Annotated in this window: 160 protein-coding genes, 1 tRNA gene and 1 pseudogene (2 of these 162 only partly in view); 89 read left to right on the top strand and 73 right to left on the bottom strand. The window is 68.6% G+C overall.

Annotated features, from left to right (window positions below):
* The 3 genes from aspS to SYV04_RS23565 all read left to right on the top strand — a co-directional run.
* Positions 1-552 carry the end of an aspartate--tRNA ligase gene (gene aspS, locus SYV04_RS23555; protein WP_321548115.1) on the top strand. The gene continues 1,269 nt to the left of window position 1, outside the view, so only the last 552 of its 1,821 coding nucleotides appear in the window; its start codon lies beyond the left edge, outside the window; its stop codon occupies positions 550-552.
* 61 nt (positions 553-613) lie between these two features.
* Positions 614-1,573: an ABC transporter substrate-binding protein gene (locus SYV04_RS23560; protein WP_321548116.1), complete on the top strand. Its 960-nt coding sequence runs from the start codon at positions 614-616 to the stop codon at positions 1,571-1,573.
* Positions 1,570-3,441, top strand: coding sequence for an ATP-binding protein (locus SYV04_RS23565; protein WP_321548117.1), 1,872 nt, complete (start codon positions 1,570-1,572; stop codon positions 3,439-3,441). The genes SYV04_RS23560 and SYV04_RS23565 overlap by 4 nt, the downstream gene beginning before the upstream one ends.
* Positions 3,442-3,448: 7 nt before the next feature.
* Here the strand turns inward: SYV04_RS23565 and SYV04_RS23570 are convergent, their stop codons facing one another.
* Positions 3,449-4,159 (bottom strand): hypothetical protein, encoded by a 711-nt coding sequence (locus SYV04_RS23570; RefSeq protein WP_321548118.1) that lies wholly within the window; start codon positions 4,157-4,159, stop codon positions 3,449-3,451.
* Positions 4,156-4,788 (bottom strand): Fic family protein, encoded by a 633-nt coding sequence (locus tag SYV04_RS23575; RefSeq protein ID WP_321548119.1) that lies wholly within the window; start codon positions 4,786-4,788, stop codon positions 4,156-4,158. The genes SYV04_RS23570 and SYV04_RS23575 overlap by 4 nt, the downstream gene beginning before the upstream one ends.
* Positions 4,789-4,912: 124 nt before the next feature.
* Between SYV04_RS23575 and SYV04_RS23580 the strand changes: the two genes are divergently transcribed.
* Positions 4,913-5,836 (top strand): diacylglycerol/lipid kinase family protein, encoded by a 924-nt coding sequence (locus SYV04_RS23580; protein WP_321548120.1) that lies wholly within the window; start codon positions 4,913-4,915, stop codon positions 5,834-5,836.
* Here the strand turns inward: SYV04_RS23580 and SYV04_RS23585 are convergent.
* The 5 genes from SYV04_RS23585 to SYV04_RS23605 all read right to left on the bottom strand — a co-directional run bounded on the left by SYV04_RS23585 (position 5,826) and on the right by SYV04_RS23605 (position 12,694).
* Positions 5,826-7,604 carry a CBM96 family carbohydrate-binding protein gene (locus tag SYV04_RS23585; RefSeq protein WP_321548121.1) on the bottom strand — a complete coding sequence of 593 codons (1,779 nt, stop codon included), beginning with the start codon at positions 7,602-7,604 and terminating at the stop codon, positions 5,826-5,828. The two genes, SYV04_RS23580 and SYV04_RS23585, sit on opposite strands and share 11 nt — an antisense overlap.
* Positions 7,605-7,819: 215 nt before the next feature.
* Positions 7,820-8,527 carry a hypothetical protein gene (locus tag SYV04_RS23590; protein ID WP_321548122.1) on the bottom strand — a complete coding sequence of 236 codons (708 nt, stop codon included), beginning with the start codon at positions 8,525-8,527 and terminating at the stop codon, positions 7,820-7,822.
* On the bottom strand, positions 8,524-10,353 hold the full coding sequence (locus tag SYV04_RS23595) for a serine/threonine-protein kinase (protein ID WP_321548123.1): 1,830 nt from the start codon (positions 10,351-10,353) through the stop codon (positions 8,524-8,526). The genes SYV04_RS23590 and SYV04_RS23595 overlap by 4 nt, the downstream gene beginning before the upstream one ends.
* A 47-nt stretch (positions 10,354-10,400) precedes the next feature.
* Positions 10,401-10,967: a latent transforming growth factor beta-binding protein gene (locus SYV04_RS23600; protein WP_321548124.1), complete on the bottom strand. Its 567-nt coding sequence runs from the start codon at positions 10,965-10,967 to the stop codon at positions 10,401-10,403.
* A gap of 5 nt (positions 10,968-10,972) precedes the next feature.
* Positions 10,973-12,694: a sigma 54-interacting transcriptional regulator gene (locus SYV04_RS23605; protein ID WP_321548125.1), complete on the bottom strand. Its 1,722-nt coding sequence runs from the start codon at positions 12,692-12,694 to the stop codon at positions 10,973-10,975.
* A gap of 148 nt (positions 12,695-12,842) precedes the next feature.
* Between SYV04_RS23605 and SYV04_RS23610 the strand changes: the two genes are divergently transcribed.
* The 6 genes from SYV04_RS23610 (at position 12,843) to SYV04_RS23635 (ending at position 18,600) form a co-directional block, all read left to right on the top strand.
* Entirely contained in the window at positions 12,843-13,892 is a 1,050-nt protein-coding gene (locus SYV04_RS23610; RefSeq protein ID WP_321548126.1) for a DUF72 domain-containing protein, read from the top strand.
* A gap of 51 nt (positions 13,893-13,943) precedes the next feature.
* Entirely contained in the window at positions 13,944-14,237 is a 294-nt protein-coding gene (locus SYV04_RS23615) for a hypothetical protein (protein WP_321548127.1), read from the top strand.
* Positions 14,173-14,526, top strand: a complete 354-nt coding sequence (locus tag SYV04_RS23620; protein ID WP_321548128.1) for a Smr/MutS family protein — start codon at positions 14,173-14,175, stop codon at positions 14,524-14,526. Before SYV04_RS23615 ends, SYV04_RS23620 begins: the two co-directional genes overlap by 65 nt.
* 66 nt (positions 14,527-14,592) lie before the next feature.
* Positions 14,593-15,093 (top strand): DUF4365 domain-containing protein, encoded by a 501-nt coding sequence (locus SYV04_RS23625; RefSeq protein ID WP_321548129.1) that lies wholly within the window; start codon positions 14,593-14,595, stop codon positions 15,091-15,093.
* A 152-nt stretch (positions 15,094-15,245) separates the two neighbouring features.
* Positions 15,246-16,211, top strand: a complete 966-nt coding sequence (locus SYV04_RS23630) for a hypothetical protein (protein WP_321548130.1) — start codon at positions 15,246-15,248, stop codon at positions 16,209-16,211.
* Positions 16,212-16,329: 118 nt separating this feature from the next.
* On the top strand, positions 16,330-18,600 hold the full coding sequence (locus tag SYV04_RS23635; protein ID WP_321548131.1) for an ATP-binding protein: 2,271 nt from the start codon (positions 16,330-16,332) through the stop codon (positions 18,598-18,600).
* Here the strand turns inward: SYV04_RS23635 and SYV04_RS23640 are convergent.
* Positions 18,530-19,825 carry a sensor histidine kinase gene (locus tag SYV04_RS23640; RefSeq protein WP_321548132.1) on the bottom strand — a complete coding sequence of 432 codons (1,296 nt, stop codon included), beginning with the start codon at positions 19,823-19,825 and terminating at the stop codon, positions 18,530-18,532. The genes SYV04_RS23635 and SYV04_RS23640 overlap by 71 nt on opposite strands.
* A gap of 245 nt (positions 19,826-20,070) precedes the next feature.
* On the opposite strand from SYV04_RS23640, the gene mltG reads away from it, so the two are divergent.
* Together mltG and SYV04_RS23650 are read left to right on the top strand one after the other, a co-directional pair.
* Positions 20,071-21,087 carry an endolytic transglycosylase MltG gene (gene mltG, locus SYV04_RS23645; protein ID WP_321548133.1) on the top strand — a complete coding sequence of 339 codons (1,017 nt, stop codon included), beginning with the start codon at positions 20,071-20,073 and terminating at the stop codon, positions 21,085-21,087.
* Between the two features lie 19 nt (positions 21,088-21,106).
* A complete protein-coding gene (locus SYV04_RS23650; protein ID WP_321548134.1) occupies positions 21,107-22,162 on the top strand; it encodes an NAD(P)H-dependent flavin oxidoreductase in 1,056 nt (351 codons plus the stop codon).
* Positions 22,163-22,174: 12 nt separating this feature from the next.
* Here the strand turns inward: SYV04_RS23650 and SYV04_RS23655 are convergent, their stop codons facing one another.
* The 5 genes from SYV04_RS23655 to SYV04_RS23675 all read right to left on the bottom strand — a co-directional run bounded on the left by SYV04_RS23655 (position 22,175) and on the right by SYV04_RS23675 (position 29,015).
* Positions 22,175-24,907 (bottom strand): SNF2-related protein, encoded by a 2,733-nt coding sequence (locus SYV04_RS23655; RefSeq protein ID WP_321548135.1) that lies wholly within the window; start codon positions 24,905-24,907, stop codon positions 22,175-22,177.
* Positions 24,908-25,117: 210 nt separating this feature from the next.
* A complete protein-coding gene (locus SYV04_RS23660; protein WP_321548136.1) occupies positions 25,118-25,531 on the bottom strand; it encodes a hypothetical protein in 414 nt (137 codons plus the stop codon).
* 281 nt (positions 25,532-25,812) lie between these two features.
* Positions 25,813-27,138, bottom strand: coding sequence for a DUF58 domain-containing protein (locus SYV04_RS23665; protein ID WP_321548137.1), 1,326 nt, complete (start codon positions 27,136-27,138; stop codon positions 25,813-25,815).
* On the bottom strand, positions 27,135-28,070 hold the full coding sequence (locus SYV04_RS23670) for an AAA family ATPase (protein ID WP_321548138.1): 936 nt from the start codon (positions 28,068-28,070) through the stop codon (positions 27,135-27,137). Before SYV04_RS23670 ends, SYV04_RS23665 begins: the two co-directional genes overlap by 4 nt.
* Complete coding sequence (locus SYV04_RS23675; RefSeq protein WP_321548139.1) at positions 28,071-29,015, bottom strand: hypothetical protein; 945 nt, start codon at positions 29,013-29,015, stop codon at positions 28,071-28,073.
* Positions 29,016-29,097: 82 nt separating this feature from the next.
* On the opposite strand from SYV04_RS23675, the gene SYV04_RS23680 reads away from it, so the two are divergent.
* Positions 29,098-31,164, top strand: a complete 2,067-nt coding sequence (locus SYV04_RS23680) for a peptidylprolyl isomerase (RefSeq protein WP_321548366.1) — start codon at positions 29,098-29,100, stop codon at positions 31,162-31,164.
* A gap of 15 nt (positions 31,165-31,179) precedes the next feature.
* Here the strand turns inward: SYV04_RS23680 and SYV04_RS23685 are convergent, their stop codons facing one another.
* Positions 31,180-32,268 (bottom strand): HD domain-containing phosphohydrolase, encoded by a 1,089-nt coding sequence (locus SYV04_RS23685; protein ID WP_321548140.1) that lies wholly within the window; start codon positions 32,266-32,268, stop codon positions 31,180-31,182.
* Between the two features lie 252 nt (positions 32,269-32,520).
* Between SYV04_RS23685 and SYV04_RS23690 the strand changes: the two genes are divergently transcribed.
* The 4 genes from SYV04_RS23690 (at position 32,521) to SYV04_RS23705 (ending at position 36,651) form a co-directional block, all read left to right on the top strand.
* A complete protein-coding gene (locus SYV04_RS23690) occupies positions 32,521-33,522 on the top strand; it encodes an NAD(P)H-dependent amine dehydrogenase family protein (RefSeq protein ID WP_321548141.1) in 1,002 nt (333 codons plus the stop codon).
* 17 nt (positions 33,523-33,539) lie between these two features.
* Positions 33,540-33,989 (top strand): MaoC family dehydratase N-terminal domain-containing protein, encoded by a 450-nt coding sequence (locus SYV04_RS23695; RefSeq protein WP_321548142.1) that lies wholly within the window; start codon positions 33,540-33,542, stop codon positions 33,987-33,989.
* Positions 33,989-34,642 carry a MaoC family dehydratase gene (locus SYV04_RS23700; RefSeq protein WP_321548143.1) on the top strand — a complete coding sequence of 218 codons (654 nt, stop codon included), beginning with the start codon at positions 33,989-33,991 and terminating at the stop codon, positions 34,640-34,642. Before SYV04_RS23695 ends, SYV04_RS23700 begins: the two co-directional genes overlap by 1 nt.
* Before the next feature lie 161 nt (positions 34,643-34,803).
* Positions 34,804-36,651, top strand: coding sequence for an acyl-CoA dehydrogenase (locus tag SYV04_RS23705; protein ID WP_321548144.1), 1,848 nt, complete (start codon positions 34,804-34,806; stop codon positions 36,649-36,651).
* A 59-nt stretch (positions 36,652-36,710) separates the two neighbouring features.
* Here SYV04_RS23705 and SYV04_RS23710 read toward each other — a convergent pair whose 3' ends face one another.
* Genes SYV04_RS23710 through SYV04_RS23720 form a run of 3 tightly spaced genes read right to left on the bottom strand, consistent with a single transcriptional unit; the run spans position 36,711 to position 39,113 of the window.
* A complete protein-coding gene (locus tag SYV04_RS23710) occupies positions 36,711-37,922 on the bottom strand; it encodes a cytochrome P450 family protein (RefSeq protein ID WP_321548145.1) in 1,212 nt (403 codons plus the stop codon).
* Between the two features lie 18 nt (positions 37,923-37,940).
* Positions 37,941-38,396 (bottom strand): ExbD/TolR family protein, encoded by a 456-nt coding sequence (locus SYV04_RS23715; protein WP_321548146.1) that lies wholly within the window; start codon positions 38,394-38,396, stop codon positions 37,941-37,943.
* Positions 38,397-38,411: 15 nt separating this feature from the next.
* Positions 38,412-39,113, bottom strand: coding sequence for a MotA/TolQ/ExbB proton channel family protein (locus tag SYV04_RS23720; protein ID WP_321548147.1), 702 nt, complete (start codon positions 39,111-39,113; stop codon positions 38,412-38,414).
* Positions 39,114-39,156: 43 nt separating this feature from the next.
* Here SYV04_RS23720 and SYV04_RS23725 point away from each other — a divergent pair, with 43 nt between their 5' ends.
* The 28 genes from SYV04_RS23725 to SYV04_RS23860 all read left to right on the top strand — a co-directional run bounded on the left by SYV04_RS23725 (position 39,157) and on the right by SYV04_RS23860 (position 67,736).
* Positions 39,157-39,984, top strand: a complete 828-nt coding sequence (locus SYV04_RS23725) for a DUF4292 domain-containing protein (protein ID WP_321548148.1) — start codon at positions 39,157-39,159, stop codon at positions 39,982-39,984.
* Between the two features lie 92 nt (positions 39,985-40,076).
* Positions 40,077-40,853 carry a cyclic di-GMP-binding domain-containing protein, MshE-related gene (locus SYV04_RS23730; RefSeq protein WP_321548149.1) on the top strand — a complete coding sequence of 259 codons (777 nt, stop codon included), beginning with the start codon at positions 40,077-40,079 and terminating at the stop codon, positions 40,851-40,853.
* A 9-nt stretch (positions 40,854-40,862) separates the two neighbouring features.
* Entirely contained in the window at positions 40,863-41,828 is a 966-nt protein-coding gene (locus SYV04_RS23735) for a GspE/PulE/PilB domain-containing protein (RefSeq protein ID WP_321548150.1), read from the top strand.
* A gap of 2 nt (positions 41,829-41,830) precedes the next feature.
* A complete protein-coding gene (locus SYV04_RS23740) occupies positions 41,831-42,844 on the top strand; it encodes an ABC transporter ATP-binding protein (RefSeq protein ID WP_321548151.1) in 1,014 nt (337 codons plus the stop codon).
* Complete coding sequence (locus SYV04_RS23745) at positions 42,841-43,887, top strand: ABC transporter ATP-binding protein (RefSeq protein ID WP_321548152.1); 1,047 nt, start codon at positions 42,841-42,843, stop codon at positions 43,885-43,887. The genes SYV04_RS23740 and SYV04_RS23745 overlap by 4 nt, the downstream gene beginning before the upstream one ends.
* Positions 43,856-44,263, top strand: a complete 408-nt coding sequence (locus tag SYV04_RS23750) for a DUF2085 domain-containing protein (protein ID WP_321548153.1) — start codon at positions 43,856-43,858, stop codon at positions 44,261-44,263. The genes SYV04_RS23745 and SYV04_RS23750 overlap by 32 nt, the downstream gene beginning before the upstream one ends.
* 73 nt (positions 44,264-44,336) lie before the next feature.
* Positions 44,337-44,972 (top strand): RNA polymerase sigma factor, encoded by a 636-nt coding sequence (locus SYV04_RS23755; protein WP_321548154.1) that lies wholly within the window; start codon positions 44,337-44,339, stop codon positions 44,970-44,972.
* Positions 44,969-46,444 carry an anti-sigma factor family protein gene (locus SYV04_RS23760; protein WP_321548155.1) on the top strand — a complete coding sequence of 492 codons (1,476 nt, stop codon included), beginning with the start codon at positions 44,969-44,971 and terminating at the stop codon, positions 46,442-46,444. Before SYV04_RS23755 ends, SYV04_RS23760 begins: the two co-directional genes overlap by 4 nt.
* Before the next feature lie 123 nt (positions 46,445-46,567).
* Complete coding sequence (locus tag SYV04_RS23765; protein WP_321548156.1) at positions 46,568-47,536, top strand: TadE/TadG family type IV pilus assembly protein; 969 nt, start codon at positions 46,568-46,570, stop codon at positions 47,534-47,536.
* Positions 47,537-47,539: 3 nt separating this feature from the next.
* A complete protein-coding gene (locus SYV04_RS23770; protein WP_321548157.1) occupies positions 47,540-49,621 on the top strand; it encodes a Tad domain-containing protein in 2,082 nt (693 codons plus the stop codon).
* 10 nt (positions 49,622-49,631) lie between these two features.
* Positions 49,632-50,825 carry a TadE/TadG family type IV pilus assembly protein gene (locus SYV04_RS23775; protein WP_321548158.1) on the top strand — a complete coding sequence of 398 codons (1,194 nt, stop codon included), beginning with the start codon at positions 49,632-49,634 and terminating at the stop codon, positions 50,823-50,825.
* Positions 50,806-51,612 (top strand): hypothetical protein, encoded by an 807-nt coding sequence (locus SYV04_RS23780; protein ID WP_321548159.1) that lies wholly within the window; start codon positions 50,806-50,808, stop codon positions 51,610-51,612. Before SYV04_RS23775 ends, SYV04_RS23780 begins: the two co-directional genes overlap by 20 nt.
* Positions 51,609-52,370: a hypothetical protein gene (locus SYV04_RS23785; protein WP_321548160.1), complete on the top strand. Its 762-nt coding sequence runs from the start codon at positions 51,609-51,611 to the stop codon at positions 52,368-52,370. Before SYV04_RS23780 ends, SYV04_RS23785 begins: the two co-directional genes overlap by 4 nt.
* Positions 52,367-52,594 (top strand): hypothetical protein, encoded by a 228-nt coding sequence (locus tag SYV04_RS23790; protein WP_321548161.1) that lies wholly within the window; start codon positions 52,367-52,369, stop codon positions 52,592-52,594. The genes SYV04_RS23785 and SYV04_RS23790 overlap by 4 nt, the downstream gene beginning before the upstream one ends.
* A complete protein-coding gene (locus SYV04_RS23795) occupies positions 52,591-53,325 on the top strand; it encodes a hypothetical protein (RefSeq protein ID WP_321548162.1) in 735 nt (244 codons plus the stop codon). Before SYV04_RS23790 ends, SYV04_RS23795 begins: the two co-directional genes overlap by 4 nt.
* Before the next feature lie 230 nt (positions 53,326-53,555).
* A complete protein-coding gene (gene cpaB, locus SYV04_RS23800) occupies positions 53,556-54,374 on the top strand; it encodes a Flp pilus assembly protein CpaB (RefSeq protein WP_321548163.1) in 819 nt (272 codons plus the stop codon).
* 55 nt (positions 54,375-54,429) lie between these two features.
* On the top strand, positions 54,430-55,275 hold the full coding sequence (locus SYV04_RS23805; RefSeq protein ID WP_321548164.1) for a type II secretion system F family protein: 846 nt from the start codon (positions 54,430-54,432) through the stop codon (positions 55,273-55,275).
* A gap of 14 nt (positions 55,276-55,289) precedes the next feature.
* The gene (locus SYV04_RS23810; protein ID WP_321548165.1) at positions 55,290-56,180 is read left to right on the top strand and encodes a type II secretion system F family protein; all 891 of its coding nucleotides are present in this window, start codon (positions 55,290-55,292) and stop codon (positions 56,178-56,180) included.
* Between the two features lie 21 nt (positions 56,181-56,201).
* Positions 56,202-57,830, top strand: coding sequence for an FHA domain-containing protein (locus SYV04_RS23815; RefSeq protein ID WP_321548367.1), 1,629 nt, complete (start codon positions 56,202-56,204; stop codon positions 57,828-57,830).
* 32 nt (positions 57,831-57,862) lie between these two features.
* Positions 57,863-59,614, top strand: coding sequence for an FHA domain-containing protein (locus SYV04_RS23820; RefSeq protein WP_321548166.1), 1,752 nt, complete (start codon positions 57,863-57,865; stop codon positions 59,612-59,614).
* Positions 59,611-61,395 (top strand): exodeoxyribonuclease VII large subunit, encoded by a 1,785-nt coding sequence (xseA, locus tag SYV04_RS23825; RefSeq protein ID WP_321548167.1) that lies wholly within the window; start codon positions 59,611-59,613, stop codon positions 61,393-61,395. The genes SYV04_RS23820 and xseA overlap by 4 nt, the downstream gene beginning before the upstream one ends.
* Positions 61,396-61,480: 85 nt before the next feature.
* Positions 61,481-61,804 carry an exodeoxyribonuclease VII small subunit gene (gene xseB / locus SYV04_RS23830; protein WP_321548168.1) on the top strand — a complete coding sequence of 108 codons (324 nt, stop codon included), beginning with the start codon at positions 61,481-61,483 and terminating at the stop codon, positions 61,802-61,804.
* 23 nt (positions 61,805-61,827) lie between these two features.
* Positions 61,828-62,217 carry a response regulator gene (locus tag SYV04_RS23835; RefSeq protein ID WP_321548169.1) on the top strand — a complete coding sequence of 130 codons (390 nt, stop codon included), beginning with the start codon at positions 61,828-61,830 and terminating at the stop codon, positions 62,215-62,217.
* Positions 62,218-62,222: 5 nt separating this feature from the next.
* Positions 62,223-63,116 carry a polyprenyl synthetase family protein gene (locus SYV04_RS23840; protein WP_321548170.1) on the top strand — a complete coding sequence of 298 codons (894 nt, stop codon included), beginning with the start codon at positions 62,223-62,225 and terminating at the stop codon, positions 63,114-63,116.
* Positions 63,113-64,861, top strand: a complete 1,749-nt coding sequence (locus tag SYV04_RS23845) for a 1-deoxy-D-xylulose-5-phosphate synthase (RefSeq protein WP_321548171.1) — start codon at positions 63,113-63,115, stop codon at positions 64,859-64,861. Before SYV04_RS23840 ends, SYV04_RS23845 begins: the two co-directional genes overlap by 4 nt.
* Positions 64,858-65,601: a TlyA family RNA methyltransferase gene (locus SYV04_RS23850; RefSeq protein ID WP_321548172.1), complete on the top strand. Its 744-nt coding sequence runs from the start codon at positions 64,858-64,860 to the stop codon at positions 65,599-65,601. The genes SYV04_RS23845 and SYV04_RS23850 overlap by 4 nt, the downstream gene beginning before the upstream one ends.
* A 10-nt stretch (positions 65,602-65,611) precedes the next feature.
* Entirely contained in the window at positions 65,612-66,418 is an 807-nt protein-coding gene (locus SYV04_RS23855; protein WP_321548173.1) for a GNAT family N-acetyltransferase, read from the top strand.
* A gap of 118 nt (positions 66,419-66,536) precedes the next feature.
* Positions 66,537-67,736 carry a PQQ-dependent sugar dehydrogenase gene (locus tag SYV04_RS23860; RefSeq protein ID WP_321548174.1) on the top strand — a complete coding sequence of 400 codons (1,200 nt, stop codon included), beginning with the start codon at positions 66,537-66,539 and terminating at the stop codon, positions 67,734-67,736.
* A 15-nt stretch (positions 67,737-67,751) separates the two neighbouring features.
* Here SYV04_RS23860 and SYV04_RS23865 read toward each other — a convergent pair whose 3' ends face one another.
* The 4 genes from SYV04_RS23865 to SYV04_RS23880 all read right to left on the bottom strand — a co-directional run bounded on the left by SYV04_RS23865 (position 67,752) and on the right by SYV04_RS23880 (position 75,120).
* Entirely contained in the window at positions 67,752-70,487 is a 2,736-nt protein-coding gene (locus SYV04_RS23865; RefSeq protein WP_321548175.1) for a YncE family protein, read from the bottom strand.
* Between the two features lie 154 nt (positions 70,488-70,641).
* Positions 70,642-71,073 carry a DoxX family protein gene (locus tag SYV04_RS23870; protein WP_321548176.1) on the bottom strand — a complete coding sequence of 144 codons (432 nt, stop codon included), beginning with the start codon at positions 71,071-71,073 and terminating at the stop codon, positions 70,642-70,644.
* 149 nt (positions 71,074-71,222) lie between these two features.
* The gene (locus SYV04_RS23875; RefSeq protein WP_321548177.1) at positions 71,223-72,818 is read right to left on the bottom strand and encodes a hypothetical protein; all 1,596 of its coding nucleotides are present in this window, start codon (positions 72,816-72,818) and stop codon (positions 71,223-71,225) included.
* Between the two features lie 37 nt (positions 72,819-72,855).
* Entirely contained in the window at positions 72,856-75,120 is a 2,265-nt protein-coding gene (locus SYV04_RS23880) for an OmpA family protein (RefSeq protein ID WP_321548178.1), read from the bottom strand.
* Between the two features lie 192 nt (positions 75,121-75,312).
* Between SYV04_RS23880 and SYV04_RS23885 the strand changes: the two genes are divergently transcribed.
* The 9 genes from SYV04_RS23885 to SYV04_RS23925 all read left to right on the top strand — a co-directional run bounded on the left by SYV04_RS23885 (position 75,313) and on the right by SYV04_RS23925 (position 84,236).
* Positions 75,313-77,808: an ATP-binding protein gene (locus SYV04_RS23885; RefSeq protein ID WP_321548368.1), complete on the top strand. Its 2,496-nt coding sequence runs from the start codon at positions 75,313-75,315 to the stop codon at positions 77,806-77,808.
* 30 nt (positions 77,809-77,838) lie between these two features.
* Positions 77,839-79,728 carry a tetratricopeptide repeat protein gene (locus SYV04_RS23890; protein ID WP_321548179.1) on the top strand — a complete coding sequence of 630 codons (1,890 nt, stop codon included), beginning with the start codon at positions 77,839-77,841 and terminating at the stop codon, positions 79,726-79,728.
* A 15-nt stretch (positions 79,729-79,743) separates the two neighbouring features.
* The gene (locus SYV04_RS23895) at positions 79,744-80,580 is read left to right on the top strand and encodes an alpha/beta hydrolase (RefSeq protein WP_321548180.1); all 837 of its coding nucleotides are present in this window, start codon (positions 79,744-79,746) and stop codon (positions 80,578-80,580) included.
* Positions 80,581-80,628: 48 nt separating this feature from the next.
* A complete protein-coding gene (gene bacN / locus SYV04_RS23900; protein ID WP_321548181.1) occupies positions 80,629-80,970 on the top strand; it encodes a bactofilin BacN in 342 nt (113 codons plus the stop codon).
* Positions 80,971-81,024: 54 nt separating this feature from the next.
* Positions 81,025-81,348: a bactofilin family protein gene (locus tag SYV04_RS23905; protein WP_002620136.1), complete on the top strand. Its 324-nt coding sequence runs from the start codon at positions 81,025-81,027 to the stop codon at positions 81,346-81,348.
* 3 nt (positions 81,349-81,351) lie between these two features.
* The gene (locus tag SYV04_RS23910) at positions 81,352-81,993 is read left to right on the top strand and encodes a bactofilin family protein (protein ID WP_321548182.1); all 642 of its coding nucleotides are present in this window, start codon (positions 81,352-81,354) and stop codon (positions 81,991-81,993) included.
* Between the two features lie 177 nt (positions 81,994-82,170).
* Positions 82,171-83,043: a ParB/Srx family N-terminal domain-containing protein gene (locus tag SYV04_RS23915; protein WP_321548183.1), complete on the top strand. Its 873-nt coding sequence runs from the start codon at positions 82,171-82,173 to the stop codon at positions 83,041-83,043.
* Complete coding sequence (pyrE, locus tag SYV04_RS23920) at positions 83,044-83,610, top strand: orotate phosphoribosyltransferase (protein ID WP_321548184.1); 567 nt, start codon at positions 83,044-83,046, stop codon at positions 83,608-83,610.
* Positions 83,607-84,236 (top strand): hypothetical protein, encoded by a 630-nt coding sequence (locus SYV04_RS23925; RefSeq protein ID WP_321548185.1) that lies wholly within the window; start codon positions 83,607-83,609, stop codon positions 84,234-84,236. Before pyrE ends, SYV04_RS23925 begins: the two co-directional genes overlap by 4 nt.
* 7 nt (positions 84,237-84,243) lie before the next feature.
* Here SYV04_RS23925 and SYV04_RS23930 read toward each other — a convergent pair whose 3' ends face one another.
* From SYV04_RS23930 to nadB, 3 genes are read right to left on the bottom strand one after another with little or no spacing between them, the layout of a single operon-like run.
* Entirely contained in the window at positions 84,244-84,837 is a 594-nt protein-coding gene (locus SYV04_RS23930; protein ID WP_321548186.1) for an LOG family protein, read from the bottom strand.
* A gap of 1 nt (position 84,838) precedes the next feature.
* Positions 84,839-85,576 (bottom strand): rhomboid family intramembrane serine protease, encoded by a 738-nt coding sequence (locus SYV04_RS23935; RefSeq protein WP_321548187.1) that lies wholly within the window; start codon positions 85,574-85,576, stop codon positions 84,839-84,841.
* A gap of 6 nt (positions 85,577-85,582) precedes the next feature.
* Positions 85,583-87,172, bottom strand: coding sequence for an L-aspartate oxidase (gene nadB / locus SYV04_RS23940; protein ID WP_321548188.1), 1,590 nt, complete (start codon positions 87,170-87,172; stop codon positions 85,583-85,585).
* Positions 87,173-87,257: 85 nt separating this feature from the next.
* Between nadB and SYV04_RS23945 the strand changes: the two genes are divergently transcribed.
* The 4 genes from SYV04_RS23945 to SYV04_RS23960 all read left to right on the top strand — a co-directional run bounded on the left by SYV04_RS23945 (position 87,258) and on the right by SYV04_RS23960 (position 90,898).
* Complete coding sequence (locus SYV04_RS23945; RefSeq protein WP_321548189.1) at positions 87,258-87,938, top strand: transglycosylase SLT domain-containing protein; 681 nt, start codon at positions 87,258-87,260, stop codon at positions 87,936-87,938.
* Positions 87,898-90,060 (top strand): tetratricopeptide repeat protein, encoded by a 2,163-nt coding sequence (locus tag SYV04_RS23950; RefSeq protein WP_321548190.1) that lies wholly within the window; start codon positions 87,898-87,900, stop codon positions 90,058-90,060. The genes SYV04_RS23945 and SYV04_RS23950 overlap by 41 nt, the downstream gene beginning before the upstream one ends.
* 9 nt (positions 90,061-90,069) lie before the next feature.
* Complete coding sequence (gene pgsA / locus SYV04_RS23955; protein WP_321548191.1) at positions 90,070-90,750, top strand: CDP-diacylglycerol--glycerol-3-phosphate 3-phosphatidyltransferase; 681 nt, start codon at positions 90,070-90,072, stop codon at positions 90,748-90,750.
* 73 nt (positions 90,751-90,823) lie between these two features.
* A tRNA-Gly gene (locus tag SYV04_RS23960) sits at positions 90,824-90,898 on the top strand.
* A gap of 186 nt (positions 90,899-91,084) precedes the next feature.
* Here the strand turns inward: SYV04_RS23960 and SYV04_RS23965 are convergent.
* The 3 genes from SYV04_RS23965 to SYV04_RS23975 form a co-directional block, all read right to left on the bottom strand.
* On the bottom strand, positions 91,085-91,339 hold the full coding sequence (locus SYV04_RS23965) for a hypothetical protein (RefSeq protein WP_321548192.1): 255 nt from the start codon (positions 91,337-91,339) through the stop codon (positions 91,085-91,087).
* A gap of 245 nt (positions 91,340-91,584) precedes the next feature.
* On the bottom strand, positions 91,585-92,502 hold the full coding sequence (locus tag SYV04_RS23970; protein ID WP_321548193.1) for a DUF2381 family protein: 918 nt from the start codon (positions 92,500-92,502) through the stop codon (positions 91,585-91,587).
* Between the two features lie 44 nt (positions 92,503-92,546).
* Positions 92,547-94,535 (bottom strand): serine/threonine protein kinase, encoded by a 1,989-nt coding sequence (locus SYV04_RS23975; RefSeq protein WP_321548194.1) that lies wholly within the window; start codon positions 94,533-94,535, stop codon positions 92,547-92,549.
* A 131-nt stretch (positions 94,536-94,666) separates the two neighbouring features.
* Here SYV04_RS23975 and SYV04_RS23980 point away from each other — a divergent pair, with 131 nt between their 5' ends.
* A complete protein-coding gene (locus SYV04_RS23980) occupies positions 94,667-94,888 on the top strand; it encodes a hypothetical protein (RefSeq protein ID WP_321548371.1) in 222 nt (73 codons plus the stop codon).
* 3 nt (positions 94,889-94,891) lie between these two features.
* On the opposite strand, the pseudogene SYV04_RS23985 reads toward SYV04_RS23980, so the two are convergent.
* From SYV04_RS23985 to SYV04_RS24045, 13 genes and pseudogenes are all read right to left on the bottom strand, one after another.
* Positions 94,892-95,041: pseudogene (locus SYV04_RS23985) on the bottom strand (helix-turn-helix domain-containing protein); the annotation flags it as partial.
* Positions 95,038-96,171: a serine/threonine-protein kinase gene (locus tag SYV04_RS23990; RefSeq protein ID WP_321548195.1), complete on the bottom strand. Its 1,134-nt coding sequence runs from the start codon at positions 96,169-96,171 to the stop codon at positions 95,038-95,040. The gene SYV04_RS23990 and the pseudogene SYV04_RS23985, both read right to left, overlap by 4 nt.
* A gap of 243 nt (positions 96,172-96,414) precedes the next feature.
* Positions 96,415-96,978 (bottom strand): ribosome-binding protein, encoded by a 564-nt coding sequence (locus SYV04_RS23995; RefSeq protein WP_321548196.1) that lies wholly within the window; start codon positions 96,976-96,978, stop codon positions 96,415-96,417.
* 84 nt (positions 96,979-97,062) lie between these two features.
* Positions 97,063-97,416: a hypothetical protein gene (locus tag SYV04_RS24000; RefSeq protein ID WP_321548197.1), complete on the bottom strand. Its 354-nt coding sequence runs from the start codon at positions 97,414-97,416 to the stop codon at positions 97,063-97,065.
* A 375-nt stretch (positions 97,417-97,791) separates the two neighbouring features.
* Positions 97,792-103,155 (bottom strand): NACHT domain-containing protein, encoded by a 5,364-nt coding sequence (locus SYV04_RS24005; RefSeq protein WP_321548198.1) that lies wholly within the window; start codon positions 103,153-103,155, stop codon positions 97,792-97,794.
* Complete coding sequence (locus tag SYV04_RS24010) at positions 103,152-104,075, bottom strand: hypothetical protein (protein WP_321548199.1); 924 nt, start codon at positions 104,073-104,075, stop codon at positions 103,152-103,154. Before SYV04_RS24010 ends, SYV04_RS24005 begins: the two co-directional genes overlap by 4 nt.
* Positions 104,072-104,611: a hypothetical protein gene (locus SYV04_RS24015; protein ID WP_321548200.1), complete on the bottom strand. Its 540-nt coding sequence runs from the start codon at positions 104,609-104,611 to the stop codon at positions 104,072-104,074. The genes SYV04_RS24010 and SYV04_RS24015 overlap by 4 nt, the downstream gene beginning before the upstream one ends.
* A 782-nt stretch (positions 104,612-105,393) precedes the next feature.
* A complete protein-coding gene (locus SYV04_RS24020; protein ID WP_321548201.1) occupies positions 105,394-107,139 on the bottom strand; it encodes a fatty acyl-AMP ligase in 1,746 nt (581 codons plus the stop codon).
* Between the two features lie 35 nt (positions 107,140-107,174).
* On the bottom strand, positions 107,175-108,515 hold the full coding sequence (locus SYV04_RS24025) for an MFS transporter (protein ID WP_321548202.1): 1,341 nt from the start codon (positions 108,513-108,515) through the stop codon (positions 107,175-107,177).
* Positions 108,512-112,678, bottom strand: a complete 4,167-nt coding sequence (locus SYV04_RS24030) for a non-ribosomal peptide synthetase (protein ID WP_321548203.1) — start codon at positions 112,676-112,678, stop codon at positions 108,512-108,514. Before SYV04_RS24030 ends, SYV04_RS24025 begins: the two co-directional genes overlap by 4 nt.
* Positions 112,671-126,905 (bottom strand): non-ribosomal peptide synthetase, encoded by a 14,235-nt coding sequence (locus tag SYV04_RS24035; RefSeq protein ID WP_321548204.1) that lies wholly within the window; start codon positions 126,903-126,905, stop codon positions 112,671-112,673. Before SYV04_RS24035 ends, SYV04_RS24030 begins: the two co-directional genes overlap by 8 nt.
* 96 nt (positions 126,906-127,001) lie before the next feature.
* Positions 127,002-130,439, bottom strand: a complete 3,438-nt coding sequence (locus SYV04_RS24040; protein ID WP_321548205.1) for a non-ribosomal peptide synthetase — start codon at positions 130,437-130,439, stop codon at positions 127,002-127,004.
* Complete coding sequence (locus tag SYV04_RS24045; RefSeq protein WP_321548206.1) at positions 130,436-138,769, bottom strand: non-ribosomal peptide synthetase/type I polyketide synthase; 8,334 nt, start codon at positions 138,767-138,769, stop codon at positions 130,436-130,438. The genes SYV04_RS24040 and SYV04_RS24045 overlap by 4 nt, the downstream gene beginning before the upstream one ends.
* Positions 138,770-138,976: 207 nt before the next feature.
* On the opposite strand from SYV04_RS24045, the gene SYV04_RS24050 reads away from it, so the two are divergent.
* A complete protein-coding gene (locus SYV04_RS24050; protein WP_321548207.1) occupies positions 138,977-139,927 on the top strand; it encodes an arginine deiminase family protein in 951 nt (316 codons plus the stop codon).
* Between the two features lie 19 nt (positions 139,928-139,946).
* Here the strand turns inward: SYV04_RS24050 and SYV04_RS24055 are convergent, their stop codons facing one another.
* The 3 genes from SYV04_RS24055 to SYV04_RS24065 form a co-directional block, all read right to left on the bottom strand.
* On the bottom strand, positions 139,947-141,545 hold the full coding sequence (locus tag SYV04_RS24055) for an MBL fold metallo-hydrolase (RefSeq protein ID WP_321548208.1): 1,599 nt from the start codon (positions 141,543-141,545) through the stop codon (positions 139,947-139,949).
* Positions 141,546-141,631: 86 nt separating this feature from the next.
* Positions 141,632-142,429, bottom strand: a complete 798-nt coding sequence (locus SYV04_RS24060; protein ID WP_321548209.1) for a thioesterase II family protein — start codon at positions 142,427-142,429, stop codon at positions 141,632-141,634.
* Positions 142,426-142,644 (bottom strand): MbtH family protein, encoded by a 219-nt coding sequence (locus tag SYV04_RS24065; protein WP_321548210.1) that lies wholly within the window; start codon positions 142,642-142,644, stop codon positions 142,426-142,428. Before SYV04_RS24065 ends, SYV04_RS24060 begins: the two co-directional genes overlap by 4 nt.
* 206 nt (positions 142,645-142,850) lie before the next feature.
* On the opposite strand from SYV04_RS24065, the gene SYV04_RS24070 reads away from it, so the two are divergent.
* Positions 142,851-144,824 carry an acetate--CoA ligase family protein gene (locus SYV04_RS24070; protein WP_321548211.1) on the top strand — a complete coding sequence of 658 codons (1,974 nt, stop codon included), beginning with the start codon at positions 142,851-142,853 and terminating at the stop codon, positions 144,822-144,824.
* Here the strand turns inward: SYV04_RS24070 and SYV04_RS24075 are convergent.
* Both SYV04_RS24075 and SYV04_RS24080 read right to left on the bottom strand, forming a co-directional pair.
* Positions 144,814-146,274, bottom strand: a complete 1,461-nt coding sequence (locus SYV04_RS24075; protein WP_321548212.1) for a B12-binding domain-containing radical SAM protein — start codon at positions 146,272-146,274, stop codon at positions 144,814-144,816. The two genes, SYV04_RS24070 and SYV04_RS24075, sit on opposite strands and share 11 nt — an antisense overlap.
* Positions 146,271-146,891 (bottom strand): AAA family ATPase, encoded by a 621-nt coding sequence (locus SYV04_RS24080; RefSeq protein ID WP_321548213.1) that lies wholly within the window; start codon positions 146,889-146,891, stop codon positions 146,271-146,273. The genes SYV04_RS24075 and SYV04_RS24080 overlap by 4 nt, the downstream gene beginning before the upstream one ends.
* A gap of 17 nt (positions 146,892-146,908) precedes the next feature.
* Here SYV04_RS24080 and SYV04_RS24085 point away from each other — a divergent pair, with 17 nt between their 5' ends.
* Positions 146,909-147,721 (top strand): ATP-grasp domain-containing protein, encoded by an 813-nt coding sequence (locus SYV04_RS24085; RefSeq protein ID WP_321548214.1) that lies wholly within the window; start codon positions 146,909-146,911, stop codon positions 147,719-147,721.
* Here the strand turns inward: SYV04_RS24085 and SYV04_RS24090 are convergent.
* A complete protein-coding gene (locus SYV04_RS24090; RefSeq protein WP_321548215.1) occupies positions 147,696-148,946 on the bottom strand; it encodes a methionine adenosyltransferase in 1,251 nt (416 codons plus the stop codon). The genes SYV04_RS24085 and SYV04_RS24090 overlap by 26 nt on opposite strands.
* A gap of 5 nt (positions 148,947-148,951) precedes the next feature.
* Entirely contained in the window at positions 148,952-149,947 is a 996-nt protein-coding gene (locus tag SYV04_RS24095) for a radical SAM protein (protein ID WP_321548216.1), read from the bottom strand.
* Between the two features lie 199 nt (positions 149,948-150,146).
* On the opposite strand from SYV04_RS24095, the gene SYV04_RS24100 reads away from it, so the two are divergent.
* The 4 genes from SYV04_RS24100 to SYV04_RS24115 all read left to right on the top strand — a co-directional run bounded on the left by SYV04_RS24100 (position 150,147) and on the right by SYV04_RS24115 (position 157,821).
* Positions 150,147-153,299: a glycoside hydrolase family 3 protein gene (locus tag SYV04_RS24100; RefSeq protein WP_321548217.1), complete on the top strand. Its 3,153-nt coding sequence runs from the start codon at positions 150,147-150,149 to the stop codon at positions 153,297-153,299.
* 88 nt (positions 153,300-153,387) lie between these two features.
* Positions 153,388-154,743, top strand: a complete 1,356-nt coding sequence (locus SYV04_RS24105) for a glycoside hydrolase family 16 protein (protein WP_321548218.1) — start codon at positions 153,388-153,390, stop codon at positions 154,741-154,743.
* A gap of 56 nt (positions 154,744-154,799) precedes the next feature.
* Complete coding sequence (locus SYV04_RS24110; RefSeq protein ID WP_321548219.1) at positions 154,800-155,816, top strand: DUF2278 family protein; 1,017 nt, start codon at positions 154,800-154,802, stop codon at positions 155,814-155,816.
* 103 nt (positions 155,817-155,919) lie between these two features.
* Positions 155,920-157,821: a glycoside hydrolase family 15 protein gene (locus SYV04_RS24115; RefSeq protein ID WP_321548220.1), complete on the top strand. Its 1,902-nt coding sequence runs from the start codon at positions 155,920-155,922 to the stop codon at positions 157,819-157,821.
* Between the two features lie 13 nt (positions 157,822-157,834).
* Here SYV04_RS24115 and SYV04_RS24120 read toward each other — a convergent pair whose 3' ends face one another.
* Together SYV04_RS24120 and SYV04_RS24125 are read right to left on the bottom strand one after the other, a co-directional pair.
* Positions 157,835-158,596 (bottom strand): MerR family transcriptional regulator, encoded by a 762-nt coding sequence (locus SYV04_RS24120; protein ID WP_321548221.1) that lies wholly within the window; start codon positions 158,594-158,596, stop codon positions 157,835-157,837.
* A gap of 48 nt (positions 158,597-158,644) precedes the next feature.
* Positions 158,645-158,836, bottom strand: coding sequence for a hypothetical protein (locus SYV04_RS24125; protein ID WP_321548222.1), 192 nt, complete (start codon positions 158,834-158,836; stop codon positions 158,645-158,647).
* Between the two features lie 101 nt (positions 158,837-158,937).
* Between SYV04_RS24125 and SYV04_RS24130 the strand changes: the two genes are divergently transcribed.
* Positions 158,938-160,362: a hypothetical protein gene (locus SYV04_RS24130; protein WP_321548223.1), complete on the top strand. Its 1,425-nt coding sequence runs from the start codon at positions 158,938-158,940 to the stop codon at positions 160,360-160,362.
* Positions 160,363-160,390: 28 nt separating this feature from the next.
* Here the strand turns inward: SYV04_RS24130 and SYV04_RS24135 are convergent, their stop codons facing one another.
* The gene (locus SYV04_RS24135) at positions 160,391-161,161 is read right to left on the bottom strand and encodes a TerC family protein (RefSeq protein WP_321548224.1); all 771 of its coding nucleotides are present in this window, start codon (positions 161,159-161,161) and stop codon (positions 160,391-160,393) included.
* Positions 161,162-161,282: 121 nt separating this feature from the next.
* On the opposite strand from SYV04_RS24135, the gene SYV04_RS24140 reads away from it, so the two are divergent.
* Positions 161,283-162,680: a DUF2314 domain-containing protein gene (locus tag SYV04_RS24140; protein ID WP_321548225.1), complete on the top strand. Its 1,398-nt coding sequence runs from the start codon at positions 161,283-161,285 to the stop codon at positions 162,678-162,680.
* Here the strand turns inward: SYV04_RS24140 and SYV04_RS24145 are convergent.
* Positions 162,677-163,894 carry an extracellular solute-binding protein gene (locus SYV04_RS24145; protein WP_321548226.1) on the bottom strand — a complete coding sequence of 406 codons (1,218 nt, stop codon included), beginning with the start codon at positions 163,892-163,894 and terminating at the stop codon, positions 162,677-162,679. The genes SYV04_RS24140 and SYV04_RS24145 overlap by 4 nt on opposite strands.
* Before the next feature lie 110 nt (positions 163,895-164,004).
* On the opposite strand from SYV04_RS24145, the gene SYV04_RS24150 reads away from it, so the two are divergent.
* Positions 164,005-165,417 carry a glycoside hydrolase family 88 protein gene (locus tag SYV04_RS24150; protein WP_321548227.1) on the top strand — a complete coding sequence of 471 codons (1,413 nt, stop codon included), beginning with the start codon at positions 164,005-164,007 and terminating at the stop codon, positions 165,415-165,417.
* A 10-nt stretch (positions 165,418-165,427) separates the two neighbouring features.
* Here the strand turns inward: SYV04_RS24150 and SYV04_RS24155 are convergent, their stop codons facing one another.
* On the bottom strand, positions 165,428-168,463 hold the full coding sequence (locus SYV04_RS24155; RefSeq protein ID WP_321548228.1) for a serine/threonine-protein kinase: 3,036 nt from the start codon (positions 168,461-168,463) through the stop codon (positions 165,428-165,430).
* Positions 168,464-168,586: 123 nt separating this feature from the next.
* The gene (locus SYV04_RS24160) at positions 168,587-169,744 is read right to left on the bottom strand and encodes a vWA domain-containing protein (protein WP_321548229.1); all 1,158 of its coding nucleotides are present in this window, start codon (positions 169,742-169,744) and stop codon (positions 168,587-168,589) included.
* 284 nt (positions 169,745-170,028) lie between these two features.
* On the opposite strand from SYV04_RS24160, the gene SYV04_RS24165 reads away from it, so the two are divergent.
* From SYV04_RS24165 to SYV04_RS24180, 4 genes are all read left to right on the top strand, one after another.
* A complete protein-coding gene (locus tag SYV04_RS24165; RefSeq protein ID WP_321548230.1) occupies positions 170,029-170,577 on the top strand; it encodes a GbsR/MarR family transcriptional regulator in 549 nt (182 codons plus the stop codon).
* Positions 170,578-170,612: 35 nt separating this feature from the next.
* Entirely contained in the window at positions 170,613-171,737 is a 1,125-nt protein-coding gene (locus tag SYV04_RS24170; protein WP_321548231.1) for an efflux RND transporter periplasmic adaptor subunit, read from the top strand.
* A gap of 27 nt (positions 171,738-171,764) precedes the next feature.
* A complete protein-coding gene (locus SYV04_RS24175; RefSeq protein ID WP_321548232.1) occupies positions 171,765-174,869 on the top strand; it encodes an efflux RND transporter permease subunit in 3,105 nt (1,034 codons plus the stop codon).
* A gap of 157 nt (positions 174,870-175,026) precedes the next feature.
* Positions 175,027-176,505: a TolC family protein gene (locus tag SYV04_RS24180; protein WP_321548233.1), complete on the top strand. Its 1,479-nt coding sequence runs from the start codon at positions 175,027-175,029 to the stop codon at positions 176,503-176,505.
* A gap of 58 nt (positions 176,506-176,563) precedes the next feature.
* Here the strand turns inward: SYV04_RS24180 and SYV04_RS24185 are convergent, their stop codons facing one another.
* Positions 176,564-179,788, bottom strand: coding sequence for an AMP-binding protein (locus tag SYV04_RS24185; RefSeq protein WP_321548234.1), 3,225 nt, complete (start codon positions 179,786-179,788; stop codon positions 176,564-176,566).
* 206 nt (positions 179,789-179,994) lie between these two features.
* Between SYV04_RS24185 and SYV04_RS24190 the strand changes: the two genes are divergently transcribed.
* On the top strand, positions 179,995-180,774 hold the full coding sequence (locus tag SYV04_RS24190) for an ABC transporter permease (RefSeq protein WP_321548235.1): 780 nt from the start codon (positions 179,995-179,997) through the stop codon (positions 180,772-180,774).
* A 17-nt stretch (positions 180,775-180,791) separates the two neighbouring features.
* On the opposite strand, the gene SYV04_RS24195 is transcribed toward SYV04_RS24190, so the two are convergent.
* From SYV04_RS24195 to SYV04_RS24210, 4 genes are all read right to left on the bottom strand, one after another.
* Complete coding sequence (locus SYV04_RS24195; RefSeq protein ID WP_321548236.1) at positions 180,792-181,238, bottom strand: hypothetical protein; 447 nt, start codon at positions 181,236-181,238, stop codon at positions 180,792-180,794.
* A 233-nt stretch (positions 181,239-181,471) separates the two neighbouring features.
* Entirely contained in the window at positions 181,472-184,735 is a 3,264-nt protein-coding gene (locus tag SYV04_RS24200; protein ID WP_321548237.1) for an efflux RND transporter permease subunit, read from the bottom strand.
* Entirely contained in the window at positions 184,728-186,059 is a 1,332-nt protein-coding gene (locus tag SYV04_RS24205; protein ID WP_321548238.1) for an efflux RND transporter periplasmic adaptor subunit, read from the bottom strand. Before SYV04_RS24205 ends, SYV04_RS24200 begins: the two co-directional genes overlap by 8 nt.
* A complete protein-coding gene (locus SYV04_RS24210) occupies positions 186,047-187,423 on the bottom strand; it encodes a TolC family protein (protein ID WP_321548239.1) in 1,377 nt (458 codons plus the stop codon). The genes SYV04_RS24205 and SYV04_RS24210 overlap by 13 nt, the downstream gene beginning before the upstream one ends.
* 237 nt (positions 187,424-187,660) lie before the next feature.
* On the opposite strand from SYV04_RS24210, the gene SYV04_RS24215 reads away from it, so the two are divergent.
* The 3 genes from SYV04_RS24215 (at position 187,661) to SYV04_RS24225 (ending at position 190,125) form a co-directional block, all read left to right on the top strand.
* Entirely contained in the window at positions 187,661-188,407 is a 747-nt protein-coding gene (locus SYV04_RS24215) for a hypothetical protein (RefSeq protein WP_321548240.1), read from the top strand.
* A gap of 170 nt (positions 188,408-188,577) precedes the next feature.
* Positions 188,578-189,000: a toxin-antitoxin system YwqK family antitoxin gene (locus SYV04_RS24220; RefSeq protein ID WP_321548241.1), complete on the top strand. Its 423-nt coding sequence runs from the start codon at positions 188,578-188,580 to the stop codon at positions 188,998-189,000.
* 57 nt (positions 189,001-189,057) lie between these two features.
* On the top strand, positions 189,058-190,125 hold the full coding sequence (locus SYV04_RS24225; RefSeq protein WP_321548242.1) for a S1 family peptidase: 1,068 nt from the start codon (positions 189,058-189,060) through the stop codon (positions 190,123-190,125).
* 44 nt (positions 190,126-190,169) lie between these two features.
* Here the strand turns inward: SYV04_RS24225 and SYV04_RS24230 are convergent, their stop codons facing one another.
* From SYV04_RS24230 to SYV04_RS24245, 4 genes are all read right to left on the bottom strand, one after another.
* Positions 190,170-191,453, bottom strand: a complete 1,284-nt coding sequence (locus SYV04_RS24230; RefSeq protein WP_321548243.1) for a CotH kinase family protein — start codon at positions 191,451-191,453, stop codon at positions 190,170-190,172.
* Between the two features lie 72 nt (positions 191,454-191,525).
* Positions 191,526-192,842, bottom strand: a complete 1,317-nt coding sequence (locus SYV04_RS24235; RefSeq protein ID WP_321548244.1) for an alkaline phosphatase PhoX — start codon at positions 192,840-192,842, stop codon at positions 191,526-191,528.
* Between the two features lie 82 nt (positions 192,843-192,924).
* On the bottom strand, positions 192,925-194,229 hold the full coding sequence (locus SYV04_RS24240; RefSeq protein ID WP_321548245.1) for a leucine-rich repeat domain-containing protein: 1,305 nt from the start codon (positions 194,227-194,229) through the stop codon (positions 192,925-192,927).
* An 83-nt stretch (positions 194,230-194,312) separates the two neighbouring features.
* Positions 194,313-195,836, bottom strand: coding sequence for a carotenoid oxygenase family protein (locus SYV04_RS24245; protein WP_321548246.1), 1,524 nt, complete (start codon positions 195,834-195,836; stop codon positions 194,313-194,315).
* Between the two features lie 183 nt (positions 195,837-196,019).
* On the opposite strand from SYV04_RS24245, the gene SYV04_RS24250 reads away from it, so the two are divergent.
* Positions 196,020-196,484: a hypothetical protein gene (locus SYV04_RS24250; protein WP_321548247.1), complete on the top strand. Its 465-nt coding sequence runs from the start codon at positions 196,020-196,022 to the stop codon at positions 196,482-196,484.
* Between the two features lie 22 nt (positions 196,485-196,506).
* On the opposite strand, the gene SYV04_RS24255 is transcribed toward SYV04_RS24250, so the two are convergent.
* From SYV04_RS24255 to SYV04_RS24285, 7 genes are all read right to left on the bottom strand, one after another.
* Positions 196,507-197,370, bottom strand: a complete 864-nt coding sequence (locus SYV04_RS24255; RefSeq protein WP_321548248.1) for an alpha/beta fold hydrolase — start codon at positions 197,368-197,370, stop codon at positions 196,507-196,509.
* A 91-nt stretch (positions 197,371-197,461) separates the two neighbouring features.
* Positions 197,462-197,911 carry a dirigent protein gene (locus tag SYV04_RS24260; protein WP_321548249.1) on the bottom strand — a complete coding sequence of 150 codons (450 nt, stop codon included), beginning with the start codon at positions 197,909-197,911 and terminating at the stop codon, positions 197,462-197,464.
* A gap of 170 nt (positions 197,912-198,081) precedes the next feature.
* Positions 198,082-198,789 (bottom strand): proline and serine-rich protein 1 family protein, encoded by a 708-nt coding sequence (locus SYV04_RS24265; RefSeq protein ID WP_321548250.1) that lies wholly within the window; start codon positions 198,787-198,789, stop codon positions 198,082-198,084.
* An 84-nt stretch (positions 198,790-198,873) separates the two neighbouring features.
* On the bottom strand, positions 198,874-200,955 hold the full coding sequence (locus SYV04_RS24270) for an ATP-binding protein (protein WP_321548251.1): 2,082 nt from the start codon (positions 200,953-200,955) through the stop codon (positions 198,874-198,876).
* Positions 200,956-201,089: 134 nt separating this feature from the next.
* On the bottom strand, positions 201,090-201,764 hold the full coding sequence (locus tag SYV04_RS24275) for a hypothetical protein (protein WP_321548252.1): 675 nt from the start codon (positions 201,762-201,764) through the stop codon (positions 201,090-201,092).
* A gap of 115 nt (positions 201,765-201,879) precedes the next feature.
* A complete protein-coding gene (locus SYV04_RS24280) occupies positions 201,880-204,327 on the bottom strand; it encodes a phospholipase C/P1 nuclease family protein (protein ID WP_321548253.1) in 2,448 nt (815 codons plus the stop codon).
* Positions 204,328-204,349: 22 nt separating this feature from the next.
* The gene (locus tag SYV04_RS24285) at positions 204,350-206,275 is read right to left on the bottom strand and encodes a choice-of-anchor A family protein (protein ID WP_321548254.1); all 1,926 of its coding nucleotides are present in this window, start codon (positions 206,273-206,275) and stop codon (positions 204,350-204,352) included.
* A gap of 515 nt (positions 206,276-206,790) precedes the next feature.
* Here SYV04_RS24285 and SYV04_RS24290 point away from each other — a divergent pair.
* A complete protein-coding gene (locus SYV04_RS24290) occupies positions 206,791-208,173 on the top strand; it encodes a hypothetical protein (protein ID WP_321548255.1) in 1,383 nt (460 codons plus the stop codon).
* Positions 208,174-208,224: 51 nt separating this feature from the next.
* Here SYV04_RS24290 and SYV04_RS24295 read toward each other — a convergent pair whose 3' ends face one another.
* Positions 208,225-209,181 carry a serine/threonine protein kinase gene (locus tag SYV04_RS24295; protein ID WP_321548256.1) on the bottom strand — a complete coding sequence of 319 codons (957 nt, stop codon included), beginning with the start codon at positions 209,179-209,181 and terminating at the stop codon, positions 208,225-208,227.
* Positions 209,182-209,302: 121 nt separating this feature from the next.
* Between SYV04_RS24295 and SYV04_RS24300 the strand changes: the two genes are divergently transcribed.
* The 6 genes from SYV04_RS24300 to SYV04_RS24330 all read left to right on the top strand — a co-directional run bounded on the left by SYV04_RS24300 (position 209,303) and on the right by SYV04_RS24330 (position 222,854).
* A complete protein-coding gene (locus tag SYV04_RS24300; RefSeq protein ID WP_321548257.1) occupies positions 209,303-210,601 on the top strand; it encodes a hypothetical protein in 1,299 nt (432 codons plus the stop codon).
* A gap of 215 nt (positions 210,602-210,816) precedes the next feature.
* Entirely contained in the window at positions 210,817-211,998 is a 1,182-nt protein-coding gene (locus tag SYV04_RS24305) for a phosphotransferase family protein (RefSeq protein ID WP_321548258.1), read from the top strand.
* A gap of 194 nt (positions 211,999-212,192) precedes the next feature.
* Positions 212,193-217,277: a non-ribosomal peptide synthetase gene (locus SYV04_RS24315; protein ID WP_321548259.1), complete on the top strand. Its 5,085-nt coding sequence runs from the start codon at positions 212,193-212,195 to the stop codon at positions 217,275-217,277.
* Positions 217,274-220,339: a type I polyketide synthase gene (locus SYV04_RS24320; RefSeq protein ID WP_321548260.1), complete on the top strand. Its 3,066-nt coding sequence runs from the start codon at positions 217,274-217,276 to the stop codon at positions 220,337-220,339. Before SYV04_RS24315 ends, SYV04_RS24320 begins: the two co-directional genes overlap by 4 nt.
* A 2-nt stretch (positions 220,340-220,341) precedes the next feature.
* Positions 220,342-221,115 carry a thioesterase II family protein gene (locus tag SYV04_RS24325; protein WP_321548261.1) on the top strand — a complete coding sequence of 258 codons (774 nt, stop codon included), beginning with the start codon at positions 220,342-220,344 and terminating at the stop codon, positions 221,113-221,115.
* On the top strand, positions 221,112-222,854 hold the full coding sequence (locus tag SYV04_RS24330) for an acyl-CoA dehydrogenase family protein (RefSeq protein ID WP_321548262.1): 1,743 nt from the start codon (positions 221,112-221,114) through the stop codon (positions 222,852-222,854). Before SYV04_RS24325 ends, SYV04_RS24330 begins: the two co-directional genes overlap by 4 nt.
* A gap of 9 nt (positions 222,855-222,863) precedes the next feature.
* Here SYV04_RS24330 and SYV04_RS24335 read toward each other — a convergent pair whose 3' ends face one another.
* Complete coding sequence (locus SYV04_RS24335) at positions 222,864-224,189, bottom strand: metal-dependent hydrolase family protein (protein WP_321548263.1); 1,326 nt, start codon at positions 224,187-224,189, stop codon at positions 222,864-222,866.
* 147 nt (positions 224,190-224,336) lie between these two features.
* Between SYV04_RS24335 and SYV04_RS24340 the strand changes: the two genes are divergently transcribed.
* Positions 224,337-225,662: a phospholipase D-like domain-containing protein gene (locus tag SYV04_RS24340; RefSeq protein WP_321548264.1), complete on the top strand. Its 1,326-nt coding sequence runs from the start codon at positions 224,337-224,339 to the stop codon at positions 225,660-225,662.
* 54 nt (positions 225,663-225,716) lie between these two features.
* Here SYV04_RS24340 and SYV04_RS24345 read toward each other — a convergent pair whose 3' ends face one another.
* Positions 225,717-226,196 (bottom strand): hypothetical protein, encoded by a 480-nt coding sequence (locus SYV04_RS24345; protein ID WP_321548265.1) that lies wholly within the window; start codon positions 226,194-226,196, stop codon positions 225,717-225,719.
* On the bottom strand, positions 226,183-227,811 hold the full coding sequence (locus SYV04_RS24350) for a glycosyltransferase family 4 protein (protein ID WP_321548266.1): 1,629 nt from the start codon (positions 227,809-227,811) through the stop codon (positions 226,183-226,185). Before SYV04_RS24350 ends, SYV04_RS24345 begins: the two co-directional genes overlap by 14 nt.
* 107 nt (positions 227,812-227,918) lie before the next feature.
* Here SYV04_RS24350 and rfbB point away from each other — a divergent pair, with 107 nt between their 5' ends.
* The 3 genes in view from rfbB to rfbA are tightly spaced (at most 22 nt apart) and all read left to right on the top strand, a layout consistent with a single transcriptional unit that may run on beyond the window.
* On the top strand, positions 227,919-228,938 hold the full coding sequence (gene rfbB, locus SYV04_RS24355) for a dTDP-glucose 4,6-dehydratase (RefSeq protein WP_321548267.1): 1,020 nt from the start codon (positions 227,919-227,921) through the stop codon (positions 228,936-228,938).
* A 22-nt stretch (positions 228,939-228,960) separates the two neighbouring features.
* Positions 228,961-229,872 (top strand): SDR family oxidoreductase, encoded by a 912-nt coding sequence (locus tag SYV04_RS24360; protein ID WP_321548268.1) that lies wholly within the window; start codon positions 228,961-228,963, stop codon positions 229,870-229,872.
* Positions 229,872-230,686, top strand: partial view of a glucose-1-phosphate thymidylyltransferase RfbA gene (gene rfbA / locus SYV04_RS24365; RefSeq protein ID WP_321548269.1) — the 5' portion only. 67 nt of this gene lie beyond the right edge of the window; the window shows 815 of its 882 coding nt (coding positions 1-815); its start codon is at positions 229,872-229,874; its stop codon lies off the right edge, out of view. Before SYV04_RS24360 ends, rfbA begins: the two co-directional genes overlap by 1 nt.

Raw genomic sequence — 230,686 nt, forward strand, 5'->3', positions numbered from 1 at the left:
GTGGCCAAGAAGCTGGGTCTGATTCCGGAGTACGGCAGTGGCGGCCAGTGGAAGTTCCTGTGGGTGGTGAACCCGCCGCTGTTCGAGTACGACGAGGAGTCCAAGACGTGGGCCGCCGCGCACCACGCCTTCACCCGGCCGCACGACGAGGACGTGGAGTACCTGCTCACGGATCCAGGTCGGGTGAAGTGCCACCGCTACGACGTGGTGCTCAACGGCTTCGAGATCGGCGGCGGCTCCATCCGCCTGCATGATCCGAAGGTGCAGTCCGAGGTCTTCAAGGCGCTGGGCATCGGTGAGGAGGAGGCGCGCACCAAGTTCGGCTTCCTGCTGGACGCGCTGAAGTTCGGCGCCCCGCCGCACGGCGGCATTGCCCTGGGCATGGACCGCCTGGCGATGTTGCTCACCGGCGCCGAGTCCCTGCGTGACGTGATTCCGTTCCCGAAGTCGAAGACGGGCACGGACCTGATGACCGGCGCGCCGGGCGATGTGGACGAGCGGCAGCTCAAGGAGGTCCACGTCCGCTCGGCGCCACCTCCGGCGCAGAAGTAAGCCCCTCCCTCCTGGGGTGGGAGTGAGTTTCTAGGGAGAAGTGAACTAGAAACTCACTGTCATGCAACGACACGGCAGGACGAGGCTGGCGCTCCTGGCGCTGGCGCTGGCGGCGTGCTCCTCGGCACCTCAGCCCCCCCTGGTGGTGGGCACCGTGCCGTGGGTGGGCACGGAGCCGCTGTTCCTGGCGCGTGAGCTGGGCCTGTACCCGGCCGGGCAGATCCACCTGGCCGAGTACATGAACACGCCCCAGCGGCTCCAGGCCTTCCGCAATGGCGTCATCGACGCGGTGACGCTGACGCTCGATGACGTGATGATCCTCGACCACTTCGGGCAGGAGGTCCGGGTGGTGCTCGTGCTCGATGCCTCCCACGGGGCCGACTGCCTGATGGCGCGGCGGGAGGTGAAGTCGCTGGCGGACCTCAAGGGCCTGCGCGTGGCCTCCGAGGACATGACGCTGCCGACCTACATGCTCCACCGGGCCCTGGAGGAGGTGAAGCTGCGGGGCGAGGACGTGCAGCGGGTGTTCCACAACCCCGAGGAGCAGGAGACGGTCTTCCAGCGTGGCACGGTGGACGCCGTGGTGAGCTACGAGCCTTACTGCACCCGGCTGGAAGCGGCGGGCGCGCACCGGCTCTTCGACAGCGCGCGGATCCCTGGGGAGATCATCGACGTGCTGGTGGTGCGCGAGAGCCACCTGCGGACGCGCCCGGAGCAGGTGGACATGTTGCTGCGCGGGTGGTTCGCCGCCCTCGCGCGCTTCCAGGCCGCTCCCTCCGAGAGCGCTCGCCGGATGGCGCCTCGGCTCGGGCTGGAAGCGCCGTGGTTCCTCGAGAGCATGGCGGGGGTTCGCCACCCGAGCGCGCGGGAGCAGCACGCGCTGCTCGCGGGCGAGGAGCCCCGCCTCGTGGAGACCATCGACCGGGTGGGCGCCGTCATGGTGCAACAGCAGCTCCTGCCCACCGCACCCTCCGCGCGCCGCCTGCTCGACTCCGGCCCTTTGCTTCGGGTGGCGCCGTGAGCCCCACTCCGCGCCACAGGTGGCAGCGGACCGCCGGCATCCCGCTGTTGCTCGTGCTCATCTATGCCGTCTGTTTCGGCCTCTACTCGCTGCGCCGCGAGACCCAGACCAGCGTGCGGAACGACGAGCGCTTCACGCTTCGGAAGGTCACCGTGGAGATGGCGCAGCTCCAGAGCACCCTGGAGACCTTCCTGAGGGAAGGGAAGCTCACGGTGGCGCGCGAGCTGGTGGCGGGCATGAGCTCCAACCCCCACCTGCAGGTGGGGCTGCTCATCGACGACCGGCAGACGGTGGTGGCCTCAACGCGGCTGGCGCTGCTGGATCGGAAGGTGTCCGAAGCCTGGCCGGAGCTGCTGCGCCTCGAACATGCCGAGCGGATGGGGCGGGCCCGCAGGCACATGACCGGAATCGTGGAGGTCAGCGCCGACGGTCAGCGCGTGGTCGGCTACTACCCGGTCTTCTTGAGCTTCGACAGGCTCCCGGAGAAGGTGGGCTTCCTCTACTTCCAGCACGACCTCGCGACGCTCAAGGCCGCCAGCCTCTACGAGGTGCAGCGCTCGGTGCTCCGCTCGAGCCTGATGTTGCTGCTCATCGCCGGGACGATGGGGCTCGTCATCCAGCTCACCCTGGGCCGGCGCATCCAGCGCCTGACCGAGGCCGCGCGAGAGGTGGTAGCGGGCAAGCCCGGCGTGGCGAGCACCGAGGAGAGCGACGACGCGCTGGGGAGGCTGGGGCAGGCGGTCAGCCAGATGGCCGAGCAGATCGGCCGCAACCAACAGGAGCTCGAGGAGAACGAGGCGCGGTTCCAGACGCTCATCGAGCGCTCGCCGGACGCCACCTTCATCCACTGGGAGGGCAAGGTGGTGTTCCACAACCCGGCGGCCGCGGCGCTGCTGGGGTACGCGCAGGCCACCGAGCTGCGGGGCCGACAGGTGGCGGAGCTGGTGGCGCCCGAGGACGTGGCGGCGCTCACGGGGCCGATGGAGAGCGATACGCCCCGCGAGGTCCGCTGGGTACACCTCGCGGGACGGCAGGTGCTGGGCGAGGTGGTGACATTCCCCCTGGTATTCGAGCGGCAGCCGATGCGGGTGTCCATCGTGCGGGACATCACCGAGCGGAGGCAGTTCCAGGACAAGCTGAACGCGGCCGACCGCATGGCCTCTCTAGGGACGCTGGCCGCGGGGGTGGCGCACGAGATCAACAACCCGCTGTCCTTCATGCTCAGCAATGTGCGCTTCGTCAGCGAGGAGTTGCGCGCGCTGTCGGACGGATGGGACGCGCCCACCCGGGAGCGGCTGCGTGAGGTGCATGCGGCGCTGGAGGAGACGCTCGCGGGAGGAGATCGGGTCCGGGACATCGTCCGGGACTTGAGGACGTTCTCGCGCAGGGACGAGGGGGCCCGTGGGCCGGTGAATCTCCACTCCGTGTTGGACTTGTGCGGGAACATCGCTCGAGGCCAGTTGAGGCACCGGGCGCAGTTGGTGAAGGACTATGGCGTGCTGCCGCTCATCCACGGCAGTGAGTCGCGGCTCGGGCAGCTCTTCCTCAACCTCATCGTCAACGCCGCGCAGGCCATCCCCGAGGGGAGGGATCCGAAGGTGCAGGAGGTGCGCGTCACCACGCGGCGGGAGGGCGCGGACTGGGTGGTGGTGGAGGTGAAGGACACCGGGGTGGGCATCTCTCCGGAGCACCAGCGCCGGCTGTTCGAGCCGTTCTTCACCACCAAGCCCGAGGGGGTGGGCACGGGGCTGGGCCTGTCCATCTGCCACGGCATCGTGTCGGCGCTGGGCGGCCGCATCACCGTGGAGAGCGAGCCGGGCCATGGCAGCACCTTCCGGGTCTTCCTGCCGGTGGGGGCCACGGCCTGAGCCGGACTCATTTGGGGTACTTCTGGGCGAAGTTCTTCCTCACCACCTCGAGGGCCAGGGCCTCCGAGGCCCGTTCGGTGTCTTCCTTGGAGGGGGAGACCCAGCTCTCGTAGCTTCCCAGCGCCTTGGTGAACGTGCGCTTCATGTTGTCCGTCATGTACAAGCCCAGGGATTCCATCAGCCAGCGCACCGCGTCGAAGGCATACCCGTACCAGGCGTCCTCGCAGCCGGTCTCCTCGATGACGATGTCGAGCGTCTCGTGTACCGCGATCGTGAGCGCCAGCTGGAGGTCCTGCTCGTCCTCGGGCAGCGTCACCGAGCGGAAGTACTCATCGAGCCGGCGCAGCCACCGCTGGCTCTTCTGTATCGCCTGGACGATGGCCTGGATGTTGCGCTCCAGCTCCATGCCGGGGCCCCTGAGCGGGGCCTTCCCCTTGAAGAAATAGCTCGAGACGTAGCCGCCGATGACGGGGTTGCCCAGGAACGAGCCACTGAGCTGGCACCAGGGCCCGACGGTGTTGGAGACCAGGGCGCTGACCTCCTGGAACAGGGCGAAGCGCTGGTTCTCGGGGATGTGCGTGGCGTCCCGGGGGATGCGCGAGGAGAGGAACCGCCGCAGCTCCTCCGCCAGCCGCTCCGGTTGGAAGGCATCGAGGCTGTCTCGGATGCGCTGCCAGTCGCTCCCGTCCTCGCCCTGCTTGCGGTGTTTCTTGCTCATGGGCTCTCCGCGCCGCCGCCTCGCCCCGCGATGCCCCGTGCCGCGAGCCGGACGAACTGCGCGTAGCGGACCACATCTCCGGGGTGCTTGGGGAGCAGCACCAGCGGGGTGAGGGGGGGGGTGGGCAGTCGCGCCCGGCGCAGGAGGAACTCGAAGCCCAGCCGGGCCGCCCGCGCGTTGCCATCCGGGAACGGGTGGAAGAAGGCCAGGTCCAGGTACAGCCGCACGGCCTGGACCACCGGGTGGCAGCCGTCCGCCGCGTCCGCCTCCACCTTGCGCGTGAACATCGCCTCCAGCTCCGGGAAGAAGAGGTAGCGGTGGGCGCCGCCGTGGGCGAACGCATCCCCCGTGCGGAAGGACACGGCGTGTCCGAGGACCCGGGCCTGCACCTCGCGCAGCCGCTCGTAGGTCAGGGGCGCCTGGGCATCCGCCAGGGCCCGTACATGGGCCAGCGCGTCCCGGAAGCGGGCCTCTCGCGCCGGGTCCTCGTGGGCCGGCGTGTCCAGCTCCGCCAGGAACCGCTCCTGGGCGTGCGTCTCCTCGAAGGCCCGGGCGCTGGCGGCCTCCAGCTCGGGGCGCAGGTGGGGAAAGGTCCAGTCCAGGGCGAGGCTGGCCTGGAGGTGGGGCAAGAGCTTCTCGGTGGCCTCCACTGCGCGTGTGGCTCCCTGGGTGATGAGTCGTCCGCCCAGCATCCCACGGACAGAGTATGGTACGCCCCCGCCGAACAGGTGGCATTAGGAGGAGAGGGGCTGAATGAAGACGTTCCTCGTGGTCAACCCGCGCAGCGCCGGTGGTCAGACGGGAAAGCGCTGGGCGGAGCTGTCCGCCCAGGTGTCCCGGAGCATCGGCGAGTTCGGTCACGAGTTCACCGCCGGGGCCATGGACGCGGCGCGCATCGCCCGCAAGGCCATCGAGGACGGCTACGAGTGCATCGTCGCGGTGGGCGGGGACGGCACCATCAACGAGGTGGTCAACGGCTTCTTCCGTGACGGCCAGGTCATCAACCCGAAGGCCGCGCTGGGCGTCATTCCCCGGGGCACGGGTGGCGACTTCCGGCGCGCGTTCGGGTGGGACCTGGAGCTGGACTCGGCGCTGGCGCGGCTGCGCACCGAGAAGACGGAGCCCTTCGACGTGGGGCTCGTCGAGTACACCACCCGCGAGGGCAAGCGGGAGCAGCGCTTCTTCGCCAACATCGCCTCCATGGGCGTGAGCGCGGTGGTGGCCAACGAGGTGAACACCAGCAGCAAGGCGCTGGGCGCCAACATGACCTTCGTGCTGGGCACGGTGAAGGGCATGTTCCGCTTCGAGCCGCCCACGGTGCGCATCCGCGTGGATGGAGGGCCCCAGGAGTCGGTGCCCATCAACGTGGTGGCGGTGGCCAACGGCCGCTACTTCGGCAGCGGCATGTGCGTGGCGCCGGACGCGCTCACCCATGATGGGCTCTTCGACGTCACCATCTGGTCCGGCTACACGCTCAGCGACTTCATCTTCAAGTCCAAGGGCATCTACAGCGGCCAGCACGTGACGTGGAAGGGCACGCGCCAGCTCAAGTGCCGCACCTTCGAGGTGGAGAGCGTCGAAGGTCAGGAGGTGCTGCTCGAGGTGGACGGCGAGGTGCCCGGCCGGCTGCCCGCGAAGATGACGCTGCAGCCGGCCGCCATCCGCCTCAAGGTGTAGTGGCGGGCATGAAGTAGTAGACGAGCAGCGTGGGCCAGTGGATCTCGGTGTTCGAGGACTCGCGCGAGTAGTAGTGCGTCAGGTACCCGGGCGAGTTCAGGCGGAAGGAGATCAGCCCATCCGTCTGATGCGCCTGCTTCACGGGGTCCACCAGCAGTGGGTTGGAGTTGATGCCCATCTGGATGCCGTACTTGCCGTTGCCGTTCCACAGCCACCAGGCGCCGAGGTTGCTGCCGGAGATGGCGGGCTTGTTGTTCCAGGTGATGCCGGTCTCGCTCCAGGTGTCGTTGGGGACCAGGTGCGTGTAGACGCTGCCGTCATTCCCGTAGGCGTAGCCGCCGTGGGACGTGGTCACCAGGCTGACCGCGGCGATCCGCGCGGTGGCGGGGATGCTGGCGAGGTTGAAGCGCAGGAAGGTCTCCGAGAGGCCCCGGTCGACGATCAGGGTCGCTCCCGTGCCATGGTTGGTGCCGGGGCTGGCCGACATGACATGCGCGTCCGCCTCGGTGGAGAGGACCGCCACCTGGAGGGTCGCCGGCACCGGAGGATAGGCGTAGTGGACGGTGAGCTTCGGGCGCATGGCCGCGTCCGGGTACTCGCGCGAGCGGTAGTGGCCCAGGGCGCCGACGGAGTTGAGCCGGAAGGAGATCAACTTGTCGGAGTCCAGCGCCCGCTGCACGGGGGCTGACAGCCGCTGGTGTGCGTTGAGGCCCAGCTGGTTCAGGGGCTTGTTCGGGGCGAACTCCAGCCACCAGGAGCCGAGATCGCTCTGCCCGGGCTCGGCCACGAAGCTCTGGCTCGGTGCGTCTTCGGGCCGGTTGTGCCAGGTGATGCCGGTCTCGCTCCAGGCGTCATTGGAGACCAGGTACGTGTAGACGCTCCAGTCGTCGATGAGGTTCGAGCCGCTGTAGCCCACGGCCTGCAGGCTGACCGAGGAGACGGCTGCCCCGGAGGGGATGCCGCCGAGGTTGAAGCGCAGGTAGGCGGAGCGGTCGCCCTTGTCGAGGGTCAGCGTCTCACTGGTGCCGAAGTTGGTCAGCGCGTTGGCGGTGTCGATGTACGCGTCCGCCTCGGGTTCGAGGACCGCCGGCGCGGCGGGAGGGAAGTAGCGGACGATGAGCTTGGGCCGCTCGTCGGGGATGCCGTGTTCGCGCGAGCGGTACAGCGTCTTGTACCCGGGGGAGGCCAGCCGGAAGGAGATCAACCCATCCGAGTCCAGCGCCTCCTGCACCGGGGCCATCAGCTTCGGGCTCCAATTGGCACCGTACTGAAGCTTCGCGGTGCCTCCGTACCAGAGCCACCAGCCTCCGAGCCGCTCGGTCGAGGCCGCGGGCCGGGTGTACCAGTTGAGGCCCGTCTCGCTCCACGTGTCGTCGGTGACCAGGTAGGTGTAGACGCTGCCATCGCCGTTGTAGGCCCAGCCGTCGTAGGCCACGGCCTGCAGCATGACCGAGGCGATGCGGGCGCCGGCGGGGATGCTGGCGAGGTTGAAGCGGACGTAGACCTCCGCGATGCCCCGGTCGATGGTCATGCTCGACGAGGTGCCGAAGTTCGCCCCGGGCATGTTGGTGGTGACATACGCGTCCGCCACGGCGTCGAGGATCACCTCGGTGGGGGCCGTGGAGAGAGCGGCCTGGTGCGTCGAGAGCGGGCTCACCGGCTCTTCGGTGAGCTCGCCGCCCGCGTCACAGCCGGTGGCGAGTCCCAGCAGCAGGGAAGGGAGGACGAGAGAGCGGACGGAACGCTTCCAATGAGGTGCTCGGGACATGTGCGGACTCCTGGGGGCTTGCGCGTCGGCCCTTGCCGGCGCGGTCAGCACCTCCTTGAGCAAGCGGAGGGCCAGGGTCCGGAGCGTGGGGGTTTGCCCAGGTGTTTCAGGAGCTTGGGCGCCAGCGGGCGCCTGTCAGCCCGGGGCGGCGGGGCGGAACGTGCCAGAGTTGGCACGCGCGCGTGTTCTCCCTGCGGACGCGCGTGTCCTGGACCTCAAGGCGTGAAGGTGAAGCCGTCGAGGACGCCGTACGCGTAGAGGGCCGCGAAGGCATAGGCCCCCACGAGATAGGACGCGTTGAGCTTGCGCGCCACCCTCGCGTCCTCGGCGCTGTAGCGCCCGTCCGGCCCCCGCAACGCCAGCGCCGTGCTCAGCGAGGCCGCGGAGACGACGAGGCTCGTACCCTGCGCCACCGCGAGCACGGTGCCTTTCGTCCGGCGGCCGTGCTGGAAATGGCCGACACCGAACGGGACCAGGTACCAGCCCCGCGAGGGCGGGGTCGCGCCTGGGAGTGCCAGCGCGGGTGAGGGCTCCGGTGCTGGAGGAGGGGATGGCACGAGGACCGGCGGCCGGCGCTCGGCGGCCAGCGCGGCGATGCGCTCTCGGTGCAGGGTGCGCACGCGCTCCACGAAAGCGACGAAGTCGGGCGGGTACAAGAGCGGGTCCAGCTTCGCGTCATCGCTGGCGGCGAGCCCCAGCACCGCCTCGTGCTCGGCGCGGGCGGCGTCCTCCTGCGCGTGGTAGGTGGCGGCCAGCAGCAAGTGGGCCTCTGCCTCCAGCGCCGCTCCGTCCAGCCGCAAGGGATAGAGGAGCGCTTCCAGCTCGGTGCGAGCCTGCGCCAGCTCTCCGGATTGGTAGGCCGCTCGGGCCGGCTCCAGCGGAGAGGCGAGCGTCAGCACCATGGCCACCACGAGGCCCGTCATGGCGTTCCCTCCAGCACCACCTCGATGCGCGTTCCCGCCACCACCTCCACCTCGCGCCGCAGGGGCGGCCCTCCCGGCACCCGGGCCGAGATGACGTGCCGTCCGTGCTCGACATATTGGGAGCCCGAGAGCGGTGCCACGCCCGCCTCCACTCCGTCGATGAAGACGCGGGCGCCGGAGGGCGCGGCGATGTGGACCTCGGCCTTGCGTACCTGGAGCGCCACTTCGCGCGTCACCGTCTCCCCGGCGGATACCTGAAGGACTTCCTCCACCGTGTCACACAGCGGGTTGACCAGGCGCAGGCGGTGCTCGCCCGGTGAGAGGCTCACCTCGCGCACGCGCGGCGTGTAGCCCCGGCTCTTGCCGTCCACGAACACCTCGGCCCAGGGTCGCACTGTCACCTTCAGCGTCGCGGGCTTTACGGGCTCGGCGGGTGGGGGCGCCTCGGTAGGGGAGCCGCTACGGGGGGCTTCGGGGGCGCTGGAGGGCACAGGAGCCGCGCGTGGCGCCGAGGGACGCGCGCTTCCGGAGCTCTTCTTCTTCGGCTCCGGACGTGAGCCCTCGCGCACAGGCTCTAGACGGGCGACGGGGCTCGGTGTCTCCACCTGGGGCTCCGGGGCCTGAACCGCTACGGCTTCGGGCTCCGGGCGCTTCGCCTCCTGAGGGGCCGGCTCGACCTGGACGGAGGGCAATGGCGCGGGCTCGGGTGTGAGCCATCGCGATGCTCCCCACGCGAGCCCTCCGAGGACGACCGCCAGCGCCACGCCCAGCGCGAGCACCTTCCGTCGTCCGGCCTGCGGACGTTCGCGCAGCAACGCGACCACCTCGGGCGAGTCCGGTTGGAGCGCCAGGGCGCCGTTGAGCACCTTCGCGGCCCGAGCCCCCTGGCCCTTCGCCAGCAACGCGCGGCCTTCACTCAGCAGTTGCTGGAACCGGGCCTCGCGGCGCCGCGCGCTGTAGCCCAGCGGATCCTGGAAGAAGGCTCGGGACTCCTCCGCCGGAGACCCAGCGATGCGCCCCACCACCTCCTCCAGCAGCGGCGCCAGCACCTCGCCGCTCGCGGGCCGGTCGCGGGAGTCCCTCGCGAGGCAGCGCGCGACCAGGGTACTCAGCGGCTCAGGCGTTCCCGGGACGAGCTCCGTCAGGGGCGGCGCATCCTTCGTCATCACCGAGGCCGCCAGGTGCGCGGCGCCCTTTCCTCCGTGCGGCGTGGTGCCGGTACACAGCTCGAAGAGCATGACGCCCACCGCGTACACGTCCGAGGCGGGCGAGAAGGCGCCGGTGTCGATGCGCTCGGGCGCCATGTACGGCAGCGAGCCGGTAATGGCGCCGGTGCTCGTGAGCCGCTCCTGATCCGCCAGCGCGGCGATGCCGAAGTCCGCCAGCTTCAGCGGCCCTCCCCGAGCTACCAGCACGTTCTCCGGCTTCACGTCTCGGTGTACCACCCCGCGCGCGTGCGCCTCGCCGAGCGCCTCGGCCAATGCCCACCCCAGCACCGCCGCAGCCTCGGGAGGCACGGGAGAGAGCCGCCGCGCCAGCTCGCGCAGGCTCTCGCCCTGCACCCACTCGCACACCAAGAAGGGCCCGCGCGCCGCGTCCTCGCCGAAGTCGTGAATCTCCAGCACGTTGGGGTGCTTGAGCGAGGCCACCAGCTCGGCCTCGCGGCGGAAGCGCTCGGTGCGGCTCTCGTCGCCGCCCGGGTGCATCACCTTCACCGCCACCCGGCGCGCCAGCCGCAGGTCCGTGGCCAGGAAGACGGTGGCCATGCCGCCACGTCCCAGCTCCTGCTCCAACTGGTAGCGGCCGGCCAGCAGTTCACCCGTCATCTCGCCACATTCTAGAACCCGTCTCCCGGGGAGCAATCTCCGCTGCCTCAGAGCAGCCGGCACGCTCGGTGCGTGCCCGAGCCCACCTGCTCACACACGCCCGGCGCGCCCCCGGGGCAGTCCTCATCGCGCTGGCAGGGCTGGCGGCATTGCTTCGTGCTCCCGGAGCCCACGCAGACGCCGCAGCGGACACAGTCCATGGAAGAGCGACAGGTGAGGCCCAGCGTCTCCGGAGGCGTGCCGCCGCACTGCTCGATGCACAGCGAGTCCGGGCTGCACCGGTAGCTGGAAGGACACTCCAGGTCCGCGCGGCAGGTGTATTCGCAGCGGTGGTACAGCGGGTGGCAGACCGCGAGGCGCTGGCAGTCGAGGCCCTCGCACGTCTCTCCCAGCCGGGGCCCTTCCTCGCACTTGCCCGCCTCGTTGCAGCGCCAGCCCGCCCGACAGTGCGAGTCCTCGTCGCAGTTGAGGGCCTCGGCGCAGTCGGAGCCCTCGCACGGCGTCTCCTCCTCGCACGTGGGGTCGTCCTCGCAGCGGACCTGGATGTCGAGCGGACAGCCGAGCCACACCGTGCTGGCGAGTGCGGCGAACAGGACGAGGCAGGGTCGGCGCATGGGGTTCATTCTCCTTCGCCCAGGTAGCGGAACAGCGAGCGCAGGCCGATTCCCAGGGCCTGCGCCGCGTCCTTCTTGCTCCCGCCACTGCGGGCGATGGCCTCGCGCACGTACCGCTGCACGAAGGCATCACGCGCCTCCTCCAGCGGCGCCAGCGGGGCGTGCTCTCCACCCAGCTCCAGGTCCGCCGGGCCGATGAGCTCTCCCGAGGCCAGGATCGCCGCGCGCCGAACCCGCGACACCAGCTCGCGCACATTGCCGGGGAAGGGGTGGCCTCGCAGCGCCTCGGTGGCCTTCTGGGTGAAGCCCTTGGCGCGGCGGCCCTCCTGGGACAGCACATGGTGAGCGATGAGCAGCACGTCGTCTCCGCGCTCCCGCAAGGGCGGCACGTCCACGCGCACCTCGTCCAGCCGGAACAGGAGATCCTCCCGGAAGAGGCCCTCCCGCACCAGCGCCTTGAGCGGCTTGTGCGAAGCGGAGATGACGCGCATGTCCACCTTGCGCGGGTGGTTCTCTCCCAGCCGGGTGACTTCGCGCTCCTGCACCACGCGCAGCAGCCGGGTCTGGAGCGCGCGCGGCATGTCGCCGATCTCGTCCAGGAAGAGCGTGCCTCCGTCCGCCGACTCCACCAGCCCGGGCCGGTCCGCGCCCGCGCCCGAGAAGGCGCCGCGCGCGTGGCCGAACAGCTCTCGCTCGATGAGGGACTCGGGCAGCGCCGCGCAGTTGATGGCCACCAGCCGTCCGCGTCGCCCGCTGCGCCGGTGCAGCGCCCGCGCCACGCCTTCCTTGCCCGTGCCCGTCTCGCCCTGGATCAGCACGTTGAGCGAGGTGGGCCCCAGGCGCTCCACCTGCCGGTACAGCTCGCCCATGGGGCGCGACTCGCCGATGAGGCCCTCGAACGTCGCCGCTTCGATCCGCTGCGTGAGGTTGTCCACCTGCGCGCGCAGCTCGGTCAGCTCGCGCGAGGTGGCCAGCAGCAGCGCCGCCAGCGCGGAGAGGGCCATGGCCTCCTCCAACTCCACTGCGGAGAAGGGCGGGGTGCCGGCGCGTCGCCCGAGGTACACCACCGAGAGGGGCGCCGGCCCCGCGCGCAGGGGCACCACCAGGGCGGAGGTGAGGCGCAGGGCCAGGATGCTCGGCGCGCCGGCCAGCGCCTTGTCCGCGGCCACGTCCGCCACCAGCACCGGCGCCCCCGAGGCCACCACCCGATCCACCAGGCTGTCCACCACCGCCGCCTCCGGCACCGGCCCGGTGGCGCACAGCACCTGTCGCCGCACTCCTTCCGCCGACACCAGGAAGCCCACGTCCGCGCCCACCGCCTCCGCCAGCCCGCGCATGGCTGACTCCAGCAGCTCCGGGGCGGGGCGCTGCAGCATCAGCCGCGACGCGAAGCCCGCCAGCACCGCGACCATCTTCCCGGACGGAGCCTGCGTGGGGGCCTGAGGCGCTTCGGAGGCGAGGAGGGTGAGCGTGGCGCTGCCCACGGAGAAGGCATCGCCCGGAGCGAGAGCGGCCAGCTCCACGCGCTTGCCGCGCACCCGCACGTCGCAGCCCTTGCTCGCGGGAGACACCGACCAACCGCGAGCGTCGCGGAACAGCAATGCGTGGCTGGCCTTCACTCCGGAGGCATCGAGGACGACGTCGCAGGCGGCGTCCGTGCCTACGGACACCACGGGCTTGTCCAGCGGGATGCGGCGGCCATCGGGCAGAACCAGGAAGAGGGACATGGGAGGGCGAACCCGCAGCAGTCTAAGCGCGCCCGGTGGGAGCCCAGGAGCCCGGTTGCCTGGAGAGCAGGCGGAGGACGTAGAGAGTTGGGCAAACCACGCCCAACCTGATGCATTCTATCCATGGTGGCGTTACCACGGAGGCTCCATGTCCCACCGCGAATCGCTGTCCCAGCTCGATCTCTTCACCGGGGCCGTCTCCGAGCCCCCGGCGCGCCGCTCACGCAAGGCGGCTCCGGTCGGTCCCGCTCCCGCCTCCGAGGAGCTGCGTGCTCTGGGGGATCGCCTGCCTCAGGGCATCCACCTGGGCACCTCCTCCTGGGCCTTCCCGGGCTGGACGGGGCTCGTCTACGACCGGGAGGCGGCGCAGTCGACGCTGGCTCGGGAGGGGCTGGGCGCCTATGGCCAGCACCCGGTGCTGCGCACGGTGGGCATCGACCGGACCTTCTATGCGCCCGTGTCCTCCGTCACCTTCGCCGAATACGCCGCGCAGGTACCCGAGGGCTTTCGCTTCCTGGTGAAGGCGCACGAGGTCTGCACCCTCGCGCGCTTCCCGCACCATGAGCGCTATGGCGTCCACCGGGGGCAGCCCAATGACCGCTTCCTGCAGGCCAGCTACGCGGCGGACATGGTGGTGGCGCCCTTCGTGGAGGGGCTCGGGGACAAGGCCGGGCCGCTCGTCTTCCAGTTCCCGCCGCAGGACACGCGGGGCTTTGGAGGCCCGGCGCGCTTCGTCGAGCGGCTCCACGCCTTCTTCGCCGCGCTGCCCCGGGGGCCGCTCTACGCGGTGGAGGTCCGCAACGAGGAACTGCTCACCGAGGGCTTTGCCCAGGCGCTCGCGGAGCTGGGCGTGTGCCCGGTGCTGTCCGCGTGGCGCCACATGCCTCCGGTGGTGCATCAGGCGGTGCGCACGCGGGCCATGGCGTCCCGCGCCCTGGTGGCGCGGTGGATGCTGCCGCCGCATCTCGGCTACGAGGAGGCCTACGCCCGCTACGCGCCCTTCCGGAGGCTGGTGGATGAGGACACCGTCACCCGCGAGGCCCTGGCGGGCATCTGTGCCGCCGCGGCGAAACGTGGTGTTCAAACCTTTGTCATCATCAACAACAAGGCCGAGGGCAGCGCGCCTTTGTCAGCTGTCAAGCTCGCCGAAAGTATCACCCGTGTATTAGACGGCCGACATGCTGCGTCACGGGAATGATACCGTGAATACGTAGCGCACTGTGCATACCTCTTGCTATGAGAGGCGAGCATGAAGCCATTGATGATGGCGGCACTGGTGGTTCAGCTGACTTCGGCCGGGGGAGCGGGGAGTGGGCAGGCAGGGGAAGGCTCGAAGGCCGGAGCGTCCACGAAGGACGTGGGTAAACATTTCTCCGCGCTGAAGACCGAAGTGACGTCACTGAAGGAACAGTTTCGCCAGGCCAAGGAGCGAGCCCGGCTCGATTCCGAGCGCAGGAAGCGAGAGGAAGAGGGCTTCTATGAGCCGCAGACCTCCGCCGCCGCCGGAGCCGTCGCAGCCCCCGGAGCAAATCCCTCCCGATGAGGAGGTGGTCGAAATTCCCGTCGATGGGAATCTCGACCTGCATCTTTTTCACCCACGGGATGTGAAGGATCTCGTCACCGAGTACCTGTGGGCGTGTCGTCAGAAGGGCGTGCTCGACGTGCGGATCATTCACGGCAAGGGCACTGGCGCGCTGCGCCGTACCGTCCACTCCTTGTTGCCGAAGCTGCCCGAGGTGGAGTCGTTCCGGCCCGCGGGTGAAGGGGACGGAGGCTGGGGCGCCACCTGGGTCCGGCTGAAGCCCGCGGAGCCCGAAGGGGACAACCCCTGAGGTCGTCACACGGATCGTCGACTCTGTGGGGAGGGCGCACCTATAGTGCCTCGCCCACAGGTAACGATGACTCGCGAGCAACAGAAGGAGGAGATCAGCAAGGCCTATGTTCACGCCGTCGCGGCGCGGTGCGGGTTCGCCGTGGGCCAGTGGTCGCAGGACCAGGGCTGCGTCGACGTGAGCATCGGCGCGAGTGGCGCGCTGGGCGGAGGGACACTGGAGGATCCTCGAATCGATCTTCAGCTCAAATGCACCAGTGACGCCGGTCACGTTCGAGAGGACCACATTGCGTGGCAGCTCTCGCGGTCCCACTACGACAAGCTGCGAGCCCGCTCGTCGGTTCCGAAGCTCCTGGTCGTCCTCGTGCTGCCCGAGAGGGAAGCGGAGTGGATGCGGCACAGCGTGGAGGCACTCATCATCAAGCGCTGCGCGTACTGGCTCTCGATGTCCGGGATGCCAGCCGTCTCTTCGGAATCGAGGGTCGTGCAGCTACCGCGTACCAACCTCTTCTCGCCAGAGCAGTTGAACGCCATGATGGAGCGAGTCAGTCGAGGAGAGCCGCTGTGAACGTCTCGATGGTGCCAGGACTCGATGCGATCCGGCCTTCGGACGTTCAGCAGTACCTCCGGCAGCGTGGGTGGTTGGTAGGGCGGGAGCCGCAAGGAGATGTGGTGGAGTTCGTCTCCCCCGGCGTGGCTAGACCGCTTCTCCGAGTGAGGGTGCTCCTCGATCCAGGCTTCTCCGATTACACGCTGCGGATGGCCGAGCTGATTGATGTCCTCTCCCAGAGCGAGCATCGGCCGTTCATGGAGATCCTCAATGACCTGCTCAACCCGCCAGGCGACAGGATCCGCTTCAGACTCTTCTCGGAGAGCACGCGGTCCGGCTCCATTCCGCTCGATGACTCCATCCGGCTGCGTCAGGCCGCGAAGCAAATCTTCCTGGCGGCGGCTCACTCGGCCTTGAAGCCGCAGCGGCACTTCGCCCGCCTCGCCCAGGCCCCTGCCCTGGAGTTGCTGCAGGAATGCCGCGAGACCCAGACCGAGCGCGGCAGCTATGTGACATCGCTGCTCGTTCCGGTGACTCCTTCGGTGGGAGACGTGGAACTCGAAGCTCCCTATGCTCGCCGCGTCACGCAGACGTTGATGGGAGCGCTGGGAGAGACGGCGCGGAGCGTGGAGGCCGGAGAGCCCGGGACACTGCTCGAGCGAGCTGGCGTGGGCATCAGCTCGAACTTCCTCGCCGCGCTTGCCGAGCTGCGGCCGACGGGGGAGCGCTCGTTCATCCAGATCGACGTGAACTGGTCCCGTGCGCGCCCGGCTCCGAAGGTCGAGCGCTCCATGGTCAAGTTCGAGCAAGGTGTGTTCGGTATGTTCGACGAGGCGGCGCGCTCGTTGAGAGAGACGACACCGGTGACGGGGTTGGAGGTCGAAGGGTTCGTCATTCGCCTGGAGCGGCCCGAGCGGGACACCGATCAACCGGGCGAGGTGATGATCGCGACCGAGCTCGAGGGCTACGGAAGTGCCAAGGTGCATGTGCGTCTTTCAGCTCCGGCCTACTCCCAGGCAGCGGATGCGCACCGTGATGGGCGGCGTGTGCGCGTGCTGGGAACCCTGGCCAAGACAGGCAGGCGCTTCGAGCTGCGCGAGCCCTCGGGCTTCGAGATTCTCGACGAAGCCCCCTGAGAGGTTTGGGGCTCGCTCCAGGTGAGCGTTCTGGCTCGCCAGGAGTCCGGCGCAAGGGAATGGTAAAAGCACCCGCACGTGTCGTGCGAGCCGCCCGGCATTGACGATGCGAGGCGCCATGCAGCCTTCCCTCTCTCCTCGTACCTCTCTGGCGCGGTCTACGCTCCTCAAGATGGGGGCGCGCATCGCGCTGGTCATCTTCCTGGCCACCCTCTTCAGCTATCTCCACATCCTCCACACCCTGCGCGCCCAGGCGCTCGTCCAGCTGGAGCAGCACGTCAGGGAGCGCATCCAGCGGGAGCAGGTCCTCTTCGTGCTGGCGGAGGACAACCACGCCGTCCTCAAGAAGGCCCTGGAGGAGAAGATTCTTGCCCTGCGCGAGGAGGATCCGAACCCGCGCTTCGACCGACTGTTCGTGTACCTGCCCGACGGCACGGTCCGCAGCCGCGCCGAGGGCTTCGACGGCAAGCGGATGGCGGGCCTCTTCACGCCCCGGGGCGTAGCCATGAATGACGATCTGCGCCGCCGGATCCTGGCCGCGCACGAGGTGCTCAACCAGTACGGGCCCGCCTTTCATACCCGCTTCGCGGACACCTTCGTCGTGCTGCCGGAAGGGGCGATGGTCATCTACTTTCCCAATGGCCCGACCTATTGCCTGAACGCCTCCGCCACCGAGTCGATCATCTCCCAGGAGTTCTTCCCGCTGTCGCTGCCGGCGAACAACCCGGCAAGGCGGACGGCCTGGTCCGGCGTCTACCAGGATCCGAGCAACGGCAAGTGGCTGACCACGGTGTCGACCCCGTTGGACATGGACGGGCGCCATGTCGCGACGATCGGTCACGACTTCTCGCCCAACGACTTCCTGGGCCGCACCGTCACCGACCGTCTGCCGGGGGCGTACAACCTGCTCATCCGGGATGATGGCCAGCTCCTCGCGCACCCTGAGCTGAAGCTGGAGAGAACCACCGGCGCCTACCACATCCAGAGCGACGCCGAGCAGCCAGACGTGTGGAGCACCCAGCTCGATGCGGCACAGCGACGGGTACACCTTCGCGCCATCTTCGCGAAGGTGAAGCAGAGCAAGCCCGGCCAGCTCGTACACCAGCTCCCGGCGCAGGGTGAGTACATCGCCGCGGCGCGGCTGGAGGGCCCGGGCTGGAACTTCGTCACGGTGCTACCCGAGGGCGTGGTGTCCGAGCCCGCCTTCCAGGCGGCGCGCTATGTGCTGCTGGCCGGGGTGCTCTCGCTGCTGCTGGAGCTGGCCATCATGTACTGGGTGTTGCAGCAGCAGATCTCCCGCCCGCTGCGGGTCTTCACCCGGGCGACCGATCAGGTGAAGGCAGGTGACTTCAAGGTCGAGCTGGACACCGCGCGCGGGGACGAGCTGGGGCAGCTCGCGGGGGCCTTCCAGCTGATGACCGACGAGGTGCATCGCCGCGAGGACGCCCTGCGCAAGGCCAACGAAGAGCTGGAGCACCGGGTGGAGGAGCGCACGCGGGAGCTGAAGGAGGTCCACAGTCAGCTCATGCAGACGGCGCGACAGGCGGGCATGGCGGAGGTCGCCACCAACGTGCTGCACAACGTCGGCAACGTGCTCAACAGCGTCTACACCTCGGCGCACGTGGCCAAGGAGCGGCTGGCCGATCTGAAGCTGGAGAGCGTGAGCCGGGTGACGGGGATGCTCCAGGAGCACCAGGCCGACCTCAACACCTTCCTGATCCAGGACAAGCGGGGGCGGATCCTGATGCCCTTCCTGAGCCAGCTCGGGCAGAACCTGCTGGATGAGCGCCGGGAGATCATGTCCCTGCTCGCGGACGTCGGCCGCTACACCGAGCACATTGGCGACATCGTCAAGCTGCAGCAGGACTATGCCCGGGCGCCCCGGCTGCATGAGCCGGTCCTTCTCGAGGAGCTGGTGGAGGATGCCCTGCGCATCAACTCGGCCGCGCTGAGCCGCCATCAGGTGCGGGTGGAGCGGAGCCTGGAGTCCGTGCCCTCGGTGCTGACCGACAAGCACAAGGTGTTGATGATCCTGATCAACCTCATCAGCAACGCGAAGTACGCCCTGGATGCGGCGCCCGCGGAGCAGCGGCTCATGCGCGTGCGGCTCTCGCTGCCCACGGTCGACCGCGTCCGCATCGAGGTGAGCGACAACGGCATGGGCATCGCGCCGGAGCTGCGCACGCGCATCTTCCAATACGGCTTCACCACCCGGAAGGAGGGGCACGGCTTCGGGCTGCACTCCTGTGCCCTGGCTGCCCAGGAGCTGGAGGGCTCGTTGAAGGCCCACAGCGAGGGGCTCGGGCAAGGCGCCAGCTTCACCCTGGAGCTGCCCTGTGTTCCGGTCCAGGAGGAGGAGCACTCACTTCCAGGGGTAGCTCGACGGTGAAGGTCGCGCCCTGGCCCGGGGCGCTGATGGCGCGCACCGTGCCGCCGCTCGCTTCGACGATCTGCCGGGTGATGTAGAGCCCCAGCCCCAGGCCGCCGTAGTTCCGGCCGGAGACCGCCCGCTCGAAGCGGCGGAAGATGCGCTCGAGCGCCTCGGTGGCGATGCCGATGCCCTCGTCTCGCACGGTCAGTCGCGCCTGGGCTCCCAGCGCTTCGAGCCGCACTCGTACCGGCTTGCCGGCGCCGTACTTCAGGGCGTTGGAGAGCAGGTTGTCGAGCACCTGCTCGAAGCGCTTCGGGTCCACGGAGCCGCTCACGGGTTGATCGGACTCCAGCTCGAGCGCGGAGCCGACCCGCACCGCCTCGGGCTCGAAGCGCCGCACCACGTCTTGAACGAGCGTCGCGAGATCCACTTGTGTGGGGTACAGCTCCAGCTTCCCCGCGCCGATGCGGGACACATCGAGCAGATCTTCCACCAGCTCCGCGAGCTTCTTCACCTGGCGCTGCGCCATGTCCAGGTGGCCCAGGCTGCGCTCGGGTGAGAAGGTGGAGGAGGGGGCCGAGAGTTCGCGCCGGAGCGTGTGCAGCTTGATGTTCAGCGGGGTGAGCGGCGTCTTGAGCTCGTGGCTGGCCACCGAGAGGAACTCGTCCCGGGTGGCCACCGCCTCCTCGGCGCGCGCCAGGCTCTGGCGCAGGCGCACGGCATCCACCCACAGCATCCGCAGCGTCAGCCCCACGCAGGCCACCGCCGCCAGGGCGAACACCGTGCGCTGCAAGAGCAGCGGCGGTTGCTCCACGAGCGGCGGCAGGAGTCCGTCCACCACCGTCACCCAGACATCGACGAGGAAGGCGGCGAGCATGTAACGCGCCAGGGCCGATCGCTCCAGGTACGGCAGCAGCAGCGCCACCCCGGCGAGGGGCATCATCAACAGCGCCACGAGCAGGAAGTGCACGAAGAGGGAGCCGATGAGCACCATCGCCAGCAGCGCATAGCCGGTCAGGATCGCCGCCCTCTCTCCCTGTCCCCGCGCGGCCAGCCGGCGGGCCCTGGCGAGCGCCACCGTGTAGACCAGGATCGCCCCCGCGCCTCCGGTGAGCGCGACGCTGCGCAGCACCAGCGCGAAGGCGGCATAGGTGAGCATGAAGCCCACCGCGATCGGCAGCATGTATTGAAGGAACTGTCCGAGCCGTAGCTGCTTCAGCTCTTCTTCGGAGAACTCACGCATCCCAGGTGGACTCTGCATTCGATGTGGCGCGGATGGACCGAACCACGGATGCCGGGTCCTGTCATGGCCGCTGGGCAAGGGGGCTCGGGGCTCTTGGAAGCAATGCGCCATGGACAACACTTCCCTCCGCAGCGGGAGAGGGACGCCTGCCCCCTAGGCCTCCGGGGAGAGGGGCTCCCGCGCCGCCCGTCTGCTGAGCGTGTCGTGCTGCCCCTAGGAGGCGGAGCTTTGGTAGCTTCCGGCGCATGAAGAAGCTCCTGGTCGTGGTTCTCGTGTTGCTCGTCCTGGCCGGCGGTGCCGCTGGCGGCGTGTTCTTCTGGGCGGAGAAGGGCACGACGACCCCGAAGGTCGTCGGCGAAGCGCCAGAGGTCATGTTCGTCGTGAAGAAAGGGGCGACGGCACGCACGCTCGGCCCGGAGTTGCAGGCACAAGGGCTCATCGACGACGCGCGGCTGTGGCGCTTCCACCTGTGGCGGCGCGGCGGGCTGGCGCTGAAGGCGGGTCGCTTCCTGCTCCGTCCCTCCATGCCGATCACGGAGATCGCCACCACCCTCGAAGGGGCGCCGCTGCCCGAGGACGTGCCCTTCGTGATGATCGAAGGGTGGCGGCTGCGGGACACCGACGAGGCGCTCGCCGCCAAGAAGCTCATCAAGCCGGGGGAGTACATCGCGGCGGCCAATCGGCCCGCGCGCTTCAAGGCCTCGTTCCCGCTGCCCCTGCGCAGCCTGGAGGGCTATCTCTACCCGGAGACCTACGCGGTCGTTCCCGAGGGGTTCGACGTGGAGGCCTTCATCCAGCGGCAGCTCGACACCTTCGGGATGCGCTTCTACGACGCCCACAAGGCGGAGATCGAGAAGAGCGGCCGCAGCCTGCATGACATCGTGGTGATGGCCTCGATGCTGGAGCGCGAGGAGCCCGTTCCGGCGCAGCGCTCGCTGGTGGCGGGCATCCTCTGGAAGCGGATCGACAAGGGCTTCGCGCTCGGGGTCGATGCCACGAGCCGCTACGAGCTGGCGGAGTGGAACGATCGCAAGGCGTTCCTCAAGAAGCTGCGCGACGCCTCGGATCCGTGGAACACCCGCACGCGCCCGGGGCTGCCGCCGGGGCCGATCGGTGCTCCGACGGTGGACTCCCTCCTGGGGGCGCTGCGGCCGGAGGCGAGCGAGTTCTGGTACTACCTGCATGACGCGGAGAAGAAGCTGCACCCCTCGCGCAATGCGGAGGAGCACGAGGCGCTGCGGGTGAAGTACAACGTCTACTGAGGACGGAACAGGAGGGCGTATGGCCCGGAGCGAGTGGTTGAGGAGCCTTGGCGTCGAGGAGCCCCTCATCCTGGCTCCGATGGCCGGAGGGCCCTCGACCCCCGAGCTGGTCGCGGCGGTGTCGAACGCGGGCGGCCTGGGCTCACTGGGGGCCGCCTACCAGACACCGGAGCAGCTCACGCGGGACATCCAGCGCACCCGCGAGCTCACGGACAAGCCCTTCGGCGTGAACCTATTCGCGGGAGGGTACAAGGTCCCGGCGCAGGTCGATGCCGGGCCGATGCTGGCGCTGCTCTCCGAGGTGCATGAGGCGTACGGACTGCCGCCTCCCTCGCTTCCGGCGCTTCCGTCCGATCCGTTCCCCGAGCAGCTCGAGGCCGTGCTGGAGGCGCGGCCCGCCGTCTTCAGCTTCACCTTTGGCATTCCCTCCCGTGAGGTGCTCGCCCGTCTCAGGACGCGGGGGATCGCCAGCGTCGGAACGGCCACCACCCTCGAGGAGGCCCGCCTGCTGGTGGAGGCGGGAGTGGATGCGATCGCCGCGCAGGGAGCCGAGGCGGGAGGGCACCGGGGAACGTTCGCCAGCCCCTTCGAGCAGGCACTGGTCCCGATCCTGGAGCTCGTCGCCGGGATGGTGCGCGCCGTCTCGGTGCCAGTGATCGCCTCGGGAGGGTTGATGGACGGCCGGGACATGGCGGCCGCGATGAAGGCAGGCTCGAGCGCGGTTCAGCTCGGCACCGCGTTCCTGACCTGCCCCGAGTCGGGCGCGTCCGAGGCGTACAAGCGGGCGATCCTGGCCGCGAAGCAGGACACGACGGTGATTACCCGGGCGTTCTCCGGCCGACCCGCGCGAGGCCTCGCCAATACCTTCACCTCCAGGCTCCAGGGCCAGGAGCAGCTGATCCCCCCCTATCCCCTCCAGAACGCCCTGACGCGAGCCATGCGGACGGCTGGGGCGAAGCGGGGCGAGTCGGGCTTCCTGTCGCTGTGGGCAGGGCAGGGGGTGGCCCGGACGCGGGTCATGCCCGCGGGGGAACTCGTCCACCTCCTGCTCGAGGAGATGCGCCAGGCGCAATAGCGCCCGGGCTTCTCAGCTCAGCCAGAAGTAGGCGGAGGCGATGAGGGAGCGCTTCTCCGTCACCTTCGCCTTCTGCGTGAGGTCGGCGATCTGCCGATCCTTGGCGGCGTAGCGCTTCTCCTCCTCGTTGCGCAGGGAGGCCAGCTTGCGGCGGTACTCGCGCTCCAGCCGGTCCGCGTGCGCGCGCGCCTTCACCCGCTCCGAGGGCTCCTCGGCCGCCAGCACCACTTTGCGCGCCTCCACCCACTGCTCGCGCGCGTGCTCCAGGGCCTCGCGCGACTCGAGCAGGCAGTCCTCCGCGAAGCGGTCCGCGCGCTCCTTGGCCAGGTCCAGCTCCAGCGCGTTGCGGCGCTCGGCGGCGCGCAGCAGCTCGTCCTTGGCCGTCAGCAGCGCCTGCTCCTGGATCAGCGTCACCGACACGGGCTCCGGCTGCCGGCGCTTCTCCGGCTTGGCCGCGAGCTTCACGAAGTGCGCTCCGTCCGTCATCTGCAGCGCGCGGAAGGCGCCGTCACGCTCGCGCACCAGCACCAGGTGGACGAGCTTCTCCTCGGGCTTGAGGCCCGACAGCTCGAACTTGTAGACGAACCACCAGCCCTCGCAGCCCGCGAGCCGTGCCAGCCGAGAGGGCAGCCCCGCTGCGTCCAGCTGCAGGTAGCTGATGGCGTCGTGCGTCCGGTCCCGGACGGCATAGGCGGCCTTGGCCACCTGCAGCCGACCCGAGGCGCGGTTGCCCAGCACCGAGCCGGTGAGCGCGCGCGCCTCTTGCTGCCGCCGCGCGACCGCCGCCTGGGTCTGCTCGCCAGCGATGCGCAGCCTGCGGCGCACGTCTCCGTCGAAGCGCTCCAGCACCATGGAGCGCATCTCCGTCATGCGCGTGCTGATGCGCTGCCCCATGTCCGTGCGCAGCTTGTCGAAGGCGGCGTTGATCTCGTCCGGGTGGCGGCAGGACTGGTAGATGTCCAGCACCCGGCGCTCGAAGTCCACGCCGCTCTCCAGCGCGCCGAGGATCTCATCCGAAGCGCCGAACACGCCGTCGAAGAGGTTGAGCTTCTTCTCCAGCAGCTCGAACAGGCGCGCGTCCGCCGCGTTCTGCCGGTTGAGGAAGTTGATGACCAGCACGTCGCGCTGCTGGCCGTAGCGGTGGCAGCGGCCGATGCGCTGCTCCACGCGCTGCGGGTTCCACGGCAGGTCGTAGTTCACCACCAGGTTGCAGAACTGGAGGTTGAGTCCTTCGGCGCCGGCCTCGGTGCAGATGAGGATCTGCGAGCGGTTGCGGAAGTCCTCCACCAGCGCGCGCCGCTCCTCGGGCGTGGCCGCCACGTCGCCGGAGAGCAGGGAGATCTTCCCCTGGTAGCCGTTATCCGACAGGAGGTTGAAGAGGTACTGCTGCGTGCGCTTGGACTCGGTGAAGATGAGCGCCTTCTCCGGCCACTGGTGCGCCCGCATCACCGTGAAGGTGCGGTCCAGGGCGCGCTTGAGCGCCTCTCCCTTGGCGTTCACCTTGATGGAGTCGGCCAGGTCCGCGTACTGCTTCAGCTCCCACATCTCGTTCTGGAGCGTGCGGATGTTGGCGGGCTTGGCGGGATCGTCCGACCACTCCTCGCCCTCCTCGGCGTACTGCTTCACCTCGTCGGGCTCGAAGAGGGCCAGCGCTTGGGCGCCCAACTTGGCCGCCTCCAGGCGCTTCTCGAGGTTCTCGGCGAGCCGCCGCAGGGTGGGGGCGATGGCGTAGGTGGAGGAGGCCAGCAGCTTGCGGTAGCAGAGCGTCAGCAGCGTCTTCTTGCCCGGCTCGATGGCCGCGGCTTCCGAGCGCCGCAGGTACTCGCTCACCTTTTCGTAGAGATCCTGCTCGGCGGGGGAGGGCGCGAAGTCCTCCACGATGCTGCGGCGGTTGGTGTAGCGCACGTACTCGCGCACCTGCCGGCGCAGCGTGCGTTGCACCACGGGGGCCAGCCGCTCCTTGAGCTCCGAGACGGCTTCCTCCTGGAGCCCACCGGCCTCCGGGTCCACCTGGTAGCGGCTGCGGAAGGCGTGCTCCGGGCCGAGGATCTGCTCGTCCAGCAGCGACATGAGGCCGAACAGCTCCATCAGATCGTTCTGGAGCGGCGTGGCGGTCAGCAGCAGCTTGGGGCGACCGCTGAGCGCGGCGCGCAGGGCCTGGCCGGTCTTGTGGCTGCCCCGGTAGACGTTGCGCAGCCGGTGCGCCTCGTCGATGACGACCACGTCCCACGGAATCTCGGCCACCAGCGCGGCCTTGTTGGCGGCGAAGGGGTGCGAGCAGATGACGGGGAAGGGCTGGTCGAAGCAGTTGCCGGTGGCGCGCACGGTGCGGCCGTCGACCATGACGGACTCGAGATCGAACTTCTCGCGCAGCTCGCTGTTCCACTGGGCGCGCAGGGTGGCGGGGGCGAGGATGAGGATGCGCGTCTTTCCCTCGGCCATGAGCTGACCGATGGTGAGGCCCGCCTCGATGGTTTTGCCGAGGCCCACTTCGTCCGCGAGCATGCAGCCGCCGCGCGACAGCGAGTCGAGCGCGAACATGGCGGCTTCGACTTGGTGCGGGTTGAGATCGACCTTGGCCTCGGAGAGGGCGCCCGCGAGCCGATGGTGAGAATCGGCGCTGCGGATGGTGAGCTCCTCGGCGAGCATCCGCTCATGGAACGGGGTGAGTGCGCGACCCGCGTCCGCCTCGACCCGCGCCGCCGTAGCCGCCGCCGCCGCCGACACCTCGACTTCGACCCTCATTCCCCGCGCGACCTCCGCACCCAAGACCCGATCTCCCATCCGTTCGAGGACGCCCCGCCTCCAGTGGCGTGCGCGTGAAGCGGCGGACATTCTGTTGAGCGCAACAGGCATGTAAAGGGGGTCGTTGCGGAGGCCGAAAAATCGGCTCCGGAGCGATTGGCATGGTTCTTCTCCAGCGACGCGTCAGTGCCCATGTGTTCAGCGGTGGTTTCACAAGGCACTTGACGGCGGGCCCGAGAGTTCTCTCAGCCACCTGCGAGCGCCCTCTTCGTCGTTCGTCAGGAAGTCGAAGCACCCCGCGCGCACCTGCGCGATGAGCGGCTCATCGTGGGTGATGAGGTCCTGCATGTCCCAGGGAAAAGTGACCAGGGAGACGCGGGTCTCGACGTACTCCGGGTCCACGACCATGCGCTCCAGATAGCGCGAGTAGAGGTCGAAGAAGCGATCGACGCTGGAGGCGATGGGCACAGCGTGAATCACGGCATCGTGGGCGGAGATGTAGATGACGGGCTGAATGCCTCGTGAGTCAGCCAGCTTGGGAACAGTTCCGAGGTAGAGGGAGAAGCCCGTTTCCTTGCCGAAGACGACAGAGGCGTGGAAGCAGATGTCATCGTATCCCCTCATCCATTGGTTCTGCGGGATGAGGCCGTCCTCGTCCGAGCCAGGACCGAAGAGGGCGAAGGGCCCAAGCTCGGCGGCACCAAGGCGTTGGTAGACGTTGGCAAGCTGAGGGTCGAAGGCCGCACCCAGGATGGCTTCGCCCGGCTGCGGGGAGGAAGCTAGGGGTGGGGCGAGTTGTAGGGAGAGGCTGTGGCTCTGGCAGACGGCAATGAGTTGATCAAGCCCTGGCAGTGGAGTGTGGGGGCGCATCCGTCGTGTCTTTTTTGAGCGGCTGGCTCTGCCAATCAGAGCAGTCCACGTGCCTTGACGTGCAGGTAGGTGTTGATGGCAGCAGCGCCGAAACCCTTCGCGGGCGCACGCACCACCAGCACTCCCGAGTCTCGCAGCGTCACTGCGGTACGGCGGTACTCATCCTCCAGCCGCGCCGCCGCCTGTCGTGTGTAAGCGTCCTGCGGCGAGCGGGGCACTCCCGTGGCCGCGGCCTGCAGATCCTCGTCCAGAAGCGAGGCCACCACGGGCAGGTGGCGCGGGCGCAGCATGAGCGTTCGCGCCACCAACGTGCCCGAGGCATCCGGATCCACCAGATCCGTGAAGAGCACCACCATCGAGCGCCGCGAGTTGCGCGCGAAGGCGAAGTCATAGGCGCGCCCGTAGTCGCTCTCCTCGAGCGCCGCCTCGGCGCGGTAGAGCGCCTCGGTGAGCAGCCTCAGGTGCTCGCGGCCCTTGCGTGGCGGCAGGTACGTGCGCACGTCGCTGGCGAACGCCAACACTCCCACGAGGTCGCCCGCGTCCAGGCCCACCTTCGCCATGCGCAGCGCCGCGTCCACCGCGTGGTCCAGCTTGCGGCGGCCGTCCACCTTGCCCGCCATGTGGCGCCCACAATCCAGCAGCAGCAGCACCGGCTGGTTCCGCTCCGGCTGGTACACCCGCACCATGCTGCGAGCCCGTCGCGCCGAGGCCTTCCAGTCGATGGTGCGGTAGTCGTCCCCCGGCCGGTACTCGCGCAGGGACTCGAACTCGCGGCCCTCGCCAGGACGCCGCTGGGAGCGCTCGGCGGGGGCATCCGAAGCACGCGCCAACTCCAGCGCCTCCTTCGTCAGCGCCGTCAGGTCCGGGTACACCTTCACCGCTTGCGCTGCGGGAAGTCGCACCTGTCGCGCGCACAGTCCCAATGGTCCCAGCAGTCTCAGGTGAATGTCCCCAAACCGTAGATCCCCCCGAGCGGGAGGGCGCACCGTGTAGGTCAGCCGCGAGGGCCGGGGGCCTGGCGCCAGGGAGAAGCGCTGCCGGTGCCCCTGAACCGTTACCTCCGCAGGGGCTTCGTCCCGCGCCTCGCCCCGCACGGGCTTGTCCCGGCGGCACGTGAGCTCCAGATGCACGGGGTTGTCCACTCCGGAGCGCAGGATGGGCTCCACCTCGCGCCGCGTCTCCACATCCTCGGCGCGCGGAGCGGACAGGAAGTCCACCGCGCACAGCACCACCACCGCCACGTCGAGCGCCAGGGACAGCCAGCCGAACGCGGGGCTCGCCACGGCCAGCGCCGCCGGCACGAGCGCCCCCGCCAGCAGCGCCACGGCGAGCCCAGTGGGCACGGGGCGGCCCAGGCTCACCGGGGAACCTTCACCTGCTCCAGCGTCTGTCGCAGCACGTCGTCCGCGGTGACGCCCTCCACCTCGGCCTCGGCCTTGAGCAGCAGCCGGTGGTTCAGGACGCTGGGCACCACGGCCTTCACGTCGTCCGGGGTGACGAAGTCATTGCCCTGCAGCGCCGCGCGCGCCTTGGCCGCCGCCAGCACCGCCTGCGCCGAGCGGGGAGAGGCTCCCAGCCGCACCCTCGGGCTGGCGCGCGTCTCGCGGATCAGCTTCACCACATAGGACAGGATGGACTCATCACACGTGAGGCGCGCGGCCCGCTGCTGCAACTCCACCAGCGTGGGCATGTCCAGCACGCGCTCCACCGTTGGCTGCCGGCCCTCGCGCTGGTGGAAGCCGCGCAGCATGGCCATCTCCGCCTCGGCCTCCGGGTAGCCCACCCGCACCCGCATCAGGAAGCGGTCCAGCTGCGCCTCCGGCAGCGGGTAGGTGCCCTCCAGCTCTAGCGGGTTCTGCGTGGCCACCACGAAGAACTGCGGCGACAGCGGGTGGCTGGTGCCGTCGATGGTGACCTGACGCTCCTCCATCGCCTCCAGCAGCGCCGCCTGAGTCTTGGGCGGGGTGCGGTTGATCTCATCGGCCACCAGCAGCTCGGTGAACACGGGGCCGCGCACCAGGCGGAAGGAGTTCTCCGCCGGGTGGAACACGTTGGTGCCGACAATGTCGGTCGGCATCAGGTCCGGAGTGAACTGGACACGGGTGAACTGCAGGCCCAGCGCGGAGGCCATGCTGCGCGCGGCGAGCGTCTTGGCCACCCCGGGCACACCCTCCAGCAGCACATGGCCGCGCGCGAGGAAGGCCGTCACCAGATCGGCGATGACATGGGGCTGACCGAGCACCGTGGCGCCGAGCGCGGCGGTGAGTCGGGAGAGGGGCGTATCACTGGCCATTTAAGTGGGGCGCTCCTTCAACCCCAGCAGCGAGCCCGCCATCGCCGCCAGCCCGCCGAGCAACCCGATGAAGACGCCGAAGTCGGGCTTCGAGTTCATCATCGTGTCGTTGCCAATGGAGGCCGGCACCGCCGTGGCATCGACGGACAGCCGGATGAAGACCACGATGTAGAGCACGCAGAAGATCGACAGGCCCAGCTGCGCCATCCACGGCGCCAGCGGGTGGAGTCGAGGCATGGTCTGGCGCACCCGGAGGATGATGGTGCCCAGCAGGAGCAGCGCTCCGAGGAAGGCGATGAACCCCGAGCTCATCAGCCCGAGGATCTCTCCCTCGGTGGCCGTCACCTTCCAGGGCAGGAAGCAGGAGAACACGACGACGGCGCCTCCCACGAAGGCGATCTTGTCCGAGCGCGGCAGGTCGGTGATGAACTCCCGCGCGTCCTGCATGGCCTGCTCGGGCGCGACGATCTTCGAGTTCGTGCCGGTGAAGGTGCGCGCCGGCTGCGCGGGGGGCGGCATCGCCTGTCGCGGCGGGGGAGGGCGGTCCTCCTCGGGCTCGGCGCTGTCTCGCGGCTCGGGCTCGGGGGCGCGGCGCGGGGGCACGGAACGAACCCCCGGCTTCGTGGCGGGACGGGACTTCGGTGCGACCGAGGGCCGCGCGCCACTCTTGTTGGCAGTGGCCGCTGCGCGCGGCTTACCCGGAAGGCTCTTGGAGGCGCTGGCCGGGGGCCGCGAGCGTGGAGCGGGTGCGGCGGCTCGTGGGGCCTCGGCCGCCCCTGTCGACTCGTCATCGTCGCCGCCAGCGGCGGGTGGCTCCGAGGAGAGGAAGGACGAGTCGATGATGTAGTCGCACTTGGGGCAGATGGACGTGCCATCCGCGACCTTGGTGCCACAGCCGGGGCAGTTCAGAGCCTGTGCTCCTTGCGCGAGAAGACGGCCTCGCATCTTCTGGTGGCACGCCGGGCAAGTCAAACGCCTTACGGTGTAACCCCTGGATTTTAGCGGGGATTTGGCTTACGCCCGCGCCATGCGCCGCCTGCTCTCCGGTCTGTCTGCCTGCATCCTGGCCTGTTGGGTGTTTCCCGCGTGTGTCCGCTCCGTGCCCCTGCCCGAGGGGGTGGACGCCGAGACGATGGCGAGCCTGGGGGAGTGGGAGGATCGACGCTCGCTGGGAGAGGGGCAGCTCGTGGCGTGGGCTCAGGGAGGGAAGGGGGCTCCGGTGCGGGCCCGGGCCCTGCGCGCGCTCGCCCGGATCCAGGATCCCGCGACGCTCGACGTCATCCTCGCCGGCCTCACCGCCGCCGAGCCGGAGGTCCGGGACGAGGCCGCGTTCGCCGCGGGCGAGCTGGCGCTGTCCTGGGAGCCGCTGACGGACGAGGCGAAGGCCCAGCTCACGGAGGCGCTGCGGCAGGCGGAGGCGGTGGAGGCGGAGGCACGCGTTCAGCGCACGCTGCTGGAGTCCTTCAGCAAGCTGGCCACGGTGGGCGCGGTGCAGCGGCTCACCGAGCGGCTCACGGACGGGCGCGAAGGCGTGGCGGGGCGAGCGGCCCTGGCCCTGGGCGTGGCCGCACGTCGAGGCGCCTCCCTCGCGGAAGTGCGGCTCGAGCCGGTGAGCGCGTTGCTCGCCACGGAGCAGCCGGTGGAGTCGCGGTACGGGGCGACCTACCTCCTGGCCTACCTGCGGAGGCCGGCCGCGCTTGGGCTCCTGCGCCGATGCCTGTCCGACGCGGATCCGGAGGTCCGCGCCCTGTGCGCCAAGGGCTTCGCGGAGGTGGGAGGACCCGAGGACGCGGTCATCCTGGGCCGGCTGTTGGAGGATCCGGTGCCCCGCGTGGCGGCCGAGGCGGCCCGGACGCTGGCGAGAATCGCGGGGGGCTGCAGCGGTCCGTGTACCGCGCTGGAGGCGCTGGAGGCACTGAAGACCCGAGCCGCACGCATCGCGGCGGGAGAGTCCGCGGCGGGACATGCGCTGCTGGCGGTGGCCCAGCAGGGGCTGCCTTCATTCGGCCGTCCGATGCTGGAGGAACTGCGGCGCTCGCTCCAGGAGGCAGGCAAGCCCTCCTCGGAGGTGGCGGCGGATGACGTGGCGTGGCTCGACTGCCGGCTCGCCGCGGCGATGGACCGACAGACGGGAGCGCTCGCCGAGGTGCTGCGCTGTGGCGGAGGGCGAGTACACGAGGCGCGGCGGCTGGCGCTCGGTCTGCGCGAAGTGGCCCAGTCCCAGGATCAGGGCGGTGCGAAGGATGCGGTGGCCGCGCTGCGCCACCCGGACGCGCGGGTACGCCTGGCCGCGCTGGAGGCCGTGAGTGCGCGGCCTGTGCCAGAGGCGGTAGAGCCCCTCCGGGCCCTCATGGGCGGAGAAGATCTGGTAGCCGCCGGAGGCGCGGCCGCGGCCGCCGGTGAGCTGAAGGCCACCGAGGCCCTGCCCGAGGTGCATGCGCTGGCGGCGCGGGTGTCCCATGAGCCGGACCTGGCGGCTCCGGTGGCGGGAGCCCTGGTGGCGCTGGCGGGCAAGGAGGCGGAGCCGGTGTTCCGCGCGTGGCTGACGCACCCTCACGCCAACGTGCGCCGCGTGGCGGCCGAGGCCCTCACCGGACTCACGGGCCAGCCCGTGCGCTCGGCTCGCGTGGAGCTTCCTCCGGACACCTTCCGCCCGCCCGCCGCGCCCGCCGGAGCCACGCTCACCTTCCGCACCCGCAAGGGAGACTTCACCGTCGCACTGGACGCCGAGCAGGCGCCGCGCACCTCGGGCAACCTCTACGCCCTGGCGCGCAAGGGCTACTTCAAGAACATCCGCTTCCACCGCGTGGTGCCGGACTTCGTCGCGCAGGGCGGCGATCCGCGCGGGGACGGGGAGGGCGGCCCTGGCTACTCCATCCGGTGCGAGATGACGCGCCGCCCGTACCTGCGCGGCGTCATCGGCATGGCGCTGGCGGGCAAGGACACCGGCGGCAGCCAGTTCTTCTTCACGCACACGCCGCAGCCGCACCTGGACGGCCGCTACACCGCCTTCGGCGAAGTCACCCAGGGCATGGAGGTGGTGGACGCCCTGCTGGAGGGCGACGTCATCCTCGAGGTGAGCGTCGAGCCCTGAGGGCGCGAGCCGGGCTCAGGCCGCCGGGAGCGACAGGTCGCCGAAGCGCTTGAGCTCGTGCGCCTCCATCTCCTCGACCTGCGAGCGGATGCGAGCCCACTCCGAGTCCGGCACGCGCATGAACGCGTTGGCCAGCGCCGGATCGAACTGCGAGCCGGAGCAGCGCTGGATCTCATCCTGGGCGATCTGCAGCGGCCGGCCCTTGCGATAGGGCCTGTCCGAGGTGATGGCGTCCAGCGTGTCCACGATGGAGAAGATGCGCGCGCCGATGACGATGTTCTCCCCGGCGAGCTTCTGCGGGTAGCCCTTGCCGTCCCAGCGCTCCTGATGCTGCAGGACGATGACGGAGGCCTCGCGCAGGTAGGGCATCTTCGCCAGCATCCGGAAGCCGAACTCCGGGTGCTTGCGCATCTCCTCCCACTCGTCGGGCGTCAGCGGCCCGGGCTTGAGCAGGATGGAGTCGCGCACGCCGATCTTCCCGATGTCGTGCAGCAGCGCGCCTTGCTCCACCACGTCCAGCGCGCCGCCCGTCAGGCCGATCTCCTCGGCCAGCCGCCGCGCGTACAGGGACACGCGCCGCGAATGCCACTGCGTCTCCGTGTCGCGGTAGTCCAGGGCGCTGATCAGCCCCTCCAGCAGCCCCGAGGTGCGCTCCACCACGCGCCGCTCCAGCTCGCGGTTGATGGCCGTCAGCTCGGCGTTCTTCTCGGCCACCTCGCGGGTGAGGCGCTCGTTGGCCTCCACCAGCCGGTAGTGCTCGAACGCCTGGCGTACGCTGCTCGTCAGGTCCGCCAGCGACCAGGGCTTGCCCAGCAGGCGGTACACCTCGCCGCGGTTGACGGCCTCGGAGGCCGTGCGGAAGTCGGCCGCCGCCGTCAGCATCAGCCGCACCGCGCGCGGGTTCTTCTCTCGCAGCGCCGACAGCAGCTCGATGCCGTTGAGAAACGGCATCATGAAGTCCGTCAGGACGACCTGGAATCCCTCTTCGCGTGCGGCTTGGACCGGGTCGTTGTGTGTGACGACCTCGTAGCCCTCGGAATGGAGAATGCGGGAGAGCGCGGCGAGGATTCGCACGTCGTCATCCACCACGAGGATGCGGTCCATGTGTTCAAAGTCTCCGACGTAAGGCAGGGTCAGCGAGGCCCCTTATACACGCCTTCAGTCGAGGGCAGACAGGGGGGCCTGATCCGGGAATGAAGTATCGCTTTTGCCGAACCCCCCAAACCGTTGGGCAAGGACCCCGCACCCTACGTCCTTGACAGCCAACTGGCGCTTGCCTGTCCGGCTGGGGGTGGTTTATGGTGCGCCAGGGCGCATTGATTGTGTCTAACCCCCTGAATTCTGGAGTGTTCTCCGATGGCTAGAGCCCTCGAAGGGCCGGTGCCGGTGGTGGTCATGGGGCTTGGGTTCATCGGGCAGGAGATTGCCCGCGCGGCGCTTGCTTCCTCGGAGGTCGAGCTGATTGGCGCGGTGGACACCAGCCCCCAGCTGAACGGTCGCCCGCTCGCCGAGGTGCTGGGCCAGCCCGTCGGCAAGCTGAAGGTCTCCGACTCGCTGGAGCGCGCGCTGGGTCGTCGCAAGGGCGCGGTGCTGTTGCATGCCACCGGCTCTCGGCTGCCGCAGGTGATGGATCAGCTGCTGGAGGCCGTGAAGCTGGGCGTGCCCGTGGTCTCCACGTGCGAGGAACTGGCGTTTCCCTTCCTCAAGCACCCGGAGCTGGCCGACAAGTTGGATCGAGCAGCGCAGAAGGGCGGCGTGGCGGTGCTGGGCACGGGCGTCAACCCAGGCTTCGTGATGGATCGGCTGGTGGCCACGGCGGGGCAGGCGTGCGGCCCGGTGCGGCGCGCCTCCGTCACCCGCGTGGTGGACGCGCGCACCCGGCGCGAGGCTCTGCAGCGCAAGGTGGGCGCGGGGCTGACGGAGGACGAGTTCTTCGCCCTGGTGGACAAGGATCAGCTGGGCCACGTGGGGCTGGTGGAGTCGGCGGCGCTGTGCGCGCTGGGGCTCGGCCTGGACTGTGACGACTATGAGGAGGAGGTGGCTCCGGTGATGGCCGAAGAGGACATCTCTGGAGGGGCGTTTCCGGTACGCAAGGGGCGGGTGGCGGGCATTTTCCAGTCCGTGGTGGGATTGGATGATGGGCAGGAGCGGGTGCGGCTGGAGCTGACCATCGCCGTGGGGGCGGAGGACCCGCGCGATCGCATCGAGATCGACGCGGAGCCGAAGATCGTCGTGGAGATCCCGGGGGGCGTTTCGGGTGACCGGGCTACCGCGAATTCGCTGGTGAACGCCGCGCCGCGCCTGACGGCCGCGGAGGCGGGGCTTCTGACCGTGCTCGAACTTCCAGCCGGTCGCTAGGAATCAAGGGAGGGGACATGTTGGACAAGAACGCGATTGGCCGCTCTTCGCCGCCAACGCTCAACGAGGTGGAGAAGGGGTCCATCCGACGCTTCGCCGAGGCGATTGGCGACTACAACCCCATCTACTACGACGAGGAGTACGCCCGGGCCTCCGGCTACCCCACCATCGTGGCGCCTCCGACCTTTCCGGCCTCGTTCCACTCCGCGGCGGATCTGCGGGAGTTGCTCGGGGTGGGCATCAAGAGCCTGCTGCACGCCGAGCAGGGCTTCGAGTACGAGCGGCCCATCTTCGCCGGTGACCGCATCTATGTGGCCACCAAGGTGGCCGACGTGCTCGAGCGCAGCGGCCCCGCCGGGAGGATGGATGTGGCCGTCATCGAGGACGAGGGTCGGGATGAGGAAGGCAACCTGGTCTTCCGGGCCCGCCGCACGCTGATCGTCCGCGCCTCGAAGGAGAACACCTGATGCCCGCGCGCAAGCTCTACTTCGAAAGCATCCGGGTCGGTGACGAGCTGCCGGCGCTCGCCAAGGCGCCGGTGGACCGCGTCCAGCTCTCCCGCTACGCGGGGGCCAGCGGGGACTACAACCCGGTGCATGTGGACGAGGTCTACGCCAAGAGCGTGGGCATGCCGTCCGTGTACGCCCCGGGCATGCTCATCATGGGCATGCTGGGCCAGCTCATCAGCGACTGGGCGCGCGGCGGTCAGCTGCGTCGCTATGGCGTGCGCTTCATCAAGATGGTGTGGCCGGGCGACACGGTGGTCTGCAAGGGCCGGGTGAGCGACCGGCACGGCTCCGGCGGCCGCTACTTCGTCGAGATCGACCTGTGGGCGGAGAACCAGCGGGGCGAGCTGCTGATGAAGGGCCAGTCCGTCATCCAGCTCTTCTACTCGCTGGAGGACGAGAACCGGCAGCGCGCCGGCCAGGCGCCCATCGTCGTCGAGGTGCCCCGCGAGAGCATCCTGACCACGCCCGCCCAGGGAAACGGTGAGGGCGAGGGAGCAACCGAGGAGACGGGCGCCAAGAAGGCCCCTAGCAGCGCCAAGAAGTCGGCCAAGACGGCCACGGCGCCCACCCCGGCTCCCATGCCCGGGGCGGCCAAGAAGCCCAAGAAGTAGGACGATTTCGGACACGCCGAATGAAGTGGGGTGGACACCCCACGACGCGTGGCGTCACTTGCGGTTGACTCTGGAATCAATCGACGTAACACTTCTTCTCGTCACTGGACGCCGCTGACCGCAATTGGCCAGGCAGCGAGCTCCAGGCGACGGGAGAAGCCATGTCCGCCGGTATCAACAGCTACAAGACAGATCTTCGGGAAATCTTCTTCACCCTCTTCGAGCAGTTCGGGTTCGAGGGGGTAGCGGGCCAGGCGCCTTTCGAAGCCTGGGGGCCGGAGGAGGCCAAGGCGGTCCTCCAGGAGACCTACCGCTTCGCCAAGGAAGTCCTGGGGCCTCTGAACTCCACGGGTGACCGGGAGGGGTGCCGAATTGAAAACGGCACGGTGATTACGCCCAAGGGCTTCAAGGATGCCTGGCAGAAGCTCTACGAGGCGGGCTTCAAGACGGTGGGCGTGAGCCCGGAGCACGGCGGCCAGGGCTCGCCGATGATGCTGCAGGTGGCGGTGGAAGAGATGCTGTGCGGCTCCAACGCGGCCTTCAACATGTACCCGGGGCTGTCCTACGGCGCGGCGGAGCTGATCGGCGAGTGCGGCACGCCGGAGCAGCAGAAGAAGTTCGTGGAGAAGTGCCTCAACGGCACGTGGGGCGGGACGATGTGCCTCACCGAGCCGCACGCGGGCTCGGACGTGGGCGCGGCCAAGACGACGGCGCGTCGCAACGGGGACGGCACCTACAGCATCCGCGGCACGAAGATCTTCATCTCCGCCGGTGATCATGACCTGGCCGAGAACATCATCCACCTGGTGCTGGCGCGCGTGGATGGCGCTCCGGCGGGCACCAAGGGCCTGTCGCTGTTCATCGTCCCGAAGCTTCGCGTGGGCGCTGACGGCAGCTCGGGCGAGTCCAACGACGTGTCGCTGGGCTCCATCGAGCACAAGATGGGCATCAACGGCTCGGCCACCTGTGTGCTGAACTTCGGCGAGAACGACAAGTGTCTCGGCGAGCTGGTGGGCGGCGTCGAGCACATCGGCATGAGCCAGATGTTCAAGATGATGAACGGCGCGCGCATCGCCGTGGGCATCCAGGGCCTGGGCCTGGCGTCGGCGGCGTACTTCAACGCGCTGGACTACGCCAAGGAGCGCAAGCAGGGCGGCCACTTCACCAAGTGGAAGGATCCGAGCTCGCCGCGCGTGCCCATCATCGAGCACCCGGACGTACGCCGCATGCTGCTGGAGATGAAGGCGCACGTGGAGGGCATCCGCGCGCTGATCATCAAGCTGGCGATGCACACCGACAAGGCGAAGCAGCTGTCGGGCCGGGATGATGACCAGGCGGCCTACCACCGCGGGCAGGTGGAGGTGCTCACCCCGCTGGTGAAGGCGTACTCGTCGGACCAGGCGTTCCGGCTGTGCGCGCAGGCCATCCAGGTGTACGGCGGCGCGGGCTTCTGCAAGGACTACCCGGTGGAGCAGTACTGCCGCGACTCGAAGATCTTCTCCATCTACGAGGGCACCAACCACATTCAGGCCATGGACCTGGTGGGCCGGAAGCTGGGCCAGGCAGGCGGCGCGCACTTCCAGCAGTTCATGGGCGATGTGGGCGGCTTCATCGAGGCCAACCGCGAGCACAAGACGTTCGGCACCGAGGTGAAGGTGCTGGCGGGCGCTCAGGAGGGGCTGATGTCCAGCGCCATGGTGCTGCTGGGCTGGTCGCAGGACCCGAGCAAGGTGTCGCTGATTCCGCTGTCGGCCAACCGCTTCCTGCAGATGATGTCCGAGGTGGCGGTGGGCTGGCTGCTGCTGGAGGCGGCGGTGCTGGCGGAGAAGAAGATGGAGGCGCTGTCGGCCTCGGATCCGGACCGCGCCTTCTACGAGGGCAAGAAGTGGAGCGCGCTGTGGTACGCGCGCAACGTGCTGCCCACCGTGGAGCAGTCGGCCCGGCTGCTGGTGACCGAGGACGCCTCGCCCATGCAGATCCCGGACGCGGCCTTCGCGGCGCCGGTGTAACGCTTCGCCCTGAAGGTTCCACGGCCACTCGGGTTCGACCCCGGGTGGCCGTTTCCTTTTCAGAACGCCACGGGGAGTCGCTCCAGGCCGTGGATGAGCAGCCCGCTGCGCCACCGGAGCGTGGAGGGCTCCACGGCGAAGCGCAGGCGGGGCAGGCGCTCCAGCAGCAGGGGCAGGGCGATCACGGCTTCCAGCCGGGCCAACGGGGCGCCGAGGCAGAAGTGGCCTCCGGAGCCCAGGGCGATGTGCCGGTTGGGCTCGCGGGCGATGTCGAACCGCTCGGGCGCGTCGAACTGCTCCGCGTCATGGTTCGCCGACAGCAGCGCGGCCATGATCATCTCCCCGGCGGGGATGAGCTGCCCTCGGAACTCGGTGTCCTGGAGGGCGAAGCGGCTGGTGCTGTGCCGTACCGGGCCGCAGTAGCGGAGGATCTCCTCCACCGCCGAGTCGATGAGGGTGGGGGAGGCCCGCAGGCGCTCCAGTTGCTCGGGGTGGTGCAGGAGCGCCCAGACGCCGTTGCCGATGAGGTTCACAGTCGTCTCATGGCCCGCCACGATGAGCAGGAACACCATGCTCATCAGCTCCACGGGAGAGAGTCGGTCCCCCTGCTCCTCGGCGGCGAGCAGGGCGCTGGTGAGGTCGTCCCGAGGGTCGGCGCGGCGCCGGGCCAGGAAGTCCTGGAGGTACTGCTGGAACTGCATCGCGGTGCGCCGCAGGGGCTCGAGGTTGCCCCCCGCGGGAGGGCTGAGCAGGGTGAGGGTCCATGCCCTGAAGCGGTCCTGGTCCTCGACAGGCACTCCGAGCAGCTCGGCGATCACGGTGATCGGCAGCGGAAAGGCGAACGCGTCGAGCAGATCCACGCTGCCCTCGGGCGGCAGCTCCTCCAGGAGCCGTTGGGCGATGGCGGTGATGCGCGGGCGCAGGTCCTCCACCTGGCGCGCGGTGAAGGCCTTGGCCACCAGCGCGCGCAGCCGGGTGTGCGCCGGGGGATCGGCGTTGAGCATGTGCTTGTCGAGCTGGCCGATCTCCCCCACCCGGAAGTAGCGGTGCCGGTCCGCCTCGGACAGCTTGTACCGGTCCTTGGTGAAGCGCCCGTCGCGCAGCAGCTCCACCGCGTCCTTGTAGCGACTGACCACCCAGAGGGGGGCGCGCTGGTTGGGACTCAGGACGCGCGCGATGGGGGCCTCCCGCCGCATCCGGGCGTAGAGGGGCAGGAAATCGCGGAGAGTCTCCTGTGACCAGAGGTCGAACGGGTGGACCGGGCGTTCCATGGGCCCGTCCTTATATGGCTACTCGCCCTCGCGCACACCGATGGCGAGCTGGCCCAGGCCGGCCTTCTTGGCCAGCTCCATCACCTGCACCACGGTGCCGTGGGGCACGCCCTCGTCGGCCTGGACGATGACCACCGTGTCGGGGTTCTCCGTCTTGGCCTTGTCGAAGGCGCTGCGCAGCTCGTCCTCGGTGACGATGTTGCCGCCCAGCACGTACTGCCCGTTGGCGAGCACCGCCACGGACACGTCCGTGGCGCGCGCCGTCACGTCCGCGGCCCCGCCCTTGGGCAGGTTCACCTTGAGGCCCGCCTTGGCGCCGCCCCCAGGGCCCTGCTGGACGATGACAGTGCTGGTCACCATGAAGATGATGAGCAGCACCAGGAACAGGTCCGTCAGCGGGGTGATGTTGATCTCCGCGAAGACGCCCTCGGAGCCCTCGTCATCATCGCTCCCCGGAATCTTTCCCATGGCCATGTGTGGACCCTCGGCTCAGGCGTGGGGAGCGTCGCCGCGGGCGGCGGGCTCCGGGGGGGTGGGGGAGAGAGGCTGGGTGGGGCGCTCCTTGAGCAGCTCCACGAACTCGTCACCGAGCAGGCGCAGCTCCACGAGCACGCGCGCCAGCCGCGCCTGGAAGTAGTTGTAGAAGACCATCGCCAGCACCGCGACGAGGATGCCCACCGCCGTGGCGATGAGCGCCTCGGAGATGCCCTGCATCACCGTGGCGGTGCCGCCGGTGCCGCCCGACTCCACGTCCAGGCCCAGGTCCTTGAAGGAGCGCATGATGCCGGCCACGGTGCCGAACAGGCCCACGAAGGGGGACAGCGAGCCGATGGTGGCAAGCACCCACAGGTTGCGCCGCAGCCGCAGGCCCACCTGGGCGCGCTCGCGCTCCACGGCCGACTCCAGAGCGCCCCCGTTGAGCTTCACCCGCTCCAGCCGGTCGAAGCCGGCCAGGAACATGTCCGCCACCGCGGCGTTCGACCGCTCGGCGGCTGTGCGGGCGGCGGCCACATCCCCGCGCAGCAGGTGCTTGTTGACGGTCTCACCCAGAGTGCGCGAGTGCTCGCTGACGCCCCAGAGGGTGATGAGGCGCTCGATGGCCACCCCCAGCGCCACCACGGAGGCGATGAGGAGGATGGCCATGGTGACGCCACCCAGGCGGAGATAGTGGAGAAGTTCAGTCAGGCTCATGGAATGGTGGCCATCCGGCTCGGCGAAGATCGAGACTTACGCCATGAACCGCGCGCTCGCAGCAATCTTCCTGGTCCTCGTCTGTTCTGGCTGTCCCAAGCGCATCGAGTTCGGCCCGGAAGGTCCCATTGAAGACCCGGAGAAGCTCTTCGAGCTCACCGTGCAGGCACAGGCCAACGTGGTGACCCTCCAGGGGGACGCCAAGCTCCGGGTGGACTCCCCCCAGGCCAGCGGCACCCTGTCCATGTTCCTGGCCATCTCCCGCCCGGGCCTGCTGCACATGGAGACCTTCGACTTCTTCAACCGCCCGGTGGCGGCGCTGGTGTCGGACGGACAACGCTTCGGGCTGTACCAGACCGAGGGCAACGTTTTCTACCAGGGGCCGGCGAGCCCCGAGAACGTGTCGCGCTTCCTGCCGGTGGTGCTGCCGAGCGAGGAGCTGGTGGCCGTGATGCTCGGGCAGGTGCCCCTCATCCCCGCCGAGCGCAAGACGCTGGAGCTGGACCGGGGCGAGGGCGTCTACGTGCTCACGCTCCACCGGGGCCCGGTGACGCAGAAGCTCCACGTCCACACCAAGTACCACCGGGTGGTGCGCAGCGAGGTGCGGGGCGTGCCCGGCTACGACCTGGCCTTCGAGGACTTCAAGGAGAAGGGCACGGTGGTGTTCCCCGGCGAGGTGAAGCTCATCGCCAAGGTGGCGGGGACGGAGCTGCGGCTGCGCTACAGCGATGTGTCACTCAACGGCCCGCCGGACCTGACGCTCTTCGAGCTGAGCCCGCCCGAGGGGGCTCGGGTGGTGGAGGTGGATGCCCGAGGCCGGGAAATCCAGCCCTCGCCCGCCCCCCCGCCCCCCGGACCGCCCGGTTCTTGAGCCGAAGCATGTCGGGAAATGCGCTGCAACGGCCCAACTCGGTCTAAAATGGCCCTCTTACGGGGACTGGCAGGTTTCCCCCCGGATGCGACATGGCACAGATCAAGCTCGGTGAACTGCTGATCAAGGCGAACGTGCTCCAGGAGGGCCAGCTCAAGGCCGCCCTGGCGGAGCAAGCGAAGTGGGGCGGCAAGCTGGGAGAGATCCTGGTCCGCATGAGTCTGGTGTCCGAGGACATCCTGGTTCGCGCCTTGTCCAAGCAGCTCAACATCCCCGCGGTGAACCTGGACGCCGTCCAGATGATCCCCCCGCACGTGCGCGCCAAGATTCCGGCGCAGACGGCGCGTGACTTCGCGGTGCTTCCGCTGCAGCTGAGGGACGACGGCAAGACGCTGGTGGTGGCGGTGGCCGACCCGCTCAACGTGCGCCACCTCGATGAGCTGCGCGCCATCAGCAAGTGCCGCATCATCCCCAACGTGGCGGGGCGCACCTCCATCGCTCGCGCCTATGCCCGCCTCTACGAGGAGAACGCGGAGCTGGGCGACGCGGACACCAACTTCAAGGTGCTCGACGCGCAGGGCCGCACCGTCGTGAAGAACTTGGCCGCGGTGGATGGTGCGCCCCCTCCGCCTCAGGCGCAGCAGGCGCCGCCGCCTCCGCCGCCTCCGCCCCGGGCGACCGCCTCCCGGCCGTCCATGTCGGACGTGCCCGCCGTCAGCAAGGCCGCGACGACCAGCCCCACCGAGCTGCTGAAGACGGTGGAGGAGGTGCAGCGCAAGGAGGTCGCCGCCCTCAAGGCCATGGTGGAGCTGCTCATCGAGAAGGGCGTTTTCTCCCGCGAGGAGTACCTCGCCAAGGTCAAGCGGTAGCCTTCGCCCATGCGCAAGAAGATCGGGGAGCTGCTCATCGAATCGGGGGCCGCGACGGAGGCGCAGGTGCGCACCGCGCTCGGCCAGAAGCGGACGTATGGCCATAGCCACCGCCTCGGCTCGGTGATGGTGGCCATGGGGATGATTACCCCCAAGCAGCTCGCGCGGGCGCTGGCTACCCAGTTCGATCTGCCCTTCGTGGAGCTGCCGGAGATTCCTCCCGAGGTGACCGCGCTGCTCTCGGTGGACTTCCAGGCCGAGCATCGCGTCGTGCCCTTCCGCCTCGAGGTGGAGGGCAAGACGGAGCGGCTGCACGTGGCGGTGGAGGATCCGGGCGATCTGTCCGTGGTGGACGAGCTGCGCTTCCAGCTCCGCAAGACGCTGCGCGTGTGCGTGGCCTCCTCCGACGACATCGACACCGCGCTGATGATGGCGCGCGGCGAGAAGCTCGACATCGTCCAGGCCCTCCCGCTGGAGGAGGAGGGTGGGGCCGGGGAGATGAAGATCGAGCGCGGCGCGTCTGCCGTGCAGGCGAACTGGGCCGGCCCGGGTCGGCCTCCGCCCCCCGTGCTGACGCCTTCGCCCGCCACCCCGCCGCCTCCCCCCAAGGAGGCGGGCGCCGACTTCATCGACGATCTGCTGGGCACGGCTCCCAAGGCCAAGGCCACCCCGCCGCCTCCGCCGCCCCCGGATCCCGAGCCGGAGCCGAAGGGGCCGCGCGTGCCGGTGGTCATGTTCGGTGGTGCGGCCAAGAACGTGAAGCCGCCGCCGCCGCCGGTGCCGCCCGACTTCTCCGAGGAGGATCTGCGGGTGCTCGACAGCATCGAGCGCATCTCCAAGGGCGAGGAGCCCGAGCCCTCGGCTCCCTTGCAGAAGATCATGCCCGCGCAGATGGTGGCCGCGCTCGTCCGCCTGCTCATCAAGAAGCGCGTCATCCAGGAAGAGGAGTTCCTGGCTGAGCTGTCCCAGAAGTAAGCATGACCGAGCCCACCTCCGCGCCGCTCCTGGACGTCCGTGGCCTGAAGACCCGGTTCTCCCTGGAGGAGGGCTCGGTGCTGGCGGTGGATGACGTGTCCTTCTCCATCCCGCCGGGTGGCACGCTGGGTGTGGTGGGGGAGAGCGGCTGCGGCAAGAGCGTCACCGCCCTGTCGGTGATGCGGCTGGTGCCGGACCCGCCGGGCCGCGTGGTGGCGGGCGAGGTGCGCTTCCAGGGCCGGGAGCTGCTGGGCCTGCCCGAGGAGGAGATGCGCCGCATCCGCGGCAACAAGATCGCGATGATCTTCCAGGAGCCGATGACCTCGCTGAACCCCGTCTATACGGTGGGCGAGCAGATCGGCGAGGCGGTGCGGCTGCACCAGCGGCTGGACCGGAAGCAGGCGAGGGCGCACGCGGTGGAGATGCTGCGCCAGGTGGGCATCCCCGCTCCCGAGCAGCGCGTGGACGCCTACCCGCACCAACTCTCGGGCGGCATGCGCCAGCGGGTGATGATCGCCATGGCGCTCTCGTGCAACCCGGCGCTGGTCATCGCCGACGAGCCCACCACCGCGCTGGACGTGACGATCCAGGCGCAGATCCTCGACCTGCTCAAGCGGCTGCAGGCCGAGCGCGGCATGGCGGTGATGCTCATCACCCATGACCTCGGCGTGGTGGCGGAGAGCTGCGACGCGGTGGTGGTGATGTACGCCGGGCGAGTGGTGGAGCAGGCCTCGGTGAAGGCGCTGTTCCGCCAGCCCGCGCACCCGTACACGGCGGGCCTGCTGCGCTCCATCCCGTCCTTCCACGACACGCTGGGCGCGCACGGGGCAGGGGAGCGCCCGCGCCTCAAGACCATCCCCGGCATGGTGCCGAGCCTGCGCCACCTGCCCGGCGGCTGCCGGTTCCGGGACCGCTGCGAGCGCGCGTTGGAGGTGTGCGCGAAGGTGGATCCGCCCCTCGAACTCAAGCGCGACGGCCAGTCCGCCGCGTGCCACAACCCGGTGCCCGCGCCATGACCGAGCCCTTGCTCCAGGTGCGCGGCGTGAAGACGCACTTCCCGGTGCGCGGCGGCGTGCTCGGGCGGGTGCGCGGCACGGTGAAGGCCGTGGACGGGGTGAGCTTCGACGTGGTGCGCGGCGAGACGCTCGGCCTGGTGGGAGAGAGCGGCTGTGGCAAGAGCACCCTGGGCCGCACGCTGCTGCGCCTCCTGGACCCCACCGAGGGCTCCATTCGCTTCGAGGGGCAGGAACTGACCGGCCTCTCGCAGCGCCAGCTCCGGCCCCTGCGCCGGCGCATGCAGCTCATCTTCCAGGACCCGTACGCCTCGCTGAACCCGCGCATGACGGTGCGCGACATCATCGGCGAGCCGTTCGCCATTCACGCCCTGGCCCAGGGCCGCGAGCGCGAGGAGCGGGTGCTGGCGCTGCTCGACTTGATGGGGCTGCCTCGCGACGCCATGGAGCGCTATCCGCACGAGTTCTCCGGCGGCCAGCGCCAGCGCATCGGCATCGCGCGCTCCATCGCGATGAAGCCGGACCTGGTCATCGCCGACGAGCCCATCAGCGCGCTCGACGTGTCCATCCAGGCGCAGATCGTCAACCTGCTGGTGGACCTGCAGCGCGAGCTGAAGCTCACCTATGTCTTCATCGCGCACGATCTGAAGATCGTCGAGTACATCTCCACGCGCGTGGCGGTGATGTACCTGGGGAAGATCGTCGAGCTGGCGAGCGCCGCGGACCTGTACCGCCAGCCGCGCCACCCGTACACGCAGGCGCTGCTGTCGGCCGTGCCGGTGCCGGACCCCGAGCGCAAGAAGGCGCGCATCATCCTCCAGGGGGATGTGCCCTCGCCGCTCTCGCCTCCGCCCGGCTGCGCCTTCCACCCGCGCTGCCCCTACGCCTTCGAGCGCTGCCGGCGCGAGACGCCTCCTTTATATGCGCTGGGCAATGGCCACACCGCCGCCTGCTTCCTGGTGGAGAAGGATGCCCAGGCCCCAGCGGAAACCCCCGCCTCAGGAGGGCCACCAGGTGTTCTGGCTCAGTCACCATCGGGAGGATGAGTACAACCGCACCTACGTGCTGGGCGGAGTGCGCGTCTGCGCGCGATGCCTGGGCACCTATCCGGTGATGGTGGTGGCCATGGTGGGCCTGTTCGCCGTGCGCGCCCCCTTGAGCTGGGAGTGGGACGTGCCGGTGGTGCTCGGCCTCACCCTGCCGGCCCTCGTGGACTGGGCCATTGGACGCTTCCGGCCCGCCAGCGGCTCCAACCTCGTGCGCACGCTGACGGGGATTTTGCTGGGGCTGGCGCTCGCCCGCTCCCTCCACGTCCATGTGCAGCGCCCCTTGCCCACCGTGTTGCTGGCCCAGGCCGCCCTCGTGACAGCCGTCGCCGTCCCTGTCATTCTCGCCACTTACCGAAGGCCACGCCCCGACTAGACCCAATCGCCGCTTCGCCCGTTGAAGGCAGCGGTAGGGGACGGGGACAAACCCGTGGCCTCGTGACGGGGGTGTGGTGGGACCGGAGACCTCAGACGAGGGGCTGATGCTCGCCTTCCGGGCGGGAGACGCCCGTGCGTTCGAGACGCTGGTGCGAAGGCACCGGACGCCGGTCTTCAACTTCATCCTGCGCTTCACGGGGCACCGGACGCGGGCGGAGGACGTGCTGCAGGAGACGTGGCTGAAGGTGGTACGCAGCGCACGGGAGTACGAGCCCAAGGCGAAGTTCACGACCTGGCTCTATACGATTGCGAGGAACCTCTGCGTGGACAGCGCGCGCAAAGAGAGCTACCGGCAGGCCTCCTCCCTGGAGGCTCCCGCCGGTGCCAATGCCGGGGGCGACGAGGGTCGGCCTCTCGGAGAGGGGCTCCCGGACACCGGGGCCAGCCCCGAGCGCGGCGCGTACAACGCCCGGCTCCGGCCCCTGTTGGAGCGCGCCCTGGCCAGCCTGCCGGAGGAGCAGCGCGAGGTGTTCGTGCTGCGTGAGTACAGCGGCATCGCCTTCAAGGACATCGCCGAGGTGACGGGCGTCTCCGAGAATACGGTGAAGAGCCGGATGCGTTACGCCCTGGAGGGCCTGAGACGGAGGCTGGCGGAGATGGGCGTGGATGGGGACCTGGCCGAGGACGGAAGGACGGTGGCGGGATGAAGCCCCAGAACCTCCATGCCCATGAGGACCGGCTCCTCGACTTCGCCTACGGCGAGCTGCCCGCGCACGAGGCGCTCGCGGTGGAGTCCCACCTCCAGGGCTGTACTCGCTGCACCGAGGCGCTGGAGGGCATCCGCGGGGTGCGCTCCACCATGGCGCACCTCTCCCTGGAGCCCGCTCCCGACGCGGGCCTCGAGTCGCTGATGGCGTACGCGCAGCAGGCCGCCCGCAACGCGGCCGCGGGCCCGGCGCCCAAGCCAACCTGGTGGCGGCGCTGGCTCGTGCCCGCCATGGGCATCACCGCGGTGAGCGTCTTCGGGCTCGTCACGGTCCAGGTCAGCAAGACGGTGAAGCTGCAGCCGAACCTCACCGAGGCGGCCGCCGTGTCGAAGAACGAGGATGTGCTCGCATTCCCCTCGCCCGAGCCTCAGGCTCCGACGGCGCCGCCGCCGCCTGCCCCGGCGACGGCCGCGCCCGTGGCGCGGGCCACCCCGCCGCCGCCGTCGCCGCCCGTGCGGCTGGACGACAGCGTGCGCGAGAAGAGCAAGGATCTCGAGGCGGACTGGAGCAACGTGGGCGCCGGTAAGGTCCTTGCGCGCGACGAGGCCGAGCAGAAGGTCGCCGACAAGAAGGCATCCAGGAAGGAATACAACTACGATCGGCGCGACGCGATGACGCAGTCCGGGGCGTTCTCCAAGCCCAAGCCGATGCTGGTGGGCTCAGCGCAGGGAGGGGGCCCCACCACGCCGGTGGCCTCCGCGCCTCCGCCGGCTCCTGCCGCCGAGGAGCCCATGCCCGCCGCCGCTCAGCCCTCGATGGAGGGGGCTGCGATGGATGACGCTGTGATGGCGGAGGCGGAGGTGCAAGAGCAGGCGCCGTATCGCGGCGGGCTCAGCCTCAACAAGAAGGCCAAGGGCAAGACGGCGGCCCCCGCCAAGACGGCCTCCACGCGCGACCTCGACGGCACCGAGGAGTCGTTCGATGAGGTGTTCGGGGAGCGCGCGAGGAGCTCCGAGGCCCGGCGCGAGAAGCCAGCCGACATGCCTGCGCCCGCTCAGGCTCCCGCCCCGGTGAGCGCGGGCGCTGCGCCCTCGGGGCGGATCGTGGCTCAGACGCAGCCTTCGCGCGCCGAGCTGTCGCAGCAGGCCACCGCGGCGCTCCGCTCGGGCAACCGCGTGCGCGAGGCCGAGCTGCTGCGCCAGGCGCTGGCGTCCGGGGCCGTCGGCGAAGAGCGCCTGAAGCTGCTCAACCAGCTCTGTGACGCGGAGTTCGCCATCGGCCGGCGGCAGGCCGCCTTCGAGGCCTGCAATCAGGTCCTGGAGGAGGGCCCTCGCTCCGTTATCGCCAACGAGGCCCGGAGCCGTCTGCGTCAAGAGGCGCCGGCCGCCATGCCCAGCTCGGGCTCTCGGGAGCCGGCCAAGGCGGATCAGATGAAGGCTCCCGCGGCCGCCACCCCCGCGGAGGCCCCGTAAGGGGCTGGATTTACTCCACATGCTTCCCAGCCCGCTTCACCGGGAGTGAAAGTCGGAGGGTGTAGGCAGAGGCGGTCCAATTGACCGATGCGCCCGCCTTTCCTTACTCCCGATAATGAACACATGGATTCTGGGGAGTCGTGTCGGGAGTCGGGACAGGCCGCGGTCGAGGCGGCGCTGATCATGCCGCTGATGGTCTTCATGACGCTGGGGATCATCCAGCTCACGATGATCCAGCACGCGAAGCTGATGACGGAGTACGCCGCCTACCAGGCGGCGCGAGCGGGCATCGTCTGGAACGGTAACAACGAGCGCATGCATGACGCGGCCATCGTGGCGCTGCTGCCGACGATGGGCCGTACGGACAAGGCCAGTGAGCTGCTGCTGACGTGGGCGAAGCACCAGGCCTATGACACGGCCATGCGCTCGCTGGCGTGGACCGCCACGCGGGTGCGGCCGCCGGCTTCGTTCAACGGCTCGAACCTCTTTGGCGTCATTCGGGTGGACACCATCAACCCGGCCTACTTCACGCCCATCGACACCATCTGGAAGCTGCGCACGGGAGCCAACTGGCAGGAGCTGGACTTCGACGGCGCCGACAGCTTCCCCGAGGTGCCGGCGCTCGAGGACAACATCCGCAAGTTCTTCAACCTGCCGGAGCCGGACGACTCGGAGACGGTGTACCGCAAGGCCACACGGCTGACGATTCGCCTGCGCTACTGGTACGAGATGCGGGTGCCGTTCGCCAACTGGGTCATCTTCACGTCCTGGTATGCCTCCAACGCGCGCGTGGCGCTCTACGGCGCCATCGATCGGCCCACGCTGTCCAAGAGCAACATGCTCAACAAGACCTCGAACGTCTCGGCCCTGCAGTTCCGAGCGCGGGGCATGGACCACGAGCGTGGCTACAACACCTTGTACGCGCCGGAGATGTGGGTGCTATGGGGGCTGGCCAACGGCAGCATCCCGCTCGTCTCGGATCTGGTGGGCAAGCGCTACTTCCTGCCGCTGACGGCCACCCACACCATGCGCATGCAGTCCAACTTCCACCGGAAGTGGATCCTGCACCTCAACCCCGATTGGGGCCTCTAGGTCATGTTTACTCGCGTCCTTCGCCAGAGCTTCCGCCGCCAGGAGGGCCAGGCCCTCGTCGTGGCCGCCCTGATGGTGCTCATCATGTCCATCGCCGTCCTGGCGACGGTGAACATCGGGCACACCATCCACGAGCGCATCCGCCTGCAGAACACGGCGGACGCGGCCTCCTACTCCATGGCCGCCATGGAGGCGCGCGCGTTCAACTTCTACGCGTACGCCAACCGGACCCAGGTGTCCCACTACGTCTCGGCGATGATGTGGCAGTCGCTCCTGTCACTCATCTACTTCGCCGAGGCGTTCCTCACGGACATCTACGGGTTCATGAAGACGATCAACCCCTGCGCGGGAGATCCTGACGGGGTCTTCTGGACAGTGGCCTGTCCCATCCTCGAAAACCTGGTGCCATACCTCAGCCAGATCATGAGGATCATCGAACGCTTCATGGACACGTACAAGACGCTGCTGAGGAGCTTCCAGCAGATCTTGTTCAACGCCAACCCGGACAAGATCATCGGCAAGTTCGTCATCCCCACGCACCGGGTGCTCAACGGGGTGATGTTCTTCGCCTCGCAAGCGGTGATGGCCTCCACCGTCTCGCACGTGCTGCAGACCACCGACACGGTGATCGCCGCCAACGACAAGAACGTGGACTCGAAGCTGAGCCAGCTGGCCTCGGGCGCGCTCAACGTGTGCCTCTTCGATCAGCCGCACTTCCGCGAGGCGGGCGCGCACCCGCTCAACCCGATCCGCAACCCCTTCCAGCCCATCGATCCGCGAAAGTGGAAGCACTCGGAGAAGGAGGCGCGCGCCAAGCGCTCCATGGGCGCCATCACCAACGCCACGCGCTACGCGTGTGACGCCGAGGGGGGCGCGTGCCCCGAGGGCTTCATCACCTCGCGCAAGCTGGGCGATCTCATCCCGCTGCCGGACGGCCTGGGCATCATCCGCGATCTGCTGAGCTCGGACATCGACACGCCGATCTTCAAGTTCGCCAAGTACGGGCAGACGCGCATGCTCACGTACAACAACCCGAACCGGAGCAAGATCACCCAGACGGGCAGGCCCTACACGCCGCGCAATACGATCCGCGACTGGAACGACGGCATCGAGCCCACGCTGGGCATGCTGGCGCAGGGCGACAACATGGGCTCGGACGACGTGTACTGGATCAAGTTCGGCCCCGAGGGCTTTGGCCCCTTCCGCAACCCGTTCGCGTGCGCGGAAGACGACAACCCCCGTGAGTGCTGGGGCGATCCGCGCAAGGACTACAAGGACACCGGGAGCCAGAAGCTGCCCTTCAAGCACGTGACGAAGAGCAGCATCTGGGCGATGAACGAGTACGAGGACTCGCACAACGACGGTGGCGTGCATTGGCGCATCCACCACACGCGCCAGCCGCCGGGGGACAACTGGAGGCGGCTGTTCCGGCCCTCGGGTCCGGAGTCCGAGGTGGGCGTCCACCGCAGCGAGGTGTGCCTCATCAAGGTGTTCGGTCGCTGCGCGCCCCTGGCGCCGGAGATCGACGTGTACGCCGCCAATGTGATGCCCGCGGAGGACGGCAACCACCCCTGGGGTGGCATCGTCCCGTTCATGCACTTCGAGCCCGGCCAGTACGCGGGCACCTGCGGCGGCGCGGCCAGCAACGAGGCGGCGGCCACCCGCTACCAGCACGACTTCAACCAGCCCTCCACCTGGGTGGCGCTCAACAAGACGCCCGATCAGATCATCAACAAGGGGAAGACGGACCACGCGGGCACTGGCTCCAACGACATCGCGCTGCTCAACGACAACGGGCGGGTGAAGTGGAAGTTCGCCACCAGCACGCCCACGCTGAACATGAAGAGCGTCGCGGATGGCTCGAAGCTGATCTTCCCCACGGGGCTCAACGTCATCTCGCGCGGGCAGGCGTACTACCACCGCCCGGGCAACTGGGCCGAGCACCCCAACTTCTTCAACCCGTACTGGCGGCCTCGGCTCGCCTCCGTCTACCAGGGCCGGCATACGCTGCCCTACGCGGGGCAGTTGATCGACAGTCTGCCCGGGGTGTTGAAGGACATCCCGCCGAAGATCATCACCCACTGAGGACCGACCCATGAGACTGCCTGCCCAGCGTCAGTACGCCCGGCGTGGCGCCGCCACGGTCGAGTTCGCGATCATCGTGCCGGTGCTGGTGACGATCCTGATGTTCAGCATGTACCTGACCGAGTTGGTGCGGGCGAAGATCAAGCTCCAGGAGTTCTCGCGCTACGTCGTCTTCGAGATGACGAGCTACACCCTGAGCGACTTCGCCAATGCCCAGCACGACCAGGCTTTCACCGACGCGCAGACGGAGATGATGGAAGAGGCCGTCGAGCGCTACAAGGATCTGGACTCGGTGGAGCCCAACGCGCCGGGCGGCAACTTCGTCGCGAAGTTCGCGGAGGTGGCGGGTACCGTGCAGAACAAGGACGTGCCCTTCATCGAGGCGGGCCTGGTGCTGGGCAACGCCAACGAGGGCTTCGCCAGCGACGTGCTGGGAGCGATCAACGGGGGAGCCAACGGGCTGCTCAGCTTCTGGCGCTTCAACACCAAGGGGTGGGTGGAGACGGAAGTGACCATGAAGTACAACAACGCCATCCTCCCCGAGAGCTACCTGGACCAGGGGCGGGGCGCGTTCTTCAAGGTGGACCCCTTTGGGGGCAAGAGCATCGCCAGCCTGGAGCTCAAGCAGCGCTTCTCCATGTACGCCGACCCCTGGAACATGGAGGACGGCGGCGATGCCACCATCCGCGGGCGTCGCGCGGGCGCGCACCGTGCCGGCTCCGAGGAGTTCAGCCACGGACTCTACCGGCAGGTGAACCGGATGGTGTTCCTCGGGGTGAAGGATCGACTGTTGGGCGAGTCGAGCATCATCAGCGACCTGGGCTCGTTCCTCGCGCAGATCTTCCCGGCCTTCCTGGGCACCTTCGTCGTTTCGCACAACTACACCGCCAACCCCACGGACGAGTGGGATCGCGAGTGCATCGGCGGCGACACGGGCATCGTGTCCTACCCCGCGGAGGCCCAGGGCGGCCTCAACAACCTGGACAAGTTCTCCCAGCTCGACCACCCACGGCCCAAGTGCTTCGACACTGCCCCGTTCCGCGACCAGCCGTACGAGCGCTCGCAGTACATCAAGATCTTCCAATCGCGCGGCGACTTCTTCATGGGTTGCAAGAACGCGCAGGCGAATGATCCCTCCGCGCCCCAGAGCACCGAGGCGACCCAACGTGACGAGAGCAAGACCAATGCAGTCAACTGCGAGTAGGGCCCTGGCCCGGCTCGTGGTGCTGGGCGTGATGCTGATGGCCGTGGTGGCTCGCGCCGAGCAGGAGCTGCCCGTCTACCCCGGCGCGGTCCACACGCGCATCGGCAAGGACCTGATCATCTCCGGCGAGTACTACCGGCTGGCGTACTTCACCACCGACGACTCGATGGAGAAGGTGGCCGACTACTTCGTCAAGCACTGGCGCTCCCAGGGTTACCCCACCGTGGTGGAGGGGGACATGGTGCAGGAGGCGGTGGTGTCCGCCCTCTTCACCCGCGAGGGGCTGCAGCGCGGCGTGGTGCTGCGCAAGCACCTGGGCAAGACGGTGGGCTTCTCGGCGCTCCGCGACCTGTGGGTGCGCGCCCCCCGCAAGAAGGACGGCGGGCTGGTGAAGCTCGAGGGCACGCTCTTCAGCCAGGACATCACCACGCGCGATGACCCGGGTGGCTCGCAACACCGCTCCTCGTTGGTGAACGCGCCCCTGGTCAGCGTGCGCGATCAGGTGACGCAGGAGTTGACGCGGCAGGGCTTCGCCATGGTGCGGCAGACGGGCGCGACGCTCGGCGGCGAGGAGCGCTTCACCCTGGAGCACGCCCGCAAGGGAGAGCAGGTGGTGACGACGCTCAGCCGCGTGGACGCGGAGACCACGGCGGTGCTGCAGATGTGGGTGGGCTCGGATCGGCCGGACGCGATGCCCAACGACGAGGCCGTGCGCCAGAGCCGGCAGGACTGGGAGCGCGAGCAGAAGGCGAAGAAGGAAGCCGCCGCCCAGGGGGCCACGCCATGAGGGCGCTGGCGCTCACGCTCGTGCTGCTCGCGGCGGTCCCCGCCTCGGCCGCCATGCCGGGCAAGTCCCTCATGGACCACCTGGCCAAGGGGCTTCGCACCACCCAGGTCGGCGACTGGGTGACGTACAAGCTCGATGGCGGCGGTGCGCGCGTTCACTACTGGCGGCTGGCCGTAGTGGGGGAGGAGAAGGACAAGCTCGGCCGCGACGCGCTGTGGCTGGAGATGGAGATGGGCACGCACCCGGCCATGCGCTCGCCCCTGTCGCAGATCCGCATGCTGATCGCCCGGGGCGATGGGGTGGCCTTCGACGCCAACGGGATTACCCGCCTCATCGTCGCCATGGGCTTCGACAAGCCCCAGGAGTACTCCGAGGAGGCGCTCGACTGGGCCCTGAAGAAGCCCGAGAAGACCCAGAAGGCCGCGCCCCGGGGCCAGACGCCCGCCGCGTCCGTCGTGGTGCGTTCGGGCAAGGAGGCGCGGCTGATGACGCCCGCGGGCACGGTGACCGCCGTCCCCGTGGAGGTGCTCTACCGCGCCACTGTCGTCAAACGCACATGGCTGAGCCGGGAGATTCCCATTCTCAACCTGGCCAAGGTCGAGATCCCCCGGATTGCCCACGCCCTCGAAGTTCACGAGTATGGAGTGAACGCCAAGCCCCGCATGCTGCTACCGGACCCCAAGACACCGACGGTGAAGATGGGGTATGCGGAGAAGGTGTTCCCCCAGCTGCCTTGGTTGGAGGAGGAGACCCCATGAAGGACCTGAAGAAGACCCGCTCCGCCCGGAGCCGCATGCGCGGCCAGTCGATGGTCGAGTATTCGATGATCAACTGGGTCCTCGTCGTGGCGCTCGTCATCGGCGCCAGCGTGAAGATCCGCTGGACGGATGACAGGCAGTCCAACGTCATCGACCTGTTCCTCGAGGCGTACCAGGTCTATTACGACTCGTACTACTTCGTGCTGAACCTGCCGTTCCCGTGACGAAGCCGTCCCCGGCGCCCGTCCGCTCCTCGCTGGGCCTGCGCCTGGTTCACGCGGCCGTCTTCCTCGCCTTCGCGGCGGCGGCGACGGTCGCGGCCCTGCCAGAGTGGCGGCACGGCCTGGACGTGCTGGGGCGCGCCTATCACGTGGGCACGCCGCCCCGGGCCGTCCTGGTGCTGGGCTCGGTGCTGGCGGTGGCCGGCGCCTCGAGCCTGCTGTTCTCCCTGCTCCGAAACCGCTCCGCTCCCATGGTCGCCTCGTGGCTCATCCTCGGGGGCCTGGTCGCCAGCATCGTCGGCACCGCCGGCAGCCCCGAGCCCGAGCGCCCCACGGAGGTGGCGGCCAACACCGCCCTCATCCAGCTCGGACAGCGCGTGCAGGTTGCCATGGTGAGCCAGCTCCAGGAGCGCGGCGAGGTGCCGGTGGCGCTCGGCCCCTGGCAGCACGCTCTGGAGCGGGTGGCGCCCCCGGGCCGCTTCCGCACGCGCGGCTTTCGCGCCGTACCTCCCCAGGTGGTGGCCGTGGCCACGCCCGAGGCACTCCCCGCGCCGCTGCTGCCGGGCGCGCTGCTGCTTCACGTCTCTTCGGATGGGGCCTCCTTCGAGCTGCGCCTCGTGGGCCTCTCTCAGGGAGAGCCCCAGGTGCTGCGAGACGAGACCGGCGCGCCCGTGGTTTTGCGCGGACTCTTCAACCCGAGCCTACCTGCTACGCCTGCTCGCTCGCTCCCGTGATGCCAGGTCGGCTGCTCGCGCCCAGAGTAAAATAGCCCTTGATCCGCTAGCTTCCATCAGGGAGTACAGGCTTTGCTGTCCTGTCACGGGAGGTCGTTTTGACACCCGATGCGTCGCACGGATAACATCTCACCCCGCGTCCGCGCCTTGGCGCCACTTTCCGTTTCATTTCCCTCAAAAAGTTTTCACGCCACACGGCGTACCTGCGTCTCCCTGGGAGGTCCTGAGAAATGCTGAAGGGTAAGACTCCGCTCATCGTCGCCATCGTCCTCGGTCTGTTGGCCGGTGTAGTTGCGTACTCGGCCATCAAGAAGAAGGAGGCGGATGTCCGCCGCGGTTGGAACCTGGTCCCGGTGGTCGTGGCCGCCCAGGACATCCCCGAAGGCACCATCATCACCTTCGACATGATCTCCCAGCGCTCGGTGCCCGAGCAGTTCGTCACCTCGTCCGTGGTGAAGCCGGACTCGGCCACCTACGTGGTGAACCAGAAGGTGCTCGTGCCGCTGCAGGCCGGCGACCCGTTGCTCTGGAGCCAGTTCGAGACCACCAAGGCCGCCGAGCGCCTGTCCTCGAAGGTCCAGAAGAAGGGCCGCGCGATCACCCTGGAGGCCAAGGCCATCACCGCGGTCGGTGGCTGGGTGCGCCCCAACGATCACGTGGACGTGATCGGCACCTTCCGTGATCCGCAGACCGACGAGCAGGTCGCCGTGACGCTGCTCCAGAACGTGATCGTTCTGGCCACGGGCAAGATCACCGGTACCACGAACGTGAACCTCATCCCCGAGGGTCAGCGCGAGTACAACAACGTCTCGCTGCTGGTCATCCCGGAGGAGGCCGAAATCCTCGTCCTGGCCTCGGAGATGGGCAACCTGACGCTGTCGCTCCGCAACGAGGACGACGTGGACATCATCGAGGAGCGCGGCCGCGCCACCATCAGCACGCTGCTCTCCGGTGAGCGCACCCGCGTGCTGGAGCAGAAGCGCCGCGAGATCATCACCATCATCAAGGGCAACTCCAAGGAGCAGAACGCGGGCGTTGGCTCTCCGTAGTCGGGCGTCCTTGCCCAGCCCACCGCGTTCCTAACTTCCCCGGGAGCCTCCCCTCATGTTGGCAGGAATCGTCCTCCTCCTCGTCACCGGCGCTGTCTTCTTCTTCAGCCTGGTGATCTTCACGGTGCTCGCGAAGGCCTACGAGCAATATCAGGAGCGCTACGTCGCCAAGTCGATGAACGACTTGAGTGACATGTTCCTGTTCATCGACGCGCGGCAGATGTTGATCCTCAACATCGCGTCGATGTGCCTTCTGGGCATCCTCAGCTACATCATCTTCAACCCCATCCTCTGCGTGGGCATGACCATCTTCGGCTTCTTCCTGCCGATGCTGACGGTCAAGCACTACCGCAAGCGGCGCATCAAGAAGTTCAACGTGCAGCTGGTGGACGCGCTCCAGGCCATGGCCAACGCGTTCAAGGCGGGTCTGACGTTCCCGCAGGCCATCGAGCACGTGGCGCGCGAGGCGCTGCCGCCGCTGTCCCAGGAGTTCGGCCTCTTCGTGAAGGAAGTGAAGCTGGGCGTGCCCCTGGAAGAGGCGCTCATCAACATGGCCAAGCGCGTGGGCAGTGACGACCTGGAGCTCGTCGTCGTGTCCACCAACATCGCCCGCCAGCTCGGCGGCAACATGGCGGAGATGTTCGAGACGATCTCGACCGTTATCCGTGAGCGCTTCCGCCTCGAGGGCAAGATCGACGCGCTGACCAGCCAGGGCAAGCTGCAGGGCTGGATCGTCGCCTCCATGCCCGCGGTGCTGGGCATGGTGCTCAACGCCATGCGTCCGGACCTGATGGAGCCGATGATGAACCACATCTTCGGCTATCTGCTGGTGACGGTGATCGCCATCATGGAGATCCTCGGCATCCTCATCATCCGCCGCATCGTCAACATCGACATCTGACGGAGAAGACGACCGTGCAGGACATCCTCACTCAATTCTTGCTGGGCGGCTCGGCGCTGTTCGCCGCCGCCGCGGCCGCCTTCCTCGGCATCGGCATCTACAACAACTACTTCGAGACGTTCGTCTCGGAGGTGCAGGGCGAGTCCGCGGGCGGCATGAAGGGCGCCGGCTCGGTGGCCATCCGCAAGCTCGGCGCGATGAACCGCCGGGTCATGTGGCCGGGCTACGAAGCCAAGATGCGGAAGAACCTCATCAAGGCCGGTGATGTGAACGGGTACAAGCCCGAGGACATCATGGCCCTGCAGGAGGTCGGCTTCGTCGCCGGTCTGCTCGGCGGCCTCATCCTCGCCAACGGCCTGGGACAGAATCTGGCCTGGTCGCTCGTCGTCGCCCTGTTCGGCATGTACTACCCGATGATCTGGGTGAACGATCAGGTCAAGAAGCGTCACCTGCAGATCTCCCGCGCGCTGCCCTACAACCTGGACCTGCTCACGCTGTCGGTGGAAGCGGGCCTCGACTTCACCGCCGCGCTCGCCAAGGTGGTGGAGAAGGGCAAGACGGGCCCGCTCAAGGACGAGCTGGCCCTGGTGCTCAAGCAGCTGAAGATGGGCAAGACGCGTGAAGAGGCCCTCAAGGCGATGATCGTCCGCGTGGACCTGCCGCCGCTCACCACCTTCGTCACCGCGCTCATCCAGGCCGACAAGATGGGTACGAGCCTCGGTAAGGTGCTGCGCATCCAGTCCACGCAGATGCGCATCGACCGCACCCAGCGCGCCGAGAAGCTGGCCGGCGAGGCCCCGGTGAAGATGCTCTTCCCGCTGATCGCCTGCATCTTCCCGACGGTGTTCATGGTGCTCTTCGGGCCCATCGTCTTCGCGTTCATGTTCGGAAACGTGGGGGGGTAGGTCCTGGGGTTCAGGCTGACCATCGCGAAGGGTCTCCAGGAAGGCCGGGAGATCTCCTTCGAGGATGACGAGCTGACGATTGGCCGCACCTCGGAGAACCAGGTGGTGTTGCACGATCACGGCGTGTCTCGCCGCCACGCGCGCCTCTTCGCGCGCGGCGGCAGGCACTACGTGACGGACCTGGGCAGCGCCAACGGCACCCTCGTCAACGGCAAGGCCCTGCTCAAGCTCAAGGAGCAGGAGCTGCGTGAGGGGGACCGAATCTCCCTTGGCGGGGTGGAGTTCGTCTTCTCCCAGCTGTCGCCGTCGCCGTCGCCGCCGCCGCCGGAGGAGGCCACCCGGATGGTGCCCTCCCGGTCCATCGCTCCACGCTCGAGCACGCGCATCACCCGCGCGAACACCGAGATGGAGATGCAGGCCATCGAGGCCGAGGACACCGGCAAGCACCGCATCGTCAGCGAGGCGGAGGTGACGGGTTCTGCCTCGGGGAGTGGAGCCGCCACCCTGGCGGAGATGCCCGCGGTGGTCGCACCCGCCGCCGGCGCGGCTACCGTGGCGGAGATGCCCGCGGTGCTGGCTCCGGCCGCCGGTACCTCCACCCTGGCGGAGATGCCCGCCACGATTCGTTCCTCGCCGCCCCTGATCGCTCGCCCTTCGCCACGCACCGCCGCGGCCAAGGAGCTGGGGAGCGCCAAGCCGTCGGCCGCCGAGCGCGCGCGCGAACGCCGGCAGATGCGCGAGACCCTGGGCGGGCAGCTCGTGGTCTGGTGGAAGGAGCTCTCCACGAAGGGCAAGTCCATCGCGGGCGTCTTCACCGGGCTCGTGGTGGTCGGCGTGATGGCCGTGCTCTTCAGCGTGTTCAAGCCCGCCCCCGACGGCCGTCCCAAGGGGCCCGAGCCCACGCAGATCAGCATCTCTCCGCTGCCGGACTCGTTCGGACTGGGCGAGGGCGTCCAGTGGACCAACCCGGACCAGAAGGCGTTCGACTTCGAGTTCGTCTCGCCCACCCGGGCGGTGGCTGTCCTACATTACCAGGCCAGCAACATCTCCGAGCAGGAGGTGGACATCACCCTCAACGGGGTGAGCCAGGGCTGGGTCCCCGGTGACACGGCCACCGCGGCCGAGCGAGAGATCGAGCTGGTGCTGGCCCTGTCGCTGCTCAAGCGCAGTGAGCGCAACCAGCTGGCCTTCGACAATGTGCGCAACCCTCCGGGCCAGGAGAGCTGGCGCGTCTGGAACGTGTACGTGGAGGTCATCCCCGTGCCCGAGCTGCCGCTGGCCGAGCTGCTCACCAAGGCACGCGAGCAGGCGACCGCGGGCGAGCGCTTCTACGAGCAGAAGGATGTAGGCTCGGAGAACCTGTTCAAGGCCTGGAAGAACTACCGCTCGGCCTGGCTCACCCTGGAGGCGCTCGAGGACAAGCCGGACCTCTACAATGATGTCCGCTTCGCCCTCCAGCAGACGAGCGCGGAGTTGGACCAGCAGTGTCGTAAGCTGATGCTCGATTTTCAACGCAGCTTGCAGTTCCGAGATGGGGACAAGGCCAGGGCCACCGTGCTGGAGGTCAAGAGGCGCTTCCCTACGACCGAGCATCGCTGTCACAATCTGGCTCTCGAAAAAGCGGCACAATACGAGCTGCCGTTAGACTGAACCCCCGGCTCTCGTAGGAAGCGGTGATTCACATGGCGAACCCTCCTCCCACGGCGCGACGTCGCCCCTCCACGTCCTCTGGCAGCTCCGCTGGCGGCAGCGGACCGCAGCGGCCCGCCCGCAGGACTGGAGCCGCGCCGCCGGTACGGCCCGAGTCCACGCCCTTCAGCGGCCCCAAGCTGGTGGTCTCCGGCGGGCCCAAGGCCGGCGAGGAGTTCAACCTGCAGGAGGAGGAGTACGTCGTCGGTCGCTCGACCGACAACCCCATCTGCATCGCGGACACCTCCGTCTCGCGCAAGCACATCATGCTGCGGCGGGTGGGGCAGGGCTGGACGGTGAGCGATCTGGGCTCCGGTAACGGCACCCTGGTCAACGGCGAGCCCATCAACGACGAGACGGTGCTGGCCAACGGCGACGTCATCACCATGGGCGACACGGAGGTGACGTTCACCGACGTGGCCAACTCGACGATGATGGTGGACATCACCGCGGGCCCCTCGCGCTCGCGGCCCTCCACCTCGGGCGCCGCGCCGGGCCGTCCGCCTCCGCGCCCCGAGCGGGTGCGTCCCGCGCGCGCGGGCGCGGCGAAGGCCGTGGATCCGCAGGCGCAGCGCAAGAAGAAGATCATCATCGGCTCGGTGGCGGGCGTCATCATCGTCGCCGGCCTGGGCCTGGTGGGCCTGAAGATGCGCCAGAAGGCGGCCGAGGAGGCCCGGACGGCCGTCTCCCTGCGCAAGGCGCAGGTGCGTCAGGAGAACGCGGCGGTCTTCCAGGACGCCAAGAACCACATCCGCGAGGGTCGCTGGACCGAGGCCAAGGCGCTGCTGCTGGAGCTGCAGGAGAAGTCGCCGGACATGGGCCTGCAGGACTACCTGGACCGGGTGGAGAAGGAGATCCCCAACCAGGAGCGCGTGGTGGCCGCCGAGGCGGCGCTCAAGGAGAAGCGGCTCGCGGTCGCTAAGGGCGAGCTCGACAAGGTCACCCCGGACACGCAGATGTACGAGCAGGTCAACAAGCTCAAGCGCGAGCTGCGTGACACCTCGGACTCCCAGGCCAAGGCGGCGCGGGCCCTGCTCGACACCAAGCAGCTGGACCCGGCCCGGCAGGCCAAGGCCTCCATGGAAGACGTGCTCGTGGTGTTCCCCGAGCACCGCGACGCCAAGCTCCTCAACGAGGAGGCCACCAAGCTGATCGCCCAGCTGACCTTCGTGGCGCCTCCGCCTCCGCCCCCGCCGCCCAAGGATCCCTGGGAGGCCTCCGTGGCGCGCTTCGTCGACGGCGACTTGTCGGGCGGAGTGGCGCTCGCCAACGCGTGCGTGACGAAGTCGAACAAGTGCAAGGGCGGCCTCAAGGACATGACGGAGTTCGGCAACCTCTACAAGAAGCTGGAGGACCTGGACGCCAAGGGCCTGGCGCGGCTGCTGGCGCTGGACAAGGACATCACCGGGCCGCGGGGCCCCAGCAAGATGGCCAAGAACGCGGGCACGCGCGCGGCGAACATCTTCTACAAGAGCGCCTCGGCGGCGAAGGCCGCGGGCCAGTGGTCGCGCGCCATCGAGTACGCGCGGCGCACGCTTCAGGCGGACCCCGGCCACGCGGGTGCCTCCAACATCGTCAATGACTTGAGGTCCAAGGCGAAGGAGATCTACCTCCAGGCCTATACGCTCAAGGCCGAGAACCCCGAGGACGCCATCCCCAAGTTCAAGGAGGTGATCGCCATGACGCCTCCGGATGACGAGAACCACCAGAAGGCGAAGAACTGGCTCGAGCAACTCCAGAGATGAAGCGTCGGCGAGGAGCGGCAGGAGATGCTCCTGTCGCTCCCGTGCGACAGGGAGATTTGTTCGGCGCGTCGGCCGCGACGCCACCGCCGCCGGAGGTGAGGCTCTCTTCGGAGAAGAAGCCTCCCCCGGACAAGGCGCCGCCCGCCGAGAAGGCCCCCGTGCCCGAGAAGCGACCGCCCGCGCCCGCGCCGGTGGTCATCGAGACGGTGGTGGCCGTGGTGCAGGAGGTCTCCGTGTCCCTGCCGTCGCTGCCCGGGGCGCCCCCGCGTCCGGCGCGCACGGTGCTCTCGGTGGGCGAGCTCACGCGGCAGCTCAAGGACACGATCGAGTCGCGCTACCCGCGCGTGCTGGTGCGCGGTGAGGTGTCGGGCTTCCGGGGCGCCAACGCGCGCGGGCACCTGTACTTCACCCTCAAGGACGTGGACGCCTCCATCGACGCCAAGGTGTGGGCGTCGCAGGCCTCCCGGCTGCGCTTCGCGCTCAAGGATGGGCTGGAGGTGGTGGCCGAGGGCAGCGTGGACCTGTACGCGCCCCAGGGCCGCTACAGTCTCATCATCCAGCGGGTGGAGCCGGTGGGGCAGGGCGCGCTGGCGCTCGCCTTCGAGCAACTGAAGGAGCAGCTGGCGGCCGAGGGCCTCATCGGCGATCGCCGCATCCGGCCGCCGCGCCCCTTGCCCTTCCTGCCTCGGCGCATCGGCGTGGTGACGAGCCGCACCGGCGCGGCGCTGCAGGACTTCCTGCGCGTGCTGTACGGGCGCCACCCCCGGCTGAGCGTGCTGGTATGCGACGCGCGCGTGCAGGGAGAGGGCTCCGCGCAGGAGGTGGCCCAGGCCATCGAGCGCCTGGGCCGCACGGACGTGGACGTCATCGTCGTGACGCGCGGCGGCGGCTCGGTGGAGGACCTCTGGACGTTCAATGAGGAGGTGGTGGCCCGGGCCATCCACGCCTCGCCGGTGCCGGTGGTGTCGGCCATCGGGCACGAGATCGACTTCACCATCTCCGACTTCGTGGCGGACTTCCGCTCGCCCACGCCCAGCGCGGCGGCGGAGCGGCTGGCGCCGGTGCTCAGCGACCTGGAGCTGACGCTGGACACCCACGCCTCGCGGCTGCGCCAGGCGGTGGAGCTGCGGGTGCTGGAGCTGCGCGAGTACCTGGGCAGCCTGTCCTCGCGGGTGGTGGACCCCCGGCGGCGCCTGGGCCAGCAGCGGCTGCACCTGTCCGAGCAGCTCGAGGCGATGATGCGGGTGCTGAGGCCTGCCCAGCGCGAGCGGCGGGAGCAGCTCCGGGGCTTGCAGGAGCGGCTCCAGCGCGCGCTGCCTCAGGCCCGGGTGGGAGAGCAGCGCGCGCACCTGCTGCGGCTGGCGGCGCGGCTGCACGAGGCGGCCCGCTCGGGCATCGCCACCCGGCGCGCGGACCTGGCCAAGGGGCAGTTGGGGCTGGAGCGGCTCTCCCCGGCGGCTCGGGTGGCCACGGAGCGGGCGGCGCTGGCGGCCCGGAAGGCCCGCCTGCTCGCCCTCCAGGGGCAGGTGCTCTCCGACGCCCAGCGGCGCTTCCAGCGGCTGGAGGGCCGGCTGGATGCCATGAGCCCGCTGAAGGTCATGTCGCGCGGCTACGCCATGGCCTTCCGGAAGCGGGACGGGGCGGTGGTGCGCTCCGTGGAGGACGTGCAGCCCGGGGAACTCCTGGGTATCAAGCTGACCCGGGGCGTGGCGAAGTCCCTGGAGGGCTGCGAGGAGATCGAAGCCACCGTGACGGCGATAAAAGGGCCGGTGGACTGCTGAAGGACCGACAGTCCACACTGGCTCCGGGCGGGGGCCTCCTTTAGAGTCCGCGCGCCCAATCTTCACCGATGTGGAGGTGTCGGACGTGTCGAAGTCAGGGAAGGCGGCGGAGCCAGCGCCCGAGCAGTATGGGGACGTCGTGGCGCGGCTGGAGGAGATGGTGGCGAAGCTGGAGAGCGGCTCGCTGTCGCTCGAGGAGTCCCTCAAGGCCTTCGAGGAAGGCATCCGGCTGGTCCGCAAGGGCGAGAAGCTCCTCAGCGATGCGGAGCAGCGCATCGAGCAGCTGCTGGTGGACGAGGACGGCCGGGAGGTGGTCGCCCCGCTGCCGGTGGGTAACCGGCCTGCTCCCGCGGCGGCTCCCAAAGCCGCCGCCGCGAAGCCGCCGCCGGAAGACGATGTGCCGTTCTGACGGAAGCGGGGCGCGGAGCCGCCATGGAGAAGCCAAGAATCATCATCGTCGATGACGACCGCGACACGCGGGAGCTGCTCTCCTTGGCGCTGGAGAGCGAGGGCTTCGAGGTCACCAGCGCGGCCAATGGGCTGCGGCTGATCTCCTCGCTGCAGTTGCGCCGCCCGCACCTCATCCTCCTGGACGTGAACATGTCCTGGATCGATGGCTTCGAGCTGTGCAAGGCGGTGAAGAAGAACGAGAGCTTCCGGGACATCCCGGTCATCTTCGTCAGCGGACGTGGGGAGCCCGAGGATCGGCGGCGGGGCATCGAGGCCGGCGCCGCGGACTACTTCGTCAAGCCGCTGGATCTCAACCGGCTCATCGCCCGACTGCGAGAGCTGGTCCCGGCCACCGTGCCGGAGGAGCACTAAGAGCCGTGAACGCCCTAGAACTGCAGTCCTTCCTGCGAGTCCAGCAGGTTCGGGTCGAGAACCTGCTGCGCAGCCGCGCCGAGCCGCTGGAGTCCTCGGGGGCGCCGGTGCGGCTGGCCGAGGCCATGCGCTACTCGCTGCTGGCCGGAGGCAAGCGGCTGCGGCCCATCCTCTGCCTGGTCTTCGCCGACACGCTGATGCCGCAGGGCTCCTCGATGCACGTGGCGGAGGATGCGGCGTGCGCGCTGGAGTTCGTCCACACCTACTCGCTCATCCATGACGACCTGCCGTCCATGGACGACGACGACCTGCGCCGGGGGCGGCCCACCAGCCACAAGGTCTTCGGGGAGGCGATGGCGATTCTCGCTGGGGACGCGCTCTTCTCGGAGGCGTTCGTGCTGCTGGCCTCTGGCACGGAGCCGGTCCGCTCGTCGCTGTGCCGCGAGCTGGCGGTGTCCTCGGGCGCCACGGGCATGGTGGGCGGACAGGTGTTGGACATCGCCGAGGATCGGCCCGCGCAGCTCGACTACCTCAAGCGCCTGCACCGGCTGAAGACGGGGGCGCTGGTGCGTGCGGCGTGCCGCATGGGCGTGATGGCCGCCGGGGGCAGCGAGGATGCGCTGGCGCGGGCGGACTCGTATGGCGATGCCATCGGCCTGGCGTTCCAGATCGCCGACGACATCCTGGACGTGACGGGCAGCGCCGAGGCCATGGGCAAGCCCGTGGGCGCGGATGCGGCGGCGGGCCGCCACACCTTCCCGGCGGTGATCGGGCTGGAGGCCTCCTGGGTGCTGGCCGAGCGCAAGGTGTCGGAGGCGCTGGCCGCGGTGGAGCCGCTGGAAGGCAAGGACGGCCCGCTGGCGGCGCTCGCGCGCTACATGGTGGAGCGCAACAGGTGACAGGGCTTCTCTCGGGCATTCACTCGCCCGCGGATGTGCGGGCACTGCCCGAGGCGGAGTTGCCGCGCCTGTGCGAGGAGCTCCGGGAGGAGATCGTCTCCGTCTGTGGGCGGGTGGGCGGCCACCTGGGCGCCTCGCTCGGGGTGGTGGAACTGGTGGTGGCGCTGCACCGGGTGTTCCACTCGCCGCAGGACGCGCTGGTGTTCGATGTGGGCCACCAGGCGTACGCGCACAAGCTGCTCACGGGGCGGCGCGAGCGCATGGGGACGCTGCGGCAGGCGGAGGGGGTCGCGCCCTTCCTGGATCCGCGCGAGAGTCCGCACGACGCGTTCGCCGCCGGGCATGCCTGCACGGCGGTCTCGGCTGCACTGGGGATGCTCGAGGGCTGGAGCGTGCTGGGGCGCAAGGGGCACGCGGTGGCCATCGTCGGGGACGGGGCGCTCACCGGTGGCCTCACCTTCGAGGGGCTCAACAACGCGGGGGGCGCGCACCTGCCGTTGGTGGTGGTGCTCAACGACAACCAGATGTCGATCTCCGCCAACGTGGGCGCGATTCCGGCGCTGCTGCGGACGCGGGAGGCCCGGGCCTTCTTCGAGGGGCTGGGCTTCACCTACCTGGGGCCGGTGGACGGGCACGACCTGGGGGCGCTGCTGAGCGCGCTGCGAGAGGCGCGGGCCTCGTCGCGGCCGGTGGTGGTGCATGCGATGACGCAGAAGGGGCGGGGCTTTCCTCCGGCGGAGGCGGATCTGCAGACGCGGGGCCACGCCATGGGGCCCTACGAGTGGCGGGACGGGAAGCTCGTGCGCTCACGGGGAGGCCAGCGCACCTTCAGCGAGGCCTTCGCGACCGCGCTGGCGGATGCGCTGGCGAAGGACCCACGGGTGGTGGTGGTGACGCCCGCCATGCTGGAGGGCTCCGCGTTGGTGGAGCTGAAGACCCGCTACCCGGACCGCGTGCATGACGTGGGCATCGCCGAGCAGCACGCCGTCACCTTCTGCGCGGGCCTGGCGCGCGCGGGTGCCCGGCCCGTGTGTGCGATCTATTCCACGTTCCTTCAGCGCTCGTTCGATCAGGTGATCCACGACGTGTGCCTGACGGGACTGCCCGTGGTGTTCGCGGTGGACCGGGCGGGGCTGGTGGGCGCGGACGGAGCCACGCACCAGGGGGCCTATGATGTCTCCTCGCTGCGGGCGGTGCCGGGGCTGGGGTTGATGGCGCCGGTGGTGGGGGAGGACATTCCTCCGATGCTGGCCACCGCGCTCGCGGCGCCGGGGCCCACCGTCATTCGGTTTCCCCGAGGCACCCTGCCGTCGCCGCCGCCCGAGCTGCGGTTGGATGAGGCTTCCGTGAAGGGGGCGCGCTGGGTGTTGCGGGCGCAGGCGCCGCGCCTCACGTTGGTGACGCTGGGGCCGCTCGCGCTGGCCGCGCTGGAGGCGGCGAAGGCCGAGGCCGGCTGGAGCGTGCTGGATGCGCGCTGTGTGAGCCCGCTGGACTCGGAGGCGCTGCTGGCGGCCGCTGACAGTGGGCACGTGGTGGTGGTGGAAGAGGGCTCGACGCGAGGAGGCCTGGGGAGCGCGGTGCTGGAGCTGTACGCCGCGCACGGGCGCACGCCTCGGGTGCGGCTGATGGGGATGCCGGATGTCTTCATGCCGCACGGGGACGCGCGGGTGCAGCGCGCGGCGCTGGGGCTGGACGCGGAAGGAATGAGACGGGCGGGCAGGGAGCTGCTGGGAGAGCGCCCGTGAAGTCTCGCAAGGAGCGCATCGACGTGCTGGTGGTGGAGCGGGGGCTGGCGGAGTCGCGCGCCAAGGCCCAGGCGCTCATCCTCGCCGGGCAGGTGGTGGTGGACGACCAGCGGGTGGACAAGCCCGGGTCCCAGGTGTCCGTGGACGCGGAGCTGCGCCTCAAGGGCGAGGTGCTGCCCTACGTCTCGCGTGGAGGGTTGAAGCTCAAGGCCGCCATGGATCGCTTCGGCCTGGATGTGCGCGGCAAGGTGTGCGCGGACATTGGAGCGAGCACAGGAGGCTTCACCGACTGCCTGCTGCAAGAGGGGGCCACGCGGGTCCACGCCATCGACGTGGGCTACGGCCAACTCCACGAGAAGCTGCGGAAGGATGAGCGCGTGCGCTCGCGTGAGCGCGTCAACGCGCGTTATCTCACCGACGAAGATCTGCCCGAGAAGGTGGGAGTGGCCGTCATCGACGTGAGCTTCATCTCACTCACGCAGGTGCTGCCCGCCGTGCTGCCGTTCCTGGAGCCGGGTGGACTCCTCGTGGCCTTGGTGAAGCCTCAGTTCGAGGTAGGGCGCGAGCGCATCGGTAAGGGTGGGGTGGTGAGGGATGTCGCCGCCCGACAAGAAGCCATCGACACCGTGACAGCGTTCGCACGCGAGCAGGGGCTTACCGTGCGCGGGGTGATGGACTCTCCCGTACCAGGGCCTGCCGGCAATGTGGAAGCGCTCCTTGTCGCTGACAAGCCGCGCTGAGAAGGGCCTCATGACGGATCTCTTCACGCCTGAAACACTCCCTGTACTCGCTGCTCGTATCGAGCGCGCCCAGGCCGCGCAGAACGCCGCGTGCGCTCGCGTCGCCTCCCATGGCGTCGTACCCCTGAGCATCGCTGGGGGGCAGGTCATCTTCGCGGGGGCCGGCTCACCCTTGACGCAAGCGGTGGCGCTCGCGCTCGGGCAGAAGATGACCACCGCTGAGTTCGACCAGGTCGAGGCGCTGCTCGGTCGCGAACCAGGGCCCATGCAGATCGAGACGTGCCCCTACACGGACGCCACTCTGCTCGCGCTCCTCGCAGAGCGCGGCTACCGGATTTCCGAGTTCCAGCAGGTGCTCGTGCGCGCGATCGAGACCTCTGAGGCTCCTCCGTCCGGGGTGGACATTCGCCCCATCCGCGCTGGCGAGGAGGAGCGTTGGGCCCAGGTGATCTTCGAGGCGTTCACGGACGGCGCGCCTTTGGACCCCGCGCTCGTCTCGCTCATGCTCCCGGCTACCCGAGCCGAAGGCACGACGTGCTTCATGGCACTCGTCGACGGGGTTCCAGCTGGAGGCGGCGCCGTGGCCGTGCATGACGGCATCGCCACCCTGGCCGGAGCAGGCATCAAGGTCCCGTTCCGGCGGCGAGGGCTCCAGACGGCGCTCGTGCGTGCGCGCCTGGCGTTCGCGGCCCAGGCCGGCTGCGCGATGGCTTCGAGCAGCACGCACCCCGGCACGACATCCCAGCGCAACCTGGAGCGCATGGGGTTCCGGATCGCGTATCCGAAGGTGGTGCTCGTCCGCTCCAAGGAGGGCTGAGCCACCCTGTCGAGCGAGCGGCCGGACAGCGTGCTTCGGTCAACGTTCGCTTCCGGAACACTTGCCCTTGCCAACTCGCACGCCGATGTTCTCTCGGTTCCGCTCGCAGGGGAGAGACATGCGCGTGATTCTTGTGGTTGCCGCCGCTGTGACGCTGGTCGCCTTTGGAGAGGCCCGCGGAGAGCCTGTCGAGACCCGGTCTCCCAACGGCCGTGACCAGAAGCCCGCCTTCTCCGGGCAGACCCGCGCGCCGAAGCCAGAGAAGGCGAGCCAGGTCCAGACCGAGAAGGTGGCCTCGGGGCTCGACCACCCCTGGGCGCTGGAGTTCCTCCCCGACGGGCGCATGCTGGTGACCGAGAAGAAGGGGCAATTGCGCATCGTCGATGCCAAGGGCCAGCTCTCCAAGCCCGTGAGCGGCCTGCCCAAGGTCGTCGATGACGGGCAGGGTGGGTTGCTCGATGTCGCTCTCGACCCGAACCACTCCAGCAACGGGCTCATCTATTGGAGCTACTCCGAGCCTCGGAAGGGCGGAAACGGCACGGCGGTCGCGCGCGGACGTCTCGTTACCCAGGGCCAGCCGCGCGTCGAGAAGGTTCAGGTCATCTTCCGCCAGCAGCCGACCTTCGAGTCCGACAAGCACTTCGGCTCGCGGCTGGTCTTCACTCCGGACGGCATGCTCTTCATCGTCCTGGGGGAGCGCTCGCTGCCGGAGTCCCGGGTCAAGTCGCAGGATCTCGGCACTCACTTCGGCAAGGTCATCCGCATCAACCCGGACGGCTCGGTGCCGAAGGACAACCCCTTCGTGGGACGCGCGGGGGCTCAGCCCGAGATCTGGTCGTATGGCCACCGCAACATCCAATCCGCCGCGCTCGATTCGCAGGGGCGGTTGTGGACGGTGGAGCATGGCCCGAAGGGTGGTGACGAGCTGAACCGTCCCCAGCCCGGCAAGAACTACGGCTGGCCGGTCATCACCTACGGCATCGACTACTCCGGCAAGCCGATCGGCCAGGGGATCACCGCGCAGGAGGGAATGGAGCAGCCCCTCTACTACTGGGATCCGGTGATCGGGCCTTCGGGGATGGCGTTCTACTCGGGAGACCGGTTCCCCGAGTGGCGGGGGAACATGCTGCTGGGCGGGTTGGTCAGCGAGGGAATCGTGCGCCTGGTGCTGGACGGCGATCGGGTCGCCAGCGAGGAGTGGATTCCCCTCGATGCGCGTATCCGGGACGTGAAGGTCGGCCCGGATGGGGCGGTCTATGCCATCACCGACGAGGGGGATGGACGCATCCTGCGCGTCCTCCCCGCCCAGGGGAAGTAGAGGGACACCGGTCCTCTACTCCCGCTCGTCTCGATCGAAGCGGCCATCCGAGTCCTGGTCCACGCCGATGCGCCACTGGGTGCCCTGGGGCACGACGGTCCAGGTGAGCTCGTTGCCTGGGCCGGCTCGCATCCGCAGTTGCGCGGCACTCACCCGCTCCCAGGCCCGGTCGGACTGGAACTCCCCCTGGCCCGCGTAGGTGTAGCCGCGCTCGAGTCCTCCCTGCCGGCCCTTCACCACCAGCCCCACCTTGCCGCTGTCGGCCAGCGCGAGGAAGGTGTTCAGCAGGGCGCTCTCTGCCGGGGAAGGATAGGCCGAGTTCAGCGTCACCTGCCGGCCCACGGCCGCGTGCGTGTCCTTGCTGTCGGGGCCCGGCGGCTCGAACAGGTTGGTCTCGGAGCCGCGCGGCAGATCCGAGCCGGAGAAGGCCAGCAGGAACGCCACCAAGTCGGCCACCTCCTGATCGTTCCCAGGGAAGAAGTTGGGAGTCCCCGCGATGAACCGCGCGATGGAGTCCATGGCGCCGTGGTGGGCAAAGCCAAACCCCGCGAGGCTCTCCGACTGCGTCAGCTCCATGCCCACCTTCTCATAGAGGTTGCGCAGCTGCGGGATCTTGAAGACCACGTTGGTGTTGGAGTCCGTGGAGGCCAGGCGCAGGTGGCTCTCGCCGTCGGAACCCTTGGGGAAGGGGACGAATCGATCGTGCTTCCAGGTCATGTTCGTGCCCAGGCCGGTGGGCAGCGTGTGGCAGGTAGTGCAGGCGAAATTGGGAAGCGTGGGGACACTCATCAGGCGCGGATTGCGGAAGAGGGCAAGACCGTTGACGGCGTTGCCGTTGGGCAGCGGCTGTCCGGCGGGCGCGAAGCGGCCGGTGGTGAAGTGCCCCGGCAGCGGCAGGTGGGTGGGCAGTGAGTTGTCGAGGTTGCGGAACGGGTTGGGCGGGAAGGTGAGCGTGGCCAGGAAGTCCTCGAACTGCCGCATCTCCTCGGAGGAGAGCTGCGCGTTTTTGCCCTGGAGCTTCACAAAGGCGGGGTTGAACTCCTCCAGCCTCTTGCGGTCCCCACGCCAGTGCAGCGGCTCCTTGCCGATGATGTCCTGCAGCGTCTGCGTCGTCATCGGCCCCTTCATCGGGTGGGCCCGCTCGAAGCCGGGGACGTCTATCGGAAATGAGAAGCCCAGCTCCGTGTTCTGCCCATCGAACGAGAACATCCCTCCGCTCGGGTCTCCCAGATCCCACGCCAGCCGGTCCATGCGCCCGTCCACATGGCACGAGGCGCACGCGACGTGGCCCAGGCCCGAGGTCTCATGCGTGCCGTACAGGTGCTTGCGCCCCACCTTGATGGGGGAGGGCGTCGGGTCGAAGAAGGGCACTCGGACCTTCTCCTGGTAGTCATTCAGGCCCACCACCGAGACGCTGGCAGCGAAGCGGTTGAGCACGTAGAGCCGGCCGCGCGCCTCATCCACCGCCAGGCCCGTGGGCCCCTCGTCGACCTCCACGCGCGCCACGCGCTGGCCGGAGCGATTCACCACCACCACGTTGTTGGAGCCCATGCCCGCCACGAACCCGCGGGTGCCTGCCGCGTTCCAGGCGACGGCGCGCGGGTCGCCGATGGACTTCTCCCGCTCGGACTGCGCCACCGTGGGCGTGCTGTAGTCCAGGTGAGGGTTCAGGTCCCAGCGGCCCACGAGAGCAGGCGCGGCCGGATGCACCGCGGCCAGCCGCACCCGCAGGAAGCGGCCGTTGACGTTCGGCTCGAAGCGCACCTCGTTGGTGGCATCCGTGCCGACCACGGTGACCACGCCGCTGGGGTGAACCGCCAGCGCCATGTTCAGGTTCATCAGCCCCCGGGCATAGGAGACCGACAGCGTGGCTGCGTCGATGATGGCCAGGTCCCGATCCGGCAGGTCCCAGCCCACCGGGCGTCCAGAGGCATCGGCTTTGGAGCCGCTGACGAGCTTCGTCCAATCACCGGCGTTGTCATCCATCCACCGGCCCTTGGCGTTCTTCTTCACGATGAGCGCCACGGGAGGAGGCGCCGGCAGTGTCGGATTGATGGACGGGCTGAACACCGAGCCCGAGTTGGGCGGAGGATTGACGCCGTCATAGGGACCGAGGGGGTCGCTCACGGCGTTGGGCGGGAAGCGGTTGGGCAGCAGGTTGCCACCCCCGAGCACCGTGCTGCCGTTGCCCGACTCGAAGATGGCCGCATACACCTTGCTGCCATCCGGGCTCACCGCCAGGGCGCGTGGGTCTTCTCCCAGCAGCTTCAAGCGCTTGAGCACGACCTGCGGCTGGGCAGGGTTCACCACCATGACGGTGTTGACCTGGGAGCAGGTGATGAAGGCCCGCTGCGGCGAGCCCGCGAAGACGACATCCGCGGGCTCGTCGTCGGTGTGTACGGTGGCCACCACGTTGAGCGTGGTGAGATCCACGATGCTCACGCTGTCGGAGATGTGGTTGACGACCCAGGCCTCCGTGTTGGAGCGGGCACGCACCGACACGGGATCGAGCCCCACCGGGATGGTGGCCACCAGCCTCGGCGCCGGGCCAGAGGCCGTCAAATCAAACACCAGCAACCGATTGTCCGCCGTGTTCACGGCCAGCAGCCGGGTGCCGTCCGGCGTCATGTCCAGCGGGTGAACGTGCGGGTTCTCCCAGTTCACGAATGAGGCTGCGGCGAGGTTGTGAACGGGAAGGAACCAGGTAGCGAGCAGCGCCCAATACACCAAGACTCGATGGGTGAAGATCATGAGGTGTCCCCCGGGCAAGCAATGAACTCACGTCACCCCGCGCTGCCTTGTGGCAGCCGGGTAAGAGAGAGATTGCGCCTGGGGACACGCCGGGGCTGTGAAGCCCCTCACATGGGAACGGTGAGAGGCTTCACTCGGGACCGCGAGAACTCCGCTACGTCGCCGAGGCCGTGCCCGGCTTGCGGCGGAGGAGCGCGTCGAGGCTCCACGGGCCCGGACCCGCCGCGGAGATGTAGAGCCAGAGGAAGCAGTAGAAGACGGCGGGCGCGCCACCATTGAGCACCGGCCAGAAGCCCTGACCCGCGTGCCCCATGAAATAGGCCACCGCCATCTCACCCGACACCAGGAAGGCCACGGGGCGGGTGAACAAGCCCACGAGCAGGAGGGTTCCTCCCACGAACTCCATGGCCCCCGCGAAACCTGCCAGCGACGCGAGCGGAGCGGTACCGCCGCCCGGCATCACGGCCCCGGGAAACGCGAAGAGCTTCGTCGTACCGTATTGGAGGAAGAGGAACCCCGCGATGATGCGGAGGATGCTCAGCACATACGGGGTCCACGAACTCCAGCGCTCGGTCAGACGGGACATGCTCGGGCTTCCTTCCGGTAACGGGGAGGGAGCGCGTTCTAGTCGAAGCGTGCGCCGCGAGTCATTGCCCGGGAGGGGCGCGAGCGTCCTGGCGGACGTTCTCCCGCGCCCGAGCTCCGGGGTTTCCTGCGTTTTCTATGCGGAGGCGCCTACGGCCGCACCTGCCGGTACTCGGACGGCGTAAGCGGGCGCACCAGGTTGGCGCCGATGCGCAGCCAGAGCGCACCGGCGCTGTCCACCGCCGACGCGATGCTCCCGGCGTTGACCTGGTAGCGGAACAGCTCGCCCTTCTCGGCCGTGTCCGTGCCGATGATCTCCAGCGGCTGCGGCGCCGGCAGGCCATCCTGCGGTATCGGGCCGGCGAGCAGATAGAAGGCCTGCGGGAAGTTGCCGGCCCCCGGCTGCACCTGGAGGATGAGCAGCGCGCCCTCGGGGCTGAGCGGGGCCTGGTCCTTGTTCATGATCGCCCCGTTGCTCGCGTTGAGGATCCACACCTTCTGGGGCGCGATGGCCGCCAGCCGGCTGCCATTGGCGAACGGCACCGTCGCCACCACCTGTCCCGGCAGGTACTGGCTGGCCCAGCGCTGCGCCGTGCCCTCGCAGCCATTGCCCTGGGTGGCGCACGCGATCACCTGCGTCAGGTTGTTCGCGCCCGGCAGCGCCAGGTACAGCAGCGAGCCGTCCGCGTTGAAGGTCGCCGGGGGCACGATGTCCGCCGCGAGCTCCGCCGCCGTGAGCCGCGTCATGAGATAGGTCTGCGTCTCCAGGCCGCCCGTGTTGGGGTTCTGGTCTCCGTAGTCCACGAGCGACACGACGATGGCCGTGTCATTGCCCGGCGTGTTGTCGCTGGTGACGCTGGGCACCATCACCCGTCCGTCATTGCGCGGCAGCGCCGCGGCGATCATGGAGCCCCGGGTCGCGTAGGCCCACTTGGGCACTCCGTTCGGGTCCTCGTGGCTCATGCGGTACAGCCTCGACGCGTCATAGACGAGCGCGTCACCGCCAGGGCCCACCGAGAGCAGGTCCAGCTTCACCGCCGTCCTGCCGGTGATGTTCAGCTGCTCGTCGAACGCGAAGGCGCCCACGTTGGGGGTCCACAGCCAGCGCTTGCGCGAGGAGGGGTCCAGGCCGCTGATCGACGTGGCGCTGGTGCAGACATACCCGCGGGGCATGGCCTTGGAGATCTGCGAGATGGCCGGGCCCGTCTTGGTGACGCGGAAGAGGAAGGGCGCGCCGAACACATCGTTGCCGCACCCGATGAAGTTCACCGAGCCGCCCGAGCCCTCGGCGACGAAGTAGTCGGGCACCACCTGCAGCCCGCTGCCGGCGGCGGGTTCGATCACCTCCGCCACGGGGAAGAAGGTGGCCGGCTGCGGCTGGGAGTCGTTCTGCCGCCCGTCCGTACAGATCACCCGGGCCTTGAGTGACAGCAGCGCGGCGATGCCCCGCGTGTACGGGATCTCGTTTTGCTGCAGATCCACCGTGACGGTGCCGCTGCCGCTGTAGGCCACGGTCTTGAGCTGGGTCTCCTGGTCGTAGATCGCCAGGGTCTGGATCTGATCGCAGCCGGTGGCGCTCACCTGCACCGTGAGCTTCTGGCCCACGGTGTTGGGCTGGGGCACCGACAGGACCGCCTGGGGCGGATCCTTGATGGGCGGCTTCGTCTCCCCACCACAGGAGAGAGCCAGGAGCGGTACGACGAGCAGGGCGGCGCGCGAGGGCGCCAGGCGGTTGGAGTCCTTCATGGCCCCCGACTCTACCGCGCGAGCCGCCCTGGCGGCATCACCGCTCGAGGATGAAGAACTCCACGCGCCGGTTGAGCTCTCGGCCTCGGGGCGTGAGGTTGGGGGCGATGGGCTTCGTGTCGCCGTGTCCCACGACCTCCAGACGCGATGCGTCGATGCCCGCCTGGGTGAGGTAGGTGGCCACCGCCTGCGCCCGTTCCTTGGACAGTTGGAGGTTGAGCTCCGGGTTGCCCTGATTGTCCGTGTGGCCCTCGATGCGCAGGCGCTGGAGATCGTTGCGCACGATGGCGTCCACCACCTGGGCCAGCAGCGGGTAGCTGTCAGCGAGGATGACCGTCTTGCCGGGGCTGAACTGGACGGGCTGGAGCAGCTCCAGCTTGTTCTCCTTCACCTCCACCAGCTTCTTCTTCGGCTCGGGCTCCAGCTCGAAGGCCAGCTCCTGCGTGGCGCCCTCGGCCACCTGAACCGCTCGCGTCTGCGCCAGGTAGCCCGGCGCGAGGACGTTCACCACGTAGCTGCCGGCGGGCACCTCCACCTTCGTGGGCGCGGTGGAAGACTCGGAGAGGGTGAGTTCCTGCTCCTTGGCGCCCTTCAGCCGCAGGGTGGCCGCCACCGGCTTCTTCTTGGAGGTGGTGGAGAAGGCGAAGGCGGCCGGTTTGGCCACGGCCTCCATGGCCACCTCCACCGTGGTCGTCTGCCCCGCCGTGAGCGTGGCGTCCTGCTCCACGAGCTTGTAGCCCTCCTTCTGGATGGCCAGGCGCACGCCGCCCGCGGGCAGCGCGTGGGTGAGGAAGCGCCCGGTCGCGGGATCCGTCGCCACCGGCGGCAGCCCGGCGCCAGGCACCGTCACCAGCACGCCCGCCAGGGGCTTGCGCGTCTGGGCGTCCACCACCACGCCGGAGACCTGTCCCGTCTGGAGCGCCGCGGGGCCGTCCACCTTCCGCTCGCGCACCGTCTCGACGATCTTCGTGGTGGTGCCGCGCTGGAGCAGATCCACCGTATAGGAGGCGCCGAAGAACAGGTTGAAGGGTGGGGTGGCCGGCACGCCCAGGCCCACCGTGCGGGTGAGGCCGAACTCGGCGCCCACGGTGAAGGTGATGTCGCGCAGAGCGGTGACCTTGGCGCCCAGGCCCAGCGTCTTCTGCGCCGCGCTGGCCGCGGACACGAGCCGCCCATCGGGCGACACCAGCCCTCCGCTCTCCGTGCCCAGCGGGTAGGCCAGGTTGAACTCGAGGAACGGCGTCACCGCCGTCAGCGGCGCCTCCACCCCGAGCCCCAGGCCGAGGCGGTTGTAGCGGTTGACGTTGAGCGCGTACTCCTCGGCCGCGTTCAGGCGGGTGCTGTTCACCAGATCGCCCGTGCCGTCGAAGATCAGCCCGAGGTTGGCGTGGGCGCGCAGCGGCACCTTCTCGTTGAACTCGCGCACGTCATAGGTGGCGAGCACGCGCGGGGCGAAGCCGAAGGCATACCGGTCGACGTCCTGGTTGCCCACGCCGGAGAAGGACATGACGCGCAGCTCGGCGCCGGCCCGGAAGCCGGGGGCCCACTGGCGCGAGCCTCGCGCGCCCAGGGAGATGTCCCCCAGGGCCTGGATCAGGTTGGGCGAGGAGCGCGAGTTGGTGTTCGCCGAGACGGTGTAGGCGCCGAAGACCTCGAGGAACTCGAGCGGCACGTAGGAGAGCGCGAAGGTACCGGAGGTGCGCGTGTTCTCCGCGTCCTGCACGGGGAAGTTGGAGTTGGCGAAGTACTCGCCCGTGGCGGAGAAGCGCAGCAGTCCACGGGGGCCCGGATCCGAGCCCGCCACGCGCAAGAGCCCTACGCCGCCCACCATGCCCGAGGTGTGGCGCAGGTTCTTCCGATCATTCCACGGGTTGCCCAGGGTGGAGGGGCTGTGCGGCTCGCTGCCCGGAAGGAAGCGCTCCTGCGTGGAGACGACGGCGGGCTCCGGCTCGGCGGGCTTCGTCGGGGTCGGCTCCGGCTTCGCGGTGGCGGCGGGAGGCGTCGCGGCCGGCGTGGGCGGCGGGGCGGCGGCAGGTTCGGCGGCCGGCTTCGAAGGAGCGTCAGCGGCGGGCGTGGGAGCGGCCGGCACGGGAGCGGCGGACGCGGGAGGCGGCTGCGCGTCCGGCTGCTTCTCAGGGGTGGGGGCCGGAGTGGCTGGCGTGGAAGAGGAGGGTGGGGAACTGGGCGGAAAGGTATTCCACTCGTTGGGAGCCTGAGCGTGAGCGAGGCTCGTGGCGAGGACCGCCGTCAGCAAGGAGGCACGCAGGCAGGCGAGCGGCGGGAAGGTTCGCGAAGGACGCACGGCGGGCGAGTATACGCCTCGCTTCTCCCCTCTCAATTCCTGGGACGGCTGGCTTTCACGGGCCCGCTGGTCCACTGCCCGGTTCAACGGCATGATAATGATTCCATGACTCGGGCACGGAGCGGCCAGGGTCCATTCTTTTGAGGGGACGGTTTGAGTCCCCACCTGTCGAGGAGCGCCTTGAGAGTCGCGATGTCGCCGGAGCTGCGCGGTCGTGTCCTGGTGATCGGTGCGCGTACGGCCAGTGAGGCCCTGCTCTCGCGTCTCGCGGAGAGTGGCTTCGAGTGCGCCATGGCCGAGGACGTGGACGGCGTGCCGCCTCTGGTCGTCAGCCTGCAGCCCGAGGTCATCCTGCTGGCGGCGGCGACCAAGCGGGCGGCGGAGATGTTGGAGGGCCTGCGCAACATCGAGCAGCTGCGCCACGTGCCGGTGCTGGCGGACGTGTCGCGCTCGCGCTCTTCCTCCGAGGCGGTGAAGAAGCTGGAGGTGGACGGCTTCATCCGTGGCACCGAGGAGATGGTGCCGAGGCTGGAGGCGGTGCTGCGCGCGGGGCGCCTGCGCGAGAGCGAGGAGCGCACCCGCCTGCGGATGGGGATGCTCCTGGAGATCACCCAGGCGACCACCAGCTCGCTCGAGCTGGAGGAGATGCTGCGCATCGCGGTGGACAAGGTCGGCCGCGTCACCGGCTCGGACCGCTGCTCGGTGGTGCTGGTGGACGGCGCGGAGGCGCCCATCGGCACGGTGGTGGCGACGCAGGAGGATCCGTCGCTCGTGCGGCTCGAGATCGAGATCGCGCGCTACCCGGAGCTGCGCCGCGCGCTGGAGACGCGCCAGCCGGTTCACATCGAGCGGGCGGAGAACGATCCGATCATGGCCGAGGTCCGGCCCAACATCCTGCCGCTTGGGGTTCACTCCATCCTCGTCCAGCCGCTCGTCTGCCAGGACGAGCTGTTGGGCGCGCTCTTCCTGCGCCACTCGCGAGTAGGCACTACGTTCGGTCGCGACGAGCAGGAGTTCGCTCAAGCGGTGGCCGGCGTGCTGGCCAACTCCATCCGCAACGCGCGGCTGCACCATGCCCTCAAGCGCAAGCGCGAGGACCTGGAGCTGGCCTACGTCGAGCGCTACAAGGAGCTGTCGGACGCCAACCGCCGCCTCAAGGAGCTCAACCGGCTCAAGGACGAGATCATCGCGGTGTGCAGCCATGACCTGCGCGCCCCGCTCCAGGTGCTGCTGGGCCACGGCCGGTTGCTCCTGGAGGGCTCCGTCACCGTCGAGCAGAAGCAGTCCATCGAGGCGATGATCCGCCAGGGCCGGAAGATCCTCGGCCTGGTCGAGTCGCTGCTGGAGAAGGGCAAGGGCGAGGCGGCGCGGCTGGCCATCGAGCCGCGCAAGCTGGACGTGGCACAGCTGTGCCGCGAGAGCACCAGCGAGCTGAACATCCTGGCCGGGGAGAAGGGCGTGGTGGTGCGCGCCGAGGCTTCCGAGAGCCTGATGCTGATTGGCGACGAGGTGAAGCTGCACGAGGTGCTGCAGAACCTCATCACCAACGCCATCCACCACGCCAAGGCCGCGGGCACGGTGGTGGTACGCGCCCTGCGGTTGACCCGGCCGGACGGGGACGCGGTGAAGATCACCGTGCAGGACGACGGCGCGGGCATCCCGCAGGACGAGCTGCACCTGGTGTTCGACCGCTACCGCCACGGGCCCAAGGGCACGGGGCTGGGGCTGGCCATCTGCAAGGAGTTCGTCGAGCTGCACGGCGGGGAGATCTGGGCGGAGAGCCCTCCGGAGGGCGGCTGTACCTTCGTGTTCACCCTGCCGATGGCGCAGGACGCGCTGAAGAAGAAGCCGCAGGAGAAGCAGGAGCAGCAGCAGCCGCGCGTGCTGGTGGTGGAGGACGAGGCGGAGATCGCCGCGGTGCTGGCGGAGGTGCTTCGCTCGCGCTACCGGGTGGACGTGGCGCGCGACGGCCAGGAGGGCGTGGCCAAGGCGCGCAACATGCGGCCGGATCTGGTGGTGATGGACGTGTTCCTGCCCAAGCTGGACGGCCTGGAGGCCACGGTGGCGCTCAAGTCCTCCACGGACACGGCGCACATCCCCATCATCCTCTTGTCGGCGCACCAGGGCGTGGCTGAGAAGGTACGCGCGCTCAACCTGGGCGCCGTGGACTACATGAGCAAGCCCTTCAACGCGATGGAGCTGCTCAACCGCACCGAGCGTGCGCTCAAGTCGCCCACGCCCGAGCCGCGCGGTGAGCTGCCGAGCCCCCCTCCGGCCCCGGTGATGCTGCGCACGGGCAACGATCCGGGCACCAACCTGTACGACAAGCGCACCCTGCTGGCGAAGCTGGAGGTAGAGGTCTCCAAGAGCCGCCGCTACCACCGGCCCCTGAGCGTGGCCGTGCTGCGGCCGGAGCGTCCACTGGCGGACATGCCGAGGGGCGCGGGCGACGTCATGCGCAAGCGGCTGCGGACGCTGGACGCCGTGGCCCACATGGGCTCGGGCGTGCTCACCCTCATGCTGCCCGAGTGCAACGTGGAGTCGGCGCGCTCCGTCATCCAGCGCCTGCTGCCGGAGCTGCAGGCAGCCTCGGGTATCTCCTTCCAGCACGCCATCGCGGATGTGAGCCAGGACAGCGATGCGGTGGACCGCATCCTCGATCGCCTGGGCGCCCCCGTGCAGGGCTAGGGCCTGCACCCCGCGCGCGCACGCGCTAGAATGAGAGTCCGCGTGCGCTCCCTTCGTGCCATTCGAGCCGTGCCGCTGCTGGGCCTCGTGAGCCTGGTGGGCCTGTCCGCCTTCGGTGCGCCGTCTCGCCGGCCCAAGGTGGACCGGGAGGCGATGCGCGAGGCCATCGTCGCGGGGGATGAGGTGGAAGACTTCTCCTCGCCCGCCAGCTACGCGCACTTCCTCCAGGCCCGGCGGCTGCACCACACCGGAGAGCACCGCTCCGCGGTGGACGAGCTGCGGCTGGCGCTCGCCACGGATGACGGCAACCCCTACCTGCTCACCCAGCTCGGCGAGGAGTATGCGCGCCTGGGGGAGCTGGCCAAGGCGGAGGCCGAGCTGCGCAAGGCGGTGGAGCGCTCGCCCCGCTACTACCCGGCCCACGTCATGCTCGGGCGCGTGCTGCTGGAGGCCAAGCGCACGGCCAGCGCCCGGATGCACCTGCGCCGTGCGGTGATGTTGCGGCCGAACGAGCCCGAGGCGTACCTCGTCCTGGCCCAGCTCTACCTGGAGACCCGCTCGCCCGAGGAGGCGGTGAAGGTGGTGGAGGAGCTGGGCGCGGCGCTGCCGGGAGAGGCCTCGGGTTACCGGCGCCTGGGCCTGGCCCTGGCGGAGCGGGGGGACCGGGTTCGCGCGGAGCGGATGCTCACGCACGCCGTGGAGCGGGACCCGGGGGATGTGGAGGCGTGGGTGACGCTGGCGCGGCTGTACGAGACCGGCGGGCGCTCCGCCGAGGCCGAGGAGGCCTTGTCTCGCGCGCTGGAGCGGGATCCGGACAACCGCGAGGTGCTGCTGTCGGCGGGCCGCATCGCCCTCAAGCTCGGAAGCGCCACGCGGGCGCGGGCGTACTTCGATCGGCTGCTCTCGCTCACCCACGATCCGGAGCTGACGGTGCGGGTGGCCTTCGCCTTCCTCGCCTCGCGCGAGACATCCTCCGCGGCGGAGGTGCTGGACATGGCCCGCAGGGGGAAGCCGAGCGAGCCCCGCATCTCCTATTACGCCGGGCTGGTGCATGAGCGGCGGCGCCACTACGCCGAGGCCGCTGCGGCCTTCGCGGAGGTGCCCGAGTCCTCCGAGCTCTTCGACGAGGTGCGCGTGCGCCGCGCGGGGTGCCTCTCCCGGGCGGGGGAGCACGCCCATGCGCTGGCCCTCTTCCAGGCCGCCGCCGAGGACCATGCGGACGACGTGGGTCTGTGGGTGCAGTACGCCCGGGCGCTCGAGCGTTCGGGCGCACCGGACCGGGCGGAGGCCGTGTTGAAGGAGGCGCTGGACAAGAGCCGCTCGCCCGAGCTGTACGAGGCGCTGGCGGCCAGCCTGCAGCGGCAGGGGCGCTCGGCGGAAGGGGTGGCGCTGCTGCGCGAGGCCGTGGCCCAGAAGCCCCGGGACGAGGGGCTGCTCTACGCGCTGGGCACTGCCTACGAGCAGCAGGGCGAGGTGGACCGCTCCCTGGCGCAGATGCGCCGGGTGCTGGAGCTCAACCGGGACCACGCCGCGGCGCTGAACTTCATGGGCTACGTGCTGGCCCAGAGGGGCAAGGAGCTGGCCGAGGCGGAGCGGCTGGTGTTGCGCGCGCTGGCGCTGCGGCCGGACACGGGGGCCTTCCTGGACTCTCTGGGCTGGGTGTACTTCCAGCGTGGCGAATATCAACGGGCGGTGGAGGCGCTGGAGCGGGCCTCGCAGCTCGAGCCGGACGAGCCCGTCATCCTCGAGCACCTGGGGGATGCCTACCAGCGGGCCTCCCGGAGCGCCGAGGCGGCGGCCACCTGGCGCCGGGCCCTGGAGGTGCTGGCGCTGGATCCCGAGGTGGCTGACCCACCCCAGCAGCGCTCCCAGCTCGAGCGGAAGCTGAAGATGCTGTCCACGAGGCCAGCGGGCCGCTAAGTTCCCGGCCTCGATATGGCGCGCCACGACGAGGGCTTCTTCACCGCGAAGGACCACCTCCGGCTCTTTTGGACATCGGATCTCCCGGAAGCCCCGCGTGCTCACGTGGCGGTGGTGCATGGCTACGGCGACCACGTAGGTCGCTACAGGCCTGTTACCGAGTCCCTGCTGGCCGAGGGCTTCGCCGTCCACGGCTTCGACTATCGGGGCCATGGCCGGGCCGACGGGCGCCGGGGCTACTGCGACAAGTGGCCCGATTATATGGAGGACCTGGCCCTCTTCTGGGAGCGGGTGCGCAAGGCGGCCGGAGGGCAGAAGGTCTTCCTGCTGGCCCACAGCCACGGGGCGCTGATGGCGGTCCACCTGCTGGCCTCGCGCGGCATGGAGGGCCTGGCCGGGGTGGTGCTGTCGGCCCCGTACTTCAAGCTGGCCATCACCCCTCCGGCGGCCAAGGTGCTGGCCGCGCGCGTGGTGGGCAAGGTGGTGCCGTGGCTCCCCATCGCCACCGAGCTGAAGATCGAGGACCTCACGCGGGACACCGACGTGCAGCAGGCCACGCGCGAGGACCCGCTCTACATCCGTACCGTCACCCCGCGCTGGTTCATCGAATCCACCCAGGCCCAGGCCGAGGCCATGGCCATGGCCATTCGGGTGACAGCACCCATTTTCATCTTCTGCGGATCGGACGACGGGGTGGCCGCGCCGGTGGCGGCCCGCTTCTTCTTCGAGGCGCTGGGTTCATCGGACAAGAAGTTCAAGGAGTATCCCGGCATGCGGCACGAGCCGCTCAACGAGCTGGGGCGCGCGGAGGTGTTCCGGGACATCTCCGGCTGGATCTCCGCGCATCTCTGACATAATCAGGGCGCAATCTTCACGGTCGGCGCTTCCGAGGGTCACCGCATGGCACAGGGCGAAACGGGCATCATCGGCAAGGGCATCGTCATCAAGGGCAGCCTCACGGGCGGCGGAGACCTCGTCATCGAGGGTCGGGTGGAGGGGCAGATCGCCCTGAAGAACCACCTCACCATCGAGAGCACGGGCAAGGTCCAGGCGGACATCCGCGCCGAGGAGTTGACGATCAACGGCGAGGCGAGCGGCAACATCGACGCCTCGACGCGTGTGTCCATCAACGCATCGGCGAAGGTGGCCGGGGACATCAAGGCCCCTCGCGTCATCATCGAGGATGGGGCGGTGTTCAACGGCTCCATCGAGATGGAAGTGAAGCTGCCAGACGACATCTAGTCCCCGCCGTCGCGGGACGAGCGAATACAACCCTTCGAGAGGGGCGCAACACTCATGGCGAATACGGTCATTGGTTCGAGCATCGTCATTGACGGAGAGATCTCCGGCGACGAGGACCTGGTCATCCAGGGCACGGTGAAGGGGAAGATCTCCCTCAAGGAGAGCCTCTACGTGGAGGGCAGCGGCGTCGTCGAGGCGGACATCGAGACGCAGAACGTGGAGATCGCCGGCCGGGTGACGGGCAACATCGTCGCCAGCGACAAGGTGGAGCTGAAGACGGACTGCCGCGTGGTGGGCGACATCAAGGCCCCGCGCATCCTCATTGCCGACGGCGCCTCGTTCAAGGGCAACGTCGACATGGACCAGAAGGAGCGGTGACGCGTGGCCACGGCGAAGGAGCTGGCCGGCGGAGCCGGTGACAATACCGTGGTGGGCCCGTCCATCCTCATCAGCGGCAAGCTGACGGGTGACGAGGACCTGACCGTGCGCGGCCGGGTGGAGGGGGAGCTGACGCTCAGCAAGACCCTCATCGTCGAGACCACGGGCGTGGTGAAGGCGAACGTGGCGGTGCGCAACGCCATCGTGAGCGGCGTGGTGGTGGGCAACATCAACGCCACCGAGAGCGTGGAGCTGACCCGCGACGGGCGCATGGTGGGCGACATCCGCGCCCCGCGCGTCATCATCGTGGACGGGGCGAGCTTCCGCGGCCGGGTGGACATGGGCGAGGTGGAGCCGGGCCGAGTGCCCGTCTCGCGCCCTGCGGTGACCCGTCCCACGGTGCGTCCGAGCGCCGCGCCGACGCGTCCGATGACGCCTCCCGCGCGTCCGACGACGGTGGCACGTCCCACGCCGCCGCCGCCGGCCGCCCGGCCCGCCGCCAAGCCGCTGCCGCCGCCTCCTCCCGCCGCCGCGGGTGGCGCGGGGGCCTCGGCCGCGCCGAAGACCGAGGTGAGCGCGCCCGTTCCGCCAGTGGTGGGAGCAGGCGCCAAGAAGAAGGTGGTCGTGAAGAAGAAGGCCCGCTAAGCGCCCGGACAAGGGAGAGGCCCACCTGTCCGCCGCGAAACGTGAACGCCCTCTCTCATAGGGGAGAGGGTGGGGTGACGGTGGTGGCCAAACCGTGTCCGGTGGCATAGAGCGAGCCACCGCCATGCCGCCACGGTGACGTGCGAGGCAGGGCGCCGGACCGAGCCAGGGGTGCCGATGGACGCCGAGAACAGGGTGGACGGAGAGGACGGGAAGCCGGGCACGCCGGAGGAATCTCCATCGGCGAACGCCCAGGGCGAGGGCGCGCCCGCGAGCCCGGAGCAGGGGGCCGCCGCGAGCGAAGGCCCTGCCGGGAACGAGGGTGGAGGGAGCGAGGGAGGCGGGGGCGAGGCAGCCGCCGAGCCCGGAGCCGCCGAGGCCGCGGTGCCCATGCTGCCCGAGAGCGTCGGGGAGGAGGCCGCGGTGGAGCCGGAGCCGCGCTCGTTCGGCCAGGTGTCGCTGGCCTTCATTCCGCTGGAGCAGGTGGACGAGGACGCCACCTTCCGGATTCGCCCGCCTGGGGAGGTTTCTCAGCTGGCGACGGACGTGGCGCGACTGGGGCAGCTCTTCCCGGTGGACGTGCGGCCGCTGGGCGAGGAGCGCTACCAGATCATCTGCGGCTTCCGGCGGCTGGCGGCGCTGCGCTTCCTGAAGCGGGACCGGGTGCAGGCGCGTGTCCACGCGGGGCTGTCGGACGAGGACGCGCTGTTGATGGCGCTGGCGGCGGCGATTCACGCCACGCCGGTGGATCGCGAGGAGCTGGAGGCCAAGCGCGATCAGCTCGAGAGCCAGGGGCGCCTGAGCGCCGCGGCGCGCGACATGCTGGAGAAGGCGCTGGCGACGGAGGACTCGCTGGCGCCCGAGTCGATGGAGGAGGAGGTCGACGCGGACGAGCTGGCCGCGGACGCGGCGCAGCGGCTGGGCGCCCTCAACCAGGACCTGTCCCTGCTGGCAGACGTGTTCACCTCGCTGGACGAGTCGCGCCGGGCGGAGCTGCTGATGCAGCTGCGGTACTCGGCCGAGCTGGTCGCCTACCTGGAGGGCCTGTAGATGAACAGCGCGCTGGCGCGGGACAGGACCCGGCTGCTGGAGCTGCTCACCGAGCGCTCCTTCGAGCGGCGCAAGGTGGTGCTCTCCTCCGGCAAGGAGTCGGACTTCTACATCGACTGCAAGCGCACGGCGCTGCTGGCCGAGGGGCACTTCCTCATTGGCCGGCTGCTGGTGGATGTCATCACCCGGGAGGCGCCGCTGGCGGTGGGCGTGGGCGGGCTGACGCTGGGGGCGGACCCCATCGCCTCGGCGGTGAGCCTCACCAGCTACCTGGCGGGCACGCCGCTGGAGGCCTTCATCGTCCGCAAGGAGCCCAAGGGGCACGGCACGGGCCAGTGGATCGAAGGCCTGGCGGCGCTGGGGCAGCACGCGCCGGTGGCCATCGTCGAGGACGTGGTGACGACGGGAGCTTCCACGCTCAAGGCCATCGAGCGAGCGCATGCCGAGGGCCTGAAGGTGCTCGGCGCGTTCGCGCTGGTGGACCGGCTCGAGGGCGGGCGCGAGGCGGTCGAGGCTTCTGGCCATCGGCTCTTCACGCTCTTCACCCGTAAGGACTTCATCCCGTGAAGAAGGTGCTCCCTGTCGCGGCGCTGCTGGGCGTGCTCGCCGGCTGCACCAACACGCCTCCCACCATCGGCGATCCGGCGCCGCAGCTCACGGACCGTCGGGCCGAGAAGGTGTACCAGGACATCTTCGAGCGCTACTCGGACCGCGGGGAGATCTACGACGGCTTCGACACGCGCCTGTTCGCGGGCGCCTCGTTCCAGACGGTGGCGTTCCGCGAGGCGCGCGTGCAGCGGCAGGCGCAGTTCCAGCTGCTGCCCAAGTCGCGCGTGGAGGAGCTGCTCGCCAAGGAGCGCGCCGAGGCGGAGCAGTTCCACGAGTTCTTCCTGGGCGTCCACGTCAACGACTACCGCTTCGATGACTTCGACCAGAAGGACTCCATCTGGCGCGTGGTGATGCTGACGCCCTCGGTGGAGGTAGAGCCGCTGAGCATCACCCGGGTGGGCCGGGCGGACCTGAACTTGCGGGCCACGTACCCGTACCTGGGGGTGTTCTGGGTGGGCTACCGGGTGCGCTTCCCCAAGGTGCTGCCCAACGGCGCACCCGTCATCCCCGAGAGCGCCACGCACATACACCTGCGGCTGGCCTCCACGCTGGGGCACTCGGAGCTTCGGGTCCACGCGCGCTAGAGGAGGCTCACGTCTCCTCGGTGCGGCGGATCCACTTCTCCGTCACCTGCATCGTCGGGCCGGCCTGGAGCCGGTCCAGCAGCTCGCCCGCCGAGGCGCTCACGGCGAAGGGCTCGGCTTGGGCCGGGGGGATGAAGCCATCCTCCACGCCGCGGCGGACCATGGCCTGCAGGGGCTCGAAGTAGCCGCCCACGTTCAGCAGGCCGATGGGCTTCTGGTGCAAGCCGAGCTGGCCCCAGGTGAGGATCTCGAACAGCTCGTCGAAGGTGCCGAAGCCGCCGGGCATGGCGATGAAGGCATCCGCGCGCTTGGCCATGAGCGCCTTGCGCTCGTGCATGGAGTTGACCAGGTGCAGCTCGTGGAGGCCGGAGTGGCCGAGCTCGCGCTCCTGAAGGCTGAAGGGCAGCACGCCCACCGCCCGCCCACCACCGGCGAGGGTGGCATCCGCCAGGGCCCCCATCAGCCCAACGCTGGCCCCGCCATAGATGAGCGTGATGCGGCGGCGAGCCAGCTCCGCGCCGAGCGCCTGGGCGGCGGCGAGGAACTCGGGCCGGGCGCCGGGCCGCGAGCCGCAGAAGACGCACACTGTCTGAAGGTCCATGTCAGAAGCCTCCCCGCCGTTCGGGGTGTGCCGCGAACATCGCCACCACGGCGGTGATGAAGAGGATGAGGGGCAGCGCCCGCTTGTAGACGGGGCCTCCCAGGCGCAGGGCAATGCCACAGGGCAGGCCGAAGAGGAAGCCGCCCAGGTGCCCTGCCCAACTGATGGAGATCGGCAGGTCCAGGATGGAGGGCAGCGCGCTGATGACGGCGATCTGCACCAGCCAGAAGCCCAGCTCCTTGCGGCCCTGGCGTGTGGCGATGGGGACCATGGCCCCCGCCCACCCGAGGATCATCCCCGAGGCGCCGACGGTGAACTCGTTGAAGTTGAAGAAGAGGGCGAAGGCGGACGAGCCCAGACAGGTGACGACGCTCAAGCCCAGGAAGCGCCAGCTGCCGATGGCGCGCTCCAGCATGAAGCCGAGCGTGTAGACCACCGACATGTTGAAGAGCAGGTGCAGCGGCCCGCCGTGCTCGAAGGCGCAGGTGAGCATTCGCCAGTACTCGCCGCGCTGGACGAGCGGCCCGTAGAGCGCGAGGGGGTGGCCGGCCTGAGCCAGCTCGATGGCCTCCGGATCGGACGAGACCAGGGGCAGGCCCTTGGCCAGGAAGGCCATGGCCACGCAGCTCAGGATGATTGTCCAGCCCACCCAGGGCACGCGTTGCCGCGGACCCGGGGGAGTCTGCCCCGGCTGGGGAGGAGGGGAGGGCTCGTCGAGGATGCGGGGCTGGCGGGCCATCGGGCCTCAGAGCTCGCGCGAGACGACAGTGTCGCGCTTCCAGTGGTGGTCGTCGGTGTTGGGGTAGTCGAGGGTGAAGTGCAGGCCGCGACTCTCCTTGCGGCGGCTGGCGCAGTCGACGATGAGGTGGGCCACGTCGGCGATGTTGCGCAACTCGATGACGTCCCGGGTCACCTTGAAGCGCCAGTAGTAGTCGCGGATCTCCTCGCGCAGGAGGTCCAGCCGGCGCCGGGCTCGCATCAGCCGCTTGTCCGTGCGGACGATGCCGACGTAGTTCCACATGAGGCGGCGGATCTCGTCCCAGTTGTGGGTGACGACGACGCTCTCGTCCGAGTCCACCGCGCTGCCCGGGTCCCAGTCGGGCGGGTCCTGCGGGAGCGGAGGCAGGGCGCGTGCCTCCTCGGCGGTGGCCTGGGCGGCGCGGTGGCCGAAGACGAGCCCCTCGAGCAGCGAGTTGGAGGCCAGCCGGTTGGCGCCGTGCAGCCCGGTGTGGGCCACCTCGCCGATGGCGTAGAGGCCGGGCACGGTGGTGCGGCCCTGCAGGTCGGTCACCACGCCGCCGCACATGTAGTGGGCCGCGGGAACCACGGGGATGGGCTGCACGGCCATGTCGATGTTGAAGGCCTTGCAGGTGGCGTAGATGTTGGGGAAGCGCTCGGTGACGAAGGCGCGGCCCAGGTGCGTCATGTCCAGGTAGACGCAGTCATCGCCGGTGCGCTTGAGCTCCGCGTCGATAGCGCGGGCCACCACGTCGCGAGGGGCCAGGGCGCCCAGCGGGTGGTAGCGCTCCATGAAGGTCTGCCCACCGCGCAGGCGCAGCTTGCCGCCCTCACCGCGCAGCGCCTCGCTGATCAAGAAGCTCTTGGCCTCCGGGTGGTACAGGCAGGTGGGGTGGAACTGGTAGAACTCCATGTTGGCGATCTGCGCGCCGGCCCGGTAGGCCATGGCCACCCCGTCGCCCGTCGCCACGTCCGGGTTGGAGGTATAGAGGTACACCTTGCCCGCGCCGCCGGTGGCCAGCACCGTCACCTTGGCCAGGAACGTGTCGATGTGGCCGTGCTCGTTGAGGGCGTAGATGCCCACGCAGCGGCTGGCTCGACCCGGCGCCTGGCGTCGGTCCAGGATGAGATCGATGGCGGCGGTGTGCTGGAAGAAGGTGATGTTCTTCTGCGCATCACACGCGGCCAACAAGGCCCGCTGCACCTCGCGGCCCGTGATGTCGCCCGCGTGGATGATGCGCCGGGCGGAGTGGCCTCCCTCGCGCGTCAGGTCGAAGTCGCCGGTGCTGGCCCGGTTGAACTCGGCGCCGAGCGCGACGAGCTCGCGGATGCGGTCGGGCCCCTCGCGGACCGTGACCTCCACCGCATCCTGGTGGTTGAGCTCGTTGCCGGCCACCAGGGTGTCCTGGACGTGGGCCTCGAAGGTGTCGGTGGGGGCCAGCACGCTGGCGATGCCCCCCTGGGCGTACTGGGTGTTGCTCTCGTAGCGCTCACGCTTGGTGAGCACCGCGACGGAGCCATGCCGGGCCGCCTGGAGGGCGAACGAGAGACCCGCGACACCACCACCCAGGACGAGGAAGTCGAAGCGCTGCGGCATGGTGGACAGCCTTAACGGCTGTAAGTGCTGGAAACAAGGCGTTTTCTTGAGGACTTTCCGGCACGGGTCTAAGGTTTGCGGGCCAATGCGCCTGAGTCCCGCTCTCCTGCTTGCCTTGTTGATGCTTCCCCTGGGGGCCTTCGCCTCCGAGGGCATCTATCGCTACGTGGAGAAGGACGGGACGATCATCTATACGAACGTGGCGCCGCCGGGCAGCAAGCGGGCCAAGAAGCTCAAGGGCACCTTCACCACCTCGCAGGCGCCCTCGGCGCCGGTGCGGGGCCGGGCGAGCGCTCCGGCGGACCTGGAGCCGCACATCACCACGGCCGCCACGCGCTACAAGATCCCCGCCAGCCTGGTGCGCGCCATCATGCAGGCGGAGAGCAACTTCAATCCCAACGCCGTGTCTCCCAAGGGGGCCTGCGGGCTGATGCAGCTGATGCCCCCGACGGCGGCGGAGATGTACGTAAAGGACATCTTCGACGAGAAGGAGAACATCGAAGGGGGCGTGCGCTACCTGCGGGTGCTCGCCAACACGTTCAACGGGGACATGGTGAAGATGATCGCCGCGTACAACGCGGGCCCCGATGCGGTGCGCAAGTACGGAGGCAACGTGCCGCCGTACGCCGAGACGCAGGAGTACGTGCGCAAGGTCCTCCAGCTCTACTACCACTACAAAGAGCGCGAGCGGCTCGCCCGGAACGAGCCCCGCGAAGCGAATGCCGATGGCGACGACGCGAGCGACGGGGCAGGAGTCGCAGAATAGCCCCGTTGACGACGAGTTTTTGCAGCACCTCTATCGTGGGGGTGAGCTGCTGGCTGCGGGCAAGGTGATCGAGGCCAAGGACGTCCTCGAGCGCGCCCACAAGATGCAGCCCCGGAACGAGAAGGGGCAGAACCTCCTTGGGCTGACGTACTTCAAGCTGGGGATGTTCGACCGCGCGGCGGAGCTCTACGAGATGTTGGTGCGCGAGAACCCGGTGGATCCGACGCTGCGGATCAACCTGGGGCTGGTGTACCTGAAGACGAACGCGCTGCAGCGCGCGGTGCGCGAGTTCGAGGTGGCGGTGGACCTGTCGCCGGACCACCAGAAGGCGCACAACTACCTGGGGCTGGCGCTGGCGCAGGCGGGCGAGTACGGCCGGGCGCGCGAGCACTTCATCAAGTCGGGCAGTGACGCGATGGCGGAGAAGATGTCGCGAGCCATCGCGGGCGACGGCTTCAGCCGACCGGCGCCGGTGCAGCCGGCCCGGGCGCGAGGCTTCTCGGAGCTCGAGGGCGCCGAGGTGGTGCGCGAGCAGGGTGGGGAGCCGGTGCCGGAGTCGCCGCGAGCGGACTCGGAGCCGACCCTCGACATGGTGGAGGAGGCGCCCTCGCAGCAGGAGCAGGTCCACGCGGCCGAGCCGGTGGCGCCGACGCCTCCGCCACTGCCGCCGTCGGTGCGTGCTCCCGAGCCGCGCCAGGCGCCTCCGCCCGCCGAGGATGACTGGGGCGCGCAGTTCGGGCTCGACGACAGCGCGCAGACGCAGGCCCCGGCTCCAGCCGAGCAGCCCCTGATGGAGGCGGAGCCCGAGGTCGTCTCCGAGATGAGCACGGGGGGGATGGAGTCCCCTGCCGCCGAGGCTGCGCTGTCCGGCGCCGAGGGCCCGGTGATGGTGGTGACCGCCCCTCCGGCTGCTCCAGCCGAGGAGCTTTCCATCACCGTGGAGGAGGTCCCCGTCCCCGCGCCGGTGGAAGCCGCGGCGGCACCCCCGTACTCAGAGGAGAACCTCCCGGTCCTGCCGGTGGAGGAGGTCTCCGAGGACGGGATGCCGGTGCTGACGGCGGAGCCCGAGGATCCGGAAGACCTGGCCGCCATGGCTCAGCACGAGCAGGCCCCTCCGCTCGAGGCGCCGGTGGAGGCGGCTCCCGAGGCGCCCTACTACCCGGAGCAGGCTCCTGCCGAGGCCCCTCCGCCCGAGGCGCCTTACTTCCATGAGCAGGCTTCCGCCGAGGCTGCTCCGCCCGAGGTACCGGTGGAGCCGGCTCCGGAGGCGGCGTACTACCCGGAAGCTTCGGCCGTGCTGGCCCCTAGCGAACCCGCCGCCGGGTTTCAGGCAGAGGCTGCGCCCGAGGAGGCCCCTGCGCCCATGGAAGCGGGGGAGGGCGAGACTCCGGCTGCTATCCCCGCGGTGTTCAATGCGGTCTTCCCGCCGCAATCCGCCTCGCTGGCACTGCCGGAGAGCAACCTGCCGCAGGAAGGGGCGTCGCCTCCCCTTGGAGAGCTGGCGCCCACGATCATGCTGGAGGGGGCCAACCCCACGAGCCGCTTCACGGTGGGCGCGGGAGGCTTCTCCGCGGTGGTGGACGGGGAGCTGCTCACGCGGCTGGAGGGACTGGTGGCCTTCTCCGGTCAGCTCTCCTTCCAGCCGGAGATGAAGCGCTTCCGGGGCCGCACGACCGACAAGCCGTTCGGCGACGAGGGCCTGCGGATGGTGCGGGCCAGCGGCCGGGGCATGCTCTTCATCGAGCCGGCGGAGCGCCGGGCCTTCCACGTGGTGGATCTGGGCGAGGAGTCGGCGTACTTCCGGGACGAGTGCGTGTTCGCGTTCGAGGAGCCGGTGATGTTCGAGAACGGCCGGGTGCCCTCGGACGTGGCGCCGGACCTGGACCTGGTCCACCTGCGGGGGAACGGGAAGGTGCTCTTGTGCCTGACGGGGCCGTTGCGCTCGCTGCCGGTGGGGATGGAGGCGCCGGTGACGGTGCCGCTGACGCACCTGGTGGGCTGGCAGGGGAACCTGACGCCACGGGTGGTTTCGCTGCTGTGGGGGCCCGCAGGTGAGATCCTGAAGACAGGAGTGGAGCTGAGCGGCGAAGGATTTGCCCTCATGAGCCTGCCAGTCCGCTAGAACGGGGGCATGGACCGAGCCACCAGGAAGCAGCGGAAGAAGGAGGAGCGGGCGAAGCGGCGCGCGGGGCGCAAGCAGAGCGTCCTCGTCCAGGAGTTCTGGAACCTCCCCAACATGCTGACGCTGGGGCGGATCCTGCTGATTCCGGTGTTCGTGTGGTTCACGTACGACGCGGATCCGTTCTACTCGTTGATGGCGGGGGTGGTGTTCGCGGTGGCGGCCATCACGGACGTGGTGGACGGGTACCTGGCGCGCAAGTGGAACCTCATCACGGTGGTGGGCAAGTTCATGGACCCACTGGCCGACAAGCTCATCGTCATGGCGGCGCTGGTGATGATGGTGCGGCTGGGGCGGATCGCGGCCTGGGTGGTGATCGTGCTGCTGGCGCGGGAGCTGATTGTCAGCGGCCTGAGGACCATCGCGGCGAGCGAGGGCATGGTCATCGCGGCGGGGCAGGAGGGCAAGTGGAAGACCAGCCTGCAGCTGGTGGGGGTGATTTCACTCTGCGTTCACTACGTGCATCCGTTGGACTTGGGGTTCCGGGTGGTGACGGTGGACTACAACCTGGTGGGCAAGGTGTTGGTGTACCTGTCGGGGGCGTTCTCGGTGTGGAGCGCGGTGGTGTACTTCCGAGCGTTCCTCGCCATGCTGGCCAGGCGAGGAGGCGGAACCGACACACAGAATGCTTGACGTGCTCGGAGCAGGTCGGTATATCCGCCCTCGCTTCGACGGTGCGGCGACGCAGCGGCGAGAGGCAACAGACGCGGGAATAGCTCAGCGGTAGAGCATCGCCTTGCCAAGGCGAGGGTCGAGGGTTCAAATCCCTTTTCCCGCTCCAGAATGAAGTCCGGCGGCCGGAACTCCTCCAAGGGTTCCGGCCGCTGGCGTTTCAGGCTTCATGTGCCCCGTATGTTCCCCTGGCGGGGCTCGGCGTGTCGAGCACGTGCATGGCGTCCCGCTTCATGTCCGGGCTCAGGTGCGCGTAGCGCATGGTCATGTCGATGGTGGAGTGGCCGAGCAGCTCCTAGACGGCCTTGAGCGCCACTCCGCGCATGACGAGATGGGACGCGAAGCTGTTCCGGAGATCGTGCCACCCGAGCCGCCGGGCGAGGCCAGTGCGGGTACAGGTCCGGGAGACCACCGTCTTCAGCTCGATGGCCGTGTAGAAGCCGGCGGCCTCCACGATGGAGTCGTAGTCCGCGTTGCGCGGCAGCGGCGTTCCCAGTCCATGCCAGGGCTCCTTCCCTGCATAGACCATGCTGTGGATGTTGTGAGGCATGTTGTCCTCCTTCAGAGGCTGAGACGCGCCTCGGGCGTGAGGACGCATGAACTGAGTGCCCATGCGCCTCTCGCTCGCGATGTGCTCTTTGTTGAGGTTGGAGGAAGACACCTGGTCGGGATGGCCAGGCGCCAGCGGGCCGTAGAGCGCTCGCCACGTACTTATACCCAAGCAAGTGGGGCGGCTTCGATCCCCGAGGGAGCCAACGCCCGAACCGCGCTTCTGGATGCACGCGGCGCAGATCGTTACTGCGGGAATACGATCCTGCCCACTCGAACGGTCCGGCCATCGTTGCCGACCACCACGAGGGTGAAAGAGCGCGCGACCTCGCTGCCCTTGAGCTGCCACTCCAAGATCACGGATTGTGGGACATTGCCTGGGGGAAGCGGTCCCTCCCCAAGCCAGGTCATGGGCTTGAAAACCCCGCCGTGGCCATCCGCCAGGAAGATCTCTTTGATGCTCCACTCCCGCGGCTGTGGCTGGGAGAGGCTGAGTGACAGCGCCACCCGATTGCTGTCGACGGCGCGAAGGCTCAGACACTGATGGACCTCCAGTGCATTGCCGTGCGTACCTTTCAGGTGGCGTAGCCTCTCGGCTTTGACACCATCTTCGCCAAGGATGCCGTTGGCAAGGAGTCCAGCCAGCCCGCCCTTCGTGAGCGCTTGGCTTTCCAACTGCTTCACGCGGCTTCGTAGTTGTGCGTTCTCAGCCCGGACCTCTCGAGCCTCCTGCTGATACGCCTCGACAGGACGCGCGTGACGAAAGACGTCGATCTGGCGTGTCGCGAGGGCCGGGTGCGCGATCAAGAGAAATGTCGCACTCGCAGGTGCCCCGCCATCAAGGAAGGGGACGGTCATCAGGAACCGTTCCCCTGGCATGAGGTTCCTCTTGGGTTTGAGCACTATCATGCGGCCTGCGATCTCGAAGCTCTCGAACCGCTCACGCCCCTGGAGCGCTACCAGGTCGCGTGCGATGTTCGTGCTGAAGCTGAAAACCGTCACGAGGCCGCCGCTGACGCACGCCAAGGAAGGCGCCCCGGTTGTCTCGGGCAGGAGGTCAACGCGGGGCGCCGCCGCTTCGCATTCAGCAAAGCTCGGAGTGTCCGTCTGAACAGGGCTTGTCAGAAGAACCAGTGTGAGCCCAACTGAAGAGAGGAGGGACATCGGGTAGCCTCAACTCGCGGCTACGTCTGAGCTTTCAGACGGGGCTAGAAGTAGACTCGGATGACAGGGCCGCTGTGAATCACAGCGGACTCCCCAGAGGAAGGCTCGTTCATGGGCTCGCCGCTCTCACCCCTGGGGCCGATGAACTCCGCGCAGATGGCGATCTCGTCACCCTCAGGCGTCGTGACCTTCGTGAAGTTGCCATAGACCCTGTCCGGCCCGAAGAAGAGCTTGCCTTCAAACACGCCCTCGCGGAACTTGGGTCGGTCGGTCCGGGATCTTCCTCTGAGCTTCACCACTCCCTCGCGGACAGCAACGTCCTCTCCGAGTTTCGTCCCGGGCCATTGGACTTCGAAGGACTCAGGGACCGTGATCCCCCACTTATACATCTCCTGGACCACCCTGTCGGGGCACGGCCCGGGCCGGGGGGGGGGAGGAGACCGAACCACCGTGGTATTGCTCACACACCCGATAGCGCCCGCGACGCAGCACACCCCGACACATTTCCTGATCTTCTTCAGCGCGTTCTTCACGTCTGGCTCGTCCTTGGGAAGCGTCGCCTCAACGACGGACGCGGAGGTTGAGGCCGCGTCCGACCCAGATTCGGGCGCTTGCAGCGGAATCTCCAGTTTTTGGACCGAGGAGCCTACCTGCCAGGGTGCGAAGGAGCCGACTTCCCCGTTGGGTTGGAGCCCTTCTGGCCAGGGTGCAGGCATGTCGAGGCGGACGGGAGCCTCCACCGTGTGGAGAGGCGGGCCACCCACCGAATGGGGCACCATGATGAGTCCCAGTGCCAGCATCATCGTCCAGGAGGCAGCCCGACGGGCGGACGTCTGGAAGGCCCACAAGACCCTCTGCCTCCATCCTACCGGGCTGGATGGCACTTCGACCGGCAGCGGCTCTGGAACGACCACTGCCACCGCGGCGGCTCCTGGGGCTGGTGCTGCGTCCTCGGCCTTCGGAAGTGGCAGGGGCTCCCGTGGAGGCACGAGGGGCGGCGCTGGTGCCATGTACTCGGGCAGCTTGATCACTCGCCCGCGCCGAGGGGGCCTGACCTTCAGGAGTGCCAGGTCGATTCCGTGCTCGGCCAGGACCGTCGCGTCGATATCGGTCGTTCGGCACTCGGGCGCGTCGGGATGGCCGAGTGGCGCATCCCATGTTGCCACACCCACAGGTGTTTCCAGCACCCGGCGCAGCTCCCCGCACATCTCCTTCAAGTCTGCATAGCGGTCCTCTGGGTTCTTCTCCAGCAGTCTCATGCAGATGGCCCCGAGCTCGGGCGGTGCGCGGGGGTTGATGACGTGAGGCGCCTTGGGAGTTTCCCGGAGCACCCGTCGCGTCATGAGGGGATCTTCGCGCACACCAAAGGGAAGCCGGTCCGTCAGCAGCCAGTAGAAGGTCACCCCCAGCGCCCACTGCTCGTCCTTGGCCGTGGGTCTGTAGCGCTCCTCTTCGTCCCTCGCGTGTTTCCAGGCTTCTGGGCTGAGGTACTCCAGGGTGCCGGTGAGCTGACCGAGCCCCGAGTTCGACCTGGCCCCCGTCAGCGTCCCGAGCCCGAAGTCGAGCACCACCGGCTCCTCACCTGGCAGCCGGACCATGATGTTCTCCCGCTTCACATCCCGATGGAGCACGCCGGCTTCTTGGACTGCGATCAGGGTGCGGCCGAGGGAGAGCACCAACTCGCCGACCTTGCGCGCCGAAGGGTTGTGGATCATCACGTAGTCGTAGAGCGTCAGCCCCTCCACGAATTCCATGACGACGTAGAAGAGCCCGTGGTCTGGGTCCGGCCACCTGCCACACGCGATGAAGCGCACCACCCCAGGATGCTGAAGCTTCTTGAGCGCCAGGAGGATCTGCGCCTCGATTTCGCCGAACTGATCGAGTCCCGGATCCAGGAACTTCAGTGCGTAGACCCGTCCGAATGCTTCAGCGCGATACACATGGCCCTGCCCGCCGTCTCCGATGAGGCCAACGATGCGGTAGTCACCGACCATGGTCCCGACGGAGGGGAGTCGAAATGACGGGTGCTCCATGGGTTCATCCTGCCTCCTGACTCACGGGATAGCGTGAGCCGTGTCCAACTTACGGCATCCTGCGCCCCTGAAGATGCCCGGCGCAACAAAGCTCCAGGGTGAAGGCCCGCTCTCGTTCTCTATGTTCTGGGGTGTCTACGGCCCGCCAGCATGACCTTGGCGACTCCCTGGAGGGCGATGACTTCGGCCTCTTCGAGTTCACGTGCAAGGCGCGTGAGTCGCCGGAGATGGGGTGGATCCTCGGGCGTCTGCTGCGGCCCTGGCGCACTGCCTGGGCTCATGAGCCCCAGGAGCACACGCGGATCCGCTTCGAGGACATGGCACATGCCCAGGAACGTCTGGATGCTCGGTAGCAGCACGCCACGCTCGATCCTCCCATACACCTCCATCGCGATCCCAATCCGAGCCGCTACTTCGGCTTGGGTGAGGCCCCTCTGGCGCCGGGCGTCGCGTGCGGCTGCGCCCAGTTCGGTGGCGAATCGCTGCCTCGTTTGGAAACGCCTCATGGGATGTTCCAAGGCACATCCACAGGCGTTGAAAGGATACCGGGCTCTGTTACGCCATAAGCGACATGCTCATCGAGCTTTCTCGCCGCACGGATGAGCGCCGCCATCTCTGCTGCCAGCTCCCCCTCGTGATACTTGGGCCAGGAGTCGCGCATGTAGCCGCGGAGATCGTCAGCCATGTCGAGGGTGCTCTGGTAGCGCTCAGAGGGATCAACTTGGAGAGCTTTCGCAATGATCCGACGCAGCCGTTGGGCGAGCCTCTTCGTGGCCCGGTTCACGTCCTCGGAGCCAAAATTCAGGAGGCGGGCTGTCAGGACCTCAAGAGGGATAGCGGGTTCAGTCTCGACGCGAGTGCCTGGGAGCACGAAGGCCGAAGCCTCATCCTCCAGGGAATCCGGAGGGTCGAGAGGGTGCCAGCCGGTGATCTCCCCCAGGAGAACCAGGCCCAATGAGAAGATGTCGGCCCTCTTGTCGGGTGGAGTCCTGGCTGCGGCACGGCGGCGATTCCTTGGCGTCTGGAACTCGCGTAGAACTTCGGGCGCAATGTATGCGGCGTCCCCCCTGAGAAGCCCGGTGGGCGTCCGATACCGTCCAATCAACTCGGAGTAGGCCGACCCAAAGTTCACGAGCTTGACCTGGCCACGTTGACTGATCTGAATGTTCGCAGGCGACACGGCTCGATGAACGATATGGAGGGGATGCTCCTTCTCACCGAGACACTGATGGGCGTGGCCCAGCGCATTGGCAACGGCCAGGGCAACGGTGACAGCGAAACCGACGGACACCTTGCGCTTCACGAGAGCAGAGGCATCGAGGACCGTTTCCAGAGAGCATCCAGGCACGTGCTCCAAAACGAGGAAGGGTTGATTCTCTTCAACCGCGTAGCCGAGCACTTTGCCGATGTTGCGGTGACTCAGGAACTTGCTGAGCTGCAACTCCTCCGACAGCCGGGCTCTCACCTGCACGGCGGTCTCGTGCGTCACGTGAAGCGGTCTCAGCTCGACGGTCGTCGTGTCCGTCCCGAGATACTCCCTGCGCGCCGCCAGAAGCACAGGAGCTCCATCACGGCCGTACTTGATGGGGCGTAGCACTAGGTATTCGAAGCCACACGACTCGAAGACGCGGATCATGCGCGGACCTCCGGTGAGATAGGAACCTACGGGTAGCATAGGACCCACCACGATGGGAAGGCCATGAGACGACAGAGGTCTCATTCCGTAAGGGGCTGATGACTCGCTCCCGAGGGCCATCGCAGTGGTGAGGATAGGTCGTGTGCCGACGGATACGGGTTCGCTCCCTCATGCCTCATCGGAGCCAAAAAGAAGAACCCGAGGTGACGAGGAGGACTTCCCCCCTCGCCACCCGGGCACGAGTCACATGGTGCGCGACGATCGAGCCGAGGCCCTGCTCGAACTGGTCCTGGCCTCGTCACCCATGCTCGGCTTCATTAGCCCGGTGGCGCCGTTGCCCGTCTTTCTGCGAGTCGGCTGCTGCTCGCCGGTGCCGGGGGCGGTACTGCGGATGCTCGCGTCCATCTTCTCTTGCCGCTCCTTCATCTCGCGCAGCTCCTTGCCCAGCCGCATTGTCTCGGCGCGCTGAGTGTCGAGCTGGCCCTGAAGGCCCTTGCGCAGGTCTGCCACCTCGGTCTTCACGTCCTTCGTCAGCGAGCGCATCTCACCCATTGCCGCAGTGTTCGCCTGGGTGAGCTTCTCGAGCAGCTCCGAGTGCTTCCGGTCGAGCTCGGCCAGCGTCATCTGGCCCTGGAGCTGCCGCACTTCCTGCGCCTTCTGGCGCATGGACTCCTGCGTCTCCGACGGCTCGTCGTCGCCGGCCAGCCAGCGGCCAATTGTCTTGCGGCTGGCGTAGCCGAGGGCTCCAGCGGTCATGGTGGCGGCGATCTTGCCGAGGTTGTTGGTGATGATGGGGAGAAAGGGCATGTGGGACTCCTGGTGGAGCCCAGGAAGAATTCCCGGGCTCTAGAGCTGATACCCATCGCCGCTCCCGGTTTTCGGATGCCTGCGCTAGCCAACGGGCGGAGGCTGCTCATCGTCTTGGCGGGTCTTGAACAGCAGCTCGAAGTTCGCATCGAAGCAGCCCGCGATGATGTCCTCCTGTTCCTTCTTCTTGCCCACGAGTAGACGGAAGTGCAGGAGCAGGCTGGATCGGTTCAGGCGGAGTCGCCTGGTGCGCTTAGTCATCCGGACCAAGTGCAGGGCAACCGCGCGGTCATCGTCATGGTCCAGGGGCGCATTCATGGCGCGCGTGTTCTCTTGGACCAGCGGCTTGCTGAGGGCCATGCAAAGGCGCTTGGCCTCCTCGAACGTCATTGGCCGGAACAGGCAGCAGTTCCGGACGGTGTGGATGATCTTCTTCACGGTGTCCTCCATGCGGCGCGCGCACGAAGGACGTGGAGCCCGTGTGGCGCGCGTGATGCGCGCCAGGGGCGCAGGGGTTGAGTGGGGTGGGGCTTCTAGATGAATCGGCGCTCGGGCCTTTACGACGGACATCTCCAGCGGGTGGCCGTCGTAGTCATCCGAACGTCACAGAGGAGGAACTCCTCCAAGGGCTTATACCCAGGGTTAAGGGCTGAATCGTGGGAGGGCAGGGGACTGGCCGATGATGGCACTGCCATGTACGCCAGCACTCGCCTACTGCCTCCAGATGTGGTCGACGCGAACGTCCGGCGCAGTTGCCCCGCCCACTCCACTCGCGCCACCCGCTCCTTCTGAAGTTCCGCCTTGGCCGCTGCCTCAAGCGCTGTGCCCGCCTCTTTCGGCTTCGGCTCTGCCCCCGTTTGGGGAAGCAGAAATGGCCGGAGTTTCGCGCCTGGAGTTTGGGGGGGCCGGCCACCAGGGGGCGTTCACCTCGCGCCAGAGGCAATCCAGGAGTTCTTCGGAATGGGGGAGGGACATCAGCCAGTGAAGGGCGAGGGCATTGCCTGGCTCCTGGCGAAGTGTCGCGAGCAGCAGGTCCAGGTCTCCGGGCTCTGGCGTCACATGATCCTCGAAGGTGCTTTCGAACGGATCTCCCCACATCGACGCTTCGAGCATGACGCGATGAGCGGCTTTCGCGTCCACCTTCTGGAGCATGCCCTTCAGCACCCTCTCGGCACGGTCGTATTCGCGGTCGTTGTCAGACGTGGGGTCCTGCCTCCATAGCTCGGCGGCGATGAAGAGCACATGCTCCGGGAGCCTCTGGTGGCGCTGGGCGAGCTCCCACACTTCAGGATCATCCGTCAGGGCCCGCGCCGCGCGCTTGGCCTGCTCGCCATCTCCGAACCGCACGATGACCTCAGCGGCGGCCTGCTTCCAGGTGAAGTGATGCGCCCAGGAGATGTGGTGCCGGAAATTGGCGGGATGGGTCTCCAACAGATCCACCAACTCTTCGACCACACCCTCTCCACCGAGACGAGCCAACACCAGGGCTGCCTCGCTCTTCGCTTCGGGCGAGTGCGTCAGGAAGGGACGGAACCAGGGCAGATCCGAGGCGGTGCTGAAGCGGCTGACCAGCCAGATGACGGAGGCCAGACTCCAAGGGGAGAGCGCGTGGAGGTCTGGAGCTTGCTTCCAGCGCAGTGCATCCTCCGCCTCGCCTACGATGGACAGGATCCAGAGGCCAATCTCCCGGACTTCTCTCTCCGAGGATGGCCCCGAGGCCTGCCGTGCCCAGGAGAGCAACAGCGAGCGGTTTGAGCCCGGATGCTCCAGCTCTCGCCGGAGCATCTTCCACCGGAGGTCCTCGAGGACCTTGCTTCGAAGCTCCTGGGGTGTGGTGGGCTCCAGCCAGGGCAGGAGCCCCGCGACGCCGTCGAGGCGCTCGAGTTGGTGGCACAGCCACCGGTTCATGCGGTTCTGATCCAAGTCCTCCAGGTGCTCTTGGAAGAGGCTGGGGGAATTCAGCTCGGGTTTTAGCCGGCCTGTCAGCGCCTCCGCTCGCAGGAGCTTCGCGGCCTCGGAGGCGTGAGGTGTGCCCCTCAGGACATCCACCGCGCGCTCGAGGAGGGATCCTCCCTGGCGAATGCGCGCGAGCATCTCGTCGACAGGCGGGTGCTGGCGCAGCACCGCTGCCGCGAAGGGGGCCAGCTCGGAGTCTTCCAACCCCGCGAGCACCAGCGGTTGATGCTGAGGCTGATAGAGCCGCAGCAGGTGTTCGAGGATGGAGGCCCGTGAAGGTTCTTCGGGGCGCTTGAACCTTCGCTCCCGCTCCCACACGAGCGCCGAGGTGGGCACTTCCGCAACGTCCTGGAGGGATGCCCCGAGATCATAGGGCAGCCGGGACTTCGCCATCGTGCTCCAGAGTGTCTCGAAGGACTCGAAGCGTGGGAGCGTTTGAATGTCGAACGCGGGGAGGTCCCACGGCTTCGGGCGGCTCCGCTCCAAAGGCGTGGAGTTCTCGCGCTCCTGGCGCCGCGCAAGGATTCGCTGTGCCTCCGCGAGGGCCTGGTGAGCCGCGCGGGCGACCTCGGGGTCCGCATCCTGCAGATACGGCGTGAGAAGCTCGGCCTCTCGGTCAGAGCAGAGGGTTTTGGCCGCGAACCGGCGCTGGGGAGGGCTGCCGTTCGCCAGCAGCTCCGCGAAGAAGGGGGCCTTCGCATCCCTCGTGGGGAAGAGCTCCTCCACGACCTGAGAGTAGGGCCCCTCGAGCATCTCCGCGAAGGACTTGAAGGACTGGGACTCGGTCACACGCCGCGCCACTTCCCCAGCCAGAGTCTGATGCGCACGTAAGGTGTGGTTTCCAGCCGACTCCTCCCAGGGATGCTGCGTGGGGAGCCATTTGGGGCTGTCATCGTCCTTTCGATGGGGAGGCGGAGGGGCGTGCTCGAGCACCGCCAACAGCAGCTCGAGCGGCAACGCCTTCACCTGGGTCGCGGAAGCGAACGCCACCCAGCGCTCGTCCGGAACCAGCGACACGAGCGACGGCAGGACCTCGGCAATTCCGATGGGAAGCTCCTGCGCCACGAGCCGGGCCATGGCCTCGATGCGGAGCGGCCGGAAGTCATCCTGGAGCGCGGTCCTCAGGACCTCCTCTGGGACAGCGCCGTGAAGATGCGTGTGGGCAACGATCGCCCGCCAGCGAGCCGGGCCACAGGAGTCCTCCGTGAACTCCGCGTAGAGCGGCTCGAGGTCCTTGTCGTAATCGACAATGTCGCCCAGCAGGTTGCAGGCCCAGAGCAGGTCCCATTGCCGGAGCCACACCTCGGAAGGCACTCCCTGGGTCAGGCCTTGGAATCGAACCAGAGCCTGCCAGTCGCTATCGTCGTACTCGCCCAGCTCCAGGATGTTCAGGGCGGCGCGCATGAGGGCCTCGCGCTTCTGCTCGGGGCTGCCGCTCCGGACGACAGCCTCCAGGAGGGGTTTCACCGTGGCGGGCGGGAAGCGTGACAGCAGGTCCAGCCGTTCGAGCAGCCGGGAGGCCGGAGCCCGCTGCGCCCAGACCTTGGCGGCATTGGAAGCGGCGCCTGCCTCCAGCGTGTCGATCAACCTATCCAGCTCGGTCACCCAGGGGCCCGGCTTCCGCCCGAGGAGGTATTCTTCCGCCCGCGAGAACCGGAGGACCACGTCCAGGGGCAGCTCCAGCTCGAGGGTAATCGCGAGCCGCTCGGCGAACTCTTCTGGTGAGCGATCCTCGGAGAACGTGGGGGAGGCTGACCGTGGCGGCCGCGCAGGCAGAGGCCCTGACTTCAGGAACTCGCCCACCTTGGGAGGGCATGCGGCAATCAACGTCCCAGCATGAGGACGCAGGGCAGGCGCCCAACGGCTGAGCGCGAGCCACAGCTCCCCCGCATCCTCGAGGCCTCCTGGCAGCCCGGAGTCATAGTGATGCAGCAGCCGATTGCCGTGGCTCGCGAACTGGAGACGCTTGCGCAGCACCTCAAGGGCCACGGGGGGCTCGATGCGCTCCGGACCATTGGGGACCAGCAGCCGCGTGGCCAGCGCGAGCGACGAGAAGGGGCGGTGGGAGGGGGCTCCCAGGTTTCGGATGAAGGCTGTCAGCCGTTCGCGCGAAGGGAGGAGAGCGGCGAAGTGCTGGGAGATCGCCTCGGCGCTGGGCTCTCCGATCAGCCTCAGCAGCTCGGCCTCGGCGTCGGGCTGATCCACGAGGTGAAGGGCAGCGCAGAACTCCGCGAGGCTCTTGTGGGAGAACTGGTAGCGCTCCGGGGCCACTTGCTGCACGAGGTCGCTGTTCTCCAGCACCTGGTGAACCGCCGTGAGCACCGGGGTAGAGCCTTTCATGGCTGCGAGGTCTTCCTGGCGGATCATGGCCTCGCCTCGGCGAAGCATGGCCCAGGCCGCGGCGCCCAGGACTCCCATCCCTTCACGCAGGAAAGTCAACCGGGTTTCTGGCGTGATGCGCTTTGTCTCTTGAGCGCGTCGGATGAGGGCGTGGATGCTCTTGCGGAAGACCGTCGGTACATCCAGGCGATCTCCGAGGTCCGCCTCTTCCAGCTGTGCCAGCAGCGAGACTCCCAGCGGCGTCGAGCAGAGATCGGCGACCAGCTCCTTGCGGCGATCGCTGGGGCGTGTCCGGGCGGTGCTCTCCTCCTTCAGCTCCGTCAAAGCCGCCCAGTGACCTGCTTTGCCCAGGGACTCGAAGAGCGACTGGGCTTGGTCGGGAGACAGCGGCGCAATGCGGAAGTGGAGGCCTGGGGTCACCTCCGTGGGCAGCGGACGGGCGCCAATGAGCGAGGGACCCGGCCAGTCCGCCGTCAGAACACGGATCTGCTCCCGGTTCTCCTGGGAGACCTCATCGAGTCCATCCACGAACAACCAGACGCTGCCCGCGAGCGCGGGGGACTGTGCCAGCTCCACGAGCCTCCTGCACTCCGCCTCCGTGAGCTTGGGAGAAACGGCGATGCGCAGGGCCCGCTCCAGGGAGAAACCCTGGTCGACGAGGCGGCGTGCCTCGATCCGGAGCGCAGGACCCAGCAACAGGTGTTCGTGGAGGAGGCGGCCGCTCAGCCGTCGCAGCTCGATGGACTTGCCGCTGCCGGGTCCCCCTTCGAGGAAGGCGGGCCGCGTGTTCCCGGACAGCCAGCTCTGGAACACCTCTTCGAGCAGATCGTCCTCAGTGAGCGAGCTGTCGTCCGAGTGAGGTTGTTGCTCCAGGGGCAGGGCCAAGGTCTTCGAGACATCGAGGACCTCGCCGTTCCAGCAAGGCACCCGCCGTGAGGCCTCCGCGAGTGCCGAGAAGAGCCGCGTCTCAGGGACCGAGGGGGTCACCATGCCGAGCCGGATCAGCAGATCCAACACGCTCCGGAATGGCTGGATGCGCTGCTCATACTCGCGGCCCCAGATCGAATGGGTTGCGTGCTTCTTGTCGGTCCGGTCGAGCACTTGGCGTGCTTCTTGCCACTGTGAGGCGGGCACGAAGAGCGTACCCACGGGGTGGTTCTGAAAGAAGCTGCGGACCTTGTCCTCGATGCCATCCACACGGAGGGCCAGTCCCTCTGCGTCGAGTTCCCCGGTGAAGCCCAGGACCCGTGGCTCGTTCCTAGATTCACGGCCGGGCTTGAGCCGGGGGGCAACCTCCGGCTGTTGGTCGAGCAGGGCCCTGACGAAGAGCGCCGCCATCTTCGAGCGTCCGTCCGCGCCGCGATCCAGCGCCCAGCGCGGAGCCTTCACCCCGAGGAAGCGCTCCACCAGCGCCGCGGTGAGCTGGATCTCCTCGCCGAGGCTCTCCGGTGCGCCGGGCTGCTCCGTGTAGAACACCCGAGCGGGAGCGTCGTTCACCAGAGGCGCCAACACATGGGGAACCGCCAACCGCAGGCGATGGGCCTTGAGCTCCAGGGGACGTTCTTCCAGGAAGTGGAACCTGGGCGGCAGGGCGCGTGGAGGAAGCTCGAAGCCGAGGATCTCGGCGGCTTCGAAGCAGCCCGCTCCGAGTTCGGCGGTCCCGAATGCGTCCTTCTCGATTTCGTCCAGCTCCAGTCCCAGCCAGAGCTGCCGCAGGGCTCGCCGTGCCTCCTCCAGGCGTTCGGCCTCCACGCACCGCAAGGCCTCGGCTGCGCTCGGGAGGGCCCGGGCGAGCATGCTCCTCTGCGGAGGAGATCTCGGAGGACAGCCCCTGCCCAGCAGCACCTCGCGGGCCCACGCCCGCTCCTCTGCCGGGATCATTCCCCGGACTCCTCCATCTTCACGGTGACCTGCCACCGTGCCTCTTCCAGAGGCAGGTTCAGCCCCTCACGCCGCAGCCGCTCCCGGAGGTGCTCGGCCTTGCCCAGGCGCGCGATGATGGCCCGCTTCGAGTGGTGCGAGATGGGCAGCTCCCAGGTGATCGTCCGATCCTGCGCGGACAGCTGAAGCTCGATCGCGCCGACAGCCTGGAGGCCCGGCGGCAGCTCCACCAGGATGAGGATGTCCCCGTCCTCCGCGTAGATCTCCACCGCCCCGCCGCTGAACGGCTCGCGCGAGGCCGTGCCCAGATCCGACGCTGCGGCACGATGGAGCGCGGTGAGCAGCGGCGCCGAGGAGACATCCTGGCGGAGGCTCTTCGGCGGGCGAGGCTTGGCCTCCCGATTCCCCGCAGCGCGTCTCGCGGCACGCTCGATGGTCTCCCAGAGGAGCCGGCTGCTCGCCTCGTCCGGCAAGGTCGCGAGCCGGTTCTCAGCCATCTCCCGGAGTTCCGCGACGCGCGCGGGGGCTCTCCACACGGCATTGCTCACCTGGAACATCAACGCACGCGCCTGGCCGGCGCGGCCCTGCAAGTCATCCACGGTGGCGGCATCGTCGAACTCGAGCAGCACATCAAGCAGCTCACCGAACGGGGTGTCAGTGCTGGCGAGCTGAGCCTTCAGCTGAGGCATGTAGAGCAAAGGCTCGGGCTGGGTGGCCGTGGGCGCCACCTTCGTGGCCAACGCCTCCAGGCTCTCCGGAAGATCAAAGGCGATTCCAGCGGCCCGGGCCTGGGCCAGCCGCGCGCGGAGCACGAGCACCCGGAGGGCGGTATCCGGATCCAGCGGCCCTTGCGTGGACTCCTGTTCGAGCTCGGCCAGTTGTTCCAGCGCCGAGGCGACCCATGGATTCAGCGGGCTCATGGGGAACCCGCTTTCTTGGCGAGCGACGTCTTGTCCTTGAACCGGTCGATGGCCTTGCGAAGGAATTGAGCGGGCTGCCACTGCTCTGGCCGTCCCGGTGGGGCTATCCGGTAGGCCGAGATGACCTGAGCCGAGCGGCCTGCGGAGGCACGGGTAGCGACGACGAAGACGGCGTTGTCCCCTACCAACGCCTGTAACTGGGCGTCGTCCTTCAGCACGCCCACGCGCTTGTACAGAGGGGCCGTCCGGACCGATTGCATGTAGGCCGGGCCGTAGTAGGCGTCGTGGTCGGCCTGCACGAGCTTCTGGCACGTGTCACACAGCGTTTCACGCTCGTCGGAGCCCTCCTGCACGCGGTCGATGAGCGTGCATCCGGCATCCAGGGCGCGCTTCCGAAGGCCGGAAGGCAACTTGGGCACCACCAAGTCCCAGCGCTCCTCGCGGCGGTACAGGTGCTTGAGGACGTGCTTTGCCTGCTCCCAACCTTCCGCGATTGGAAGAATGTCCGGCTGGAGCTTTGCGTCTGGAACCGTCACCGTCCCTCCCGGGCCTCCCCGTGTTCCAGGGGGCGATGGCTCGGGTATAGCAAAGCTCCGAACGTCTCAGCACATGAGCGCGAACACCGGCCAGAGGAACCGCAGGCCGTTCCCGTCGGAAAGGGGCACACAGCCCAGCGGCACTAGGGGCTGATCCAGGTCGACTATGTTCCTGGGCTGCAGGAAGTTTCCTCGAATCTGGAGGATGCGCGCGTCCACCGGCTCACCGTTTGAGCGCGGAGGATAGGCCAGCGAGAGGGGATAGGATCGGGCATCATCAGGCCTCGGGGCTAGGTGGAGGCGAGCCTGTCCCTCGGGCGCCAGGGAGTAAAGGTCGATGCCGGTCCATTGCCACTGCTTCGAATCGAACACGAGGAACTCAATGTCGGGGCCGGTCTCAGACTCCTGGACCTAGCTGATCCACGAGCATGAGGGTCGCCCGGTTATGGGGGCGAACCGAGGAGCGGTAGACGCTGTGCCGTGGGGCGCGCTCATGTGCCCCGTATGTGCCCCTCCGGTGCGGAATCAGGCGGAACCAGGTGGGACAGGGGGGGATGGGAAGGGATGAAGAATCCGAGGAAAATCAAGGGGATGGTGGGTAACGGCGCGTCCTGCTTCAGGTTTTTCCATCCCCTCGGGCAGGGTTCAAATCCCTTTTCCCGCTCCAGAATGAAGTTCAGCGGCCGGAATCCTTCAATGGGTTCCGGCCGCTGGCTTTTTGGGGTTCGGTGAGTCGAGCCAGGGTGGGGCCTCCCCGACTGCCGGGGGAGGCCCCACGAGGGTCAGCCTGGCCAGAGCTGGAAGGACCCTTCGAGGTACTTCGCGCGGCAAGCCCGACGCTGGATCTTGCCGCTCGAGGTCTTGAGGATCTCTCCCGCTTGCAGCAGGACGACGTCGTGGACCTCCACGGAGTGGGCAGCGGCGACGCCCTGACGGATCTTCCGGATGGCCTGCTGTGCATCGAGCACGTGGGTGGCGTCCCCGCTGCCCAGGGCGGCGTACCGTCGATCGATCTCCGCTAGCACCACCAGCTTCTCCTCATTGTTACGATCGACCGAGAACGCCGCGCAGCCACCCGCCCGGAACGCCTCGTTGAGCCCCTCGACCGTTTGCTCGATGTCGTGCGGATAGTGATTGCGACCGTCGACGATGATCAGGTCCTTGATTCGACCGGTGACGTACAGCCTCCCGTCGAGGATGAACCCCAGATCACCCGTGCGCAGGAAGGGACCCTCGTCACTGCCCTGGATGCGGGCACTGAAGGTCTGTGCGTCGGTCTCGGGCCGACCCCAGTAGCCCTGGGTGACATGGGGGCCTGCCACCCAGATCTCCCCCACCTCTCCCGGAGCGCAGGCGGTGAACTTCTCGGGATCGGCGATGCGGAGCGTCGAGTTGCCCCAGCTCTGTCCGCAGCTGACGAGCGTCCGGGAGTTGGGGGCATCCGGTGAGACCTGTACGGCGCGGTTGCGCTCCAGCGCGCCCGCATCGACGGTGACCGTGCGGTACTCCCCGGAGGGCACTCCCGTGACGAAGAGGGTTGCCTCCGCCAGCCCATAGCAGGGGTAGAGCGACTCGCGCCGGAAGCCGGCCGGGGCGAACGTCTTGGCGAAGAGTTCCAGGGTATCGGAGCGGACGGGCTCCGCTCCGTTGAAGGCGATCTTCCACGAGCTCAGGTCCATGCCCTCGAGATGCTCGGGCTTCAGTTTGCGCACGCAGAGTGCGTAGGAGAAGTTGGGACCACCGCTCAGCTCGGCGCGATAGCGGCTGATGGCCTTCAGCCAGCGCATCGGCTTCTGGAGGAAGGACCACGGAGACATCAGCACCGCGCGCGAGCCCGTGTAGAGCGAATGCATCACGATCCCGATGAGCCCCATGTCATGGTAGAGCGGCAACCAGCCGACGGAGGTCGACCTCTGGCTCAGGCCCATGCCGCGCTGGATCATCTTCTGGTTGTCGATCAGGTTGCGGTGCAACACCATGACGCCCTTGGGTGTCGAGGTGGAGCCTGAGGTGTATTGGAGGAAGGCCAGGCTGTCCCCGGTCAGGGCCGGCGCCTTCCATTGCTCTTCGATCTTCGCCGGCAGCGCGTCCGTGGCGATCCAGTGGATGTCGCGCAGCTGGGGATACTCGCCCTCGATGGCCTTCACCGTCTCCAGGATGGCGGCGGTCGTCAGCGCGAAGCGAGGCCGCGCATCCTGGATGATCGAGAGGATGCGCGAGATGGACTGGAAGTACTGCGGAGGGTAGGCGGGCACGGCGATCACGCCCGCGTAGAGGCACCCGTAGAAGGCGCCGAGGTACTCCAGTCCAGGTGGGTAGAGGAGCAGGGCCCGGTCATCGCCGATCTTGTGCTCCTGGAGCTGAGCGGCGACGGCGCGCGACTGACGGTCCAGCTCGGCATAGGTCCAGTTCTGCTCTTCGGTGTCGCCGTCCGGGAGGAAGGTATAGGCGTAGGCCTCCGGGTGCTGCTCGGTGCGCCAGCGCACGAGATCGGTCAGGGTCGCGACGGGGGGAGGGGAGGTTTGCACGGTGCGGGCTCCTGTTTCTGGGGCTCGGGGGGAGATCACGGACTCATGGCGACAGGGTTGGAGACAGCGGCCTCGGCGTCATCGAGGCCACGCAGGGAACGCGAGAGCGCCGCCAGTGCCGTCACGAGGATCGTCATGGCGCCAGCGATGAAGAACATGACGGCGATGCCTCGCCCCGCTCCCTCGCCGACGAGCCTCCCCACGAAGGGGACGAGCGCTCCGCCTGGACGCAGCGCCGGCTCGAACACGAGATCCGCCAGGGGACCGGAGATGGCATAGGCCAACGGCAGCATGGCCCCGCTGAGGGTGCCCGTGAAGGCGAAGACTCGGCCGCGCAGCTCCAGGGGAACCTGACTCTGGAGCAGGGCCTGACTGGTCCCATTGATGAGGGGCAGGCTGAAGAAGAAGCAGAAGGCGACCCCCATCAGCAGAGGGATGGAGGTCGTCACTCCCACGAGGAGGAGGAGGAGCCCGCCGCAGAGCTGGAAGGCCAGGATGCCGTGGGCCCTGCGCTTGGGACCGCCCCAGACGCTCATGGCCACGCTGCCCGCCACCATCCCCAGGCCGCCCGCGGTGGTGATCGTCGCCAGCGTCGTCACATTGGCCAGCGAGAGCACCAGCGGCGTCACCAGAACCTCGACGGCCCCCGTGAAGAAGTTGGTGGTGGCCAGCAGGCCCAGCAGGATCAGCAGGCCAGGAGAGGCTCTCAGGTACGCGCCACCCTCCCGCACCGAAGTGGCGAGCGGGGGCGGCCGCTCCTGGGAGGGGGAGACGAGGTACTGGACGGGGATGCGCAACAGCAGCAGGGGCAGGATGCCGAGGAGGAAGGTCGCGGCGTCGATCACCAGGATGCCCTCCAGGCCCACCATTGCCAGGAGCGAGGCGCTGGCCAGGGGCGCCGCCAGCTGCGAGAAGGCCAGCCCCAACTGGACGACGCCGTTCGCCCGGCCCAGGTGCTGGGCTGGAACGATCGTGGAGACCAGAACGGAGAAGGCGGGCTGCTGGAACGCGCTGGCCATCGAGACGACGGCCGTCGTGAAGTAGGCGTGCCAGGGTTGCAGCTGTCCGGTGAAGTGGAGGGCCGCGAGCACCAAGGTCATCAGCCCGGAGGTCATGTCGCTCAGGAGGATGACCCAGCGGCGATTCCAGCGATCCACGAGCGCCCCCGCCACCGGTCCCAGCAAGATGGCGGGAAGGCTGGCGCACAGCATGATGAGCGCGAAGCGTGTCACCCCTCCCGAGGTCTCGTAGGTCCACACCCCGAGCGCGAAGCTGGTCAGCCCCGAGCCCAGCAATGACAGCACCTGCCCGAGCCAGATGAGCACGGCGACCTTGAGCGGGAAGGCAGGTGGGGGCGGCGTCGCGGCCTCGGTCATCTGAGGACCTCGGTCTGGGCGCGGTTCAAGTGCTGGCGCACTTTCTCCGCCAGCTGCTCGACGTGGGGCGTGGCCATCATGGTCATGTGGTCACCGGGGACACGCTCGATGGAGACAGGGCGAGCAGCGTAACGCTTCCAGCCCCAGCTCGGGTCATCGAGGAAGTCCGACGGGACGATGCCATCCTCTTCGTGCCGCTCCTGGGCCTGGAAGAGGGTGATGGGCACGGGGCGCGTCTCCCTTGGGAGATAGGTGATCTGATAGGCGGCCTTGTAGACGTCGACGAATCCCTGAACTTGCTGGCTGCTCGTGCCGGGGGGCAGGAGGCCCGTTTCGATGAGGCGCCGTGTCAGAAGCTCGCGGCGCTCCTCGGGAGAACGCGGTCGGAGCGCCTCGGCGGAGATGGCGAGTTCCACGCCGTACAGACGGCCGGCGGTGCTGGCGACAGAGGCCATCCAGTCCGCATCATCGAAGGAGGGGCCTTCGACGGTAGAGGGCTGCTCGAGAGGAATGGTGGTGTTGAGGATGCCCAGGAAGGCGACCTCTTCTCCTTTCTTGCGGAGCTGCTGCGCCATCTCGAACGCGATCCAGCTTCCGAAGGAGTGGCCTAGCAGGAAGTAGGGTCCACGCGGCTGCACCTGCTGGAGGGCTTCGAGGTAGCACGTCGCCATCTCCTCGACGGACTGGTGCGCGGGGGCAAGCCCATCCAGCCCTCGGGCCTGCAGGCCGTGGACTGGCTGCGAGGGGCCGAGCCGCCGCGCCAGCTCTCGAAGGTACAGGGTGTTTCCACCTGCACCCGGCACGCAGAACAGCGGGGGCTGTCCACTGCCCGCCTGGAGCGTCACCAAGGGAGACCAGGGCCGTGGAGAGGACTCCTGCTGGAGGGCCTTGGCGAGCTGCTCGAGGGTGGGACCCTGGAAGAGCGTCGCCAGCGGCACGGTGCGCCCGAGCTGCTCACGGATGCGTACCGTCAGCCGGACGGCCAGCAGCGAGTGACCGCCCAGGTCGAAGAAGTTGTCGTGAACGCCGATCGGGCGCACCGACAGCAGCTCCTCCCAGATGGCCGCGAGGCGCTGCTCCACCTCGTCGCGGGGAGCGACGAAGCCCTCCTGCGGGTCCCGCTGGATCCCCTTGGGCAGGGGCAGGGCCTTGCGATCCACCTTGCCGTTGGGCGTGAGCGGAAACGCCTCCATGAGGATGAGCGCCGCGGGGACCATGTAAGGGGGCAACTGCTTCTTGAGTCCCTGCCGCAGCTCTTCGGCGGTAGCCGCCTGGGGTTCGGACAGGGTGAGATAGGCGATGATCTGCTTGTTGCCGTTCTCATCGTGGACGAGCAGCTCGACGGCCTTGACGGCGGTGTGCTCCAGCAGCTTCGCCTTGATCTCGTCCAGCTCGATGCGGTGGCCGCGGATCTTCACCTGGGTGTCGTTGCGGCCGATGAAGCCGATCGTCCCATCCGCCGCGTAGCGCGCCATGTCACCCGTGCGGTACAGGCGCGCGCCGGGCGTGGCATCGAACGGATTCGGGATGAAGCGATCGGCGGTCAAGTCCGGCTGACCCCAGTAGCCTCGCGCCAGCCCCACGCCGCCTACGTACAGCTCCCCGGGAGTTCCGATGGGGACAGGCTGCATCGAAGCGTCCAGCAGGTACATCTGCGTGTTGGCGAAGGGGCGGCCAATGGGGACGATCTGCTCGCTCGGCGTGGGCGTGACGTTCTCGAACCAGGTGCTGTCGATCGTCGCCTCGCTCAAGCCGTAGGAACTCACCAGCCGGGTGTCCGGCCCGCAGAAACCCCGGAGCTGGTGGTACTCGCGCATGTCCCAGGTGTCGGAGCCGACGATGACCAGCCGCATGAAGTCCAGCCGTTGCGCCTGGTCCTGGAGGTAGCCCATCAGCAACCGGACGACCGCGGGCACGAACTCGCCGCAGTCCACCTGCTCTCGCCGCATCAGGGCATAGAGCTTCTCCGGTTCGAGCAGCCACTCCCGAGGGCAGAGCACCAGCGCGGCCCCCGAGCCCAGCGCGCGGGTGAGATCGCCCGAGAAGACGTCGAAGGAGAAGCTCGCCATCTGCAGGTGGGCGCGCAGAGTCGGGAGCCGATAGTCCCGCTCCCACGCGAAGTACGAGTTGGCGAGGCTGCGGTGCGTCACCATCACGCCCTTGGGACGCCCCGTGGAGCCCGAGGTGTAGACGACGTAGGCCAGGTGGTCCGGCGCCGCGCCGCCCTCTGGGTTCGTGGTGGGGTGGCGGCCGATGGCGTCGGCATCGGCATCCACGCGCACCAGGAGAGGCAAGGAGGACGGAAGGGCGGAGCGCAGCGCCTCGCGCGTCACGAGGACATGAGGACGGCTGTCGGAGAGCATCAGCGCCGTGCGATCCGCGGGATACGAAGGATCCAGGGGCACGTAGGCGCCACCGGCCTTGAGCACGGCGAGCACCGCGACCGCCACCTCCACGGAGCGCTCCAGGAAGATGCCGATGATCTGCTCTGGACCGGTGCCCAGGGAGCGCAGGTGGTGTGCCAGTTGGTTCGCCTTGCGGTTGAGCTCGGCGTAGGTGAGGCGACGGTCCGGATCCGCGACGGCGATGGTGTCTGGTGTCCGCGCCGCGTGGGCTTCGACCAGGTGGTGCAGACAGGTGCCCGGAGAGAACGACTGCTCCGTCTGGTTCCACTCGCGCAGCAGCCGGTGCCGCTCCGTGTCCGGGAGCAGGGGCAGCTCGCTGAGCCGCCGATCGGGCTGGGTGGCGATGCCGGCCAACAGCGTCTGGAAGTGGGCGACCATGCGCTCGATGGTCGAGGCGTCGAAGAGATCGCGGTTGTACTCCCAGACGCCCTCCAGCCCCTCTGCCTCCTCGACGAGCCAGAGCGTCAGATCGAATTGGGCGAATGGCTCGCCCCCGGTGCTGAAGGGCTCCAGGCGCAGCTTGCCCAGGTCCGCGGAGGCGGCAGGGGTGTTCTGCAGCACCAGCATCACCTGGAAGAAGGGAGAGAAGCTGGTGTCACGCGTGGGCGCCAGCTCCTCCAGCAGCTTCTCGAAGGGAACGTCCTGGTGCGCGTAGGCCCCGAGCGTCACGTCCACCACGCGACGCAGCAATGCGCGGAAGCTCGGGTTGCCGGACAGCTCCGTGCGCATGACCAGCGTGTTGAGGAAGAAGCCGATGAGGGGCTCGACCTCGGTCCGATTCCGGTTGGCGATGTAGGTGCCGACGCTGATCTGCGGCTCGCGCGTGTAGCGGAAGAGCAGGGTCTGGAGTGCCGCCAGCATCACCATGAAGAGCGAGGCCTTCTCCTGGCCACCAAGGGCCCGGAGCTGCCGCGCCACCGCCGCGTCCACCCGGAAGGAGCGCTTGCCGCCAGCGTGGGTGCGCACGCGCGGGCGAGGCCTGTCGGTGGGCAGCTTGAGCGCGCTGTCGCTGCCATCGAGCGCACGGCGCCAGTAGTCCAGCTGCGAGGCGAGCACCTCTCCTTGGAGGTGTTGCCGCTGCCACATGGCGAAGTCGGCGTACTGCACGGACAGCTCCGGCAGCGGAGAGGTCTGATGGCGCGAGAAGGACTCGTAGAGGGTGGCCAGCTCCCGCACGATGATGCTCGTGGACCACCCATCCGAGATGATGTGGTGAACCACGAGCAGCAGGACGTGCTCTTCCGCTCCCAGTCGTACCAGAGTGGCCCGGAGGAGCGGCCCCTGGGAGAGATCAAAGGAGGTGCCAGCCACCTGGAGCGCCAGTTCCTGACAGCGCGCCTGGCGCTCGGCCTCCGGCAGGTGCCCGAGGGCCACCACGGGCAGCGAGATCGTCAGCTGAGGGAGGATGCGCTGGAGCGGCTCGCCGCCCTCGGCCACGAAGGTGGTCCGGAGGATCTCATGCCGCCGGATCACCTCGTTGAGGCTGCGCTCCAGCACCTCCACCTGGAGCGGCCCGAGCAGGCGCGCGAACTCCGGGATGTTGTAGGCGGGAGTCCCAGGCTCGAACTGATCCAGGAACCAGAGACGGCGCTGGGGGAAGGAGAGCGGCAGGGGCTGCGAGCGCGGCGCCCGGGGAATGGCGGAGGGCCGGGCCTCCGCCTGGGGTGCCGCGACCGCGTTCTGTTGACGCAGCTTCTTGAGGAGGAGCTCGCGCTTCTCTGGAGAGAGCCCCGCCAGCTTCTTCAACACGTCATTCATGGGCCTTCTCCAGCAACTGCTTCAGCTCCTCCTCGGACAGGCCATCCACCTCGTCCAGCGCCTGCGAGAGGGCCGACGCGTCGACCTGCTCGAGCTGCGCGAGGACGATCTTCTCGGACAGCTCCCCGATGGTGGGGTGCTCGAAGAGGTCACGCAGGGGCAGCGCGACGCGGAACGCGGTGTTCGCCCGGGAGATGATCTGCGTGGCCAGCAGCGAGTGCCCACCGACGTCGAAGAAGTTGTCCAGCACGCTGATGGACTCCAGTCCGAGCACCTCGCGCCAGATGGCCAGGAGCTCGGTCTCGGTGGCCGTGCGAGGCGCGACCAGCTGGGCCTCGGCGGCACGCTGGGTAGCGTCGGGCGCCGGAAGGGCCTTGCGATCCACCTTCCCGTTGGGCGTCAGCGGGAGCGCGTCCATGCGGACGAAGAGGGCCGGGATCATGTAGTCGGGCAGCCGCTCGCGCAGGAAGTCGCGCAGCGCCGTGAAGTCCAACTCCGTCGTCTTGCCGACCACGTAGCTGACGAGCCGCCGAGGGCTCTGCGGATCCTCGCGCAGCAGGACCACCGCGGCCTGCACGGAGGGGTGCTTGCCCAGCGCGGATTCGATCTCTCCCAGCTCCACGCGGAAGCCTCGCAGCTTGACCTGCGTGTCCGCGCGGCCCAGGAACTCGAGGTTCCCATCCAGCAAGTAGCGCGCCCGGTCTCCCGTGCGGTACAGCCGCGCTCCGGCCTCTCCGAAGGGATCGGGCACGAAGCGCTCGGCCGTCAGCTCCGGGCGGTGGCAGTAGCCTCGGGCCACGCCCTCGCCGCCGATGAACAGCTCACCCGCGATGTTCGGGGGCACGGGCTGCAGGTGTGCATCCAGCACATAGAGGCGGTTGTTGGCGAAGGGACGCCCGATGGGAACCAGTTGGTTGTCCACCGCGCCCAATCCCTCGCCCTCGAACCACGTGCTGTCGATGGTGGCCTCGGTGACGCCGTAGGAGTTGATGAGCCGAGTGGACTCGCCGATGACTCCCTGGAGGCGGTAGTACTCGTTCACGTACCAGGCGTCGGAGCCCGCGACCAGGACGTGCATGAAGTCCAGCTTCTGCTGCGTCTCCTCCAGGTGTTGCAGCAGGCCACGCAGCACGGCCGGGACGAACTCGGCGCAGTCCACCTGCTCCTCTTTCATCAGTGCGTACAGGCGCGGGGGCTCGAGCAGCCACTCTCTCGGGCAGAGCACCAGCTTGCCGCCCGAGCCGAGCGCTCGGGCGAAGTCGCCGGCGAAGACGTCGAAGGAGAAGCTCGCCATCTGCAGATGGCTTCGGCACTCCTCCCTCAGCGCGTAGCTCCGCTCCCAGCCGAGGTAGGCGTTGGCCCAGCTGCGGTGGGAGATCATGACGCCCTTGGGCGTGCCCGTGGAGCCGGAGGTGAAGACGGCGTAGGCCAGGTTCTCGAGCGAAGCGCGCAAGGGTGGCACGGCCTCGGGCAGCGCGGCTCGTGCGGGTGCCTTCGCGTCCAGCAGGTACAGGTGTACGTCAGGCTTCGAGAGCGTCTCCGCCAGCTCCCGCTGGGTGACCAGCAGGGACAGGCGGGCCTCGGAGATCATCCGCGTCAGCCGCTCGGTGGGGTAGGTGGGATCCAGCGGCACGTACGCGCCGCCAGCCTTGAGGATGCCCAGCAGCGAGACGATCAGCTCGGGCGAGCGATCCAGGCAGACGCCCACGAGGTGCTCCGGGCCCACCCCACGAGCGCGCAGGTGGTGGGCGAGCTGGTTGGCTCGCCGCTCGAGCTCGCCATAGGTCAGCGAAGGGCTCCCAGGCGAGACGACGGCGATGGCCTCGGGAGTCTTGCGTGCATGGGCCTCGATGAGCTCATGCAGGCAGGCGGCATGGCTTGGGGTGACCCGGGTGTCGTTCCACTCCACCAGCACCTGATGACGCTCGGCCCCTGTGAGCAGGGACAGCTCCCACAGGTGCCTTTCTTCCCCGGCGATCATGCCTTCGAGGAGCGTGCGCATCTGCCCGAGCATGCGCTCCACGGCCCCCGCTTCGAGGCGCGGAGACTCGAAGTCGATCAACAGGAGCAGCTCCTTGTCGGCGTGGGCCGTGAGGGTGAGGGGGTAGTTGGTGCGCTCCTGGGCGCTCACGTCACGCACCTCGAAGCTGCTGGCGCCCTGCCGGACCGCATCCTCCACGGGGTAGTTCTCGAAGACGAAGATGCTCTCGAAGAGCGGGGTGCCGCGCGGCACCTGGCTCCACCCCTGAACCTGGACGAGCGGGGCGTACTCGTACGGCGTGCGCTCCACCTGCCAGGCCTGGAACTCCTTGAGCCAGTCCACCACCTTCTGTCCGGACGGCAGCTTCACGCGCGCCGGGAGGGTGTTGATGAAGAGGCCCACCATCTGCTCCACGCCCGACAGTTCGGGCGGGCGTCCGGCCACGGTGGCGCCGAAGACGACATCCTCCACTCCGGCATGGCGCCCCAGCACCAGCGCCCAGGCGGCCTGGACCATCGTGTTGATCGTCACCTGCTGACGGCGCGAGAAGGCGCGCAGTTGCTCCGTTACCTCCGCGGGGATGATGAGCTTGCGCTCAGCCATGACCTGAGGCGCGCTCCGGGCCTGGCCGCCCGTCTCACCGGGCAGCGGCGTCGGCTCGGTGAAGCCTGCCAGTTCCTGCTTCCACCAGCCCTCGGCCTTGGCCGTTCCTCGCTCCACGAGCCACGCGATGTAGTCACGGAAGCGCGGAGGCTCCTCCAGCCGCAGAGACTCCTGGCGGACGTTGGCGTCGTACAGCGCCAGCACCTCGTTCAGCACCCTCCCGACGCTCCAGCCGTCCAGCAGCAGGTGGTGGAAGCTCCACACCACCCGCCAGCTCTTCTCCGCCAGGCGCAGGACGGCCACGCGCATCAGTGGCGCTCGCTTCGGATCGAAGCCGCGTGCCTGGTCCTTCTTCATCCACTCCGCTAGCCGGGCGCGCTGCTCCTGCTCGGGCAGGCTGCGCAAGTCCTGCTCTTCCCAGGGCAGGGTCGCCTCGCGCAGCACGACCTGCAGGGGCTCCGCCATCCCCTCCCAGGCGAAGCGGGTGCGCAGGATGGAGTAGCGCTCCATGATCTGCTGCCAGGCGCGCCGCAGGGCGGCCGGGTTCAGGTCCGTGTCCAGCGTCCACGCCGCCCGCTCGAAGTACATCCCCGAGCCGGGGTCCAGCAGGGTGTGGAAGAGCATGCCCTGCTGCATAGGCGAGAGCGGGTAGAGGTCCACCAGCCCCGGGCTGGAGCGCATCAGCTCGTCCAGCGTGGACTGCGTCACCCGGGTCAACGGGAAGTCCGCGGGCGAGAAGCGGGCCGCATCGTCGGAGCGCCGCTGTGCCACGAGCGCCCGCAGTGCCTGGAGATAGAGCTGCGCCAGTGTCTCCACTGTGAGGCGCTGGTGCAGCGCCTCGCTGTAGGTGAAGGACACCTCCAGCTTGCCTCCCAGCACATGGGCGTTCACCTCCAGCGCCTGGCGGCGCTGACCCCCCACGCCCTGCGTTGAGCCGGAGGCCTCATCGGCGGGGGCCAGGAGAGAGGCGGAGGGGAGGGCCGAGTCGAGCTGGCCCAGGTAGTTGAAGGAGATCGAGGCCTCGGGCTGAGACTGGAGCTGTCGGCCCAGCGCGTCCCGGCGCAGGTAGCGCAGCAGCCCGTAGCCCAGGCCCTTGCGAGGCACCTGCCGCAGCGCATCGCGCACGGCCCTCAACTCTGTACCGCACGAGCCGCCTTCCGGCAGCTCCAGCGTCACCGGATAGGTGGTGGTGAACCAGCCCACGGTGCGGCTGAGGTCCACGTCCTCGAAGAGCTCCTCGCGGCCATGGCCCTCGAGCTGCACGCGCAGTCGGCGCTGCGTCGTCCAGGTGGAGAGGGCCTGGGCCAAGGCGGTGATCAGCACCTCATCGATACGGGCGCGCCACGCCGTCGGCAGCTCCTGGAGCACCTGCCGCGTCTCCTCGGCCTCCAGCGAGACTGTCAGGGTCCGTGCCGAGGCCTGCGTGTTGGCGCCGCCCGGTCCATCCACAGGGAGGGCAGGCACATCGCTGCCCTGTGCCAGCCAGTAGGCGGCCTCCTGCTCCATCTCGGGGCCTTGCGCGTAGGCGTTCAGCCGCTGGGCCCAGGTTTGGAAGGAGGTCGTCTTCGGCGGCAGCGACACCGGGTTGCCTTGCTGCAACTGCTGGCACGCCAGCTCCAGATCCATGAGCAGCACGCGCCAGGAGACGGCATCCACCACCAGGTGGTGGATGGCGATCAGCAGGCGGGAGCCACGCTGAGGGCCCAGGTGGAACAGGACGGCCGAGACCAGGGGGGCCTCCTCCAGGCGGAAGCTGGCCTGAGCCCGCTGGGCTTCTTCTTCCAGCGTCTTGAGCTGAGGCCCTTCCTCCAGAGAAGAGAGATCCACCTGACGCAGCGACACGGTGCTCTCGGTGCCAGCGTTCGTCTGCTGCCAGCCCTCGGACGTCTTCTCGAAGCGCAGGCGCAGCGCGTCGTGGTGCGTCACCAGCGCTCGAAGTGCTCCCTCCAGCACGGTGGGAGAGAGCGGCTGGCGCAGCCCCAGCAGCAGCGTCTGGTTGTAGTGGTGGAGTTGAGGCAGCTCCCCCTCGAAGAACCAGTGCTGGATGGGCGTGAGCGGCGTGGGGCCTGTCACTGGGCCCTGATCGACACGGGTTCGCTGCGCCTGGCCGACCTTGGGTGCCAGCGCGGCGATGGTCTGGTGCTGGAAGAACTGCCGCGGGGTGATCTGCAGCCCCACTTCCATGGCGCGCGCGATGATCTGGATGCTGACGATGGAGTCGCCGCCCAGCTCGAAGAAGTTGTCGTGGATGCCCACGCGCTCCCGCGACAGCACCGAGGCCCAGATGTCAGCCAGCGTCTGCTCCACTGGTGTGCGCGGCGCCACATAGGTGGACTCGCGCTGCGCCAGCCCTTGCTCCAGAGAGGGCAGGGCCTTGCGGTCCAACTTCCCGCTGGAGGTCAGCGGCAGAGCCTCCAGCATGATGAAGGCCGAGGGCACCATGTACTCGGGCAGCCGGGACTCCAGCGCGCGCCGCAGCGCTTCGGACTCGAGAACCGAGCCCTCATCGGGAACGAGGTAGGCGACGAGCTGCTTGCGGCCCGGCGTCTCCTCACGCACCACGACGGCGACTTCCTTCACCTCCGGACGCTCCGCCAGCACCGCCTCGATCTCTCCCAGCTCGATGCGGAAGCCGCGCAGCTTCACCTGGTGGTCCAGGCGGCCGAGGAACTCGAGCTTCCCGTCCTTGCGCCAGCGCACCCGGTCTCCCGTGCGGTACATGCGCGCGCCCGGCGTCGTGCCGAAGGGCTCCGGCATGAAGCGCTCGGCCGTGAGTTCCTGCCGATCCAGGTAGCCGCGCGCCACGCCCACGCCGCCGATGTACAGCTCGCCCGGAACGCCCACGGGCAGCGGCTGCAGCCGCGCGTCCAGCACATACAGCCGCACATTGGGCCAGGCCCGGCCGATGCTGGGCCGATCCGGATCCACCTCGTCCTCCAGCGAGGCGCACACCGTCACCTCGGTGGGGCCGTAGGCGTTGATGAAGAGCCGGCCCTCCGACCACCGGCGCGCCAGCTCCGGCGTGCAGGCCTCGCCCGCGGAGATGAGCGTCTCCAGCGCCGGCAAGGTCTTTGGCTCCAGCTGCGCGAGCACCGAGGGGGTCAGCGTCACGGTGGTGATGGCCTGCGAGGTCAGCAGCTCCTGCAGTGGGGCCCCGGGCATGATGGCGTCGCGCGACGCCAGACACAGCCGAGCGCCCGCCAGCAACGTGGAGAACACCTCGGCGACCGAGGCGTCGAAGCCGAGCGCCGCGAACTGCAGCACGCGGCTGTCCTGGCGGACGCGGTGAGTACGGGCCGCCGCCAGCGCCGTGTTGCACAGGCCCCGGTGCGACAGGAGCGTGCCCTTGGGGCGACCCGTCGAGCCCGAGGTGAAGATGATGTAGGCCAGGTTGTCCGGCGACATCTCCACCCGTGGAGACTCCACCGGCTGGGTGGCGATCTGAGGCCACTCCGTGTCCAGGCACACCAGCAGCCCGAGTGCCGGCAGCTCATCCGCCAGGTGCTCCTGGGTGACGAGGACAGGGATGGCCGCCTCCTGCATCATGAGGACAAGCCGCTCCATCGGGTACGTCGGGTCCAGCGGCAGCCAGGCGCCTCCCGCCTTGAGGATGCCGAGGATGCCCACCACCATGTCCAGCGAGCGCTCCACGCACAGGCCGACCCGCGACTCGGGCCCCACGCCGCGCTCCCGCAGGTACCAGGCCAACTGGTTGGCCCGGGCATCCAGCTCACGGTAGGTGAGCTGCTGCCCTTCGAAGGAGACAGCCACCGCGTCGGGGGTGCGCGCCGCCTGCTCCTCGAAGAGGTGGTGGGCGCAGCGGTCCGACGGCAGGGGTGAGGCCGTATCGTTCCAGGCCACCAGCATCGGGTGGCGCTCTTGCTCGGACATCAGCGGCAGCTGGGAGATGTGCTCCTCGGGCTGAGCCAGGGCACCCACCAGCAGTGCGCGCAGGTGGCCCATCATCCGGTCGATGGTCGCCCGCTCGTACAGGTCGGTGCTGTACTCGCACAGGCACTCCAGCCCGCGCGCCGTCTCGGTGACGACCCAGGTCATGTCGAACTTCGCCGCGCCCGTGTTGCTGCTCTCCTCGCGAAGTGTCAGCCCAGGCAGCTCCAGATCGGAGGAGGGCGCGTTCTGGAGGATGAGCTTCACCTGGAAGATGGGCGAGTACCCCAGGTTGCGCTCGGGGTTGAGCGCCTTGACCAGCTCCTCGAAGGGGAGATCCTGGTGCGCGTAAGCCTCCAGGGACATCTTCCGCGCTTGGGCGAGCAGGGTCCGGAAGGTGGGCTCGCCGCTCAGGTCGCCGCGCATGACGAGCTGATTGACGAAGAAGCCGATCAGCCCCTCGGTGCCGGAGTGGTTGCGGTTGGCGATGTCCGTGCCGACGACGATGTCCGTCTCGCCGGTGTAGCGGTGCAGCAGCACCTGGAAGGCCGCCATCAGCGCCATGAAGGGCGTGGCGCTCTCACGCCGGCAGAGGTTGCGCAGCGCCTCGGCCGTGTCAGCGGGCAGCAGCAGCCCCTGGTGCGTGGCGCCTCGGAAGCTCTGCACCGGCGGGCGTGGGTGATCCGTGGGCAGCGCCAGGAAGGGCGTGGCGCCCGTGAGGCGCTGCTTCCAGTAGCCCAGCTGTCGCTCGAGCACGGGGCCTGACAGCCACCCGCGCTGCCAGCGCGCATAATCTCCGTACTGTACGGGAAGTGCGGCGAGCGGCGAGGGCTGCTGGGTGGAGAAGGCGCGATAGAGCTCGGCCACCTCTCGCACCAACACGGACAAGGACCAGCCGTCCGCGATGATGTGGTGCAGCGTGAGCAGCAGCAGGTGCTCCTCCGCGCCCAGGCGCAGCAGGGTGCCTCGGAAGAGAGGGCCGCGTGCCAGATCGAACGGGCGCTGTGCCTCCGCATCGGTCAGCCGGCGGGCCTCTTCCTCCCGACGCTCGGTGGGTAGCTCCCGCAGGTCAACGAGCTCCAGGGCCGGGGTCGTGGACGGGCTGATGACCTGCACCGGCGTCTGCCCGCTCATCCGGAACGTCGTCCGGAGGATCTCGTGGCGGTGGAGCAGCTCCGTCAGGCAGCGGCGCACCGTGTCCAGGTCGATCGCACCCTGGAGCCGGAGGACGGCGGGCATGTTGTAGAACGCGCTGTCAGGCTCCATCTGGTACAGGAACCAGAGTCGCTGCTGAGCGAACGAGAGGGGCAGCTCGCCGTCGCGCGGGGTGGCCTCCAGCGGAGGCGGAGGCGTCTCGCCCGAGGCTCGCGCGCGCAGCACCTGGATGTGCTCCGCCAGGGTGGCCACGGTGGGGGCCTCGAAGAGGGCGGCGATGGGAAGCTCCACGCCAAAGGCCTCACGCACCCGCGAGACCACCTGCGTCGCCAGCAGCGAGTGCCCACCCAGATCGAAGAAGTGATCGTGGATGCCGAACCGGTTCGTGCGCAGCACGTCCGCCCAGAGGGTGGAGATGAGCGCCTCGGTATCATTGCGAGGTCCGACGACGTTGTCGGCCGTCTCCTGTGCCGGCGCGGCGAGCGCCTTGCGATCCACCTTGCCGTTGGGCGTGAGGGGCAGGGCCTCGAGCGCCACGAAGGCGGAGGGCACCATGTAGCCGGGCAGCCGCTGCTGGAGGAAGGTGCGCAGGGCGCCCGTCTCCATGAGCTGACCAGGGTGAGAGACGACGTAGGCGACCAGCCGCTTGTCGCCGGGCTCGTCCTCGCGCACCAGGGCCACGGCGTCACTCACGGCCGGGTACAGCCGCAGGGCGGCTTCGACCTCGCCCAGCTCGATGCGATAGCCGCGCAGCTTCACCTGTCCATCGCGGCGGCCGAGGAAGTCGATGTTTCCATCCGCCAGGAAGCGCGCCAGATCTCCCGTGCGGTAGAGGCGCTGGCTGGGGCTCCCGTCGAACGGATCCGGCACGAAGCGCTCGGCTGTGAGCTCCGGGCGGCCCAGGTAGCCACGGGCCACGCCCGCGCCGCCGATGTACAGCTCGCCCACCACGCCGACGGGCACCGGCTGCATCCGCTCATCGAGGACATACAGCTTCGTGTTCGAGATCGGCCGGCCGATGGGGACGATGCCATCGCGGATGCCTTCGCGGGTCACGTCATAGATGGAGCACCCGACGACCGTTTCCGTCGGACCGTACTCGTTGATCAGCCGGACACCCGGAGCCTGCTTGCGCCAGAACTCCGCCGTCGCGGGCGCCAGGGCCTCGCCTCCCACGACGAAGGTGCTGACCAGCCTCGCCAGCGCGGGCGCCGGCACCAGGTTGGACAGCGCCTGCAGGTGGGCAGGCGTGAGCTTGACCAGCTCGTGGCCACTCTCCTCCTGCAGGGACTGCGCGAGGGCCTCGACTTCCTTGCCCGAAGGCAGGAGCCGCACCGTTCCACCCACCAGCAGCGGCGTGAGCAGGCTGGTGATGGTGGCGTCGAAGGCGATGGAGGTATGCACCAAGGCGCTCTGCCCCTGCGTCACCCGGTACGTATGGAGGGCCCAGGTGAGGTACTGGATGAGGCCACGCTGCGTGACCATCGTCCCCTTGGGGAGCCCCGTGGAGCCCGAGGTGTAGATGACGTAGGCCAGGGCCTCGCCGCCTGCGGTGGAGGGCGGCGCGTGGGTGGGCGAGCGGCTGAGCTGCTCCGCGTCGTCCAGGTGGAAGCGCTTCACGCTGGAAGTGCTGAAGGTCGCCTCGAGCGCCCGGGTGGTCAGCAGCACGTCCGCGCGCGAGTCGGACAACATGTACGCCAGGCGCTCGGCGGGATAGGTGTGGTCGAGCGGCAGGTAGGCCGCGCCGGCCTTGAGCGCGCCCAGCAGACCCACGAGCAGCTCGATGGAGCGATCCAGGCAGAGCGCCACCACGCGCTCCGGTCCGGCGCCCAAGGAGCGCAGGTGGTGGGCGAGCTGGTTGGCACGCTCGTTCAGGGCGCGATAGCTCAGCGAGCGCGAGCCCTCGACCACCGCCACGGCGTCCGGCGAAGCCGCGGCCTGAGTCTCGAAGAGCGCCTGGAAGGTCGTCTCCGAGGGGTACGAAGCGGAGGTGTCATTCCACTCCACGAGGAGCCGCCGCTGCTCCTCCTGCGGCAGGGCGGAGGAGGTGTGGTGCGGCTCTTCGGCGTGGAAGGCCAGTGCATGGAGCACGCGTGCGAAGGAGGCGCCAATCTGCTCCACCTGCGCGTGGTCCAGCTCGACGGAGTTGTAGTCCAGCTCGAGCGTCAGCTCCTGGGTGTGCGGCTCGGTCTGGAAGTGGACCGCCAGGGTGACGTTCGTCCCCTCGGAGCGGATGACATCCAGCGTCTCGATCGCCGCCAGCGAGCCCGAGAGATCGTGGAGCACGTGGAAGTGCATGTAGTTGAACATGACTTCGTAGAGCGTCTCGCGGCCCCACTGCCGCTGGATGTCGGCCATGGGGTAGCGGCGGTATGGGTAGAGCTTGCGCTCGGCTTCGAAAGCGAGCTGGGCCAGCGAACGCCAGCTCCCAGGCGCCAGCCGCAGGCGGAAGGGGATGGTGTTGAGGAAGATGCCTCGGAGCTTCGAGCCATCACCATTCTCCGGGCGGCTGTTGACGCCCATGCCAGTGATGACGTCCTCCTGGCCGCTCAGCAGGCTCATGACCTTGAGGTGGGAGGCCAGCAGCACGCTCTTGAAGGGCACCGCCGCGGCCCGCGTCAGGGCCTGTAGCCCCGCGTGGATCTCCTGGGAGATGGGGACCTTGACGGTGGCGATGCGCGGCTCGGGGGAGGCCAGCGGGCGGCGCCAGCGCGGCACCCGCATGGTCGAGCCTCCCACAAGCTGATCGCGCCAGAACCGCTGGTGCTCCTCCGAGGCCAGGGCCCGCTGCTCCATGGCGACGAAGTCGCGGTAGGTCAGCCCCGTCTGCTCCGGGGCTGGCGGCGTCTGCCCACTCTCCAGCGCGTAGTAGTAGTTGAAGATCTCGACCAGCGTGGAGTGCAGGCTCCAGCCGTCGATGATGGCGTGGCACTCGGTGAGCGTGAACTGGAAGGCGCGCTCACCGCGCACGTGGATGAAGAAGCGAAGCAGCGGAGGCTTCGTCAGGTCGAAGTGTCGCCCCTTCTCGTCCTCCAGCAGCTTTCGGATCTCCGCCTCCTGCGCTTCCGCGGGCAGGTGACGGATGTCGACGAACTCGACGGAGAGGTGCGCGCTCCGGTGGACCAGCTGGAGCGGCTCGCTGTAGGTCGTCATGTCGAACGCCGTGCGCAGCACGGGTTGACGCGCGACGACTGCCTGCACCGCCTGCTCGAAGAGCACCGGGTCCAACTGCGCGCGCATGCGCAGATAGAAGCTGTCGGTGTTGTGGTAGATGTTCGAGTTTGGCGCCAGCTCCATGTGGTAGAGCATTCCCGCCTGGATGCGAGCCAGCGGGTAGGCGTCCTCGACATCCGCCGGCAGCCGGGCGCGATCCTGAGGCGAGATGAGGCTGAGGGGCTCGGTGCGTGGGGTCTCCTCGCTCGTGGCCGTGCTGACTTGAGCCGCCTGGAGCAGCGTGGCCACCGTCTGGTGCTGGAAGAGCTGCTGCAGCGAGAAGCGGATGCCCTGCTGCTGCGCCAGCGTCAGCACCTGGATGCTGAGGATCGAGTCGCCTCCCAGCGCGAAGAAGTTGTCGTGGATGCCCACGCGCGGAACGTCCAGCACCTGCGCCCAGATGGCGCAGAGGACCTCCTCCGCCTTCGTGCGGGGGGCGGCGTACTGCTGCGCCAGGTCCGAGCGGGCCTGGTCGGGTGCGGGCAGCGCCTTGCGGTCCACCTTGCCGTTGGCGGTCAGCGGCATCTGCTCCAGCATCACGAAGGCGCTGGGCACCATGTAGTCCGGCAGCTTGCCGAGCAGGAACTGCCGCAGCTCGCTGACGCTCGGAGCGCTCTCCTTGGGTGCGGCGACGTAGGCCACCAGCGACTTGGTACCCGCGGCGTCCTCACGCACCAGCACCAGGGCCTCACGCACGGCCGGGTGCAGGCTGAGGACGATCTGGATCTCTCCCAGCTCGATGCGGAACCCGCGGATCTTCACCTGGTGGTCGATGCGGCCCAGGTATTCGAGCTGTCCGTCCTTCGTGAAGCGCGCCAGATCGCCCGTTCGATAGAGCCGGGCTCCGGGCTGCTTGCTGAAGGGGTGCGCGATGAAGCGCTCCGCCGTGAGCTCTGGTCTGCCCAGGTAGCCGCGCGCCAAGCCCGCGCCACCCACGAAGATCTCTCCCGCGACGCCAACGGGGACGGGCTCGAGCCGCGCATCCAGCACATAGAGCTGCAGGTCGGGAATGGCCACGCCGATCGGGCTCTGCTGGGTGCGCTCGGCCTCCGTGGCGTTCATGGGCCGGTAGGTGACATGCACCGTCGTCTCGGTGATGCCGTACATGTTGATGAGCTGCGGCTGGGTGTCCCCGTGCCTCCGGAACCAGGGCACGAGGCTGGCGGGCTCGAGCGCCTCGCCGCCGAAGACGACGTAGCGCAAGGCGAGCGGCAGTGCGCCTGACTCGCGTCGCTCCTCGGCCTGGATGAGCTGGCGGAAGGCGGCGGGCGTCTGGTTGAGCACCGTGACGCGCTCGTCGCTCAGCAACTGGTAGAAGGCATCCGGCGAGCGGGAGACCATGTAGGGGACGACCACCAGCCTGCCGCCGTACATCAGCGCGCCCCAGATCTCCCAGACCGAGAAGTCGAACGCGTAGGAGTGGAACAGCGTCCAGACGTCCTTCTCGTCGAAGTGGAACCAGTGATCGGTCCCCTCGAACAGGCGCATCACGTTGCTGTGGGGCAGCAGTGAGCCCTTGGGCCGACCCGTCGAGCCCGAGGTGTAGATGACGTAGGCGAGGTGGTCGCTGCTGAGCGGCAGGTTCGGCGCGTGAGCCGGCTGCCGCGCAAGCTCCTCGGTGGCCTCATCCAGCACGAGCAGCGCGGTGCCCTCGGCCGGGAGACGCTCCACCAGCTGGCGCTGGGTGATGACGAGCGGCATCCGGCTGTCTTCCACCATGAAGGCCAGACGGTCGGCGGGGTACGTCGGATCGAGCGGCACGTAGGCGGCGCCCGCCTTCAGGATTCCGAGGATACCCACCACCGTGGCCAGTGAGCGCTCCACGCAGAGGCCCACCAGCGCTTCGGGCCTGACACCTCGCGCGATCAGGGCATGGGCCAGCTGGTTGGCGCGGCGATCCAGCTCCGCGTACGTGAGGCGCTCTCCGTCGCCCACCACGGCGATGGCCTCCGGGTGCAGCCGCACCTGGGCCTCGAAGCGCTGATGCAGGCAGTCCTTGCCGGGGAACTTCTCGAGGACCGGCCAGACTTCGAGGAGCTGGTGGCACTCCGCTTTCGTCAGCAGAGGCAGCGCATCCAGGCGCAGATCCGGCTGGGTGGCGATACCCTCGAGCAGGGTCTGGAAGTGCCCTCGGAAGCGCTCGATGGTGGAGCGATCGAACAGATCGGCGTTGTACTCGATGAAGCCCCGCAGCCCGTCGGCGCTCTCCTGCAGGTCCAGCGTCAGGTCGAACTTCGCGGTGCCCGTCTCGACCTCGATCGGCTGGATCTTCAGCCCGGGAAGCACCAGCTCCTGGGGCGCCTGGGCCTGCATGTTGAACGCGGCCTGGAAGAGCGGGGTGTAGGCCAGGTTGCGCTCGGGCTGCACTTCGTCCACCAGCCGCTCGAAGGGCACGTCCTGGTGCGCGTAGGCCCCCAGCGTCACCTCACGCACCCGCTGGATCAGCTCGCGGAAGGTGGGGTTGCCGGACAGGTCCGTGCGCAGGACCAGGGTGTTGACGAAGAGGCCGATGAGGCCCTCGGTCTGCACGCGGGTGCGGCTGTTCTGGGGCGCGCCGACGAGGATGTCCTGCTGGTGGGTGTAGCGCGAGAGCAGGGCCTGGAAGGAGGCCAACAGCGTCATGAAGAGCGTGGCGCGCTCACCCTGGCTGAGCCGCTGCAACTCCGCCACCAGCGCCGCGGGCAGGTGGATGGGCAGCAGCGCTCCGCGCTGGGTCTGGATGGCCGGGCGCGGGTGGTCCGTGGGGAGCTGCAGCACGGGAGCCCCCGCGAGCTGCTTCTTCCAGTAGGCGACGTGCTCGGTCAGCACGCCCTCGGTTCCAAGCCAGTCGCGCTGCCACTGGGCATAGTCCGCGTACTGGATGGGCAGGGGCGCCAGCTCGGGCTCACGGCCCGAGGAGAAGGCCGCGTAGAGCTGCGCCACCTCGCGGATGAGGATCCCCAGCGAGCCGCCGTCCGAGACGATGTGATGGATCGTCATCACGAGGATGTGATCCGCGGCGTTCAGCCGGAACAGGCGCGCACGCAGCACCGGCCCACGCATCAGATCGAAGGTCTGGCGGGTCTCCTCCATCGCCTGCCGCCGGGCCTCCTCCTCGCACTTGTCCTGGGGCAGGGTGCTCAGGTCCACGATCGACAGGGGGCACGCGCCCTCCACCGCGACGACCTGGACGGGCTGCCCACCCTCTTGCGCGAACGTGGTGCGCAGGGACTCGTGTCGCTCCACCAATGCATCGAACGCTCGCTGGAGCGCGCTCACGTCGAGCGTGCCATGGAGGCGGACGGCTCCCGCGATGTTGTAGCTCGGGTTCTCCGGCTGCATCAGGTGGAGGAACCACAGCCGCTGCTGAGCAAACGAGACGGGGAAGACGAAGGATTCGGCGTTCATGGGCTCGAAAGGGAGGGGAGGGGATCCCCTCATGGGCGGAAGAGGTGCCAGCGCGGGCCACACCGGGGTGGGCCCGCGGAACGGGTTGGTCCTGCTTCAGTCCTGCTTTTTGGAGGGCTCGGGGAGGTTGAGCTCGGCGCGCGAGGTGGCTTGGACGCGGCGAGCCTGCCTGGGCAGGGCAACGAGTGGCGGAGGCGAGGCGGCGGCCTTTCCTGGCTGCTGAGCCTCCAGGTGCTTGGCCATGGCTCCGAGGGTGGGCTGCTCGAAGAGGACGCGCAGGGACACGTCCACGCGCCATTCCTCCTGGACACGGGCGAGCACCTGAACGGCCTTCATCGAATGGCCTCCCAGATCGAAGAAGTTGTCGCTCAGGCCCACCTGCGCGACGGCGAGCACCTCCCGCCAGATCTCCGCCAGGCGGATCTCCAGAGGCGTGCGCGGGGCCTGGAAGTCGGCCGCCGCGCGCTGGGAAGCCGTGGGAGGCGGAAGCGCTTGACGGTTGAGCTTGCCGTTGTTCGTGCGCGGGAAGGTCTCCAGCGACACGAAGTGCGTCGGGATCATATAGGCCGGCAGGTGGGGCCGCAGGTGCTCGCGGAGCGCCTGCGCGTCGGGCGCGGCGCCGCTGCCAGGCCTGAAGTAGGCGACCAGCTCCGGGCTGCCCGCCACGTCCCACAGCCGCACCGCGACCTCTTGAACACCTGGGTGCTGGGCCAGCCGGGCTTCGATCTCTCCCAGTTCGATTCGATGACCCCGCAGCTTGATCTGCCCATCCCCGCGGCCCAGGAACTCCAGCGTTCCATCCGGCAACGCGCGCACCAGGTCGCCCGTGCAGTAGAGCCGGGCACCCGGCACCGTGCCGAAGGGATCCGGTACGAAGCGCTCAGCGGTCAGCTCCGGGCGGTTGAGATAGCCCTGCGCCACGCCCTGCCCGCCGATGTACAGCGAGCCCACCACGCCCAGAGGCACGGGTTGGAGGGACTCGTCCAGCACGTACACCTGGGTGTTGTCGATGGGCCGGCCGATCGTGAGACGGCCCTTCTCCTCCACGCGCGACAAGGTGGACCAGATCGTCGTCTCCGTGGGGCCGTACATGTTCCACAGCGCCGAGCCACGAGTGCGCAGCGGCGCGAGGAGATCGGTCGGAAGGGCCTCACCGCCGCAGAGCATCTTCAGCGCGGGGTTCCCGGTCCAGCCCAGCGCCAGCATCATCCGCCAGGTGGAAGGCGTGGCCTGCATCACGGTGGCCCGGCTGGCCGCCAGCGCTGGCAGCAGTCGCGTGCCATCCACCGCCGTCTCCCGGCTGGCGATGACCACGCACGCTCCGACACTCAGGGGGAGGAACAGTTCCAGCACGGAGATGTCGAAGGCGATGGTCGTCACCGCGAAGAGCGTGTCCTGCTCGGTCATCCCCGGCTGGCGCCGCATCGAGTGCATGAAGTTGACGACCGCGCCGTGTGGAACGGCCACCCCCTTGGGCTTGCCAGTGGAGCCCGAGGTGTAGAGCACATAGGCCAGGTGCTCCGAGGCGATGGGCAGCTGGAGCGCGCTGGAGGGGGCGTCGGCGGCGTCCGCCAACAGAACGGTGCGAGCCTTGTGCGAGGGCGCCTGCGGAGCCAGCTCGGGCTCGGTCAGCAGCACCGTGACGCCGCTGTCCTCCAGGATGTGCGCCAGGCGCTCTGCGGGGTAGAGCGGGTCGAGTGGGACGTAGGCCGCGCCCGCTTTGAGGATGCCCAGAAGGCCCACGAGTAGCTCCAGGGAGCGCTCGAGGAAGATGCCCACGCGCTGTCCAGGCTGCACGCCCAGGCCGCGCAGGTGCTGTGCCAGCCGGTTGGCCCGCTCGTCCAGCTCGCCATAGGTCAGCGCGCGCGTCTCGAAGCGGGCGGCGACGGCCTCCGGGCGCCGCGCCACCTGGGCCTCGAACAGGCCGTGCAGGCTGTGCGGAGGAGTCACCTCGCGCGTGGTGGCGTTCCACTCGCGCAGCAGGCGGGTTCGCTCGCCCTCGGTCAGCAAGGGCATGCGGGAGGCGGGCTGAGAGGGATCCGCCACGGCGGCGGACAGCAGCGACAGGAAGTGTCCCGTCATCCGCTCGATGGTCGCGTCGTCGAACAGGTCGCTGTCGAAGTTCAGCTCGCTGACGAGGCCTTGGGGTGTTTCAGCCATCGAGAGCGACAGATCAAACTGTGAAGTCCCGCTCTCGATCTCCAGGAGTTCGACCGTGAGCCCGGGCAGCGCGAGGCGCTCGGAGGGCGTGTTCTGCAGCGTGAACAGCACCTGGAACAGAGGGTGGTGGCTCAAGTCACGAGTCGGCTGGAGCACCTCGACCAGCTGCTCGAAGGGCAGCGCCTGATGGGCGTATCCCGCCAGCGTGGTACGGCGCACCTGGCTCAGCAGCTCAGAGAAAGAGGGCGAGGACTCCAGCGAGAGACGCAGGGGGAGCGTGTTGACGAAGAGCCCCATGAGCGGCTCCGTCTGAGGGAGCCGATTGGCGATGGGAGCGCCGATCACGACGTCCTTCTGACGGCTGTAGCGCGACAGCAGCACGCCGAAGGTGGCCAGCAGCGTCATGAACAGCGTGGACTCCGCCTCGCGGCTGAGCTGCTTGAGCCTCGCGGTGAGCTCCGCTGGGACCGTGAAGCGCCGGGTGGCGCCGTGGAAGCGCTGCGCCGCGGGGCGGGGGCGATCGGTGGGGAGCTCCAGCAGGGATGGCGCCCCGGCGAGGTGCTCTCGCCAGTAGGTGAGCTGCGGCTGAAGGGCTCCACTGGCCGCGAGCTGGTGCTGCCAGCGGGCGAAGTCGGCGTACTGGATGGAGAGCTCGGGCAGCGAGGGCGCCTTGTCGGAAGTGAAGGCCCGGTAGAACTCCGCCAGCTCACGGATGAGCACCCCGATGGACCACCCATCCGAGGCGATGTGGTGCAGCGTTAGCAGCAACACGTGCTCGCGCTCGCCGAGCCGAAGCAGGCACAGGCGCAGCGGCATGTCTCGCGTCAGATCGAAGGGCTTGCGCGCCTCTTCCGCTGCCCGTCGACGGACCTCCTCCTGCCGCTCGCTGGGCGGCAACCGCTGGAGGTCCACCTGAGGCATCGACACGGGAGTCGCGGGCAGGATGCGCTGAACGGGGCGCCCCTGCACCTGGCCGTAGCTCGTCCGCAGGACTTCATGCCGTCGGACGATCTCGTCCAGGCTCCGTTGCAGGGCGCCTGGGTCGAGCGTGCCGTCGAGGCGCAGGGCGGCGGGCATGTTGTACGCCCCGCTTGGCCCCTGGAGCTGCTCCAGGAACCACAGCCGCTGCTGGCCGGAGGAGAGGGGCAGGTCTCCCTCTCGGGGACCGGTGGGGATGATCTCCGCCGCGCTCCGCAGGGACTGCCCGGCCTGCTGGAGGAACGCGATGATCTCCTCCTTGCGTGCCTTCATCTGGCCCTGCAGCTCCGGGGTCATCACCCCAGGGGGAGCGCTGAAGCGCAGGCGCTCGCCCTCCAGCCACAGCCGCACGTCCTGCTTGCGCAGAGAGGACAGGAAGCCGTCGATCGCGCTCACAGCTCACCCTCCTCGCGGCTCGCGTCGGCGGCGGGCTCCACCGTGGAGGTCTTCGCCGCCCAGAGCAGGGTGTCCACGTGCTCGGCCAGGCCAGCGATGGTGGTCGCCTTGAAGAGGCGCTCCAGCGCGAGGTCCACGCGGAAGGCATCCCGGATGCGAGAGGCCACCTGGGTGGCGAGCAGCGAGTCTCCGCCCAACTCGAAGAAGTCGTCGTGGATGCTCACGCGTTGCAGGCGCAGGGCCTTCGTCCACACGTCGGCCAGCGTCTGCTCGGTGGGCGTGCTCGGTGCGACGAAGGGACGCAGGGAGGCGCTGGCCTCCGGCTCTGGCGCCGGGAGCGATTGCCGGTCGAGCTTGCCGCTCGCGGTGAGCGGCATCGCCTTCAGCAGGACGAAGAAGGCGGGGATCATGTAGTCCGGCAGCTTCTCGAGGAGGAACTGCCGCAGCTCCGTGGGCGAGACCCCGCCTGGCGTCGAGGGGACGACGTAGGCGACGAGCCGCTTGTCATGCCCTGCCTGGCCTCCGTGCGACTCTTCCCGGAGGGTGACGATCACCTCCTGGACGGAGGGGTGTCGGCTCAGGGCGGATTCGATCTCTCCCAGCTCGATGCGGAAGCCGCGCACCTTGACCTGGTGGTCGGTGCGACCCAGGAACTCGACGGTGCCGTCCGACAGGTAGCGGACGAGATCGCCCGTCTTGTAGAGCCGTGCATCGGGCTTGTCGCTGAACGGATCGGGGATGAACCGCTGCGACGTCAGCGCCGGGCGGTGCAGGTATCCCTGCGCCAGCAATTCCCCGCCGATGTGGAGCTCTCCCGACACGCCGATGGGAACGGGAGTGCCGTTCTTGTCCAGGACATAGAGGGTGCGGTTGCCGAGCGGTCGGCCGATCGGGACTCGCGTGTAGCCGCCCTGCTTGCCCGCGGGCACCTCGAAGGTGGTCGCGGTGATGACCGTCTCCGTGGGGCCATAGGCATTGAGCAGCCGCACCGCGCCCAGGGGGCCGCGCTGCCAGAGCTCCAGCACCTTGGGCAGGATGGTGTCTCCGCCGACGATGACCAGGCGCAGGCGGTGGGAGCCGATCGCCTGCTGCGACTCGCTCCAGCGCTGCGTGAGCTGCTGCCAGTAAGCCGTGGGGAAGTTCACCACCGTGAGTTGTTGCTCGACGATGCGGCGCGGCAGCTCCTCGGGAGTCCAGACCTGCGGGCCGCGCAGCACCAGCGTCGCGCCGACCATGAAGATCGGCAGGATCTGCTCCAGCGAGGCATCGAAGTTGAACGATGCGAACTGCAGCATCTTGTCGACCTCGGAGTGCCGGTAGTGATCGCGGACGTCCTGGGAGTGGACGACCAGGGCTCCGTGGTCGACGACGACACCCTTGGGCTCACCCGTGGAGCCCGAGGTGTAGATGACGTAGGCGGGAGTGTTCGGCGTGGCGAGGTTTTGCGGATCCGTAACGGGCTGGGCGGCCAGCACGGCCGCGTCCCTGTTCAGGCTGACGGTCCTCGGGCCATACCCTGGCAGCCGCTCCGCCAACTGTCCCTGCGTGACGACCACCGCCACCCGAGAGTCCTCGAGCAGGAACGTCAGGCGCTCCTGGGGGAGCCCCGGATCGAGGGGGACGTAGGCGCCACCCGCCTTGAAGATCGCCAGCAGCGTGATGAGCACTTCCGGCGAGCGCTCGAGGAAGGAGCCGACGAGCACCCCGGGCCTGACCCCCAGGGTTCGCAGGTGGTGCGCGAGCCGGTTGGCCTGCTGGTTGAGGGCGCTGTAGGTCAGGTTCTGACCCTCGAACTCCACCGCGACCTTGTCGGGCCTTGCAGCGGCCTGCTGCTCGATGAACTGGTGGGTGAGGACATCCTTCTTGTAGGAGGCCCGGGGCTGGTTCCACGCCACCAGGAGGTGCTGGCGTTCGGCGGGGTTGAGGAGGGGCAGGTCCGCCACGCGCTGCTGCGGGTTGGCGATGACGCCCTCCAGCAGCGTGTGGAAGCAGCGCGCCCAGCGCCGGATCGTCTCGGTCTCGAACAGGTCGGTGTTGTATTCGAAGTCCAGGGCCAGCCCGTCCTCGACCTCGATGGCGTTGAGGCTCAGATCGAAGGCCGCGAAGCTGATGGGCTGGGGGTGGAAGCTCGTCTTGAGCCCGCTCATCCTGGCAACGGCATTGGGCCGCTCCAGGTTGAAGGTGACGCTGACCAGCGGGGCGTGGCTGGAGGAGCGCGGCAGGTTCAGGCGGCTGAGCAACCGGGCGAAGGGGTAGTCCTGGTGCTCGTAGGCCCCATAGAGGGCTTGCTTGAGGTGGCGGACGTACTCCGGGAAGGTCTGCTCACCGTGGGCGTGGCTGACGATGGGGAGCAGGTGCGCGCAGTAGCCAACGAGGTGATCGCTCCCCTCCAGGCCGCGCCCGGAGGCGGGGATTCCCACCAACAGCTCGTCCTGGCCCGTCAGGCGGTGGAGGAAGGTGTTGTAGACGGAGAGCAGCAGGATGAAGAGCGTGGACTGCTGCTGCTGCGCCGTCTCCTTCAGGGCTCGGCTGAACGAGGAGTTGAGTCGCAGCGTCTCACGCGCGCCCCGGAAGCTGCGCTGGGCGGGGCGACCGTGATCGGCGGGGAGCTCGATGGCGGGGACCTCGTTGACGTTCTGGTCCAGCCAGTAGCTCTCGTGCTCCGCCATCTCCGGGCTCTGGGTCTGGCGCTGCAGCCAGCGGACGTAGTCGCTGAACTGAAGGGGCTTGGGCAGAGCGGGGCTCTTGCCTTCCTGGAGCGCGGAATAGAGCGCGGCAATCTCCTGGACGATGACCCCGAGGGACCAGCCATCCACCACCACGTGATGCGCTGTCAGGACGAGCAGGTGTTCCTGCGCCGCCAGCTTCAGCAGGTGGGTGCGGAACAGCGGCCCCCTCTGCAGATCGAAGGACGTCTGGCTTTCCCGCGCGTACCACGCCACGAGCCGCGAGGACTGCTCGGCGGCCGGCAGCGTCGACAGATCCTCCAGCGGCAGCTCCGCCGTGAGCTTCGGGAGGATGTGTTGCTGCTCGCCGGTCTCGTTGAGGTGGGTGCGCAGCGCCTCGTGGCGCTCCACGACCTGCTGGATGGCTCGCTGCAGCAGCTCGGCCTGGAGGGAGCCCGACAGCCGCAGGCTCATCGAGAGGTTGTAGGCGCTGGAGCCGCTCGCGTTCATTCGCGACAGGATCCAGAGCTGCTGCTGGGCCTCCGTGGTCGGCGAGAGGCTCACCGTGGCGCTTTCGGGCACGGCGGGAGCAGGAGCGCGCTCCTGTTGAGGAGCGGGCGCGGAAGCTGCCGGCTCCGGCCTGGGCCAGAAGCCACCCGCGCGCATCTCCGCCACGCTCTTGGCCACGACGCGGACGATGGTGTCCAGGTCCTCATCGGTGTGGGCGGTGGAGAGCATGCAGGTGCGCCCCTCCCAGATGTAGACACCGTGATCGATGAGGTGGCTGTAGAGCAGGTCCATCTCCAGCGACTGGTAGAGGTAGCTGAAGTTGCCCGCCACGGTGAACCGGAGCACCGAGCCGCCGTACACCACCTGAACGGGGACCTGCTCGCGCTGGAAGATCGCGTTGAGGCGCTCGGCCAGGCTGGCGGACCGCTGGTTCAGCCGTTCCTGGAGGGCCGGGCCCTCCTTCTTCAGGTGCTTGAGGGTGGCGATCGTCGTCGCCATCGTCAGCGGGTGCTTGCAGAACGTGCCCGCCGCGAAGGTCGTCCCCAGCGAGGGGAAGGAGTTGTCGCCATAGCGCCAGTCTCCTCCGTCGATGCGGTCCACGAAGCCGCCGCGATCGGCCACCACACCGATCGGCAGTCCACCACCCACGATCTTTCCGTAGGTCGTGATGTCAGCCTCGATGCCGTAATAGGCCTGCGCCCCGCCCGGGTGGAGGCGGAAGCCCGTGATGATCTCATCGAAGATGAGGGGCACCTTGGCCGTGCGGGTCATCTCCCGGAGCGTCTTGAGGAAGGCCTTCGGTTGCAGGTTGGGGCGGCGGCTCTGCACGGGCTCGACGAGGACGGCGGCGAGCTCGTGCATGTGCTCGCGGATGATCTCCAGCGTGCGGTCCTCGCCATAGGGCAGCACGAGCACGTCATTGGCGATGTGCTGCGCGACACCCGACGCCATGGGCAGCGACTGCGGAGCGCCACCGACCATGCGCCCCACGACGAGGGTGCCGTCGGAGTGGCCGTGGTAGGAGCCCGTGAACATCACGATCTTCGTGCGTCCCGTCGCGGCGCGGGCCACGCGCAGCGCCGTCATCACCGCCTCCGTACCGGAGTTGCAGAAGGTGACGCGCTTCATTCCGGTGAGCTCGCAGATCAGCTCCGCCGCCTGGCCACCGAGGTTCGACTGGGTGCCCAGCTCCATGCCGTCGCCCAGCCGCTTGCGCAGGGCCTCGAGGATGAAGGGCGGGTTGTGCCCGAACAGATGCACGCCGAAGCCCATGGAGAGGTCCACGAACTCGTTGCCATCCGAATCCCAGAAGCGCGAGCCCTGCGAGCGGGTGCTGACGATGGGGTAGCAGGTCTCCTTGAGCTCGGGGCGGAAGTTCATCAGCCAGCGAACGTCGCTCCACTTCTCGCGGTAGCGGATCGCGTTCTGCTTCGAGCGGTGGGTACGGCGGGTGTAGCGCTCGATGAAGGTGTCCAAGTAGCGCTTCTGATCGGGCGGCAGCTCGCGCTCCGGTGTTCCGTTCACCGAGCCCACGGAGAAGGCGGCTGAGCCGCCAGTCGATGTGCCGGGCTGAGCGGGCGCGGAGGTGGGAGCCGGGCTCGCCACAGCGGCCGGTGCGCCCGCCGGAAGGGCCTGGGGCAGCAGGGCGGTGTTCGCCGCCAGGGCCCCCACCGCCGTGCCTCCCTTGAGCAGCGCCAGCTGCTGAGACATGAGCTGGAGTTGAAGCTGGATGACCTGCTCCAGCGGACTGCCTGCCGCGAGAGCGGGAGCGACCGTGGCCGGGGCAGGCAGGGGCTGAGGCTGCTCGGGCTGTGCAGCCTGCGGCTGAGAAGGCTGGGGCTGCGCGGCGGCTGCTGGCGGAGGAGCGGCTGGCTCTCCGAAGGAGAAGTCGGCGGGCAGGGTACGGTCGAGGTAGGTGCTGATGGCGTCCAGCGTCGTCAGCTCCTCGAAGAGCTGACGGATCGACAGCTTGAGCCCGAACCGCTTCTCCACGTTTCGGATGGCATCCAGCAGCACGATCGAATCGGCGCCCATCTCCAGGAAGGGCGTGTGCATGCCGAGCTTCTCTGGCGGAGTCTGCAGCAGGTGCGCCACCAGCGCGCGGATCTCCTCCTGGATCCGGACCTTGCGTGACACCGCGGGCGCCGGAGCGGGAGCGGCACTCGCGGGCTGGGCCGCGGCAGGCGTGGGAGAGACCTCCAGCCAATAGCGCTGTCGCTCGAAGGGGTAGGTGGGCAACATCACACGCTTGCGCGTGTAAGGCCGATCCAGCTCCCGCCAGTCGATCGTGGCACCACGGACGTGCAGGGCGCCCAGACTTCCGAGCACCGTCTGCCAGGCGTCCTGCTGCCGCTTGAGGCTGGACACCCAGACGCTCGTGCTCTCCGGCACGCACCGCTTCGCCATGTTGAGCAGCGTGTCGTGCGGTCCCAGCTCGATGAACACCGCGGGGCCCTCGTGCGCCGCGGTCTGGATGCTCTTGTAGAACTGCACCGGCTCGCGCAGGTGGCGGCGCCAGTAGTTGACGTCAGGTGCCTCGGTCAGCGCCTCGCCCGTCAGGTTGGAGATGATCGGAAGCGACGGGGCCTGGAACCGGATCTCACGCGCAGCCTGCTCGAAGTCGGCGAGCATGGGGTCCATCTGCGGCGAGTGGAAGGCGTGGGAGACCGTGAGCGGACGGGAGTCGACTCCGCGGGCCTGGAGCGCCTCCACGACGCGCTGCACCGCGTTCTTCTCTCCGGAGATGACGATGTGATGGGGGCCGTTGATGGCGGCGATGCCCACCTCCTTTTCATCGCCGAGGGCGGAGCGCACCGTGGGCTCATCGGCCATGATCGCGGCCATGGCGCCGTTCTGCGGGAGCGCCTGGATGAGGCGGCTGCGAGTCGCCAGCAGCCGTAAGGCGTCCTCCAGGCTCAGCACGCCAGCGATGTGGGCGGCCATGTACTCGCCCACGCTGTGGCCCAGGACGGCGTCCGGCTTCACGCCCCAGGAGCGCCACAGCTCCGCTAGCGCATAGCCGAGGGAGAAGAGCGCCGGCTGGGTGTAGCGCGTCTGGTGGATCAGCGGAGAGGCCGAGTCGGACTCGGGATAGAGGACGGACAGCAGCGGCACATCGAGGTGCGGGCGCAACAGCGCGTCACAGCGCTCGAGCGCCTGACGGAAGACGGGGGAGGTCTCGTAGAGCTGTCGCCCCATGCCCGGGTACTGAGAGCCCTGGCCCGGGAAGATGAAGATCACTCGGGGCTGAACGGCCCGCTGGTGCTCTCCCCGGAGCAGGAGCGGAGACGGTCTGCCGCGCAGGAACGCATCGAGGTGCGCGGCCAATTCCTGGCTGGAGCTCGCCGTCGTGGCGAAGCGGTGGGGCAGGTGATCGCGCCCCGTGTTGGCGGTGAAGCAGACGTCCGCCACCGCGGGGGCACCCAGATCGGTGAGCCGCGCATGGTACTGCTGGGCCACGGCGCGCAGCGCCTGTTCACTCTTGGCCGACAGCGTGAGCAGGTGGCTGGTGCGATCCGGCCCGCTCGGGCTCGCGGCGGGTCGCCGCGGCGCCTCGCCGACGATCACGTGAGCGTTGGTACCGCCAAAGCCGAACGAGCTGATGCCCGCGAACCGCCCTCCTGGCTCCTGGGGCCACGGCTCTCGCTGGGTGGGGATGTGGAAGGAGGACCCCTCGAGCGAGATATGCGGGTTGAGCTTCTTGAAGTGAACCTGAGGCGGGATCTCTCCGTGCTGCAGCGCCAGGACGACCTTCGTCAGCCCGGCGATGCCCGCCGCCGACTCCAGGTGGCCGATGTTCGACTTGGCGGAGCCCAACAGGCAGCGCTTCTTGGAGGCACGCCCGGCCATCAGCGCGCCCTTGAGGGCCTCGACCTCGATGGGGTCTCCCAGGGACGTGCCCGTTCCGTGGGCCTCGACGTAGCTGATCTGCTCGGAGGTCAGGCGGGCCTGCTGGAGCGCTTGCCGGATGACGTCTTGCTGCGCCACGCCGTTCGGCGCGGTGAGCCCGTTGCTGAGGCCATCATGGTTGACGGCCGAGCCATGGATCACCGCCAGGATCGGATCACCCGAGGCCCGTGCGTCCGCGAGCCGCTTGAGCACGACGATGCCGCAGCCCTCGGAGCGGACGTAGCCGTCCGCCGCCGCGTCAAAGGTCTTGCAGCGTCCGTCCTTGGCCATCATCCCCGCGCGGGAGAAGGCGATGGTGAGGTCCGGATTCAGGATGACGTTGACGCCGCCGGCGAGCGCCAGATCGCACTCGCCCTGGCGCAGGCTCTGGCAGGCCAGGTGGAGGCTGACCAGCGAGGAGGAGCACGCAGTATCCACCGCCATGCTCGGGCCCCGCAGGCCCAGCAGATAGGAGAGCCGGTTGGCCGCGATGCTGTGGGCGTTGCCCGTGCCCGCATAGGCATCCAGCAGCGAGCGGTCGCTGAACTGCCGCTGTGAGTAGTCGTTGCTGCTGATGCCCACGAAGACGCCGGTGCGGGTGCCCTGGAGCGCGTGGGGCGCCTGGCCGCCGCGCTCGAGCGCCTCCCAGGCGACTTCCAGCAGGAGCCGCTGCTGGGGATCCATCCGCGTCGCCTCTCGCGGAGAGATGCCGAAGAACAGGGGATCGAACTCATCCACCTGCTCCAGGAACCCGCCCCAGAGGGTGTTCATCGTCCCGGGATGGGTGGAGTCCGGGTTGTAGAAGCGTTGTGCCTCCCACCGGCTCGCGGGCACCTCGGTGATGGCATCGCCGCCGCGCTGGAGCAGCGCCCAGAACGCCTCGGGCGTCGGCGCTCCTGGGAAGCGGCACCCCAGCGAGATGATCGCGATGCCGTCCTCCGGCGCGGACGTCACCGCTGGCGCAGGAACTGGTGGTTCGGGCGCCGCCGGAGCCGCCGCGCCAGGCTCGCGGCCCAGGTGCCGGCTCACGGCGTCGATGGTGGGGTGCTCCCAGACGAGGGTGGGAGACAGATCGCGCCCCAGCCAATCGCCCAGCTCGCCAGAGAGGAAGACCGCATCCTTGGAGGTCAGCCCATAGCTGACGAACGGCTCATGGATGTCGATCTCGCCAGGAGTGAGATGAAGAGCCTCGGCGATGTAGGCACGGAGCCAGGTGACGAGCTCTTCGCGCGAGCGGGTGGGGGAGGAGCCAAGAGGGGTTGGCATGCCGATCAAGAGAGGAATATCGGGTTGTTCAGTGAAGACTGGACTAGATGGTAGTCCTAGTGTTACCAGCTATCACGTGCCGTGCATCTCGTGAAGGTCCGCTGAAATTTTGCAATTTTAAGGTTTTGAGAAAAGTGCTTTCCCTACACGTGGGCCCTGACAGCCACGGGGAGAGTCTTTGTAGGTGCCTCTAACGGGGGCTTGCTGATGCCGTTCACTGGAATCGAGTGCTGGTCCGAGTCGGGGCTGCTGGAGTGTGTCGCGGTCTTTCGACCCGCTGCGCTCGACGTTGCCACCTCGTTGGAGGCCGCCGCCGTTGGATTCACCGGCACCGTCACGTATCAGGAGACGGAGGAGGCTTTCGGTCGCCTGAAGGAGACGCTGGGGCGCTTCTGCGCGCTGGTGGATCTGTGGGACTTCCTGCCGTCAGACGAGCGCGCCGTCAGCAATGCGGCGGTGAACCGGGTGTTCGTACGGGATACGGCCGCGGTCGTGGGGGGCCAGCTCGTGACGGGTAACGCCGCCTTCCCCGCGCGCATCGCGGAGTTCGAGACGACCCACGTCGCGCTCTCCAATCTGGTGCGTGGGCCCGAGCAGGGAGCGGCCCTACCGGAGATCCGCGCCGCCCGGGTCGAGTTCGGGGATCTCTTCCTGCTCGACTCCGAGCGGCTCCTCATCAACCTGGGGCTGCGCAGCGACGTGCGCTCGCTCCAGACGTTCCTGGAGGTTGCCTGGCGCGCCGGGTTCCGCGAGGTGGGGGTCCTCTGTATCCCCGAGCACCTGGGCATCATCCACCTGGATCTGGCCTTCAATGTCCTCGGGCCCCAGGCGGTGGTGGCGCGCTCCTTCCTGCGGCACTTCCCCATCCGGGTCTTCCAGCAAGGTGGGGCTCAGCGCTGGGAGGCCTTCGAGGCCTACTTCTCGGCACGGGGCCGGCGCGTCATCCCCTTCGAGCCGGTCGGCCCGGGCGGCTTCATGTCCAACTACATCTTCTTGGGGCCGCAGCTGATCCTGGCTTCCGAGAGCGCGGCCTCACAACTGAGGCCCATCGCCCGGGACTTCGGCATCGAGGTGGAGAGCGTCGACATCGAAGCCCTCGAGCGGGGTAACGGGAGCGTCCGGTGCCTCACGCTCCCGCTCAAGCGCCAGGCGCTCTGAGACGAGCGGGCCGCGCGCTTCAGTCGCGGCCGAGGAACATCTCGGCCTGTCCAAAGGGGAACGCGGAGGCGATGCCGTGCTCGGCACAGTGGGCCAGCAGCTTGCGAGCCTCGATGAGCTGGGGTGAGTTCTCCGAGTAGCCCATGGCCATGATGTGGCCCAGCCAGGGCTCGCGCCCCATGGCGTAGATGATGACCTGGCTGGGGTGCAGCCGGCGGACGATCTCGATGGCGCGCTCGCTGTTGGAGCCATTGAGCCGGCGCGACTGATCCATCTTGCGCGGCAGCGGCGTGGTCAGCAGGGGGCCGTACATCCAGCTCAGCGGCCCACCCTCGGACTCCATGCCCAGGAACAGCACGTCGATGTTGCCCACGATGCCGTGGACGTGATCGTACAGGCGCGGCTCGAGCGCGTTGGAGTCCGCCGCCATGAGCAGGGACTTGCCCTCCAGCTGCACCAGGTGGGCGATCTTCGACTGGATGTTGAGGTCCGCGTGCTCGCCAATGAAGGGCAGGCCCGTGATGGAGCCGCCGGGCACGTCCAGGGACTCCATGTCGCCCAGCGCGACGACGTTGCGGAAGCCGGTGTTGCGCAGCATCAGCTTGATCGAGGGGTCTGCCAGGCTTCCACCGCCATTGGCGGGGACGATGACGGTGCCGATCCGATCTCTCAGCTGCACCAGCGTCTCGAACATCAGGTGATCGGCGTGGGCGTGGGTGATGACCACGTAGTCGATCCGCTCTGGCAGGTCGGCGTGGGTGTAGCGCGGCAGGTCCGTCGGGAAGTCGTAGCTGACCACCGGGTCGGTGAGGATGCTGACCTCGCGCGTCTCGATGAGGACGCAGGCGTGGCCGAAGTAGCGCACCCGCACGCCCTTGCCGTCATAGCGCGGCGCCGGGCGCGGTGGCTTGTCGGTGAAGAGGGTGGAGAACATCTCCGCCTTCTCGGCACCGATGCCCAGCGCCTCGCGGATGGGCTCCACCGGCCCAGGGGTGCGCCGCATGGCGAAGAGGGCGTCGATCGCCTCCGCGCGGAAGGGCACGTGCGCGTGGACGGTGTCCTTCAGGGAGTCGAGCCGCGGCGTGCTGTAGATGTACGGCCGGGCGTCTCCCTCCAGCAGCCGCAGGGAGACGCTCTGAGAGGACTCCCGGAAGAAGGGGCTGCGGTAGAGCAGCGCCTCGATGAAGCGCGGGGAGGCGCGGTTGTTGAGATCGTACGTCAGCTCGACGTAGCCCCGCAGGATGTCCGGCACCTTCTTGTACTGCTCCTCCAGGGAGAAGCCGTTACTGGTGGCCAGCAGCTTGTCCAGCTCGGCGACGGCCTGGGCGAACTGGATCGACCGGGCCTGCTCCTTCAGGGTCCACTCCAGCAGCTCCTTGATCTCGGGGACGCGCTCGACGCCGTAGTTGAGGTACGGGCCACCCATCAGCTCGGGGTTCTTCAGCGCGGCGACGTGGATGGCCGGGTTGGCCACGAACGACTGCATGATCTTCACATGCAGGTTGGCCACGACGAGGGGCGCGGTCGCGGGCGAGACGAGATAGCACCACGCGTACCAGCGGTTGTAGAGCGGCTCGAGGGCGACGTTCTGCTTCAGGAAGAGCGAGGGAGCGGACATGGGAGCGGGAGGGGTGGCCTGGGGTGCGGGGACGCCTGGACGCAGAGTATATGTCGCGTGAATGCGGCCCAAGAGCCGCGGCCACTTCAGGTTCCCTTCGTGGCCCAGTAACGCAGCGTGCGCTCCACACCTTCGCGCAGCTTGTCTCCCTCGGAGAGGAGGAAGAAGTGTCCCCCGGGGAGCAGGTGGAGCGTGAAGTCATGGGTGGTGAGATCTCGCCACCCAAGCAGCGCGGGGGGCGCGACATCGGCGTCCTCGGTGCCCCCCCAGATGGTGAAGGGCAGGGACAGCCGGGGCTCCGGATCCCGGCGGTACTCATCCGCCATCTCGAAGTCCGCGCGCAGCACGGGCAGGAGCAGCTCCATCAGCTCCCGGTGGGCCAGCACCTGGGCCGGTGTTCCTCCGTACCGCTTGAGCTCGGCGATGAACTCCTCGTCCAGCAGGGTGTAGAGCTCCTGGCTGCGCCTGAGGTGAGGAGGGGAGGCCGCGGCCAGCATCAGCCCCAAGGGGAGCGGGGCGCCCGTGTACTGGAGCCAGTGCGCCAGCTCCAGGCTGACGTAGGTGCCCAGGCTGTAGCCCAGAAACGCGAAGGGGCGATCCAGCAGCGGGCGGATGACGGGCCCCAGCGCCTCGACAAGGGCGGGCACGCGGCGACTCAGGGGCTCTTGCAGCCGCGTCTCGTGCCCGGGGTACTGGACGGCGATCACGTCCACGTTCGGCCAGGTGCCAGAGCGGGCCCAGCGGTGGAACACCGAGGCCGTGCCTCCTGCGTACGGAAAGCAGAACAAACGCAGGCGCGCTCCGGGATTGGGGTGCCAGTAGGGAAACCACGTCTTCTGGGCTGCGCCCGCCGTGGTTGCCCCACTGGAGTTGGCCGCCGTCATGGCTTGTTCTGCTGCTCCTCCATGCGCTTGCGCAGGCTCAGCGGGCGCATATCCGTCCAGACTTCCTTGATATAGGTCAGGCACTCTTCCTTGGAGCCCTGCTTGCCCGCGTCCTTCCAGCCGAGCGCGTTCTCACGGTCCGCGGGCCAGATGGAGTACTGCTCTTCATGGTTGACCACGACCTTGTAGAGCGTCTTGTCTTCTTCCTGGCTCATTCCCCCTCCTGGGGTCATCAAATTGATATGTTCAGTGATTCCGAGGTTTTGACTGAATCTTGAGAATCGGAATTCCTGAAAGATTTGATTCACTGCGAATCCCTAAGCTACAGGAGCATCTACACCGCAGCAAGTCAGCCGAATCGGACTGGAGCTGATCCAGTCCCTGCGATGCATGAAGGTTCTTTCCTCCGGAGATGTCTGTCTTGTCTGCTCACGATGCGATCGCGGCGCTCTTGATGCCGACCGAGGTCGCCGTCTACCGGGCCCAGGATCTGGGCGCTTATGGCTCTCGGGTCGTCACCGCGCTGAGGCACTACGGCTACACGGGCCACATCTGGACTCCCGAGGAGCGCCTCCCCGACGAAGCGCGCCCGTCCGCCGCCGTGGTGACCGTGCCGCTGGGGGCGCTCGATGCGACGCTCGAGGACGCGGCCAGGCATGGGGCTCGCGTGGCCGTGATCGGCTCGTCCGGGTTCGTCGAAGCGGGCCCCGAGAACCTCGTCCGGCGCTATGCGCTCAAGGAGCGAGCCCGAGCGCTCGGCATGAGGCTCGTGGGGCCCGCCTCCATCGGCGCGGTGAATGTCCACGGCAGGGTGGCGCTCAGCAACTCCGCCGTCCTTCAAGGGCCCCTGCTCCGAGAGGGCGCGGTGAGCCTCTTCGGGCAGGGAGGCTCCCTGATCGGCACCTTGTTGGAGCTGGGCCGGGCGCAGGGAATCGGCTTCCGGTACGCGGTCTCCCTGGGCGTCGAGGTGGATCTCTCGCTGGCGGACTTCGTCGGGTTCGCCCTCGAGGATCCGGACACTCGCGCCGTGGCCGTGGTGGTGGAGCAGCCCCAGGGGCTGCGCCGTCTGGGAGAGCTCGCCACCCGAGCGCGACAGCTCGGCAAGTCCGTCGTGGTGCTCCTTCTGGGCAGGAGCCAGGCCGCGGCCGAGGCGGTGCGCGGTCACACCGGGGCCCTCTCCGGGCACGCCCGCGCGCAGGAAGCCTGGCTGCGTGCCCACGGCGCGGTGGTGGTGGGCTCGGCCGAGGAGCTCGTCCATGTCTCCGCCACCCTGGCCATGGGACGCTTCGCGCGCGGCCCGCGGCTGGCCCTCTGGTCAGGCTCGGGAGGAATGAATGCGCTCCTCGCGGATCTGGCCGCGGAGCGCGGGTTGCCGCTGGCGAAGCCGGACCCTCTGTCCAACCCCCATGATGCGGGCAGCGCTCGCGAGCTGTCCCGCGACGCGCTCGCGGCGACGGCGTCCACGCTCGATGCCCATCCAGGCGTGGACGTGGTGCTCCTCGGGCTTGGGAGCAGCCCCGCGATCGCGCAGTCCGCCGATGGCATCGCCGCCGCTGCTCGCAACATTCCCTGGGTGGTCTACGCCCCCGGCAACGCATGGCCCGAGGCACGCGATGCCCTGCGCCGCGCGCGGATCGCGGTCATCCCGGATGGGCGCTATGCCCTTCGGTGCGTCGAGGCGCTCATCGAGCGTGGGCGCTCCATGACTCCGCCCGAGGTGGTCCGTTCGCCCCCCGTCGTGTCCGTGCAAGGCCAGCACGGGGTGCTGGATGAGCTGGCTTCCCGGCAGCTCCTCCAGGAGGCGGGGCTCTCCCTTCCCGCGGTGGCCGTGGCCCGGTATGCCGAGGAGGCGGTCGCGCACGCCGAGCGCTTTGGCTTCCCTGTCGCGCTCAAGCGCGTCTCGGCCTCGGTGACCCACAAGGCGGCCGAAGGCTTCGTGCGCTTGGAGCTCGCGGATCCCTTGGAGGTACGCGCCGCCTTCGCCGCGCTCGCCGCGTCGCGAGTGGCGGAGCCTCCACGGGTGACAGTGGCGCCCATGGTCCACGGCATCGAGGTGTTGCTCGGCGCCCGGAGAGAGCGGGAGCTGGGATGGGTCGTCGTCCTCGCGGCGGGCGGACTGCTCGCGGAGCGTCTGGATGATGCCGCCTGGCGCGTGCCTCCCTTCACGGAAGAGCAGGCACGTGAGGCCTTCCTCTCGCTGCGCCTGGGGGCTCGCCTCCAAGCCTTCGGAGATCTGGATGCGCTGGCCTCCTTCGCCGCGGCGTTCTCACGGGTCGTGGCCGCGCTGCCGGAAGAGGGGCGGGAGGTGGACCTCAACCCAGTGGTGGTGCGCCCACCCGGCCGGGGCCTCAATATCATCGACGCGCGCGTCCGACTCGCGGACCTCATGCCGTGATGGCGGGCTCGCGGCAGGCGTCCTGGTAGAGGGACTCGAAGGTCTCTCGGAAGCGGCGGTTGAGCTCCCGGAACGTGTCCCTCGCGCTCAGGTCGGTCCGCTGCTCCAGGCGGACTCGGGTGTATTCCTGGCGCAGCCCCGCGGTGGCGGACCGCAGCGCCTCGTAGAGCTGGCCCACCCTCGGATCGCGGAACGCATAGTCCCAGTCCGGAAAGGCCCCTCGTAGCAGCCCGTCCCCTCGCAGCCGCTCCCACAGCTCCGTGCCCTGCTCCGGGTGCAGGCGGCTCAGGAACTTCCCCGGGTTGCCTTCGTGGTGCAGCTCATCCGCAAGGAAGTCCACGCTGCGCTTCACCTCCTCGAGCCGCATGTAGGGGTGGAAGAGGATGTAGCCGGAGATGACGTCGATTCCGAGCGCCTCCAGCCCGGCGAGCGTCTGGCGCACCTGCTTCACCGCGAACCCCTTCTTGAACGTCTTGAGCGAGTCGTTCGACCCGGCCTCGATGCCGAGGAAGACGCGGCGCAGGCCCGCACGGCGCAGCAGGGCGAAGAGCTCCGGGTCGAACCCCGTGACCAGACAGTCGATGCCGAACTCGACGGGCGAGCCCTCGGAGATGAGCGCCTCGGCCAGCTCGCGGGCCCGCGCGAACCCGGGCGGTGTGGGCCCGAAGAACTCGTCGTCCACGAAGAAGACGCGATGACTGGCCGCGGCGACCGCCGGGTGGTGCAGCTCCTCCAGCAGGGAGCGCACCGAGCGCATGCGCCACCCGCGTGGCCCGTACCGCGCCGCCGTCGAGCAGAAGGAGCACCGGCCCCAGTAGCAACCCCGGCTGCCCTGGATCGGCAGCGAGGCATGGGCCGGCACGGCCTCGCTGCGCTCATAGGCGTAATGTCGAGGGAGTCTCGGCTCGGTGAAGTCCGCGTTCCGTGGTGCCGTCTCGCTGCTCCGAAGTGCCTCGCCCTCTCGCCACGAGAGGCCTGGGACTCCCTCCAGGGTGCGGCCCTCCCGCAGGCGCATCACCAGCTCGGCGAAGCTGTCGTCCGCCTCGCCCTTCACGAGGAGATCGGCCTGGGGCACGTACCTCATGAGCTCAGGGGCTGCCATCGTCGCCGCCCAGCCTCCGAGCACGATGGGCCCGGTGAAGCCCGCGCCGCGTACCTCCTGACACAGGTGGCGGGCGGCCAGCGCAGTGCTCTGGAGGACGGTGATGCCGAGCACGTCGCCTTCCGCGAGCTCCGACAGCACCCTCCGAGCGGTGGCCTCGGGGTCGAGCCGCTCGGCGTATCCGTCCACGATGTGCGCGGCGATTCCACGGGCCTCGAGCCCGGCCGCGAGGTAGCCCACCGACAGGTTCTCCAGGGGAAATGGGAACTTGTCCTCCAACCGGAGCGCCGCTGGGACGAGCTCGCCCGGCACGACGAGCACGCCCTTCGCCGTCGCCGAGGCCTTCACGGTGTCCCCTCCAGGCACGAGTGGATCGCCTCGAGGGCACGCTCGAAGAGTTCTCCAGGAGCGCGTGTCCCATCGAGCCAGCACACCCGTACCGTGGGCTCCTCCTCTCGGAAGAAGCGCCCATAGAAACGGCGGATGGCCTCGAGCCGCTCGGGCTCCCCCCAGACGATCGGATCGAAGGTGCGGGCGCCGGGCTGCCGCTCCAGGGAGACCCTCGGAGGGATGTCGAGCATCAGCACGAGCCCGGCCTGCCGGAGCGATCCGGTGGCGAGGCCGCGCCGGTACCAGGTATGGTTGCCCGCGTAGGTCTCGTCGCCGCGCGGGTTGGGTTGGCCCTCTCCGTCCAGGCCGTAGGCGAAGGCGAGGGTGCTGGCGTAGTGCCGATCCATCAGCACGCAGCCCTTCGAGACATAAGAGGCGAGCTGCTCCTTCATCTCGTCATTGGCGAAGTAGAAGGGCGTGCGCAGCGAAGAGCGCACCCACTCGTCGGCCCGGAAGCCGACCCACTCGGGCACGAGCGGACAGTCCAGCCGTTGGGCGAGTCGCGTGGCCAGCGTCGTCTTGCCTGCTCCTGGCAGGCCCTCCAGCACGACGCGGATTGACTTCATGGAAGCCATGGCATTGCCTCTCCCGGGTGTCTGCGCCCCCCGCGATCTACGTGCTGCTCGCTGATGCACCTCGGGCGGAGCCCAACCCGGTCCTCGTGGAGGCCTTCGCGCTGCTGGAACAACGCGGGGCACGCGTCGAGCGGTGGTTCGCTCACGCGCGGTGCTTCGACCTGGACACCGCGCCCGACCCGGAGGGGCTCTATCTCTTCAAGTCGCGCTCGGCCTTCTGGTGCGAGGCGGCGGCCTGGCTCCATGATCGAGGCGCACGGCTCCTGGACCCTTGGCCCGCCCGGGTCCAGGTCCGCAACAAGGCTCGGGTGATGGCCCTCCTGCGCGCGGCGGGAGTTGCCGTCCCACGGACCTGGCTGTGCCATGAGCCCTCGAGGGTCCGGGAACTGCTCGACGAGGGCGCGCTGGTGCTCAAGCCCAACGCCGGCTCGGCGGGCGCGGACGTCCGCTTCGTCCGCCGGAGCGAAGAGCTGCCGGACCGCCTCGATCAGCCGACGATCGTTCAGCTCCTGCACGACAACACGGGCGAGGACCTCAAGGTGTACGTCATTGGGTCGCGCGCCTTCGGTCTGAGAAAGCGTTTCGGTTCGGGCAGCTACCGGGAGCCCGGCGTGCCTTGTGCGCTCCCTCCCTCCGTGGAGTCGCAGGCGCTTCGGATCGGAGAGGTGCTCGGACTGACGCTGTTCGGCGTCGACTTCGTGGAGGGCCCCGAGGGGCCCGTGGCCGTGGACGTCAACTGGTTCCCCAGCTACCGCGCCGTGCCCGAGGCGCCCAGCCTGCTGTGTGAGCACATCTGGGCGCATCTCAAGGCCTCCAGTCCGGTCCGTTGAGAAAGTGCTCCGTGAGCTCGGGGATGCGGGCCAGCTCGTCGCGCATGAGCGCCTCGGTGCGCACCGGGTCCGCGGGTGTGGTGACGGTGACGCGCCAGGGCTCCAGGAGCGGAGCGCCGTTCTGGCTGATGACCTCGACCTCACAGGCATGGCCCGTCTCGGCAGCGATCCGGTGTGCCGCGCGTTCGGTCAGCATCGAGTACACGAAGCCCGAGTAGTAGCGGGGATTCTTGCCGGCATACCCCTCCAGGCTCATGGGACGACTGGAGGTGATGAGCCCATGGACGCGGTTGCCGCGACCCACGGCGCCGATGTCCCCCGAGAGCGAAGCCCCGCTGACGGTGAGATAGACGTTGTGACGCTCGTAGTCGTCCTTGGTGTTGAGCGAGAGCGTCACCTGCTCGGGACCGAAGGAGCGACCGAGCTGCTCGAGCATGAGCGCGCCGATCGTCTCCAGGTTGGCGCGGTAAGCCGAGAGGTTTGGCACGTGCGCGGCGATCTGCGGCACGCACGCCGTCACATCGATCTCGCCCTCCGGCGAGCGCCACGCCATCACCTTCACGTCGCACCCCAGCCACGGGAAGCGCTGGCGCAGGCCGTCGCTGGTGACGGTGCGCTCCAGCTCCAGCACGGCGGCCTCGAGTCGCGTCAAGGGCGCGTGGGCGACGCAGTAGGAGGTGTCATTGGCCACCAGCTTCTCGTAGCCGCGCACGGTCTCTTTCGAGACAGGCTCGAACATGTGCGCGATGGCGCCCTGTGACTCCCGCAGGGTTCCGGGCCCCGGGTGCGTGGTGAGCCGATCCTCGATGACGAGGTCCCGCTCCAGGTCGAGCATCGGGAAGAGTTCCCGGAACAGGTCTCGCACGGTCTCGGTGACCAGCTCCGTGACGGGGAGCGCGCGACCCTTCCAGGTACGAGAGACGCGGCCGGCGACGATGACCGTGACAGGCTCGACGAAACGGCCCCCTCCCCAGCTCAGCTCGGTGCGCCCTCCGAGCACCATCAGCTTGTCGATCTGATGATGGAGGATGAGGCCCTCGCAATGCTCACGGGTGTAGCGCGCGTAGGCGCGAGAGATGCGCAGGGCCAGGGTGTCGGCGAGGGTGTCGGGATGGCCGCGGCCCTTGCGCTCGACAGTCTCATGCGTGAGGTGGGCCGCCGGGTCACGCCGGAGGATGCGCAGCCGTGAAGGACGGACCCCCTGGGGGCCGAGGAAGAGGGGCATGGCGTTCAGGCCTCGGCGCGCATGAGCTGGTTGAGCAGCGCGTCGGTGGCGTTGCAGGTAGTGCAGGAGACACCGCGCTGGAGTTGCTCGCGCAGGGCACGGCTGTCGGCCCACAGGTTGGCGAAGGTGGAGCCCCGAAGCGAGCCGAGCCGCAGGCCGTTCTTCTCTCCCGGCTGGGAGCCCAGACAACACGAGAAGAGCTCTCCATACGGGTTGAAAGCGACCTTGAAGAAGGGGACGAAGCAGGGGTGTCCCCGAGGTTCCGACGCCGCGTGGGGCCGGGCCTCGATGCGTCGGTCATCGAGCGCGCGGACGCCCTCGAGCGCTCGCGCATACGCCGCTGACCCGAGGTGCCGCTGCGCGTCGATGTCCGTCTTGAAGATGATGGCGTCCACCTCGAACCCGAGCATGCGTCGCGCGAAGCCGAGCGCCTCGCCCTGGTTGGCCTCGTTGAGGACGAAGGTGGTGCCCACGCGAAGCGAGGGCGCGTGCGTGTCGCGGAGCGCCACCAGGGCGCGCACCGTGCTCAGGGCCCGCTCGAAGAAGGAAGGAGGAACCTGGCGCGCCGCGGCGTAGGTGGCGGGGGCGTTGGCATCGAGGCTCACGCGTACCTCGTGGGCGCCCGCCAGCCGCTCCAGCACGGCGGGGGAGAGGTGGGTTCCATGCGTCACCATGCGCACGCGCAGCCCAGCCGTCACGGCCGCGTCCAGCAGCTCCGGCAGGCGGGGATCGAGCGTCGGCTCGCCACCACCGGAGATCGAGAGGTTCCGCACCTCCAGTCGCCGCAGCTCCTGGAAGAGCGCGCCGTACTCGGCCAGCTGCATCAGCTCGTGCTTGCGCCGTGGGTCGAAGCCGGTGCCGCCGTGAAAGCACCAGGCGCACCGGTGGTTGCACACGTCCGTGGGGTGGATCTCCACGTGGAGCGGCGGCGGATCCTCTCCTCGGCGAAGCAGGGCGCGCAGCTCTCGAACACGGAGCAGCTGGCTCGCCTCGTGGTCCATGCCCGGTACGTTGCCAGATTCCGATGGCGCGAGAACAGACCGCCGAGGCGGAGGGAGTTGCTCCTTGAAAGCGCTTTCATTTAAGGCTAGTTCTTACGGACTGTCCGCAATTCCGCCTTGAGCCGAATTGATGAAAGGGAGAGACATGAGACGGTTGAATCCACTGCGCCGGCTTCCTTCGTACGTAGCGATTCTGCTGATGGCCTTGACGTCCTGTGATGACGACCCCAAGCCGGCTCCCGTCGAGCCCACTCCCCAGGAGCCCGCCGACGATTGGCCTCTCATCCAGAGCGCCATCCCCAAGGATGACGCGCTCGAGGCCAAGGTCGAGGCGCTGCTCCAGGGCATGACCTTGGAGGAGAAGGTCGGGCAGATGACCCAGGTGGAGATCCAGGAGGTCACTCCGGAGGAGATCAAGCAGTACCACCTGGGCTCGGTGCTGAACGGTGGCGGTTCCTTCCCCAACCAGCGGAAGGACTCGTCGGTCCAGGACTGGGTGACGCTCGCCGATCAGCTGTGGGAGGCCTCGATGGACCCGGCCAACCCGCACAAGATTCCCCTCATCTGGGGCACCGACGCCGTCCACGGCCACAACAACGTGCGCGGCGCCACCATGTTCCCGCACAACATCGGCCTGGGCGCCGCCAATGACCCGGAGCTGATCAAGCGCATCAGCGAGGTGACGGCCCGCGAGGTGTCTCGCACCGGCATCGACTGGGCCTTCGCTCCGACGCTCGCGGTCGTGCGGGATGACCGCTGGGGCCGCACCTATGAGGGCTACTCGGAGGATCCGGCCATCGTCGAGGCGTACGCGGGCAAGGCCGTGGAGGGCCTTCAGGGGCAGCTGGCCAAGGATGCCAAGACGAACGAGCGGGTGGTGGCGACCGCCAAGCACTTCCTGGGCGATGGCGGCACCATCAACGGCAAGGACCAGGGCATCACCTACGTCTCCGAGCGCGAGCTGCGCAACGTCCACGGTCGCGGCTACTTCACGGCGCTCAAGGCTGGCGCGCAGACGGTCATGGCCTCGTTCAGCAGCTGGAAGAACCAGGAGCAGGGCGAGAACGCCAAGGCCCACAAGATGCACGGCAGCCGCTACCTGCTGACCGACGTGCTGAAGACAAAGATGGGCTTCGACGGCCTCGTCGTCTCCGACTGGAACGGTCTGGGCCAGGTGCTGAGCAGCAACAGCGAGTCGCCCCGCGACTGCACCAACAGCAACTGCCCCCAGGCCATCAATGCCGGCATCGACATGGTGATGGTGCCCTACCGCGCCGACTGGAAGGCCTTCATCACCAACACCCTGGCCTCCGTGCGCGGGGGCGAGATCTCGGAGGAGCGCATCAACGACGCGGTCCGCCGCATCCTGCGCGTGAAGTACCGGGCGGGCCTCTTCGAGAAGCCCAAGCCCTCGCTGCGCACCACCGCGCGCGAGGTGGGCACCACCGAGCACCGGGAAGTGGCGCGGGAGGCGGTGCGCAAGTCGCTGGTGCTGCTGAAGAACAACGGGAACACGCTGCCGCTGGCGCGCACGGCCAAGGTGCTGGTGGCGGGCAAGAGCGCCGACAGCCTGCAGAATCAGACGGGCGGCTGGTCCCTCAGCTGGCAGGGCACGGGCAACACCAACGCGGACTTCGGCGGCGGCACCACCCTCTGGCAGGCCATCCAGCGGATCGTGCCCAACGCCCGGCTCGACACCAGCGCCGATGGCGCGCTGGCGGATGACACCTACGACGCCGCCGTGGTGGTGATTGGCGAGACGCCGTACGCGGAGGGGCAGGGCGACATCGGCAACACCAAGACGCTGGAGCTGGCGAAGCTGCGCCCGGAGGACATCACGCTCATCGACCACCTGAAGAACCGGGGCGTGCGGAAGATCGTCACCGTGCTGTACTCCGGCCGGCCGCTCTACACGAACAAGGAGCTCAACCGCTCGGATGCCTTCGTCGCCGCCTGGCTGCCCGGCACCGAGGGCGAGGGCATGACGGACGTGCTGTTCCGCAAGGACGACGGCTCGGTCAATCACGACTTCACCGGCAAGCTGTCGTTCTCCTGGCCCAAGGCCGGGTGCCAGACCTCGCTCAACCGCGCGGACGCGAGCTACGACCCGCTCTATGCCTACGGTTACGGGATGACCTACATCACCACGCAGGATCAGGGCGCGTATGACGAGACGAGCCCCGAGCGGGGCTGCGGGGTGACCGACGGTGGTGGCTCGGCGACGGATCCGCTGCCCGTGTTCGACCGTGGCAACCAGGAGAACTGGGTGATGCGCATCGGCGCGCCGTCCAACTGGAGTGGTGTCGATGTGGCCCTGGGCGGCAGCGCCAGCAGCAGCACCCCCGCCAGCGAGGTCAGCGTCACCCCCGTGGATGATCGCAACGGCATCCAGTGGGCGGCGGTGAAGGCCACCTGGACTGGCACCGGGCAGCTCTACATGCAGAGCGCGACCGGCAGCGAAGGGCGGAACCTGCAGGCGTACCTGAACGCGAACAGCGCGCTGGTGTTCGACGTGCGGGTGATTACGCCCCCGGCCGGCCCGGTGAAGTCCCGGGTGGATTGCGTGTACCCGTGCGGTGGCGAGATCGACGTCACCGCGGCGCTCCGGGCGCTGCCAGCCGATGCCTGGACCGAGGTGGCGATTCCGCTCCAGTGCTACGCGGATCGGGGCGCCGACTTCACCAACGTGAACACCCCCATGCTGTTCTTCACCGAAGGCGCGATGGAGTTGGCGGTCGCCAACGTTCGCTGGGAGCCCAACAAGGCCGGCAACATCAACTGCGAGGGCACCAGCATCATCACCACGCCGATCACCGAGGACAAGGCGGTCTACGTCGGTGGCGTGAGCGACACCGCGCTGTTTGGCAACCCCTCGGGCTGGTCCTACGGCTCGGGCAGCGTGACGGTGAACCCGGCGCTCGACACCGCGGAGGGCAAGGTGATCGACGCCGTCTTCACCAACGTCAAGGAGGGCGGCGGGAACGGAGGCATCGCCTTCTCGGTCAAGGACGGCTTCCTCTTGGACGTCTCGTCGATCGCTGCCACCGGAGGCGTGCAGTTCGAGCTGAAGGTGCTGGACTACGGCACCACCACGCAGGACTTCTGGGTGAAGCTCGTCTGTGACCGCAAGGCCGACACCTGCGCGACCGGAGACCTGAAGACCCTCGTGGGCCGTCCCGCGGTCGGGACCTGGAAGACGGTGACGCTGCCGTTCGCCCATCCGGATTACCCGGCCAGCTGGAATACGACCAAGGTCAGCTCGATCCTGGAGCTGCTCCCAGCCTGGGACGACCAGAGCGGCAGCATCCACTTCCAGCTGCGCAACGTCCGCATCTTCAAGCAGCTCCCGTAGCCCCCGTCTTCAGTCTCGAGTTCGGGGCGGTCCATGGCCTCTCATGGGCCGCCCCGTTTTTTTCCACGCTTCATTCACAGGTGATGACATGAACGGACATCCGCTTCGTACGCGCTTTCTGGCGCTCTGCTGCCTCGCGGCACTCCCCGGTTGCGCGGGGAACGACGTCGAGAACCCTCCCGCTGACCCCGTGGCCCAGGAAGAGACCGGGCTGGAGTACTCCCCGGGAGCGGGCTGGACCCTCGCATGGTCGGACGAGTTCAACGGCACCAGCCTCAACACCGCCAACTGGAACGTGCTGACGAGTGACTACGACCCGGTCACCGGCAACTGCAACTTCGGCACGGGTGAGCTGGAGTACCCCCGGGCGCAGAACGTCACCGTGAGCGGAGGCAAGCTGATCCTCACCGCGGAGCGGACGAGCGACAACCCCTCCGATCCGCGCTGCACCGGCTACGGGCCCCGCTCGTTCTACTCCGGCCGCATCCACACCAAGGGCAAGGTCGAGCGGCGCTACGGGAAGATCGTCGCGAGCATCAAGGTCCCCTCCGGCTATGGCATGTGGCCGGCGTTCTGGACGCTGGGCGCCAACATCTCCAACGTGGGTTGGCCCGCTTGCGGCGAGATCGACATCCTGGAGTGGAAGTCCACCGAGCCCAACTGGATGAAGGCCGCGACCCACTGGGACAGCGGCGGTCAGGCGCACTGGGGCACGGGCGCCGACCGGGGCTACAGCCTCGCCGATGCGTTCCACCTCTACGAAGTCGAGTGGACCGCGAGCAGCATGGTGTTCCGGCTGGACGGCAACATCGTGGCCAACAACACCTACTTCCACAATGAGAGCGAGTTCCAGCAGAACCACTACCTCCTCTTGAACCTGGCGCTGGGAGGGAACTGGTACGGCTACCCGAGCCCCGCCAGCATCGATCTGCCCTCGGGCGTGAAGAAGACCATGGAGGTCGAGTGGGTGCGCTGGTACCAGCCGGGTGGCTCCACGCCCGTCACCGTCACCAACCCTGGCTTCGAGTCCGGCATGGATGGCTGGTCCACCTGGAGCCCCAATGGCACCGAGGCCGCGGACTTCAGCGAGACCCACAATGGCGGGCACTCCGGCGCCTACCACCTGACGCACTGGACCAATGGCACGCCGTTCGAGGTCTGGACGTACCAGGCTCGCTCCGGGCTGCCCTCGAGGAACTACAAGGTCCGGGCGTGGATCCGGAAGAGCGGCACCTTCGACATCGCTCGCATCCAGGCCAAGACGTGCGCTTCCTGCGCGCCGGTCGCCACGTCGCTCGGCACCTACGGGAACTGGACGCTCGTCGAGACGCCCGCCATCTCCGTCACCGGGGGGTACCTCGAGTTCGGCTTCCACACCAAGCTGGGCGCGGGCAACTCCGCCAACTTCATCCACATGGATGACGTCGAGCTGATCCCGCTCTAAGCCACGTCACATCTCGGCGCCATTCGCTCCCTCCTGGATGACAGGAGGGACATCGAATGGCGCTGAAGAGATATGGAGTCTTGAAGGGCTCGGCCATCGCACGCCGTCTGGGTTCGGGGCCCAGTCCGCACTACCAGGTGCGCCTCATCGATCGGGATGCGGACTACCGGATCGCCATCAACGTCAGCTCGAAGCTCGCACCGTCCGAGCTGGAATACCTCGTCGATGAGCAGTTCCAGCACCCCATCACCGAGGCGCTGGGCGAGCTGCCCCTCGGCTTCACGCCCCTCCCCAGCACCGCTGGTGGCATTGCCCTCGACTACATCCGCGGAAACCTCTTCGACCGGGAGCGCATGACGGCCCTGCCTCATGACATTCCCGGGCCGGACAATGACCTGAACGAGAAGCTGGACCACTACTTCCAGCGGGCCATGTCGGATGAGGAGGCCGTCGTCTATGCCTTCGGAGAGCCCTGGGGCCCGGAGCGCGCCAAGGACAAGTACTTCGGGTTCAGTCCTGGACGCGGCATCCACGACATCCACATGAATCAGGGCAACCACGCCTCCTTCGCCGACCAGGATGGGACATGGCAGGACGGCGGCGTGCTCATCCACTTCCCCGCGCGGCAGCAGTGGGTGGGCATCTTCCTCAAGTTCCAGTCGCAGACCTGGCACACCGACGATCGGACGGGGCACAGCCTGCCCTCGGTGGTGCCCACGCAGCCAAGGGTGCCCACTCAGCCGCTCACCCAGACCGATGGGCTCGTGCGCATCGTCGCCGCGCTCGTCAACGACACGCACACGCCCGAGCAGGAGACCGTCACCCTCCTCAACACCTCGCCCGAGACGGTGTCCCTGAATGGGTGGACGCTCGCGGACCGGAACAAGAACAAGCAGCCCTTGAATGGAGACATCTCCCCCGGGAGCACCCGACTCGTGCAGGTGGCCAAGCCCCTGGAGCTGTCGAACCAGGGCGGTCTCATCTCCCTGCTGGATGACCACGGGCTGAAGGTCCACGGCGTCTCGTACGCGCGAGATCAGGTTCGCCGCGCGGGCTGGACCCTCGTCTTCTAGGGAGAGAGCGAGGAGGCGGGGCACACCCTCGCTCCCTTGGTCCCGTCCCGGGTTGCGACCGCTGCCCTCCGTATCCAATGAGAGGGGAGGCCCTGGGGGCGGGATGCGGCAGCGGATCGACGACTACGCCTTGCTCGGCGACTGCCACTCCGCGGCGCTCGTGGGCCGCGATGGCGCCATTGATTGGGCGTGCTTCCCTCGCTTCGACTCGCCCGCGGTGTTCTGCCGCATCCTCGACGCGCGCCGGGGCGGCACCTTCCAGGTGTGCCCCGAGGGGCCCTTCCAGTCCACTCGCCAGTACCTCGATGACACCAATGTCCTCGTCACCACCTTCACCGCGCCGACCGGGGTGTTGGAGGTCACGGACTGCATGCCTATCCGGCTCGCGCGGGCGCGCAGCCCTCGCGTCGGGGCGCGGTACTCGCTGCTCCGGCGGCTGCGCTGCGTCGGTGGCGAGGTGCCCACTCGCGTGGTGGTGGCGCCGCGCTTCGAGTACGGCGCCTTCGTGCCGAGCATCCGCCTCACCTCGCCTCGCACGGCGGAGCTGGTGGGCGGCGCCGATGCGCTGTGGGTGACGGCCACGCGCCCGTTGGTGGCGTACGAGAAGGCCCTGCGCGCCCGCTGGCACCTGAGGGCAGGGGACGAGGCCTGGGTGGAGGTGGCCTGGTCGTCTTCCCTCGTGGAGCGCGCCCCTGAGGAGATGCCGGACCTGCTCGCGCTGCGTCAGCGGTTGGAGGACACCGTGGCCTTCTGGCGCGATTGGATCTCCCGCTGCGCCTACGAGGGCGAGTACGAGCGGGAGGTGCGCCGCTCAGCCCTGGTGCTCAAGGCGCTCACGTACCTGCCCTCGGGAGCCATCGTGGCGGCCCCGACCACCTCCCTGCCCGAGGAGCCGGGCGGGGTGCGCAACTGGGACTACCGCTACACCTGGTTGAGGGACACGACGCTCACGCTCATCTCTCTAATGTTGCTCGGCTACCAGGAGGAGGCGCTCGCCTTCCGGCATTGGCTAGGGCGCACCAGCGCGGGGCGGGTCGAGGACATTCAAATCATGTACGACATCCGGGGCCATCGGCTGCTGCCGGAACTGGAGCTGGCCCACCTGGAGGGCCACCGGGGCTCGCGGCCGGTGCGCATTGGCAACGGCGCGGTGAAGCAACTCCAGCTCGACGTCTTCGGGGAGCTGCTGGAGGCCGCGTGGCTGTACGCGAAGATGGGCGGGCAGGTGTCGCAGAACACCTGGGGTTTCCTGCGCGCGCTGGCTGAGGGCGTGTGCGCGCGGTGGCGGCAGCCAGACCAGGGGTTGTGGGAGGTTCGCGACGAGCCTCGGCACTTCATCCACTCGAAGCTGCTGTGCTGGGTGGCGTTGGACCGGGCGGTGCGCATCGCACGGGCGCGGAGGTTCGCCGCACCCGTGGGGCGCTGGGTTCGTGAGCGCGAGCTGATCCAGGAATATCTGCTCCGCGAGGGCCGACGCCTCGGGTGGTTCCCCCAGGCCGTGGGCGCGGACAGCGCGGATGCCTCGGTGTTGCAACTGCCCGCGTTGGGCTTCCTCCCCGTGGCCCACCCGCTGGTGAGCCGCACGGTGGAGGTGGTGCGCCAGCGGCTGGAGAAGGATGGGCTGCTGTACCGCTACCACTCACCGGACGGACTGAGCGGAGGGGAGGGGACCTTCCTCCTGTGCTCCTTCTGGCTGCATGACGTGCTGGTACACGCCGGAAGGAAGCAGGAGGCGGAGGAGCTGTTGCGGCACCTGTTACGGCTCTCCAATGACGTGGGCCTCTACGCGGAAGAGGCGGTGCCGAGCACGGGCGAAGCGCTCGGCAACTTCCCGCAGGCCTTCACGCACATGGCGCTGGTGGCCTCGTGCGCGCAGCTCTCCGCCGGTCGGAGGTTCCAGCTCCCCCGGCCCGGCGCGTATGACTTCGCGGACTTCGCGCTCACCTATCACCTCGGGCGGCGCTCCATCCTCATGTCCCACTTCTCAGCGGAAGCGGTGTGGTGAGTCCCCACGCCGTCTACCCGCCCGCGCGCTCGGAGTTGGCGCGGAAGGCATCCCGCATGAACTGGGCGAGCCCGGGGCGCTCCTTGTCGATGTTCTCCGTGAACCGCGAGTCGTTCACGTAGAGCTCACCCAGCCCCCGGTGCATCTCCGGCGAGCAGGGGTAGAACCAGCGCGAGATGTAGCCGCGGTGCTGCTCCGCCAGCTCCATCACCCGTGGATCCGTCGGCGCCTTCCCGGCCGCCAACTGCGCCGCCAGATCGCGCGAGATCTGCTCTCCCTCCGCCTTGATCCGCTCCCAGTCCTTCTTGGCGTACTTCGAGGTCCTCCGAGCCGACTCCTTGTACGCCTCCGTGTTTCCCCACCGCTCGCGGACCTCGTCCTCGTACTTCGACGGATCGAAGTCCCCGAACACCTCGAACATCTCTTCCTTCGTCATGACCGTTCCTTTCTCGAGCGACTCGAGCGCCGCATCCACCGCGCCGATGAGCGCATGGACCCGGGTGGCCCGTTCGGTGAGCAGCTGACGCTGCATCCGCAGCGCGGCCCGGAGGTCAAAGGCCGGATCGCCCATGATTCGGGTGATCTCCTCCAGCGCGAAGCCCAGCTCCTTGAAGAAGAGCACCTGCTGGAGTTGCTGCAGATCCCTCTGCTCATACAGGCGATAGCCCGCTTCGCTCCGCCCACTGGGGCGGAGCAGGCCGATCTCGTCATAGTGGTGCAGCGCACGAACACTGACACCCGCCAGCCGAGCGACCTGGCTCACCGTCAGGGACATCCCTCTCACCTCCGACGCGAAGGAATAGGGCCTCACGTTGCGTGAGGGTCAACCCCCCTTCTTCTCCGGGTTCGCCGGGCGGAAGAGGGCGCAGGCATGCACCGGCTGCGGCGGGTACTTCTGGGGGAGCAGCGGACAGAGGATGAACGTGGACGTCTGCGTCCGCACGTACCGGGGCGGCGCGGCGCACCGGTGGCAGAGGCTGGTGGGGAAGGGAAGAGGTTCGGGAGGCTGGGTCATCGAAGGCCTGGGCCAGCGTACGTGCCGCACTGCGTTGGATCCACACGGTCCGGTTGCCGACAAAGAGGGGGGAACGCAGAGCCCACGGTGCTGGAGGCCCCATGAGACGTCCCAACACGTTCCTGACTCTGGTGTATGCCGCTGTCGTCCTCTCGCTGCCAGTAGGTTGTGGTGGGGAGGGCGGAGAGGGGACCAACCCACCGCCGGGAGATGGGACTCCGCAGATCCCCCCGGATGACAGCGAGAGCCGGCGAGCGGGTGAGTCGCTCAACCAGCTCGAGACGCGGTGGAAGCGGGCCAGCGGCACCCGGACCACGGGAGTTTCCACCACCTTTGATCTCTCCGGAAAGTCGATGTACCTGAGCACGGATGGCCAGGCGCAGGTCGCGGCTCCGGGCGTGCTGCTGCCGGCCCCCATCTTTCCGAACAACCGACGCTACGTCTTCTTCACCGACGCCCGGGTGGGCGAGCAGACGGGCGCCCTGGTCCTGGAAGGGCAGCGGATCGAACTCTCCAGCGGCACGCTGGGCGCGGTCGACATCCAGAGCGCCATCGCGCGCACGCACAAGCCGGACGGCACCGCGGCGTCCGCCGTCGAGCTGAGGACGCGGGAAAACGTGACTGGGAGCGACCCGGAGTTCACCTTCCCGGCGGATTGGAGCGACGCGGGCCAGGCCCTGTTCTTCTCCGACGCCGCCGCCATCCAGGCCAGCAACGTGACCCTCACGGGCTTTACCCGCGGCGTGCTGGTGACGCCTTCGGGCAACATCGAGATCCTCGGCAGCGTGACGGTGGCCTCCGCCAGCCGGATGTACTGGGACACCGCCGCCCGTATCGAGGTGCAGGAGACCCGGGTCACCGGCCCCAGCTTCGCGCTCGGAGGCGTGGTGGAGTCCGGCACGCTTGCTCCCACGGGCATCTCGCCCGCCGCGTCGCTGCCCAGCATGGTGAAGGGCGGTCAGGCGACGATCGCTCTCAAGCCGGGCAATGCGCGCAGCGAGGCCGCCTTCCAGCTCACGCAGGCGGTGACCGAGCAGGGCATGCTCCTGCCTCCCGCGCCGGAGATCGCCTTCGATCCCCAGACCGGCCCCGTCACCGTGAAGACGGGGCAGCGCGTGCTGATCCCCGTCGTCTTCCGGGAGAAGGGCTTCCAGGGGGATGCCGTGCTCGCCGATCTCCAGGTCACCGGCAGCGGCAAGGACGCGGTCAGCGTCCCGCTGGGCAACGTCGAGCCGTTCGTGGGCCGGCTCTGGAAGGAGGTCGCGGATTCGGGGCTCGCCGCGCCCTTCCTCGCCATCTCCCTGGCGCCGCTCACGCCGTTCCTCGCCATCGGGGAGGCGCTCACCTGCCTGTTCACCACCTGCCCCAAGGCCTACCCCAACTGGATGGATGCGGGAGAGGTCTCGCGCTTCCACATCATCATCCAGGGCAAGATTTCCCCGGGCACCTACGAGGCGAACGTCACGCTCACCGGCCGCAACTACGAGGCGCTCACCATCCCCGTCCAGTTCACCGTCACTGAGTGACGGACGGGGACAGTGCCAGCGAGCGCGGCTACCGGCCCAGCTCGCTGGCCACCTTCTGCTCGGTGCCCGCGTGCAGGTGCACGGGCTTGTGGACCTTGCGCAGGCGCATGTTGAGCAGCTCCACCACCAGCGCGAAGGCCATCGCGAAGTAGATGTAGCCCTTGTTGATGTGCTGGCCGAGCCCCTCGGCCACCAACATCACCCCGATGAGCAGCAGGAAGGACAGGGCGAGGATCTTCACGGTGGGGTGGCGCTCCACGAAGTCGCCGATCCTCCCGGCGAAGATCAGCATCACGCCCACGGCGATGATCATCGCGGTGACCATCACCCACAGCTGGCTGGCCATGCCCACCGCGGTGATGACCGAGTCGAGCGAGAAGACGATGTCCAGCGCGAGGATCTGCGCCAGCACCGAGCCCACGGCTGCCGCGCTGGGGGCCTGGGTCGTGCCCTCGATGTCCGGGCCCTCCAGCTTGGAGTGCATCTCGTGTACCGACTTGGCCACCAGGAACAGGCCGCCTCCCAGCAGGATGAGGTCTCTTCCCGAGATGCCCTCGCCCAGCACCGTGAAGAGCGGCTCGGTCAGGCGCATCAGCCACGAGAGGGCGAACAGCAGCCCGATGCGGATGATCAGCGCCAGGCCGATGCCCAGCTTGCGGATGCGCTCGCGCTTGTCGGGGGGCAGCTTCGCCACGAGGATGGCGATGAAGACGATGTTGTCCACGCCCAGCACGATCTCCATCGCGGAGAGCGTGAGCAGGGCAACCCAGGGATTGGAGGTCGTGGTTTCGAGGGCCATATTGGGCTCCAAACGATAGAGGAAGGGGGGCGTCGTCGCCCGGCTTTCCGCGCGCGAAGTTCGTCTGCTGGCATTCCGGCCCGGTTTGCCCCCAAGCTCGCGGCCTTGGGAGGACAGAGGCATGCGTCGGGTGTCGCCGTGGAAGGCCAGCGTTGGACTGGGGGTGGGGGCGGGAGTGCTCGCGCTCGTACTCTGGGGGTGCTTCAGGCAGTCCGCCCCTCCCGCGAGTGCCGCGCCTGGGACGCTCTTCGCCGCGCAGACCTCCTTCGACTTCGTCGTCTTCCTGCCACCTCAGGCCGTCGCGCCGACTCCCGCGAAGCTGGGAGAGCTCGTTGGCCAGCGGTTCCAGTCGCTGCGGTGGGTGGGAGAGGGGAGGCCGACGGAGCCTCCGCCCACCGTGCGCGTCACGGAGCACACGACGCGAGAGTTCCCGCTTCCCGAAGGGGAGATGTTGGAGCTCGCGGTGCGCCACCTCTCACCCCAGGAGCAGTCGGGGCTGGCCGCCTCCGAGCGCATCCTGCTGCTGCAGTTCACCACGGTGCCCCCGGGGCTGGAGGCGGTGCGGCAGGCGCATGAGCTGGCGCTGGAGCTGGCGCGCACCACCGGAGGGTTGTTGTGGGATGAGGAGAGCGGCGAGTTCTTCTCCATCGACAAGTGGCAGGAGTTCCGGCTGGCGGAATGGGAGGGCGGTGAGCCGCGCCTGGCGCGCCACTTCAACTCCCGCCTGTACACGGAGGGAGACGGCACGGCCCGCTTCGTCACGGTGGGCATGCGCAAGTTCGGCTTGCCGGACCTGGAGGTGCGACACGTGCCGGAGACGCTGACGGGCAAGGTCGGCACCCTCATCAACATCGTCGCGCAGCTCATGATCGAGGGCACCGCGGTGCGGGAGGATGGCACCTTCCCCGTGGCCCTCAACGCGCTGAAGCTCGCCTCCATGCGCGAGCGCCTGCTGCAGCAGGTTCAGGACGGGGCTCGGGCAGGGGTTGTATTGAACCTGGTGCCTGCGGATCCGAAGCAGGCCGATCGGGACAACCGGTTGCTGGAGATCCGTTTCCCCTCGGAGCCCGGGGACAGTCCGTCCGAGCGCCCCTATGCGGCCATCACCGCGCTGTTCGGGGGCAAGGACGAGATCGTCTCCGCGCCGCATGACGACGCCTTGCTGGAGGCCAGCAGCCGCGCGCGCGAAGAGCTGCTCACCCGCCTCAAGCCCCGCTTCCTGGAGGGGCTGAGGTCGGGCGAGCGGCTGTTCGTGAAGGCGCCGTTCGATACGTCCTCCGGAGGGACCGAGTGGATGTGGGTCCACGTCATCACCTGGGAGGGCTCAACCATCCAAGGCGTGCTGGACAGCCAGCCGGATGAGGTGCCGGGGCTGAAGGCGGGCTCGAAGGTGACGGTGGAGGAGGGCTCGCTCTTCGACTATCTGCTGGTGAGCCAGGATGGCACCTTCGAGGGCAATCAGACGGAGCGCCTCCTGATCGAGCGCTCTCGGCAGGGCGGCAGGGGCGGCTCGCGCTAGCGCTTGCGGCGCAGGCTCGCCACGTCCTTCTGGACCGCCTGCTGCGCCTCCTGCAGCGCCGCCTTGGGAGTGGAGGCTTTGCGGAGAATGGCGTTCATGGCGGTGGTCATCGGTGACCAGACCATCGTCATCTCCGCCACGTTGGGCATGGGGACCGCTGCCTCGGCCTGCGCGCGGAACGCGGCGAGCGTGGTGTCCTTGGCGATCCGCGGATCCTGGTAGGCCTGCTCGAGCGCGGGGTTCTGGCGCCCGGTGAGCGCCATGATGCGCGCCCCCTCGGGGCCCGTGAGGAAGCTCACGAAGTCGAACGCCGCCTCCTTGTGCTTGGAGGGCGCCGCCACGGCCACACCCTCGACCGTCATCCACGGCCGCATTGGCTTGCCGCCGGCCTCGTCCACCGTGGGCAGTGGCGCCAGCCCGTAGTCGATGCTCGGGGAGACCTCTCCCAAGAACCAGGGGCCGGAGAACACCATTGCCGCCTTGCCCGTGTTGAACAGCGAGGTGGTCAGCGCCGTGGAGGGCTCGGGAGGGAGGATCCGATCCGTGCCCACCCAGCGCAGCAGCAGCTCCATCGCCTTCACGTTCTCGGGCGCGTCCAGGCGCGGCGTAGGCCCCGGGTCGAACACCCGGCCGCCAAAGGCGTTCATCAACGCCGCGTGGTAGTAGAAGTCGGTGTACGGGTAGACGAGGCACGCCGAGTCCGCGCCCTGCTTCGGCTGCTTCTTGCACCAGGAGACGAGCTCGCCCGTCGTCCGAGGCGGCTTCTCCACCAGCTTCTTGTTGTAGATGAGGGTGAGGACCTTGAAGTTCAGGGGCAGCCCGTAGACGGAGCCCCGGTAGGTCATCGCCTCCAGCGTGGTGGGGATGAAGCGCTTGCGGGCGGCGTCATCCAGGAAGAAGTCGAGCGGCTCGAGCGTGTTGCCGCTCTCCACCCAGCCCCCGAGTCGATCCTGCGGGAAGATGAAGACGTCCGGTCCGATGCCGCGCGGGACGGCCGCGCTGATCTTGTCCGTGAAGGCATCCGAGGGAATGGCGCGCAGCGTGGCCTTCACGCCCGAGCTGGCCCGGGCCGCGTTGAAGGCCTCGACGGCCTTCTCCAGCGCTGCTCGCTCGGCTGCTCGGTAGCCGTGCCAGATCTGCAGCTCGGTCTGTGCATTCGCGAGCACGGGAACCATCAGCAAAGACAGGAGGAGCAGGGGCAGAGCACGGTTCATGAGGTCTCTACCGGACAGCGTCCGGTGCCAGACGTCAAGCTCGGACTCGGGGAGCCAGCCACTCCTATTCGACACCTTCAGGTAGGACACTTTGTGCCAGGAGGAGCGGGATGGTGGGGAACAGGGGATGGAGGCGGGTGGGGCTCCTCGTGTGCCTGCTCGCGGTCGGGCCCGCGTGGGCGCTGGAGGATGCGGCGATAGACCAGGCGCTGCGCTTCTCGCAGCAGCAACTGGCCCAGAGCGACGCGAGCCTTCGGCCCGGGACCTATCCGAAGAGCACCTTGCCCGGTGGGACGTGGAGGACCGTTCCCGCCACGGACATGATTGGCTGGGTCCAGGGCTTCTTCCCCGGGAGCCTCTGGTCCCTGTACGAGCTGACAGGAGACGCCGCGTGGAGGACCCGGGCCGAGGCGTGGACGCGCCCGCTGGAGGTGCAGCGCTTCAACCGGCAGACGCACGATCTGGGCTTCAAGTTCATGCCCAGCTACGGGGCCGCGTACCGGCTCACGGGCCAGGCCGAGTTCAAGGATGTCCTGCTGAGCGCCGCGGAGTCCCTGGCCTCCCGGTACGACTCACGGGTGGGGATCATCGACTGCTGTGATTGGAACCCGGACTGGCGGCTGCCGCTCGTCGTCGACACGATGGTGAACCTGGAGTTGCTCTTCTGGGCCTCGCGCAACGGCGGCAGGCCCGAGTGGAACGACATGGCGCTCCAGCACGCGCTGACCACGTTGGAGGATCTCGTCCGCCCCGACGGCAGCACCTTCCATGTCGTGGACTACGAGCCCGGCACCGGCGCCATCCGCTTTCGCAAGACGTTCCAGGGCCATGCGGATGACTCCACCTGGACGCGCGGACAGGCGTGGGCCATGTACGGCTTTACGCTGACCTACCGGTACACGCGTGACCCGCGCATGCTCGACGCCGCGCGCCGCGTGTCGGACTACTACCTGAGCCGGCTGCCCTTGGACGCCGTGCCCAACTGGGACTTCGATGCGCCGACACAGTCGAAGGACTCCTCGGCCGCGGCCATCGCTGCCTCGGCGCTGCTGGAACTGCACCTCCATGAGACGGATCCGGTGCGCAAGCAGCGCTACCGAGAGGCCGCTGTCCGGATGCTGGAGAGCCTGACCTCGTCGGCCTACCTCGCCATCGGCTCCAACAGCCGCGGCATCCTCCTGCATGGCGTCGGCAACCTGCCCGCGGGGCAGGAGGTGGACGTGAGCCTCATCTACGGGGACTACTACTTCCTCGAGGCGCTGCTCCGGTACCGGCAGCAGAACCCGCCGGTGCCTCCGCCGCAGGAGCCTGTTCCGCCGACGGAGCCGGTACCTCCACAGGAGCCCGTGCCTCCAGCGCCTCCACAGGAGCCGCCACCCGAGGAGCCCGTGCCTCCGGAGCCCGGGCCATCAGAGCCGGAGGGCAAGCGCGGGGGTGGGTGCGCCGCCGCGCCCGGGGCGGCCTCGCTGGCCTTGGGCCTCATGGCCTTCTTCGTTCTGCGTCAACGCTCGCGCTTCCGGTGAGCGCGGTGGCTCACGGGTCCGCGTGCGCCGCGAGCCACCGGCTGGCCTCGGCGAGCTTGGGCGCGATGGCCTGGCGCTGCCAGTGCTCCTGAACCTCGGTGGCCAGCGCCCGGGCCCGCGTCCGGTCCTGTCCGGTGTCCCAGAGCGCCCTTGCCAGCGCGAAGCGCACGTCGTCCGCATCCTTGCGATAGACGTGTTTCAACGCGCGCTCGAGCAGGGGCAGCGCCTCGGCGGGCTTGCCCCGCGCCAGCTGGAGCTCTGCCAGGGACAGGCGTGAGAGCGCGGTGTCCGGATGCTCGGCGCCCAGCGCCTTCTCTCGCAGGGCCAGCGCGCGATCGTGATGCCGCCGTGCCTCCTCGTGGCGCCCCAGCTTCGTGAGCACGACCCCCAGCAGTCGGTGGGCTTCCGCCGTCTCCGGGTGCTCGGGCCCCACCGTCTTCTCCCACATGCTCAGCCCGCGCTCGATGAACTTGCGGCCCTCCTCCAGCTTGCCCTGGGCCTGGAGCGCGGAGCCGATCTCGCAGAGGGTGCTGGCCACGTCGGGATGCACGGGGCCCAGCGCTTTCTGGCGGAGGAGCAGGGCGCGTTCCTGCTTTTGCCGCGCCTCTTCATACCGTCCCAGATACATGAGGGTGGAGCCGATGTTGTTGAGCGAAGCGCCGACATACGGGTGCTCGGGTCCCAGCACTTTCTCCCGCAGCGCCAGGGCGCGCTCGTGACGGTTCAGCCCGTCCTCGAACCGTCCCTGGAAGACGAGCACGTTGCCCAGGTTGCTCCGGAGGATGAGGGCGTCGGGGTGATCCGGCCCCAAGGTCTTCTCCAGCAAGGCCAGAGCGCGCTCGTACTGCACGCCCGCCTCCTCGAACTGACCCATGCCGATGAACACGTTGCCCAGGTTGTTGATCGACAGGGCGACCGCGGGGTGCTCGGCCCCCAGCAGCTTCTCGCGCAAGGCCAGCGTGCGTTCGTGGTGCTGCTTCGCATCCAGGTCACGGCCCAGGAACTTGAAGGCGTTGCCCAGGTTGTTGTGCGCCTCGGCGAGGCTCAGGTGTTCGGAGCCCAGGGACTTCTCCAGCAGCGCGAGCGCTTGCTCGAACTTTTCCCGGGCCTGCTCGTAGCGGCCCATGCCCTGGAAGACACTGCCCAGGTTGAGCAGGAAGCCCGCGCGCGTCACGTCGTCGTCCACCACCGCGACGGTCGCCTCCACCACGGGCTCCATCATGAGCGCCTCCTGGTGGCGCGGCTGTCTGTAGCCCACCAGCCGCAGCAGAATGCTCGAGGACTTCGCCACCAGCGCCAGATCCTTGCCTCGGCCGGCCTCGGCGATGGCCTGGCGCATGCGCTCCTCGGCGCCCTTGTAGTCTCCACTGCCCTCGCGCAGCCGGCTGCTGAGGTGGAGGGTGCGCGCATGCAGCGGCGCGTAGCCGAGGGGCGCGATCTGCCCGAGCAGCTCCTCGTCCAGCGCCTGACCCTCCTTGAACTTACCGGCCTCCAGGAGCGCTTCGATTCGGTCCACCCGCGCCTGCAGGGAGTCCACTTGCGCGCGCAGCTGCGGATCCTCGGGAGGTGGCACGGCGGCGGTGAGCGCCTGGGCGTCCGCGCAGTACTCCAGCGGCGGCAGCGAGCGGGCGGCTTGCACCGCCTTGGAGAGCAGGCCCGCGTCGGCGCCACCCGCGAGCAGCTCCGTGAGGGCGCGCAGCTGGCTCCGCCGACGCTCCAGACAGTACTCCTGGCGCACCGCCAGGCCCTGGGCAGGGCGCACCTCGTGCCGGAGCGCCTCGCACACCTCCGTGCGCTGCTTCACCCACTGGCCCGAGTAGTCATCGAGCGTGGCGGCCACGCGGGTGAAGGTGTCCGGAGCGTAGGGCAGGCCCGTGCCCAGCAGGGCTTGCTTCACCTTCTCCTTCACGGGCTCGTCCCAGATGCCGCTCAGGTGTCGTTCCAGGCGCCCACACACCGGGACCTGGTGCTGCTGGCGAGTCCAACCCCAGACGGCGAGCCCCGCCAACACGGCCATCACCGAGGTGAGGCCCACCACCCGAAGCCGTGCCCGGCGTTTGGCCTCCGGGTCCTCCGTCAGCGCCGTCAGCACTTCCTCCAGGCCCGCGGGGCGCTGGCGCGGATCGGCGCTCAAGCCGCGCATCACCGTTCGCGCCACCCACGCTGGCACCTCGGAGGAGGCGGGAGGCGGCGCCACCTTGCCCTCCAGCTGAGCCCGGGTGAGCTCGGTGGGAGTGGCGCCCAGGAAGGGGAGCTGTCCGTACAGGGCCTCGTACAGCGCGGCGCAGAAGGCGAACACGTCGCTGCCGACGTCGGCCGGGTGGCCCTGGAGCAGCTCGGGGGCCATGTAGCCGGGGGTGCCCATGAACGAGCCAGGCATGGTGAGGGCGCCCGAGCCGGTTTGCGCACCCCAGGTAGCGGGAAGCTGTGCCGGGAGCGTGGCGGTGGGCCGCACGGCCTCCGGCGTGTTGCGAGCCCGCGCCAGGCCGAAGTCGGTGACGCGCACACGCCCGTCCTGACCCACCAGCACGTTGTCCGGCTTGAAGTCGCGGTGGATGAGGCCCGCGGCATGCGCGGCCACGAGTCCCCGGCCCGCCGAGAGGTAGGCCTCCAGCACCTCTCGCCAGGGGCGGGGCTGCTTGCGCCACTGGCGCAGCGTCTGCCCCTGCACGTACTCCATGGCGATGAAGATCGACCCGTCCTCCAGCGCGCCGGAGTCGTAGACGGCCACCACATGGGGGTGCGAGAGGCGGGCCATGGCCTGGGCCTCGCGCGCCAGGCGGCTGTTCTCGCCCTGGGTGGCGCTGAAGCCGGGCCCGGAGGGCAGCAGCAGCTTGAGGGCCACGCGCCGATCCAGGCGCGAGTCATAGGCGGCGATCACCAGGCCCATGCCGCCCTGGCCCAGGGTGTCGAGCACCGTGTAGCGGTCGGCCAGCGTATGTCCCGGCGTGAGCTGGAGCGGGGCGCCTTGTCGCGCCCCCGCGCTGGACAGCCAGGTGCGCGCTTCACCAAACCCGGGCGACGGTTCGCCGGAGGTGCGGCGCACGGTGAGCGCCTCCTCCAGCGGGTCGCGTTCCGAAATCCCGGGTTTTGGCCCCTGCTCGCTCATACACCCACCTTGATGAAGGCGCGCGAGGGTAGCCGTATGCACCCGGGAGCGGAAGCGGGCTTACTCCAGGGCGAGGCCCTGAGCGGCGGCCTGCTTGCTGGCCGACTCGATGATGGCCTTGTCCAGCGTGGCGGGAGCCCCGGCGGGCGCGGCCTGCTGCTTGTCGGCGACGAACTTCTCGCGCTCGGCCTGGAGCTTCTGGATGCGCCCCTGGATGTCCGCGCGCTCCTTCGCCTTCGCGTCGACGATCGCCTGGCGCTCCTGGGCGTTCTTGCCCCGCAGCTCCTGGGGCAGCTCTTCGTCCTTGACGGCCTCCAGCTTCACCTTGCCCTTCTTCGCCCCGTCCACCAGATCCCAGTCCGAGTTGTCATAGAGGCGGCTGGCCTTGGACACCGCGCGCGTGGTGGCGCTGCCCACGGAACCGGCGGCGTTGGTGTCCTGCTCCTCCTGCCGGCGCTTGGACTCCGCGCCCTTGCTCCCGTAGCCCAGGTACGTCTTGTTCAGCTCGCGCCCCAGCTGGGCGAGCTCCGCGTCCTGCGGTGCGGCGATGTGCGCCACGGCGCGGTTCTGATCGATGTTGAGCGCCTGGCCCCCGGCCACCTGCGCCGCCGAGGCCCAGCCCGTGTTCGCGCCCTCGCGCTCCGAGCCGCAGTGGATGGTGTTCACGACGATGCCGCGCTCCTTGGCGTTGTCGATCGCGCTCTTGGGCGTCACCGGGCCCTGGTTGAAGGGCTCGTTGCCCGCGATGTAGATGAGCTTGAGGTCCCCCGCCGCCTTGCTCCAGGCCAGGTTGCGCGTGGCCTTCTGGATGACCATGCCGGCGTACTCGTCCCCGCCGTTGGTCTTCAGCGCGAACAGCTCTTCGGACACCTTGTCCAGGTCCGTGGTGAAGGGGACAATCTGCCGGATGTAGCCGCCCTCCTGCGCCAGCGACTCCTTGCCGTACTCGTAGAGGGCGATCTCCAGGTGCGCCAGCTGCGTGCCCCGGCGCGCCTTCTGGAACGTGTTCACCACCGTCCACAGCTGGCGCTTGGCCTGATCAATGAGCCCGTCCATGCTGTTGCTGGTGTCCAGCAGCAGGGCGATCTGCACCCGCGGCGCGCTCGCGGCGGCGTGGATCGCCTTCTGCGTGGCGGGCGGAGGCGCGGCGGGCTCTTCCGCGAGGGCCGCGGTGGGCAGCGCGAGCAGACCAAGACCAAGGGCGAGGGGCTTCAGCATGGGCGTTCTCCGGGAGGGAAGGTGTCCGGCCCAAGGGCTTGCCTGGCCGGTTTCCCTGGAACGGGTGTGCCCCAAAAAAGGTTTACGGCTCGCGGACAGGCGGGCGGGGGCTCATGTGCCAGAGGCCTCCCCGAGAGGGCGGATCACTGTTGTTTCAAGATCTTGCCGGACCGCCGTCTCTCCTAAAGACCCGGATGTCACCTTCTAGTCACCGGATGTATTCGGATTTCTTAATCTTTCAGTCTTGACTGAATGAACCGAAGAAACTATTCGTTCACGCGCTCATGAAACCCGACGAAGCGGCCACGGCAGGCGACGAGAAGGACGGCTTCCCCTTAACGGCCGACGACCACCGTTTCATTGAATCCCTCGGGCTTCATTTCGAGGACCAGGGGATTCCCCGCATTGGCGGGCGCATGCTCGGCTTGCTGATGCTGGCGCCCAAGCCCCTGTCGCTGGGCACCATCGCGGAGCTGCTCCAGGTCAGCCCCGCCTCCGTGTCCACCAACGTGCGGCGCTTCCACGCCAAGGGGCTGGTCCAGGAGATCAGCTATCCGGGGGATCGGCGCCACTACTACGTCTTCAGTGATAACGCCTGGGAGCACCGCTTCGATGATGGTCGCGGGGGCCTCAAGGAGATCCTGCAGATCCTGAACACCCGCAAGGAGCGCCTGGGGCCCGAGGAGAACCTGTGCCTGAAGCGCTTCACCGATGCCATCGAGTTCTTCGTCTTCTTCAGCAGGATGGTCGACTCCGCGCTCGAACGCTGGCGAGCCCGTAAGGCCCAGCCCGACTCCGCCGAGAGCCCTCCGCAGTCCCGCACCGCTTCCTGAGACTTTCCGAGCTTTTCCTTAGAAGGACCCAAGATATGACCCCGCGTTCCCTCTCCCGTCTGCTGCTCATCTCCACTCTGGCCTCCGCCGCGGGCATGGGTTGCTCCGAAGCACGCGCCAACAAGGCGCAACTGCCCGCCACCAACAGCGCCGCGGGCGGCCAGCCGACCCTCGGCGTGCGTGCCACCCCTCCGCTCGACAAGCTGCAGGGCGACGTCAGCCGCGTGACGGGGCAGATCCGCGCCAAGCTGGAGGCCACCCTGAGCGCCCCGGCCACGGGCACCGTCGCCCAGCACCTGGTGAACGTGGGTGACAAGGTGAAGAAGGGCGCGCCGATGATGGTGCTGGACACCTCCAACATGGTCATCAGCGTGGAGCAGGCCATGGCCGCCCGCGAGATGGCCAAGGCAGGGCTGGACAGCGCCAACACGGAGCTGGAGCGCACCCAGAAGCTCTTCGAGGGCGGCAGCGCGCCCCAGGCCGTGCTCGACAGGGCGCAGGCGGGCCAGCGCCAGGCCGCCGCGGGCTTCGCTCAGGCGGACGCCGCGGTGCGCTCGGCGCAGGAGATGCTGCGTGACCACACCCTGCGCGCGCCCTTCGACGGCGTGGTGACGGCACGCATGAAGAACATCGGCGACACGGTGGCGATGATGCCGCCCACGCCCGTCTTCATGGTCACCAACGTGGACGAGCTGGAGGTGCGCCTGCCGGTGCCCGAGTCCATGGCGGGAGCGCTCACGCAGGGCATGAAGCTCACCGGGCGCGTCATCCCCGGCAACACCGCCTTCGAGGCCACCGTGCGCACGGTGGGCGCGGTGGTGGACGCGCAGAGCCGCACCGTGGAGGTGCTGGCGGACGTGGCGAACAAGGCCGAGAAGGACGGCGCGGTGCTGCGCCCCGGCTCGCTGGCGGAGCTGGACTTCTCGCGCAGCGAGGCGCTGGCGGGCCTCTTCGTCCCCTCGCAGGCGCTGCTCAAGGACGAGAAGGGCAGCTACGTGTGGGTGGTCGAGGACGGACGCCTGGTGCGCCGGGACGTGCAGGCGCTGCCGGTCACCCCGCGCTTCGCGCAGGTGCGCGGCGGCCTGCAGCCCCAGGACAAGGTCGTGGTGGAGGGCGCCGCCAGCCTCCGTGAAGGGCTCTCTGTGAGCGTGGTGCAGTAACTCCGCGGACTGAACGGGTACACCTCTATGGATCCGATTAAAACTTTCATCCGTCAGCCCGTCTTCACCGCCATGCTCATCATGGCGGTGGTGGTCTTCGGTCTGTTCGCCTATCCGAAGATCGGCGTCGACCAGATGCCGGACGTGGACTTCCCCGTCGTTACCGTGACCACCGTGCTTCCGGGCGCCGACCCGGAGACGATGGAGCGCAACGTCAGCGATCCCCTCGAGGAGGCGCTCAACACCCTGAGCGGCGTGGAGACGCTGCGCTCGGTGAACGTGGAGAGCGTGTCGCAGATCATCGTCCAGTTCTCGCTGAGCAAGAACGTGGACGTGGCGGCGCAGGACGTGCGTGACCGCGTGCAGGCCACCCTGTCGAAGATCCCCGACGAGGCCGAGGCGCCCGTGGTGGAGAAGTTCGACATCGGCGCCGCGCCCATCCTCACCCTGTCGCTCAGCGGTCCGCTGCCCATCCAGGAGCTGACCCGCCTGGCGGAGGACGTGGTGAAGCCCGCGCTCCAGCGCAAGCAGGGCGTCGGCGGCATCGACGTGGTGGGTGGCCAGGAGCGGGAGATCCAGATCGTGGTGGATCCGGGGCTGCTGCGCAGCTACGGCGTGTCCATCTCGGATGTGGCGCAGTCGCTGCGCGCCCAGAGCGTGGACATCCCCGGTGGGCGTACCTCCGAGCCGGGCGCCGAGCGCGTGGTGAAGCTGCAGGGCGAGGCCCGCAGCGTGGACGCGCTGCGCAACCTCATCATCGCCAGCCCCGCGGGCGCGCCGGTACGCATCCGCGACGTGGCCAACGTCATCGACGGTCCGGAGGAGGCCCGCTCGGGCGCTCGCTTCAACGGCCAGCGCGCGGTGGCGCTGGTGGTGCGCAAGCAGTCGGGCGCCAACACCGTGCAGGTGGCCAGCGACGTCATGGAGTCGCTGGAGGAGCTCGGGGTGCTGCTGCCCCAGGGCGCCAAGGTGGGCCTGGTGACGGACGGCTCGAAGTTCATCCGCTCCTCCATTCACGCGGTGCAGGAGGACATGATCCTCGGTGGTGTGCTCGCCGTCGTCATCGTGCTGGTGTTCCTGCGTAACTGGCGCTCCACGCTGGTGTCCGCAGTGGCGCTGCCGACCTCCGTCATCGGCACCTTCGCGGTGATGCAGGCGCTGGGCTTCACCTTCAACGTGGTGACGATGCTGGCGCTGACGCTGTCCATCGGTCTGCTCATCGACGACGCCATCGTGGTCATCGAGAACATCATCCGGCACATGGAAGAGGGCGCCAGCCCCATGCAGGCGGCCTACCAGGGCACCAAGGAGATCGGCCTGGCGGTGCTCGCGGTGACGCTGTCCATCGTGGCGGTGTTCATCCCCGTGGCCTTCATGGACGGCATGATGGGCAAGTTCTTCTACTCGTTCGGCGTCACGGTGGCGGTGGCGGTGGCCATCTCCTACTTCGTGTCGATGACGCTCACGCCCATGCTCTCCAGCCGCCTGCTCAAGCACCACGGTGAGCCGGGAGCGGTCTCCCGAGGCATCGAGAAGGTGCTGACGGCCACGGAGAACGGCTACCGGCGCGTGCTGCGCTGGATGCTGGAGCATCGGGCCATCACCATGGGCGCCGCGGTGGGCATCCTCTTCCTGACGCTGTTCCTGGCGCGCTTCATCAACTTCACCTTCATCCCCGCTCAGGACATGAGCATGGTGAAGGTGACGGTGGAGCTGCCGGTGGGCACGCCGCTGGAGCGGACCCAGCAGGAGCTGACCAGCCTCCAGGAGCAGATCGAGAAGCTGCCGGGCGTCGCCAGCGTCTACTTCTCCGCGGGCGGCGGCGTGCAGGAAGAGGTGCACAAGGGCGAGATGATCGTCAACATGGTGCCCCTGGCCGAGCGCGGCTTCGGGCAGCAGGACTTCAAGCAGTATCTGCGCCAGAACCTGGTGCGCAGCGCGGGCGTGCAGCTCAACGCGCAGGACTTCTCGCCGGTGAGCGGCGGTGGTGCCCGCGCCCAGCCGGTGCAGTTCAACATCCGCGGTGACAACTGGCAGGAGGTCATCGCCGCCGCGGAGAAGGTGAAGGCGGCCATGAAGCAGAACCCGGGCTTCGTGGACGTGGACCTGACGTACCGCTCCGGCAAGCCGCAGCTCTCGGTGGACATCGACCGTGAGCGCGCGGCCTCCCTGGGGGTGCCCGCCGCCATGCTCGGCACGACGATCCGCTCCTTCCTCGGCGGCGATGCCATCACCCAGTACCGCGAGGGCGGTGACACCTTCGACGTGAAGCTGAAGCTGCCGCCCGAGGTGCTGGCGGACCCCGAGCAGGTGAGCGCTCTCACGGTGCGCGCGCCCAGCGGTCAGCTCGTGGAACTGCGCAACCTGGCGGACATCCGTCCGGATGAGGGCCCCTCGCAGATCGACCGGCAGGCGCAGAAGCGGCAGATCACCGTGCTGGCGGAGCTGCGCAACTACAGCCTCGGCGAGGCCCTGGGCTTCCTGGGCAACTACGCCAAGACGGAGCTGCCCAAGACCATCATCACCGACTTCGAGGGGCAGGGTAAGGAGCTGGCCAAGGCGGGCCTGGCGTTCCTCATGGCGCTGCTGCTGGGCATCATCCTCGTGTACATGATCCTCGCGGCCCAGTTCGGCAGCCTCACGGACCCCATCACCATCATGATGTCGCTGCCCTTCGCGGTGATTGGCGCGCTGGGAGGCCTGCTGCTCGCCAACGAGTACATGTCCATGTTCGCGATGATCGGAATGATCATGCTCATGGGCCTGGTGACGAAGAACGGCATCCTCCTGGTGGACTTCACCAACCAGCTCAAGGAGCAGGGCAAGAGCACCAAGGAGGCGCTGCTGGAGGCGGGCCCCATCCGCCTGCGCCCCATCCTGATGACGACCATCGCGATGATCGCCGGCATGGTACCGGTGGCGATGGCCAAGGGAGACGGTGCCGAGACGCGCGTGCCGATGGCCATCGCCATCATCGGCGGCCTCGTCACCTCCACGGTGCTGACGCTGGGCGTGGTGCCCGTCTTCTACTCGCTGATGGATGGCCTGCGGCGCCGGGTGTCCGGCAACCGCAAGGCCGAGCACGAGAACCCGGCCGCCTCCGAGCTGCACCACAAGGCCGACGCCGCCTGATTCACGGCGCGGAGGACAGAGGCGGGACTGCTCGGGTCCCGCATCTCTCCCAGACGAGACCCGGGGGACCGCCAACGTCCTCCGCGCCCTGACCCCTTAGCTCTCTCGCATTCCATTCCCCGCAGTCACCCACGCCCCCTTCAAGGAGGAGGGTGTTATGAACCCGCTTGTCTTCGTAGCCCTCGTCACCCTGGCTGCCCAGCAGGACGCTCCGAGCGCCGCAACACCCCGGGAGGCCGAGACCGCTCCGAGCCCCGCAGCAGCCCCGACTCCTCCGGAAGCCCCGAGCCCCGCGGCCCGGACGTTGACGTTCCAGGAAGTGCTCACCCGCATGGAGTCCCAGAGCCTGGATCTGCAAGCGGCTCGGGCGCGGCTGGCCCAGGCACAGGAGCTGTCCGCCAAGGCCCGCAGCGGCTACCTGCCGCAGATCTCCGTGGGCGCCTCGTACACGCGCAACAATGCCGAGGCCAACCTCCGGCTGCCCGTGGGCTACGTCATCCGCGACGTCGGCGGGCCGACGAGTGGCCCGGGCGTTCCGGACTCCCCGCCGGACCTGCCGGGTGCTCCCACCAACCTGGCGCTCGTGCCCGCGGCCATCATCGAAGCGCCGATCCAGGTGTTCAACCAGCTGGGAGCCCAGGCGCAGCTCAACCAGGCCATCATCGCTCCTGCGCTGTGGCAGGCCATCCGGACGGCGGGCATCGCCGAGGACGTGGCGGCCCTCAACGTGGAGGCGGCGCGCCGGGAGATCCTCTTTGGCGCCGCGCAGCTCTACTTCGGCGCGGCGGGGCTCCAGCAGGCCATCTCCGTGCAGGAGCGCCTGCTGGCGGTGAATGTCGCCCGCGAGAAGGACGTGACGGTGGGCTACGAGGCCGGTGCGCAGCCCAAGGTGGCGCTGCTGCGCGCCCAGATCGACCGGGGCCGCGCTGAGCAGGACCTGGTGCGCGCGCGCAACTCCTACCTGAGCATGGTGCAGTCGCTGGCCACGCTGATGAACGAGCCGGCTGACTTCGACGTGGTGGTGCCGGAGGAGCCGGTGCTTCCCTCGGGCATCGAGGAGCTGGAGAAGGCGGCGCTCCAGCGGCCGGACGTGGCGGCGGCGCAGCGCAACCTGGATCTGGCCGAGAGCGGGCGCACCGCGACGAAGTGGAAGTACGCGCCCAACTTGGGCCTGTCCGCCGTGTACCGGTGGGCCAACGTGGGCGGCTTCACCGGTGAGAACACGAACTGGGCCATCACCCTGGGGCTCAACTGGACGATCTGGGACGGCGGCCTGCGAGAGGCGGAGCTGCGCGAGAGCAGCGCCAAGGTGGCCGAGGCGGAGGCCTCCGCCCGCGCCGCGGAGAACAAGGCCCGGGACGAGGTGCGTCGTGGGCTGCTGGAGCTGGCCAGCGCTCGGGCCAACCGTATCAAGGCCGAGGAGCAGCTGCGCCTGGCGCGCGAGGGCCAGCGCCTGGTGGACGTGAGCTTCAAGGCGGGCAGCGCCACCTATCTCGAGGTGACGGACGCCAACACCGCGCTCGCCGCCGCGGAGACGGGCTTCGTGGGCGAGACGCTGAATGCCTCGCTGGCCGCGCTGCGCGTGCTCAAGGCGGCCGGGCAGTTCGCTCCGCCGCCTGCTCCCGCCCAGGAGTGAGGCGGGCAGGGGATTGAGGTTCCTGGGGGCGGGGTCTTTCGGAGACCCTGCCCCTTTTTCATCTCGAGCGCTGCGCGGTGGGCACTCGGGCGGGACCGCGCCCCGTGGCCGTGGTGGCCCGGGTGTTGTCCGCGTGCGCGCAGAGCGTGCGCAGCGTCTGCTCGGTCAGCTTCGCCAGCGCGCTCAGCAGGCTCCCGTCCGAGGTGGTGCCGTGCCACAAGAGCTGGACGCGCTCGGCCGAGAGCCGCGCCTCCACGCGCAGCGGCAGGCTGCCCTCGCCCGGCCATGGCCCATCATTGAACATGGCCAGGGTGCGCAGCGTTCCGCGGCTGGAAGGGGCGCCTTCGTCCTCCAGGCGCATGCTGAAGTCCGGCGCCGGCAGGGCCAGGAGCGCGTCGGCCAGGGAGCGATCCGCGCCGTACGCCCGCAGGGCTTCGTAGGCCAACCCTCCCAGCGGCGCATTCGACAGCTCGACGTGGGTGTGCCGCGCCAGCTCTGCCGGCAGGGCCTCCGGCTCGATGGGCAGGAGGACGGGGAACACGTACTGGAGGTTGCCCAGCATGCGCGAGGCGTCCACCTGGTAGCGGCTGGTGACGCGCGCGCTCTGCTCCAGGCGGATCTGGACCGCCGAGCGTCGAGTGTACGTGCCATAGGCGAGCGCGCACGCCGCCAGCAGCAGGGCCTCCCGCGAGACATCGAACAGGGTGGAGGTGCGCTGCAGCGCGGCGGCATTCACCTCCGCCAGGGCGCCGGGCGCGGGAGTCTCCGCCGCGTTGGCCACCGGGGAGGGCTCCGGCGGAAGGGTGGAGGAGCGCGCCAGCCAATGCACGCGTGCCTCCGAAGCGAGCCGAGGCAGCTCCGCCTCGGAGACGAGGTGCTGGACCCACTGCGTCAGCGAGCCGCTCTGGGGCGCCAGCCGGACCCGTCCGCGCAGGCGCGCCTGCTCGCACGCGTCCGCCAGATCCGTGGCCAGGATCCGCCAGGAGGACTCATCCATGAGCGCCGGGTGACACACCGCCAGCAGCCACGGGGCCTTGCGCTGACCCCGATCGCAGAAGACGAACGTCGCCAACGGCCCCGCGCACTGGCCCACCTCGGCGCCCAGCCGCCGGGCCGTGCTTTCCACCTCGGCCCAGGACTCCTCATCCTGCCGGGAGGCGAGCTCGAGCCGCGTCAGCGGGACGGGCACCTTGTCGGGGGTGATGAGCGCGGCCCAGTCCCCCGCGTCCGCCTTCCGGGCGTAGCGCAGGCGCAGCGTCTCGTGGGCCGACCATACCGCGTGGAGCGCCTCGGCGAGGTGGAAGGCCTCGGTGCCCTCGGGCAGCTCGAAGACCCGGCTGGCGCCCATCCTGTTCTGGAGGGCGCGCGCCGGATCATGCACCGCGTACATCGAGGGCGTCAGCGGCACCTGCGCTGGCGCGGGCAACTTCTCGGCCAGCGGCACACTGGGGACTGGCGCCGGAACGGCCACGGGCGAGACGTCCGCCTTCGTGTCCTTCTCCGAGGACTCGTGGGCCCGATCGCTCAGCAGCAGTGGGTACTCGGAGGCCAGGTGCGCCGTGCGCACGGCGCTTCGGGAGACATGCCCCGTGGAGGACCTGGGCAGACTGAAGGCGCGTGCCAGGCAGATCTCCGCCAGCATCACCCCGTGGCGCTGGCCGACATTGCGGCGGATGGCGCGGGTGATTTCGCGGAGCCGGGCCTGCTCGTCCGCGGGCGTGAGCGTGGGGCCCTCGGGAGGGAAGACCTCGGCCACCAGGGTGAGCTGCTCGTCCCGAAGCGGCTTGAGCGCGAAGGCCGCGCAGCTGCCGGGCACCACCGCGGGGTGGCTCGCCGCCGCGTCGAACTCGAGATCATGGAGCCGGAGATCCATCCCCTCCCAGATGACCACGTCCCGGACGCGCCCCGTGAGGTAGAGGTCGCCGCCCACGCAGGCGCCTAGATCGCCCGTGCGCAGGAAGGCCCGCGTGCCGGAGGCGCTGCTGGCCAGCCGCCCTCGGAAGGCCTCCTCGGTGGTGGCCACGCGGCCCCAGTACCCGTCGGCGACGCTCAGGCCCGACAGCCACACCTCGCCGATCTCCTGATCGCCCCGGGGCGCTCGTGTGGAGGGGTTGACGATGAGCACCTGCACGCTCGTCGAGGCGGGACCGCAGCTCACCAGCTTCGTGGCCGCGCCGGGGCGCTCGGTGATGCGCTGCTGGGCCAGCGCGTCCACGGCGACGCCCCGCAGGGTGGGGCCGCCCTCGGACTTGCCGCCGGCGACGAGGTAGGTGCATTCGGCCAGCCCATACACCGGCCGGAAGGCCCGCTGCTGGAAGCCGCGCGGGCCGAAGTGCGCCGAGAAGCGCTCCAGCGTCTCGGCGCGCACCTGCTCGCCGCTGGAGAACGCGATGCGCCAGCGGCTCAGATCGAGCCGGGAGCGCTCGTTCTCGGTGACGGTCCGCACGCACAGCTCATAGGCGAAGTCGGGAGCGCCGCTGATCGTCGCGCCGTGAGCGGACATCGCCTCCAGCCACCGCACCGGCCGCTCGAAGAAGGCCTGGGGCTGCATCAGCACGGAGGAGATGCCGGCATAGAGCGGCTGGAGCACACCTTCGATCAGGCCCAGGCCCTGGTGCGTGGGCAGCCAGAGCAGGATCTTGTCGGTGGCGCAGTGGCCGAAGCCGCGGCGCAGGCCCTCGGCGTTGTCGAGCAGGTTGGCGTGCGTGACGCGCACGCCCTTGGGCGTGCCGTTGTTGCCGGCCGTGTACTGCAACAGCGCCAGCGAGCGCGAGTCCGGCAGCTGCGGCATCCAGTCCAGCGGCATGGCGCGCGGGACGATGGACTCGGCGGCGATCAGCTCGATGTGGCCCGCGAGGGCTGGGGGCTCTCCTCCCACGAGCGCGGCGGCGGCCCCGGAGTCCTGTGCGATGGCGGCCAGCAGCCCCGCGCCCTGGCGCTGCCCTTCGAACAGCGGCGAGGGCACCGGCACGGCGATGGCGCCCGCGTAGAAGCAGCCGAAGAGGCTGGCCAGGTACGTGGGGCCGGGGGGCAGAACGATGAGCACGCGCTGGCCGGACAGGCCGCGCGTCTCCAGCTCGAGGGCGATGGCTCGGGCGCGGCGGTCCACCTCGGCGTAGGTGAGGGTGACGTCGCCGGAGCCGGTGCCTTCCGTGCCCAGGAAGGTGAAAGCCGGGGCCGGGCCCAGCTCCGCCGCACGGCGCCGGAGCACGTCCGCGAAGGTCCGCGCCTCCTTCACCACGGGGCGGGGCCCGCCGCTAGCGGTGTGTGCGTGTTCTTTCACGGCGTCCCGTCACTCACGAACAAGGGCTGGCGGCCCGTGCCTCAGGCCTCGGCTATCGAGGATCCTCCGAAGAAAGGGGAGCTGTCCATCCCTTGGAAACCCAACGGAAAAATCCACTTCGGGTCCGCGCCCCACGCCCGGCTGCCTGCCCCAATGGCGGGGGGAGGCTCGCGGCGGTGCGTGCTCTGGTGTAGGGATAGCGCCGCATGTTTCGCAACTTCCGTGAGATCTACCAGTACCGCAGCCTCCTGCTGAGCCTCACCCAGCGAGAGCTGAAGGCGCGCTACCGCGGCTCCGTCCTCGGGTTCCTGTGGACGTTCCTCAACCCGACGATGCAGATGATCGTCTACTCGCTGATGTTCTCGGTGTGGATGCGGCAGCAGATCGAGGACTACACGTTCTTCGTCTTCGTCGGGCTGCTGCCGTGGATCTGGTTCTCCAGCTCCGTGGGCGCCGGCGCCAGCGCGATCAGCGACCGGCGAGATCTGCTCACCAAGGTGCGCTTCCCAGCGCAGATCCTGCCGGCCACGGTGGTGACCACCAACCTGGTCAACTTCCTGCTGTCGCTGCCGCTGCTGTTCATCCTGGGGACGATCCTGGGCCGGCCGCCGACCTGGCACGTCGTCCTGTTCCCGGTGGTGCTGTTCGTGCAGCTGTGGGTGACGCTGGCGCTGGCCTACCTGTGCTCGGCCATCAACGTGACGTTCCGGGACCTGCAGCAGATCCTCAACAACCTGCTGACGATGTGGTTCTTCGTCACGCCGATCTTCTTCCGGGCCGAGACCATCCCCGAGGCGTTCCGGGAGGTGATGGTGCTGGCCAACCCGATGGCGGTGATGGTCACCTCGTACCAGGCCATCTTCTACGACCACAAGCTGCCCGCCGCGGGCCCGCTGTTGCTGTGGATGGGCATCGCCGCGGTGCTGCTGTGGCTCGCCGCGAACCTCTTCGAGCGCCGCCGCGAGGAGTTCGCCGAGGTCGTCTGAGCCCCGGCGGGCTCAGCTCAGTAGCTCACGCGCATCTTCACCCGGAGGGACTTACCGGCCGCCTGGGCCGGGGGGACCTTCAGCTGCACCGTGAAGCGCGTGCTGTGCCAGAGGCTCGTCGGCAGCTCGAAGCGGACGGGCTGGTTGGGGCGCACGTTCTGGAGCTCGATGCCGCCTCCATCGCTGGACTGGATGGAGCCGGAGATGCGCAGCATCGGATCCTCGGACTCGATCCAGGCGGTGCAGCGCAGGGTGTAGCCCGCGCAGTACTTCTCCACGTGGGAGCTCACCTCGCCCCGGGCGTCGAGCTTCAGCTCGAAGGCCACATCCGCCGAGGCGTCGGCATGGAGCTGGGGAGCGACGAGGCGGCCCGTGCGCCGGGTGTTCACATGCACCTTGGCGGCGGTGTAGAGCGTCTCCGACAGGCGGGCCATCGCGTCATTGAAGGTCAGGGTCGTATCCACGGAACTCCTCCTGCCCTCATGCCCAGAGCAACTCCAGTGCCGTTGGCCGTGGCGGGGATAACCCCTCGGAACTCCAGCACTCGAGCAGGCTCGGTTCATCCGCTCCCCACGCCGTGCGCTGAGCACCGTGGCATTTGGCGACATCCGCGCCGAGGAGGCGAAAAGCCCGTGGAATCAGGCACATGGCGGTCTGCGCCGGGCCCATTGGGGTATTTCGCCACAGCGGGCGCCGCTCAGGGCGCGGTGTGCCGCTGCCCGGGGCGCCACGCAAAGAATGCGTGGAGGCTGACGTAGAGGCACGGCACGACGAAGAGCGTGAGCAGCGTGCCCGCGCTCAGGCCGAAGAGGGTGACGAGCGCCAGCGGACGCAGCAGCTCGGTCCCCTCGCCGAAGCCGAGCGCGAGGGGCACCAGGCCCAGCGTGGCCAGCAGCGTGGTGATGAGGATGGGCCGAAGCCGCATGGGGGCCGCGCGCCGCATGGCCTCCATGCGCGACAGCTCGGCGGACTCCTCGCGCAGCTGGTTGGCGAGCTCCACGAGGATGATGCCGTTGCCGACGATGACGCCCACCAGCAGCACCGCGCCGATGAGCGCCGTGGCTCCGAGCGCCGTGCCCGTCACCACCAGTCCGGCCAGGCCTCCCACCAGCGCGGGCGGGATGGCGAAGAGGATGACGAGGGGATCGACGAGCGAGTCGTACTGCACGGCCATCACGGTGAACACCAGGAAGACGGCCAGCGAGCCGAGCAGCAGCAGCGAGCGCTGCAGGTCCCGGGTGCTCTGGGCGGCGTTGCTCGGCAGCATCGACACGCCGGGCGGCATCTTCACCTCGCCCACGATGCGCTCCATCTCCGCGACCGCGTCGCCCAGGCTGGCCCCTTCGGACAGATCGCCGACGATGATGAACACCTCGCGCTGGTTGATGCGTTGGATCTCTGCGGGGGTGGTGCCTTCGAAGACGCCGGCCACCTCGGAGAGGCGCACGGGTGCCCCTCCCGAGATGACGAGCGGGAGCTGCTCGAGCTGGGAGCGGGTGCGCAGCGCCTCGCGCGCCAGCTTCACGCGCACGTCTACCAGGCGCTCTCCGCGCTGGAGCTGCGTGGCGATGGTGCCCTCGAGCGCCGTCTGCACCGCCTGGCCGATCTGCCCGGAGGACAACCCAAGCAGCCCCGCGCGCTCGGGATCGCGTCGCACCTGTACCTCCGGCTGCACGGGATCGGCGTCCGGGCGGTAGCGGGCGAGCTTGGCCTTCCCGTCGAGCGCCGCGAGCACCTGACGGCCCGCGCTCTCCAGGGCCTCGTCGTCCGTGCCCTGCAGCATCACGTCGATGTCGGCGCGCACCGGGGCGTTGCTGGTGATGAGGCCGCGGATGTTCTCCGGCGAGAGCCGCAGCCGGATGTCCACCAGGTTCAGCTCCGCGAACTGCTTGTTGACGCGGGCGACGAAGTCCTGCGCGTTCGTGCCGGGCTTCAGGGTGATGGTGCTGGAGGCGCGCAGCGGGTTCTCCGTCGTGGCGCTGCCGAAGAGGAAGCCTCCCACGGTGGTGAAGACGTAGGCGGTCTCCTCCTGGCGCCGCAGCAGCGCATCCACCTGCTGCATCAGCCGCCGGCTCTCGGACAGCGGCATCCCCGGTGGGAGCTGGGCGACGAGGCGTGCCTGGCCCGTACCCACGCGCGGGAGGATCTCGGTGGACAGGAAGGGGAGCATGACGGCCGCGGCCACCCCGAGGAGCAGGAACACCCCCGCGAGCACCCAGCGGCGGCGCGTGAGCACCCGCGCCAGCAGTGCCCCGTAGCCCTCGGAGAGGCGCTCCACCCGGGCGCCGAACCAGCGCACCACGCGCAGGCGGGACAGGCCGCTGGTGCGCCGGATCGCCAGCAGCCGAGCCGCCAGCGAGGGCACCACCGTGAGCGCGGTGAGCAGCGAGGCGCCCACCGTGAAGAGCACGGTGAGGATGAGCTCGTTGAAGAGCAGCGACACGAAGCCGCCGATGAGCAGGAAGGGCACCACGGCGACGAGGTTGGTGGTGGTGGAGGCCACCAGGGCGGACTCCAGCTCCGTGCTGCGCTCCTCGGCCAGCGGGATCAGCTCGGAGCCGGGCAGGGGAGCCGCCTCGCCGGTGCCGGAGCCTTCTTCGCGTCGGCGGCGCTCCTCGACGCCCCGGATGATGTTCTCCAGCACGACGATGCAGCTGTCCACCGCGCCGATGCCCACCGCCAGCCCGCCGAGGCTGAAGATGTTGAGCGAGCCGCCCACGAGCGCCAGCAGGCCCACCGACAGCAGCGTCCCCAAGGGGATGGCCAGCACCACGATGAACGTCTGCCGCAGCGAGCCGAGGAAGAGAAGGATCACCACGCCCGCCAGCACGGCGCCCGCCAACCCCGAGAGCGCCACCTCCTCGATGGAGCGGTTGATGAAGACGGACTCGTCCAGGGTGGTGATGAGCACGGCGCCCTCGGGCAGACGCCCACTGCGCCGCATCTCCTCCACCTTCGCCTTCACCCCATCGACCACATCCACGGTGTTGGCGTCCGCCTGCTTCTGCACGCTCACCTTGACCGCGGGCTCGCCATTGAGCGTGACGAAGACGCGCTCGTCCTCGGTGCCATCTACCACGGTGGCGAAGTCCCGCAACAGCACCTGGCGCTGAGGCACCACCGTGGCGGGCACGGGCGCTCCGATGGCGGGAGTGGGCGGGGTGCCGACGAGGAAGGAGAGGCGCTCCAGCTCGGAGGCCTCGCGGAAGCGGCCCACGGTGCGTACGAGCGCCTCGGTGCGCAGTCCCTCCAACCGCCCTGCGGAGATGTCCTGGTTCTCCTGGGCCAGCGCATCGAGGAACTCCAGGAGCCCCAGCCCGGAGGACTGGAGCCGCTGCAGATCCACGTGGACCTGGACCTCTTCGAGCGCGCCGCCCGCCACGTCCACCGCCGCTACACCGGGAGCCACCGCCAGCTCGCGCGCCAGCTCCTCGTCCGCGAAGACGCGCAGCTCCCGACCCGACAGGCCGGGGGAGGTAAGCGCGAACTCCACGACGGGCAGCTGAGCAGGATCCACCTTGGTGATCCGTGGCTGCTCGATCGTGGGAGGCAGGTTGCTCCGGGCGCGGTTGACGGCCGCCGTGGCGTCGTTGAGCGCCTGGTCCACGTCTCCGCCCGGCTGGAAGAACAGGTTCAGGTTGACCCGGCCTTCGCGCGTCTGGGAGTAGACGAGCACCACGCCTTCCGTCGCCGCGAGCGCTTCTTCCAGCGGGCGGGTGATCTCCTCCACCGCCACCTGGGGCGAGACTCCTGGTGCCTCCACGTTCACGCCGATACGCGGGTAGGTGATGGAGGGCAGCAGATCCACCGGCAGGCGCAGGAGGAAGAAGACCCCGAGCACCAGCACGGTGGTCGCGAGCATCAACGTCCCCACCGGACGCCGCACTGCCAGCGCGCTCAGGCCTCTTCTCTTTCCCCGGCGCCCATCGGTGCTCGGCGCCTCGGGGGTGGACTCACTCACGGCCGCCCCCGCCGACGCCCTGGGGGCCACTGTCCGAGAGGGCGCTGGGGCGTACCTCGGTGCCCGACTGCAGCGGCCGCTGGCTCCGGACCACCACGCGCTCACCCTCCTGGAGGCCCGAGAGGATCTCCGCCTGGCCATCCGCGCGCGCGCCCACGCGCACCTCCCGCGCTTCCACCTGAGGGGCGCTTCCCGACTCTCCGCCCTTCACCACGAAGACGCGCCCCTCCGCCGAGGGGGCGGGCTGCCCGCCGTCACCGGGGCCTCCCAGCCCGACGATGAGCGCCGACTCGAGGAGCAGCAGTTGCTCCTGAACGCCATTCTCGAACCGCACGCGCGCCAGCAACCCACTGCCGATGCGGCCCTCGGGGTTCTCCAGCACCACCTCCAGGGGCACCAGTCGGCTCACCGGATCGGCCTGGGGTGACACCCGCGCCACCGTGCCTGTGAAGGACGTGTCGCCGAAGGCATCGATCCGCACGGGGACCTTCTGGCCGGGCTTCACGCGCGACAGCTCCAGCTCGGACACCGAGACTGCTACCTCCACTTGGGAGAAGTCCCCCACGCGCAACACCTCGGCCCCGGCCAGGACGACGTCTCCTGGCGAGTGGAAGCGCGCCATGACTCGTCCGGAGAGCGGAGAGCGCAGGGTGGCGAACGAGCGACGCTCCTTCGCCGCCGCGAGCAGCGCCTCCTGCGCGCGGATCCGGGATTGGGCCGCCGTCGCGAGGCTCTGCTGTGTGAGCACCTGCTGGCTGGCGGCCTGGACCGCTTGCTGCGCGGTGCGAGCCGCCGTGGCGCGCTGCTCCGCCTCCTGGCGGCTGGAGATGCCTCGTTCGGCCAGACTCTCATAGCGCCGGGCCTCTACCTCCGCCTGCGCGGCTGCCAGCCGGGATTGCTCGAGTGCGCTCTTCGCTTGGGCCACTCCAGCCTCGGCGCTCGCGGCCTCCGCGCGGGCCCCGGCAAGCGCCGCCTCGGCCTCGTGTACCGCCGCGTCGAGGAGCGTCGGATCCTGCCGGCCCAACTCCTGGTCCGTCGAGACGGAGTCCCCCACATCCACCGTGAGCGTCTCCAGGTGCCCCTCCACCCGCGCGCGCACCGCCACCTCCTGCACTGGCTGGGTCGTACCCACCAGCGTGAGCGGCGCGCGCAGCCGCCCGCGCTGCACCTCCTTCACATCCACGGCCACGGCGCCGTTGCCCGCGTCCGGGGCGCCCTTCTGCGAGCCCTCCTCCCCACGGGAACACGCCCCGTGCGTCAGCAGGAGCATGAGCCCCACGGCGAAGGGACCACGAGAGAGGAACCCATCCATCACAGCGCGCATGCGGCCTCCGCCATCAACGCCTCCACCCGTGCCTGCACCAGCTCCAACTCGCGCAGGACCAGGGTGCGCTCCGCCTCGCGCAACTCCACGGCGCTCTGCACCAGCTCGAGGCTGGTGCCCACGCCCTCCCGAAATGCCTCTCGGGTGAGGACCTCCGTTTGGGACGCGGCTTCCCGGGAGCGCTCCGCCGCCCGCCGCAAGGCCTCCGCCAGCGCCACGCCCCGGCGCGCCTGGGACAGCTCCAGCTCCAGCGCCCGCCGCACGGACTCGAGGCGCTGCTCGGCCAGGGAGAGGTTTGCCCGCTCCGCGCGCACCGTAGCCCCGCGTGCCCCGCCATCCCAGAGCGGGAGTTCCAGGAGCGCGACGATGTTCCACGAGTTCACGCGCGCGAAGCCCGGATCCACGGTGATGGCCGTCACCGTGCTCTGCAGCCCGAGCGCGGGGACGAATTCGGTGCGCGCGCCACCCACCGAGCTCTCGGCGGCTTGCACCTCCTGCTGTGCGGCCACGAGGTCCGAGCGGGGCGTGCCCCAGAGGGGATGGCACAGCGTGGCGAGGCTGTCTCGCAGCCCCTCCAGACGGAAGCCCGAAGCGAGCCCCACTTCGGTGTTGGCACCGAGCGCCAGCCCCAGCCCCTCGCGCGCGCGGCGCAAGGACTCCACGCTGGAGAGCAGCTCGGCGTGGGTGACCTCCAGATCCCTGGCGGTCCGGAGCGTGTCCAGCTTGCGGCCGACGCCCAGCCGCTCGGACTCCAGGGTGAGCTGGTGTCGCGCCTGGGCCAGCGCGAGCGCCGCGCGGTTGATCTCCACGGCCCGCTCGGCGGAGACGATCGCCACCAGGCTTCGAGCGAACTCGCGCAGCACCCGCCGCCAGGTGTCTTGAGCCGAGGCCTCGGCCGCGCGCTCACGAGAGCGGGCGGCGGACAGCCGGTACCAGGCTGGCACATCAATCACCGACTGGGTGGCGCTGGCGCGCAGGGAGAGCAGGGGAGAGGTGGGCCTGGGGCCCTCATCGTCACCCCCCACGGGGATGGAACCCCCACCATCCACGGTGAGCGAGCCTTGCCCCGCGAGGCGCTCTTGCGCCGAGGCCGTGGCACTCACGTTCGGTAACAGCGGCGAGAGCGCCAGCCGCGCCTGGGCTCCGGCCAGCTCGAGCTGGCTGAGCGCGAGCAGCACCTCCACCGAGCGTGCCCGGAGCCGTGCCAGGGCCTCCTCCCAGGTGGTGAGCACCACTTGGGGCGCGGGCGGCGTCATCAACTCCAGGGCGGGCTCGTGCGCGTCTGCCGCAGCGGGACTCGCGCTCGCTTCGAGCGAGGGAGGTGCTGCGGCGAGCAGGAGGAGGAGGACTGGGAGCGTATGCACGGGCGGTACAGCTTCGGATAGGGCGCCCCGAGGACTCCGACACGGCGGATTCCGCGCGAAGACGTGTCCGCGTGCGCTATCCGACGCTTGGATTGGCCGCTGGCGTACGGAAGGGACGCCGGAGCCAGGGTGCTGACCGCTCTGTCCGGCCCAGAATTTTCGGATTGACCTTGGCTGGTGGGTTTTCCCATTATCTCGACGTTTAAGAAATCCCCCGACCCCCGAAGCGAGAGTGCGATGAAGAGGCTCGTCCTGTGCGCAGTGATGGTAGCGATGGCGGTGGGCTGTTCGAGCGAGCCCGCGGAGCAGGTGAACGAGGCGGAAGGCTTCACACTCCACCAGCACGACGCGACCACGCTCGAGGCGACCTACCGTTCGGGCGGCGAGTCCGTCCACGCGCTGGTGACCGAGGTCGCCCCCAACGTGGTGGAGGTGACCTACGACTTCGGGGATCCGGTCATTGGCTTTCGCGTCGACTACAACCAGGGCGTGGGCAACTTCACGCCGAGTGGCAAGGCGCTGGATGCGGCGCAGGCGCGACTGATCGATCCGCTGTTCGCGGAGATCTCGAAGGTGGTGCCGCAGGAGGACACGCAGCGCACGCGCATCGAGGACGTGGCGGTGCGGCAGACGAGCTTCCTGCAGATCGTCCCGGTGGGCGAGCTGCTCACGCCGTACTCGTACGTCTCGGAGCGCGGCTGGGTGCATATCTCCTGCACGTGCGGCAACCAGTACATCGGCTCTGGCTACTATCGCCAGGCGGGCCGGGGCTGTGGTTGCAATGGAGGCTCGGGCAATGGCTGCAAGGGCCGCTGCGGTCAGGGCTGCGGCATCACCAGCACCCCGGCGTGCGTGGGCACGACGGCGTACACGCAGGACTGCGCCAAGCACGACTACGGCCTCGGGAGCTTCGCCGCGGCCTCGGATGACTACTCGTTCGCGGGCAACAACTGCAGCTGCAGTGGGGTTGGCACCTGCTCCTGACACCTCTTCGCAACGCGCTCGTCGCGCTCGCCATCTTTGCGGGCGCGGCGCTCGGGTGCAGTCGGGCTTCCAGCGGGTGTCCCGAGGGGACGCGGCTGCAAGGCCGCGCGCCACCAGAGGGGACGCTGCAATGGTGCGCGAAGCCTGACGGCCAGAAGCACGGCCGCTGGGTGGAGTGGCACTCCAATGGCAGGGTGAAGATGGAAGGGGCCTACGTCGACGGCAAGATGGAAGGCCGCTGGGTGAGCTCCTTCGACACTGGCGTGAAGCAGTGGGAGGGCGAGTACCGGGGCGGCCTCAAGCAAGGCCTGTGGACCCTCTACTACGAGGAAGGACAGAAGAACCGCGAGGAGGTCCACGCCGCCGGTGCGAGCGAGGTGCAGTGGACCGCGTGGCGCTCCGACGGGAAGAAGTGGGCCGAAGGGACGCTGCTCGAGCACCGTGCGCAGGGCCCCTACTCTGAATGGCACCCGAACGGGACGCTCGCCGTGCAGGGCCACTACGCGAATGGCGAGAAGGCCGGCGATTGGAAGTACTGGGACATCGAGGGCAAGCCATCGGCGGGCCCGCAGGGTGACTTCTCGAGGGACTGAGCCCGTGGTGGATTGCGCGAGCACGGGCGAGCAGACGTGAGGCGCTGGCCTGCCCTCGTGCTGCTCCTCGTGGCGATGGGCGCGTGCGGCGTATCGCCCGAGCCTGCGCTCACGATGGAGCGGCAAGCCGTGATTGGAGGCGTGCTCGAACTTGGCTTTCCGGCTGTGGGGGCGATCGTCCCTGTGTCGCCGATCTGCGGCGAGCCGGTCGAGGCTTCGCGGGTCATCTGCACGGGGACGTTGATTGCGCCGCGAATCGTTCTGACCGCGGCGCATTGCGTGGAGAACGCCGACGCCCCGCAGGTGCTCTCGGTGGTGTTCGCGCCCGAGTCCGCACAGGCAGTTGCCCGCGAGCGCGTGCGTGCCGTCGAGGGGCGACTGCACCCCGCTTGGCGCGCTGGAGAGAATGACATCGGAGTACTGATTCTCGCGGAGGATGCGCCCGTGGCACCCGTGCCGTTGGACGGGGCAGCACTGTCGGCGGACATCGTGGGACAGGCCACACGGGTGGTGGGCTTCGGCATCGATGAGCAGGGCAGGACGGGCAGCCGGCGCAGTGGCACGGCTCGGGTGACAGCGGTCGCTGCGGGGACCTTTTCCCTTGGGGCCGCGCCCGGGATGAGCTGCGGCGGTGACAGTGGGGGACCCGTGTTCCTCGAAGTCGATGGTGTCGAGCGAATCGTCGGCGTCACTTCGTTCGGAGACCTCGTTTGCACGACGGGCACCAACACGCGTATCGACGTCCATGCGGCGTTCATTCAGGCGATCCTCGATGAAGTCGCTCAGGCGCCACCCACAAGGCCACCGCTCAATCCATCGGGGGATGCATGTACGGCGCGTTGCGAGGGCCACGCGGATTGCCCCCTCGGGATGGCGTGTGTCACCCAACCCGAAGGGGAGAAGAGCTGCGCGGTGGCGGGCCTCGAGGCGGGTCGATTCGGAGTGAGCTGCACCGGTCCTGACGGAGATCGGCTGTGCGTGAGGGCAGGTGAAGCCTGCCGGCTGTGGCTACCCTGTATCGAGGAAGACGGAGGTGGGTGCTCAGTAACGGGGGGCAGCAGTGGCGCGATGTTGACGTTCGCCGCGCTGCTCGCGCTGGCAGTAGGCTTGCGCCGCCTCAGGTGACCAGCCCGTTCGGAGGGCGACCGCCATTCCCAAGCGAGCATTGTTCAGGGGAGTTGGTGCTCCAACCGCTGCCACCGCGCCCGGACCCATTGACGCAGGTACTCTACCTCCTCGTCGTGGGTGGTGAAGTCAGCGCGGCTGTTCCACCGCCAGAAGTCCCGGTAGTCCTGACCCCAACGGGCCTCATCTCGCTGCGCCGCGGGGGCAAGCTCGCGCGCGTATTGGTCGATGAGTTCCAACACCGCCTCCGCGGACAGCTCGCCTTGGAGCAAGGCGCGGTAACGCTCACGCATCGGCTCGGCGATGGATGGGTCGGCCAGCATCCTCGCGAAGAGGAGATTGCGGTCCGCGAAGTCGGAGAAGTTCTCCGGCGCGCTTCGCCGGGTGGTCCAGTCCTGGCCGAAGCTGGTATCGAGATCCCAGGGGATGAAGCGCCACGGTCCGTCCGCTCCAGGGGGGCGGTAGTGATAGGCGTTCTTCGCCACCGAGTCGTTCGCGTCGATCAGCGTCGCGAAGATCCACCAGTCCTCGTAGTCGCGCTCGTCCATCCGCGAGATGCGCTCTTTCCGAAACGTCTCCGCGTCCGCATCGGCCACGAATGCAGTGAACGCGAGGATGCTCGCGTAGGCCTCGGGCCCGGTCTTGGGCTGGCCTTCCTTCTTCTCGAAGCCGTCCATGGGAGAGGCCTTGAGCGCACCCTCCGCGGTGTGGCGTGAGAAGTTGGCCTCGGCACCAACGGCCTTGAAGAGGTCCCCTTCCACGTCCAGCCCTTGCGCCGCCAAGAGCTCCCCGTCCACGTGGTCCGCGACCGTGTACAGGCCCCAGTACTCCCCATTCAGATAGAGGACCGCGCTCGCGGTCTTCACTTGGAGGTGGTCCGGCGACATGCGATTCCACAGCGAGAAGGCGAGCCGCGACCTCAAATACGAGTTGTCATTGAAGGGGCTGATCAGCACCAGCTTGCGCCGGTCGGTGAATCCGTCAGCGAGGAGCGGATCATCGAACAGCTCGTGGGGAGGGAAGCTGAGGGTGTAGCTGTTCTTGGGAAAGGCGCGGGAGGTGTGCCCTCGGATCTTCGCCTCCACCGGATAGCAGCGGCCCCGGTACAGGAGCCGCGCTTGTCGCTCACCGTCCTCTTCCGGCAGGGAGGGGGCGAAGAAGAGGTGGAAGATCGGCAGTCCATCTTCCTCGGCGAGGAGGGTGGACCCGAGCTCCTCGCAACCTGGAAAGGCGTCACCCCGTCCGGTCACGGCATGGCATGCGGCAAGCACCCCGCAGGCCATCCCCATCAGCAGCCAGCTCCCGATGCGCCGGCCCCACCGCCCCATAGCTCCTCCCGGCTGTGGAATGTAGCCATCGGCGGAAGAGGCGACAGCCCCCCTTTGGGGTCGGCGCGGGCTCTACAGTGCCGTACTTGTGTACTCCTGAAAGGGGCCGGTGATCGCCAGGGTGAGGCCATTGCTCTGCATGTTGACGAACAAAGCGCGCCCATCCGGGGAGAAGCACACGCCCGCGAACTCGCCACTCGAGCCCAGCGCGTTGCGCGCCAGGTTTCTCACCGTTCCCGAAGGGCTCAGGACTCGCAGGAACTCATCGGGCCAGCGAGGGTTGTCTCCGTCCTCGGCCATCACCACACCGCCCCATGGAGCGACGCAGATGTTGTCCGGCATGTCGAGCCGGCCGCGTTCCGCCGCCTGCGCCATCAGCTCCAGCGTACCGCCCTGGGGGCCCGTGGGCCGGTAGCGCCAGATCTGCCCGCCGGCTTTCGGGCCGCCCGTGGTGGCGCAGAAGAGGACGGCGCCCCCGTGGAAGAAGAGGCCCTCGCCCCGTCGAAAGAGGGCAGCCCCTTGCTCGGCGCCTTGCTGCCGGAGGGAGTCATCCTCCGCGTTTGGCTTCGGCAGATCCACCCACTCCACCGGGAAGGTGTCCCCTGTCTTCACCTGCGCGTTCATGTCCCTTCGGAGCTCGGCCTCGATGCGCAGGGCCTGCAGCCGCCCGCGCGACTCCGGGCTCAGGCGAACGCCAGGCGTCTCGGGTACGAAGCGGTAGAAGCAGCTGTCGTCGCGATCCTCGGTGAGGTACGTGACGAAGGTCTCTGGATCCACCACGGCGGCCTCGTGGTTCATCTTCCCAAGACAGGGGAGGGGCACCGGGGCCCGAAGGCTGCTGGCGGACGGGTCGCACAGGAAGACGTAGCCATGGCCCGGGGAGAGACTCTCCTCACAGGAGAGCCAGCCCCAGGGCGAGGTGCCGCCAGCGCAGTTCCGCATACTGCCCGTGAGCACGAGGTTGCTGGAGAGCCGGGTCAAGGTGGAGGCGTCCAAGACCACGCGCGTGACTCCTCCCGGGCTGAGGTCCTCCGGACGGTACGCCGGGGATGGCGGCGGCTGTCCCTCGGAGTAGGGGCCCAGCGCGTCCTGCCCGGGCTCCAGCTCGTGGTTGCGCATCAACACCAGGGTGTTGCTGCCGGGGGGGCCCGCGAAGCAGCCCATGCCATCCGGTTTCCCGGGGACGCGGAAACCGTCATCCATCGGGTCGCCCTGACGCTCGAGGACGCGGTAGCTGAAGCCTTCGGGCAGGTCCAGGAGGCTCGCGGGGTCCGGCGTGAGTCCTTCGGTGGACTCGGACGGGGCGCAGCGGCCCAGCAGGAAGGGGAGCGCGAGGGAGGCGCCTGCGCGCAGCAGCGTGCGGCGGCGCAGGAGGAGGTGGGGATTCATGGCCCGAGAGGATCGCCCAGGGCAATGCCGTGGATGAACGAGCGGGCGCTCAGGGGCCTGGAGCCCATCCCGGAAGGCGCCATCAGGGTTCGTAGCTCTCGCCAAAGCGGGCCTGGAGCGCGGCGCGCCCCTTCTTTCCGATGGGATTGTCCGCGAGGTAGAGGCTGTCGAGCGAACGGAGGTGCTGGGACTCGGCCAGCGCAAGCGCCCCAGCATCGGTGATGCCGTTCCCCGCAAGGGACAGGGCGGTCAGGTTGTTCAATGCGGAGGACCGGGCGATGGCGATAGCCCCCTCGTCCCCGAGCTGATTGGCGAAGTCGGGTTCCAAGGTGTTCAGACTCAGGTCTTTCAGGCGGGGTGCGAGCGGAGAAGCCAGCAATGGGGCGAAGGTGGAGGCGGTGAGGCGGTTGTCGCCAAGCTCGAGGCGCTCCAACTGCACCCAGTGTTGCGCTCGGCTCAGCGCGGTGATGGCCCGCTTGGGATCATCGGGGAAGGCGCCCTCGAGGGAGAGCGCCTGCAGCGACGCGAGCGAAGGTTCGGTGGCGACGAGCTCCACGCCGCGCTTGCCCAGCTTCTCGTAACAGAGGCCGAGCTCTCGCAGTCCCGCACTGAAAGGGGCTCGGACCAGATGTGCGGCACCGGTGGCCGTGAGCCCGAGCCCGTTCAGATGGAGTTGGACCAGACTCTTCAGGCCTTCGCACCGCGCGAGCCGCTCCGCCTGCGCGTCGAAGTCGCCGACGGTCTCGGGGCGGCCGACGGAGGGGTCCAGCCGCAGGCTGCAAAAGTGCCGGAGCCGAGGCCAGTTGAAGAAGGACTCGGGCAGGGTGAAGGGCGTGTCGAGATCCAGGTCCACGTCGAGGGACAGCCCAAGGAAGGGCTGGATGCCGAAGTCCACCTGGAGTCCCATCGGAGGAACTTCCGGGTAGCAGGCGGCAATCTCCGCTGCGAGCGCCTCCTTCTCCTCTTCGTGGCTGGCAGGGAGTGGAGCGTCGGGAGGAAGCTGCCACTCGAGCAGTTCGATCACGAGCAACCGAGTGAGCTGCTCCCAGGGCGCTCCCCGCCCCTGCGAGTAAAGGGCATGGAGCGCTCGGGCGCTCTCCTCTCCGCCCACCAGGAAGGCGGCCTCGTGCATTTTCTGGAAGAAGCCCTTGGGGAGCGAGGCGTCGGACATGGTGGGCGCATCATAGGCGGCCATGCTCGGAGACGGGGGCTTGCCTGGCGGGTCAAGGGAAGCGGTGGGAGCAGGGTGTGCCCACCACGTGGCATTCGAGTAGGGGTCCCAGCACTCCGCGCGATACATCGAGTCACTGCAGCGGAAGTACTCCGTGTGTTCAGCCGGACCGAAGCCGAACAGATCCTGGACCACCACGCCGTCTACGAAGGTCACTTTGCGCTGGGAACCTTAGGTGGACGCGTCGTAGTTCTTGATCTGCTGGATCGTGGGAGATTACGAATAGAAGCGATCGAGGGTCAGTGCCCAGGCCTGCTCGCTGGGGCAGGCACGAACGTGCCGTGAAATTCGAGGGGGATGTGATGGGGCAGGTGGGCGCGCCCCAGTTCACGGAAGCTGGCGGCGTCCAACACCAGCAAGAAGGAGCGAGCTCTCGCTGTGTCCAACACCACCGAGAGGATGACCCCTTCATCCTCTCGGGTTGCGCCAGGAGCGGCCACGAAGATGGGCTCATTGGGGTAGGTGTTCGGCTCGAACCAGACCCGAGAAGTGCGACGCTCGACGTCTGCTTTGACCAACTGCCCGACCAGGTTGTGCCATCGGGTGTTGTGGCTCACGCCATATGCGTAGCGGTAGTGCCGCCCATTGTGGGCCCCGGCATTGACGGTGACCATCTCCACCCGGTGCTCGGAGAGCAGCTCGTACGAGAGCGCGCCGCCGGAGCGGGTGGACAGCGGCAGGCAATAGCGATGGTACTCCGAGAGCGGATGCTCTTCGCTGCGAGTCGCCGCCCGCAACGGCTTCAAGTAGGACTTCCTCATCAACTCCGGCTCGTCCGTGGCGGCAATGTCCACGATGATGTCGCCAGCTTGCTCATAGGCATTGATGTGGTGGAAGGCGAAGAAGGCCTCGCTTTCGTAGTGGGCCACCTGCGCTCCAGTATGCTTGTGGATGACTCGAAACTGGGTACCTCGCTCTGGTTTCCAGCGCAGGCAATCCTTGGGAGCTTTGCCACTGAGCAGGGCGGTCATCGGATTGAAGACCAGAGGAAACTCGGTCAAGACGATGTAGTTTTCGGTGATGGCGAAGCTGTGCATGTACGCTGGCTCGCTGACAGGGATCGTCGCCACCAGGGTACGGCGGGTGCTGCGCTCGTGAACTTTGTAGAGGTTGTAGCTGTGAGTGAGGCCAAAGCGCGTCAGGTAGTTGTAATAGTACCCAGTCTTGATGTCGTACTGCGGATGTCCGCAGGACAGATGTCCAAAGAGATCATCATCGTAATGGAATGCACCCTCGGTCCTCAGGCTCTCACCATCAAAGAGGGTTGGCACGGGTTGCTCGGTCAGTGCCATGACCTTGCCCGCCAGTTGGACCACGTTGACATTGGTATTGAAGGTTCGATTGTCTCTTCGGCCCAGCAGGTCAAGGGTGGCATTGAAGACGCGGCTGGCCAGGGTGCTCGGCTGGGTTGCCTCGAAGCCTGCGCTGAGCTGGCCAGTCCTCAGCATGTCTTCGTAAGGAGTGGTTCGTAAAAAGCGGTTACGGTAGGAGACCTTGCCGTGATCGAACGTGTAGCGATGCACCATGGCCAGACCATCGAACCAGTGACGATAGCTGGCGTCTCCGTGCTCGAATTTTGCTGGGCCATTGCGGTACAGGCTGCCGCTCAGCCAGTCCGGGAGATGGCCCTCCGTCGGCAAGCGAGCGATATCGGTCTCGGTGTTGAGGCTGGTGAAGGCCAGGGAAACGCTTGTCGTGGTCTTCCCCTCCTCGACACGGGGCATGACATCCGGGTGGAGTTTCTCAGAGGTGGCGGTGCTCACTGGGGCCTCTCTCCTGGTAGGCGGGGCGTACAGCGGAGAGTGCCCCCCAGCGGCTGAAGTGAGCCGTGCGAATGACCAGGCGGCCGAAGGCTCGTGTGCCGCTAGCCGCGCTCTCTCCTCGTTCCCCTGTGAAGGGAGCAGCCGCCCACGCTGAGTGTTATCACCTCGTCAGGAGGTACGCGCATGCACGAGCGAGGCGAGGTTCCCCTGTTCCGGCTTCCGGTGCCGAGCGGCCCGCCGCGCGGCACGCTGGATGCCTGGCAGCGGCGCGACATGCTGATCGCGCTGACGCACCCAGGCTGTGACATCTGCCAGGCGCTCCACCGAGCGCTCCAGGCGAAGGCTGCCGAGTGGCGAAAGGAAGAGATCGACACCTTCACCGTGGTGCCCAAGCTCCGCTCGGGAGAGTCGCTGCCTCCAGGGGCACTGGAGGACGCGGAGGGGAGGGTGTCCCAGGAGCTGGCGCGCGCCTTTGGAGGGCCCTCGGGCGGAGCACGCCTGGCGGTGGCCAACCGCTTCGCCAGGCTCTACGCGGTGGTGGACATCCACAGCGGGCCAACAGAGGCCGTGCTCCGCGAGGCGCTGGAGTGGATGGAGCTCGCTCAGCTTCAGTGCGGCGAGTGCTTCGCGCCTCTTGCTTGGGACTGACTCGAAGGCCTCGGTCTCCGGTTCAACGGTGGCCCACGGTCTCGATGTGGCTCAGGAGCGCCGACGCGAGTGGGGGCACGACGGCACGTGGAATCGCGTGCCCCATCCCGTCGATCGTCACCAGGGTCGAGCGCGGCAGGGTCTCCGCCAGGAATCGCGAGTTGGACTCGGGATTGGTGGGATCCTCCGGGGTGGCGATGACGAGCGTGGGCACGGTGACATGCGCGAGCTCCGCCCCACGAGCCAGTCCGGAGGGGTCGGCCCGCGCATGGGCATCCGAGGTGTCGTGGCGGCCGGCGTGGGCGATGATGCGCCGCTCCAGCGCACGGAACTCCTCGGCATCGAAGGGAATCGCCTTGCCGTTGAGCCTGCGCCAGTGCTCGACCCGCCAGTCGATCTGCGCCTCGCGGTCACGCGGCTCGAACATGTGGCGCCAGAACTCGTACAGACCGGGGTCTATGGGGGCTCGCGCCGACACGTTGGCGCGGGCGGGCGCGCCTTCGAGGGCGGGCGCCCCGATGACCGTCGCGCTGAGCAGCCGCTCGGGATGCGCGACCAGGAGCCACTGCACCAGAAAGCCTCCCAACGAAAGGCCCACGACGTGCGCGCGCTCGATGCCGAGTGCATCGAGGATGGCCAGTGCGTCCTCGGCCATTCGGGTCGCGGAGTAGGGGACCCTGTCGAAAGCCCAGGTAGACGCTCCGGTGTCCCGGTGGTCATAGCGGATGACCCGGTGCTTCCGGGCCAGGAGTTCCACGAGCTCATCGGGCCAGACCCGTCCCGAGACGGTGGAGCCCATGATGAGCAGAACGGCGGGGGCATCCTCCGGCCCCCGTGATTCGACCCAGAGCGAGACGCTCTGGGCGACCTCCACGAAGCGTTCCATGGTCCCAGCTTCGCAGGACGGTACCCCGTTCAGTCCAGGAGGTTCGTCAGGCCCGCGTACATATTGGGACCGGGGATGCCATCCAGCGGGATCAGCGGTTGGGCTTCATCAGCGTGAGCACCTGGGTGAAGGTGCGGTCCCCATTGGGCGTGGTGGCCAGCATCCCGGTCACTCCCAGATAGGCGCCCGTGCCACCAACGACCGGAATCAGGGAGGTGCCCGTTTCGGCCTCGCGCCCCGCGACGGTGATGGTGCCGTCGGCCATGGTGAGCGTCCACTGACACTCGCTGAACTGACCGGGGAGCGTTCGGACGCAGTATCCGCTGTTCGAGCCGATGTTCTCCTTCTCGGCGTTCAACAGCGGCTGATCAAACACGAACATGTCGCCCGGCGAGTCCCCCGGCGCGCCCAGGTCCACGGGGGAGGCAATGCCACTGCGAGCATCCGCGAGGGTGTTCAACGTCCAGGACTCCTCCGCGTGAGCGGACTCACAGCCCAGCATCGGCAGGGTCAGGGCAGCCATCAGCATGGCCTTGTACATGGTGTTTCTCTTTTCTGGGATTGCTCGTCATTGAGCGGGGGGCGGCCGCGTAGCATGGCGCTCACGCAGGGTCCAGCGAGCGCTCGGATGGCTCCGCGCTCCCTCTCAGGAGCCAAAAAAATGCCCCCTCCTGCGCCCGAAGGCACAGGAGGGGGCGGGACAGCGGAGCTTCATCGCCCTTCGATGATCCTCTTCAGCTCTTCCTTGTCGCTGGAGAACTGGAAGGCGCTGTAGAGCTGGTAGGCGTTATCGCGGTCCAACACGCGCGGCCAGAGCACCCGCGCCACCTGCAGCTTGTCCTGCAAGAAGGTGAACTTCTGGATCATCTTCAGCACCTGCGGCACCAGGAAGTACTGCTGACTGGCCCCTGACTCGAGCACGCGCAGCTTGCCGTCACTGAAGGACTCCCGATTCATGGCCCGCGAGAGCGCGTCCAGCTGAGTCTCGGAGATGGGCTGCACCGCGGGCGCCGGCGGCGGGGGCGGCGGCTGGGGACGCGGCTGGTAGCGGCGCACGTCCGGAGCGTTGTTCACCGCGGCCCGCATCGTGTCCAGCTCGTCTCCCAGGTTCGTCAGCACCCGGCGCCCCTGGCGGTCGGACCGCTCCATCGCCCGATCCAGCAGCTCCTCCATCTTGGCCAGTCGCTCCAGCAGCCGCTCGCGCTCCACCACCACCAGCGTGCCCTCACGCCGGAACGAGTCCGGAGGGGAGTTGTCGTAGCCAGGGCCGGGGTAGCCAGGGGTGCTGGGAGCAGGCTGGGTGATGGGACCGGTCGGCTGGCCCGGGGGAGGCGAGCGCTTGAGATCCTGAGACTGTGCGGACTGCGCACCCGCGGCGGCCGACATCAGCACTGCAACAGCGACGACGAAAGCCCTCATGGCTATTTCCTTGGTGGGGTATACGCCCCTAGTGACGCACGAGGGCTCCCGGCATTCAATCGTCTCGCAGCGGCGAGCGTGGCGTCAGCTGCCCCCGACTTCCACGGGAAGGCGCAGCGTGAACCGCGCCCCGCCGCCGAGCTCACTCTCCACGTCGAGCGTCCCGCCGTGGCGCTCGGCAATCTGACGGCTGATGTGCAAGCCGAGGCCGAGCCCGGTGATGCTCCGGCTGGCCACGGCCCGCTCGAAGCGCTGGAAGATGCGCTGCAGATCTCGTGGCGCAATCCCAGGGCCCTGGTCGCTGACCGAAAGCTCCACCTGGTCTCCGCGCCGGCCCACGTCGATGCGCACGGGCTTCCCCTCGCCGTACTTCAGGGCGTTGGCGAGGAGGTTGTCGAGCACCTGCGCCAGCCGGGCCCGGTCCCCGTGGACCCGTGCATCTTCGGAGACCTCCACCGTGAGGGCGACACCTGCTGACTGGAAGACCTCGCTCGCCTGATGCACCGTCTCGGTCACCAGCTCCCGGACCGACAGGGGCGCCATGTCCATGCTCAGCATCCCGGTGGCAATCCGTGACACATCGAGCATGTCGTCGATGAGCCGCTCCACGCGCCGCAGCTGGCGAGCGGCCACCCCGAGGCGGGTGTTCAACGCCTCGGCGGGGAGCCCGGCCGAGACCGGCTTCTGCAACGAGCGGGATGCCAGCTCGATCTGAAGCTTCAGCGAGGTGAGAGGCGTCTTGAGCTCGTGGGAGCAGATGCTGAGGAACTCGTCGCGAGCGGAGATCGCCTCGGTGGCTCGTTCATAGAGCCGCGAGTTCTCCACTGCCTGCGCGGCCTTCCCGGCGAGCTGCTTCGCGTAGGAGAAGTCCCGCTCCGTGTAGCTGCGCCGGGATGCGGCGAGGAGCAGGGACAGCACCCCGAGCACCCTGCCGCGCGCCACGAGCGGCACGCAGATCATCGAGTGCACCTCCGCCTCGAGGATGACCTGGGCGTGCTCGTCGCCGAGGGCCAGCTGTCCGATCTTCTCGCGCTCGAGGACCGGGATGAGCAGGGGCCTCGCCTCGAAGAGCGCCCGGGCAGGAGGGTTCTCCGGTCGGTCCCTGCTGATGGCGAAGCGGGAGACCTTCGCCTTGACGGGCTCGTGTCGCGGGTCCGCGATGACGACCTCTGCACGGCGGACCGAGCCGTCGTCCTCGAGCAGGTCGATGAGGCACCAGTCTCCGAGCGTGGGCACCGCGAGCCGTGCCAGCGCGGAGAGCGTCTCGCGAGGGTCCAGCGACGAGGCCAGGACATCTCCTGCGTTGGAGATGAACCGGCGCATCTCCTCCTCTCGCCGCTGCTCACGGATGTCGCGCACGATGGCGACGTACCCGAAGACCTCTCCGTCGGCCGAGCGCGCCACCGAGGACAGGGTACTCGTGAGGATGCGCTCACCGCTGCGGTGGCGGTAGCTCACCTCGCGAGCCTCCGCTCCGGGCGCGTGCTTCGGCTCCGTCCCCTCGGCCTCGAGAATGGCCGCGGGTTGTCCGATGAGTTCATCCGGCGCATAGCCGAAGAGCGCGTTCGCCGCCGGGTTCACGAGCACGATGATGTGCTCGGGCGAGGTCATGATCACCGGCTCCGGGAGGTGTTGGTAGACAGCCTCGAACTCCGCGCTCTTGCGGAGGATGAGCTCCTGCGCCTCTCGCCGCTCGGTGACGTCCTCGTGGATGAGGACCAGTTGCCGGACCTCGCCGGCCGCGTCCTTCACGGGGTAGAGGTTCCCCTCGACCCACCGCGCACGGCCTGCGAGCTGGGGCTCGGCCGCGTCGTAGCGGATGGCCGGGATGCGGCTGTTCTCGCCTCGTAGGGCCCGGTGGAAGTACGGGAGGATGCCTTGCTTCTCGAGCTGGGGGTCCGTCAGGACGTTGTAGTCGCGGAGGATGAAGTTCTCGACCACGTCCGGCGGGATGCGCCAGAGCGCGCGCCATGCCGCGTTGACCTGCAGCGTCCGGCCCGAGACGTCGATCAGCTGGATGCTCAGCGGCGCGTTCTCGAAGAGGGTGCGCAGGCGCTCCTGCGTCTCGGCGAGCAGCTCCCCCTGGCTTTTGACCTTCGCTTCGAGCAACGCGTTGAGCTGCTCGAGCTGAAGGACCGTCCGGCCGTGGCCGGCGTCGTCATGCATGGAGTCAGTTTCGTCTGTTGTGACTCCCGACGCATAGCTCAGCTAGGGGGTAGGGCCAAGAACGCGCTGATGACGGAGCTGACGCTGGCCGGGGGGCCACCATGAAGGTGGCGCCCCGGCCGTTCACCTGAGCCCTACCAGTAGTTCCAGGTGTACCAGTTCGAGACGCTCCAGTACCGCTCATCGCCCGTGTTGCCGACCCAGGTCACGCTGCCACGGTCGACGAAGCCGGGGACCGCGGTCCACTCCCCACACTCGCTGGCTTCGGCGGCGGAGGCCTGGGAGCGGCAGTCACCGCTGGAGATGGTCACCCACTCCGGGTAGCCCTCGCCATTGGTGATCTGCTTCTCGATCGTGTACCCGATGTTGTAGTGATTGGCCCACACCGAGACGTTGTATTGCGCGTAGCTGTTGATCGTCACGCTCTGCAGCGTGCTGTTCACGAGCCCATCACCGGTCTGGCAGTTCTTGGTGAAGTTCTCGAAGGCCACGAGCCCCTCGGTGGGATAGACGGCGATCCCGCGGCCCAGCCACCGGAAATTGCTCAGGCCCGAAACGCACGTGAGGGCCTGGTCCGGCCCGCGCACGCTGAACGCGAAGTGGTGCGGCACGGGATTGGTCTTGCCCGAGTTGCTCGTATTCAGGAGGAATGAGAGCCCCTGATACTGGGTCGAGGCCGTCGGCGCCGTCGACACTCGGAACGCGAAGTTCTTGCCGGGCCCGGGCGTGGCACTGAAGGACGCGTGATACTCGGCGAAAGCCGGGGCACTCCCCAGCAAGATGGCTGCGATGAGAAAGCTGTTCCGCATTTGCTGCTGATCTCCTCTTGAGACTCCGTTGGAAGTATTTCCCCCCCACAACAAGGAGGGAGGAGCACTGCGTCTGAGCTATGCAAAGGTTTTCATCCTGGGTCTCTGACCAAGCTCACCTGCCTGGAGGAGCGCCCGCTGCAGGTGCGCTCACCTGCCTAGTCGGTGTTGCTTCCAGATGGCTCATGCGCGTGCGCTCTGAACCCGCGAATCGAGCGTAGGAAGCAGGCTGCCAGGGTACTGTGGAAGGAGCCGCCGGCGCGAAGTACTCGCCCGTAGGGATCACTCCCCCCCTGCGCTCCAAGTGACCGAAAAAGTCCGGCGTCACGCTCTCGGCAAGCAGTCCCTCGCCCAGCCATCTGCTCCCCACGGCTTCGCCTGTGGACATGGGGACCATTGTGGCTTGGAGCGGTTGAGTCGCATCTGGCATCAGGCTCGGCTTGAGAAAGAGCGTGTCGCTGTCATACGGAGGCACGAGGTAGCGGAGGAAGAACGCCGCGTGTGCCTGAAGCAGCTCATTCCGGCCCAACCACAAGAGGGAGAAGTCATAGCGCCTCCGCTCCCAATCGAGTCGCCAGATCCTGGGGGTTACACTGTCACTGTAGACATTGTTGAGCCCGGTGCCCGTGACATGGAGGTGGATGTTGCCGGAAGAGCCCAGCAAGAGCGCGATCCGCGCAAACCGCCCCTCAGGAAGGGCCGGAACGTGGCCGATCAGGCCCCCATCGAGATAGATATCCACATGGATGTCGCCGCCCTCGATATTCACGTCGGGAGGAGAGGCATAGTTGCCGTCCTGGTTCAGATCCACGACCGAATACGGCGGTTCAGCAATTCGGGCTCTGATGTCTCTCCAGTAGTGGATCGTCCCTCGATTGAAGCGATCCGGGATCACGAAGACATCCGTGGCGTTGGAGATGGCTGAGAAGGTGGGCTCGGAGATGTCCTCTGTACCGACCGCAATCGAGTCGACCTCCGCGCCCACCCTGCCTCGATAGATGACCTGCAGATACACATCCGTCGCATTGAAGGGAATAGGCTCGAGAAAAGTGAAGGTTACCTCCCTCTCCTGGCCGCTCCCAAGAGTGAGCGACTGCTCCTGAGACTTGGTGATGAACACCTCGTTGGTGACGAAGGATTCGCCCTCATCGCACCTGGGAAAGACCATCCCGCCAGAAGGGGATACCGAGAACTCCCCTGACAGGTCTGGCTCGTAGCACTCGTTGCGGCGGAACTTCACCACGGCCCCGACCGTTCCACCATTCAGTCCCTCGAGAGGCGTGACGTTCCGGATCTTCGCTCGCATCTTGGAGAAGCCTTCGCCAGCGGTTTGATCTGCGTAGGCGTAGGCGCCCAGCTCGGGTGGCTCGATCTCCAGCTTGCCCCGAAAGAAGTAGTTGATGAAGCCCGCCGAATAGCTCACGGTCCTGGGAATGAGCACCCGATGGGCCTCATCCATGTTGAAGCGGTTGAGTGAGAAGAGGCGAGTGACCGTGTATTGGATATCTTCATCCCACCTGTCATAGATCACCTCCAGGCCCCTGTTGCGCAGGTCTTGATCATAGATAGAGAGGGTCGAGGCCTTCTCGACGGCCAGCGTGGGTCCCACGGAGGGATACATCGTCATGATGCAGGCAGCCCCCTGCCCACTGCACAGGGAGGCCATGTGTGGCGGGACCGACGCAGGAGCGCCGTACAGATCCTCGAGCGTGTAATCCCTGGGAGTTCCCGGAACCGGTTGCGAGTACATCGGCGTGACGACCTGGTCACGCCAGAGCGCGAAGTTGGTGCCTTGGCTGATGAAGTTTCGGTTGGTGAACTCCGCCATACCCACGTGGGCGTCGTTCACCCAGAAGTGGAACGGGTGCCTGAGTTCAGGAGCACCTGGAAAAGCGGCTTGGACCTGCCCAGAAGCCGCGAGTTCCAGCACACGTCCGCGCGATTCCATTGTGTAACGTTCATACAAACTGGGGTTGTAGTAGGGCCACAGGTACCACTTATCGACATGTTGGTCGTTTCTCACGTGCTGCGGTTGGGCCATGTCTTGAATGTGGTGGATGACCTGGCCCAGTCTCCGAAAGGTATCGGCCCAATACTGATCGCGCCGCGCTTGGGGACCCGGCTCGGTCAGCGCCTGATACATGGACCTCCGCGCGTCACTGAGAGAAAAGTCCTGCTCTGGGATTTCCTCTCCCTCAAATGGAAAACCCTCGAGTGCCCAGGCTGGAGAAGCCTTTCCCAAGGCCACTCCAGAGACAGTCAGGGGGCGGCCATGGACAGGATCGTAGAAGTGATTCGCGACGCGAGGTTCCGGGTCGTCCTCGAGGCGAACACCCTTCGCAATCAAATAACTGGGGGCACCACGGCCAAGGTAGAACGGAAACTGGGGGTTCCCGACCCACGAATCAAGCCCCAAGTCTTTCATGAGTCCGGCGCCGGGGCTGGCCACCGACTTATCCACGGCAGCCCTCGTCAGATCGGGATGGGTAATGATATTATCATAGGCTCCTGATGGCGAAGCGAACGAGAGGGCGAGGAGCACTAGGAAGATTTTCTTGTCCATTTTGCAGGTCCTCGTGATGGCTTTACATCTCATCGACACGCCAAATCCCATCCGGGCATTGAAGGAAATAGATCAGATGGATCCGTTGGAGGCCGTTGTCTGACCGTCTCACGGCATACTCTCCGATCGAGGGGGAGAGGCTCGCTCTGGCCAGCGGTGAATATGAGGCGACGATCTCGGGCATGAATGGCAGGAGCGCATCGAATACAGGCCCGTATTTCTCCCGAGCCCTGGGGTTCAGGTACTTCATCGCTCGGGCCTTGTCTCCCGCTGCCAGCGCTTCGTTCATGCCATTCCAGATGGCACCGAAGAGTTGATCCATCTGGTTCGCCTCGCGCGCTTCAATCACCAGGGCTTGGCTGAAGGTGGCTCCCGTGTGGTCCGTCACCACGACGATGGGGGTGAACACCCCCACGGGGTAGGTGGCGGAGAGCACCGATGAGCCATTCGCGGGCAGAGAGAATGGTCCAGCCCCTTCGAGGGTAAAGCTTGCGGGCTGCGCGGTGAGGTTGGTGATGGTGAAGGTAACCAGCAGGGGCGCGAGCCCCACTGCCGGCTCGGCGGTGACAGTGAAGGGGAGAGCCTGTCCGGTTGCGACCACCGTGACGCTCTCCGTCAAGGTGGTCCCCTCGACAGTGGTTAGCGTGGCGCTCAGCGTGTTGCCACCCGCGGCCAGTGGCACGCTGGCATGGAAGTTGGCATTGGCATCCACGGCGGCCAAGACACCATTGACCGTCACTCCCGAGTGGGGAGGACGATTCGTGATATGGCCCGTGACCAGCACCCGGTCCCCCTGGATGCTCGAGCCGTTGAACGGGTGGGTGATCACGAGCACTGGGCCCTGAACGGTCACCACCACCACCGCCGAGGTGACCGAGGCTCCCTGGTCGTCGGTCGCCTTCGCGGCCAGGCGGTGAGTCCCCGCAGGCACCTCGGTGAGCGTGATGGCGTAGGGAGCAGAGAGCGAGGTTCCCACCAGCACGTCATTGTGGAAGAACTCCACATTGCTGAGGGTGCCGTCGCTGTCGGAAGCCTCGGCGACGACGTGAATCGTCGCGGGAGCCGTGAACGATGCGCTGCTCGAAGGACTGGTAATGGAGACGGAGGGAGGGCTGTTTGAGGGCCCGGTCGTCGTGCAGATCTCTCGTTCGGCCAGCGGATGGAGGTAGCCTGCGGCATTGCCTGTCAGCGCCCGGGCGTAGATGCCACCCTCGAAGCTGCCCGTGCTGAAGTGAAGTTCGGCGCCGGGGGCCAGCACCGTGCCCCGAAAACCGAAACCCTGGGCCTGGATGGCCGTGGCCTCCACGAAGTTGTAGAGCACTGCCTGCGCGGCGATGCCGCCACCAAACTGGATGTCAAAGCCACGGAACGAAGCCGTTGCGCCGAGAATGTTGACCACCACGAAGGAGCCAGCCGGTGCGTCGATGGACCACAGCACGGCGCCGTTGAAGGCACTGGCGTTCACCTGGAAGACGTTCAGCTCGGGGTCCGTTCCTCTCATCATGAGGCCGCCCCAGGGCTCGCGCGTCGTCGTGCCGTTGAACCCCAGGCCCGCCAGCGCGGAGGAGAGGCCGTGCAGTTCGGCCCCTCGGGCAGCGAAGTCGATGGGCGTGCCCATCGACGGGAGTCCTCGACTGAAGGTCACGGAGGAGTCGGCGGAATAGGTTCCCCCGTACCACGCATCACCGTGGACCCCTCCGTTGGAGAGGCTCAGATCGCCGCCCGCCACCAGGGTCTGGGCAGTGGTGCCGTCCGGCAGCCCCGCCCCGATCGCGAAGCCGTTCAGGGTGATGGCGCCGCCGGCCGCGACCTTGCCTTGCACCGAGGTTCCCTGGTTGTAGTCCTCGAGCAGGAAGAGGTTGTAGTCGCCCAGCTGAACCTCGATGCAGGCCTGCATTGCTTGGCCGAAGCCGCCGGTGGACTGTGCAGAGCTGGAGGAGCCCTTCAAGCGACTCGGTTCGCGGGCTGTCTCCTGGCCGGAGCCCAGCCCTCGCGACGCGGTCGCCTCGAGAATTCGACCTCCCGCGGCCAACACGCCCAGCCCCGTGATGACGCATGCGAACAGGCTCCAACTGCGAGCATGTCTTCCAAGGCGCCGAGCCAGCGCGCGAGTGATTCGATTCATGCCACGTGCTCCTTGTACGCGAGGATCAGGAGTGGCGGGCAGACGTCAGAGAGGCCCGTGCTGGCCCCCCTGCTTCTTCGACGTACCCTCCACTGCAGGGAGCCGCGTGGAGATGGAGCTATGCAAAGATTTTCATTATTTTCGTGGGCTGCTCAGCCCCGACAAGGGCCCCTCCTTTCCCATGGCCACGAACGGCGCCCAGAAGTGCGGATGCGGATGCCTCTGGCGCAGCCTCCCGAATGGCCAGCGCACGCTTTGGATGCCGGGGGACGGGCCTCAGTGGGTATCGTGTGGGGCTCATGTTCCCGACACGCCGTCTTCTGTCCCGTGGACAGTGGTTGTTCGATCTCAGGCCCCAGCGGCTCATCGTCTTTCACGGAGCCGGGGGCGTGCGCCGGGAGGGACGAGGAGACGCTCCGGACCATCCGTCGGCGCCCTTGGTGCTCGCCGCGCTCGACGAGGCAAAGGACGTCTGGGTGGGAGGCGGGGATCGGCGTGTCTTCTCCGTGGGGGCCGGCGCGAGCGCTCCCGTCCAGGCCTTTCCGAGGGAGTGCTTCGATCTCACCACCGATGGGGACCGGCTCATCGGGGCGTTGGTGGACGACGCCCTCAAGCTGACCACCCTTTTCGCGACCGATGGGTCCGGGCAGCGGTGGGAGCCCATGACCTTGCCCAAGCCCGTGCGAGCCACGCACGGGCACGGGTATTCCGAGGGGCTCCCCCTCCCTCCGTCCCCCGATGGGGGGTTCCTCGACACGAGCCCCTTTGGCATCACCGTCCTGGAGAAGGGCCGAGGCCGCGTCTACGTGCTCCGCCCGGGGGCGGCTCAGCCGGAGGGAGCGCTCCAGGTGGAGCCGGGTAATGAGCAGGACACCTGGCGGGCCCAGGCCACTCCCCACGGCGTGCTCCTCCTGCTCATCATCAACTACCGGCAGACGGCGCTCGTCCACTTCTCGCTCGACGGCACTCTGCTTGGCGCCATCGACGGGAGCCAAGAGGATGAGGATGAACCGCTCTGGGGCGGCACCGGGGTGTGCGTCCTCGACGCGGCCCGGGCGCTCCTCTTCTTGCAGGACAAGACCCTCCTGGTGTCCCTGCCCGGACTCCAGGTGCTCGAGACGCTCGTGGGGGAGTGGACCACCTCCGTGTCCGTGACGCCCGCGGGGCCTGACCGGTGGTGGGTGGGCGCCGAGGACAGTGACGCGATCTTCCTGCTCACCGCCGAGCCCGGACACCCCTTGCGCCTCCGCGCCGAGAAGCGTCCGGTGAGCCCGGGCGCGCCGCTCATGCACATGGGCTACAAGACGCCCGCAATCAACTGGACCGAGTACACCTCGGCGCCGCTGACCGTGTCCGCGCCCGTGTCCGAGACGTGGCGGGCGGTGGTGCGCAATGACGGGACCGCGTGTGATTCCGTGCGGGTGCGGGTGTCCGGGGCGCTCGTCGGCGCTCGCGTGGTGGACGTGAGCGTGCGGTATCGCGGCCAGCCGCTCCCGATGGTGAGTGAGAACCGCGTGAACGTCGTGGGGGAGACCGCCGGACTGGAGGCAGGGGCCAGCGCGGAGCTGGAGGTGACCTTCAAGCCCCGGAGTGAGGGCTCGGGACCGCTGACCATCACCGTCGAGCCGCGCTCCTGGCGGTACCTAGGCGACGGGGAGCCTCGCTTCCTCGCTGTGGAGGGCCATCCGGCATTCGCCCAGTTCCCGCTCACGGTGGATTAGCGCGAACCGCGCCCCCTGCGCGTCCTCCCGGGTCCTTCTCGGGCGGAGTGTTCATCTTCCCGGGGCGATGACGGTCGGGTCGTCGCTCGCGGTGACTTGCTGGATGAGCTGGGCCACCTGCTGCGGGGTTACCGGCTCACCCTCCGAGAGGATGAACGCCTCCAGGTCGGCCTGGAACGCGTGGCAGTCCGGGTAGCGCTGGTCCCGATCCTTGGCGAGCGCCCGGACGAGGATGGCGCGCAGGGCGCCGGGTAGGTCCGGCCGGTGCCGCTCGGCGGGAACCATGGGCTCGGAGAGGATGACCTGCGCCAAGCTCCAGGCGGACTTGGACTCGAAGGGCCTGCGCGCGGTGAGCAGCTCGTAGAGCACCACCCCGAGCGAGTATACGTCCGCCCGCCGGTCCAATCCCTCCCGGGACCTCAGCTCGTCGAACGACGAATACGCGAACTCGCCCTCGGTGGGAGTATAGGCGTAGCAGGAGCGGGGGGCCCGGGACCGGATTCTGTCGGTGCCGAAGTCCACGACCTTGGCCATCCCCTGGCGCGACAGGAGGATGTTGTCCGGCCTGATGCAGCCGTGGATGAGCCTCAGCGGCTGGTTCGTCCTGGGATCGGTGAGGTCGTGGGCGAAGGCGAGCCCTTCGCAGGCCTGCGAGATGATGCGCGCGCACAGTGTCGCCGGCAGGGTCATCCTCTGGGCCGCCGCGTGCCTGATCAACCTGCTCAGGCTGGGCCCATCGATGTACTCCCTGGCGAGGAAGTACGTGCCGTCCGCCTCACCGAAGTCGAAGACCTGTGCAATGTGCGGGTGCGTGAGCTGGGCGGCGCTCCTCACCTCGTCGAGGAACATCTCCACGAACTCCGAGTTCTCGGCCATGTCCGGCCGGAGGCACTCGAGCACCAGCGTCTTCTCGAAGCCCCGCGGGTCGGCGCCCTTGGCCAGATAGTCCTCGACGATGCCTCCGGCGAGCTGGCGGATGAGCTGGTATTTGCCGACGTGGGATGTCACGAGACGTATGAATAGCAGGCACCGACAGTGTTGTCGTCTTGCGCCCGGGTCGAAGGGCGTCCGCCTTGCGCCCTGGCGAGCGCCCCGCCTAGCTTTCGCCGACACCAGACCGGGATCCTTCATGCGCGCCGTGCTCGCCGCCGCCCTGCTGTTCCTCTCCGCCTGCGCCACGACGCCAGCGGGCCCCGCCGCTCCTGCGGCCCTGGACGTGGCCGCCCGCGACTACGTTTCGCTGATCCTGGAGCTGGGTGAACGCGAGCCGGGCTATGTGGACGCCTACTATGGTCCGCCCGAATGGGCCGCCGCGGCCAAGGCGAACCCCCGCACGGTCGAGCAACTTCAAGCGGGTGCGGTCGACCTGATTGAGCGCCTTCAGGCGGTCCCAACCGCCGGGCTCGATGCAGACCAGCAGGCGCGCCGCCGGTTCCTGATCGCCCACAGCTCCGCAGCGGCAGCGCGGCTGCGCATGATCCAGGGCGAAAAGGTCGCCTTCGCCGACGAAGCGGAGGCCTTGTTCGACATCCGCCCCGTTCTCAAGCCGCTGACCGCCTATGACCCTGTCTTGGCCGAGCTCGAGGCCCTGTTACCGGGCTCCGGCCCGCTGTCCGAGCGCGCGGACGCCTTCCTGAAGCGCTACGAGGTTCCGGAGTCGCGGCAGGACGCCGTGATGCGGGCCGCCATCGCGGAGTGCCGCCGCCGCACCGTGGCGCACATCCAGCTCCCGGCGAACGAGCGCTTCGATCTGGCCTTTGTGAAGGGCAAGTCCTGGAGCGGGTACAACTACTACAAAGGTGACGCCAAGAGCCTGATCGAGATCAACACCGAGCTGCCGGTGCGGATCGACCGGGCCGTCGATCTGGGCTGCCACGAGGGCTACCCCGGCCACCACGTCTACAACGCCTTGCTGGAGAAGACTTTCGTCATGGATCGGGGCTGGATGGAGCTGAGCGTTTATCCGCTCTACAGCCCGATGTCTTTCATCGCCGAGGGCTCAGCCAACTATGGGATCGAGCTCGCCTTTCCTGGAGACGAGGCGCTTGGGTTCGAGCAGCAGACGCTGTATCCCTTGGCGGGCCTGGACCCCGCCACCGCGCCGGCCCTCCGGCGCTATCTGGGGCTGACCGCCCGGCTCGACGGCGTGGAGAACACCATCGCCGCAGACTTCCTGGGCGGACGCATCTCCGAAGATGAAGCGGTCCGGCAGCTGCAGAAGTACACCCTCGCCAGCCGCGTCCGGGCCGAGCAGCGGGTCCGCTTCGTCCGGACCTACCGAAGCTACGTGATCAACTACAATCTCGGGCGTCAGGCTGTTCGGGATTGGGTGGCGCGGCAGGGTCCTAACCGCTGGGACGCCATGGAGCGGCTGCTGTCCTCCCAGATGCTCCCGTCCGACCTGGTCCACCCGTCCGGCGGGCGGTGACGCTCCTCAGTCCTCCAGGATGAGGCTGGCGCATAGCTCATAGGAAGAATGGAGGAGCTGTTGAGGGGTAGCGGCGCGGTTGCAGATCGGGTCGAGAGGATCGTCGGCACCGCATCCTGTAACCAGACACGCACTGATCACGATCGACGCGACCTCACGCCACTGACGCCGAGCCCTGGAGACCGTGTCCGACGGTCGCTTATGCTCGCGGCATCATGGAGCCACGCCTCGATCTCGCCGCGATGATTGGGCGCATCGCGTACCACGTCGTCAAGGAGAAGCTGACCAACCCGCGGCCGACGAGCCTGCGCGAGGTGCCGCCGTCGCCGAGGCACCTCACGAACGAATGGCTAACGCTGGCGCTGTGCGACGGCACACCGGGCGCCGAGGTCATGGGCTACGAGGTCTCCGGGCGTGATGAAGGCACCTCCTCGCGGGCACGGCTCAGGGTGCGGTACAACGAAGCCGGCCGGGACGCCGGGCTTCCGACGGCGCTGTTCACGAAGTCCGGGGCGACCTTCAAGACGCGCCTGGTCTCGGCGGCCGCGGGGCTGAGCAAGATAGAGTCGCAGTTCTATGCGTTGGTGCGCCCGACGCTCGCGATCGAGGCTCCGCCCACGCGCTACTCGGCCTACGATCCGGTCACCAACCGCCAGCTCTTGCTCATGGACGACGTGACCGTCACCGTCGGCGCGACGTTCGGCGACGTCCTTAGCCGCGACCTCACGTACGATCAGGCCGAGAAGGTCGTCGACACGCTCGCGGCCCTGCACGCGAAGTTCTGGGGCGCGCCGCTCCAGCGGATGTACGGGAGCTGGCTGTGGAACTCGTACGAGTTCCAGGCCACGCTGAACGTCTACATCGGGGCCGTCGCTCGCATCGCGTCGGGCTTCGAGCGCGGTCGTGACGTGATCCCCGCACGGCTCCACGCGCGCCGCAGCGAGCTGGCCGATGCGATGATGCGTTCATTGAAGATCAACATCAGCGGTCCGCAGACGATGCTGCACTCCGACACGCACCCTGGCAATTGGTACGTCACCAAGGCGGGGGCCATGGGGCTCTGCGACTGGCAGTGCGTGGCCCAGGGCGGCTGGGCGCGCGACATCGCCTATGCGCTCGCGACCAACCTCCCGCCGGAGAATCGCCGCGCGTGGGAGCGCGACCTCATCGCCCGCCACGGTGAGCGGCTCGCGGAGGCGGGCATCAGGCCGCCGAGCGCGGATGAGGCGTTCCTCGCCTATCGCCAGGCGATGACGCACCCGACGATGATGTGGCTCTCCGTCCTCGGGCGACACGCGAGCCAGCCGGTGTTTCAGCTCCACGAGGTCACCGTCGAGCTCGTGCGCCGCGTCTGCACGGCGGCGGACGACCTCGACACGCTCGACGCGATCCCGTGACCGCACCTCACGCCGCAGCCGCGCCAACTCCTCCTTCTCATCCGAGCTTACGCCCTCCTTGCGCTTTGGGGCTGCCCGGCCACCCCGGCGCTGCCAGTTCCGGATGCTCTGCTCGGTACAGCCGAACTCTTCGGGGGGCAGGGGGGCTTGGGCTTCCTGGCGGCTGCTGCTAAAGCATCCGGATTGGAGGACTCTTGCCGCCCCCCCTCGTCCACCAGCTCGTCGAGCGACGAGCGACCGAACTTCCCTCCCATGTCGCGGTGAGCCATTCAGGTGAGGCGCTCACCTATGCCGCGCTGAACGAGCAGGCGAACCGATTGGCGCATGCGCTGCTCGCGCGAGGTGCAGGGCCGGATTCCATCATCGGGATCTGCCTTCCGCGTAGCGTTGAGCTCGTGGTGTCCGTCCTGGGCGTGCTCAAGGCGGGAGCGGCCTGGCTCCCGTTGGAGCCGTCCACCCCGCCCGAGCGCCTGCGACACATGGTGGCTTCCGCGGGAGTGCGATGGGTCATCGGCACGGGACCCGCCGTAGAGCGGCTCGCATCGCAAGGCACCCAGGTGCTCTCTCTCCCGGGCCTGGAGCTCGCGTCGTTTCCGGCCGTGAACCCGGGCATCCGCGTCCTGCCCGAGCACCTCGCCTACGTCATCTACACCTCGGGCTCCACGGGGCTGCCCAAGGGGGTGATGATCAGCCACCGCGCCCTGTCCGCCTTCACGGCGTACCACTGCGGCACGTTCGCGCTGTCGCCGACGGATCGCGCGGGGGTGATTGCCTCGCTGGGCTTCGACGCCGTGGTCATGTCCATCCTGCCCTCGCTGGCCGCGGGCGTTCGCCTGGAGCTGCCGGTGGACGAGGAGACCCGCCTGTCGCCCCAGAAGTTGCAGGAGTGGCTGCTGGCCCAGGGCATCACCTTCGTCTTCCTGCCTACTCCGCTCGCTGAGCGCATGCTCCCGCTTGCCTGGCCCGAGGCCTGTGCCCTGCGCCTCATGCTCACCGGGGGAGACCGGCTGCACATGCGCCCCAGGCCCGGGCTGCCCTTCCAGCTCGTGAATGGCTATGGCCCCGCCGAATGCACCATCTACTGCACCTCGGACGTCGTCCCGCCCGGCGGTGAGTCGCGCGAGGAGCGCCTGCCGTCCATCGGTCGTCCCATCGATGGAGCGGAGATTCTCCTGCTCGACCCGGAGCTGCGGCCCGTGGGGGCAGGGGAGACGGGGGAGATCTTCATCGGAGGCTCGGGCCTGGCTCGCGGGTACGTGGGCGCGCCGGAACTCACCGCCGAGCGCTTCATCCCGAATCCGTTTTCCCGCGCTGGCGGGGAGCGGCTGTATCGCACGGGGGACCTCGGCCGGTGGTTGCCGGATGGCTCGCTCGAGTTCCATGGTCGCTCGGACCGGCAGGTGAAGGTCCGCGGCATTCGCATCGAGCCCGCGGAGATCACCGCCGCGCTGCTGACCCATCCGCACGTGGGAGCCGCGCACGTCATGGCGCGGAGCACCGGTACCCCGGAGGCAGGGCGGGACGTCTCCTTCGTGGCGTGGTTCGCGCCCAAGGACGCGCGCGCCGTCCCCGGCACGGCGCAGCTTCGCGAGCACCTCCGGGCCTGGCTTCCCGAGGCCATGATTCCGCGGACATTCGTCGTGGTGGATGCGCTTCCGCTCGGCCCCACCGGCAAGGTGGACCCCCAGGCGCTCCCCGTTCCGGCCGCCCACGCGTCCCGGAGCAGTGAGTACGTCGCGCCCCGCACGGAGCTGGAGCGCGGCCTCGCGCGGGTGTGGCAGGAAGTCCTGCGCCTGGAGCAGGTGGGCATCCAGGACGACTTCTTCGCGCTGGGTGGCCACTCCCTGCTCGCCACGCAGATCACCGCCCGGGTCGAGGACTCGCTGCGCATCCCCCTGTCTCTGAGGGAGCTCTTCGCTCACCCGCGCATTGCCCAGCTCGCGGAGGTGCTGGAGGCGCGGCGTGCTGCTCCCGCGAAGGCCCTGCTGCCTCCCGTGGTTCGTGCCGCCAGCCAGCGGGCACCGCTCTCCGTGCAGCAAGAGCAGGTCTGGTTCCTCCAGAAGCTGTCCCCCGACAGCATCTCCTACCAGGCGCAGACGACCCTCCGCGTGCTGGGCGGGCTGGACCTGGCGGTTCTCGAGCGCGCCTTGACGGAGATTACCCGGCGCCACGAGCTGCTGCGGACCACATATGAGGAGGTCGACGGCCGGCCGTGGCAGCGCGTTCTGCCCGTGACGCCGGTGCATGTTCCCCTGCTCGACCTGAGTGTGCTGCCCGCGGACGAAAGGGAGCGCCAGCGGGAGGCGGCCATCCGCCAGGAGCTGCGGCGGCCCATCTCCCTCTTCGAGCCTCCGCTGGCCCGATGGAGCGCCATTCGTCTGGCTCCGGACGAGCACGAGCTCGTGCTCGTTGAGCACCACGTCGTCCACGACGGTGCGTCCTTCTCCGTGCTGATGTGGGAGCTGGACGCGCTCTACAACGCCTACCTGCGGGGAGAAGAATCGCCGCTGCCGGAGCTGCTCGTGCAGTACCGCGACTTCGCCGCCTGGCAGCGCGAGGTGCTCGACTCCCCGGCCATGAAGGCTCAGCTCGCGTTCTGGCGCGAGCGGCTGGCTGGCGCGCCCGAGGTGCTGCCGCTGCGCACCGACCACCCGCGACCCCGTGTGCAGACCTTCAACGGGGACCTCCTCCGGTTGGAGCTGCCGCCCGCGCTGCCTGGCGCCCTGCGCACCTTCTGCCAGCAGGAGGGTGTCACCCTCTTCAACGTCCTCTTCGCCGCCTTCGCCACGTTGCTTCACCGATACACCGGGGAGCGGGACTTGTGCATCGGCTCGGCCTTCGCCGCCAGAGCCGGTGTCCGGAACATCGAGAACCTCATCGGCATGTTCGTCAATGCCGTCGTCCTGCGGTGTGACGTCTCTGGCGCTCCGCCGTTCCGGGACCTGGTCCGCCAGGTGCGTGACCTCACGGCGGCGGCGGCGGAGAACCAGACGTATCCCTTCCTCAAGCTGATCGAGGCCCTGGGCGTGAAGCGCGACCCCAGCCGAAACCCGCTCGTTCAGGCCATGTTCAGCTTTCACGACTCGGCTGTGCCCAGTCCTCAACTGGGCGGCGCCGCCTGCACCATCTTCGAGCGTGGCAACGGCTCCTCGAAGGTGGACCTGGACGTCGTCGCCATTCCGCATGCCGGCCGATACCTGGGAGACCCGACGCGCGGCGATGCGCGCATCTCGCTCATCTGGGAGTACAACCGGGACCTCTTCGACCGCGCGACGATGGAGCGGATGTCCACCCACTTCATGCGGCTGCTCGAGTCCGCGGTGGCCAGCCCCGGCACCCCGGTGTCGCGGCTGCCGATGCTCGTCGATGCGGAGCGCCACGCCCTCCTGGTGGAGCGAAACGGCCCCGTCGCGTCTGGCTCCGAGCCCTCAGTGCATCACCAGGTACTGGCGCAGGCTCTGCGGACTCCCGGCGCGGTGGCCGTGCGAGACGAGGTGGGGAGCCTCACCTACGCGGAGTTGGTCCGGCGCGCGACGCTGCTGGCCGAGCATCTCCGTCGGCAGGGCGCGGGCGAGGACTCGGTCGTTGGCGTCTGCACGCCTCGCGGCGCCGACCTGGTGACGGCCGAGCTGGGGGTGATGTTGGCCGGTGCCGCCTTTTTGCCCCTGGATCCTGAGCACCCCGCGGATCGGCTCGCGCTCATCCTCGCCGATGCCGGCGTTCGCCAGGTGGTCACCACCCGAGCGCTCTCCGAGCGGCTTCCTGCCTCGCTGGAGCGGGTGTGCGTCGAGGACTTCCGTGCCCCCGGCACACCGCGCGCTGACCTTCCTACCGGCGTGCGGCCCGGCCAGCTGGCCTATGTCATGTACACCTCTGGGTCCACGGGCCGACCCAAGGGGGTGATGGTGGAGCACCGCTCGCTGGCCCACCTCGTTGGGTGGCACCGGCGCGCCTTCGGCCTGGACGCCGACAGCCGCACCACGCTCCTTTACTCGCCCGCCTTCGATCCCTCCGCAGCGGAGATCTGGCCGGCGCTGGTGGCCGGCGCCACGCTGCACGTCCCCGTACAGGACGTGCGGCTGTCCCCAGAGCGGCTCCAGGCCTGGCTCCTGTCCGAGCGCATCACCTTCACGGACCTGCCCACGGCGCTCGCTGAGCGTCTGCTGGCCCTGCCATGGCCCGCTTCGTGCGAGCTGCGCACGGTGCTTGCGGGCGGAGACCGGCTCCACGCACGTCCGGCGCCTGGACTGCCTTGGCGGCTGTTCAACCAATACGGCCCCACCGAGACCACCGTGACGGCCACCTCCGGCGAGGTTCTCCCCGCCGAGAGGGATGAGGCACTGCCCGCCATCGGTCAGCCCATCGACGGGGCCACGGCGTACGTTCTGGATGCCGAGCTGCAACTGGTGCCCCCAGGCGTCGCGGGAGAGCTGTACATCGGCGGCGCCGGAGTGGCGCGGGGCTACCTGAACCGCCCGGAGCTCACCGCCGGGTCCTTCATCCCCGACCCGTTCTCCTCGAGCCCTGGCGCGCGCCTGTACCGCACGGGAGATCGGGTCGCCGTGCGGCCGGAAGGTGCGCTCGAGTTCCTGGGCCGCATGGACGCGCAGGTCAAGATTCGCGGCTTTCGGGTTGAGCCAGCGGAGATCTCCGCGCTGCTGCGCACGTATCCAGGACTCGCAGAGGCCCACGTCCGCGCCTGGAGTCCCCCAGGTGGTGAGCCGCGGCTGGTCGGCTATCTCGTCCCCCTGGCGGGCCAGGCCATGCCTCCGCCGGCGCGGCTGCGCGAGCACCTCGCCCGCGAGCTGCCGGCCTACATGATTCCCTCTGCTTACGTGGAGCTGAGGGCTCTGCCGCTCACCCATAGCGGCAAGGTGGACGAGCGAGCGCTGCCCGAGCCCGCTCCCGTGGCGCAAGCGCCCCAGGTCCCGCTCGCGAACGAGCTGGAGCGCCAGATCGCTGGCTTCTGGTGCGAGACGCTCCGCCTGGAGCGGGTGGGCGCGGAGGACAACTTCTTCGATCTCGGCGGACACTCCCTGCTGCTTGCGCAAGTGCAGCACCTGCTGAAGAGCCGCCTGGGCCACGACCTGCCCATGGTGAAGTTGTTCGAGTTCCCCACGGTCCGGGCACTCGCCGGGTATCTCCAGGGCCAGGATGATGGCGGCGAGGCGGCCGCCGCGCAGGAGCAGCGACAGGAGCAGCGACGGAGCGGGCGCGCGCGCTTGCTGAACCGCCGGGGAAGGCTGGCGACGGATAGCAGCTCGGAGGAATCGGAATGAGTGCCTCGCAGGAGCTGGAGGAAGAGGACCGCTCCGCGCACATCGCGGTGGTGGGCCTGGCGTGCCGGCTCCCCGGTGCCGCCAACGCCGAGGAGTTCTGGGCCAACCTGGCTGGCGGCGTCGAGTCCATCACCTTCTTCGGCCCGGACGGGCGCCCCTGCCAGCAGCCAGCAGGGGAGAGCGCTTCGGGCCAGGAGGTGCCCGCCTTCGGCATGGTGGCGGACGCCGACATGTTCGACGCGGCGGCCTTCAGCTGTTCGCCCCTGGAAGCCCTCATGCTGGACCCGCAGCACCGGGTGTTCCTGGAGTGCGCGCGCGAGGCACTGGAGGACGCCGGGTATGACCCCGCACGCTACCGTGGCGCCATCGGCGTCTACGCTGGGGGCAGCGAAACCTCCTATCTGTCCGCGCTCCGCGCCCGGAGGGATCTGCTCGCGGGTGCCAGCGACTGGCAGCTTCGGCTGGCCACGGGCGTGGACTTCCTCACCAGTCGGGTGGCCTACAAGCTCGGGCTGCGGGGGCCCGCCGTCACCGTGCAGACGGCCTGCTCCACGTCCCTGGTCGCCATCCACGTGGCCGCTCAGGCGCTGCTCGCCGGGGACTGCGACATCGCCCTGGCCGGAGGCGCGTCGATGCATGTGCCGCCACGCTTCGGCCACTACAGCGAAGGCGGGCCGCTGTCTCCGGACGGCCGCTGCCGTGCTTTCGACTCGCGCGCGCAGGGCACCGTGGGCAGCAATGGCGCCGCGCTCGTGGTGCTCAAGCGGCTCTCGGATGCCCTGGAGGATGGGGACACCATCCGCGCCGTGCTCCGGGGCTCCGCCATCAACAACGACGCCGCTGGGAAGATTGGCTTCACCGCGCCGAGCGTGGAGGGCCAGGCCCACGTCATCGAGACCGCCCAGCGCGCCGCCGGCGTGGAGCCCGAGGGCATCACCTATATCGAGGCCCATGGCACCGGTACGCGGCTGGGAGACCCCATCGAGCTCGCCGCGCTGACGAAGGCGTTCGGCACCTCCCAGCGGCACTTCTGCTGGATTGGCTCGGTGAAGACGAACATCGGCCACACGGACGCGGCGGCGGGCGTGGCTGGCTTCATCAAGACCGTCCTCGCGCTGGAGCACCGGAAGCTGCCGCCCAGCCTGAACTTCGAGAAGCCCAACCCGGAGATCGACTTCGAGCACAGCCCCTTCCGTGTGAATACGGAGCTGCGGGACTGGGACACTGGCGGCCTGCAACGACGGGCCGGCGTCAGCTCGCTGGGCATCGGCGGCACCAATGCTCACGCCGTGCTGGAGGAGGCGCCCGAGCCGCCCGCTCCGGAGCGCTCAAGCACTCCGCAACTGTTGGTGCTGTCAGCCCATGGCCCCGCCGCGCTGGCCCGGGCCGTGGACCGGCTTGGCGGCCATCTGCGCAAGCACCCGGAAGTCCCTCTTGGCGACGTCGCCTGGACGCTTCAGGTGGGACGCTCCGCGCACGCGCACCGTTGGTTCGCCGTGGGCCGGGATACCTCCGAGGTCCTCCGCGCGCTGGCGGAACAGGAGGCCTCCCCAGGCGGCGCGCGTCTGGAGCCGGGAGAACGCCCGGTGGTGTTCATGTTCTCCGGTCACGGTGGCCAACACGTGGGCATGGGCCGCGAGCTGTATGCCACGCAGCCGGCCTTCCGCGAGGCCGTGGATGAGTGCCGCGCGCACCTGACACCTCTCGTGGGGTTCGACCTTCGGACGGTGCTCCATCCCGAGCCTTCGGATGCCGACGCGCTCGAACAGGCCTCCGCTCGGATGGGAGAGCTCGTCATCGGCCAGCTCTCCGTCTTCGTCATCGAGTACGCGGTGGCGCGGCTGTGGAAGCGCTGGGGCGTGAAGCCCGCAGCCGTGGTGGGGCACAGCCTGGGTGCCTATGCCGCCGCCACGGTGGCTGGCGTGTTCTCCCTGCCGGATGCCCTGCGCCTGGTCCTGGAGCGCGCGCGCATCATCGCGAGTCTGCCCGAGGGCGCCATGTTGGCCGTGCCGCTGCCCGAGGCCGAGCTGGCGCCCCTGCTCCAGGCTGGGATCTCCCTGGCGGCCGTGAACGGACCCGCGCAATGCACGCTGGCCGGTACGGTGGCGGACATTGAAGCCTTTCAGGCCCGGCTGACGGCGCGCGGCGTGGAGTCGCGCATCCTGCGCATCCCGCGCGCTGGGCACTCGCACCTCGTAGAGCCGGTCCTGGCCGCGTTCACCGCCTGCGTCCAGCGCGTCGAGCGTCGTCCTCCCCAGCTCCCGTGGATCTCCGACCTCACCGGCGCCGCCGTCTCGGCGGAGCAGGCCGTGGACCCTGCATACTGGGTCGCGCACCTGCGCCACACGGTCCGCTTTGGCGATGCGCTGAGCACGCTGCTCGCCGGCCCGGCCAGCATCTTCCTGGAGGTGGGGCCTGGACGGACCCTGGCGACACTGGCGCGCCAGCACCCCGCCGCGGGTACGCACCTCTCGGTGGCCACCCTCCCGCACCCCGCGGACAACACATCCGATCTGGTCAGCGCGCTCACCGCGGCCGGGCGCCTGTGGTCCGTGGGAGTTCCGCTCTCCTGGCAGGGATTGCACGCAGGCGCGCGGCGTCGGCGGGTGCCTCTGCCGACCTATCCCTTCGAGCGCCAGCGCTACCTGGTCGAGGCGCCGGACATGCCCGCTCCCGTTTCGGCGCAGGCAGGCGAGGGGACTCTGCTCGGCGTGCCTCGGAACGAGCCGGCTTTCGTGGCTCCTGCCGCCGAGCAGGAGTTGCCCGGGAGCGAAGATCTGATGGTGCGCCGCATCGCCACCGCCTTCGCCGAGGTTCTGGGGTTGCCCCGGGTGGGGCTCCACGACAACTTCTTCGAGCTGGGGGGCGACTCGCTGATGGCGTCGCAGCTCATCGCGCGGCTGCGCCCGCATCTCTCCGCTCCCCTGCGGGTGAAGAACATCTTCCGCGCCCCCACCGTGGCCCGGCTGGCCCGCTTCATCGAGGAGGCGTCGGCCGGCGCCAGTCCGCCCTCGGGGCCGGACGAGCCCGCGTCACCCCCCGTGCGTCCCTCCACGAGCTGACGATGACCCTGTCTTCTCCCTGGCTTGCCTGCCGCTTGCGGCGCCCAGACGCCTCCGTGCGCCTCTTCTGCTTCCCCCACAGCGGAGGCTCCGTGGGCGAGTACGTCCGCTGGGCGGACTCGCTCCCGAGCGTCGAGGTGTGGGGCGTGCAGCTTCCCGGCCGTGGCGCGCGGGTGGAGGAGGCGCCGCTCACCCAGGTGCGCGAGCTGGTGGACACCCTGGTGCGCGCGGTGGATTTCGGCACCTCCTTCGCGTTCTTCGGGCACAGCCTGGGGGCACTCGTGGCCTTCGAGACGGCCCGGCGTCTGCGTGACCTGGGCCGGGCGCCGCCGGGCTGGCTGTTCCTCTCCGCGGCCCCCGCTCCGCAGGTCCCTCGGCGGGGCATTCTCACGAGCCACCTGGACGACGATGGGCTGCTCACCGCGCTCGAGCCCATCTACGGCGAGCTGGCCCTGGAGCTCCGGGAAGATGCCGAGCTGCGCGAGCTCATCCTGCCGGGTTTGCGCGCGGACCTGGCGCTCGTGGAGTCCTACCGGCACGAGGCCGGAGCGCCCCTGGACTGCACCATGGTCGTCACGGGCGGCGCGCAGGACGACCTGACCCGCGAGGAGCTGGAGCCGTGGCGAGTCCATACCACCGGGCCCTTCGAGCTCCACTTGCTGCCCGGCGGCCACTTCTACCTGCGGGAGCAGAAGGACACGCTCCTGCGCCTCCTGGGCGAGGCCCTGCGCCAGGGCCCCCCTCGCACCGTTTCCCGAAAGGATCCGCAGCCATGAGCATGCCTCTGCACCCCGCCACCCGCAGCCGCGAGGGCTTCCTGGGCCAGCTCTTCGCGGGGAAGCTCCGCTGGGACCTCGTCCGCGCGTTCCCCGAACAGGATCCGGAGGAGCGGCGGCAGGGGGATGTCGTCATCGCCGAGGTCGAGCAGTTCCTGAGAGAGCACGTGAACCCGGACGAGGTAGAGCGCACGGGGCGGATCTCCCCGGAGCTGCGGGAGGCCCTGCGCGCGCGGGGCTACTACAAGCTCCAGGCAGCGCGGGAGTTGGGGGGCCGAGGGCTCTCCATGATGAACACCTTCCGCGTCATCGAAGTCGTGATGAGCTGGAGCCTCCCGGTCGGTTACACGCTGGCCATCCACAGTGGCCTGGGCGCGGGCGCCATCATCGAGGCGGTCCAGTCCGGTCCGCTCCGGGACTATGTCCGCGCCCGGATGGCCGAGGGGGCCATCTCCGGCTGGGCCGACACCGAGCCCGCCGGGGCCTCCGTGCGGCGCGCGTCCACCACCGCCGTGCCCACGGAAGATGGGACGGCCTATGTCCTGAACGGCGAGAAGGTCTACATCGGCAACGGGTCCATCGCGGATCTGCTGAACGTCACCGCCACGCTCTGCGAAGGCGGCAAGGAGCAGATCAGCCTCTTCTTCGTGGAGACGACGAGCCCCGGCTTTCGAGTGCGGGCCGAGCACGGGCTGATGGGCCTGCGCGGGCTGCCCATCGCCGCGCTGAGCTTCGACAACGTGCGGGTGCCGAAGGAGCGGATGCTGGCGATGTCGCAGGAGCACTGGCGGAACACGCCGCTGCTGGAGCCCCTCAGCGCCCTGGGCCGCATGTACATCATCGTGGGAGCGTCCCTGGCGCTCTCCAAGAAGTGCCTCCAGTGGTCGCGTGAGTACCTCCACCGGCGCCTGGCCCAGGGGCGCGCGCTCGGCGACTTCGATGAGATCCAGCGGCTGGTCTCCACCACCGCGTCCGAGGTCTTCGCCATGGAGAGCGTGTCCCGGTGGAACCTCACGGGCGTGACGGCGGACAACCTGCCCGTGCGCTGGTTCGAGCACGTGGCGGCCAAGAACATCGCCTCGCTGGCGTGCGCGCGCGTCGTGGACCGGACCCTGTCGCTGCTCGCCGCCGAGGGCTACGAGACGTCAGAGAGCAAGGCGGCCCGGGGCATGGTTCCGGTTCCGCTGGAGCGCGCCCTGCGCGACGCCCGAGCCTTCCGCGTGGCGGGCGGCGTGGACTTCCTCGTGGACCACAAGGCCGCGCGGGAGGGGCTCTTCTCCCTCTACTACCCGGCGCCCGCGCATGCCGCGGAGCTCGAGGCTCCCCCCGCGCCCCTTCCCGTGGAGGAGCACCTGTCGGCCCGCAACCGCGAGCACCTCCAGAGCACGGCCCAGGAGGTCCACCGGCTCGCACGGAAGAGCCTGGAGCTGTCGCGCCGCTACCCGGACGCGGGCGTGCTCTACGCGCGTGAGCGGACGCTCATCCTGCTCAACCAGATCTGCAACGAGCTGTTCACCATGTCCGTCACGCTGGCCCACGCCTCGGCCCTGGCCGCGCGAGGCCAGCCGCACGCCGGCGAGCTGGCGGACATCTACTGCACCGCCGCGCGGTACCGCCTGGACGATCTCTGGCGGCAGACCGACGCCGAGACGGAGCCGGACTTCGCGGGGGTGAGCGCCCGCTGGCTGTCCGGAGGCGAGCTCGATTTCCTGCTGTGCGACGTGGTCACCCGGCCGTGAGGCCGGGGTTCAGCGCGAGGGAGCAGGGGAGGGCGGCACCGCGTCGTTGCGGTGAATGACGCCCTCCTTCATCACGAAGAAGACCTTCTGGGTGGCGCGGATGTCCTGGAGGGGATTGCCGGGCACGGCGACGACGTCCGCCAGCTTCCCCGGCTCCAGCGTCCCCAGCGTATCCGACACGCCGAGCAGCTCCGCCGCGTTCACCGTGGCGGTGCGCAGCGCCTCGGCGGGCGGCATGCCCGCTTCCACCAGCAGCGCGAACTCCTCCGCGTTGCGCCCATGGACGAACACGCCTGCGTCCGTGCCGAAGGCGATGCGCACCTTGAGGGCAATCGCCTTGCGCAGCACCTGCTCCCGCCGCTGGTTCACCGCGCGGAGCTTGAGGACGCTTTCCGGCGGCAGGTTGCCTTGCTCCGCCAGCTCCTTCACCCCGTAGAAGGCGAGGGTCGTGGGTACGTACCAGGTGCCCTTGCGCTTCATCAGCTCCAGGCCCTCGTCGTCCAGCAGGGTGCCGTGCTCGAGGGAGTCCGCGCCCGCGCGGATGGCGCGCTTGGCTCCCTCCGCGCCGTGGGCGTGCGCGGCCACCTTGCGCCGGTGCGCGTGGGCCTCGTCCACCACCGCGTCCAGCTCCGCCTGGGTGAGCTGCGGCGCATCGGCGTCCGCGTTGAAGCTCATGACGCCTCCCGTGGCGCACACCTTGATGAGGTCGGCGCCGTACTTGAGGGTCTCGCGCACGCGGGCGCGCAGCGCGTCCGGGCCATCCGCCACGCCGGGGCTCGCATCCCGGGCCAGCAGTCCCTTGCGCCACGAGTTGCCGTAGTCACAGTGCCCGCCCGTGGAACTCAGGCTGGACGCCGCCGCGAGGATGCGCGGCCCCACCACGGTGCCGCGCGCGATGGCGTTGCGCAGGCCCACGTCGATGAAGTCCTCCGCGCCCAGGACGCGCACCGTGGTGAAGCCCGCCATCAGCGTCTTGCGCGCGAAGGGCAGCGTGTCCAGCGTGAGTTCGGGGATCGTGCGCTGGAAGCCGTCGATGAGGTCCTTGCGCCAGTCGGGTCCGGGCTCCACGGTCAGGTGCGTGTGAGCATCCATGAAGCCCGGCAGCAACGTGGCATCGCCCAGCTCCACCACCTTCGCGCCCTCCGGCACGGGCGCCTTCGGTCCCACGCCCAGCACCTTTCCCTCGGCTACCACCACCACGCCCGGGGTGACGAGCTTCCCCGTCTTCGCGTCGAAGAGGCGCGCGGCCTTGAGGACGTGGACCGGCTGGGAAGGCTCGGCGGCGGCAGCGGACAGGGACAGCAGGAGAGGACCCAGGAGGAGGACGCGTCGCATGAGGCGCTCATTGTGGCAGAAGGCGGACGCCGAGAGTTTGACCCGTCTCGGAAAGGTGGCGAAGTAGCGAGTTCCTGCTCGATCTTCCTCGCTAGGGCTCCGATGGAATTCTATTTCTCGTGCGATGCCTGCCGTTCGACCTACACCATGCGTGTCAACGCGCCGGCCAGTTGCGGGCAGTTCGGTTGCGAGCCCAGAAAACACCGAAAGCTGAACCTCCTGCCCTACTACGATTCCACCACCCAGACGCGGCAGCTCGTGACGCTTCAAGAGTCGGGATTGCCGAACCTGCCCATGCTCCAGGGGTTGCCGTACGAGGTCCGCTTCCTCATCGCGCAGTGTCTGGACTTCCCAACGATGGCGAAGATGGCGGTCCTCTCCAAGGCGACGCTGAAGATCGTTCGGCCCATCCTCCAGGGGCTCGTCAACGCTTACGGCGTCAGCACCTACCAGGGCGCTCAGGCATTCTCCTCGGCGCTGACGACGTCATCCTACGGTGCAACCCAGTCGCTGATGGCCTTCGATCAGGTCGACTTCTCGCGATTGAGGGCGCTCGTGGGCACTCCACCGGGACTCACGGTGGCCTACGGCAGCGTGGGCAAGGGGGACAGTAGAGGCATGACGACCAAGGAGGTCGTGCCGGTCGGCGGCAAGATGCACAACAAGTTCGCCGTGTTCAGGATGCCCACCGGCAACTATGTGACCTTTACCGGCTCGCCCAACATCTCGAAGGGCGCGATGACGGGCTTGAACGTCGAGTCAGCCCTCGTCATCGACGGGCCTCAAGTCGGGTATTTGTTCAAGCAGTACCATGGCCTGCTGATGGGCAATCCCACGCAGGAAGCCCTCCGCGCCTTCGGCCAGGGAGTGAACGCACTCAACGCGAGCGGCGGTCCCGTGCGAATCGCGTTCGCGCCCTTTCAGAACGTCGCGGACTTCGTGGCGGCGGAGATCGCCGGAGCGGACAGCGTGCTCGTCCGCATGTTCCTCATCAGCCCGAAGTACAAGATCGCGAAGGCCGGCGATGGCAGCGATCCGAGCCAATATGACGAGCCCTTCCTCAACTCCCTCATCACACTGTCGAAGGCGGGGGCCTCGGTCTGCGTGGTGTTGGACCGCAACAACTATGACAACACCCAGAAGAAGACCGGTTTCGTGGGAGACGCGGCGAAATACGTCACCGCCTTTGCGCCCAAAGCAAAGTTCTATGTCGAGACCGGGTTCCAGATGACCAAGCGTGGCCCGATCGGCATCATGCACGACAAGCTCATCCTCGTGAGGAAGGGGACGCGCTACAAGGTGCTGCTCGGGAGCTCTGGAATGACGACGAACAACTATGACCAGAGCAATTACGAGAATATGATCGCGCTCGATGGGCAGGGCGCCTACGAGCACTTCCTGCAGTTGCACAATTCCGGGTGGCGGGAGGAGGCCGTGATCCCTGATAGCTTCTCGAAGAAGTGGAAGCTCTGATCGGGTGGAACGCAGGGCTCCTCTCGCGAAACGGTTTTGATGGTCGAGGCGGGTTCAGCGCTTCTTGGATCGCGCTGCCCGCGGTTGCTCGGGTGGAGGCTGGGCGTTCTCGAGCTTGGAAAGCCGCTCGCCAAGCTCCTTGCGCCAGGCGGCTTGGGTGCGCGCGTTCTCTCGCTGCTGCTCGTAGATGAGCGCCAGCGAGTCGAGGATGGCCTCGTTGAACTCCACCTGCTTGCGCATCATCTCGTTGATGAAGGGCTGGAACGCCTTGCGGAAGGCGCGCTTGGCCAGCACCAACGCTGGCCCCACCACGGGCCGGTGCGAGCTGGGAGGATCCGCGTAGCGCGTGTCCTTCTTCTGGCGCGGCGCCTCCAGGATGGGCGGCCACTCGGCCTCCGTGGGTGCCCGCTCGGTGCGCTCCAGGCTGGCCCGCAGGGCGTCGCGCGCCTCGGAGGAGGGGGAAGGCAACCGCTCCGTCGCCGCCGAGACCGTCTCCGCGAGGGCCGGATCACACAAGAGTTCATCCGCGCGCATGGGTTTCTCCTGAGCGACGAAGGGCCGCTACCAGACGGCGGCTGGCCTCTTCGACCGCTCCCGTCTCCAGAGGAATGAGCCTCGCTCCCAGCTCCCGAGCCTCCGCTGGCGCCGAGGCCTCATGCACCGCCCACGCGTGCTCGCGGACATGGGGCAGGGCATGGCGCGCCACCTCCGTTCCCGCGCCGAGGAACACCGTCGGGGCGGTGGAGTGCCGCACGGCCATCTCCAGGGACGAGGAGCCCGGCAGCGGCCAGGCCTCCGCCGCGTCGAGCGGCAGCGGCTGGTCGGGGCTGAAGTGCCAGACGGAGGTGTCTCCCTCCGACACCACGCGAGGACCCTTGGAGAGCAGGGGCGTGTTGGGGCTCAGCGTCAGCACGCGCGCCTGGGGGAGCTGCTCGGCCACCTTGCGCGCCAGCAGGGACATGGGCGCGTGCGGGTGGCTGAGGTACCCCGGACACACGAGGTTGAGCCCCGTGGCGTCGTTGGCCACGGGGTAGGGGACCGGCGTGCCCTCCAGCAGCGGCCGCAGGGCCTCGCGCACCCGCTCGGCCACCGCCTCCTGCCCCAGGGACTCCAGCCGCGTCCGCTGTCCGGCGAGCACCTTCTTCCGCAGCGAGGGCTCTCGCTCCAGCACCGCGAGCAGTTGGGCCACCGCCTCGGGCTCCCGCGTTCGCGTGGCCAGCCCCGCGCCGCCCATCGTCTCGGGCACCGCCGCCGCGCCGTACGCCACCACCGGCACCTCGCGCTCCATCGCCTCCAGCAGCGGCACCCCGAAGCCCTCGTGCCGACTCATCGAAAGGTACGCCGTCGCTACCGCGTAGCACGCCGACAACTGCGAGGCGCTCACCCGGCCCAGCAGGTGGATGCGCTCGGCGCCCAGCAGCTCCTTCACCCCGTGGAGGTACGTCCCATAGGGCGTCTCCCGGTTGAGGTAGCCCGCGATCAGCAGCCGGCTGCGCGGCTGGTAGAGCCGCTGGTAGGCCGCGAACACCCGCATCACATCGTCGATGCGCTTGCTCGGCACCGCGCGCCCCACGAAAAGGATGTTCACACACCCGTCGTCGAACTCCGCCTGGAACGTCGGATCCGGCGGCGCGTGGAACGCCTTCCAGTCCAGCGCGAAGGGCAGCACCGCCACACGCGGGAAGCCCGCCGCCGTCAGCTCCTCGGCGCTGAAGTGCGAGTAGGCGAACGCCGCCTCCACATGCGGCCGCAGCGCCAGCAGCTCCTCCCGGGCCGCCTGGCACGCCGCCGCCACCTTCCGGTCGAAGCCCTCGAAGAGCGGGGCCGGCGTCACGTTGTGGTACACGAGCACCTTGCGCCCCGGCCCTCGGGCGATCCGCGGCACCTGCCGGGACTCGAAGCTGTGGTGGATGAGGAGCACCGAGTCCTCGTCCGCCTCCTTGGGCCAATCCTCCGCGGGGCGCACCTGGGCGCGGCACTCCTCGTCCCACTGGTCGGCGTACACCTCCGAGGTGTAACCCCACCCTCGAAAGAGGGCCTGCAGGTAGCGCACCTGGTTGCCCACCGCGTCGCCCCAGGCGAGCCGGGGCAGCATCTGGTGGATGGCGCGGGCTGGCGACGGCCCGCTGGGACGCCTGCTTCTGCTCATCGAAACGCGTCTACCTCCGCATCGCCACGCGCACAAGGTTACCTTGACGTCACGGAGCCGCTTCGATAGTCAGGCCGCCTCTATCCGGTTTCCCTGGGCAAGTCGAAATGAACGTCCTGGTTACAGGGGGTTGCGGCTTCATCGGCTCCAACCTCGTGAAGTATCTGCGCAAGAACCGCCCCGACTGGAAGATCGTCAACCTCGACAAGCTCACGTACGCGGGCAACCTCGAGAACCTCTCCGAGTTCGAGGGCGATCCCAAGCACGTCTTCGTCCGGGGTGACATCGGCAATCAGGAGCTCGTCGAGCACCTGATGGCGCAGCACTCCATCGACGCGGTGATGCACCTGGCCGCCGAGAGCCACGTGGACCGCTCCATCCTCGGTCCCGAGGTGTTCGTCGCCACCAACGTGCTCGGCACCCAGCGCCTGCTGGAGGCCTCGCGCTCGCGCGGCATCAAGCGCTTCCTCATGGTCTCCACCGACGAGGTGTACGGCTCGCTGGGACCCACGGGCGCCTTCACCGAGCAGTCGCCGCTGCAGCCCTCCAGCCCGTACTCGGCCTCCAAGACGAGCTCGGACCTGGTGGCCCTGGCCTATCACCACACCTTCGGTATGGACGTGGTGGTGACGCGCTGCTCGAACAACTACGGGCGCTACCAGTTCCCCGAGAAGCTCATCCCCCTCATGGTGGTCAACGCGCTGCATGACAAGCCGCTGCCGGTGTACGGCGACGGCGCCAACGTGCGCGACTGGCTGCACGTGGAGGACCACTGCGCCGCCCTCACGCTCGCGCTGGAGAAGGGCAAGGCCGGCGAGGTCTACAACATCGGCGGCGGGGCCGAGCGCAAGAACATCGAGATCGTCAAGGCGATCCTCAGCCTGGTGGGCAAGCCCGAGACCCTCATCAAGTACGTGAAGGACCGTCCGGGCCACGACCGGCGCTACGCCATCGATCCGACGAAGATCAAGCGGGAGCTGGGCTGGAGCCCCTCGCAGACCTTCGAGCAGGGCCTGGCCGAGACGGTGAAGTGGTACGTGGAGAACCGGAGCTGGTGGGAGCGGGTGACGAGCGGCGCCTACCGCCAGTACTTCGAGACCCAGTACCGCGCCCGCCTCAAGGGTTAGCCCTCACCGCCGGAGTACGCGCATGCGCTTTGTCGTCACGGGTTCCAACGGGCTGGTCGGCAGCCGCGTCTGCGCGCTGCTGGAGCAGGGCGGCCACCAGGTGGTGGGGCTCGGTCGGGGCGCTCAGCGTACCCAGGGCGCGCTGCGCTACATCGGGGTGGACCTGACGCTCGAGGCGGACGTGCTCAACGCCATCGAGTCGGCCACCCCGGACGTCATCATCCACACCGCCTCCATGACGGAGGTGGACGCGTGCGAGAAGAACCCCGAGGCCGCCTACGCGGCCAACGTCACCGCCGCCGCCGCGGTGGCCAAGGGCGCGCGCAAAGTGGGGGCGCACCTCGTCCACGTCTCCACGGACTACGTCTTCGACGGCCACAATGGGCCCTATGACGAAGAGGCCCTGCCCAACCCGCGCGGCGTCTACGCCGTCACCAAGCTCATGGGCGAGCATGCCGCGCGCGTCTTCGTGCCCAACGCGGCCATCGCCCGCACGGCGGTGGTGTTCGGCTGGCCGGCGGCGGGGCGCCCCAACTTCGGCGCGTGGCTGGTGGGCGCGCTGGAGAAGAAGCAGCCGCTGAAGCTCTTCGAGGATCAGTTCGTCTCGGCGAGCCTGGCCGACAGCGTGGCGGCGATGGTGGCCGAGCTGGGCGAGCGCAAGCTGGGCGGCATCTGGAACACTTGCGGCGGCGAGGTGGTCAACCGCGTCGCCTTCGGGCAGGCGCTGTGCCAGGTGTTCGGGTTCGACGCCAGCCTGATTACTCCCAGCAAGCTGGCGGACCTGAAGCTGCCCAGCCCCCGGCCGCTGCACAGCGGACTCAAGGTGGACAAGGCTCGTGCCCAGTTGAAGGCCAAGCCCCTGGCGCTCTCCGAGGCGCTCTCCCGGTTTCATGCGGCGTGGAAGGCCGGGGCCACGCCCTCTCGAGGTGGATGATGAAGGGCATTGTTCTCGCCGGCGGCTCGGGCACGCGCCTGTACCCGCTCACTCGCGTCGTCAGCAAGCAGCTGCTGCCTGTCTACGACAAGCCGATGATCTACTACCCGGTCACCACGCTGATGCTGGCGGGGATCCGGGAGATCCTCATCATCTCCACGCCCACGGATCTGCCGCGCTTCCGCGAGCTGCTGGGCAACGGAGACCAGTGGGGCGTGCGCTTCGAGTACGCCGAGCAGCCGCGCCCCGAGGGCCTGGCGCAGGCCTTCATCATCGGCCGCCAGTTCGTGGGCAATGACACCTCGTGCCTCATCCTGGGCGACAACATCTTCTACGGCCACGGCCTGAGCGAGATGGTGCAGCGCTCCGCCAAGCGGACCCAGGGCGCCACGGTGTTCGGCTACTACGTGAAGGATCCCGAGCGCTACGGCGTGGTGGAGCTGGACGCCAACAACCGCGCCCTCAGCATCGAGGAGAAGCCGGCCAAGCCGAAGTCCAACTACGCCGTCACCGGCCTGTACTTCTACGACCAGCAGGTGTTGGACATCGCCGCCAACCTCAAGCCCGGCAAGCGCGGCGAGCTGGAGATCACCGACGTCAACGCCGAGTACCTGCGGCGCGGCCAGCTCCAGGTCGAGGTGATGGGGCGCGGCTACGCGTGGCTGGACACCGGCACGCACGAGTCGCTGATGCAGGCCTCCAACTACATCGAGATCATCGAGCGCCGGCAGGGCCTCAAGGTCGCGTGCCCCGAGGAGATCGCCTTCCGCATGGGCTACATCACCGACTCCCAGGTGGCGGCCCTCGCCGAGCC

The organism is Hyalangium ruber (assembly GCF_034259325.1).
GTDB lineage: Bacteria > Myxococcota > Myxococcia > Myxococcales > Myxococcaceae > Hyalangium_A > Hyalangium_A rubrum.

Bases quoted from the DNA above. Each gene is read 5' to 3' on its own strand.
- SYV04_RS23560 (WP_321548116.1), top strand. From the start codon at position 614: ATGCAACGACACGGCAGGACGAGGCTGGCGCTCCTGGCGCTGGCGCTG.
- SYV04_RS23570 (WP_321548118.1), bottom strand. From the start codon at position 4,159: ATGAGCAAGAAACACCGCAAGCAGGGCGAGGACGGGAGCGACTGGCAG.
- SYV04_RS23580 (WP_321548120.1), top strand. From the start codon at position 4,913: ATGAAGACGTTCCTCGTGGTCAACCCGCGCAGCGCCGGTGGTCAGACG.
- SYV04_RS23585 (WP_321548121.1), bottom strand. From the start codon at position 7,604: ATGTCCCGAGCACCTCATTGGAAGCGTTCCGTCCGCTCTCTCGTCCTC.
- SYV04_RS23590 (WP_321548122.1), bottom strand. From the start codon at position 8,527: ATGACGGGCCTCGTGGTGGCCATGGTGCTGACGCTCGCCTCTCCGCTG.
- SYV04_RS23595 (WP_321548123.1), bottom strand. From the start codon at position 10,353: ATGACGGGTGAACTGCTGGCCGGCCGCTACCAGTTGGAGCAGGAGCTG.
- SYV04_RS23600 (WP_321548124.1), bottom strand. From the start codon at position 10,967: ATGCGCCGACCCTGCCTCGTCCTGTTCGCCGCACTCGCCAGCACGGTG.
- SYV04_RS23605 (WP_321548125.1), bottom strand. From the start codon at position 12,694: ATGTCCCTCTTCCTGGTTCTGCCCGATGGCCGCCGCATCCCGCTGGAC.
- SYV04_RS23610 (WP_321548126.1), top strand. From the start codon at position 12,843: ATGTCCCACCGCGAATCGCTGTCCCAGCTCGATCTCTTCACCGGGGCC.
- SYV04_RS23615 (WP_321548127.1), top strand. From the start codon at position 13,944: ATGAAGCCATTGATGATGGCGGCACTGGTGGTTCAGCTGACTTCGGCC.
- SYV04_RS23620 (WP_321548128.1), top strand. From the start codon at position 14,173: ATGAGCCGCAGACCTCCGCCGCCGCCGGAGCCGTCGCAGCCCCCGGAG.
- SYV04_RS23625 (WP_321548129.1), top strand. From the start codon at position 14,593: ATGACTCGCGAGCAACAGAAGGAGGAGATCAGCAAGGCCTATGTTCAC.
- SYV04_RS23635 (WP_321548131.1), top strand. From the start codon at position 16,330: ATGCAGCCTTCCCTCTCTCCTCGTACCTCTCTGGCGCGGTCTACGCTC.
- SYV04_RS23640 (WP_321548132.1), bottom strand. From the start codon at position 19,825: ATGCGTGAGTTCTCCGAAGAAGAGCTGAAGCAGCTACGGCTCGGACAG.
- mltG (WP_321548133.1), top strand. From the start codon at position 20,071: ATGAAGAAGCTCCTGGTCGTGGTTCTCGTGTTGCTCGTCCTGGCCGGC.
- SYV04_RS23650 (WP_321548134.1), top strand. From the start codon at position 21,107: ATGGCCCGGAGCGAGTGGTTGAGGAGCCTTGGCGTCGAGGAGCCCCTC.
- SYV04_RS23655 (WP_321548135.1), bottom strand. From the start codon at position 24,907: ATGAGGGTCGAAGTCGAGGTGTCGGCGGCGGCGGCGGCTACGGCGGCG.
- SYV04_RS23660 (WP_321548136.1), bottom strand. From the start codon at position 25,531: ATGAGGGGATACGATGACATCTGCTTCCACGCCTCTGTCGTCTTCGGC.
- SYV04_RS23670 (WP_321548138.1), bottom strand. From the start codon at position 28,070: ATGGCCAGTGATACGCCCCTCTCCCGACTCACCGCCGCGCTCGGCGCC.
- SYV04_RS23675 (WP_321548139.1), bottom strand. From the start codon at position 29,015: ATGCGAGGCCGTCTTCTCGCGCAAGGAGCACAGGCTCTGAACTGCCCC.
- SYV04_RS23680 (WP_321548366.1), top strand. From the start codon at position 29,098: ATGCGCCGCCTGCTCTCCGGTCTGTCTGCCTGCATCCTGGCCTGTTGG.
- SYV04_RS23685 (WP_321548140.1), bottom strand. From the start codon at position 32,268: ATGGACCGCATCCTCGTGGTGGATGACGACGTGCGAATCCTCGCCGCG.
- SYV04_RS23690 (WP_321548141.1), top strand. From the start codon at position 32,521: ATGGCTAGAGCCCTCGAAGGGCCGGTGCCGGTGGTGGTCATGGGGCTT.
- SYV04_RS23695 (WP_321548142.1), top strand. From the start codon at position 33,540: ATGTTGGACAAGAACGCGATTGGCCGCTCTTCGCCGCCAACGCTCAAC.
- SYV04_RS23700 (WP_321548143.1), top strand. From the start codon at position 33,989: ATGCCCGCGCGCAAGCTCTACTTCGAAAGCATCCGGGTCGGTGACGAG.
- SYV04_RS23705 (WP_321548144.1), top strand. From the start codon at position 34,804: ATGTCCGCCGGTATCAACAGCTACAAGACAGATCTTCGGGAAATCTTC.
- SYV04_RS23710 (WP_321548145.1), bottom strand. From the start codon at position 37,922: ATGGAACGCCCGGTCCACCCGTTCGACCTCTGGTCACAGGAGACTCTC.
- SYV04_RS23715 (WP_321548146.1), bottom strand. From the start codon at position 38,396: ATGGCCATGGGAAAGATTCCGGGGAGCGATGATGACGAGGGCTCCGAG.
- SYV04_RS23720 (WP_321548147.1), bottom strand. From the start codon at position 39,113: ATGAGCCTGACTGAACTTCTCCACTATCTCCGCCTGGGTGGCGTCACC.
- SYV04_RS23725 (WP_321548148.1), top strand. From the start codon at position 39,157: ATGAACCGCGCGCTCGCAGCAATCTTCCTGGTCCTCGTCTGTTCTGGC.
- SYV04_RS23730 (WP_321548149.1), top strand. From the start codon at position 40,077: ATGGCACAGATCAAGCTCGGTGAACTGCTGATCAAGGCGAACGTGCTC.
- SYV04_RS23735 (WP_321548150.1), top strand. From the start codon at position 40,863: ATGCGCAAGAAGATCGGGGAGCTGCTCATCGAATCGGGGGCCGCGACG.
- SYV04_RS23740 (WP_321548151.1), top strand. From the start codon at position 41,831: ATGACCGAGCCCACCTCCGCGCCGCTCCTGGACGTCCGTGGCCTGAAG.
- SYV04_RS23745 (WP_321548152.1), top strand. From the start codon at position 42,841: ATGACCGAGCCCTTGCTCCAGGTGCGCGGCGTGAAGACGCACTTCCCG.
- SYV04_RS23760 (WP_321548155.1), top strand. From the start codon at position 44,969: ATGAAGCCCCAGAACCTCCATGCCCATGAGGACCGGCTCCTCGACTTC.
- SYV04_RS23765 (WP_321548156.1), top strand. From the start codon at position 46,568: ATGGATTCTGGGGAGTCGTGTCGGGAGTCGGGACAGGCCGCGGTCGAG.
- SYV04_RS23770 (WP_321548157.1), top strand. From the start codon at position 47,540: ATGTTTACTCGCGTCCTTCGCCAGAGCTTCCGCCGCCAGGAGGGCCAG.
- SYV04_RS23775 (WP_321548158.1), top strand. From the start codon at position 49,632: ATGAGACTGCCTGCCCAGCGTCAGTACGCCCGGCGTGGCGCCGCCACG.
- SYV04_RS23780 (WP_321548159.1), top strand. From the start codon at position 50,806: ATGCAGTCAACTGCGAGTAGGGCCCTGGCCCGGCTCGTGGTGCTGGGC.
- SYV04_RS23785 (WP_321548160.1), top strand. From the start codon at position 51,609: ATGAGGGCGCTGGCGCTCACGCTCGTGCTGCTCGCGGCGGTCCCCGCC.
- SYV04_RS23790 (WP_321548161.1), top strand. From the start codon at position 52,367: ATGAAGGACCTGAAGAAGACCCGCTCCGCCCGGAGCCGCATGCGCGGC.
- cpaB (WP_321548163.1), top strand. From the start codon at position 53,556: ATGCTGAAGGGTAAGACTCCGCTCATCGTCGCCATCGTCCTCGGTCTG.
- SYV04_RS23805 (WP_321548164.1), top strand. From the start codon at position 54,430: ATGTTGGCAGGAATCGTCCTCCTCCTCGTCACCGGCGCTGTCTTCTTC.
- SYV04_RS23820 (WP_321548166.1), top strand. From the start codon at position 57,863: ATGGCGAACCCTCCTCCCACGGCGCGACGTCGCCCCTCCACGTCCTCT.
- xseA (WP_321548167.1), top strand. From the start codon at position 59,611: ATGAAGCGTCGGCGAGGAGCGGCAGGAGATGCTCCTGTCGCTCCCGTG.
- SYV04_RS23835 (WP_321548169.1), top strand. From the start codon at position 61,828: ATGGAGAAGCCAAGAATCATCATCGTCGATGACGACCGCGACACGCGG.
- SYV04_RS23855 (WP_321548173.1), top strand. From the start codon at position 65,612: ATGACGGATCTCTTCACGCCTGAAACACTCCCTGTACTCGCTGCTCGT.
- SYV04_RS23860 (WP_321548174.1), top strand. From the start codon at position 66,537: ATGCGCGTGATTCTTGTGGTTGCCGCCGCTGTGACGCTGGTCGCCTTT.
- SYV04_RS23865 (WP_321548175.1), bottom strand. From the start codon at position 70,487: ATGATCTTCACCCATCGAGTCTTGGTGTATTGGGCGCTGCTCGCTACC.
- SYV04_RS23870 (WP_321548176.1), bottom strand. From the start codon at position 71,073: ATGTCCCGTCTGACCGAGCGCTGGAGTTCGTGGACCCCGTATGTGCTG.
- SYV04_RS23875 (WP_321548177.1), bottom strand. From the start codon at position 72,818: ATGAAGGACTCCAACCGCCTGGCGCCCTCGCGCGCCGCCCTGCTCGTC.
- SYV04_RS23885 (WP_321548368.1), top strand. From the start codon at position 75,313: ATGTCGCCGGAGCTGCGCGGTCGTGTCCTGGTGATCGGTGCGCGTACG.
- SYV04_RS23890 (WP_321548179.1), top strand. From the start codon at position 77,839: ATGAGAGTCCGCGTGCGCTCCCTTCGTGCCATTCGAGCCGTGCCGCTG.
- SYV04_RS23895 (WP_321548180.1), top strand. From the start codon at position 79,744: ATGGCGCGCCACGACGAGGGCTTCTTCACCGCGAAGGACCACCTCCGG.
- bacN (WP_321548181.1), top strand. From the start codon at position 80,629: ATGGCACAGGGCGAAACGGGCATCATCGGCAAGGGCATCGTCATCAAG.
- SYV04_RS23905 (WP_002620136.1), top strand. From the start codon at position 81,025: ATGGCGAATACGGTCATTGGTTCGAGCATCGTCATTGACGGAGAGATC.
- SYV04_RS23915 (WP_321548183.1), top strand. From the start codon at position 82,171: ATGGACGCCGAGAACAGGGTGGACGGAGAGGACGGGAAGCCGGGCACG.
- pyrE (WP_321548184.1), top strand. From the start codon at position 83,044: ATGAACAGCGCGCTGGCGCGGGACAGGACCCGGCTGCTGGAGCTGCTC.
- SYV04_RS23930 (WP_321548186.1), bottom strand. From the start codon at position 84,837: ATGGACCTTCAGACAGTGTGCGTCTTCTGCGGCTCGCGGCCCGGCGCC.
- SYV04_RS23935 (WP_321548187.1), bottom strand. From the start codon at position 85,576: ATGGCCCGCCAGCCCCGCATCCTCGACGAGCCCTCCCCTCCTCCCCAG.
- nadB (WP_321548188.1), bottom strand. From the start codon at position 87,172: ATGCCGCAGCGCTTCGACTTCCTCGTCCTGGGTGGTGGTGTCGCGGGT.
- SYV04_RS23945 (WP_321548189.1), top strand. From the start codon at position 87,258: ATGCGCCTGAGTCCCGCTCTCCTGCTTGCCTTGTTGATGCTTCCCCTG.
- SYV04_RS23950 (WP_321548190.1), top strand. From the start codon at position 87,898: ATGGCGACGACGCGAGCGACGGGGCAGGAGTCGCAGAATAGCCCCGTT.
- pgsA (WP_321548191.1), top strand. From the start codon at position 90,070: ATGGACCGAGCCACCAGGAAGCAGCGGAAGAAGGAGGAGCGGGCGAAG.
- SYV04_RS23965 (WP_321548192.1), bottom strand. From the start codon at position 91,339: ATGCCTCACAACATCCACAGCATGGTCTATGCAGGGAAGGAGCCCTGG.
- SYV04_RS23970 (WP_321548193.1), bottom strand. From the start codon at position 92,502: ATGTCCCTCCTCTCTTCAGTTGGGCTCACACTGGTTCTTCTGACAAGC.
- SYV04_RS23975 (WP_321548194.1), bottom strand. From the start codon at position 94,535: ATGGAGCACCCGTCATTTCGACTCCCCTCCGTCGGGACCATGGTCGGT.
- SYV04_RS23990 (WP_321548195.1), bottom strand. From the start codon at position 96,171: ATGATCCGCGTCTTCGAGTCGTGTGGCTTCGAATACCTAGTGCTACGC.
- SYV04_RS23995 (WP_321548196.1), bottom strand. From the start codon at position 96,978: ATGCCCTTTCTCCCCATCATCACCAACAACCTCGGCAAGATCGCCGCC.
- SYV04_RS24005 (WP_321548198.1), bottom strand. From the start codon at position 103,155: ATGATCCCGGCAGAGGAGCGGGCGTGGGCCCGCGAGGTGCTGCTGGGC.
- SYV04_RS24010 (WP_321548199.1), bottom strand. From the start codon at position 104,075: ATGAGCCCGCTGAATCCATGGGTCGCCTCGGCGCTGGAACAACTGGCC.
- SYV04_RS24025 (WP_321548202.1), bottom strand. From the start codon at position 108,515: ATGACCGAGGCCGCGACGCCGCCCCCACCTGCCTTCCCGCTCAAGGTC.
- SYV04_RS24030 (WP_321548203.1), bottom strand. From the start codon at position 112,678: ATGAATGACGTGTTGAAGAAGCTGGCGGGGCTCTCTCCAGAGAAGCGC.
- SYV04_RS24035 (WP_321548204.1), bottom strand. From the start codon at position 126,905: ATGAACGCCGAATCCTTCGTCTTCCCCGTCTCGTTTGCTCAGCAGCGG.
- SYV04_RS24045 (WP_321548206.1), bottom strand. From the start codon at position 138,769: ATGCCAACCCCTCTTGGCTCCTCCCCCACCCGCTCGCGCGAAGAGCTC.
- SYV04_RS24050 (WP_321548207.1), top strand. From the start codon at position 138,977: ATGCCGTTCACTGGAATCGAGTGCTGGTCCGAGTCGGGGCTGCTGGAG.
- SYV04_RS24055 (WP_321548208.1), bottom strand. From the start codon at position 141,545: ATGTCCGCTCCCTCGCTCTTCCTGAAGCAGAACGTCGCCCTCGAGCCG.
- SYV04_RS24060 (WP_321548209.1), bottom strand. From the start codon at position 142,429: ATGACGGCGGCCAACTCCAGTGGGGCAACCACGGCGGGCGCAGCCCAG.
- SYV04_RS24065 (WP_321548210.1), bottom strand. From the start codon at position 142,644: ATGAGCCAGGAAGAAGACAAGACGCTCTACAAGGTCGTGGTCAACCAT.
- SYV04_RS24080 (WP_321548213.1), bottom strand. From the start codon at position 146,891: ATGGCTTCCATGAAGTCAATCCGCGTCGTGCTGGAGGGCCTGCCAGGA.
- SYV04_RS24090 (WP_321548215.1), bottom strand. From the start codon at position 148,946: ATGCCCCTCTTCCTCGGCCCCCAGGGGGTCCGTCCTTCACGGCTGCGC.
- SYV04_RS24095 (WP_321548216.1), bottom strand. From the start codon at position 149,947: ATGGACCACGAGGCGAGCCAGCTGCTCCGTGTTCGAGAGCTGCGCGCC.
- SYV04_RS24100 (WP_321548217.1), top strand. From the start codon at position 150,147: ATGGCCTTGACGTCCTGTGATGACGACCCCAAGCCGGCTCCCGTCGAG.
- SYV04_RS24105 (WP_321548218.1), top strand. From the start codon at position 153,388: ATGAACGGACATCCGCTTCGTACGCGCTTTCTGGCGCTCTGCTGCCTC.
- SYV04_RS24110 (WP_321548219.1), top strand. From the start codon at position 154,800: ATGGCGCTGAAGAGATATGGAGTCTTGAAGGGCTCGGCCATCGCACGC.
- SYV04_RS24115 (WP_321548220.1), top strand. From the start codon at position 155,920: ATGCGGCAGCGGATCGACGACTACGCCTTGCTCGGCGACTGCCACTCC.
- SYV04_RS24120 (WP_321548221.1), bottom strand. From the start codon at position 158,596: ATGTCCCTGACGGTGAGCCAGGTCGCTCGGCTGGCGGGTGTCAGTGTT.
- SYV04_RS24125 (WP_321548222.1), bottom strand. From the start codon at position 158,836: ATGACCCAGCCTCCCGAACCTCTTCCCTTCCCCACCAGCCTCTGCCAC.
- SYV04_RS24130 (WP_321548223.1), top strand. From the start codon at position 158,938: ATGAGACGTCCCAACACGTTCCTGACTCTGGTGTATGCCGCTGTCGTC.
- SYV04_RS24135 (WP_321548224.1), bottom strand. From the start codon at position 161,161: ATGGCCCTCGAAACCACGACCTCCAATCCCTGGGTTGCCCTGCTCACG.
- SYV04_RS24140 (WP_321548225.1), top strand. From the start codon at position 161,283: ATGCGTCGGGTGTCGCCGTGGAAGGCCAGCGTTGGACTGGGGGTGGGG.
- SYV04_RS24145 (WP_321548226.1), bottom strand. From the start codon at position 163,894: ATGAACCGTGCTCTGCCCCTGCTCCTCCTGTCTTTGCTGATGGTTCCC.
- SYV04_RS24150 (WP_321548227.1), top strand. From the start codon at position 164,005: ATGGTGGGGAACAGGGGATGGAGGCGGGTGGGGCTCCTCGTGTGCCTG.
- SYV04_RS24160 (WP_321548229.1), bottom strand. From the start codon at position 169,744: ATGCTGAAGCCCCTCGCCCTTGGTCTTGGTCTGCTCGCGCTGCCCACC.
- SYV04_RS24165 (WP_321548230.1), top strand. From the start codon at position 170,029: ATGAAACCCGACGAAGCGGCCACGGCAGGCGACGAGAAGGACGGCTTC.
- SYV04_RS24170 (WP_321548231.1), top strand. From the start codon at position 170,613: ATGACCCCGCGTTCCCTCTCCCGTCTGCTGCTCATCTCCACTCTGGCC.
- SYV04_RS24175 (WP_321548232.1), top strand. From the start codon at position 171,765: ATGGATCCGATTAAAACTTTCATCCGTCAGCCCGTCTTCACCGCCATG.
- SYV04_RS24180 (WP_321548233.1), top strand. From the start codon at position 175,027: ATGAACCCGCTTGTCTTCGTAGCCCTCGTCACCCTGGCTGCCCAGCAG.
- SYV04_RS24190 (WP_321548235.1), top strand. From the start codon at position 179,995: ATGTTTCGCAACTTCCGTGAGATCTACCAGTACCGCAGCCTCCTGCTG.
- SYV04_RS24205 (WP_321548238.1), bottom strand. From the start codon at position 186,059: ATGCGCGCTGTGATGGATGGGTTCCTCTCTCGTGGTCCCTTCGCCGTG.
- SYV04_RS24215 (WP_321548240.1), top strand. From the start codon at position 187,661: ATGAAGAGGCTCGTCCTGTGCGCAGTGATGGTAGCGATGGCGGTGGGC.
- SYV04_RS24230 (WP_321548243.1), bottom strand. From the start codon at position 191,453: ATGGGGCGGTGGGGCCGGCGCATCGGGAGCTGGCTGCTGATGGGGATG.
- SYV04_RS24235 (WP_321548244.1), bottom strand. From the start codon at position 192,842: ATGAATCCCCACCTCCTCCTGCGCCGCCGCACGCTGCTGCGCGCAGGC.
- SYV04_RS24250 (WP_321548247.1), top strand. From the start codon at position 196,020: ATGCACGAGCGAGGCGAGGTTCCCCTGTTCCGGCTTCCGGTGCCGAGC.
- SYV04_RS24255 (WP_321548248.1), bottom strand. From the start codon at position 197,370: ATGGAACGCTTCGTGGAGGTCGCCCAGAGCGTCTCGCTCTGGGTCGAA.
- SYV04_RS24260 (WP_321548249.1), bottom strand. From the start codon at position 197,911: ATGTACAAGGCCATGCTGATGGCTGCCCTGACCCTGCCGATGCTGGGC.
- SYV04_RS24265 (WP_321548250.1), bottom strand. From the start codon at position 198,789: ATGAGGGCTTTCGTCGTCGCTGTTGCAGTGCTGATGTCGGCCGCCGCG.
- SYV04_RS24270 (WP_321548251.1), bottom strand. From the start codon at position 200,955: ATGCATGACGACGCCGGCCACGGCCGGACGGTCCTTCAGCTCGAGCAG.
- SYV04_RS24275 (WP_321548252.1), bottom strand. From the start codon at position 201,764: ATGCGGAACAGCTTTCTCATCGCAGCCATCTTGCTGGGGAGTGCCCCG.
- SYV04_RS24280 (WP_321548253.1), bottom strand. From the start codon at position 204,327: ATGGACAAGAAAATCTTCCTAGTGCTCCTCGCCCTCTCGTTCGCTTCG.
- SYV04_RS24300 (WP_321548257.1), top strand. From the start codon at position 209,303: ATGCGCGCCGTGCTCGCCGCCGCCCTGCTGTTCCTCTCCGCCTGCGCC.
- SYV04_RS24305 (WP_321548258.1), top strand. From the start codon at position 210,817: ATGGAGCCACGCCTCGATCTCGCCGCGATGATTGGGCGCATCGCGTAC.
- SYV04_RS24320 (WP_321548260.1), top strand. From the start codon at position 217,274: ATGAGTGCCTCGCAGGAGCTGGAGGAAGAGGACCGCTCCGCGCACATC.
- SYV04_RS24325 (WP_321548261.1), top strand. From the start codon at position 220,342: ATGACCCTGTCTTCTCCCTGGCTTGCCTGCCGCTTGCGGCGCCCAGAC.
- SYV04_RS24330 (WP_321548262.1), top strand. From the start codon at position 221,112: ATGAGCATGCCTCTGCACCCCGCCACCCGCAGCCGCGAGGGCTTCCTG.
- SYV04_RS24335 (WP_321548263.1), bottom strand. From the start codon at position 224,189: ATGCGACGCGTCCTCCTCCTGGGTCCTCTCCTGCTGTCCCTGTCCGCT.
- SYV04_RS24340 (WP_321548264.1), top strand. From the start codon at position 224,337: ATGCGTGTCAACGCGCCGGCCAGTTGCGGGCAGTTCGGTTGCGAGCCC.
- SYV04_RS24345 (WP_321548265.1), bottom strand. From the start codon at position 226,196: ATGCGCGCGGATGAACTCTTGTGTGATCCGGCCCTCGCGGAGACGGTC.
- SYV04_RS24350 (WP_321548266.1), bottom strand. From the start codon at position 227,811: ATGAGCAGAAGCAGGCGTCCCAGCGGGCCGTCGCCAGCCCGCGCCATC.
- rfbB (WP_321548267.1), top strand. From the start codon at position 227,919: ATGAACGTCCTGGTTACAGGGGGTTGCGGCTTCATCGGCTCCAACCTC.
- SYV04_RS24360 (WP_321548268.1), top strand. From the start codon at position 228,961: ATGCGCTTTGTCGTCACGGGTTCCAACGGGCTGGTCGGCAGCCGCGTC.